This window comes from Enterocloster aldenensis, assembly GCF_003434055.1.
Lineage (GTDB): Bacteria > Bacillota > Clostridia > Lachnospirales > Lachnospiraceae > Enterocloster > Enterocloster aldenensis.
In genome coordinates this window covers 115,344-346,029 of sequence record NZ_QVEX01000003.1, presented here as the reverse complement: position 1 = coordinate 346,029, position 230,686 = coordinate 115,344, and the positions used below count along the sequence as shown (strand labels likewise).

207 protein-coding genes, 4 pseudogenes, 2 riboswitches and 1 other annotated feature (2 of these 214 only partly in view) are annotated in these 230,686 nt (G+C 51.6%); of the genes and pseudogenes, 28 read left to right on the top strand and 183 right to left on the bottom strand.

What is annotated here, in order from left to right; genetic code table 11:
• A protein-coding gene (locus DWX59_RS09890; protein WP_117558548.1) for a hybrid sensor histidine kinase/response regulator crosses the window boundary here: on the top strand, positions 1-1,843 show its 3' portion. It extends 716 nt beyond the left edge of the window; only the last 1,843 of its 2,559 coding nucleotides appear in the window; its start codon lies beyond the left edge, outside the window; the stop codon is at positions 1,841-1,843.
• 109 nt (positions 1,844-1,952) lie between these two features.
• Here the strand turns inward: DWX59_RS09890 and DWX59_RS09885 are convergent, their stop codons facing one another.
• On the bottom strand, positions 1,953-2,675 hold the full coding sequence (locus DWX59_RS09885; RefSeq protein WP_117558546.1) for a DUF5131 family protein: 723 nt from the start codon (positions 2,673-2,675) through the stop codon (positions 1,953-1,955).
• 188 nt (positions 2,676-2,863) lie between these two features.
• Entirely contained in the window at positions 2,864-4,045 is a 1,182-nt protein-coding gene (locus DWX59_RS09880; protein ID WP_117558544.1) for a winged helix DNA-binding domain-containing protein, read from the bottom strand.
• Positions 4,046-4,248: 203 nt separating this feature from the next.
• On the opposite strand from DWX59_RS09880, the gene DWX59_RS09875 reads away from it, so the two are divergent.
• Positions 4,249-5,397: an SH3 domain-containing protein gene (locus tag DWX59_RS09875; RefSeq protein WP_235844991.1), complete on the top strand. Its 1,149-nt coding sequence runs from the start codon at positions 4,249-4,251 to the stop codon at positions 5,395-5,397.
• A gap of 96 nt (positions 5,398-5,493) precedes the next feature.
• On the opposite strand, the gene pckA is transcribed toward DWX59_RS09875, so the two are convergent.
• The 28 genes from pckA to DWX59_RS09740 form a co-directional block, all read right to left on the bottom strand.
• Positions 5,494-7,098 (bottom strand): phosphoenolpyruvate carboxykinase (ATP), encoded by a 1,605-nt coding sequence (gene pckA, locus DWX59_RS09870; RefSeq protein WP_117558542.1) that lies wholly within the window; start codon positions 7,096-7,098, stop codon positions 5,494-5,496.
• 108 nt (positions 7,099-7,206) lie between these two features.
• On the bottom strand, positions 7,207-11,481 hold the full coding sequence (locus tag DWX59_RS09865) for a PAS domain-containing protein (RefSeq protein WP_117558540.1): 4,275 nt from the start codon (positions 11,479-11,481) through the stop codon (positions 7,207-7,209).
• Positions 11,481-11,852, bottom strand: a complete 372-nt coding sequence (locus tag DWX59_RS09860) for an Hpt domain-containing protein (protein ID WP_117558538.1) — start codon at positions 11,850-11,852, stop codon at positions 11,481-11,483. Before DWX59_RS09860 ends, DWX59_RS09865 begins: the two co-directional genes overlap by 1 nt.
• A 2-nt stretch (positions 11,853-11,854) precedes the next feature.
• Entirely contained in the window at positions 11,855-15,442 is a 3,588-nt protein-coding gene (locus DWX59_RS09855; RefSeq protein ID WP_117558536.1) for a response regulator, read from the bottom strand.
• Positions 15,439-17,643 carry an EAL domain-containing protein gene (locus DWX59_RS09850; protein WP_117558533.1) on the bottom strand — a complete coding sequence of 735 codons (2,205 nt, stop codon included), beginning with the start codon at positions 17,641-17,643 and terminating at the stop codon, positions 15,439-15,441. Before DWX59_RS09850 ends, DWX59_RS09855 begins: the two co-directional genes overlap by 4 nt.
• Positions 17,644-18,030: 387 nt before the next feature.
• A complete protein-coding gene (gene hisIE / locus DWX59_RS09845; RefSeq protein ID WP_117558531.1) occupies positions 18,031-19,344 on the bottom strand; it encodes a bifunctional phosphoribosyl-AMP cyclohydrolase/phosphoribosyl-ATP diphosphatase HisIE in 1,314 nt (437 codons plus the stop codon).
• Between the two features lie 12 nt (positions 19,345-19,356).
• A complete protein-coding gene (hisA, locus tag DWX59_RS09840; RefSeq protein WP_117558529.1) occupies positions 19,357-20,076 on the bottom strand; it encodes a 1-(5-phosphoribosyl)-5-[(5-phosphoribosylamino)methylideneamino]imidazole-4-carboxamide isomerase in 720 nt (239 codons plus the stop codon).
• A gap of 19 nt (positions 20,077-20,095) precedes the next feature.
• Complete coding sequence (locus DWX59_RS29020; RefSeq protein WP_207660419.1) at positions 20,096-20,305, bottom strand: hypothetical protein; 210 nt, start codon at positions 20,303-20,305, stop codon at positions 20,096-20,098.
• A gap of 77 nt (positions 20,306-20,382) precedes the next feature.
• Positions 20,383-20,526, bottom strand: coding sequence for a hypothetical protein (locus tag DWX59_RS29015; protein ID WP_207660418.1), 144 nt, complete (start codon positions 20,524-20,526; stop codon positions 20,383-20,385).
• A 184-nt stretch (positions 20,527-20,710) separates the two neighbouring features.
• Positions 20,711-21,298, bottom strand: a complete 588-nt coding sequence (gene hisB / locus DWX59_RS09830; RefSeq protein ID WP_117558664.1) for an imidazoleglycerol-phosphate dehydratase HisB — start codon at positions 21,296-21,298, stop codon at positions 20,711-20,713.
• A 33-nt stretch (positions 21,299-21,331) separates the two neighbouring features.
• Positions 21,332-22,630, bottom strand: coding sequence for a histidinol dehydrogenase (hisD, locus tag DWX59_RS09825; RefSeq protein ID WP_117558527.1), 1,299 nt, complete (start codon positions 22,628-22,630; stop codon positions 21,332-21,334).
• On the bottom strand, positions 22,631-23,278 hold the full coding sequence (gene hisG, locus DWX59_RS09820; RefSeq protein ID WP_117558525.1) for an ATP phosphoribosyltransferase: 648 nt from the start codon (positions 23,276-23,278) through the stop codon (positions 22,631-22,633).
• A 30-nt stretch (positions 23,279-23,308) separates the two neighbouring features.
• Positions 23,309-24,574 carry an ATP phosphoribosyltransferase regulatory subunit gene (gene hisZ, locus DWX59_RS09815; protein WP_117558662.1) on the bottom strand — a complete coding sequence of 422 codons (1,266 nt, stop codon included), beginning with the start codon at positions 24,572-24,574 and terminating at the stop codon, positions 23,309-23,311.
• Positions 24,575-24,982: 408 nt separating this feature from the next.
• Positions 24,983-25,516, bottom strand: coding sequence for a Holliday junction resolvase RecU (locus tag DWX59_RS09810; protein ID WP_117558523.1), 534 nt, complete (start codon positions 25,514-25,516; stop codon positions 24,983-24,985).
• 164 nt (positions 25,517-25,680) lie between these two features.
• Positions 25,681-26,451 carry a glycoside hydrolase family 25 protein gene (locus DWX59_RS09805; protein WP_235844989.1) on the bottom strand — a complete coding sequence of 257 codons (771 nt, stop codon included), beginning with the start codon at positions 26,449-26,451 and terminating at the stop codon, positions 25,681-25,683.
• A gap of 103 nt (positions 26,452-26,554) precedes the next feature.
• The gene (locus tag DWX59_RS09800) at positions 26,555-27,802 is read right to left on the bottom strand and encodes an acyl-CoA reductase (RefSeq protein WP_117558521.1); all 1,248 of its coding nucleotides are present in this window, start codon (positions 27,800-27,802) and stop codon (positions 26,555-26,557) included.
• Between the two features lie 24 nt (positions 27,803-27,826).
• The gene (locus DWX59_RS09795; RefSeq protein ID WP_353626759.1) at positions 27,827-28,981 is read right to left on the bottom strand and encodes a LuxE/PaaK family acyltransferase; all 1,155 of its coding nucleotides are present in this window, start codon (positions 28,979-28,981) and stop codon (positions 27,827-27,829) included.
• Between the two features lie 13 nt (positions 28,982-28,994).
• Complete coding sequence (locus DWX59_RS09790) at positions 28,995-29,894, bottom strand: hypothetical protein (protein ID WP_117558518.1); 900 nt, start codon at positions 29,892-29,894, stop codon at positions 28,995-28,997.
• Between the two features lie 76 nt (positions 29,895-29,970).
• A complete protein-coding gene (locus DWX59_RS09785; RefSeq protein ID WP_117558516.1) occupies positions 29,971-31,245 on the bottom strand; it encodes a DUF6688 domain-containing protein in 1,275 nt (424 codons plus the stop codon).
• Positions 31,246-31,477: 232 nt separating this feature from the next.
• Positions 31,478-32,278 (bottom strand): MerR family transcriptional regulator, encoded by an 801-nt coding sequence (locus DWX59_RS09780; RefSeq protein ID WP_117558515.1) that lies wholly within the window; start codon positions 32,276-32,278, stop codon positions 31,478-31,480.
• A gap of 270 nt (positions 32,279-32,548) precedes the next feature.
• On the bottom strand, positions 32,549-33,643 hold the full coding sequence (trpS, locus tag DWX59_RS09775) for a tryptophan--tRNA ligase (protein WP_117558513.1): 1,095 nt from the start codon (positions 33,641-33,643) through the stop codon (positions 32,549-32,551).
• A 139-nt stretch (positions 33,644-33,782) separates the two neighbouring features.
• Complete coding sequence (locus tag DWX59_RS09770; protein WP_117558511.1) at positions 33,783-34,781, bottom strand: RluA family pseudouridine synthase; 999 nt, start codon at positions 34,779-34,781, stop codon at positions 33,783-33,785.
• 19 nt (positions 34,782-34,800) lie between these two features.
• Positions 34,801-35,571 carry an SDR family NAD(P)-dependent oxidoreductase gene (locus DWX59_RS09765; protein WP_117558509.1) on the bottom strand — a complete coding sequence of 257 codons (771 nt, stop codon included), beginning with the start codon at positions 35,569-35,571 and terminating at the stop codon, positions 34,801-34,803.
• A gap of 2 nt (positions 35,572-35,573) precedes the next feature.
• Complete coding sequence (locus DWX59_RS09760) at positions 35,574-37,538, bottom strand: YgiQ family radical SAM protein (protein ID WP_117558507.1); 1,965 nt, start codon at positions 37,536-37,538, stop codon at positions 35,574-35,576.
• The gene (locus DWX59_RS09755) at positions 37,535-38,197 is read right to left on the bottom strand and encodes an HAD family hydrolase (protein WP_117558505.1); all 663 of its coding nucleotides are present in this window, start codon (positions 38,195-38,197) and stop codon (positions 37,535-37,537) included. Before DWX59_RS09755 ends, DWX59_RS09760 begins: the two co-directional genes overlap by 4 nt.
• 29 nt (positions 38,198-38,226) lie before the next feature.
• Complete coding sequence (locus tag DWX59_RS09750) at positions 38,227-38,988, bottom strand: pseudouridine synthase (protein ID WP_117558503.1); 762 nt, start codon at positions 38,986-38,988, stop codon at positions 38,227-38,229.
• 43 nt (positions 38,989-39,031) lie between these two features.
• A complete protein-coding gene (locus tag DWX59_RS09745; protein WP_117558501.1) occupies positions 39,032-40,429 on the bottom strand; it encodes an RsmF rRNA methyltransferase first C-terminal domain-containing protein in 1,398 nt (465 codons plus the stop codon).
• 63 nt (positions 40,430-40,492) lie between these two features.
• On the bottom strand, positions 40,493-41,314 hold the full coding sequence (locus tag DWX59_RS09740; RefSeq protein WP_117558499.1) for a M23 family metallopeptidase: 822 nt from the start codon (positions 41,312-41,314) through the stop codon (positions 40,493-40,495).
• Between the two features lie 51 nt (positions 41,315-41,365).
• On the opposite strand from DWX59_RS09740, the gene DWX59_RS09735 reads away from it, so the two are divergent.
• Positions 41,366-42,301, top strand: a complete 936-nt coding sequence (locus DWX59_RS09735) for a nucleoside recognition protein (RefSeq protein ID WP_117558497.1) — start codon at positions 41,366-41,368, stop codon at positions 42,299-42,301.
• Here the strand turns inward: DWX59_RS09735 and DWX59_RS29940 are convergent.
• Positions 42,280-42,360, bottom strand: a pseudogene (locus DWX59_RS29940) (DUF6783 domain-containing protein); the annotation flags it as partial. The gene DWX59_RS09735 and the pseudogene DWX59_RS29940 overlap by 22 nt on opposite strands.
• Between DWX59_RS29940 and DWX59_RS29935 the strand changes: the two are divergent.
• Positions 42,355-42,453: pseudogene (locus tag DWX59_RS29935) on the top strand (DUF6783 domain-containing protein); the annotation flags it as partial. The pseudogenes DWX59_RS29940 and DWX59_RS29935 overlap by 6 nt on opposite strands.
• A gap of 64 nt (positions 42,454-42,517) precedes the next feature.
• Here DWX59_RS29935 and DWX59_RS09730 read toward each other — a convergent pair.
• From DWX59_RS09730 to DWX59_RS09700, 7 genes are all read right to left on the bottom strand, one after another.
• Complete coding sequence (locus DWX59_RS09730; RefSeq protein WP_117558495.1) at positions 42,518-43,144, bottom strand: ATP synthase subunit B family protein; 627 nt, start codon at positions 43,142-43,144, stop codon at positions 42,518-42,520.
• Between the two features lie 134 nt (positions 43,145-43,278).
• Positions 43,279-43,764: a pantetheine-phosphate adenylyltransferase gene (gene coaD / locus DWX59_RS09725; RefSeq protein WP_117558493.1), complete on the bottom strand. Its 486-nt coding sequence runs from the start codon at positions 43,762-43,764 to the stop codon at positions 43,279-43,281.
• On the bottom strand, positions 43,765-44,322 hold the full coding sequence (gene rsmD / locus DWX59_RS09720; RefSeq protein WP_117558491.1) for a 16S rRNA (guanine(966)-N(2))-methyltransferase RsmD: 558 nt from the start codon (positions 44,320-44,322) through the stop codon (positions 43,765-43,767).
• A gap of 138 nt (positions 44,323-44,460) precedes the next feature.
• Positions 44,461-45,138: a TIGR00266 family protein gene (locus tag DWX59_RS09715; RefSeq protein ID WP_117558489.1), complete on the bottom strand. Its 678-nt coding sequence runs from the start codon at positions 45,136-45,138 to the stop codon at positions 44,461-44,463.
• A gap of 55 nt (positions 45,139-45,193) precedes the next feature.
• Positions 45,194-46,195, bottom strand: a complete 1,002-nt coding sequence (locus DWX59_RS09710; protein ID WP_117558487.1) for a reverse transcriptase family protein — start codon at positions 46,193-46,195, stop codon at positions 45,194-45,196.
• A gap of 358 nt (positions 46,196-46,553) precedes the next feature.
• Positions 46,554-47,363: an SDR family NAD(P)-dependent oxidoreductase gene (locus DWX59_RS09705; protein ID WP_227116644.1), complete on the bottom strand. Its 810-nt coding sequence runs from the start codon at positions 47,361-47,363 to the stop codon at positions 46,554-46,556.
• Between the two features lie 163 nt (positions 47,364-47,526).
• The gene (locus tag DWX59_RS09700) at positions 47,527-48,111 is read right to left on the bottom strand and encodes a TetR/AcrR family transcriptional regulator (protein ID WP_117558485.1); all 585 of its coding nucleotides are present in this window, start codon (positions 48,109-48,111) and stop codon (positions 47,527-47,529) included.
• Positions 48,112-48,406: 295 nt separating this feature from the next.
• Between DWX59_RS09700 and DWX59_RS09695 the strand changes: the two genes are divergently transcribed.
• A complete protein-coding gene (locus DWX59_RS09695) occupies positions 48,407-48,610 on the top strand; it encodes an alpha/beta-type small acid-soluble spore protein (protein ID WP_007864332.1) in 204 nt (67 codons plus the stop codon).
• Positions 48,611-48,730: 120 nt separating this feature from the next.
• Here DWX59_RS09695 and DWX59_RS09690 read toward each other — a convergent pair whose 3' ends face one another.
• The 7 genes from DWX59_RS09690 to DWX59_RS09660 form a co-directional block, all read right to left on the bottom strand.
• The gene (locus DWX59_RS09690; protein WP_117558483.1) at positions 48,731-49,246 is read right to left on the bottom strand and encodes a nitroreductase family protein; all 516 of its coding nucleotides are present in this window, start codon (positions 49,244-49,246) and stop codon (positions 48,731-48,733) included.
• Positions 49,247-49,291: 45 nt separating this feature from the next.
• Positions 49,292-51,349 (bottom strand): ATP-dependent DNA helicase RecG, encoded by a 2,058-nt coding sequence (gene recG, locus DWX59_RS09685; RefSeq protein ID WP_117558481.1) that lies wholly within the window; start codon positions 51,347-51,349, stop codon positions 49,292-49,294.
• A gap of 24 nt (positions 51,350-51,373) precedes the next feature.
• Entirely contained in the window at positions 51,374-52,252 is an 879-nt protein-coding gene (locus DWX59_RS09680; RefSeq protein WP_117558479.1) for an ROK family protein, read from the bottom strand.
• 176 nt (positions 52,253-52,428) lie between these two features.
• Positions 52,429-53,133 carry a Bax inhibitor-1/YccA family protein gene (locus DWX59_RS09675; RefSeq protein WP_117558477.1) on the bottom strand — a complete coding sequence of 235 codons (705 nt, stop codon included), beginning with the start codon at positions 53,131-53,133 and terminating at the stop codon, positions 52,429-52,431.
• 22 nt (positions 53,134-53,155) lie between these two features.
• Complete coding sequence (locus tag DWX59_RS09670) at positions 53,156-53,761, bottom strand: DUF4190 domain-containing protein (RefSeq protein ID WP_117558475.1); 606 nt, start codon at positions 53,759-53,761, stop codon at positions 53,156-53,158.
• A 31-nt stretch (positions 53,762-53,792) separates the two neighbouring features.
• Positions 53,793-55,493 carry a DAK2 domain-containing protein gene (locus DWX59_RS09665; protein ID WP_117558473.1) on the bottom strand — a complete coding sequence of 567 codons (1,701 nt, stop codon included), beginning with the start codon at positions 55,491-55,493 and terminating at the stop codon, positions 53,793-53,795.
• 13 nt (positions 55,494-55,506) lie between these two features.
• Positions 55,507-55,863, bottom strand: coding sequence for an Asp23/Gls24 family envelope stress response protein (locus tag DWX59_RS09660; RefSeq protein ID WP_117558471.1), 357 nt, complete (start codon positions 55,861-55,863; stop codon positions 55,507-55,509).
• A gap of 169 nt (positions 55,864-56,032) precedes the next feature.
• On the opposite strand from DWX59_RS09660, the gene rpmB reads away from it, so the two are divergent.
• Entirely contained in the window at positions 56,033-56,218 is a 186-nt protein-coding gene (gene rpmB / locus DWX59_RS09655) for a 50S ribosomal protein L28 (protein ID WP_007864321.1), read from the top strand.
• A 221-nt stretch (positions 56,219-56,439) separates the two neighbouring features.
• Here the strand turns inward: rpmB and DWX59_RS28680 are convergent, their stop codons facing one another.
• The 11 genes from DWX59_RS28680 to DWX59_RS09605 form a co-directional block, all read right to left on the bottom strand.
• Positions 56,440-56,577 (bottom strand): hypothetical protein, encoded by a 138-nt coding sequence (locus DWX59_RS28680; RefSeq protein WP_008725494.1) that lies wholly within the window; start codon positions 56,575-56,577, stop codon positions 56,440-56,442.
• Between the two features lie 110 nt (positions 56,578-56,687).
• A complete protein-coding gene (locus DWX59_RS09650; RefSeq protein WP_117558469.1) occupies positions 56,688-57,116 on the bottom strand; it encodes a GerW family sporulation protein in 429 nt (142 codons plus the stop codon).
• 18 nt (positions 57,117-57,134) lie between these two features.
• Complete coding sequence (locus tag DWX59_RS09645) at positions 57,135-58,064, bottom strand: DUF2953 domain-containing protein (protein ID WP_117558467.1); 930 nt, start codon at positions 58,062-58,064, stop codon at positions 57,135-57,137.
• A gap of 9 nt (positions 58,065-58,073) precedes the next feature.
• Positions 58,074-58,388 carry a hypothetical protein gene (locus DWX59_RS09640; protein WP_117558654.1) on the bottom strand — a complete coding sequence of 105 codons (315 nt, stop codon included), beginning with the start codon at positions 58,386-58,388 and terminating at the stop codon, positions 58,074-58,076.
• A 95-nt stretch (positions 58,389-58,483) separates the two neighbouring features.
• Positions 58,484-59,818 (bottom strand): hypothetical protein, encoded by a 1,335-nt coding sequence (locus DWX59_RS09635; RefSeq protein WP_227116645.1) that lies wholly within the window; start codon positions 59,816-59,818, stop codon positions 58,484-58,486.
• Positions 59,819-59,835: 17 nt separating this feature from the next.
• Positions 59,836-61,086, bottom strand: a complete 1,251-nt coding sequence (locus DWX59_RS09630; protein WP_117558463.1) for a competence/damage-inducible protein A — start codon at positions 61,084-61,086, stop codon at positions 59,836-59,838.
• 1 nt (position 61,087) lies between these two features.
• The gene (gene pgsA / locus DWX59_RS09625; RefSeq protein ID WP_117558461.1) at positions 61,088-61,630 is read right to left on the bottom strand and encodes a CDP-diacylglycerol--glycerol-3-phosphate 3-phosphatidyltransferase; all 543 of its coding nucleotides are present in this window, start codon (positions 61,628-61,630) and stop codon (positions 61,088-61,090) included.
• Entirely contained in the window at positions 61,614-62,969 is a 1,356-nt protein-coding gene (gene rimO, locus DWX59_RS09620; protein ID WP_173906137.1) for a 30S ribosomal protein S12 methylthiotransferase RimO, read from the bottom strand. Before rimO ends, pgsA begins: the two co-directional genes overlap by 17 nt.
• Positions 62,970-63,071: 102 nt before the next feature.
• Positions 63,072-63,341 (bottom strand): DNA-directed RNA polymerase subunit omega, encoded by a 270-nt coding sequence (gene rpoZ, locus DWX59_RS09615; protein WP_117558459.1) that lies wholly within the window; start codon positions 63,339-63,341, stop codon positions 63,072-63,074.
• Positions 63,342-63,369: 28 nt separating this feature from the next.
• Positions 63,370-64,002, bottom strand: coding sequence for a guanylate kinase (gmk, locus tag DWX59_RS09610; RefSeq protein WP_117558457.1), 633 nt, complete (start codon positions 64,000-64,002; stop codon positions 63,370-63,372).
• A 29-nt stretch (positions 64,003-64,031) separates the two neighbouring features.
• On the bottom strand, positions 64,032-64,910 hold the full coding sequence (locus DWX59_RS09605; RefSeq protein ID WP_117558455.1) for a YicC/YloC family endoribonuclease: 879 nt from the start codon (positions 64,908-64,910) through the stop codon (positions 64,032-64,034).
• A gap of 346 nt (positions 64,911-65,256) precedes the next feature.
• Here DWX59_RS09605 and DWX59_RS09600 point away from each other — a divergent pair, with 346 nt between their 5' ends.
• A complete protein-coding gene (locus DWX59_RS09600; protein ID WP_117558453.1) occupies positions 65,257-67,002 on the top strand; it encodes an Rqc2 family fibronectin-binding protein in 1,746 nt (581 codons plus the stop codon).
• 172 nt (positions 67,003-67,174) lie between these two features.
• Here the strand turns inward: DWX59_RS09600 and rpsU are convergent, their stop codons facing one another.
• The 16 genes from rpsU to DWX59_RS09520 all read right to left on the bottom strand — a co-directional run bounded on the left by rpsU (position 67,175) and on the right by DWX59_RS09520 (position 84,281).
• Complete coding sequence (rpsU, locus tag DWX59_RS09595; RefSeq protein ID WP_087218105.1) at positions 67,175-67,351, bottom strand: 30S ribosomal protein S21; 177 nt, start codon at positions 67,349-67,351, stop codon at positions 67,175-67,177.
• A 154-nt stretch (positions 67,352-67,505) separates the two neighbouring features.
• Entirely contained in the window at positions 67,506-70,154 is a 2,649-nt protein-coding gene (gene alaS, locus DWX59_RS09590) for an alanine--tRNA ligase (RefSeq protein WP_173906135.1), read from the bottom strand.
• 188 nt (positions 70,155-70,342) lie between these two features.
• On the bottom strand, positions 70,343-71,203 hold the full coding sequence (locus DWX59_RS09585; protein WP_117558449.1) for a lysozyme inhibitor LprI family protein: 861 nt from the start codon (positions 71,201-71,203) through the stop codon (positions 70,343-70,345).
• Between the two features lie 105 nt (positions 71,204-71,308).
• Positions 71,309-71,791, bottom strand: a complete 483-nt coding sequence (rnhA, locus tag DWX59_RS09580; RefSeq protein ID WP_117558448.1) for a ribonuclease HI — start codon at positions 71,789-71,791, stop codon at positions 71,309-71,311.
• Positions 71,792-71,819: 28 nt separating this feature from the next.
• On the bottom strand, positions 71,820-73,427 hold the full coding sequence (locus DWX59_RS09575; RefSeq protein ID WP_117558447.1) for an MBL fold metallo-hydrolase RNA specificity domain-containing protein: 1,608 nt from the start codon (positions 73,425-73,427) through the stop codon (positions 71,820-71,822).
• Between the two features lie 160 nt (positions 73,428-73,587).
• Positions 73,588-75,063 carry a stage IV sporulation protein A gene (spoIVA, locus tag DWX59_RS09570; protein ID WP_117558444.1) on the bottom strand — a complete coding sequence of 492 codons (1,476 nt, stop codon included), beginning with the start codon at positions 75,061-75,063 and terminating at the stop codon, positions 73,588-73,590.
• A gap of 205 nt (positions 75,064-75,268) precedes the next feature.
• The gene (locus DWX59_RS09565; protein WP_117558442.1) at positions 75,269-75,796 is read right to left on the bottom strand and encodes a hypothetical protein; all 528 of its coding nucleotides are present in this window, start codon (positions 75,794-75,796) and stop codon (positions 75,269-75,271) included.
• A 159-nt stretch (positions 75,797-75,955) separates the two neighbouring features.
• Positions 75,956-76,666: an ABC transporter ATP-binding protein gene (locus DWX59_RS09560; RefSeq protein WP_117558440.1), complete on the bottom strand. Its 711-nt coding sequence runs from the start codon at positions 76,664-76,666 to the stop codon at positions 75,956-75,958.
• A 14-nt stretch (positions 76,667-76,680) separates the two neighbouring features.
• Entirely contained in the window at positions 76,681-77,439 is a 759-nt protein-coding gene (locus DWX59_RS09555; RefSeq protein WP_117558438.1) for an ABC transporter ATP-binding protein, read from the bottom strand.
• Position 77,440: 1 nt separating this feature from the next.
• Positions 77,441-78,514 (bottom strand): branched-chain amino acid ABC transporter permease, encoded by a 1,074-nt coding sequence (locus tag DWX59_RS09550; RefSeq protein ID WP_117558435.1) that lies wholly within the window; start codon positions 78,512-78,514, stop codon positions 77,441-77,443.
• Positions 78,515-78,522: 8 nt separating this feature from the next.
• The gene (locus DWX59_RS09545) at positions 78,523-79,404 is read right to left on the bottom strand and encodes a branched-chain amino acid ABC transporter permease (RefSeq protein ID WP_117558433.1); all 882 of its coding nucleotides are present in this window, start codon (positions 79,402-79,404) and stop codon (positions 78,523-78,525) included.
• Positions 79,405-79,576: 172 nt separating this feature from the next.
• On the bottom strand, positions 79,577-80,788 hold the full coding sequence (locus DWX59_RS09540; protein WP_117558431.1) for an ABC transporter substrate-binding protein: 1,212 nt from the start codon (positions 80,786-80,788) through the stop codon (positions 79,577-79,579).
• Between the two features lie 245 nt (positions 80,789-81,033).
• Positions 81,034-82,047: an NAD(P)H-dependent glycerol-3-phosphate dehydrogenase gene (locus DWX59_RS09535; protein ID WP_117558650.1), complete on the bottom strand. Its 1,014-nt coding sequence runs from the start codon at positions 82,045-82,047 to the stop codon at positions 81,034-81,036.
• Positions 82,048-82,071: 24 nt separating this feature from the next.
• Positions 82,072-82,707, bottom strand: coding sequence for a glycerol-3-phosphate 1-O-acyltransferase PlsY (gene plsY / locus DWX59_RS09530; RefSeq protein ID WP_117558429.1), 636 nt, complete (start codon positions 82,705-82,707; stop codon positions 82,072-82,074).
• Positions 82,708-82,729: 22 nt separating this feature from the next.
• Complete coding sequence (gene der, locus DWX59_RS09525) at positions 82,730-84,058, bottom strand: ribosome biogenesis GTPase Der (RefSeq protein ID WP_117558426.1); 1,329 nt, start codon at positions 84,056-84,058, stop codon at positions 82,730-82,732.
• A 25-nt stretch (positions 84,059-84,083) separates the two neighbouring features.
• Complete coding sequence (locus tag DWX59_RS09520) at positions 84,084-84,281, bottom strand: DUF6472 family protein (protein ID WP_117558425.1); 198 nt, start codon at positions 84,279-84,281, stop codon at positions 84,084-84,086.
• Between the two features lie 269 nt (positions 84,282-84,550).
• Between DWX59_RS09520 and DWX59_RS09515 the strand changes: the two genes are divergently transcribed.
• Positions 84,551-85,756, top strand: coding sequence for a ribose-phosphate pyrophosphokinase (locus DWX59_RS09515; protein ID WP_117558423.1), 1,206 nt, complete (start codon positions 84,551-84,553; stop codon positions 85,754-85,756).
• A 153-nt stretch (positions 85,757-85,909) separates the two neighbouring features.
• Here DWX59_RS09515 and pgeF read toward each other — a convergent pair whose 3' ends face one another.
• From pgeF to DWX59_RS09445, 14 genes are all read right to left on the bottom strand, one after another.
• The gene (pgeF, locus tag DWX59_RS09510) at positions 85,910-86,764 is read right to left on the bottom strand and encodes a peptidoglycan editing factor PgeF (protein ID WP_117558421.1); all 855 of its coding nucleotides are present in this window, start codon (positions 86,762-86,764) and stop codon (positions 85,910-85,912) included.
• Positions 86,765-86,849: 85 nt separating this feature from the next.
• On the bottom strand, positions 86,850-87,191 hold the full coding sequence (locus DWX59_RS09505; RefSeq protein ID WP_117558419.1) for a YraN family protein: 342 nt from the start codon (positions 87,189-87,191) through the stop codon (positions 86,850-86,852).
• On the bottom strand, positions 87,184-87,843 hold the full coding sequence (locus DWX59_RS09500; protein WP_117558417.1) for a ribonuclease HII: 660 nt from the start codon (positions 87,841-87,843) through the stop codon (positions 87,184-87,186). The genes DWX59_RS09505 and DWX59_RS09500 overlap by 8 nt, the downstream gene beginning before the upstream one ends.
• Before the next feature lie 31 nt (positions 87,844-87,874).
• The gene (gene ylqF, locus DWX59_RS09495; protein ID WP_117558415.1) at positions 87,875-88,738 is read right to left on the bottom strand and encodes a ribosome biogenesis GTPase YlqF; all 864 of its coding nucleotides are present in this window, start codon (positions 88,736-88,738) and stop codon (positions 87,875-87,877) included.
• A gap of 14 nt (positions 88,739-88,752) precedes the next feature.
• On the bottom strand, positions 88,753-89,304 hold the full coding sequence (gene lepB, locus DWX59_RS09490; RefSeq protein ID WP_117558413.1) for a signal peptidase I: 552 nt from the start codon (positions 89,302-89,304) through the stop codon (positions 88,753-88,755).
• Positions 89,305-89,438: 134 nt separating this feature from the next.
• The gene (rplS, locus tag DWX59_RS09485; protein ID WP_117558411.1) at positions 89,439-89,786 is read right to left on the bottom strand and encodes a 50S ribosomal protein L19; all 348 of its coding nucleotides are present in this window, start codon (positions 89,784-89,786) and stop codon (positions 89,439-89,441) included.
• Positions 89,787-89,935: 149 nt separating this feature from the next.
• The gene (locus DWX59_RS09480) at positions 89,936-91,216 is read right to left on the bottom strand and encodes an HlyC/CorC family transporter (protein ID WP_117558648.1); all 1,281 of its coding nucleotides are present in this window, start codon (positions 91,214-91,216) and stop codon (positions 89,936-89,938) included.
• A gap of 88 nt (positions 91,217-91,304) precedes the next feature.
• Positions 91,305-92,357, bottom strand: a complete 1,053-nt coding sequence (gene trmD / locus DWX59_RS09475; RefSeq protein ID WP_117558409.1) for a tRNA (guanosine(37)-N1)-methyltransferase TrmD — start codon at positions 92,355-92,357, stop codon at positions 91,305-91,307.
• On the bottom strand, positions 92,354-95,035 hold the full coding sequence (mutS, locus tag DWX59_RS09470) for a DNA mismatch repair protein MutS (RefSeq protein WP_117558407.1): 2,682 nt from the start codon (positions 95,033-95,035) through the stop codon (positions 92,354-92,356). The genes trmD and mutS overlap by 4 nt, the downstream gene beginning before the upstream one ends.
• 112 nt (positions 95,036-95,147) lie before the next feature.
• Positions 95,148-96,662 carry a tRNA (N6-isopentenyl adenosine(37)-C2)-methylthiotransferase MiaB gene (gene miaB / locus DWX59_RS09465; RefSeq protein ID WP_117558405.1) on the bottom strand — a complete coding sequence of 505 codons (1,515 nt, stop codon included), beginning with the start codon at positions 96,660-96,662 and terminating at the stop codon, positions 95,148-95,150.
• 187 nt (positions 96,663-96,849) lie between these two features.
• Positions 96,850-99,099 (bottom strand): glycoside hydrolase family 2 protein, encoded by a 2,250-nt coding sequence (locus tag DWX59_RS09460; protein ID WP_117558404.1) that lies wholly within the window; start codon positions 99,097-99,099, stop codon positions 96,850-96,852.
• A gap of 26 nt (positions 99,100-99,125) precedes the next feature.
• Positions 99,126-99,959: a carbohydrate ABC transporter permease gene (locus DWX59_RS09455; protein WP_117558400.1), complete on the bottom strand. Its 834-nt coding sequence runs from the start codon at positions 99,957-99,959 to the stop codon at positions 99,126-99,128.
• 1 nt (position 99,960) lies between these two features.
• Positions 99,961-100,710, bottom strand: a complete 750-nt coding sequence (locus DWX59_RS09450; protein WP_227116649.1) for a carbohydrate ABC transporter permease — start codon at positions 100,708-100,710, stop codon at positions 99,961-99,963.
• 281 nt (positions 100,711-100,991) lie between these two features.
• Entirely contained in the window at positions 100,992-102,320 is a 1,329-nt protein-coding gene (locus tag DWX59_RS09445) for an ABC transporter substrate-binding protein (protein ID WP_117558396.1), read from the bottom strand.
• A 399-nt stretch (positions 102,321-102,719) separates the two neighbouring features.
• On the opposite strand from DWX59_RS09445, the gene DWX59_RS09435 reads away from it, so the two are divergent.
• Both DWX59_RS09435 and DWX59_RS09430 read left to right on the top strand, forming a co-directional pair.
• The gene (locus DWX59_RS09435; protein WP_117558646.1) at positions 102,720-103,580 is read left to right on the top strand and encodes a PocR ligand-binding domain-containing protein; all 861 of its coding nucleotides are present in this window, start codon (positions 102,720-102,722) and stop codon (positions 103,578-103,580) included.
• Between the two features lie 69 nt (positions 103,581-103,649).
• Positions 103,650-103,913, top strand: a binding site (T-box leader).
• A gap of 126 nt (positions 103,914-104,039) precedes the next feature.
• Complete coding sequence (locus DWX59_RS09430; protein WP_117558392.1) at positions 104,040-105,017, top strand: bile acid:sodium symporter family protein; 978 nt, start codon at positions 104,040-104,042, stop codon at positions 105,015-105,017.
• Here DWX59_RS09430 and DWX59_RS09425 read toward each other — a convergent pair.
• The 3 genes from DWX59_RS09425 to DWX59_RS09415 form a co-directional block, all read right to left on the bottom strand.
• The gene (locus tag DWX59_RS09425) at positions 104,954-106,267 is read right to left on the bottom strand and encodes a DNA polymerase Y family protein (protein ID WP_117558390.1); all 1,314 of its coding nucleotides are present in this window, start codon (positions 106,265-106,267) and stop codon (positions 104,954-104,956) included. The two genes, DWX59_RS09430 and DWX59_RS09425, sit on opposite strands and share 64 nt — an antisense overlap.
• A 21-nt stretch (positions 106,268-106,288) precedes the next feature.
• Positions 106,289-106,558 carry a hypothetical protein gene (locus DWX59_RS09420; protein WP_040382419.1) on the bottom strand — a complete coding sequence of 90 codons (270 nt, stop codon included), beginning with the start codon at positions 106,556-106,558 and terminating at the stop codon, positions 106,289-106,291.
• A 94-nt stretch (positions 106,559-106,652) separates the two neighbouring features.
• On the bottom strand, positions 106,653-107,306 hold the full coding sequence (locus DWX59_RS09415) for a Crp/Fnr family transcriptional regulator (RefSeq protein ID WP_117558388.1): 654 nt from the start codon (positions 107,304-107,306) through the stop codon (positions 106,653-106,655).
• 118 nt (positions 107,307-107,424) lie between these two features.
• Between DWX59_RS09415 and hcp the strand changes: the two genes are divergently transcribed.
• Complete coding sequence (gene hcp / locus DWX59_RS09410; protein WP_117558386.1) at positions 107,425-109,026, top strand: hydroxylamine reductase; 1,602 nt, start codon at positions 107,425-107,427, stop codon at positions 109,024-109,026.
• On the opposite strand, the gene yaaA is transcribed toward hcp, so the two are convergent.
• From yaaA to DWX59_RS09340, 14 genes are all read right to left on the bottom strand, one after another.
• Positions 109,001-109,813, bottom strand: a complete 813-nt coding sequence (yaaA, locus tag DWX59_RS09405; RefSeq protein ID WP_117558384.1) for a peroxide stress protein YaaA — start codon at positions 109,811-109,813, stop codon at positions 109,001-109,003. The two genes, hcp and yaaA, sit on opposite strands and share 26 nt — an antisense overlap.
• 8 nt (positions 109,814-109,821) lie before the next feature.
• A complete protein-coding gene (gene lepB, locus DWX59_RS09400; RefSeq protein ID WP_227116245.1) occupies positions 109,822-110,418 on the bottom strand; it encodes a signal peptidase I in 597 nt (198 codons plus the stop codon).
• A gap of 23 nt (positions 110,419-110,441) precedes the next feature.
• Positions 110,442-111,683, bottom strand: coding sequence for a glutamate-5-semialdehyde dehydrogenase (locus DWX59_RS09395; RefSeq protein ID WP_117558382.1), 1,242 nt, complete (start codon positions 111,681-111,683; stop codon positions 110,442-110,444).
• Positions 111,684-111,756: 73 nt separating this feature from the next.
• Positions 111,757-111,978 (bottom strand): DUF896 domain-containing protein, encoded by a 222-nt coding sequence (locus DWX59_RS09390; RefSeq protein ID WP_117558380.1) that lies wholly within the window; start codon positions 111,976-111,978, stop codon positions 111,757-111,759.
• A gap of 14 nt (positions 111,979-111,992) precedes the next feature.
• The gene (gene proB, locus DWX59_RS09385) at positions 111,993-112,856 is read right to left on the bottom strand and encodes a glutamate 5-kinase (protein ID WP_117558378.1); all 864 of its coding nucleotides are present in this window, start codon (positions 112,854-112,856) and stop codon (positions 111,993-111,995) included.
• 108 nt (positions 112,857-112,964) lie between these two features.
• A complete protein-coding gene (locus DWX59_RS09380; RefSeq protein ID WP_117558376.1) occupies positions 112,965-114,608 on the bottom strand; it encodes an NAD(P)/FAD-dependent oxidoreductase in 1,644 nt (547 codons plus the stop codon).
• Positions 114,605-115,933 (bottom strand): BaiN/RdsA family NAD(P)/FAD-dependent oxidoreductase, encoded by a 1,329-nt coding sequence (locus DWX59_RS09375; protein ID WP_117558642.1) that lies wholly within the window; start codon positions 115,931-115,933, stop codon positions 114,605-114,607. Before DWX59_RS09375 ends, DWX59_RS09380 begins: the two co-directional genes overlap by 4 nt.
• Before the next feature lie 339 nt (positions 115,934-116,272).
• The gene (locus DWX59_RS09370) at positions 116,273-116,671 is read right to left on the bottom strand and encodes a hypothetical protein (RefSeq protein WP_117558374.1); all 399 of its coding nucleotides are present in this window, start codon (positions 116,669-116,671) and stop codon (positions 116,273-116,275) included.
• A gap of 216 nt (positions 116,672-116,887) precedes the next feature.
• A complete protein-coding gene (locus tag DWX59_RS09365; RefSeq protein WP_117558372.1) occupies positions 116,888-118,582 on the bottom strand; it encodes a putative polysaccharide biosynthesis protein in 1,695 nt (564 codons plus the stop codon).
• A 19-nt stretch (positions 118,583-118,601) separates the two neighbouring features.
• On the bottom strand, positions 118,602-119,756 hold the full coding sequence (locus DWX59_RS09360) for a DUF3048 domain-containing protein (RefSeq protein WP_117558370.1): 1,155 nt from the start codon (positions 119,754-119,756) through the stop codon (positions 118,602-118,604).
• Entirely contained in the window at positions 119,753-120,250 is a 498-nt protein-coding gene (ybeY, locus tag DWX59_RS09355; RefSeq protein ID WP_117558368.1) for an rRNA maturation RNase YbeY, read from the bottom strand. The genes DWX59_RS09360 and ybeY overlap by 4 nt, the downstream gene beginning before the upstream one ends.
• 51 nt (positions 120,251-120,301) lie before the next feature.
• Positions 120,302-121,297, bottom strand: coding sequence for a PhoH family protein (locus DWX59_RS09350; protein ID WP_117558366.1), 996 nt, complete (start codon positions 121,295-121,297; stop codon positions 120,302-120,304).
• Positions 121,298-121,303: 6 nt separating this feature from the next.
• On the bottom strand, positions 121,304-122,554 hold the full coding sequence (locus DWX59_RS09345; protein WP_117558364.1) for a sporulation protein YqfD: 1,251 nt from the start codon (positions 122,552-122,554) through the stop codon (positions 121,304-121,306).
• 65 nt (positions 122,555-122,619) lie between these two features.
• Positions 122,620-122,889, bottom strand: a complete 270-nt coding sequence (locus tag DWX59_RS09340) for a YabP/YqfC family sporulation protein (protein WP_117558640.1) — start codon at positions 122,887-122,889, stop codon at positions 122,620-122,622.
• 179 nt (positions 122,890-123,068) lie between these two features.
• On the opposite strand from DWX59_RS09340, the gene DWX59_RS09335 reads away from it, so the two are divergent.
• Positions 123,069-123,980, top strand: a complete 912-nt coding sequence (locus DWX59_RS09335; protein WP_117558362.1) for a DUF4397 domain-containing protein — start codon at positions 123,069-123,071, stop codon at positions 123,978-123,980.
• An 86-nt stretch (positions 123,981-124,066) separates the two neighbouring features.
• On the opposite strand, the gene DWX59_RS09330 is transcribed toward DWX59_RS09335, so the two are convergent.
• The 7 genes from DWX59_RS09330 to DWX59_RS09300 all read right to left on the bottom strand — a co-directional run bounded on the left by DWX59_RS09330 (position 124,067) and on the right by DWX59_RS09300 (position 131,936).
• Positions 124,067-124,795 carry a YebC/PmpR family DNA-binding transcriptional regulator gene (locus DWX59_RS09330; protein WP_117558360.1) on the bottom strand — a complete coding sequence of 243 codons (729 nt, stop codon included), beginning with the start codon at positions 124,793-124,795 and terminating at the stop codon, positions 124,067-124,069.
• 179 nt (positions 124,796-124,974) lie between these two features.
• The gene (locus DWX59_RS09325; protein ID WP_117558358.1) at positions 124,975-126,357 is read right to left on the bottom strand and encodes an MATE family efflux transporter; all 1,383 of its coding nucleotides are present in this window, start codon (positions 126,355-126,357) and stop codon (positions 124,975-124,977) included.
• Entirely contained in the window at positions 126,317-127,843 is a 1,527-nt protein-coding gene (locus DWX59_RS09320; RefSeq protein ID WP_117558356.1) for a hemolysin family protein, read from the bottom strand. Before DWX59_RS09320 ends, DWX59_RS09325 begins: the two co-directional genes overlap by 41 nt.
• Positions 127,844-127,977: 134 nt before the next feature.
• Positions 127,978-128,325 carry a type II toxin-antitoxin system PemK/MazF family toxin gene (locus DWX59_RS09315; RefSeq protein WP_117558354.1) on the bottom strand — a complete coding sequence of 116 codons (348 nt, stop codon included), beginning with the start codon at positions 128,323-128,325 and terminating at the stop codon, positions 127,978-127,980.
• A 122-nt stretch (positions 128,326-128,447) separates the two neighbouring features.
• Positions 128,448-129,638: an alanine racemase gene (alr, locus tag DWX59_RS09310; protein WP_117558352.1), complete on the bottom strand. Its 1,191-nt coding sequence runs from the start codon at positions 129,636-129,638 to the stop codon at positions 128,448-128,450.
• A 22-nt stretch (positions 129,639-129,660) separates the two neighbouring features.
• Complete coding sequence (locus tag DWX59_RS09305) at positions 129,661-131,202, bottom strand: NAD(P)H-hydrate dehydratase (RefSeq protein ID WP_117558350.1); 1,542 nt, start codon at positions 131,200-131,202, stop codon at positions 129,661-129,663.
• Positions 131,203-131,273: 71 nt separating this feature from the next.
• The gene (locus tag DWX59_RS09300) at positions 131,274-131,936 is read right to left on the bottom strand and encodes a redox-sensing transcriptional repressor Rex (protein ID WP_008725346.1); all 663 of its coding nucleotides are present in this window, start codon (positions 131,934-131,936) and stop codon (positions 131,274-131,276) included.
• Positions 131,937-132,006: 70 nt separating this feature from the next.
• Here DWX59_RS09300 and DWX59_RS30265 point away from each other — a divergent pair, with 70 nt between their 5' ends.
• From DWX59_RS30265 to DWX59_RS09285, 4 genes are all read left to right on the top strand, one after another.
• Positions 132,007-132,249 (top strand): DUF6783 domain-containing protein, encoded by a 243-nt coding sequence (locus tag DWX59_RS30265; protein ID WP_409337931.1) that lies wholly within the window; start codon positions 132,007-132,009, stop codon positions 132,247-132,249.
• Between the two features lie 90 nt (positions 132,250-132,339).
• Positions 132,340-134,283: a ribosomal protection-like ABC-F family protein gene (gene abc-f / locus DWX59_RS09295; protein WP_117558348.1), complete on the top strand. Its 1,944-nt coding sequence runs from the start codon at positions 132,340-132,342 to the stop codon at positions 134,281-134,283.
• Positions 134,284-134,405: 122 nt separating this feature from the next.
• The gene (locus DWX59_RS29275; protein ID WP_227116242.1) at positions 134,406-134,720 is read left to right on the top strand and encodes a hypothetical protein; all 315 of its coding nucleotides are present in this window, start codon (positions 134,406-134,408) and stop codon (positions 134,718-134,720) included.
• Positions 134,721-135,005: 285 nt separating this feature from the next.
• Positions 135,006-136,067 (top strand): protein NO VEIN domain-containing protein, encoded by a 1,062-nt coding sequence (locus DWX59_RS09285; protein ID WP_165641170.1) that lies wholly within the window; start codon positions 135,006-135,008, stop codon positions 136,065-136,067.
• A 224-nt stretch (positions 136,068-136,291) separates the two neighbouring features.
• Here the strand turns inward: DWX59_RS09285 and DWX59_RS09280 are convergent, their stop codons facing one another.
• The 14 genes from DWX59_RS09280 to DWX59_RS09220 all read right to left on the bottom strand — a co-directional run bounded on the left by DWX59_RS09280 (position 136,292) and on the right by DWX59_RS09220 (position 150,878).
• Positions 136,292-137,566: an adenylosuccinate synthase gene (locus DWX59_RS09280; protein ID WP_117558344.1), complete on the bottom strand. Its 1,275-nt coding sequence runs from the start codon at positions 137,564-137,566 to the stop codon at positions 136,292-136,294.
• 158 nt (positions 137,567-137,724) lie between these two features.
• Entirely contained in the window at positions 137,725-138,633 is a 909-nt protein-coding gene (locus DWX59_RS09275; RefSeq protein ID WP_117558342.1) for a LysR family transcriptional regulator, read from the bottom strand.
• A gap of 913 nt (positions 138,634-139,546) precedes the next feature.
• Entirely contained in the window at positions 139,547-140,983 is a 1,437-nt protein-coding gene (purB, locus tag DWX59_RS09270) for an adenylosuccinate lyase (RefSeq protein WP_117558340.1), read from the bottom strand.
• 111 nt (positions 140,984-141,094) lie between these two features.
• The gene (purF, locus tag DWX59_RS09265; RefSeq protein WP_227116241.1) at positions 141,095-142,579 is read right to left on the bottom strand and encodes an amidophosphoribosyltransferase; all 1,485 of its coding nucleotides are present in this window, start codon (positions 142,577-142,579) and stop codon (positions 141,095-141,097) included.
• 95 nt (positions 142,580-142,674) lie between these two features.
• Positions 142,675-143,382: a phosphoribosylaminoimidazolesuccinocarboxamide synthase gene (gene purC, locus DWX59_RS09260; RefSeq protein ID WP_117558338.1), complete on the bottom strand. Its 708-nt coding sequence runs from the start codon at positions 143,380-143,382 to the stop codon at positions 142,675-142,677.
• 206 nt (positions 143,383-143,588) lie between these two features.
• Positions 143,589-143,888, bottom strand: coding sequence for a hypothetical protein (locus DWX59_RS28535; RefSeq protein ID WP_147325795.1), 300 nt, complete (start codon positions 143,886-143,888; stop codon positions 143,589-143,591).
• A 121-nt stretch (positions 143,889-144,009) separates the two neighbouring features.
• Positions 144,010-144,138 (bottom strand): hypothetical protein, encoded by a 129-nt coding sequence (locus tag DWX59_RS29600; RefSeq protein ID WP_268878104.1) that lies wholly within the window; start codon positions 144,136-144,138, stop codon positions 144,010-144,012.
• A 256-nt stretch (positions 144,139-144,394) separates the two neighbouring features.
• Positions 144,395-144,727 carry a hypothetical protein gene (locus DWX59_RS09250; RefSeq protein WP_117558334.1) on the bottom strand — a complete coding sequence of 111 codons (333 nt, stop codon included), beginning with the start codon at positions 144,725-144,727 and terminating at the stop codon, positions 144,395-144,397.
• A gap of 91 nt (positions 144,728-144,818) precedes the next feature.
• The gene (gene dapB / locus DWX59_RS09245; RefSeq protein ID WP_117558332.1) at positions 144,819-145,577 is read right to left on the bottom strand and encodes a 4-hydroxy-tetrahydrodipicolinate reductase; all 759 of its coding nucleotides are present in this window, start codon (positions 145,575-145,577) and stop codon (positions 144,819-144,821) included.
• A gap of 27 nt (positions 145,578-145,604) precedes the next feature.
• Positions 145,605-146,489, bottom strand: coding sequence for a 4-hydroxy-tetrahydrodipicolinate synthase (gene dapA / locus DWX59_RS09240; RefSeq protein WP_117558330.1), 885 nt, complete (start codon positions 146,487-146,489; stop codon positions 145,605-145,607).
• A gap of 107 nt (positions 146,490-146,596) precedes the next feature.
• A riboswitch (Lysine riboswitch) is annotated at positions 146,597-146,776 on the bottom strand.
• Between the two features lie 49 nt (positions 146,777-146,825).
• The gene (locus tag DWX59_RS09235; protein ID WP_117558328.1) at positions 146,826-147,323 is read right to left on the bottom strand and encodes a cob(I)yrinic acid a,c-diamide adenosyltransferase; all 498 of its coding nucleotides are present in this window, start codon (positions 147,321-147,323) and stop codon (positions 146,826-146,828) included.
• Between the two features lie 137 nt (positions 147,324-147,460).
• On the bottom strand, positions 147,461-148,090 hold the full coding sequence (locus tag DWX59_RS09230) for a single-stranded DNA-binding protein (protein ID WP_117558326.1): 630 nt from the start codon (positions 148,088-148,090) through the stop codon (positions 147,461-147,463).
• 190 nt (positions 148,091-148,280) lie between these two features.
• A complete protein-coding gene (gene typA, locus DWX59_RS09225) occupies positions 148,281-150,110 on the bottom strand; it encodes a translational GTPase TypA (RefSeq protein WP_117558324.1) in 1,830 nt (609 codons plus the stop codon).
• 117 nt (positions 150,111-150,227) lie between these two features.
• A complete protein-coding gene (locus DWX59_RS09220) occupies positions 150,228-150,878 on the bottom strand; it encodes a YigZ family protein (RefSeq protein ID WP_117558322.1) in 651 nt (216 codons plus the stop codon).
• A gap of 291 nt (positions 150,879-151,169) precedes the next feature.
• On the opposite strand from DWX59_RS09220, the gene DWX59_RS09215 reads away from it, so the two are divergent.
• Positions 151,170-153,869 (top strand): transglycosylase domain-containing protein, encoded by a 2,700-nt coding sequence (locus tag DWX59_RS09215; RefSeq protein WP_117558320.1) that lies wholly within the window; start codon positions 151,170-151,172, stop codon positions 153,867-153,869.
• A gap of 218 nt (positions 153,870-154,087) precedes the next feature.
• On the opposite strand, the gene DWX59_RS09210 is transcribed toward DWX59_RS09215, so the two are convergent.
• Positions 154,088-154,321: a hypothetical protein gene (locus tag DWX59_RS09210; protein WP_117558318.1), complete on the bottom strand. Its 234-nt coding sequence runs from the start codon at positions 154,319-154,321 to the stop codon at positions 154,088-154,090.
• Between the two features lie 49 nt (positions 154,322-154,370).
• Between DWX59_RS09210 and DWX59_RS09205 the strand changes: the two genes are divergently transcribed.
• The gene (locus tag DWX59_RS09205; RefSeq protein ID WP_117558316.1) at positions 154,371-155,108 is read left to right on the top strand and encodes a MerR family transcriptional regulator; all 738 of its coding nucleotides are present in this window, start codon (positions 154,371-154,373) and stop codon (positions 155,106-155,108) included.
• Between the two features lie 242 nt (positions 155,109-155,350).
• On the opposite strand, the gene spoVAE is transcribed toward DWX59_RS09205, so the two are convergent.
• A complete protein-coding gene (gene spoVAE / locus DWX59_RS09200; RefSeq protein WP_117558314.1) occupies positions 155,351-155,704 on the bottom strand; it encodes a stage V sporulation protein AE in 354 nt (117 codons plus the stop codon).
• Positions 155,705-155,717: 13 nt separating this feature from the next.
• A complete protein-coding gene (spoVAD, locus tag DWX59_RS09195; RefSeq protein ID WP_117558312.1) occupies positions 155,718-156,740 on the bottom strand; it encodes a stage V sporulation protein AD in 1,023 nt (340 codons plus the stop codon).
• 436 nt (positions 156,741-157,176) lie between these two features.
• On the opposite strand from spoVAD, the gene DWX59_RS09190 reads away from it, so the two are divergent.
• Positions 157,177-158,439: an MFS transporter gene (locus DWX59_RS09190; protein ID WP_117558310.1), complete on the top strand. Its 1,263-nt coding sequence runs from the start codon at positions 157,177-157,179 to the stop codon at positions 158,437-158,439.
• Positions 158,440-158,538: 99 nt separating this feature from the next.
• Here DWX59_RS09190 and DWX59_RS09185 read toward each other — a convergent pair whose 3' ends face one another.
• From DWX59_RS09185 to DWX59_RS09055, 25 genes are all read right to left on the bottom strand, one after another.
• Positions 158,539-160,329 (bottom strand): L-fucose isomerase, encoded by a 1,791-nt coding sequence (locus DWX59_RS09185; protein ID WP_409337930.1) that lies wholly within the window; start codon positions 160,327-160,329, stop codon positions 158,539-158,541.
• A gap of 17 nt (positions 160,330-160,346) precedes the next feature.
• The gene (locus tag DWX59_RS09180; protein ID WP_117558306.1) at positions 160,347-161,612 is read right to left on the bottom strand and encodes an ArgE/DapE family deacylase; all 1,266 of its coding nucleotides are present in this window, start codon (positions 161,610-161,612) and stop codon (positions 160,347-160,349) included.
• 20 nt (positions 161,613-161,632) lie between these two features.
• Entirely contained in the window at positions 161,633-162,589 is a 957-nt protein-coding gene (locus tag DWX59_RS09175) for an ABC transporter permease (RefSeq protein WP_117558304.1), read from the bottom strand.
• Between the two features lie 28 nt (positions 162,590-162,617).
• Positions 162,618-164,096, bottom strand: a complete 1,479-nt coding sequence (locus DWX59_RS09170; protein WP_117558303.1) for a sugar ABC transporter ATP-binding protein — start codon at positions 164,094-164,096, stop codon at positions 162,618-162,620.
• A gap of 60 nt (positions 164,097-164,156) precedes the next feature.
• Entirely contained in the window at positions 164,157-165,380 is a 1,224-nt protein-coding gene (locus DWX59_RS09165; protein ID WP_117558300.1) for a substrate-binding domain-containing protein, read from the bottom strand.
• A 26-nt stretch (positions 165,381-165,406) separates the two neighbouring features.
• A complete protein-coding gene (locus DWX59_RS09160; protein WP_207660417.1) occupies positions 165,407-166,207 on the bottom strand; it encodes a glutamine amidotransferase in 801 nt (266 codons plus the stop codon).
• A 47-nt stretch (positions 166,208-166,254) separates the two neighbouring features.
• Positions 166,255-167,268, bottom strand: a complete 1,014-nt coding sequence (locus tag DWX59_RS09155; protein WP_117558297.1) for a LacI family DNA-binding transcriptional regulator — start codon at positions 167,266-167,268, stop codon at positions 166,255-166,257.
• 210 nt (positions 167,269-167,478) lie between these two features.
• Positions 167,479-167,634 (bottom strand): RhuM family protein, encoded by a 156-nt coding sequence (gene rhuM / locus DWX59_RS09150; RefSeq protein WP_235844997.1) that lies wholly within the window; start codon positions 167,632-167,634, stop codon positions 167,479-167,481.
• Positions 167,635-167,853: 219 nt separating this feature from the next.
• The gene (locus tag DWX59_RS09140) at positions 167,854-168,309 is read right to left on the bottom strand and encodes a SpoVA/SpoVAEb family sporulation membrane protein (RefSeq protein ID WP_117558295.1); all 456 of its coding nucleotides are present in this window, start codon (positions 168,307-168,309) and stop codon (positions 167,854-167,856) included.
• Between the two features lie 71 nt (positions 168,310-168,380).
• Positions 168,381-168,824: a stage V sporulation protein AB gene (locus DWX59_RS09135; protein WP_117558294.1), complete on the bottom strand. Its 444-nt coding sequence runs from the start codon at positions 168,822-168,824 to the stop codon at positions 168,381-168,383.
• Positions 168,811-169,437, bottom strand: coding sequence for a stage V sporulation protein AA (locus DWX59_RS09130; RefSeq protein WP_117558293.1), 627 nt, complete (start codon positions 169,435-169,437; stop codon positions 168,811-168,813). Before DWX59_RS09130 ends, DWX59_RS09135 begins: the two co-directional genes overlap by 14 nt.
• The gene (locus tag DWX59_RS09125) at positions 169,434-169,712 is read right to left on the bottom strand and encodes a hypothetical protein (protein WP_117558291.1); all 279 of its coding nucleotides are present in this window, start codon (positions 169,710-169,712) and stop codon (positions 169,434-169,436) included. The genes DWX59_RS09130 and DWX59_RS09125 overlap by 4 nt, the downstream gene beginning before the upstream one ends.
• A 78-nt stretch (positions 169,713-169,790) precedes the next feature.
• The gene (locus DWX59_RS09120) at positions 169,791-170,510 is read right to left on the bottom strand and encodes a SigF/SigG family RNA polymerase sporulation sigma factor (RefSeq protein WP_180215704.1); all 720 of its coding nucleotides are present in this window, start codon (positions 170,508-170,510) and stop codon (positions 169,791-169,793) included.
• A gap of 5 nt (positions 170,511-170,515) precedes the next feature.
• Positions 170,516-170,986, bottom strand: coding sequence for an anti-sigma F factor (gene spoIIAB, locus DWX59_RS09115; RefSeq protein ID WP_227116237.1), 471 nt, complete (start codon positions 170,984-170,986; stop codon positions 170,516-170,518).
• 31 nt (positions 170,987-171,017) lie between these two features.
• Complete coding sequence (locus tag DWX59_RS09110; protein ID WP_117558287.1) at positions 171,018-171,359, bottom strand: STAS domain-containing protein; 342 nt, start codon at positions 171,357-171,359, stop codon at positions 171,018-171,020.
• Positions 171,360-171,471: 112 nt separating this feature from the next.
• Positions 171,472-172,782: a tetratricopeptide repeat protein gene (locus DWX59_RS09105; protein ID WP_117558286.1), complete on the bottom strand. Its 1,311-nt coding sequence runs from the start codon at positions 172,780-172,782 to the stop codon at positions 171,472-171,474.
• Positions 172,783-172,785: 3 nt separating this feature from the next.
• Complete coding sequence (locus DWX59_RS28675) at positions 172,786-172,926, bottom strand: hypothetical protein (RefSeq protein ID WP_008725289.1); 141 nt, start codon at positions 172,924-172,926, stop codon at positions 172,786-172,788.
• Positions 172,923-174,299 (bottom strand): bifunctional folylpolyglutamate synthase/dihydrofolate synthase, encoded by a 1,377-nt coding sequence (locus DWX59_RS09100; protein WP_117558284.1) that lies wholly within the window; start codon positions 174,297-174,299, stop codon positions 172,923-172,925. The genes DWX59_RS28675 and DWX59_RS09100 overlap by 4 nt, the downstream gene beginning before the upstream one ends.
• Before the next feature lie 163 nt (positions 174,300-174,462).
• Positions 174,463-175,359 carry a DMT family transporter gene (locus tag DWX59_RS09095; protein WP_117558282.1) on the bottom strand — a complete coding sequence of 299 codons (897 nt, stop codon included), beginning with the start codon at positions 175,357-175,359 and terminating at the stop codon, positions 174,463-174,465.
• Between the two features lie 25 nt (positions 175,360-175,384).
• Positions 175,385-176,626, bottom strand: coding sequence for an AfsR/SARP family transcriptional regulator (locus tag DWX59_RS09090; protein WP_117558280.1), 1,242 nt, complete (start codon positions 176,624-176,626; stop codon positions 175,385-175,387).
• A 71-nt stretch (positions 176,627-176,697) separates the two neighbouring features.
• The gene (locus tag DWX59_RS09085) at positions 176,698-179,340 is read right to left on the bottom strand and encodes a valine--tRNA ligase (protein ID WP_117558278.1); all 2,643 of its coding nucleotides are present in this window, start codon (positions 179,338-179,340) and stop codon (positions 176,698-176,700) included.
• A gap of 398 nt (positions 179,341-179,738) precedes the next feature.
• A complete protein-coding gene (locus DWX59_RS09070; RefSeq protein WP_117558272.1) occupies positions 179,739-180,266 on the bottom strand; it encodes a YbaK/EbsC family protein in 528 nt (175 codons plus the stop codon).
• A 19-nt stretch (positions 180,267-180,285) separates the two neighbouring features.
• A complete protein-coding gene (locus DWX59_RS09065) occupies positions 180,286-181,098 on the bottom strand; it encodes a hypothetical protein (RefSeq protein ID WP_117558270.1) in 813 nt (270 codons plus the stop codon).
• On the bottom strand, positions 181,095-182,318 hold the full coding sequence (locus DWX59_RS09060; protein ID WP_117558268.1) for a DUF5716 family protein: 1,224 nt from the start codon (positions 182,316-182,318) through the stop codon (positions 181,095-181,097). The genes DWX59_RS09065 and DWX59_RS09060 overlap by 4 nt, the downstream gene beginning before the upstream one ends.
• Before the next feature lie 173 nt (positions 182,319-182,491).
• Positions 182,492-186,118: a DUF5717 family protein gene (locus tag DWX59_RS09055; protein WP_117558266.1), complete on the bottom strand. Its 3,627-nt coding sequence runs from the start codon at positions 186,116-186,118 to the stop codon at positions 182,492-182,494.
• 202 nt (positions 186,119-186,320) lie between these two features.
• On the opposite strand from DWX59_RS09055, the gene DWX59_RS09050 reads away from it, so the two are divergent.
• A complete protein-coding gene (locus DWX59_RS09050) occupies positions 186,321-187,469 on the top strand; it encodes an NAD(P)-dependent malic enzyme (protein WP_117558265.1) in 1,149 nt (382 codons plus the stop codon).
• A gap of 33 nt (positions 187,470-187,502) precedes the next feature.
• Positions 187,503-188,021: a DUF4364 family protein gene (locus tag DWX59_RS09045; protein WP_117558263.1), complete on the top strand. Its 519-nt coding sequence runs from the start codon at positions 187,503-187,505 to the stop codon at positions 188,019-188,021.
• A 90-nt stretch (positions 188,022-188,111) separates the two neighbouring features.
• On the opposite strand, the gene DWX59_RS09040 is transcribed toward DWX59_RS09045, so the two are convergent.
• Entirely contained in the window at positions 188,112-188,927 is an 816-nt protein-coding gene (locus DWX59_RS09040) for a metallophosphoesterase family protein (protein WP_117558261.1), read from the bottom strand.
• A 148-nt stretch (positions 188,928-189,075) separates the two neighbouring features.
• A riboswitch (cyclic di-AMP (ydaO/yuaA leader) is annotated at positions 189,076-189,230 on the top strand.
• 195 nt (positions 189,231-189,425) lie between these two features.
• On the opposite strand from DWX59_RS09040, the gene DWX59_RS09035 reads away from it, so the two are divergent.
• The gene (locus DWX59_RS09035) at positions 189,426-190,844 is read left to right on the top strand and encodes a sodium:solute symporter family protein (protein WP_117558259.1); all 1,419 of its coding nucleotides are present in this window, start codon (positions 189,426-189,428) and stop codon (positions 190,842-190,844) included.
• A gap of 67 nt (positions 190,845-190,911) precedes the next feature.
• Here DWX59_RS09035 and yihA read toward each other — a convergent pair whose 3' ends face one another.
• The 5 genes from yihA to tig form a co-directional block, all read right to left on the bottom strand.
• Entirely contained in the window at positions 190,912-191,493 is a 582-nt protein-coding gene (gene yihA / locus DWX59_RS09030) for a ribosome biogenesis GTP-binding protein YihA/YsxC (RefSeq protein ID WP_117558257.1), read from the bottom strand.
• Between the two features lie 18 nt (positions 191,494-191,511).
• Positions 191,512-193,839, bottom strand: coding sequence for an endopeptidase La (gene lon / locus DWX59_RS09025; protein ID WP_117558255.1), 2,328 nt, complete (start codon positions 193,837-193,839; stop codon positions 191,512-191,514).
• A gap of 183 nt (positions 193,840-194,022) precedes the next feature.
• Positions 194,023-195,342, bottom strand: coding sequence for an ATP-dependent Clp protease ATP-binding subunit ClpX (gene clpX / locus DWX59_RS09020; RefSeq protein ID WP_117558253.1), 1,320 nt, complete (start codon positions 195,340-195,342; stop codon positions 194,023-194,025).
• Between the two features lie 74 nt (positions 195,343-195,416).
• Positions 195,417-195,998 carry an ATP-dependent Clp endopeptidase proteolytic subunit ClpP gene (clpP, locus tag DWX59_RS09015; protein ID WP_117558251.1) on the bottom strand — a complete coding sequence of 194 codons (582 nt, stop codon included), beginning with the start codon at positions 195,996-195,998 and terminating at the stop codon, positions 195,417-195,419.
• A 140-nt stretch (positions 195,999-196,138) separates the two neighbouring features.
• Positions 196,139-197,425 carry a trigger factor gene (gene tig / locus DWX59_RS09010; protein ID WP_117558250.1) on the bottom strand — a complete coding sequence of 429 codons (1,287 nt, stop codon included), beginning with the start codon at positions 197,423-197,425 and terminating at the stop codon, positions 196,139-196,141.
• A gap of 327 nt (positions 197,426-197,752) precedes the next feature.
• Here tig and DWX59_RS09005 point away from each other — a divergent pair, with 327 nt between their 5' ends.
• Positions 197,753-198,991, top strand: coding sequence for a dicarboxylate/amino acid:cation symporter (locus DWX59_RS09005; protein WP_117558247.1), 1,239 nt, complete (start codon positions 197,753-197,755; stop codon positions 198,989-198,991).
• Between the two features lie 177 nt (positions 198,992-199,168).
• Here DWX59_RS09005 and DWX59_RS09000 read toward each other — a convergent pair whose 3' ends face one another.
• Positions 199,169-199,723 (bottom strand): DJ-1 family glyoxalase III, encoded by a 555-nt coding sequence (locus DWX59_RS09000; protein ID WP_117558245.1) that lies wholly within the window; start codon positions 199,721-199,723, stop codon positions 199,169-199,171.
• Between the two features lie 182 nt (positions 199,724-199,905).
• On the opposite strand from DWX59_RS09000, the gene DWX59_RS08995 reads away from it, so the two are divergent.
• Both DWX59_RS08995 and DWX59_RS29920 read left to right on the top strand, forming a co-directional pair.
• On the top strand, positions 199,906-200,358 hold the full coding sequence (locus tag DWX59_RS08995; RefSeq protein ID WP_117558243.1) for a CYTH domain-containing protein: 453 nt from the start codon (positions 199,906-199,908) through the stop codon (positions 200,356-200,358).
• Between the two features lies 1 nt (position 200,359).
• Positions 200,360-200,416 (top strand): annotated as a pseudogene (locus tag DWX59_RS29920) (hypothetical protein); the annotation flags it as partial.
• Here DWX59_RS29920 and DWX59_RS29915 read toward each other — a convergent pair.
• The 8 genes and pseudogenes from DWX59_RS29915 to DWX59_RS08955 all read right to left on the bottom strand — a co-directional run.
• Positions 200,402-200,470: pseudogene (locus DWX59_RS29915) on the bottom strand (DUF6783 domain-containing protein); the annotation flags it as partial. The pseudogenes DWX59_RS29920 and DWX59_RS29915 overlap by 15 nt on opposite strands.
• A gap of 75 nt (positions 200,471-200,545) precedes the next feature.
• Positions 200,546-202,201, bottom strand: a complete 1,656-nt coding sequence (locus DWX59_RS08985; RefSeq protein WP_117558634.1) for an ABC transporter permease subunit — start codon at positions 202,199-202,201, stop codon at positions 200,546-200,548.
• A gap of 15 nt (positions 202,202-202,216) precedes the next feature.
• Entirely contained in the window at positions 202,217-203,725 is a 1,509-nt protein-coding gene (locus tag DWX59_RS08980) for a sugar ABC transporter ATP-binding protein (RefSeq protein WP_117558239.1), read from the bottom strand.
• Between the two features lie 146 nt (positions 203,726-203,871).
• Positions 203,872-205,209, bottom strand: coding sequence for a substrate-binding domain-containing protein (locus tag DWX59_RS08975; RefSeq protein ID WP_117558236.1), 1,338 nt, complete (start codon positions 205,207-205,209; stop codon positions 203,872-203,874).
• 160 nt (positions 205,210-205,369) lie between these two features.
• Complete coding sequence (locus DWX59_RS08970; protein WP_349121137.1) at positions 205,370-206,422, bottom strand: galactose ABC transporter substrate-binding protein; 1,053 nt, start codon at positions 206,420-206,422, stop codon at positions 205,370-205,372.
• Positions 206,423-206,454: 32 nt separating this feature from the next.
• Complete coding sequence (locus tag DWX59_RS08965) at positions 206,455-207,426, bottom strand: substrate-binding domain-containing protein (RefSeq protein WP_117558234.1); 972 nt, start codon at positions 207,424-207,426, stop codon at positions 206,455-206,457.
• Positions 207,416-209,212 carry a sensor histidine kinase gene (locus tag DWX59_RS08960; RefSeq protein WP_117558232.1) on the bottom strand — a complete coding sequence of 599 codons (1,797 nt, stop codon included), beginning with the start codon at positions 209,210-209,212 and terminating at the stop codon, positions 207,416-207,418. The genes DWX59_RS08965 and DWX59_RS08960 overlap by 11 nt, the downstream gene beginning before the upstream one ends.
• A gap of 10 nt (positions 209,213-209,222) precedes the next feature.
• A complete protein-coding gene (locus DWX59_RS08955; protein WP_117558230.1) occupies positions 209,223-210,863 on the bottom strand; it encodes a response regulator in 1,641 nt (546 codons plus the stop codon).
• 256 nt (positions 210,864-211,119) lie between these two features.
• Between DWX59_RS08955 and DWX59_RS08950 the strand changes: the two genes are divergently transcribed.
• Positions 211,120-212,526, top strand: a complete 1,407-nt coding sequence (locus tag DWX59_RS08950) for an amidophosphoribosyltransferase (protein WP_117558228.1) — start codon at positions 211,120-211,122, stop codon at positions 212,524-212,526.
• Between the two features lie 5 nt (positions 212,527-212,531).
• Here DWX59_RS08950 and DWX59_RS08945 read toward each other — a convergent pair whose 3' ends face one another.
• The 16 genes from DWX59_RS08945 to DWX59_RS08875 form a co-directional block, all read right to left on the bottom strand.
• A complete protein-coding gene (locus DWX59_RS08945; protein ID WP_117558226.1) occupies positions 212,532-213,182 on the bottom strand; it encodes a precorrin-8X methylmutase in 651 nt (216 codons plus the stop codon).
• A gap of 114 nt (positions 213,183-213,296) precedes the next feature.
• Positions 213,297-214,883, bottom strand: a complete 1,587-nt coding sequence (locus tag DWX59_RS08940) for a cobyric acid synthase (RefSeq protein ID WP_117558224.1) — start codon at positions 214,881-214,883, stop codon at positions 213,297-213,299.
• A 112-nt stretch (positions 214,884-214,995) separates the two neighbouring features.
• Complete coding sequence (locus tag DWX59_RS08935; protein ID WP_117558222.1) at positions 214,996-216,156, bottom strand: pyridoxal phosphate-dependent aminotransferase; 1,161 nt, start codon at positions 216,154-216,156, stop codon at positions 214,996-214,998.
• Between the two features lie 188 nt (positions 216,157-216,344).
• Positions 216,345-217,328 carry an adenosylcobinamide-phosphate synthase CbiB gene (cbiB, locus tag DWX59_RS08930; protein WP_117558220.1) on the bottom strand — a complete coding sequence of 328 codons (984 nt, stop codon included), beginning with the start codon at positions 217,326-217,328 and terminating at the stop codon, positions 216,345-216,347.
• Positions 217,329-217,364: 36 nt separating this feature from the next.
• Positions 217,365-217,802 carry a bifunctional adenosylcobinamide kinase/adenosylcobinamide-phosphate guanylyltransferase gene (locus DWX59_RS08925; RefSeq protein ID WP_117558218.1) on the bottom strand — a complete coding sequence of 146 codons (438 nt, stop codon included), beginning with the start codon at positions 217,800-217,802 and terminating at the stop codon, positions 217,365-217,367.
• Positions 217,799-218,644, bottom strand: a complete 846-nt coding sequence (locus DWX59_RS08920) for an adenosylcobinamide-GDP ribazoletransferase (RefSeq protein ID WP_117558216.1) — start codon at positions 218,642-218,644, stop codon at positions 217,799-217,801. Before DWX59_RS08920 ends, DWX59_RS08925 begins: the two co-directional genes overlap by 4 nt.
• Before the next feature lie 48 nt (positions 218,645-218,692).
• The gene (locus DWX59_RS08915) at positions 218,693-219,256 is read right to left on the bottom strand and encodes a bifunctional adenosylcobinamide kinase/adenosylcobinamide-phosphate guanylyltransferase (protein WP_117558214.1); all 564 of its coding nucleotides are present in this window, start codon (positions 219,254-219,256) and stop codon (positions 218,693-218,695) included.
• Between the two features lie 63 nt (positions 219,257-219,319).
• On the bottom strand, positions 219,320-220,378 hold the full coding sequence (cobT, locus tag DWX59_RS08910) for a nicotinate-nucleotide--dimethylbenzimidazole phosphoribosyltransferase (protein WP_117558211.1): 1,059 nt from the start codon (positions 220,376-220,378) through the stop codon (positions 219,320-219,322).
• Positions 220,368-221,915: a cobyrinic acid a,c-diamide synthase CobB gene (locus tag DWX59_RS08905; protein ID WP_117558210.1), complete on the bottom strand. Its 1,548-nt coding sequence runs from the start codon at positions 221,913-221,915 to the stop codon at positions 220,368-220,370. Before DWX59_RS08905 ends, cobT begins: the two co-directional genes overlap by 11 nt.
• The gene (gene cbiE / locus DWX59_RS08900; protein WP_117558208.1) at positions 221,900-223,219 is read right to left on the bottom strand and encodes a precorrin-6y C5,15-methyltransferase (decarboxylating) subunit CbiE; all 1,320 of its coding nucleotides are present in this window, start codon (positions 223,217-223,219) and stop codon (positions 221,900-221,902) included. Before cbiE ends, DWX59_RS08905 begins: the two co-directional genes overlap by 16 nt.
• A complete protein-coding gene (cobK, locus tag DWX59_RS08895; RefSeq protein WP_117558206.1) occupies positions 223,209-224,072 on the bottom strand; it encodes a precorrin-6A reductase in 864 nt (287 codons plus the stop codon). Before cobK ends, cbiE begins: the two co-directional genes overlap by 11 nt.
• Complete coding sequence (gene cobM / locus DWX59_RS08890; RefSeq protein ID WP_117558630.1) at positions 224,062-225,651, bottom strand: precorrin-4 C(11)-methyltransferase; 1,590 nt, start codon at positions 225,649-225,651, stop codon at positions 224,062-224,064. The genes cobK and cobM overlap by 11 nt, the downstream gene beginning before the upstream one ends.
• A gap of 30 nt (positions 225,652-225,681) precedes the next feature.
• Entirely contained in the window at positions 225,682-226,872 is a 1,191-nt protein-coding gene (cbiD, locus tag DWX59_RS08885) for a cobalt-precorrin-5B (C(1))-methyltransferase CbiD (protein WP_117558204.1), read from the bottom strand.
• A gap of 51 nt (positions 226,873-226,923) precedes the next feature.
• Positions 226,924-228,018, bottom strand: coding sequence for a cobalt-precorrin 5A hydrolase (locus DWX59_RS08880; RefSeq protein ID WP_117558202.1), 1,095 nt, complete (start codon positions 228,016-228,018; stop codon positions 226,924-226,926).
• A gap of 12 nt (positions 228,019-228,030) precedes the next feature.
• On the bottom strand, positions 228,031-228,165 hold the full coding sequence (locus tag DWX59_RS29595) for a hypothetical protein (RefSeq protein ID WP_264469805.1): 135 nt from the start codon (positions 228,163-228,165) through the stop codon (positions 228,031-228,033).
• Between the two features lie 54 nt (positions 228,166-228,219).
• A complete protein-coding gene (locus tag DWX59_RS08875) occupies positions 228,220-228,432 on the bottom strand; it encodes an alpha/beta-type small acid-soluble spore protein (RefSeq protein WP_008725198.1) in 213 nt (70 codons plus the stop codon).
• 217 nt (positions 228,433-228,649) lie between these two features.
• Between DWX59_RS08875 and DWX59_RS08870 the strand changes: the two genes are divergently transcribed.
• Positions 228,650-229,378 carry a LytR/AlgR family response regulator transcription factor gene (locus tag DWX59_RS08870; RefSeq protein ID WP_117558199.1) on the top strand — a complete coding sequence of 243 codons (729 nt, stop codon included), beginning with the start codon at positions 228,650-228,652 and terminating at the stop codon, positions 229,376-229,378.
• Between the two features lie 245 nt (positions 229,379-229,623).
• Positions 229,624-230,686 carry the 5' portion of a GHKL domain-containing protein gene (locus tag DWX59_RS08865; RefSeq protein ID WP_235844987.1) on the top strand. 29 nt of this gene lie beyond the right edge of the window, so 1,063 of the gene's 1,092 nt are visible here — the first part of the coding sequence; the start codon lies at positions 229,624-229,626; the stop codon falls past the right edge of the window.

The following is a 230,686-nucleotide window of genomic DNA, read 5'->3' as shown; positions in this document are numbered from 1 at the left end:
GGTCAAAGCACTGGGCGCAGCGCTAAAAAATCATCAGGAATATGCTGCAACATTGGATGTAAATGGTGAGGAACGGCAGGTTTATGGCATATCACTGCCCTATTCTGAGTGGTATCTGGTATCGGTAATGTCTTATAGTATTTTGGACCATGTCATAAACAACCTGGACAGCCAGCGTATGTTCATGACATTGCTGTCCTGTGCCTCGATTTTAATCATCCTGACCTTGATTTTCCTTCGGTATTTCTCCATAACCCGCTCCCAGGTCCATGAGTTGGAAAAGGCCCGGCAGGCAGCGCTTGAAGCAAACAAAGCCAAAAGTGAATTCCTGGCAAATATGAGCCATGATATCCGTACACCCATGAATGCGATTGTAGGCATGACCGCCATTGCCACTGCCCACATAGATGACCGGAAACAGGTACAGAACTGCCTTAGGAAAATCACATTGTCAAGCAAGCATCTATTAGGACTGATCAATGATGTCCTGGATATGTCTAAAATCGAAAGCGGTAAATTAACGTTAACAACAGAGCAGATTTCACTGAAGGAAGTTGTGGAAGGAATTGTTAACATCATGCAGCCGCAGGTTAAGACCAAGAAGCAGACCTTTGACATACATGTTGAAAATATCTTCACAGAAAATGTGTGGTGCGACGGCATACGCCTGAATCAGGTTTTGCTGAACCTCTTATCGAATGCAACAAAGTATACGCCGGAAGGAGGTTCAATACAATTATCCCTCTCTGAGGAAGCATCCCCCAAAGGGGAAGGCCATGTCCGAATCCACATCAAGGTCAAGGATAATGGAATTGGCATGTCGCCGGATTTCCTGAAAAGAATCTATGAATCCTACAGCCGTGCAGATGGAGCCAGGATACATAAAACCGAGGGCGCGGGTTTGGGAATGGCGATTACAAAGTACATTGTGGACGCAATGGAAGGAACCATTGATATACAAAGCGAACCTGATAAAGGTACGGAATTCCTTCTCATGTTTGATTTTGAAAAGGCTGCTGCCATGGAAATGGATATGGTTCTTCCCTCCTGGAACATGCTGGTGGTGGATGATGACGAATTATTATGTAAGACAGCCATGGAAGCCCTGAAATCCATTGGAATAAAAGCAGAATGGACATTAAGCGGGGAAAAGGCCATTGAACTGGTAAACCAACGCCACAAAAAGAGGGATGATTATCAAATCATCCTGTTGGATTGGAAACTGCCCGGCATGAATGGTATCCAGGTTGCAAAAGAAATCCGGCGTAATCTGGGTGATGATGTGCCAATCCTGCTGATTTCCGCCTACGACTGGAGTGAATTTGAAGCAGAGGCCCGTGAAGCAGGTATCAGCGGTTTTATCTCCAAGCCCCTTTTTAAATCCACGCTGTATCATGCTTTGCGTCAGTATATGGATTCTGAAACAGAACATGACCAGACATCGGACCAGGATATCAACCTGTCCGGACGCCGTATCCTGCTTGCCGAGGATAATGAGCTTAACTGGGAGGTGGCAAGGGAATTGCTGTCTGATCTGGGCGTGGAGCTGGATTGGGCTGAAGACGGCCGGATATGTGTGGACAAGTTCCAAACCTCACCACAGGGCTATTATGATATCATCCTTATGGACATACGGATGCCCCATATGACAGGATATGAGGCCACACAGGCAATCCGGGGACTGGATCACCCGGATGCCCTGTCTGTTCCGATTATAGCCATGAGCGCGGATGCTTTTTCTGACGACATACAGCATTGCCTGGATTGCGGTATGAATGCCCATATAGCAAAGCCCATTGATATCATGGAATTGACCCGCCTGTTAAAACGGTATTTCGTATGAACCCATGCCCCTAAACGGTATTTTGTATGAACCCATGCATGACACGCCCAGCGCCGTGTAGCTCTCCCACGCTTTGCGGAAGTCCTCCCTACGTCAACCCATCCATCATTCAAAACAACCGTTTCCCATCCGAAATATCAATGCCAAGCTCTTTCGCCGCACCGGTCTGTTTGTATGGGTTGACTTTTTCCACGATTCCGTCATGCCTGAAAAGGGAACCGGTATTTTTGAACCAGAAGGTCACGCCTGCTTTCACGCATTGCTCCCTGATATCCAGCACCCACCCATAATCGCACTCCCGCGCATCCCGTCCCGTTTCACCGCCAACCGTCACATGATCCACCCCATGAAGATAGGGGGCCAGATTGATTGCTTCCAAAAGCGGGGCACAGGCGATGAACCGCCGCTTCATGGGATAGGATAAAAACAGGGGAAGCCGGTAATCAGCCATTGCCTGGTTCTCCACCGTGCAGCCAATGTTCACATTGTCATACCCCTCTCCCCAGTCAGCGGGAAGGGATACAGGGAACCGGTCAATCCTCTTGGTCAGGATCAGGAAATCAATGTCCGTCCGCTCCCGGATCATGGCCCAGACCTCTTTACGCCATTCATCTGCTTCCGGCAGGAAGAAATCAGTGGCAAAGCAGGTGGCAAGGATTTTATTCCCTTTGATGTTGTATCCGCCTTTTTTATTTTTCCTTATGGGCCAGTCAAATTTATCTGTTTTCAGGATTGTATCCTGTCCATAGCGTTTTGCATAGGGACCATAAAAATAACAGTTTGTGCAGCCATCACTTATTTTGTAACAACCTGTCCACGGCTCCCAGTTCATTGGGCGTCCTCCTTTACAATAACCTCTTACATATATGAAAACCAGCCTCCATCATGTGTTGGTATGTCATGATATCACAGACAGGGCGTATCTGTATTGTAAAAAAACGACATATGCCATAACCAGATGTCTGTTAAACGAACACGGTCTGCCCGGCTGGATGGCGGAAAATGCTCATGGGGTTAAAATCACTGGAACCCAACCTTCACCAGCTTCTGCTGCCTGAACCCCGCGTATTGCTCCGCAAGTTCCAGGAGCCCCTGCCTGTGATGGACCTCTTTCCACAATGTAATCTGGATTTCCATCCCCTTCCCCTTCTTTTTGCCTGTCCAGATGCCAACCACTTCTCCCCGGCACACCACTGCGCCCGGATTTGCTGAAAGCCTCCATATCTTCTTTTGAAGGCCTGGGTCCTGCTGCAGGATGGCCCGGTCCCGCTGGTCCAGGTATGGGTCATGGCCTCCCAAGAGAATCATTTCCCGCTCAAAGGAAGGCGGTGCAAAAAGCCTTTCCCTGTCATCAGACAGGATGTACATCTTTTTCCCGGATGCCATGACCGGCTCCATTTCCCCTGAAACCAGGTTCCATAAACGCCTTCCCTGCTTGCCGGAACACCCCAGCCAGTTCACGAACCCATCCACGCCAGACGGTCCGTAGCAGTGCAGGTAATGCCGGACCAGATTCCCGGGCGCGCCTTCATCCGGCTTTAACAGCTGACCTGTCCAATTCTTATAAGAGGTAAATGTGGGGCTGATTCCATCACGTTTCCCGAACACCACCAGCCCGCAGAAGGCACAGGGCCTTAAAAGAAAGGAGACAACCGCCCCTCCCACGGTCTGTCTGTCAGGACTTCCATACATGGACGGCTGGTTCCACAAGCCCCTTTTATCCGCGGGGATCATTGGCAGCATCCAATCAGCCAGGGTCTGGTCCAGCGTGGCTTTGCTGACAATGACCCTGTGATCAAGGCAGGGCATGACCTGTCTGAGCAATTCCAGCAAAGGCTGGAAATCCATCTTGAGAAAGTCCAGGGCACCCGTAATCCCACGGGTATATATCCATGGTTCGTCTCCTTCCGGCACCAGGGCAGACAAAAAGACAGGGCTTTGTGAAACCGGGAACAGGGCGGGCACGCCACGCAGGCTCCATGCCTGCACCAGTGTCTTATCCTCATACAGCCAACGTTCCATGTCCGCCAGGCTGCTGTCCGGCGCGCGGTTAAACATGGCTGTTTCCCATGCGCCAGGCGGGGTGTTAAGCATCCCGCACGCACCGGCAAGCCTTTCCATGTCATCCTTTGGGTATACCGCGTCAAGGTGGTGGGAATGCAGCCTGAAACTCCTGATCTGTTCAATGCCCGGCCCTGTCATATGGATACTCCTCTCCGTCGTGTTTTTAAGCGCTCCGATACCAACGTAATATGGTCCATTATATCGGATACGCAAAAGAAAGGCAAGGGCGCCCAAGCTTGACAACTTAGAAAAATATTGCTATAGTATGCATGTAACAATTCTGTAACATTTACAGGAAAACAGGAATTCATTCTATGGATACAGGGGGTTTTAAGAAACAAATGCATAAACATACTGACTGGAAATGGACATCCCTTGCCATGGCTGCCATCATAACCGCGCTGGGAATTTCCTTACCAGGGGCCCACACCCAGGGGACTTCCCCGCAGACTTTCCCGCAGGTGCCCATACAGGGAATTCGCACACCCGGAATCACTGCCCAAGGGTCCGGCATTTCCCCTGCCGTGACCGATGCAGCGGTTCCCAAAGCATCCATCCGCACAAAGCAGGTGCCTGTCACCCATGCTCCGGCTGCATCCGAATATGACAATATGGTTGTGGCCAATGTTACCGATGTCCTGAACCTGCGGGCAAAACCGTCCCTGGAAGGCAAGATCATCGGCAAATGCTACCGAGGGGCAGGCGGCACCGTGCTGGAGAAAAAAGACGGCTGGACCAAAATCCGCTCCGGGGGCCTGGAGGGCTGGCTGAACAATGACTACCTGGTATTTGGGCAGGATATCAAACCCCTTGCCAAGGAACTGGGTCTGTTTACAGCCAAGGTCACCACACAGACGCTGAATGTCCGTGAGGAACCCACCACTGAATCCACCATCATCGGTCTGGCTGCCGGGGATGATTATTATCCGGTTCTGGAAGAAAAAGATGGCTGGGCCAAAATCCAGCTGGCCTCGGATACCAGCGGATATGTCTCCACGGACTACACCAAGATCAGTGTTACTCCGGGCAAGGCGGTGAGCATTGAGGCTGAGCTGGAAGCGCTAAAGGAATCGGAAAAGGAAAAAACCAAGAAAAAATCAGAAGAAAAACCCAAATACGTCATAAATGCAACTGAGGACGAGATTTACCTGATGGCCTCCTGCGTCATGATGGAAGCCGGCGGCTATTCCTATGACGGCCAGCTGGCAGTTGCCAGCACCATTGTGAACCGGGTGAAATCCGGCCGCTGGGGCAGTTCCATAACCGATGTCATCTACGCCCAGGGACAGTTTCCAGGCGCGTCCTCGGGACTGTTAGACAAGTACCTGACCAAGGGGCCGTCCTCCAGCGCCCTAAAGGCAACCAGGGCAGCCCTTGAAGGAACCAATCATATTGGCGATTACCTCTTCTTTAATTCCACCAAGAACGCTGATTACGCAAGCTATTCCGACTATACCGTGGTGGATGGGAACTGCTTTTACAAGAAGTAGCATGTCCCTTGCCAGCCATACATAGAAAGAACAGGCAGCCTGCCTCCTAAACGGAGGTATGGCTGCCTGTTTTCCATATATCTGATTCTGTGGATATTATAACTGAGGACCAGCGGGAACCAATGCCTTGCCAGCTTCATTGCCCTCGTATTTTGCAAAGTTCTTAATGAAGCGCTGAGCCAGGTCCTTAGCCTTGGTATCCCACTCAGATGCATCGCTGTATGTATCGCGTGGGTCAAGGATTGCCGGGTCTACGCCTGGAAGCTCGGTGGGAACTTCAAAGTTAAAGTATGGAATCTGCTTTGTCGGCGCTGTTGCAATGGAGCCGTCCAGGATAGCGTCAATGATGCCGCGGGTATCGCGGATGGAGATACGCTTTCCGGTGCCGTTCCAGCCTGTGTTCACAAGGTATGCCTTTGCACCGCTCTTCTCCATTCTCTTAACAAGCTCTTCCGCATACTTGGTAGGATGCAGTTCCAGGAATGCCTGTCCGAAACAAGCGGAGAATGTTGGTGTGGGCTCTGTGATACCGCGCTCTGTACCGGCAAGCTTTGCAGTGAATCCGGACAGGAAATAATACTGTGTCTGCTCCGGTGTCAGGATGGAAACTGGAGGCAGTACGCCAAATGCGTCTGCTGACAGGAAGATGACATCCTTTGCAGCAGGAGCAGTGGAAACAGGGCGTACAATCTTCTCAATATGGTCAATCGGATAAGATACACGGGTATTCTCCGTCACGCTCTTATCATCAAAATCAATCTTGCCGTCCGCGTCAAGGGTAACGTTCTCTAACAGGGCGTTGCGCTTGATGGCATTGTAGATATCCGGCTCGGATTCTTTATCAAGGTTGATGACCTTGGCATAGCAGCCGCCTTCAAAGTTAAATACGCCGTTGTCATCCCAGCCATGCTCGTCATCACCGATAAGAAGACGCTTGGGATCTGTTGAAAGGGTGGTCTTGCCTGTTCCGGAAAGTCCGAAGAAAATAGCGGTATTCTCGCCGTTCATATCCGTGTTGGCAGAACAGTGCATGGAAGCAATGCCCTTTAACGGCAGGAAGTAGTTCATCATGGAGAACATACCCTTCTTCATCTCGCCGCCATACCATGTGTTGACAATAACCTGCTCACGTGTGGTGATGTTGAACATGGCAGCTGTCTCTGAATTCAAGCCCAGCTCTTTGTAATTCTCAACCTTTGCCTTGGAAGCATTATAAACAATGAAATCTGGCTTAAAGACCTCCAGCTCCTCAGCAGTGGGCTGGATGAACATGTTCTTTACAAAATGAGCCTGCCATGCAACCTCAACGATGAAACGGATGGCCATACGGGTGTCTTTGTTTGCACCGCAGAACGCGTCAACAACAAACAGCCTTTTATTGGAGAGTTCTTCCAGGGCAATCTTCTTAACCGTATCCCATGCTTCCTGGCTGGCCGGATGGTTATCATTCTTATATTCATCGGATGTCCACCATACGGTGTCTTTGGAGTTCTCATCCATGACAATGAACTTGTCCTTAGGTGAACGTCCTGTATAAATACCGGTCATGACATTGACTGCGCCAAGCTCACTTACCTGGCCCTTTTCATAGCCCTCCAGTTCAGGTTTGGTTTCTTCCTCAAACAGCATTTCAAAAGAAGGATTGTAAACAATTTCTTTTGTTCCGGTAATTCCATACTGACTTAAATCAACATTTGCCATCTTTCATTATCCTCTCTTTCATTTTTATCGAAATCCTTCTTATTATCTCATTTTGTTAATTAAAAGTCAATATTTAAACTGGCAAAATATGAGATAATGTTCGGATATTTATACAATCCCCTTCAATGTCTGGCTGAGGGCTGTTTTTAATATTTCCATATCAATGGGTTTTGCCACATGCGCATCCATGCCGGCGTCCAGGGCGTCCTGCACATCCTCGGCAAACGCATTGGCTGTCATGGCGATGATGGGTATGCGCCCCGCGTCCTCCCGCTTCATGCCGCGGATGGCCCTGGCCGCCTCATACCCGTTCATCTCCGGCATGCGGATATCCATAAGGACAGCGTCATAGGTGCCGGGAGCAGCGTCCCTGTACATCTTAAGCGCCATGGCCCCGTCATCCGCCACGTCCGACATTGCCCCCCGCATCTTAAGCAGTTCACAGAGTATCTCTGCATTGATGTCATTGTCTTCCGCAATCAGGAACCTGCGGCCTGCAAACACCTGATCCGCTGCATTGCCCCCATGTCCCGGGTCCGGATGTCCTGTCTCCCCGTCACCGCAATCCGCATACTCGCATTCCAGTTCCACCTTGAATGTGGTACCTTCATGAATCCTGCTTTCCACGGAAATGGTTCCATCCATAAGCTTTACCAGTCCCCTGGTGATACTCAGCCCCAGTCCGGTGCCCTCCACCCGCGCCGTGTTGCGGGTAAAGGGTTCAAACATATGCGCCAGGAACTCTTTTCCCATTCCGATTCCGGTATCCCTGACCGTAAACCGGTAGCGCGCATACCCCTGGGGCCTGATCGGCGTTATCTCCTCTGCCAGAAGCTCCACACTGCCGCCTTCCGGGGTGAACTTGACCGCATTGCTCAGAAGGTTTATGAGTATCTGGTTCATGCGCAGGCTGTCCCCGTAATAATAACCATGTTCAATCCCCCTGCCCTGGATGGTAAGCTTAAGTCCCGCTGCCTGTGCCTGGGGTTCCATGATGGCGGACAGCTTTTCCAGCAGGCCGGACATGGATATCTTCATATGGTTCAGGCTGAGTTTTGACTGCTCAATCTTGCTCATATCAAGTATATCGTTGATCAGGCTCAGGAGATGGCTGGAGGAAACCGAGATTTTCCCCAGGCAGTCCGACACCCGCTCCGGCTCGTCCAGATGCGCCCTGGCCAGTGCCGTCATGCCCATGATGGCGTTCATCGGCGTCCTGATATCGTGGCTCATGGTGGAAAGGAAATCACTCTTTGCCTGGCTGGCCTCCCTGGCAATGGCAAGCGCCTCCTCAAGTGCGTCCTTGCGCCTCCGCTCCTCCGCCAGCATATCCGTCACATCCGCCCTTACAAGGCACACGGTCCGGTGGTTCTCATCCCCCCAAAGCACATTGATCTGCTTATACCGGATTCCGTCATCCCCGCGGTAAGGAAAGACAAAATCATACCCTCCTGGTTTTTGTGTCAGTGTTTGGAGGATATGTTCCAGACAGAACCGGCTGGAAGATCCATCCCCGTCCTCCGAATCATACTGCCCCACGAACCGTTCGGCCGCGCTATAATAATCATCCGCAACATAAGGCGGAAGATTCTCCAGAACGGTCTGGCGCGTATGCATGGTCAAACGTCCGGTATATACATTGATGATTCCTACCAGGTCAAAGGTATATGCCATTATATTAAGGAACCCCTGCTGTTCCCGCACCGGATCCGTTATGTCCGTGCGCACCAGGCAGACCCTTCCCAGGCGGAGGTCCACCTCTGAAACCGTCATGTTCTTGGTGCGGATATCCCGGTTCTCATCCATGATGGAATATGAAAATGTATAGGCCCCTTCTTCTTTCAGACGCCTGCGGATTTCATCGGGGTTAAGGGAATTGGCAAACTGCTCCCTGTCCTTTGGCACAATCACCTGTCCCAGCATATATTCCACATGCAGGGAGTGCTGTCCTGACCTGGAGGAAAGGCAGTGGGAATCCTCATGACAGGTCAGGACCGTGTAGGTATCCTGCTCCAGGTTCAGGTCTATGACAAAGTCATAGCTGGTCACGGACAGCTGATGCAGGATACGGTCACTGATGACCTGTTCCGTTATATCCGTCACGGTCAGGATTCCGGTAATGTCGCCTGTGTCAGGCTCATCCACCAGGTTTACCTTAAACTGCACATAGCGGCCGTTTTTTTCTTTCGGCAGCTTAATAAAACATCTGAGTATCTTCTCCGTATCATTTTTCCTGAAGGCTTTCAGGGAGGGAGCGTTCAGGTAAATATCCAAAAAGGCCCTTCGCTCCGATTCATCTGTCACCAGACCCGCAATACCGGTAAAGAAAGCCTCCCGCTCATATCCAAAGGTTTCAAGCAGATGTGAATCCGTATGGTCGCTGATTTCAATAATCCGGTTCTGCGAGATGTTGCAGTGGCCCATGATGATCACATTGGGGTCCGTGGTCCCATAATGCTGCATCAGCCGTTCCTTGTACTGGCTGCGCAGCTGCTCCCGGGCCTCCCGTTCCTTTGTCACATCATGGTAAACAGCGTAAAACCGTTTCTCGCCTCCTTCACTGCAGAGCATGGAAAGCGTATTCTTCACCCAGACATAGCTGCCGTCCCCCCGTATCAGGCGGTACACCATTTCAAGGTTGTTCACACCGTGCCCAATGAACGCGGACGTCTCTTCCATCACGCGCTCCCTGTCATCCGGATGGACTCCCGACATGGCGTCCTGGCAGTATATTTCCCACGCTTTTTCAAGGGACATCGAGGTCAGTGCCGCAAACCCGTCCGACATGTATTCCGGTATCATGCTGCCGTCCTTCTCAGCCCTTACCACAGCAATACCGCCAGGCAGGTTCTTTATCACGGTCTGGAAATATTCCTCCAGCCGCTCCTTTTCCCTGCGTGTCTTTACCTCCTGGGTCACATCCCGCACATATTTTATATAAGCAGGAATCCCATTCCAGTCGCTCTCCTTAAACCGGGTCATATAAAAACGGTCCGAACCATATACCTGCATCTCATGTTCCTGTCCGTCCGCCGCATGGGCCTTCTTTAAAGTGCAGAAACCGCATGGGCCGTCCTGCCCGTGGAGGGCGGTATAGCATTTCTGACCCACACAGTTCTTCGAATCCGTAAAAAGGACCTGGTTTTCATTCACATAAAGAAGATCATAATTCTCCTTGTCAATCACATAGATGGAATCCGCCATCTCGTTGGCAATGGTCTGAAACAGGCGGGTCTGCGCAGACATTCCCGTAATTACAATATAGAGTCTTGAAAGGCCGGTCAGGGGGCCCATGCGCCTTCCGTTCATATGGATCCAGACCAGGCGTCCGTCCTTATGGCGGATGCGGTAAAACACATCCAGGGCCAGGCCGTTTTCCATTGCACTGTCAACAGCGGCCCGGACCCGCCTGCGGTCCGCCTCATAGACCATATCCAGGGCATCCCTCTGTATCATGGCTTCATATTCGCCGCGCGTATAGCCGGACAGGGTGATAACGCCGTCTGAGAGGAATGCTGCCTTATATGCGCCCTCTTCTTTTTGGAACAAGGCAATCCCGCCGGGAATGGAGTTGATCAGATGGTTCATTTCCATCTGTGTTTCTTTCAGGTCGGAAATATTATGGAACACGCAGTGCAGCAGCGGGCGTCCCCTGTCTTCACCAATCCATTTTACCTGAACACGCACCCATACGATATGCCCGTCCCTGTGCTGCTTGCGGAACTCAAAATCATCCACGCCTTTTTGCCGGATTACCTCCATGGCCCTGGATACTACCATGGCAGTATCCTCACTGTAGGTCATATCCGCTGCATTTCCTTTGACCAGCTTCCGGTACTCCTCCACTGTATATCCTGACAGTTCCGGGACACCATCCGAAAAATAGACGGTTTCAAATATATCCGACACCCTGTAGATGGCCACACCGCCGGGAATTGCATTGATGATGTCCTCCATCTTGGCATTGGCTCCGGCCAGTTCCTTTTCCAGCCGCACCTGGCTGCTTACATCACTGAATGCACCATAAAGCATGGTTTCCCCATGTTCCAGCTGCCTTGTGGAACCTTCCAGGCGGATCCAGCGGTATTCATTTTCCCTGTCATGGAACAACCGGAAGGTGTGCTGGATTTTTCCCTTGTCCCGGACCAGCATGGACAGCTTTTCCTTGAGCGGGCCTGCATCCTCAGGATGGACCCTGCCCAGATCCAGGCCCTGTCCGGCATCAGACCTATGCGTATCAGAATAACCCAGGATTTCATAAAAGGCCGGGTTGCGGAACCTGGGCAGGATCTGCCCGTTCACGATCTGATAAATACAAAGACCGCAGGGAATGCTGTCAAAAGCCATCCCCATCTGTTCTTCGTAAAAAGAAGTGCCCTTCATTATGACTGCCGCCCTTCTTTTAATTTTTTACGGAACTCATCCGCCTGAAGGAATCCTGTCTGGATTATCTGATATAACACGTTATAATCTTCCGGTACTTCTCTTTTGCGAAGAGATTCCACAATGGCGCAGACCGCGTTAAAAAGAGGTGTCAGCCCCATATTCCCCACTACCCCCTTAAGCGTATGGGCGGCAGCAAATGCAGCCTCATAGTCCTGCTGCTCAAGGGCTGTTCCCAGCTTCTCAAGGTTGTCATCCTTAAAGAGCATGTCCAGAAACTTTAAATACATGGCCTCCTTTCCCATGAACCGCGCCATCGTGGAGTTGTAATCCGCCCCGTAGACCTCAAATATTTCCCTGAACTCCCCCATTGTCAGGCCTCCTTTCCAAAAATAAAGTCATATAAGGTTTGAAACAGCCGTTCCGGCTCAATGGGTTTGGCCAGATGGGCGTCCATGCCGGCCGCCTTGCTCTTTTCAATGTCATCATCAAAGGCATTGGCTGTCATGGCGATGATCGGTATGGTCTCGGCATCCGGATTGCTCAGATGACGTATGTTCCTGGCCGCCGTCAGGCCGTCCATCAGGGGCATGCGTATGTCCATTAATATGGCGTCATAATACCCATCCGGCGACTTGCCGTACATCTCCATGGCCCTGAGCCCGTTTTCCGCGGTATGGACAACAAAGCCTTTTCCTTCCAGCAGCATGACCGCCACCTCGGTATTGATCATATTGTCCTCGGCAAGCAGCACCCGCTTTCCTGAAAAATCATAATCCGACACCTCCGGCTGGCGTTCCTGCTCTTCTTTTTCCCCAAGTGCCCTTGTGAAAGCAGAAATCAGGGAAGATTTAAACATGGGTTTGCTCATCAGCAGGTTTACCCCTGCCAGTTTTGCCTCATGCTCAATGCATATCCAGTCATAGGCAGTCATGATGATGATGGTCACGTCCGGTCCCACAATCTGCCGGATGCGGCGCGCTGTCTCGATGCCATCCATCTCAGGCATCTTCCAGTCAATTAAAATCATGTCGAAATACCGGCCGCCGGCCCACAGGGCGCTTACCCGCTCCACTGCCTTGCGTCCGCTGTCCACCCATTCGGCCTTGATTCCCATTTCCTCCAGCGTGACAATGGCGCTTTCGCAGACAGCCACATCATCGTCCACCACCAGGGTCTTCAGATGGGAGAAGTTATGGACGGATTTCCTTTTATTGTGCCGGAGTTTCTCTTCCTCCGTAATTCCCAGCTTCACATCAACGGTAAACTCAGTGCCGATTCCCTTAATGGAGCGGACGTTAATCTTGCCGTCCATCATATCCACGATGTTCTTGGATATGGCCAGGCCCAGGCCCGAGCCGCCATACGGCGCCGTGGTGCCTGTGGATTCCTGGGAAAACGGTTCAAAGATATGGGGGATGAATTCCTCACTGATCCCAATCCCCGTATCATTGACAATGAACCGCAGGACAGCATCGTTCTTGGTCTTCCTGCGCAGGGCGGCCGAGAGTGTCACCTTACCGCCCTCCTTGGTAAACTTGATTGCGTTGCTCAGGATATTGATCAGCACCTGCTGCAGCTTCATGGCGTCGCCCATATAATAGTCATCCAGGACAGGGTCCACGATACACTCATAGTCCACGCCCCTTGCAGCGGCCTGGGCATAACAGATGGAGTTAATCCCGTTCAGGAAATCTTCCGTGGGGATTTTTTCATTTTTAAGAAGCATCTTCCCGCTCTCAATCCGGCTCATGTCCAGGATATCATTAATCAGGGACAGCAGGAAACGGGAAGAAATCCCAATCTTGGAGATACAGCCTTCCACCTGTTCATCATCCCCGATGGACTGGGCCGCAATGGTGCTCATCCCGATGATGGCATTCATGGGGGTGCGGATTTCATGGCTCATCCTGGAAAGGAAATCAGACTTGGCTGCATTGGCCTGCTCTGCGGCAACCAGCGCCGCCGCCAGGTCCTCCTTCTGCCTCTGTTCCTTGCGCGCAACGTCTGTCACATCCGTGCGGGACATGCCCACACGCCCCAATGCTTTGTTGATGTAGAATACCTGGAACCGTTTTACGCGCATCACGCCGGTACGGTCCCTCATCTCCACAATAAAGGAATAGCTGTCCTTTTGTTCCAGATGCTCCTTTATGTATTGATAATCCAGCTTCTGAAGATATTCTTCCCTGTCTTCCTGTTCCATGCACTGATCCGCGATCTTGCGTATGGCATCCTGGAACCGGCTGGGCCCTGGCACCAGTTCCTTCTGACCGCAGTGGATGGACACCGGGCGGTGTGTATCTTCCTGTATGTCAATCTCAGTCACTATGTCATAGTCCAGTTCGGCTATCCTGTGGAGCAGCTGCTCCTGTACCATCTTCTCAGTCACATCAAATGTATAGAAAAAGCATATGATGTCGCCGCTTTCAGGATTCAGGCAGAATCGCAGGCTGGTATTGCACCAGAAGGAACCCTGGCTGCTGCTTCTGCGCTGGAATTCAAAATGATATGTGGTCTTGCCTGAGGCATATCCGGCCAGCACCTTTTCCCGCTGCAGGTCACGGAAGATTTTCCTTCCGTATCCGATATCCACCGCGGACGCGGCCAGCCTTTTAACTGCCTCATCATATGTATCGCCTATTTCCGCGATGGCCGTATCTTCTGTTGAGGTATAATTCTCCAGCCTGTTCTGTGTTACATTAAGCCTGCCCTGTACCAGCCCGCCCTCAGAGGACAGTTCGGCAAAATAAGCCAGCTCTTCCTCATACAGTTCCTTGACCCGCTCCTGGACATTCTTCTCGTCCGTTATGTCCACAAACACACAGTAAAAATACTGTTCCCCATTTTCTCCGGCAAACAGCTGCGCTTTGATGGAAATCCATTTGACCTGGCCATTTTTGCATACCAGACGGTTTTCATTCTGGATGGTATTGCCGTGCTCCAGCTGGGCCCTGAGTTTTTCCTCCATGACCACCAGGTCTTCCGGGTAGATGACAGCTGACATCCGGCTTCCCATTGCCGCAAATTCCTCCCGTGAATAGCCAAGGAAATCAAAAAGGCCGTCATTGGCATCAATCACGGAAAAATCAGGATCAAACCGGCAGCGGAAAACAGCGCCCGGAATATTATTATAGATATTCATTACCTCCAGCTGGGCCAGCCTCTGGGCCGTAATATCGCTGCACACAGAGGTAATGGCAGGGCGGCCGTCCTCTGCCAAGGTCTTATGGCCGGTATCATGAATCCAGATATAGGAGCCGTCCTTTTTCCTCATCCTGTATTCTACGGTGTACTCTTCCCCGCTGTCCAGCTGGGCTTGGATGGACCGTTCCACAAAAGACCGGTCCTCCGGATGGGTGCAGTTGCTGATGCATCCGCCAATCTCTTCCACAAATTCCTTTTCATCCAGGTAACCCAGATATTGCAACATTCTCTGGTTGATGAAATAGAAAGGGGAACCCTCCTCCCTGTAGTGGCCCATCATACCGCCTGCAAAGGCTTCATTCAAAAGCTCCTGGCGCTGCTTTGTTATGTTCTCCAGGACCAGCGCCTTGGGATAATGCTCCCCGTTCCTCTGGGTGGAGGCCGGCTCAGAGAAATGAAGGGTACTTAAAAGCCACCTTCCATCCTGGAGGCAGAATACGCAAAAGCACCGCAGGAACCAGGAATAGACCGTATTCTTCAATGTGAATTCCGAGGACAGGATGCTGACCGGTTCCTCCGGGCACTGCTCATGGATAACGGAAATATCCACCCTGAACGGTTCCGGTATTTCCCGGATATCCTGAAGGAGGTATTGGAACATTTCATCCTTTCCGCAGGCATATTCATTTTCCCCGGTTCCCACAAACCGTATATCATCCGCCACATATCCCAGGGCTGCTCCGGCATCCCTCTGTTCAAACCACGCCTGGCAGAACAGCCGCAATGTCTGATTTGCATCTATGTGGTCCATCATAATATTTCCTTTCTCCACAGGCAGTACTTATCCTGGTTTGTATTCTTTATTTCCTGGTGCTCAGGATCCAGGCGTTTCATGGCCTCTGCAGGCGCTTCCCCCTGCCGTGCCAAGGCCACTCCTGCCGATGCATAGAACAGGGCGCTTTTCTGTATCCGCTTTGAAAGGCTCTGCATCAAATGCGGCTTGGCGATGAAATCGTCAGCCCCCAGTTCCAGCGCCATGTATTCCAGTTCCGGATCTGGACCCGATGTGGTTATGATAGGAAGGTTCCACAGATTCCTGTCCTTCTGTATGGTCTTAAGGACCTTAAAACCATCCGGGCCAGGAAGGGTCAGGCTCAGTATCACTGCGGCAATGTCCTTATGTTTGGCTATGAATGCCAGGGTATCGGTACAATCCCCGGTCCCCGCCACACGGTACCGGCCTTCAAATGCCTGATGTACCATGTTCCGGTAATCCTCATCCCCGTCCGCTACCAGAAGGACCGGAAGTTCATTCCTGATTTCCGTGTCCGTTGAGGGTTCTTCTATCCCGGCCCCCCTGTATTCATCCAACAGCCCTTCGAACTCCTGACAGGGCATGGGCTTTGCGAAATAATATCCCTGTACATAATCACAGCCGATTTCCGTAAGCCTTAAAAGCTGCGCCTTAGTCTCCACGCCTTCGGCCACAACGCTCAGGTTCATCCAGCTGGCCAGGTTGATGATGAACTGAAGGATTCCCTGGCTCTTGGGCTTTGCCATCTCGCTCCGTATGAACTTCATATCCAGTTTCAATATATCAATGGGCATGTCATTGAGCATGTTAAGGGATGAGTACCCGCTTCCGAAATCATCCATCTCAATCACGAATCCCAGTTCCCGGAGGGTTGTCACCGTATCAATGATCTGTTTCGGATTCTCCGTATAAGCGCTCTCCGTGATTTCCAGGTGAAGACGCGACGGATCCAGGTCATATTTCTCAATTATCTTAACCAGGGTGTCTGCAAGGTCCTCATTATATATATCTGCCCGTGAGACATTCACGGACACGGACATGGGATAATATCCCCGTTCATCCCAGTCATGGAGCACGGCACATGCCTTCTCCCATACAAACCGGTCCAGCCTGGTGATGAATCCGTTCTTCTCAAACAATGGTATGAATTCAGCCGGGGATAAAAATCCCCAGACCGGATGGTTCCAGCGCACCAGGGCCTCAGCCCCCACCAGGACCTCGTCCTTAATCCTGTATTTGGGCTGGAGATAGACCAGGAACTGGTTCTGTGACAGCGCGGATTCCATGCTGTCCGTAATGGCCTGCTCCCTCAGAAGCTGGTTGCGCAGCGTATCATCATATATGGCAAAATATTTGCCGTACTGGCCTTTGATGCTCCTGGCTGCCAGCAATGCCCGGTCGCATATCTGTTCAATGGAGACAGACCGGTCCTCCACATTATAGATGCCCCATTTCATCACGATATTATGTATGTCCAGCAGTCCGTTGGTCAGGATGCTGGCCTCAATGAACATATCATCCGTATAATCATCCCTGTGCTTTAACAGGCATGCAAACTGGTCGGAATTAAGACGCCCGCAGATACCGATGCCCTTCAGTCGCTCTGCGTAAGCATTGCCAATCCCGCGCAGCAGGCGGTCGCCGGCCTTAACACCGAACACATCGTTAATCAGTTTGAAGTTCTCAATATCCGAACATATTATGTCATATTGCTGGTCAGGGTTGCGCAGCAGCACCTCGCCTGCCTGCTGGTAAAAATACTGCTTGCTGTAAAGTCCCGTAAGCCTGTCATACTGGATCATATTAATCATGGCAGCTGTTTCACGCAGCCGGATGATTCCCGCCACCCGGTGCAGGATGATCTGGGGCTTATAAGGCTTAGCGACAAAATCCGTTGCCCCGTGGGACAGGGCCGCCACCTCGTCTGACTCAGCATCGTTCTGGGTTGTGACAATTACAGGGATAGAGGAATAAGAAGGGTCTGCTTTCATGATGGACAGGAAGGTATAACCATCCATGACAGGCATGATGATATCCAACAGGATAAGGGATATCCCCTCTCCAAACTGCCTCAACACCCCAAGGGCCTCCTGTCCGTTCTCTGCTTCCTCAACATCATAGTCAGCGGACAGAATCTGGCACAACAGGCTCCGGTTAAGTGCATTGTCTTCCACCACCAAAATCTTCTTACGTGAAAACATAACTTTACTCCTCTTCTTTAGGATATAAATGGTATGAAAATAGATAATTAATCCATTTTATTTTAACATAGAGGGTTTAAAAACTCAATGATTGGTTTGGGGGATTTCAGGGGGAGAAGGGGAGGTGCATCCGTTCGTGAACGGAATGGGGATGGGGGAGATGGATGCGGGCTGCGGACCTAGCCGGTCTAAGGGTGTGCAACCGACGCTGGACAAGAGGCTGGCTGCCAAAACCCGCGCCTGGTCTTCTACCAGGTATTTTGGTAACGGGCTCAGACAATGGCGCCAGCCTCTTAGCGCCCCTCCCACGCCCATTTCTCCGGAGAACGCAAAAAGCAGAGGCTGCGTAACCTACGTCACACGCCCTCTGCCTCTTCCAACATCCCCTTACCGGTTTGCAAGTTCTTCTGTTATTTCTTCCCAGGTAACCCCTTTATCAGCCATTAACACCATCATGTGGTAAAGGAAGTCTGATATCTCATATTTGATTTCCTCCGGATCCGGGTTCTTGGCTGCTATTATGATTTCCGTGGCTTCCTCACCCAGTTTTTTGAGGATTTTGTCTATTCCCTTGTCAAACAGATAGTTGGTGTAGGAACCTTCCTTTGGGTGTTCCTTCCGGTCCAGGATGATATGGTAGACCTCCTCGAATACCTTAAGCGGATTGGTTTCCTTGTATTCCTTTTCCGCCAGGGCGGTGAAGAAACAGCTCCTGTTTCCGGTGTGGCAGGCTGCTCCTACCTGTTTGACCGTAGCAAGGATGGTGTCGTTGTCACAGTCTATCTTCAGGGACTTCACATACTGGTAATGCCCGCTGGTTTTGCCCTTGAGCCAGAGCTCCCGGCGGCTCCTGCTGTAGTAGGTCATCTTCCCGGTGGACAGGGTTGCCTGGAACGCCTCCTCGTCCATGTATGCCAGCATCAGCACTTCCAGGCTTTTGTAATCCTGTACGATTACAGGGACGAGCCCGTCGCTGTTCCGTTTGAAATCATTCCATGACACGGCGCTCTCAAAGGTATCCGTGGATATGCCCGCGCTTTTTAATATCTGTTTCATCTCCATGCAGGAGCCTGTTTTCTCTTCCTGAAGGGTAAGGACAGCGCCCTGGACCTGGGGACAGCCAAAAAGGATTTTCAGTTCGCCGGCCATGTCCTGAATGGAGTCCTGGCCGCCGCAGAATATCAGTGTCTCATGTCCGCCCTCGCCGATTTCCCCCAGTTCCTGTAAGGACGGGACCTGGGCAGAGGTCCTGACAATCATCACAGATGCCCCAAGCTGCGCGTACTCCTCCATCCTGGGGATATAGGATACGTTGGGGAGGTAGGCATATACCTTTTCCCTTCCAAAGCGGTCCGCGGCCTCTTTCATCATGTCCACATTATCTTCCCGGCTCACATCCAGAAAGACCGCGCTGGCGCCGGCATAAAGGTACTTTTTCACATCCTCCAGACGTCTTACGCGGCCGCCTGCCAGTATGGGCTCATCGATTGTCCTGGCGGTTTCCTTCATGATGCCGATTACGGCCTCGTGGTCCTCATCGCTTTCAGAACGGTCATGAATCAGCACCTGGTCCGCCCCGTTGTCGCATCCCTGCCTGGCAAGTACGGCCAGCGGGCTGCTGTATCCGGTCCGTCCGTCCCAGGTATATGCCCTGCCTTCCTTTACGCCAAATCCTAATATCAGCTTTTTGTAATCTGTCATAATATGTATCTCCTAGTTTTCATAAAGCATTACGGCTTCCTTCAGATGAATCCTGTTTTCATAAAGGGCCTTTCCAATGATTGCTCCCCTGATTCCCGCCTCATGCAGTTCCTTCAGGTCCTGCATACAGGATACCCCGCCGGATGCTATGATGTCAAGTCCCGTGTCATCGGTCAGACGTTTTGTGGCCTTAACATTGGGGCCGGACAGCATTCCGTCCCTGGATATATCAGTATACACAATATGCTTTACGCCGTAGCCTTTCATCTTAAGGCATAATTCACCGGCAGCCATGGAGCTGACCTTTTCCCAGCCCTCCACTGCCACCATTCCGTTCTTGGCATCCACTCCGGCCACAATGGCGTCTTCCCCGAATTTCCCCACCATTTCTTCCAGGAATTCAGGATGTTCCACTGCCTTGGTCCCGATAATCACCCGCTTCACCCCCAGGCCAAGCATGCTGCGGACCGCCTCCTCTGAACGGATCCCGCCGCCTATCTCTATGGGTATGGATACATGTTCCACAATCTTCCGGATGGCTTCTTCGTTGACGGAATGGCCTGCCAGGGCGCCATCCAGGTCCACCAGGTGCAGGAACGTGGCTCCCTGGGCCTGCCACCAGGCCGCTACCTTCCAGGGCGCATCCGAATACACGGTAATGTCCTTAAATTCTCCCTGTCTTAAACGGACACACTGTCCGTCCTTCATGTCTATTGCCGGATATAACTGCATTGGTTTCTCCTCTTTCTGTTTATTGTGCTGCCTGTCCGTGTATGTCTGTCCCTGCCTGTTCCAGGGCCTGTTTCTTTTGAAGCATCCCAAGGATCTGTCCCCCATGCCTGCCGCCTGACACAATATGGGCATACCCATCCTTTGTAACAGCAATCACAAACCCTCCGGTTGTCTCCATCCGGTCAATGCAGGTGTATGGAATCACATCAAACTGGTAAAAGGACGTCACGATGAAATGCTCTGTCAGGTAAACGCGGCTGCCTTTGACTGCCTCATCCGTGCACTGCAGTTCCAGGTCCGCTGCCCTTAATCCGTCCGGCTTTCCGGACAGGCCGGCGCTTTGGGCCTTCCATAGCCATATACATCCACTGCAGGAGGAGGCTCAGAAAGCCCATCCCCATATGTATAATCAATGAGGGCCGTCAGGTTGTCAGGCATATGGCCTTTCATGGAAATGATGTAGGGCCTGAACAGAAAATCAAACCCATAAAAATAATTCTCTTCTGATTTTACGTGTTCCGCAAAACTGTCTGTCAGATATTGCAGCCTGACATAGCTGTATCCCCCCGGTCCACTGGGATCAAAGGGAACTGCGGGGTTCTGCTCCTCCCGGTATCCCCTTCCGGCCTCCTTCCTAAAGGCTCCCTTTGGTGGAAAGCACGCCTGTAAGTCTCGGCTCTGCCGCAACCGCGCTGTCCAGGGCCTTTGCAAATGCCTTGAAGGCAGCTTCAATGATATGGTGGTTATTCATGCCTGCCATCTGCCGGATGTGCAGGTTCATTTCTGCTGCATAAGATACGGCATAAAAGAATTCCCGGACCATCTCTGTCTCCAAATCCCCCACCTTTTCACGGTCCAGGTCCAGATCATAGACCAGATACGGCCTGCCGCATAAATCCAGGGCGCACAGGACCAGGGATTCGTCCATGGGAAGAATCTGGGAACCATATCGTACAATCCCCTTTTTATCCCCCACAGCCTGTTTGATTGCCTGGCCCAGGACTATGCCGGTATCCTCAATAGTGTGATGGGTATCGACTTCCAGATCCCCCTTCACCTTTACGGTCAGGTCAAAGAACCCGTGTCGGGCAAAACTGTTCAGCATATGGTCAAAGAATCCGATGCCGGTCTGGATATCGGCTTTCCCGCTCCCATCCAGGTTAAGGCTTATCTGGATTTCTGTTTCTTTTGTATTCCGTGATACCACGGATGTCCTTTCCATCATATGTCCCTCCTAGTATTGCAGTTTCCTACATTAAGTGTCCATTTCGAACCGTACCCGGATGGAATTGGCATGTGCGGTCAGATGCTCAGACTCCGCAAACAGTTCAATGTCCTTATGGGCCTTTTCAAGGGCTTCCCTGGAGTAGTAAATGATACTGGACTTCTTAATGAAGTCATCCACGCCAAGGGGGGAGAAGAATTTGGCTGTCCCGTTGGTGGGCAGGATGTGGTTTGGTCCTGCAAAGTAATCCCCCAGTGGTTCGCTGCTGTATTCCCCGATAAAGATAGCTCCTGCGTTCTGAATCTTTGTCATGACCTCAAAGGGATTGGCGGTGACAATCTCAAGATGCTCTGGCGCAATGTTGTTGGCTGTCTCCACCGCCTTTTCCATGGTATCCGTAACCAGGATGTATCCGTAATTATCAAGGGACCTGGCAATGATATGGCTTCTGGATAATATGTTCAGGAAGCCGTCCACTTCATCCGATACCTTCTTAGCCAGTTCCATGCTGGTGGTCACCAATATGGCGCTTGCCAGCTCATCATGCTCGGCCTGGCTTAAAAGGTCGGCGGCCACAAAACGCGGGTTCGCACTGTCATCCGCAATCACCAGGATCTCACTGGGACCTGCAATGCTGTCAATGCTGACATGGCCGTACACCGCCTTCTTGGCAAGGGCAACAAAGATATTGCCTGGGCCCACAATCTTATTGACCCTGGGGATGGACTGGGTTCCAAAGGCAAGGGCGGCCACGGCCTGGGCACCGCCTACCTTATACACCTCGGTGGCGCCTGCCAGATGGGCGGCTGTCAGGGTAACAGGATTCACCTTCCCGTCTTTACCGGGCGGGGTCACCATGACAATCCTCTTTACCCCTGCAACCTCAGCCGGAACGATATTCATCAGCACAGAGGAAGGGTACGCTGCCTTGCCCCCCGGCACATAAACGCCAACGCTCTCCAAGGCCGTAACCTTCTGGCCCAGTATGGTGCCGTCAGGCTGCGCGTCAAACCAGCTGTTCCTTTTCTGCTTTTCATGATAACGGCGGATATTGTCCATGGACTTTTTCATGACGCCAAGCAGGCCCTCATCCACCTGGGCCATGGCCTGGTCAATCTCTTCCCGGGTCACCCGGATGTTGGAAGCATCAAGGTCTGCCTGGTCAAATTCCTTTGTATACTCAAACACAGCCTCATCCCTGCGGTTCTTTACATTTTCCACAATTGCTTCCACGGTCTTTGTATAGCTGTCATAATTGTTTGGGTCGCGTCTGAGCATGTCAGCCAGGATATCCTTCATGGATGTATCGTCTAATGTTATGATCCTCATTTATTTATCCTCCTTAAGCAGCGCCTGGAAATCCTTGATTATCTTTGTGATGCGCCCGTTCTCCGTCTTCATGCTCACCTGGTTCACCACCATGCGGGCAGACAGGCTGCATACCTCCTCCAGCACGGCCAGGCCGTTCTCCCTTAGGGTGGATCCGGTCTCCACGATATCCACAATCACCTCTGAAAGCCCTACAATGGGCGCCAGTTCAATGGATCCGTTCAGCTTGATAATCTCCACGGTCTGATACTTCTGGTTGTAAAAATAGTCCTTTGCAATATTAGGGTACTTGGTAGCCACGCGTATCAGCTCGTGATGCCTTAAGCTCTCCTTTGCCGATTCCGGGCCACACACGCACATCCTGCATCTGCCCATTCCCAGGTCCATGACCTCATAGAGTTTGCGGCCCTCCTCCAGGATGGTGTCCTTGCCAACAATTCCAATATCCGCTGCCCCATATTCCACATAAGTGGGCACATCATTGGCCTTGGCCAGGAAGAAACGGATGCCCAATTCTTCATTTACAAATATCAGCTTCCTGGAATCCTTATCCTTCATCTCGTCACAGGAAATGCCGATTGCCTCAAACAGTTCCATGGCCTTTTTGGCCAGCCTGCCCTTTGCCAGCGCTATTGTTAAATATCTCATCTGCCTTCAAGCCCTCCGATTATTTACTTCTTACTCATACGCCTCAATGGGAATCTCATCCGCGCTGCCGTTCACCATATCCATGGCAGTGACCACCCGGCCGTCATCCTTCAGATACAGAAGGTTCCTCATATGGCGCCCCAGCGTCATGGCTCTGTAATCCTCAAGGCTCTTGTCCTGCCTCCGCTTCATGGACTGGACAGCCAGCCCCCTTTCCTTAAAATAACGACCCAGACGGATGGCGTTGTCCCTGGCCGTGGCTTCGTATAGGATGACCGTGTTCACCAGGGTCACAGGCGTATCGATCTGCTGCCTTGACAGGGCTGCCATGACCTGGTCCACCACAATGGCAAACCCCACGGCAGGCGTATCCTTGCCAAACTGCACCAGAAGCTTATCATACCGGCCTCCGGTGACAATATAATCCCCTGTGCCATATGTATATGCCTTGAAAATGATTCCCGTATAATAATGATACTTGCTGAGCATTCCCAGATCAAAGGACACATAGTCAGCCAGGCCGTAGCTTTTAAGGATGGCGTGGACCTGTTCCAGCCGTTCAATGGCAGCCAGGGCCCGTGGGGCGGATGTAAGTTTCCTTGCCTGGGCAATCTGTTCCAGTGAGCCAAACAGCTCCGGCAGTTTTAGGAATGCCTGCTTCAGACCCTCATCTATGTCCTGGCCCTTAAGCAGTTCAGCCACGCCAAAATCATTCTTGTTCTCCACCAGCTGGTTCAGCTCCTCTTCCACTTCCCCGCAAAAACCCGCTTCTTCCAAAAGACTGCGGTAAAATGCCACCTGTCCCAGTTCCACCTGGAATTCCTTAAGGCCCGCGGCCTTCAGGCTGTCAATGACCATGGCAATCATCTCGGCATCCCCGTCCGCAGAATCATCCCCGATAAGCTCTGCCCCCATCTCGGCCCTTTCTTTAAGCCTTCCCTGGTAACTGCTGTTGTTTTTAAATGTGCGCTCCAGGTAGCAGAGGCGCAGCGGCATGTCGTCATCCATGAAATATTTGGCAACACACCTTGCCACGGCGGGCGTCATATCCGGGCGGAGCACCAGGGTATTATTATCCCGGTCAAAGAACTTGAACATCTCCCGGTCCGACACGCTTCCCCTGTCCTTACTGAATATGTCGAAATATTCAAAGCTGGGCGTCTGTATATGCTCATAGCCATACAGGTATAAGGTGTTCAATATCTTATCCTGCACCGCCAGTTTCTTTCTGCACTCCGCATTGTAACTGTCCCTCACGCCTTCCGGGGTGTGGATTAAACGGTTCTTTCCTGCCATCATGTCCCATCCTCTTTTATCATATTCTTTGGCTTAAATCATTGTATCTGCAGCTTCCGTTATCTCATTTTACCTTTATCCCCTCTTTTGCTTTCCTGTGGTAAAGTGATAATTCGATAACGTGATTGTATTATTATAGGGGATATCAGACGGATTGTCAATCAGAAATCCTGCTGTCTCCCCTAAAAGGCCATCATGCCCATCCCTGCATTCCCGTGCCCGTCTTCATCATCCTTCATCAAAAGCAAACGGGCAATTAACACTATATGGTATTATACTTTTATTTACATTTAAGGTCAATCATGAGATGGCAGGGAAAAGGGTACCTTTGACAGCAGTTACAAGATTTCATCTGAAAAACAGGGGTTCCCTTACTAAAAAGACCTGGCAGGAAGGTCCTGTTGTCCGTCACGGCCTTCTGTCCAGGTCTTTCTGTATCTCCTCCAGATAATGCACCAGCATATCCCGGAAGGAGCGTATCCTCCACGCCTTATCCACTTCGCCGTATGTAAAGCTTTTGCGTCCGCCGTCCTCCATCCGTTTCCAAAAGGTATATATATGCTCAAAGGGCATATAGTACATCTCGTTAAGGCTTGTAAAGTACAGGATGATGAACGCAATCCCGCCCTGCTCCTCAAACTCCTTCATGAACTGGATCTGATGGGGGTGGATGTTCTGGAGCGGGAATGTTTTCACCGCGCATTCCTTCGCATCAAAGCATACCGGTATTCCCTGCACGGTCCCTATGTAATCCACCGTACTTTTCTGGTCAAAATAGGCCAGTGTTATGTGCCTGCTTGCCTTGTCTATCTCAATGGGCGTGATGGGCGTGGGAATCTTCTGGATCAGCGCCAGATGCTTGTCCCGGTAGCTTTCATTGGTATGGTTGATTAAATCCTCCAGGGTCGACCCCCTCAGGCCTCTTGTGTTCCAGGTTCCCATACAGATACATTCCTTTCAACAACATTCCGGAAAAACCGTTTTTCCTGTGTTCCACCAGTATACCAGAACATCCGTTTTTTCTCAAGTCATTTTCCAGGTCCGGACAACCTGCTGTCTGCCCATCCGCCGTCCGCTCGTATACCGTCCGCCTGCTGTCCGGCCGCCTACCGTCCGCCCGCCTGCTGTCTGCCCGCCTCTGTAAAACCGGCCCACCGCGCCTCGTCTCCTGCAAACACGTTCAGGTCAATAAACCGCTCGTCCCCTGTATATCCGTCCAACCGCCCGCGGTTGCTGTACTGCCAGAACAGCCAGTCCCTGTCCGTGTCCGGACGTCCCGTCACATTGCGTATCCAAAGGGGATATTCGTCAAAACGGCCCTCCAGATACATGCGGTAGGTTTCCTCTGTGGCATAGAGGACGGGAGTCATCCCGTAGTGCTGTTCCAGTTTCCCTAACATGGCCCACAGCTGCTGCACCGTGGGTTCCACCGGGGGAGGGCTGGCTTGTTTGTCACCGTAAAATTCAAAATCCACAACCGGAGGCAGCATTCCGTCAAAGGCCTGTACGGTCTCAATGAAATGCCCTGCCTGTGTCTCTGCCGGACTGTCGAAGCTGAAGAAATGATAGGCCCCCACCTTCAGTTCCGTGTCCGCTGCATGGTCCCAGTTTTCCTGGAACCGCTCATCCGTGTGGCTGCTTCCCTCCGTGGCCTTGATATATGCGAACCGGATATCCTGTCTGCTTAAGACTTCCCAGTCAATGTCCCCCTGGTAATGGGACACGTCCACTCCGCGGATTGGATATTGTTCCCTTGAAGGATTATTAAGCAGGAACCAGCCCTGCAGCACGCCATAACCGTATAATGCCGTCAGGACCGTTCCGATACAGATAATTGCCAGGACAGCCCTGGCCCCTATTCGAAATGACTTCTTCACATCCATCCTCCTTTCCTGTGCACAGCGGCAATCCTGGACATAAGGCCTGTTTCCGTGCAGCGGGCGGGAATGAATTTTCAAACACACCCTGGGAAACGGAGTTCTAAGATTCCTCCACATCCACGAACCTGACATAACGCCTCAGCGGATACTCCCCGTCATGGGCGCCATCCTCAAACAGGGCAGACATACTCCCGGCACCGGTAATCCGGCTCACGCCGCAGGAACACAGAAGGGCCTCCAGTTCCTTTCTGCTTTCCCCTGCGCATATAAGGCCGGCTGTCTGCAGATGTCCCTTATGGCGGCGCAGGCATCTGAACGCCATGTTCCTGGGCAGGCGCTTGATAAGACAGTTCCCGAACATGGGGGACAGCTCCAGTTCCATATCACTGCATATGGTCACACTGCATCCTTTTCCCTGGAATATCCGGTTCCCGCCTGCGCCCTCGCCGTAAACAATCCGTTCCAGCCCATCACTATAACGGCTGAGACTGATTGCGCCTGTCACAAAGGGACTGCCGCCCGGATGACTGTCTGCGGCCCGCTCCAGGCAAGCCAAAAATCCCCTTCCAAACTCCAGGATTTCCTCATAGGATTCCGTATCAATGAATACGGTCTGACATGAACTGCATAACAGCTGTCTTGTGGCCATCATGTGCTCTGCCAGGGCAGCCAGTTCCGCTTCCTTGTCCGTATATCCTGAAATATATGCAAATCCCAGTTTATGGCCCCATTCAGCCAGCCGGATTCCGGGAGGCGCCATGCTCCTTACCTGGGCAACCGCCCCATCGCCTCCCCACACCACAATCCCATCTGCAAGCCCTGCCAGCTGCATTAGGGCGTCCCTGTCCCTGGACGGGGTATCAAAAACATAGATGTAATCAGCCAGTTCCTTCTGGATTCCAATGAGCAGGCGCAGTATTTCCATGGATGCCTCGTTGTCCGCGCCCGGCAGCTTCAGTATATTCACATTACAGGTGAGAAGGCCCTCTGCCACACTGTAAGCAGGAAGGAAATCCGCATTGCCTGCCCCGATGTGGAGCAAGGTCCCAAGGGGCATGACGCGGGTGGAAATGCGGCCATGTGCCGACGGCTTCATGGAACCATATGGCCGGACATTCCCCAGTTCCCGCATAAGCCTGCCTTCCAGGGCTTCACGGCTCAGCATCCCTGCAATCTGCGGATACCCATATTTCTGTTCCAGTTTCCGCCCCAGGCAGGCCAGGGCGGATATCACCATATCCTCCTCCAGCCGTTTCCCTTCCATGGTCCGGTTAATCCATTCCTCCATATGGGCAAGGACCTCTCCCTGCCTGCCCGAACCGTATAATTTTCCATTTGCCAGAATCATATCCGGTTCTCCCCCTCCTCTTCCTTAAAACATCCATTCCTGTCCGCGCAGATACTCCTCTGCCCCTGCCGCACATGTCTTGATTTCCCGGATTCCTGCCCTCCCTTTCAGTTCCAGGTAAGGGGAAGTGATGCCGCACCCGCATCCCGCCCCTTCATGAAGCACTCCCAGATCGTCTGTCATCACACTGAGCACAGGCGTTGCTTTAATCATGGGCGTCACCAGGTTTACAAGTCCTTGTTCCCCGTATCCCAGCGGTTTTAGGGTATCCACATCGCGTATGATTACACGGCTGTAGACCGGCACATGGAAATGATGGTTCCTGCAGGTGCAATAAAGGACCGGATGCTCCACTGCACTGAAGAATTCAATCATATCCTCCCCTCCAATCCCAAGCACCTTTCCGGCAAGGCTGTAGAGTACCTTTTTATCCACTTTCTCTGACCCATGCTGTTTCCATCCTCCGCTCAGCACAATCCGGGAACCCTTGGGAAAGGAGAGGCTGATTCCCTTCTGCTCCAGTTGTTTCAGGGCGAACCAGGTATAGGACGGAAAGCCCATTATCCTGACCGGGAAGGAGGATCGGCTGCATCTTATCATTTCCCGGATAATCCCATCCATATCCGGATAATATTGCCCGTTTTTCCTCTCCAGGGCATAGGTCCGCTTCAGGGCAGGCGCAAAAAAGGTGGACAGGAACATGGTTCTTGTCACACCTGTCCGGTTATCCCTGTTGGGCCGGTATCCAAGAATAATGTAATTGGCCGGCCTGGCAGACAGAAGGCGGCTTGCTCCAGCCACTTTCAGTCCCATATATACCCCGCAGGCCATGGCGCCTGTATCATATCCGATGCGGCTGGACATACCGGATGTGCCGGAGGACAGGACTTCCATCCTGATTTTATCTTCCGGCATGGAGAATATGGCATGGCGTTTAAAAAACAAGGTGGGAAGAAAGGGAATCCCAGAAATATCCTCCATCCTGGCTATGGATTCCGGGCTGAATCCTGCATGATCAAGAATCCTCCTGTATTCCGTACAGTTCCTGTAATGGTATCCGCAGTTTTCACGGACCGCTGCCACGAACAGCTTTTCAGTCCCATCAATATCATACATGTCCCGTGTGCTGAATAATCGGCCACGGTATCCGAATCCTTCCAATGGTATCGTACCTATCATCTGTCTTCCCCTGTCATCTGTCTTCCCCTGTCACGGCATTCACCCAGTCCAGGGCTGTCCAGCCGTTTTCCCTTTCCCTGTTCACGAATACGGATGTGTAATAAGGCGAACCGTCTGATGCCATGGTAAGTACAATCAACGGGTACTCCTTAATCCTCACCGGGGCCATATCCGCAATCCCCTCCTGTATGCTGTCTGCAACGGATCCGTCCAGCACCCGGGGCGTGTCCACCAGGACCAGGAGCCGGTCGCCTCTCAGGCTGTTCTGGAAGCTGACGCTCCCTTCTTTGGCCATTGCCGGTCCAAGCTTCCCTGATACCATGGCTGCAAGCTCCTCCTCTGCCTCAAAACCAGCCTCCCTGGCCTTTACAAAACAGGCGCTGTTTTCATAATACCCCTCTACCCTGCGCTCTTTATAATTGTCCTGGAATATCAGGGTGTCCGCCACAAACAGCCTGCACCTTACCTGGGGGATCACATTCCCCCATCCGTACTCCATCAGCCAGGAATCATAGGGTGTCTGCGCATTCTGGTTCCAATGGTTCATCACGAATTTATCCAAGACAAAATACCGGGCGCTGTCCAGTTCTGAGTAGGTCACATCCTTATTAAAATGAAAGTCCATCTGCATCACGGTTTGGTCCCAATACAGTTTATGGTCCTCCAGATTCCGGAACCCGTACAATTCCTTAAGGGCATCCGGCATCCGCTCCGTATCTGTTATGTCCGCCGTCCCATCCTGACCGGAAAGATCAGGCCTGAACGCTGTTTCCTCCTCCGCGTATCCGCTCCGTTCCTTATAGTCCCTTCGCAGCCGGTCCTCACTTCTGCCGCATCCCATGGAGCAGACGGCTGCTGCCAAAAAAGCCAGTCCCAGCCGCCGTGTCCCTGTCATCCTCCTACGGTATCTCATCCGTCCCCTCCTTAAAACATCTGCACAGCCTTGCAAATACCTTTCCTTCCCGTCCAAGGCATATGGGTCCTTCCCTTTAAAACAGGTCCGTAAAATGCTCCGGAAACTCTATATACTGCAGGGCAATCCTGTTCTCCGGACGCACGTCGCACAGATAGATGACAGCCAGGAACATCCACTCCAGGGGCTTCATCAGGATATAAACCATGTCAGCGGCCAGCGGTGCCTTTATATGGCGGGCCAGCGGGAACCCGTACCTGTCATATATGCGGCGTACCAGGCCATGGACTGCCGGGACGCGTTCCATCAGGATCTGCTCAAAGGCATTGGCAACGCAGAGCTGCCGGTTCACGATTACCGGATGGCCATGACGGACCCCCATCCTTGTGGGACGCACTACAGCCGGATGGCCTCCTGCAGCCACCGTGCACAGGTAATGTTCATCATACACCAGGTTCTGGGGCGAGACCCTCCTGGACAGGTTCCACTGGCTTGTCTCTGTCCAGGCTTTAATCACGCTGTCCGGCTTCTGTCCAAATAAAGTCAGGACCATGACCAGGATTCCCAGCATAGGAAGCATGAACAGGAATGCCAGCCAGGGCCAGTTCCTTGAATCCTGAAGCAGGGCATCAATCCTGCCGCGGTCGGTTTCGCGGGCATTTTCCCCCATCTGCTCATGTTGTTCCTGCCACTGGCCCAGCAGGTTCCGGATTACCTTGATTGCAATGAGTATGCAATTAACAGGAAACAGGTACAGGTAAATCCCTCCCTGCCCCGGAACGCAGGTCTGTATGGTCCAGAGCACGCACATCAGGCATCCTATATACATGGCTGACATGGATAACACGGCCGCCAGGGGAGGCGTATCCTTTAAAGGTCTCAGGCGCAGGACCATATATCCCAGTATGCCGGCTGCCGCCATGACGGCAATGGTTGTAAAGGTCCATGTGGCAATGGGCGAGTGGACCTGCCTGTTTGACAGTACCTGGGGCCAGTCCGCAAAAATGATTTCCGTGGCCTCGGTTACATAAAGCCAGCTGAGCAGGAACCCAAATACAATGGTGGCGGTCTCTGTCCACCCGCTGACCGCCTTCTGGAAGGGGGATGGGTTCCTTTTTATGATAAAATACAGATTGCATACGGTTAATACAAGCGGATAACATAATACAATAAATAAAAACAGAAGAAAAAAAACAGATGCATACCATTCTGTCGCCTTGTTCGGCCTGGAAAAGCCGGTCAGGAACATCATCGGCCACCCTAATACCAGAAAGGCCAGAAACAGGACCAGCGGAGCCATGACCAGGGAACAGAACTTATGCTCCTTAATAAAACCACACATCTTTTTCATCCCACAACCTCCTCATGAATCCAGTATATGGTGCCCAGGGTCTCCAGTCAATGGAAGAACCGGCATATTAAGGATATATTCAGAAAATTGAAATTATTACCAGTACCCCATCCCTACAGAATCCGGACATCAAAAAAAGACCGGCCTTCCTGACTTTCAAAGACCGGTCCCACGACTGCTGATCACGCCTGGTACTGCCTTACGCAATGAATGGCTAAGGCAGCGCTAACGCCTACTTCCTGACAGGGAAGAATATCTCTGTCACCCACTCTTCCGGAGGAAGCTTGTCAAAATGGGTCTTCCGATAGATTTCATAGGGCATTCCGTCCATCTTATACCCACTGGCGTTAATCCAGGCCACGATAGCCCCGTATGCGTCAGGAAGCCCGGAATACGCGCCTTTGTGGATGGTGGTGGCGCAGAGATGCCCCGGCAGGATGAAGTCCGCCTTGTCCCTCTCCGTAATACCCACGCCCAGTTCAATATCGCTGAAGGCCGGGTCAAACTCCTGGTCATGGTATATGGCCATCACCACCCCGTTGATTCCCAGGTGTTCCCTGGCGATCTTCTCATATATCTTCCCATAATAGGTACCGAACTCTTCCACTGACATCTTCTGCCTGTGGGTAACCAGTACCTGCTCCCCTGCTTCCTTTACCACAATCTCATAATTATTCTGATAACTCATGATATCACCTGTCCTTTCAAATTCTTCCAGATGATAGCCCATCTCCCTGATGGTAATGGAAATGTGCTCCATCTGCCGCTCCAGCCGGAATCTCTGCTGATGCATCTGGCGCAGCAGTTCCCTGCTATCTTTGACGGTCAACAGACGTTGAATATCAACGAGTGGAAAGCCATACCGTTTCAGCCTTCCGATGAGCAGCATGGTACCGATCTGGGAATCCTCGTAATAACGGTATCCATTGGCCTCATCTGTTTTCTGTGGCTTCAAAAGGCCGATTTTATCATAGTGATGCAGTGTCTTTACACTCACACCGCACACCTTTGACATCTGTCCTATGGTCAGCATGCTCCTGCTCCTCCATTCAATTTCTGTTCTGCCTGATCCGGATCTGGATTCAGTATAATCTCTTACCTAAGGTCAGTGTCAAGGACTTTTTTACAAGATTTTTGACTGTTCCACAGGCTCCCTCCCCTATAAAGAATCAAGCATGTTATTACATAAACAAAAAGGATTCCTGCCGGAATCCTTTTTGTTTTCCATCCTCACGTTTGACAAAAGGCAATCATCAGGCACGCCCTGATGTGTCTGATGATTCATTCCCGCCATCTGCACGCCCTAATCCGTCTCGGAACGGAACCGCTCCGCCTGCTCTGCAATCAGTTCCTTATCTTCAAAATAATTAATCTTCATGGCCCGTTTCATCTCTGCCAGGGTTTCCGCTGCTTTGGCCTTAGCCTTACGGCTGCCTTCTTCCAGTATCTGGTAAACAGCCGGGATATCCTGTGCGATTTCCTTACGGCGCTCACGGATTGGGCGGAGTTCATCCTGGAGCACATTGTTCAGGAACTTCTTGACCTTCACATCCCCAAGGCCTCCCCTCATGTAGTGGGCCTTAAGCTCATCCAGGTTCTTGTAATCCGGCAGGTATTCTGCAAAATGCCCATCCCTGCAGAATGCGTCCAGGTAAATGAATACCGGGTTGCCTTCCACCTGGCCCGGGTCTTCCACCCGCAGATGGTTGGGGTCTGTAAACATGGACATGATTTTCTTTTTGACCTCTGCCTCAGTGTCTGACAGGTAGATACAGTTGCCAAGGGACTTGCTCATCTTGGCCTTGCCGTCAATGCCCGGAAGCCTCAGGCAGGCCTTGTTGTCAGGAAGGAGGATATCCGGCTCAACCAAGGTGTCCCCGTAAACAGAATTAAACTTGTGCACAATCTCCCTGGTCTGCTCAATCATGGGCGCCTGGTCTTCTCCCACCGGCACCGTGGTGGCCTTAAAAGCAGTGATGTCCGCTGCCTGGCTGATGGGATACGTAAAGAACCCAACCGGTATGCTTGCCTCAAAGTTGCGCATCTGGATTTCAGATTTGACCGTTGGATTGCGCTGAAGCCTGGAAACAGTCACCAGATCCATATAATAGAAGGTCATCTCACACAGTTCCGGAATCTGGGACTGGATGAACAGCACGGACTTTGCCGGGTCCAGGCCGCATGCCAGATAATCCAGCGCCACTTCGATGATGTTCTGGCGCACCTTTTCAGGATTGTCCGCATTGTCGGTAAGCGCCTGGGCATCTGCTATCATAATATAAATCTCGTCAAACTCACCTGAGTCCTGCAGTTCCACCCTGCGCTTCAGTGATCCTACATAATGTCCTACGTGAAGCCGTCCCGTGGGGCGGTCACCCGTCAGTATAATCTTTCCCATTCCAAAAATCCTCTCATTCTCATGTTACGCCAGGGCATACGAAACAGGCTGCCCCGGCCCACATTTTATCGCTTGTACTATCATAACCCGAAGACGGCTTCCTGTCAAGAATCACAGGGATACTGTATCCATCCTGATGCTATCCGGGGATTCTTATGCCTTCCCCTTTTAACACCCTGGCAAACTGGTCAGGAAGCCCTGCTAGCATCTCCTTCCCGCTTAGGTAGTCAAGCGGTTCCGGCAGCTTATCCGGCATCACCAGCTTCCAGGAATGAAGCAGCTGGGAACGCACGCCGTATTTCTTTTTCATGGCGTCATTCATATCCTGTCTGCCGTATTTGTAGTCCCCCACGATCGGATGTCCAATGGATGCCAGATGGGCGCGTATCTGATGGCTCCGGCCCGTAATCAGGGTCACCTGGAGAAGGGTGTAGGTTCCATTTCCCGCCAGGGGGAGGTATTCTGTCATGATGGGCACACTGTCCTCCACCTCCAGCGGATAGACCGTAACCGTATTTGCAGCCTCATCCTTGCGCAGGAAGCCGGCAATCAGCTTCTTCTCCGTAACCTGCCCGTTCACCAGGCACTGATAATACTTGTGCAGGCTCCTGTCCTTAAATACCCCGTTCATGACCTGAAGCCCTGCCAGGGATTTGCCGGCCACCACCAGCCCGCTGGTGTTGCGGTCCAGACGGTTGCAGATGGAGGGTTTGAAGGTGCGCAGCTGGCTTATGGGAAGGCCGCCGGAATCAATCAGATAGTTAAGGATATACTCATTGAGGGACATATCCCCCTCCCTGGCCTTCTGGGACAGCATGCCTGAGGGCTTGTTCACCGCCAGTATGTGCTTGTCTTCATAGATGATATCAAGCTTTTTATATCCGTGTCCGGCCGCGGTCCCCCCAGGAACCTTATGGGCTGCCTGGAATTTTTCAATGGTCCCGTCTGCCAGGAACAGCTGGATTTCATCGCCTTCCTTCAGGTGCTCGGAGCCGTCGCATTTTTTCCCGTTAAGGGTAATGTTCTTTTTCCTCATCATCTTATAAAGAAACCCCTTGCCGGCCTGGTCCAGGTATTTGGCGAGAAGCTTATCCATGCGCTGCCCGGCCTCATTGGGGGTCACAGTCAATGTCTGCATATGGGGATTCTCCTTATCTTCAGATTATATGGCTGCACCACTCCATCATCCTGAGGATCAGGCGGTGCGGCAGTACCTTGCAGAGTATCCGGAAGGCTTTCATGGTAAGGCCGTATACGGAAATTTCCTTTCCGGCCACACTGTCCCTGATAGCCTTTGACACCACCCTCTTTGGGTTGGCCATGACCAGACGCTTGTACAGCGCCATCTCCCCCGTGGTCTCTGCTATGTCAAAAAATTCTGTTTTTACCGGTCCGGGGCAGACTGATGTCACGTAAATGTTCCTGGTTTTCAATTCCTGGTTCAACGCCCTGCTGTAGCTGAGGACAAATGATTTAGTGGCCGCATATATGGCAAACCCGGGCTGCGGAAGGAATGCGGCCGAGGACGCAAACTGGATGATGCGGCTGTTGCATGTCATATAGGGCAGCACCAGACGTGTGACGGCACACAGCGCTTCACAGTTCAATCGCACCATGTCTGTCTCATCAACCAGGGCCAGGGACTCCACGGTGCCAATCTTGCCAAACCCGGCTGCATTGACCAGGAATTTCACCTGGGGTTCCTTCTCTGACAGTTCCCGCTCCAACACACGCAGATCCTTTTCTTTTGTAAGGTCCAGGGCAAATTTACGCAGCGGGACCCCCACCTGGCGGTCCAATTCCTCAAGACGTCCTTCCCTTCTGGCTATGATCCACATTTCGTCAAATCCTTTAAAATGCTCCCACAGCTGGATGATCATTTCCCTTCCCATTCCGGAGGATGCTCCGGTTACTACGGCAATCTTCATTATCAGGATCCTTTCTTTTTATGAACGTTGCGGATTGTTTTCTTTGGACGGTTGGAGGAGGCGTGGCGGCCTGTCCGGCCCTCCTGGCCCGCCGGTGCACGACCTGACCGGCTTCCCTGGCCCTCCTGCGCCCGGCCTGTCCGGCCCTCCTGGCCCTCCAGTCCCCGGCTTCCCCTTGGCCTGATCAGGCATTTTTTATCAAATCCGATTAAATCCGTCCTTCCGGCAATCTTGAGGGCTTCCGCCACAAGGTCATGGTTCTTGGGGTTCCTGTACTGTATCAGCGCCCTCTGCATGGCCTTTTCATGGGGACTGACCGGAACGTACACCGGTTCCATGGTCCTGCAGTCATATCCCGTATAATACATGCAGGTGGAGATGGTGGACGGCGTGGGATAAAAATCCTGGACCTGTTCCGGCATATAACCCAGGTCGCGGAGATATTCAGCCAGTTCCACTGCTTCCTTCATGGACGAGCCCGGATGGGAGGACATCAGGTAAGGCACCAGATACTGCTCCTTGCCAAGCCTGCCGTTCATTTCCTTGTATTCCCTTACAAACTGCCTGTATACACTGTTTTTCGGTTTACCCATCCTTTGGAGCACCTTGTCCGCCACATGTTCCGGCGCAACCTTCAGCTGACCGCTGACATGGAATTCACAGAGCTCCTTGAGGAATTTGCGGCTGGGGTCTGCCAGCACATAATCAAAGCGGATACCGGACCGGATGAATACCTTCTTTACCTTGGGCAGGTCCCGGAGTTTCCTCAGAAGTGCAATATAATCACTGTGGTCCGCCTTAAGGTTCCTGCACGGTTCAGGGAACAGGCACTGGCGGCCCGGGCATGCGCCCTTTGTCAGCTGCTTGTCGCAGGCCGGGAACCTGAAGTCTGCCGTGGGGCCGCCCACATCGTGGATATATCCTTTAAAATCAGGCTCCTCTGTCAGCAGCTTTGCTTCCTCCACCAAAGATTCATGGCTCCTGGCCTGGATGATCCTGCCCTGATGGAAGGTGAGGGCGCAAAAACTGCAGGCGCCGAAGCATCCCCGGTTGCTGATAAGGCTGAACTTTATCTCGCGGATAGCCGGAACACCTCCAAGTTCTTCATAGGAGGGATGGTAATTCCTCATGTATGGAAGGCCGTAAACCGCGTCCATCTCTTCCTGGCTTAAAGGCTTTGCCGGCGGATTCTGGACCACGAACACCTTGCCCTCATAAGGTTCCGCAAGGCGCTTTCCGGAAAACGGATCCGTGTTGCTGTACTGGACATAAAAGCTCTTGGCATACTCCTTCTTATCCTTTAAAAGCTCCGCATAGTCAGGCAGCAGCCTGTAATCATAGACGGATTCCAGGCTTTTGGCCTTATACACGGTCCCGTCAATAAATGTAATATCCTTTACGTCAATCCCGCTGTCCAGGGCATCCGCTATCTCAACAATGGAGCGTTCCCCCATGCCGTAGGAGATGATGTCTGCCTGGGAATCCAGGAGCACGGAACGTTTCAGCTTTCCCGACCAGTAATCATAATGCGCCAGCCTGCGCAGGCTGGCCTCAATTCCTCCGATGATGATGGGCACATCCTTATACACGCTGCGAATCAGGTTGCAATACACCACAACCGCATAATCCGGGCGTTTTCCCATGACCCCTCCCGGAGTATAGGAGTCTTCCTTCCTGCGCTTTTTAGACACGGAGTAATGATTCACCATGGAATCCATGTTTCCGGCCGATACCAGGAAGCCAAGACGGGGACGCCCAAGGATTTCGATGCTTTTCTTATCCTTCCAGTCCGGCTGGGCAATGATTCCCACCTTGTATCCGTGCGCCTCCAGTATCCTGGAAACGATGGCCGTGCCAAAGGAAGGATGGTCCACATAGGCATCCCCGGATACATAAATAAAATCGCATTGTTTCCATCCCCTGATACTCATATCATGACGGTTCATGGGTAAATAATCATTCTTCATCCTGCTGCTCCATCTAATAATTCATAGTAATCCTTAATATAGTAATCCGCCAGCTGCATTTTTTCTTCCCTCATGTCCAGTGAAAATGCATCCTCCACCGCAAACACGGTCATCCCTGCATTCTTTCCAGCCTGGATTCCGGCCGGGACATCCTCAAACACCACACAGTCGGACGGCGCCACCTGCAGGCGTCCAGCCACGCTCAGGTAGATGTCCGGCGCCGGTTTCCCGGCCGCCACCTCACATGCCGTTGCCACCACCTGGAAATACCTTCGTATGTCCAGGGAATCCAGCACAGCGTCCACCATGGCCCTGCCATTGCTGGTGGCAATCCCGGCAGGTATCCCACTGTTCCGTATATAGTCTAAGAATGCCCTGGCGCCGGGCTTTAAGGTTACCTCGTTCTTATATTTGTCAATGGACATCCGGACCCAGGCATCCTTAATCTCATCCAGGGAATCCCCAAGACCAAACCTCCTTTTAAAATAAGAGGCTGTCTCCGAAAAGCTCATGCCTTCTATCTCCCTCTGCAGGTCGTCAGGACATTCCAGGTCATATCTGGCAAGATACTCGATATCAATGGCCTTCCACATCCACATGGAATCCACCAGCGTCCCATCCAGATCAAATATAACTGCCTTTTTCTGATTTATTTTCATTTTCTCCAATTCCTCTGTCTGTTAATCATTTATCCGTTCCTGCATTCCTTAAGGCTGCGGATTTCCTCTTCCGTAAGAGGCCGGTATTCCCCGGGCTTCAGTTCCGGGTCCAGCCTGAGGGGCCCCATGGACATCCGCTTCAGGAACTCCACATGGCAGCCCAGCGCCTCAAACATGCGCTTTACCTGGTGGAACTTGCCTTCCCGGATGGTGAGGAGGACTTCTGACATTCCCTCGGGGCCGTTTCCATGCCCCGCATATTCCAACAGGGCAGGAAGGGTTTTAATCCCCTCATTAAGGACAATCCCTTCCCCAAACCGCTCTTTTGCATCCGCGGGAAGCTGGCCGGACAGACGGGCCATGTATACCTTATCCACATGTTTTTTAGGGGAAAGCAGATTGTGGGCCATTTCCCCGTCATTGGTGATGATGAGAAGCCCTTCCGTATCCACATCCAGGCGGCCCACCGGAAAAAGGTCCTTTCGCAGCGCATCCCCAATCAGACCCACCACGGTGGGGTAACGGCTGTCCGTTGTGGCGCTTACCACACCCTGGGGCTTATTAAGCATGTAATATTCCATCCTGGCATATCCCACCAGGGCCTGGTCCACCATGACCTGGTCTGTCTCCGGCGCCAGTTTGGACTCAGGAGCCTTTATCACCTGTCCGTTTACCTGGACACGTCCTTTCCTCACCATCTCCTTAATCTGGGTGCGGGTGCCGTATCCCATCTCCCCCAGGAATTTATCCAGCCTCATGGGGCCTGTCTTCTGTTTCTTCTTATCTGCCACTTATATCTCCATTCTTCCAAAAAATTACGTCCTGCACGGACATCTACTGCCACCGCCAGCCAGGATAGTATTTATTCTTAAGGCTCATGCCGGTTCCCTTGGCCCAGCCCATGGGATAATCTTCCATGGCCACCAGGCACCAGCCCTTTATAGGGCCTTCTGCCTCTGAAAGTTCCACTGTCTCCCCTTTTAGGTAACGCACCACCCGTTCATCCTCATGGCCCAGACGGACAACCGCATCAAACTGGTCGGCCTTAAGGGCCATGGCCAGGGCCTGGGAAGGCTCGAACCTGCCCTTTTTCACTTCCCCAAGAAACAGTCCTGTGCGCAGGAACCGAAGGGGCAGGTTCCACTCCAGCCCTTCGGGCAGGTAATAGACATGGTCCTGATGAAAGACCATCCGTTCCTCATCCATTTCCAGGGACAGAGATTCCATGAAACGGGCCAGGTCATCCTGATGCTTCATGGCCTTTAAGGCTTTCATGGTTTTAGGCCTGCTGTCCCCGGGCATGTGAACATCTGCTTTCTTCTTTCTAAGCAGGGCAAGGAAATGTCCCTCGCCCTTCAGCCGGTGGGGAAACAGCCGCATACAGCCCTTCAGCCCGATTCCATCTGCTGCCCCGGGCACGGCCGACAAATCAAGCGTGCACAGCTCCATCTGTGGATAATGCTCCAGTATATATTCAATGTTCCCCTCATCCTCAATCCGGGAAAAGGTACAGGTGGAATAAAGCAGCATCCCGCCCGGCTTTAACATCCGGACCGCCTGAACCGCGATCTGGCGCTGGATGGGCGCATAGTATGAGGGTCCATGGGCTGTCCAGTCCTTTACCATATCCTCATCCCGGCGGAACATCCCTTCCCCGGAACAGGGAGCGTCCACCAGTATCTTATCAAAGAATTCCGGCCACACTTCTGCCAGCCTTTCCGGACTTTCGCTTGTAACGCAGATATTGGGGATTCCGGCAAGTTCCAGGTTCTTAAGAAGCGCCCTGGCCCTGGAATAACTGATATCATTGGACACCAGCATCCCCCGGCCCTTAAGCCTGGCCCCCAGTTCCGTGCTCTTGCCGCCCGGCGCCGCACAAAGGTCCAGTACCCGGTCCCCCGGCTTTACCGGAAGCATGGCAGCCGGCGTCATGGCGCTGGGTTCCTGAAGGTAATACAGGCCGCAGTAATAAGCCGGATGCTTGGAGGGCCGTACTCCGCCTTCATCCCCTGCTTCACTGCTGTAATAGAATCCGTTCCCTGTCCACGGCACCGGCTCCAGTTCCCAGGGAACCATTGCCCTCAGCTGTCCGGGCTCCAGCTTTCGTGTGTTAACCCTGAGTCCCGGCTTCCACCCTTCCTCAAAGCTCTTAAGATACCTGTGGTATTCATCCCCCAGAAGCAGCTTCATCTCTGCCAGGAATTCCTTTGGGAGCTGTTTTACATCCGTCATCCTTTTACCTCATTCATCCTATAATCCTACTTATCATATCACAATTCACCTGGACAGGCCACTCTAATATGTAAATGTCAGCCGCCGTTTTTCCAGATACCGGAGAATCCAGTATGGATTCACGCTCATTTCCTCCATATGGTCTGTCTTAATATAGATTCCCAGATGGAGGTGCACGTCAAAATTCCCGGTGGTGCCTTCTGTCTTCCCATATCCCGTATCCCCCATATAACCCAGCAGTTCCCCGGCCTTTACCTGGTCCCCTTCCTTAAAATCCCTGGCATAACCGTACAGATGGGCATAATAAAGATATGCACCGCCCGGACTCCTGATCCCGATGCGCCATCCCCCCATCTCCAGCCATCCAATCCGCTCCACGGTCCCATCGCCCATACTGACAACCGGATAATATCCTCTGGGCATTTTGGAGCCCATGATATCGCAGCCCTCATGGCGGCGCTGGCTCTGGCTTTCACTGTCCGTCCTGTAACTGCGCCCCTCCAGCCAGCCATCCTCATAGACCACGTCCGGTGTCCCCTTATCCGAACTTAGCGGCACCGGAAAATACTTAAGATCCCCCATGACGGTCTCATAGGCCTGCCGGAGTTTCCTGTAATCAGCGGGCCTGGCCGCCAGAAGGAGCCCATTGCTGTAGGAGGTGTCCTTTACCCCGGTCAGGTCATAGTCATGTTCAATCATAAGCGTGGTAAGCATGTCATAATCAATGGATGCCTTCCCTGACAGCATGGTCCCCAGCTTCATTGACCTGAATTCGCTGCTTTCCCAGGTATAGGGGCCCAGCTGGTAATAATCAGGATTCATGATCAGGTAATTGGTAATGGAACACTGGAACACTGCCAGCAATAATATGAGAATCAAAGGCATAGCCCGCCACCCTTTACAATATATTGTATAAATCATTGTATTCAGGTGCTTATGAAAAAATCCATCTTAGGCTATCTGTCCGTCCTGTGCCTGCTCATGCTTTTGTTTAACCCTGGACTTGCACTGGAAGGCGCGAGACAAGGCATCCTTCTCTGGGGTAACGTGGTCCTCCCAACCCTTCTCCCATTTATGATATGCTCGGGCGTGATTGTTGCCCTGGACGCCATCCACATACTGACAGGTCCCTTTAAACCAATCCTTTCATACGTTCTGCAGCTTTCGGACCAGGGAAGCTTCTGCCTGATGAGCGGGCTTTTATGCGGATATCCCATGGGCGCCAAGACCACCAGTGAATTCATGGACAGCGGGAGGATTTCGGATAAGGAAGGACAATACCTCCTGGCCATCAGCAACCATCCCAGCCCCATGTTTGTCCTTGGTTACGTGATGGCACAGATCCGTGTGATACCCGGCATTGCCGCCTCATGCCCCCTATGGGCGGTGGCCGCTGCCCTGTACCTCCCCATCCTGCCCATATCCATATTAGCCAGAAAATGCTATCACTATAAAAAACGCCCGCAGCCGGTAACGGATAATACCACTTTAACAGAATATCCCTTTTCCTTTGACGGACACATGATGGGCTGCTTTGAGACCATGATAAAAATCGGCGGCTACATCATGCTCTTTTCCATACTTGCCCTGTATCTCACCGTGTTTCCCTTTGCCATGCCTTCCCTTTTGCGCCCTGCCCTTTTAGGAGCAGTGGAAATCACCACCGGCATACAGACCATTGCCCACAGTGTACCCGGAATGTCCGGAGCAATGCTTATCATCGGCTCAGCTGCCTTTGGCGGCCTGTCCGGCATCTTCCAGACAAAGAGCGTATTAAAAAATGCCGGACTCTCCATCCGGCACTATATGCTGTGGAAGCTGATCCACAGCGCATTATCCATTATCCTGTTTCATGTACTGGGGGGTGTTTGAAAATTGCTTTTCGTCAGCTGTGTGTCCCACTTTGTAGGAGATTTGGTCCCGATGAGGGAGGCGTAGCGGGCTACGTTGACCGAATTGGGAACAAATCTCCCGCGAAGTGGGGCGTGCTTTGCCCTAAGGGGTACCTATGGTGGATTCCTTAGGGCAGATGGCGGGAATGAATTTTCAAACACACCCTAGTATAAGGAACCATGGGCAAAGCCTGCCCTACATCTGTTCCTGATCCGGTTCCTGCTGCATCTCCTGCTCTTCCTGGCGGACAATTCCTCCTGACAGCTCGTTGCGGTTGGAGGATACGATATCATAGCTGGACTGCATGGAGGTCATGAACGCATCAAAACGGCCCTTGGCGCCTTCCATGGTATGGTTGATGATGGTCTGAAGGCTGCGCAGCATGTCATCCGTATACTGGATGGAACTTTGCCGGATATTGTTGGCATCATTCACAGCAGCATCCACAATGGCCTGGGCCTGGATGCTGGCCTGCTCCACCACCTGGTCCGCATGGGCGTATGCCTGCTGCATGATTTCATGCTCATTAATCATCTCCGTGGTCTGTTCGCTCACCTGGGCCATCATGGAATCAGCCTGTTTCTTGGCGTCCTCCAGCATGGCATCTGCCTGGGCCTGGGCTTCTCCAAGAATGGTATCCTGCTGGCTGATGATTTTCTGGTACTTCTTAATCTCATCCGGTATACGGAGACGGAGTTCTACCAGCAGCTCTTCCAATTCTTCTTTATTAACAATGATCTTACTGTTGGATAATGCCTGGAATTTACAACTGTCAATATATTCTTCAATCTCGCTGATTAACTGCTCAATTCTACTCATCATATTACTTCTTCTCCTTATCCTGATAAAGACCCATCCTCAGACAATGCAGCATACCGAGCCGTGCAGACGCAGCAGCAGGGTGTGTCTGAAAATTGCTTTCCGCCGGCTGGCAGGAATGAATTTACAAACAGACCCTAGCGTCCTTCCCTCAGTTTCTCCCTCACACGGGCAGCAATGGCCGGATGAAGGAACTCGCTGATATCCCCGTCGTATTCCGCAATCTCTTTTACAATACTGGAACTTAAGTAAGAATACTTAAGGTTCGTGGTCAAAAATATGGTATCAACTTCAGGCGCAATCACCCGGTTGGTCTGGGCCAGCTGAAGTTCGTATTCAAAATCCGTGATGGCGCGCAGGCCCCTTACAATGATGGCAGCGCCATTCTGGCGTACAAAATCAATCAATAAACCCTCAAAGGACTGCACCTCCACATTGGTAAGGGAGACGGTCACTTCTTTTAACATATTAACACGTTCTTCAGCAGAAAACAACGGGGATTTTGCCCGGTTATTCAACACTCCCAATATGACCTTGTCAAATATCTTGGAAGTGCGCTCAATAATATCATAATGCCCTAATGTGACCGGGTCAAAACTGCCCGGATAAACAGCTATCTTCATCTATTCTCCCCTGCCAGCAAACACATGCTTGTTGGTCTTGTACTCCTTGCTTTTTATCATGTGGTATCCTTTTTCCCCAAGCCATCCGAAATCCGTTTCCCTGGATGCCTCTATGATAAAGACGGTTTCATCTGATACCATGGGCGAATGGGCCAGATATTCAAGCACCTGTCCTTCATATCCATGATCATAGGGCGGGTCCATGAACACCAGGTCAAACCTGTAGTCATGCCCCTCCAGCCGCTTAAGGCCTGTCATCACGTCACATGCCATGACCACGGCCCGTTCCTCCAGTCTGGTGGTTCCCAGGTTTTCCCGGATACAGGTTACGGCCTGGGGATTGTTCTCTATCATCACCGCCAGGTCCGCGCCACGGCTTAAAGCCTCAATTCCAATCGCACCACTGCCGGAAAAGAGGTCCAAAAACTGACAGCCCGGTATCTGGGGCTGCAGCATATTAAATAATGTTTCTTTTATTCTATCCGTGGTGGGTCTTGTATCCATACCGTCCACTGTCTTTAAAAGCAGCCTTCTGGCGCTGCCTGCGATTACTCTCATTCAATGCTCCTGTTTATCCATACTGCCAATCCGCAGCAAATTTCATTCCAAACAAGTATAATATGAAAATTCCAGATATACAAGAGGTTTTAAGGATTTTTTAGCATTTTTTTCAATCCCTCAGGGCAGGGTCCCATCTTAGTTTGAAGTTGGCAGGCCCTGGGCAATCCGGCCCGTGAATTCGGCAATGTTCATGGTCTGCATATATATCTTGCCAGGCCCCGTTAGCCTGGTAAGGAACAGGCCTTCCCCGCCGAACAGCATGTTCTTCACTCCCTTGATTGTCTCAATCTCATAAGACACCGTGGGTTCAAAGGCAAACACATTACCCGTATCCACTTTCATCACCTCGCCCGGCGCCAGGGTTTTCTCAACCACATCGCCGTCCACTTCCAGGAACGCCATACCGCTTCCCTTGAGCTGCTGGAGTATGAACCCTTCCCCTCCAAAGAAACCGGCGGAAATCTTTTTTGTGAATACCGTGCTTACCTCAACCGTGGGCTGGGCGCAGAGGAATGCCCCTTTCTGGCATATAAGGCTGGTCCTTGACATATCCACCGGAAGTATCCTGCCCGGAACCGTGGATGCGAAGGCAATGATACAATCCGGTCTGACAGCCGTATAGGTAGCCATGAACAGGGATTCCCCGGTAAACATCCTTCCGATTCCCTTCATCAGCCCGCCTTTTATATTTGAATCCAGGGTCAGGCCCTCACTCATCCATGCCATGCCGCCGGACTGTGTGTACATGGCCTCCCCTGTCATAAGCCTGATTTCAACAACCGGCAGTGTCTCTCCAAGTATCCTGTAATCCATCCTGTCTTTCCTCCTATATCATACTGTTTTTCAGTATAACACAGGATTGGAAGGATTACTTTAAGTAAGTCTTAATATTTCCGGTCACTAAGTCCGCCGCATCCCTGAACCATTTATCTTCCGGATCCGCCGACAGCACAAAACCAATCCTGCCGCACAGGGACTGCAGGTATCTTAATTCCCCCTCTTCCCCCATGGCCAGATATGCGGTTTCGCCCCTATGCCTTAAATGTTCCTTTACCCCGTATTTCAGGCAGTAGTGGACCTCCTGCCTGAGGGCCCTCCTGTATGGAAGCGGAACCTGTACCTTGTCATTGACCACCATTCCTGTCACGGTCTGGCGCACATGCCGTGTAAGGACCTTTGTCTTGGATTGATTCAGTTCAAAGCCCATGGCCCCCAAAAAGCCGTTGACCTTGCCATATACCGCAGAAACACGGAAGTCCCCCGAAAATGTCATATCATCACAGTATCTGGTATACACAATCCCCCTATCCCTGCACCAGCCCTCCATATATGTGTCAAAAGGCTTCATCACCAGGTTGGATATGGCTGCGGACGCCGGGGACCCCTGCGGAAGACGGTCCTGGCAGCAGCACAGGGAGGTAAGGAGCGTCCCCACAGGAACCGGAAAATACCGGCTGTTAAAGGCGCCCCGATGTACCATGGGGAAGGTAATGCTTCCAAAAAAGTCCTTGATATCCAGCTTCAATACCACCTGCTTATCCATATGGCAGGCTGCATTTAACCGGACGGATGCCCCCTTGTGGTAGGCCATGGCGCAGGGGGAAACCTCCAGGCCTTCCAGCACATGGTGCAGGATGTTCCTCTGGACGGTCTTAAGGACAGGGTCAGGCGCCAGGATATGCCGCACTCCCCCGCCCTTTTTTATGAGCTTCTGTTTGTTATAATGTTTCTCCGTATGATTGCTGATTGCGTAAAGACAGGAAAGGACCCTTCCTTGTGTCCATTCCTCCCCTTCCAGGAGGCGGAGGGACAGGATCATTTCCCTGCAGTGTCCAGCCGTACAGTATTTCCATAAACCCGGTTCACCCATCTTATGTTCCTCACATGCATTGGTCGTGTTCATCATAAACAGCACAAAACAGCAGCGGATGATACAAAAGGGGATTCCGTAAGATGCGCAGATGTACAAGCCGCAGGCGTGTGCACATGGAATGTGCGGTTGTACATTGGAGCAGATTACGGTCTTTCGGCCTTACTATCATGATGTTCCTGACAGCGACTCGCTGCCCGGCCGGATTCGCTCAGGATTCCGGAAATGCTATCATTCCGCTGCTGTTTTATGATTGTTTATTGTATCACACCTTGGACCGGGTTGCAACCTGTCCCTTTGCAGCACACCGGGGAATGCTGGATACCTGTCCCTTTGCTGCGCGCCCTGAAATCCGGTTTTATAAAAATTTCTTCACAAATATTCCTGCCAGCCCGTAATACACCTTTTGGGGAAGCAGGCCCGCCAGGACTTTTATAAGCTTCCCCGCCAGATCCGGTACGGAAACCACTTTTCCTTTTTCATAATCCTTCATGGCCCCTGCCACTACTGTTTCCGGATGTCTGAATGCAAACATGCCCTTTTTCTTCTTATCCACGTGCATCCCTGCGCCCTCATGGAAATCCGAATCAATAAAACCAGGACATACCACCTGTACACGTACACCGGTCCCGGCCAGTTCCATGTGAAGCCCTTCGGTAAATGTCACGAGGAAACGTTTGGACGCCGCATATGTAACATTCTTAGGCAGCGGGGCAAAGGCTCCGTCCGATGATATGTTAATGATTGTACCATGATGTTTCTTTTTCATGTCCCGCAGCACGTAGTGGGTAAGTTCCGCAATCGCGGAGGTCTGTAAAAAAATCAGGCGCCGTATGTCCTTGATATCTGAATCAGCAAATTCCAGTCCCAGGCCAAACCCTGCATTGTTAACCAGCACGTCCACAGGCTTTCCATCCATCCGGGCAAGCAGGTTTGCGGTTCCCTGCTCTTCTGCCAGGTCCGTGAGCACCACTTCCACACTGCATCCGTATGCTTCACGGATTTCCTCTGCCCTTTTTTCAATGATATCTTTTCTTCTGCCCGTAATGATTAAATCATATCCTTTCCCGCCAAACCACTTCGCATAAGCCAGGCCCAGGCCGCTGGTTGCACCTGTAATGACCGCATATGTTCTTCTTGTACCGGATACGGATTTATTCTGCATCATATTTAATCCCTTCCTATCTTCTGCTGATTTAGTATCATGTCCCTATATGCTTTCAAACACGCTCCAATGAACAATGTTCACTCACTGTCCGTAAAGAATTCCCGCACCCGCGGGAATCAAATGGCGGGACTTTCTTCCGTCCCTTTCCCAAATCTTTATATGGCTACCTTGGTTTCAGCAACTGTTCCATCAAACCGCGTATCCCTTTTGCCTTCTCCTGGGTTGAATACCCGCCATCCTGGATTACAGGCCATGCCCCGTATAATAGGAAGGAGGCCGCCATGGGTATGCACTCCACGTCCGTCAATCCTTTTTTGTTCATTTGATAGAGTTTTTTTTCCATATACGGTTTCAGCGCCTCACACAGCTGGGCGGACAAAAGCTGGTGAAGGCTGTGGTTCTCCTTCTTATGAAAGAACAGATGATACCGTTCCCTTTTGTCCATCCCGCAAAAATGTCCCTGCATCCTGTCCAGGAATCCGTCCAGCGTATCATCCTCCTCTTCCAGCAGCAGAATCATGGGCGCTGTTATGTCCCTCACATACTGCCGCACCACCGCGTCATATAAAACCTGCTTGGATTCAAAATAGCGGTAGCACAGTCCCGGCACCACATGCATGGCTGCCGCAATATCCCTCATGGTGGCTGCCTCATATCCTTTTTCCATAAAGACATCCATGGCTGTATCCAATATCTCCTGCCTGCGTACTTCCGGTTCCTTGGATATCCTGGCCGTCCTGCGCTCCATTCCCTAAACTTCCTCCCTGTTAACAATTATCATTATCCTTCAAATCCTGTCCTTATGTTAATATCCAGGATATCGGAAGATACTATCAGCATATCACTTTGGCATGGGATTGTCAATGAACATTGTTCAATGGAATGTGCGGCATTGATTTAATGTTACTCCCAAAATTAACCAAAAAACGAAAAACCTTCTAGTGTATTATTGCTGAATCATCACATAATAGGATTGTAGCACAAAACAAGCCGCACACAACTCAAACAAAAGCGGCAAATAAATTTTAAGGAGGCGTTTTATTATGTCTAACAATTCTAACAGAACAAACGTACCAGAAGCAAAGGAAGCAATGGACAAATTCAAGATGGAGGTTGCCAACGAAATCGGTGTTCCGTTAACCAACGGATACAACGGTAACCTGACTTCTGCACAGAATGGTTCCGTAGGCGGTTATATGGTTAAGAAGATGATTGAGTCTTACGAGCGTCAGCTGGCAGGTAAATAAATCTTCCGGACCTGAAGGTTTTAAGAAGTAAGATCTGAACATTGCTGGAAACAGCAGAAAGTCCCCAGGCTATGTGAACACACGGTCTGGGGACTTTCATTTTATTTAATTGTCCATATCCTATTCCACAATCACGACTTTGCCGATCCGTTCCTTTTCAGCCTTTACATCATCCGCATAACCCAATGCGGCCAGTCCATATACCACATGGTTCTCAGGAATGCCAAGGGATGTAAGGACCTGGCGCACGGAGGGTTCATCACAGATGCCCTGAAGCTGGTTGATCCACACAGAGCCGATTCCCATGGAATGGGCTGCCAGGAACATGTTCTCCATGGCGCAGGCATCATCCTCACGTCCAAAAGGGCTTTCACGGTCATTACTTGGAATGATGATGACTTCCGGCTGATACATATCGTATCCGTCCCTGTCCAGGACTTTCCTGATGACAGCTGCCAGTTCCTGGATTTTACCACGGTTTTTCACTGCGGTAAACTGCCAGGTCTGCCTGCCCATGCCGCTGGGGGCGTGCAGCGCGGCCTGTATGATCTGCTGAAGTTCCTCCTCCGGTATGGGTCTGTTCAGGAATTTCCTTGTGCTTCTTCTGGTCAGTATGGTGTTCATTGTCTCGTTCATCCTGCATTTCTCCTTTCATGGTCCTTTATAGGTCCAGCTTCTCCTTTATAGATTCAGCTTCTCGTAATTCGTGCCCAGATAATCCTCGATTTTCCGCTTCAGCTCCCTGTGTTCCTCAAGTTCCAGTTGGGGATCCAGGTCCAGGAGGCGGTCCACTTCTTCTGATACCCGTTTAAGGATATTAGCATCTGTAAAAATATCAGCCAGCTTAAATTCCATGTCCCCGCTCTGCCTGAGGCCGAATATATCCCCTGGTCCCCTGAGCTTAAGGTCCTCTGACGCAATATAGAACCCGTCATTGGAACGGTTAAGGATGTCCAGGCGTTCCCCCGTATTCTCGTCATGGGAGCAGTTGACCATGATACAGAAGGACTGCGCGTCCCCCCGTCCCACACGCCCCCTGAGCTGGTGGAGCTGGGCAAGGCCGAAGCGTTCTGCATTTTCAATCATCATCACCGTGGCGTTGGGGACGTTGACGCCCACCTCAATTACCGTGGTGGATACCAGTACCTGGATTTCTCCTGCCGCAAACCGTTCCATGATTGCATTTTTTTCCTTTGCCTTCATTTTCCCGTGAAGGTACTCCACCGTAATCCCGGAGGACAGCTCTTTTTGCAGGGATTTTGTGTAATCCAGCACATTTTCGGCCTCAATCATCTCGCTGGCCTCTACCATGGGGCAGATGATGTATGCCTGATGTCCCATCTCCACCTGTTTTTGGATAAAGGAATATGCCTTTGGCCGGTATCCCGGGTCCACCACACAGTTCTTAATGGCCTGGCGGCCCTGGGGAAGCTCATCGATGACGGAAATGTCCAAATCCCCGTAAAGGATGATGGCCAGGGTCCTTGGTATGGGCGTGGCGCTCATGACAAGCACATGGGGTTCCTGTCCCTTTGTGCTGAGAAGTTCCCTCTGCCCCACCCCGAACCGGTGCTGCTCATCCGTAATCACCAGGGCCAGGTTATCATAAACCACCTTTTCCTGGATAAGGGCATGGGTCCCGATTATGATATCTGCTTCGTGGCCAGCTATTTTTCCGTAAGCCAGGCGCTTTTCCCTGGCAGTCATGGATCCGGTCACAAGGATTGGTACCTTGGTAATGCCATGGGCCTGAAAAAGGGAGGTCATGGATTCATAATGCTGCCTTGCCAGTACCTCCGTGGGCACCATGAGGGCGCCCTGATATCCATTATATGCTGCCTGGACCAGGGCCAGAATCGCGATGATGGTCTTACCGGAACCCACATCGCCCTGAATCAGACGGTTCATCACCCGTCCGCCCTCCATGTCCCTGTACACTTCCTCCAGGGCACGCTCCTGGGCGCCCGTGAGGGCATAGGGCAGGGAGGACTTAAGGGTACTGGCCTCCTGCACCCGTTTGATTACATAGGGGGAATGCTTATCCTCCCTGTGCTCCTTCATCCGCCTTACGCCTACCAGGAACATGAAGAACTCGTCAAATACAAGGCGTTTCCTGGCAAAAAGCAGTTCTGTCCGGTCTGCCGGGAAATGGATGTGTTCCATGGCATAATTGATTTCCGCCAGTTCATACTTCCTCCTAAGCCCGGCAGGCATATATTCCCGCTCCAGCCTGCGCACCTCAAGGGCCTGCTGCTGTGCCTTTACAATTGTCTTATTGCTAAGCCCCCTGGTCTGCCCATAGACCGGCTGCATGGAATGGGCCACCGCCTCATACGCCTGCGGCGTGAACACTTCCGGCTGTTCCATAACCAGCCGTCCGCGCTTTTTCACCACCCGTCCGCGGAAAACATAGGTCTCTCCTGATTTCAGGTTCGCGCGCATATAAGGCATGTTATACCAGGATACCTGCAGGGAACCGGTCATATCCTTTAACTGTACGGACACAATCCGGATATGGTTTAAACGGACCAGGTCTGCGCCCTTTAGGAGTACGGATTCCACTGCCGCCACAGTCTGGTCCTTGAGCTGGCCAATGGGCACCGGGGCCTCATACGTATCATATGCCCTGGGATAATAGGCAAGCAGGTCGTCAATGCTTAAGACGCCCAGCTTTTCAAATAATTTACCCGTTTTCTCACCAATGCCCTTTAATGAGTGAACCGGCTGTCCGTTTAACATGCAGCAATCTACCTCCTGGAAAAACTATCGTGATGCGTCAAGGGCATTGAGCCCCAGCTTGATGCATCCCATAATGCCCTGATTATCCTTAAGGCTGGCAGGAACAATGTAATTGTCCATATCCCCCAGCTCCTCTGTATTGATATATCCGTTCAGCATTTCAAGCACGTTGGCCCGAATCATGGGGAACAGCTGTTCCTGGTGCATGACGCCTCCGCCCAATATGATTTTCTGAGGGGACAGCACCAGTATATAATCCACCAGTGCCTGGGCTATGTAGTAGCTTTCAAGTTCCCATACCTCCGGCCTGTCCACCAGTTCCACTGCCTTTTTACCCCATCTGGCCTCAATGGCAGGCCCGCTGGCAAAGCCTTCCAGGCAGTTCTTGTGATAAGGGCAGATTCCGCCTTCCGGGTCCTTTGGATGGCGCGGCAGGAATACATGGCCGCCTTCCGGATGCAGCATGCCGTGAAGCAGGCCGCCATTGACCCAGACGCCCACCCCCACGCCGGTCCCGATGGTGATATAAATGACACTGTCAAGGCCTTTGGCGCAGCCGTAAGTCACTTCACCCAGACAGGAGCCGTTCACATCCGTGTCAAGGCCTACCGGTATGCCAAGGGCCTTTTTCAGGTCTCCCACCAGGTCCTTGTGTCTCCATGCCAGCTTGGGTGAATCCAGGATATATCCAAATGTCCCGGACTCCGTTTTCACATCCACCGGCCCAAAAGCACCGATTCCCAGTGCTTCAATTTTCTTATCCTTAAAATACCCGATCAGCTTCGGTATGGTCTCCTGGGGTGTGGTGGTTGGGATTGATATCTGCTCCAGGATCGTGCCGTCTGCCTTGCCAATGGCACATACCATTTTGGTTCCGCCTGCTTCCAATGCTCCGATTAACATAAGTGTTCCCCTTTCATTGTGGTGATTCAATGATTGAATTATACAATCATTTCCTGATTTTGGCTAGACAAAATTATATCTGTGCCCGCCCTCAATCCTGTCCCTGAATGCATCAGGCCCTGACAGCATCTTGTGTCAGGGCCTGAAAGGATATGGCAGCGTATTTGATTGTCTGCTTATTTCCTGCGGCCCAGAACGCGCAGCAGGTAAATGAACAGGTTGATGAAATCCAGGTAAAGCTGAAGCGCGGAGAAAATGGAAGCCTTGGCAGCCATCTCCGGAACCTGGCCATAGTATTCATAATAGGCCTGGATTTTCTTTGTATCATACGCGGTAAAAATCAGGAACAGGAAAATCCCAAACATGGACACCCCTGTCTCAAATGCACTCAAATCGATAAACATGGCAAGGAGCCAGTAGAATACCAGGAAAATCAATCCGCCGACCATAAACGGACGGAGTTTTGCAAAGTTGATGTTCCCAAACCAGCCAATGAGGGCCATGATTCCAAAGAACACGGAAGTAATCCCAAATACCATCCACAGGATGGTCAGGTCAAAAATAATCAGGTATGCGCAGAACACAAGCCCGTTCAGTACCGCATACAGGAAGAACATGGACCTTGCCATTCCCACGGACATCTTCTCAATCCTGGCTGAAAGGAATAGAACCACGCCGATTTCAGCTGCAAACAGGATATAGTGCCAGTAAGGAATGGAATACACATATGCTATGGCGCCTGTCAGCAGGCCGCCCACAGCAACTGCAAAGGTAATCAGGAGACCGGCAAACATCCAGCCAAAGGTCTTGGCAGTGTAACGTCCAAGGGATTCCCTCTCCACCTGTACTTCATAGGACCTGTTCATCATCTCTTCATTCATTTATCATCTCTCCTCTCATCATTTAAAAAAATGAAAACAAAAATATCATATTAAGTATATAACCCACAATAGCGGCTATGACGGCCACTGTCCCCAGGATGACGGAAGCCCTTGCAATGTTGCCCTTGCTGGAGTTCCTGGCATTCTGTCCCAGCGAGATCCCCACGCTTCCAAGAAGGATTCCTCCCAGGGGAGACAGCATAAGGCCCACAATAATCCCCACTATGGAAACAACCATGGCCGGTACCGCGTACTTTGCGTGGTCAGGCACCTGTATGGTCACCACCCTGCCGGCTTCCCCTTCCCGGGCCTGGGGCAGCGGCTGGTGCAGGAGCCGGATAAGTTCCTCCAGACTTTCCCTGAACATCTTCTTGGGCAGTGCGCCCACAAATCCTTTGAGGGCATTCTCCCTGCGCTTGCCAATCCACGCCTCCAGATGGAACAGCCCATCGGCATATTCGTAGCGGATGAACCGGGCGGAGGACAGGATGCCCTCTCCCTCCTGCCACACTTCCTCGCCTTTATGGATTTTCTTTTTAAACCCGCCTTTATTCAGATAATCTTCCATCATGAACCGGACAAAGTCCTGGGGCTGGTCCAGCCTTTCATCTCTCGTCCATCTTGCCATATAATCCGTCCTCTTATCATTCTTCTTATCTTTATTCCGCGGAAATCATATAATAATAAATGGGCTGGCCTCCGTACTGAAGTTCGATCTCCTTATCCGGATACATCTGCTCAGCCTGGCTTACCAGGGCTTTTGCCGCATTCTCACCCACATCGCTTCCGTAATACACGGTGACCAGTTCGCAATCATCATCCAGCATGCACTTTAAGGCATCCAATGCCACCCGGTCCACGGACTTGCCTGCCGCCAGCATCCCATGATCCCCGATGGCCATGATATCCCCTTCCTCAATCTCCATTCCGTCAATATTGGTGGTTCGTACCGCATAGGTTATCTGGGCCGTCTTTACATTGTCCATCTCCTCTGTCATGGCAGCCAGGTTCTCCTCGGCTGACAGGTCTGGCATGAAGTTTACAAGGGCCGTGATTCCCTGGGGCACTGTTTTGGAAGGAATCACGATAATGTTCTTATCCTCGGTCAGATCCCTTGCCTGCTGGGCTGCCATGATGATGTTCTTATTATTGGGAAGGATGAAGATATTGTCCGCATTCACCTTGTTGATGGCATTCAGCATATCTTCCGTGCTGGGGTTCATGGTCTGCCCCCCTTCAATCAGGTAGTCTGCGCCGATTCCCTTAAATATCTCGCTAAGGCCGTCACCGCTTGACACCGCTATGAACCCGTAGGTCCTGCGCTCCTTGGATGGCTGCCCTGCATCTTCGTCCTTCCTGGCCGCCTGTTCCCTTGCCAGCCTCTCGGAGTCCTTGATGATGCGCTCCTGATGCTCTTCCCTCATATTGTCAACCTTCATGCGGGACAGGGAGCCATAGGTAAGGGCTTTTTCAAATGCAAGCCCTGGATGGTCCGTGTGCACGTGAACCTTCACGATTTCGTCATCCGACACCACCACAAGTGAATCGCCAATGGATTCCAGGTAGGACTTTAACTGGATTTCATCCTGGTCCGAGTATTCCTTATCCAGATTGATGATGAATTCCGTACAGTATCCGAACTTGATATCCGCAGTGTCAATATCCGTCAGGGCGGCTGTCCGGGACTTTGGCGCCTCAGGTCCCTTCTGCGCAGGTGCACCGCCCAGGGAGACATCCGTCATCCTGCCTGTGAGCCCGTCAAACGCGCCTTTCACCACCTGCATCAGGCCCTGGCCGCCGGAATCCACCACGCCAGCCTGCTTTAACACAGGCAGCATTTCCGGTGTCTGCTCCAGTACATAATCGCCATAGGCAATGACTTCCCTTGCAAATTCTTCTATATCGTCTGTCTGGGAAGCCATCTCCAGGGCTTTGTCCGACATGCCCTTTGCAACCGTCAGTATGGTTCCTTCCTTTGGCTTCATGACAGCCTTGTATGCTGTTTCGGTACCCCTCACCATGGCATTGGCCAGGGTTGTGGTATCAATCTCTGTTACTGATTTTATTTCCTTTGTAAATCCTCTTAAAAGCTGTGAAAGGATAACCCCTGAATTACCCCTGGCCCCCCTTAAGGAACCCGAGGAAATGGCTTTTGCCAGCTGGTCCATGGTTGGATTCTCCAATTCCGCCACTTCCCTTGCAGCTGCCATGATTGTAAGCGTCATATTCGTACCTGTGTCCCCGTCAGGTACAGGGAACACGTTCAGTTCATTAATCCAGTCTTTCTTGGCCTCAAGGCCTTTTGCTCCTGCCAGGAAGGCGTTCTTTAATTTCCCGGCATCAATTGTACTTATACCCACAAGTTACTTCCTCCTAATCAATCACTCTCACACCTTCCACAAAGATGTTGATTTTCTCAACCTCCATGCCGGTGAATTCTTCTACTCTATATTTCACGCTTTCGATTAAGTTGTCAGATACTGCGGATATGCTGACCCCATAGGATACGATTACATGAAAATCAAAGGATATCCTGTTATCATTAATAACCACATTAATTCCATGGGTCAGGCTCTCTCTTTTAAGCAGTTTGACCAGCCCGTCCTTCATGCTGACAGCGGCCATCCCGACAATGCCAAAACACTCTACCGCTATGGTTCCTGCATATAAAGCAATCACTTCCGGGTTAATCTGTATTTCGCCCATCTTATTGCTGATTCTTCCCTTCATACACATGCCTCCATTCATTTACTAGAGACAGTATACACTATTTTCTGAAAAAAAGAAATAAATTTTTGTTTTTTCACTTGCAAATTTTATCACTTTCTGGTATCATACATTTGTTGTGGATTTTTCTTAGTGGAAGAATCCAAGTAACGTGCTAAGGAGGTGCAATAGTATGGCTAAGTGTGTAATCTGTGAAAAGGCAGCTCATTTCGGTAATAAAGTGAGCCATTCCCATAGAAGATCCAACAAGATGTGGAAAGCTAACGTTAAGTCCGTTAAAGTCAAGGTTAACGGTGGAACCCAGAGAATGTACGTATGTACTTCCTGCTTACGTTCAGGCCTTGTAGAGAGGGCTTAATGAAACAGAATCCGGGGAACGTCTGAGGGCATTGTGAAGCTTAAGAGCTTTGGCAATGCCTTCTTTTTGTCCAAAAATCCGTCCATAAACCAGATTCTGTCAATGAAGCACGAAAGGCCGCCGTGCCCTCTGTCCCGGGCGTCAAAAAGCCACCCCGCAGCAACGAGATACTGCCGGATGGCCCTGTATACCTTATCTGACTTCCTCTTCGAACCGCTCCATCAACAGCAAAAGAGATTATATCCCAATACAAGACAGCCGATAACGAACAGGAAAGTAAAGATTGTCTCCGGAATAAAGAGCAGCACTGCCATCCCAAATCCGAAGCAGAACAGCATAAGACCGCATATTCTTCTCATATCTTAATCATATCCCCCATTCTGCAACAAGCTATATTTCATCATATGCAGAAATCCGGGAATCATTACCTTTGCCGGTTATTTTACCCTCCTGGGTCCGTTTCCTTCCATCACTTTACATCCATGTGCTCGGTTTTACCTGTATCATACGCCGATGCAGTATCCTTTGCAGCCTGCAGGGTCTCATCCGGCACAGCCGGCTTGCCGCCCATGAACTTATTGATGAAATCCGGCGCCATGTCAATCACCTTGGTGATGGCATCCTGGTTCTTTACATTGACCAGCTTGGTGACCCCGTTCTGGATGACAAGGACAGCGCTGGGGCTCATCTTGGCGCTCATGCCCCCGCCGCCTTTCTGTTTCTGTTTCGCGCCCTCTGCAAAAGCCCCGGCCGCCATTCCGCAGGTTACGTCAATAAGGGGGACAATGATGGTCTCTCCCACCTGCACAGGCTCCCCCACCACTGTCTTGGTGGTGACAAACTGGTCCATGCCCTTGAATAATGTTTCTATTGTAGATGTGAACTGATTCTCTGCCATAGTATGTCCTCTTCTCTTTTATTTTATAAAACCGCGGATCATCCTGCGGGTATGTTTATCCATGAACACCTGGACTGCCAGCCACAGGGGATAGGCCAGGCGTATCCTGCCCTTAAAGCTTCCCTCTGCATCCAATACCTTGTCATCGAACACAGGATGCAGGGCAAGCTGTTTGTAAAAGAGCGGATAAATCAGGCTGAATGCCTGAAGCACCTGTCCCGTGGTATAAGGGTCCTCGAAACCAAAGGTGATACTTCCCTTTCCCTTCCGCGGCCAGATATGGGCAATCAGACGTTTCACCTGCCGGTAGAGCAGCTTAAGGCTGGCCTGGTTCTTCCCATCCTCCAGCCACGCCTTTTTATCCTGTGCAAAGGCCTGCATCCCTTTTAGCTTATCACGGATGCGGATAAAAGAAAACTTAAGTTTCTCCCACAGGGCCTTTGCCCGGGACCGGATCCGCCCGGGCAGGGACTGCGGATCCCCAGAAGCAGGGGGCGTGTCCTTTCCGGCTTCTGCACCTTCTGCTTCCGCTTTTGCGTGCCTGCCCAAAGAACTCCTCTCCTCCGCCGATTTCCTGTACCTGGCCTCGTCCTCTTCCAGTTCATGGTACAGGGTCTGCCCCTCCTGGTCCAGGACATCCTCTGTCCCGTCTTTTACCGCATCCGCCGCGTCCTTTAAGGCATCCTTGTCATGCTTGCCCAACAGGCTGAAGCCCAGGACCCTGACCACGAATTTCAGGCCTTCCTTCGTATAAAGCGCACGGAAAGAAAGCAGGTGTAAAAACCAGCTGGCCTTTAAGGCCAGGTCCGGTTCCCCATGCCAGGAAAACTCAGCCTTATACCGGACCGGCGCAAACAGGACGGCCAGTATAATCAGAAGCAGGATTCCCAGGATAACCAGGAGGATGATTCCGATTATTTTTAATATCATAAGCAGAATATGGATCATTTTGCCTCCTTACGTGTCATCCCTTTGATCTGCGGCGTCCAGGTATCCCATGTAAGCATTCCAGTCAAATGCTCCTGTGGCACGGTACATGTCGTCTACCATGGACCGGACCACCTCACCGGCTTCGCCGTACCCCTTTGCCACCCCCAGAATAAGGAATCCCTCATCCTCCCGTTCCTTTTCAGTCAGCAGCAGGACAGGACGTATGTCAAGTATATGATTCCCACTCTCAGGAAGAGTAATCACATATGTGTCCGGGATTGTCCTTCCCTCGCGGATTCCCATGAGGACTTTGGCCCTGTTCTTCAAAGCCCTGTCCCCCATATACAAATGCTTCCACCAGCGCATACATTCATCTCCTGTCACATTTTCTCCATGTCCCGCATCTTACCGGAGTACGGCATACCTGACCAATGTGCCTAAAATATATCATCCTCTTCCATACCATCCTGCTCCATCATATCCGTAATCAGCTTCATGGTAATGGCTTTTTCCATGTAATCCGTACAGCTTACCAGGCTGTTCCTGATATATTCCTGCACCTCATCCAAGGACTGGAAGAATACAGGAAGGCTGGAAAGGACCTTTGCCATGACAGCACGCACCAGCAACCTTGGCTGCCCCTCAAAGGCAGCGGAAAACTCCTCAAAAAACCGGTTGGCTGCTTCTGTAAGTCCTGCCTGGTCCACAATCTCACCGTCCCCCGGTCCGGCAGGCTCAAGGGACATGAAGGAACTTCCTGACAAGAGCATCTCCACCTTGTAAAGTTTTGAGGCTTCGCCCTCCTGGCTTTTTATATCCTTAAGTTCCCCGGATGAAAGCCCGTCCTCCATCCACTGTTCAAAATAGGCTTCCTGACGTCCTTCCAGCCGGTTTAAAAGCCCTGTGATCCCATCCGGGATAGGCGCATCCGCTCCCGCCTCAAACAAAGACAGGATTCCTGAAAGAATCCGTTTCAGGCACTGCTCCTCGGATACCTCCATCATAGCGCTGGCCCTGGAGAGGAAGAGCACATACAGATCATTCACCAGTTCCATCAGCAACATGAGCCTGGCCGTGTCCTCCATCAGCATATGGCCGGCCCGCTTCATCTCATCCGTAAGGTGCCGGTAGGATGACTGGGTCATGGACTTATAGTCCGCTGTCCTGAATTCCTCCAGGATGGAATGCAGTTCCCCGTACCCGGTCACCATGTCGGCAGGAACGTACAGCAGGGCTTCGGAGCGCAGGATATAGAACATATCATTAAGGCTTTCCCTGGTGCTTCCCCGGTACACTGAAAGCCCTTCCTCCACCAGTGAAAAGAATCTGTTCCTGGTAAGCCTGACCGGAAGCTGTCCAAGGACGGAACGGATCCGTTCATTTACCGTAATGGCATCCCGTGCATCCGTGATATAGGCCATGATGCGCTCTGTCATGGCTTCATCATGGTCTTCCCCGCCCATGGTCCCCACTGGCTGCGGCGCAAACCGCCCTTCCAGCCGGTTCAGCACATATTCATATGCCTGGAATGCATCGGTGTAGGCAGTGGCTGTCTCCATCTCCGCCATCACCTGACTCCTCAGTCCCCACAAGGCGTCTTCTGCGCAGGTCCCATCCAGGAACCCGCGCAGCAGGCCGTGGAAAGCCGTATTAAGCGGCTCCAGCCTGTTGTCCGGCAGGGATTCCTCAAGGGAGGTCTCATAATACATATAATAATTCAGGGCCAGCCGTGTATAGGAATAATGGCAGGCCGCTGAAAGCTGTCGTTTCATTCTTTTTATCTGCAATGTTAACAATCTCCCTGTTCCAATATGCAAAGGCGCACCAAATCAAGGGCCTTCATCATGGATTGTTCCCGTATCTTATCCCTGTTTCCCTTAAAATGATATTCCCGCACCGTCACCTTTCCCTTAAGGCAGCATGCCATATACACAAGTCCCACCGGTTTCTTATCCGTGCCGCCGTCCGGCCCTGCAAGGCCTGTGATGGCCACGCAGACATCGGTCCGGCTCATGGCAGCGCCTCCTGCCGCCATCTCAGCAGCGGTCTGCCCGCTGACTGCCCCGTAAGCCTTAAGCGTCTCCTCCTTCACTCCCAGAAGACGCATCTTGGCTTCATTGGAATAAGTGACCATGCCCTGCATGAACACCTGGGACACCCCGGAAACATTGACCAGCTTAGCCGCAACCATGCCTCCTGTACATGATTCAGCCGTTGACATGGTAAGCTTATGCTTCTTTAACAGCTCCACCACCGCCATCTCCAGGCTGACCTTCTCATCCGTGGTATAGATTTTCTCCTTGAACCGCCTGCTGATTTCTTCCAGCACCGGCTCAATCAGGGCCTCTGCATCTTCCCTGTTCCCGGCCCTGGCCGTGATCCGCAGATGTACCTCAGCGGTCTTGGCATACGTTGCAATGGTGGGATTGGTCTGGCTGTCAATCAGGTCCAGTATCCGGTCCTCCACCTGGCTCTCGCCGCATCCGCAGATTTTTACCATCCTGGATACAAGGACGGACTGCTGGCGCTTTTGAAGCCATGGGAACACCTGGTCATTGAACATGGGGTACAGCTCTCCCGGAGGTCCCGGAAGCAAAATGGCAGCCTTGCCTTCCCGTTCCAGGATCAGCCCCGGGGCCATGCCGTTATGGTTGTCAAGGACCAGCGCACCCTTTGGCACGGTGGCCATTTTCCAATTGTTTTCCGGAATCTCCCTGTATATGTTATTTACAAAAAATGCTTCCAGATGCTTCCTTGTATGCGGGTCTTCCACCAGCTCCATACCCATGACGGCGGCGCATACCTCCTTTGTCAGGTCATCTTCCGTGGGACCCAGGCCTCCGGTCAGTATGATAAGGTCCGACCGTTTAAGGGCTGTTTCAATCACATCCTTCATCCGTCCGTAATTGTCCCCCACCGTGACCTGATAATACATATCGAATCCAAGGAGGGCGCACTTTTCCGCCAGGAACCGGGTATTGCTGTTCACAATATTCCCCATTAACAGTTCGGTGCCCACTGAAATCAATTCCGCTGTCATCCTACATGCCTCCCTCAGTGAGAATCCTGTAATTCTTAGCCACATAGTCCACCAGTGAAATGATGGTCAGGGCCACTGCAATCACCACGGTTATGTTGGCCACCATGCGCAGGGCCGGGATATCAAATATCAGCAGGATGACCGCAATCATCTGGAAGGTGGTCTTGAACTTGCCCCAGTAGCTGGCAGCAATCACCACGCCGTTGTCAGCCGCAACCAGACGGAAGCCGCTGATAATGAACTCGCGGCTGATGATTATGATCACGACCCAGGCAGCAAGCTGTCCCAGTTCAATCAGGCAGATAAGGGCGGAACACACCAGGAGCTTATCCGCAAGGGGATCCATGAACTTGCCGAAGTTTGTGACCATGTTGTATTTGCGGGCAATCTTGCCGTCAAACAGGTCCGTAAGGCTGGCAATGATGAACAGGACATTGGCAACAATACGCATGGTGTAATTATTGCCATGGTCAAACAGCAGTGCAGCTACAAAAAAAGGAATCAAACACACTCTTACAATCGTCAGTTTATTGGGCAGATTCATCGCACACCTCTCCTATCAGATCATATTCAGCGGCTCCGGTCACCTTTACCCTTACAAAGTCGCCAGACATCAGTTCCATCTCAGCATTCACAAATATCAGTCCGTCCACATTGGGCGCGTCCATATAAGTCCTTCCCACATAAACAGGCTCATCCACCACCTTCCCTTCAATCAGCACGGTCAGGACACGTCCCACCATGTCCTCACAATGTCCAAAGGCAATGTCCTGCTGCAGTTCCATGATTTCGTCCCTGCGCCCTTCCTTCACTTCCTGGGGCACCTGGTCCGGATAAGAATACGCAGGCGTGTCCTCCTCTGCGGAATAGGCAAATACCCCCAGCCTTTCAAATTCCATCTCATTGACAAAATCCATCAGTTCCTCATGATCTGCCTGGGTCTCGCCCGGAAACCCGGAAATCATGGTGGTGCGCAGCGCTATATCCGGAATCTCCCTGCGAAGCTTTGCAATGCGCTCCGTCAGCTCCTCCCGGTTGGTCCTCCGTCCCATACGCTTAAGAATCCGGTTGCTGGCATGCTGGATTGGGATATCCAGATAATGACAGACCTTTTCTTCCGTGCGTATGGCTTCAATCAGTCCGTCCGTAATCTCTTCCGGATAGCAATACTGGATCCGTATCCACTGGATGCCCGGAATCTGAGCCAGTTCATGCAGCAGCTTTGGAAGGGACTTCTCACCATAGATATCCTTGCCGTAAAGGGTGGTCTCCTGGGCTACCAGGATCAGTTCCTTTACCCCTCCCTGGGCCAGCTGCCTGGCTTCCTCCAGAAGCTGTTCCATAGGCACGCTGCGGTAAGGCCCCCTCAGGTATGGGATGATGCAGTAGGTGCAGCGCTTATCACATCCTTCCGCTATTTTCAAAAAAGCATAATAGCCGCCAGTGGTCACCACCCGCGCAGCCTTCGTGTCAGGAAGTTCCCCCAGGTCATGGAAGCTGGTCAGATGGGTGGTTCCCCTGCCCTCCAGCACCTGTTTCACGATTCCAGCCACATCCTCGTAGGACGTAGTGCCTAAAATGGCGTCCACCTCAGGGATTTCATCCAGGATTTCCTGCTTATACCGCTGTGCCAGGCACCCTGTCACAATCAAGGCCCTGCAGGCCCCTTCTTCCTTTAAACGCGCCATTTCCAGGATTGTATTCACACTCTCCTCCTTGGCATCCCCGATAAAGCAGCATGTATTCACAAGAATCACTTCTGCTTCCATCTCGTCATCCGTAAATGTAAAACCGGTCCCGCCCAGCAGTCCCAGCATTTTCTCCGTATCCACAAGGTTCTTATCGCATCCCAGGGACACGCAAAATAATTTCATGTTTTCCATATGTCAGATTTACTCCTAATGAACATTTAAGCCATCCCTGCTGTGCCCGCAGCGCCGGGAATGACCCTGCCTGCTGCGATGTACAGGAGACGGCTTATGATTTTATGCGTTCTGGTTCTCTTCTTCCTCGGTTGGGTTTTCCTCTTCCGGAAGGATTTTCACCTTCTGGTGGTATAGTTCGTCAATGGCAATGGACAATGGCTTCTTGCCTGCTGCGCCGCTGACCATGGGGTCTTCACCCCCGATGATCTGTCTGGCGCGTCTGGAAGCTGCAATGACAATGGAATAGCGGCTCTGTACCACCGGCTGCTCTCCTGGCTCGATATCGCTGTTAACTACGTCAATTAAATCGGTGTATGATGGATGTAACATATTACATTCCCCTTTCAATCTTAATATTTTATTTTCTGTCGTCCAAGTGATATAAATCTTCCCGCATCCTGCTGAGAAAATCCAGATGGTAGGAAGTCTTATTGTGCTGGAGCTGGATCAGCTGATGCATCTGCTCCACGCAGGGCTGTATCTCATCATTAATCAGCAGATAATCATATGCCTCCATACCTGCTGCCTCCTCTGCGGCACGCCGCAGCCTTGCGTTAATGACCTCAATGGTCTCCGTGCCGCGTCCCACCAGGCGGCGGCGCAGTTCCTCTGCATTGGGAGGCGTGATAAAGAGAAGCAGCGCGTCCGGAAAACGCTTTTTCACTTTCAGGGCGCCCTGGATTTCAATCTCCAGGATCACATCCTTGCCTTCCGCCATTTTCTTCTCAACATACTCCCTTGGGGTTCCGTAATAATGATTGACGTACTGGGCATATTCCACCAGCTGGTTCTCCTCAATCATCTGCTGGAAGAGCTCCTTCGTGACAAAGAAATAGTCCTCCCCGTCCTTCTCGCCTTCCCTGGGCTGCCTTGTGGTGGCTGATACAGACAGCGCATAGTTATCGTATTGCTTCAGCAGCTCCTTCATAAGTGTTCCCTTGCCTGCACCGGAAAAACCGGATACAACCACTAATATTCCCTGATGGTCCATGGTGTGCTCTCCTGACTTACGCGCTGCGCTTATTCGATATTCTGTATCTGTTCCCTGACCTTCTCTATCTCGGTCTTAAGGGCAATGGCCTTGTCCGAAATGGACAGGTCATTGGACTTGGAAAGGATGGTGTTGGCTTCCCGGTTCATCTCCTGGGCAATGAAGTCCAGCTTGCGGCCAACACTCCCGCCGCTCAATAAATCTTTCCTTGTGTTCTCAATATGGCTTCTCAGCCGTACCGTCTCCTCATCCACGCAGATCTTATCCGCATAGATGGTAACCTCTGCCGCAATCCGGCCCTCATCCATGGCTGTGCCGTTTAACAGTTCCTGGACCTTGGCCTCCAGCTTTGCCCTGTACTCTGTCAGTATCTGCGGTGAACGCCCTTCAATGTAATCCACCAGGCCGGTCATATAATCCAGCTTGCCAAGAAGGTCATTCTTCAAATGCTCCCCTTCCACCTCCCTGGACTGCACGAACCTCACCGCGGCATCCTCAAGGGCGGCCGACAGGATTCCCCACAGATGTTCCTCATCATCCGGCGCCTGCTCCATGGAGAATACTTCAGGGAACTTGGCCAGTGTGGAAACCTTCACATCATTCTGTATGCTGAATTCTTCCGCCATCTTATTGAAATAATCCATATATTCAGCTGCCAGCGCACGGTTATACTTAAGGCACATGTTGCCCTGCGTATAGTCCTCGTAGTTGATGAACAGGTCAACCTTCCCCCTCTGGATGTATTTCTTAAGAAGGGTCCTGATGGAAGCTTCAAAGTAATTAAACTTCTTTGGCATCTTAATACTCAAGTCCAGATATCTGTGATTCACGGCTTTCATTTCGACAGAAATCCTATATTCATCGGTTATATTCTCGCACCTGCCGAAACCAGTCATGCTTTTTAACATAACAAATGCCTCTCTTTCGCTTTTATCCATAGTTAGATAGTATTATAATTCATCTGCGGATTCAAGTCAAGGAAATGATTGGGTGGGGTTGTATGGGATGACGGGGAAGTGCATCCGTCCGTGAGGAAGGGAGCCGGAGGAGGGGGATACGGCTCCCTTCCTCACCCGCTAGGTGTTTCTGTTTGCCGTATCTGCATGCATGGTGGGTGAATCGTATAAGGGGCTGGCGTAGGTTGGCCTTTTCTTATTGCCGCTTTTATGATATTCTTATAGTCAATGGCCGTGGCGTAAGGGAAGGTTTGTTTTTTTCTTTATGTCAAATCAGGCCTGATAGGAGTGGGATTTTATGGCATTTGACGGAATTACCATTGCCAGTCTGGTACATGAATTTAAGGATACCCTGGAGGGAGGGCGTATTTCTAAGATTGCCCAGCCTGAAAAGGATGAGTTGCTGATTGCCATCAAGAATAACAAGGAAAATTACAGGCTTCAGATATCGGCCAGCGCAAGTCTGCCGCTGATTTATCTTACGGATAAGAATAAGCCCAGCCCCATGACAGCCCCGAATTTCTGCATGCTGCTGCGCAAGCACATCGGAAGCGCGCGGATTGTGGGAATCAGCCAGCCCGGACTGGAGCGGATCATTGAGTTTGAGCTGGAACATCTGGATGAACTGGGGGATCTTTGCCGGAAGAAGCTGATTGTGGAAATCATGGGCAAGCACAGCAATATTATTTTCTGCAAAGAGGATAAGACCATCATCGACAGCATCAAGCATGTGTCGGCCCAGGTCAGCTCGGTCCGCGAGGTACTGCCGGGCAGGGAGTATTTCATCCCCCAGACCGTGGCCAAGGAGGATCCGCTTACGGTTTCCCAGGAAGCCTTTGCCGGTCTCATGGAAAATGCCCCCATGCCACTGCAGAAGGCGCTCTATAACCGCCTTACCGGAATCAGCCCCATTATGGCCGAGGAAATCTGCCATCTGGCTTCCATTGATTCCGACCTTTCGGCCAACCAGCTTTCAGAGGCAGAGCTGGTGCATCTGTACCATACCTTCAGCCTGGTGATGGAGGATGTGCGGGACGGAAACTTTTCACCGGCCATTGTCCATGACGCGGATGGACCGGTGGAATATGCGGCATTCCCGCTTACATGTTATGAAGGGGATGATTATCATTTGGAGCATATCCCTTCCATCAGCGCACTTCTTGAAAATTATTATGCGTCACGTGACACCGTGACCAGGATCAGGCAAAAATCCTCGGATCTGCGAAGGATTGTACAGACCGCGCTGGAGCGCAACTATAAAAAGTACGATCTGCAGCTAAAGCAGCTGGGCGACACGGAGAAACGTGAGAAATACCGCATCTACGGGGAGCTGCTCAATACCTACGGATACGAACTGCAGGGCGGTGAGAAGTCCCTTCGGTGCCTGAACTATTATACCAACGAAGAAATCACGGTCCCCCTGGATTCCCAGCTGTCAGCCAAGGATAATGCCAAGAAGCATTTTGACAAATACAACAAGCTGAAACGTACCTATGAAGCCTTAACCGACCTGACAAAGGAGACAAAGGCAGAGATTGACCATCTGGAATCCATCAGTTCGGCGCTGGATATTGCCCTTAAGGAGGATGACCTTGTGCAGATCAAAGAGGAATTGATGGAATACGGTTACATCAAGAAACGCAGGTCCGGCGACAAGAAGCCCAGGATTACCAGCAGGCCCTTCCACTACATCTCTTCCGACGGATTTCACATGTATGTGGGCAAGAACAATTATCAGAATGAAGAACTGACCTTCAAGGTGGCCACGGGCAATGACTGGTGGTTTCATGCAAAAGGGATTCCCGGCTCCCATGTGATTGTTAAGTCCGAGGGAAAGACAGACCTTCCTGACCGGGTGTTCGAGGAAGCAGGCGCCCTGGCCGCCTATTATTCCAAGGGACGGGATAATGATAAGGTGGAAATTGACTATATACAGAAGAAGAATATCAAAAAGGTGGCTGGTTCAGCTCCCGGCTTCGTAATCTACCACACCAACTATTCCCTGGTGGCCACGCCTTCATGCAGTCTTAAGGAAGCGGACTGACATGGTCTCTTAACAATCAGCGGCCAGGAAAAGACCGCAAACCGGAAAATAAGGAACTTGGGAATGTGCGCCCGCAGGCGCACGGCAAAAACAGCCGGCTGTCATGTCTCCATAACAGCCGGCTGTTTTTACTTGCATCTGATAACCAAATCCACAACCAAGATACCGTGGATTAGTTGAATTTACGCTTACGGGCAGCTTCAGACTTTTTCTTACGTCTTACGCTTGGCTTCTCGTAATGCTCTCTCTTACGAATTTCCTGCTGAATGCCAGCCTTTGCACAGTTTCTTTTGAATCTGCGTAAAGCACTGTCTAAGCTCTCGTTATCTTTAACAATTACGTTTGACATCGCTCACACCTAACCTCCCTCCAGTTGTGTAATTGTGCATAATACAACTGTTTGGGTATTTTTAGCACTGCTATGATTATAGCATAAAAATACCATACGTCAAGAAAAAATTTATATTTCTTGCAGTTATTTTGCATTTTTTTTAAGATAAGACCTATTTCGTCTGTTCTTCCACCACTTCAACTGCTTTTTTAAGGGCATCATCCATGCCGGCCGGGTTCTTGCCGCCAGCCTGGGCCATGCCCGGACGTCCGCCGCCGCCGCCGCCCACAAGACCGGCGATTGCCTTAATCAGGTTGCCTGCATGGGCTCCCTTCTTCTGTACCGCATCCGTGGCAGTAGCCATCAGGTTTACCTTGCCGTCCTGCTCAGAGACAAGAACCACGACCCCGTCTCCCAATTTATCCTTTAACTGGTCTCCCAGGCTTCGCAGGCCATTCATATCAACGCCCGATACCTTTAAGGCCAGGACCTTGATGCCATTGACTTCCTTTACCTGGCTCATGACATCCCCCAGGGAGTCATTGGCCAGCCGGCTCTTTAATTTCTCATTCTCAGAATTCAGGGACTTAATCTCATCCAACAGTGCATGGATTTTTGAAGTAAGGGCTGCAGGCGTTGTCTTGGCTGCCTTGGCTGCCTCATGGAGTTCTGCCTCCACTTCCTCATAATACTTCATAAGCCCCTCTGATGTAAGGGCTTCAATACGCCTTACGCCGGCAGCAATGCCTGCCTCTGACAGGATCTTAAATGAAGCGATATTGTTAGTATTCGCCACATGGGTGCCGCCGCACAGTTCTGTGGAGAAATCCCCCATCTCGACCACGCGTACGGAGTCACCGTATTTCTCACCGAACAGGGCCATTGCCCCTGTTTTCTTGGCCTCCTCCAGGGTCATGGTTTCAGTCACCACCGGAAGGGATGCCTGAATCTCCCTGTTGACCAGCGCCTCTACCTTCTTAATCTCCTCAGGTGTCATGGCTGAGAAATGGGTAAAGTCAAAGCGGAGCCTTCCTGCATCCACATAGGAGCCGGCCTGTTCCACATGGTCTCCCAGTACCAGGCGGAGGGCTTTCTGCAGCAGATGGGTGGCACTGTGGTTCTTGCAGATAAGGGCGCGGTTCTTTTCGCAGACTGAAAGCGTCACCCCGTCGTCCACCTGAAGCATTCCTTTTGTCATTATACCCACGTGGCCCACTTTGCCGCCCTGGAGATGAATGGTATCTTCTACTTTAAATTCCCCGTTTTCATTGACAATCACACCTACATCGCCCTGCTGGCCGCCCATGGTGCCATAAAATGGGGTCTGCTCTACAATCACGGTTCCTTTCTGTCCATCCGTAAGGGCCTGGACCAGTTCATCCTCCGTGGTAAGGACCGTAATCCTTGAAACCGCGCTCAGCTTGTCATAACCCACGAACTCCGTTGTGATGGAAGGGTCAATGGACTGGTACACGGTTACGTCCGCACCCATGTAATTGGTTGTCTTGCGCGCCTTCCTGGCTTTTTCCTTCTGCTCCTTCATGGCAGCATCAAAGCCGTCCTCATCCACCCCGTATCCCTTTTCCTCCAGGATTTCCTTGGTCAGATCCAGCGGGAATCCGTAGGTATCATACAGTTTGAACGCATTGGTCCCGGACAGCGTCCTGCCGCCTTCCTTCTGCATCTCCTCTTCCATCTCGCCTAAAATCGTAAGGCCCTGGTCAATGGTCTTGTTAAACTTGTCCTCTTCCTCAGACAGGACCTTGAATATCATGACCTGCTTTTCTTCCAGTTCAGGATATCCATCCTTGCACAGTTCAATTACCGTCCTTGAAAGTTCTGCCAGGAACCTTCCTTCAATCCCAAGCTTCCTTCCATGGCGGGCAGCCCTGCGCAGCAGACGGCGCAGCACATAACCCCGGCCTTCATTGGAAGGCATGATTCCATCCGATATCATGAAGGTACAGGACTTGACATGGTCTGCCACAATACGCAGTGAGACATCTGTCTCATGGTCTTTCTGGTATTCGGTGTGGGACAGTTCACATACCCTGTCAAGAAGGGCCTTGTTGGTATCCACGGTAAACAGGGAATCCACGCCCTGGACCACAACAGCAAGGCGCTCCAGCCCCATGCCCGTATCAATATTCTTATGCTCCAGTTCCGTGTAATGACCATGTCCGTCATTATCAAACTGGGTAAATACATTGTTCCATACCTCAATATAACGGTCGCACTCGCAGCCCACCGTGCAGTCCGGGCTGCCGCAGCCGTATTGTTCCCCTCTGTCATAGTATACCTCGGAACAGGGGCCGCATGGACCGGAGCCGTGCTCCCAGAAGTTGTCCTCTTTGCCGAACTTAAAAATACGTTCTGCCGGAATCCCGATTTCCTTATTCCAGATGTCAAAGGCCTCGTCATCCTCCAGGTATACGCTGGGATACAGCCTGTCGGCATCCAGTCCCACCACTTCTGTCAGGAACTCCCATGTCCAGGCAATTGCCTCATGTTTAAAATAGTCGCCAAAGGAGAAATTACCCAGCATCTCAAAAAAAGTACCATGTCTGGCAGTCTTGCCGATATTCTCGATATCACCGGTGCGGATGCACTTCTGGCAGGTGGTCACACGCTTTCTTGGCGGAATCTCCTGTCCTGTAAAATACGGCTTTAAAGGGGCCATACCGGAATTGATTAAAAGCAGGCTGTTATCATTATGCGGAACAAGGGAAAAACTCTTCATGGCAAGATGGCCCTTGCTCTCGAAAAATTCAAGGAACATCCGGCGGAGCTCATTCACGCCGCGGTACTGTGGTTCTTTCACTTTATCTTCCTCCATATCATCACATCATAAATTACATAACCGTCATTTTACCATATTGGTATATAATTATCAAGACTCACTTCACAAAATAAGCGGGAAAACCAAGGATTTCCCTTTGGTTTTCCCGCTTATCCGTGACTTTATACATTCCCTTTCCCGGACCGCGCATGGGAAACCGGTCAGGCTTCCTACTGCCCGGATAGGGCGGCCGCGGTTTCCTCTTCCTCCTGGGCCGGCAGGCCGTTGGCCTGTTCATATCTGCCTGCCAGTTCATATGCCCTGTTCCTTGTAAGACTTGCCATAGTGGCCGAATATCCGATCCGATCCACTGAACCGCCGCTTTTTCCCGTGTTCTCTGCAGCCCTTGTCTCCCTGGTTTTCAGCCATTCCTGCTGTTCGGAAGCCAATCTGGCCGCGTCCTCCTGGGGCAAAAGTTCAAGAAGCGCATTATAAATGGAGTTCAGTTCCCCCTCCCACATCCTGAGTTCGGTCTCAGCCGAGGTCTTGATGGAATAGACATTGGAATCCGTCTCCTGCTCACGCATCTTCTGGATCTGTGAATCCAAATCCATCAGGCGCTGCCTGTAATCAATGGCAAGGACCGTCTTTGCCCCGTTTTCTTTTGCGCCTGTCAGCGGCGAGATGGGCATCTGCTCCACAGGCACTTCATCCTCTGAATATATCTGGACTGCCTGGGCCCTGTCCTCGGAAGATGCAGCTGTCTCTTCAGCAGCAGCGGCGGCTTCTGCCCTGTCTTCCACGGAAGAAGACGCATACGCAGCCCCCGGGCCCGCTCCTGCTGCCGGGGCAGCACCAAGGCTCCTGCCCATGGGAGCAGGAATTTCCGTGGCTTCCTGCTCCTTTTGTTCCTCCTCTTTCACTTCAGAGGCAGATGCAGTGGAAGGTGCGCCTGCAGGCATCCCGCCAGCCGTTGTCGCCGTATCCATGGCTGTTGCCTGGCTTTTTACGTAGTACTTGGTATAATGGGTTACCCCGGTCCCTATCACCAGGATGCAGATGATTACAATCCATATTCGTTTATCCTTCATTGTCACACTTCCCTGCTGTGTTCTTGTCACTACATTATCACAAAAAAACAGGAAAGTGAATATGCAGATGAAAGGAGTAATAGATTGTAAGAGATACGTAAGAAATCAGCTTTCAAGCCCTTCATCAATCATCAGGTCATTACCGTCAGCCGCAGAGGTTGCCAGCTGGTCGCAGCGCTCATTCTGGGGATGGCCTGCATGTCCTTTTACCCAGATAAAGCTTACCTGATGGGGCTCCTTTGCCTTTAAAAGCCGCTTCCACAGGTCAATATTCTTAACAGGACCGCTTTTGCCGCGGTTCCATCCCTTTGCAATCCAGCTGTCAATCCATCTCTGGTTAAATGCATCTGTCAGGTATTTGGAGTCGGAATATAACTGCACCTGGCATGGCCGGTTCAGCGTCTCCAGTCCCATGATGGCAGCCATCAGCTCCATCCTGTTATTGGTTGTGCGCACGTATCCGCCGGACAGGGTCTTTTCATGCAGCTGCCCCTTGCTGTCCGTGAAATGCATCACCACCCCATAACCTCCAGGGCCGTCCGGGTTGCCCCTGGCTGAACCATCCGTATAAATCTGTACTTTACTCATGTATTACTGTCTCCTGTCCTTACCGGCCCTATCTGTTCCATTTATCGCAGAGGGCCAGTATCTGTTCTGTAAAATGTGTTAAATCCTTATTGGCCCCTCCCTGGTTGCGGCTGATTACATCCATAAGAAGCTTACCGGCATCCACAAGACGTGTATAGACACCGGTTGCCTTGCGTCTGGCTGCTGTTTCTTTCTCAATCAGCACAGGCCCGGCCTCCTTGATCCAGCACCCCTTAATCAGATCAAACTGCGAACCGGAAAACGGCGCCCTGGCTTCCAGCTTCAGCTGGGTGTTCAGCATATCCGCAAATGCGGTACAGGACTCCTCATCGCCATGGACCACAAACACATAATCCGGACGTTTCCCAAAGGAGGATATCCATGTAAGCAGCCCGTCCCGGTCCGCGTGTCCGCTGATTCCTTCAATATTCTCAATGTGGGCCCTTACATCAATCTCCTCCCCAAAAATCTTAACGGTCTGTGCACCGTCCTGGAGCAGGCGCCCCAGGGTTCCCTCTGCCTGGTATCCTGCAAAGACAATGGAACATTCCGGCCTCCAGAGATTATGCTTCAGATGATGCCTGATTCGGCCCGCATCACACATGCCTGCTGCGGATATGATTACCTTGGGCGTCATATCAAAGTTGATGTTTTTTGATTCCTCGCTGGTAATAGACAGCTTAAGCCCGGGAAAATCAATGGGGTTGATTCCCTTTTCCACCAAAGCCTTTGTCTCATCGTCATAGCATTCCAGCATGTTTTCCTTAAACACATGGGTGGCTTCCACTGCCAGCGGGCTGTCCACATAGACGTCAAAGCCGTCATGTCCCTTGACCAGTTTTTCATCCTTGATATGCCGTATCAGATAAAGCAGTTCCTGGGTACGTCCCACTGCAAAGGCAGGAATCACCACGTTGCCGCTCCGGTCCAGGGTCTCCTGGATGATGCGGGCCAGGTCCTCCACATGGTTTACTCCCTTTTTATGGTAGCGGTTGCCATAGGTGGATTCCATCACCACATAATCCGCCTCATCAATATACTGCGGATCCCTTATGAGGGGCTTGTTCTTATTGCCGATGTCCCCGGAAAATACAATCTTCTTGGTCCGGCTTCCCTCGGTAGCCCATATCTCTATGGATGCGGATCCCAGCAGATGCCCCACATCCGTAAAACGCAGGGTCAGGTTGTCATTCAGTTTGAATTCCTGGCCATAAGCCACCCCTTCAAAATGCTTCAGCACATCCTGTGCATCCTCCATGGTGTAAAGGGCCTCCACCTCACTGCGTCCGGCGCGCCGGGCCTTACGGTTCTTCCACTCAGCCTCCATCTCCTGTATATGGGCACTGTCCTTCAGCATGATGTTGCACAGGTCAACGGTCGCATAGGTGGCTATCACCTGGCCCCGGAACCCTCTTGCATAGATCCATGGCAGCATGCCCGCATGATCGATATGGGCATGGGTCAGGAACACGTAGTCTATTTCACGGTAACTTACGGGAAGTTCCGCGTTCTGATAGATATTGTTACCCTGTTCCATGCCGCAGTCAATCAATACCTTTGTTTCCCCTACTTCCAGAAAATGACAGCTTCCAGTCACCTCATGATCCGCCCCGATAAATGTTAGTCTCATCTGCATTCTCCCCTCTGCGTATAATATAGTCCCGCCACATAAATATTCTGTCAATTCTGGCTACAGTATACCATGTTCTCCGTATGAATGCAAATAGTATCGCTATATTTACACAATTTCCCGAAACCTATCATGCTTTCAACACACCTGCGGCCGACTGTTGATTTCAGATAATGATGCATATCATTCCGCCGTTGCTGTCATTGATGATTTTCTGCAGGGTATCCTGAAGCTTGAGCTGGCAGTCTTCCGTCATCTGTGAGACCTTTGCCTGTATCCCATCCTCCACAATCTGCTCAATGGATTTTCCGAAAATATTGGTGTTCCAGATTCCGTCGTCACTGTCCCTGGCATTTTCCTTAATATAGGCAATCAGGTCCTGGGCCTGCTGTTCACTGCCCACAATCGGCGCAATCTCCGTCTCTATGTGGGCCTTTATCAGGTTGATGGAGGGGGCTTCCGCCTTCATCTTCACGCCATACTTGTTGCCATGCTTGATGACCTGGGGCTCATCCAGGACAATCTCAGAGCGTTCCGGGGTCACTACGCCATAGCCCTTAAGGCGTACCTGTGTCAGGGCGTTCTGGACCTTTTCATATTCCTTCTGCATGTTGGCCAGGCTGCTTAAGGTCTGCATCAGCTGGTATTCACCCTCTATGGGGAGCCCCACATAGTCACTGAGGATCTGGTAATAATAGCTGTCGTCCATATCCACCTGCACGGCCACCCGTCCGTCTGCCATCTGCATGTTCTTTACATTCATGGACCGTATGGTGTCCGTGTTCTGTGCGGCCAGTTCACCGGCCACATCCTTCATATGGCTGACCTTCTGGATGACTCCCCTGGCAGCCTGGATGACCTGGGCCTTCAGCCAGTGGGTAGCCGGCAGGATTTCCAGCCATTTCGGAATATGGAAGTCCATCTCCGTGACCGGGAATTCCTTCAGCACCTTCTCCAGGATATGGAATACATCATCCTTTTTCAGCTGTTCGCAGTTAACCGGAAGCACGGATACGCCGTATCCTTCCGACATTTCCTTGGCCAGCTTGGCTGTCTCGTCCGAGTAGGGCTTCATGGAATTGAGCAGGACCACAAATGGTTTCCCCAGCTTTTTCAGTTCATCCACCGTCTGTTTTTCAGCTGCTATGTACCCTGGGCGTTTGATTTCCCCGATGCTGCCATCCGTGGTCACCACAATCCCTATGGTGGAGTGGTCATTGATGACCTTCCTGGTGCCCAGTTCCGCTGCCTGGGTAAAAGGGATGTCGTAATCAAACCAGGGGGTCTTCACCAGACGTTCCTCTCCGTTTTCCACGTGTCCTGCCGCACCGTCCACCATGAAGCCCACACAGTCAATCAGCCTTACCTTGGCTTCAATCCCATCGGCCAGGTTGATCTTGGCTGCTTCCTTGGGGATGAATTTGGGTTCTGTTGTCATAATGGTTTTTCCGGCAGCACTCTGGGGCAGTTCATCACGGCTCAGGTTCCGCAGGTTATCATCTTCCATTGCAGGAAGCACCAGGAGTTCCATGAACCGCTTGATGAACGTTGATTTGCCTGTGCGCACCGGCCCCACCACACCTATGTATATCTCTCCGCCTGTTCTCGCTTGAATATCCTTGTATACATTAAAATTGTCCATAAATATACCCCCTTGCTATGCTTTTATAATATATGCACAGGGAATTATGGGTATGATAAATAAATGCGGATGTATTTTTTATTGAATTACCAGTGGAAATATGGGACATATCATCCAGAACTGCCGCAGACGGCATCAAAACCATTGAATCAATCCGATAAACAGATAGGAATATAAGCCAGCCAATGTTTGATTCCCTGGCTGGCTATGCTGATTTCTTTTCCAGGGCCTCTACCCTGCGCTCTACTTCCTGTATCATCTGAAGCAGAAGAGCCCCGTTAATATCATCCAGTTTCTTAATCCTGTAATACTCGGTCATCTCGTCCAGCCTCTGCTTCATATCATCCAGCTGATCCTGAAGCTTAATATGGATACGGTCCAATTCGCCAAGTATCAGGTTCTCAGATGCGGCAAAACGCTTATCCAGATGCTTCTCCAGCCACTCACGTTCCTGGGCAAACCGCATCTCCATCCGTTTTCCAAAGCACTCATCCTGTTCTGCAAAGCGGGCATCGTTCCGCTTCCCCTGTTCTTCAAAACGGGCGTCTATGCGCTTCTCCTGTTCTTCGAAACGGGCGTCTATGCGCTTCTCCTGTTCTTCGAAACGGGCGTCTATGCGCTTCTCCTGTTCTTCGAAACGCGCATCCATCCGATTCTCCATGCGCATCTCTGATGCCGTTATCTCTTCCTTCATAACAAGACGGATCATTTCCAAGTCCTGTCTGTCAAGCATGGCCTCACTCCTTTCAAAATTGTTATTCCGGCCGTAAACTATATATAGCACAATCACGCAGGGATTTCAAGAGCGGATTTCAGAATATGGGACAGGGCAGGATCCCGTATCAGTCCCGCCCTGTTCCCTCCATCTTTTTATATCCTTATTTTTGCATCCTTATTCACTCAGGTAAGCCTTCTTCACCTGATTATTGTTCATCAGTTCCTTTGCATCGCCGCTAAGCGCAATGTTGCCTGTCTCAAGCACATATGCCTTGTCTGCGATGGACAGGGCCTTCTTGGCATTCTGCTCCACCAGGAGCACGGTGGTGCCGTCCCCGTTAATCTTCTGGATGATATCAAAAATCTCATTCACGTAGATAGGCGAAAGGCCCATGGAGGGCTCATCCATGACAATCATCCTGGGATGGCTCATAAGGGCCCTTCCCATGGCAAGCATCTGCTGCTCACCTCCGGACAGGGTTCCTGCGGGCTGGTTCTTACGTTCATCCAGACGGGGGAAGCGGCTGTATACCATCTTAAGGGTTGCTTCCATCTCATCCTTATCTTTTCTGGTGTATGCCCCCATCTTCAGGTTCTGAAGCACGGTGAGGGTTGCGAATACCCGTCTTCCCTCAGGCACATGGGCAATGCCCATGCCCACCAGTTTATATCCGGGAACCTTTGTTATATCCGTACCTTCATAAACGATCTTACCGGACTTGGCATGGATCAGCCCTGTAATGGTATGCAGGGTTGTTGTCTTTCCTGCACCGTTGGCGCCGATTAATGCCACGATTTCTCCCTGGTCCACATCAAAGGAGATTCCTTTTATGGCCTGGATCACGCCGTAATAGACTTCCAGGTCCCTGACTTCAAGCATAGCCATATTACCATCTCCTCCTATTCACCAAGATATGCTTTGACAACTTCCGGATTGTGAAGCACGGAGCTGGTGGGCCCCTGGCACAGTACCTGGCCGAAGTTCAGCACGGTCAGTTCCTCACAGATGCCGCTTACCAGCTTCATGTCATGTTCAATAAGAAGGATTGTCATATCAAAATTATCGCGTACAAAGCGGATGGTGTCCATAAGTTCCGCTGTCTCATTGGGATTCATGCCCGCCGCCGGCTCATCCAGAAGCAGAAGCTTTGGTTTCGTGGCAAGGGCCCTGGCAATCTCCAGTTTTCTCTGCTTGCCGTAGGGAAGGTTGGATGCCTTGTAATCACACTCTTCATCCAGGCCGAATACCTTCAGAAGCTCCATGGCCTTCTCATCCATCTTCTTCTCCGTCTTATAGTACCGGGGAAGCCGGAAAATACCTGCTGCCGTGGAATATCTGTACTGGTTGTGAAGTCCCGCCTTAACATTATCCAGCACGGACAGGTCCTTGAACAGGCGGATGTTCTGGAACGTCCTGGCAATGCCGGACTGGTTAATCTCCGTTGTCTTCCTGCCGGTTACATTGATTCCATTTAACTCAATGCTGCCGGCATCCGGTTTATATACGCCGGTCAGCAGGTTGAATACCGTTGTCTTACCGGCCCCATTTGGTCCAATCAGCCCATAAAGCTGGCCTTTATCTATACTTATCTGGAAATTATCAACCGCCTTAAGGCCGCCAAAGGCTATGCTTAAATTCTTAACTTCAAGTAATGCCATGTTACGCTGCCTCCTTTGCCGGTTTTTTATCTTTCCTGCCAAACCTGTCCATAATCCGTTCACGCATGGTCACGAACTGCGGCGCGGAGTTGAAAAGCATGGCCAGGATCAGTACGATTGCATACATAAGCATACGGTAATTGCTGAGTCCCCTGAGCATTTCCGGAAGAAGGTACAGGATGACCGTTGCTATGACAGAGCCCCTGATGCTTCCGATGCCGCCCAGGACCACATACACAAGAATCATGATGGACATGTTATACCCAAAGTTCTTGGGCTGCGCGGTCAGGGTGGTCAGGTTATGGGCATACAGCACGCCTGCAACCCCTGCAAGACCGGCTGAGATGGAAAATGCCAGCAGCTTGTACTTTGTAATATTGATGCCTATGGATTCAGCAGCAATACGGTTGTCGCGGATGGCCATGATTGCGCGTCCTGTACGTGAATGAACCAGGTTCATCACAATGAACAGGGTAATGAGCACCAGGATGACGCCAATGGTAAAGGTGGCTGCCTGGGGCGTGCCAGTGATTCCCTGGGCGCCTTTTATGAGGATTTCCCCGCCTTCTTCCAGCTTCAGGGACATGGAGTCCTTAAAGGAAATGTGGAAGCCGGAGGAATCGCGTCCCAGATAAATGGCATTGACCAGATTCTTAATGATCTCGCCAAAGGCCAGGGTCACGATTGCAAGATAATCCCCCCTCAGACGGAGGACCGGTATTCCGATCAGCATGCCGAAAACAGCCGCTGCCGCTGCGCCGATTACAATGGCAATCACCAGGCTCAGGGTTGGATTGATGGAACCCTTCATACATTTTGAGAACAACGCGCCTGCAAATGCGCCCACACACATGAAGCCGGCATGTCCCAGGCTCAGTTCGCCCAGGATTCCCACGGTCAGGTTCAGGGAAACCGCCATGATCACATAGATGCAGAAAGGAACTAAAAGCCCCTTTAACAGGCTGGATATATGACCGGTGCCAACCAGGACCTGCATGATGATATAGGCCGCGGCCACTATCCCATATGTAATCATATTATTAATGAATATCTTACGTTTTGCATTACTCTTCATACCGGCACCTACACTTTCTCATTAATCTTCTTGCCCAGAATACCGGTGGGCTTGACAAGCAGCACGATGATCAGCACGGAAAATACGATGGCGTCGGACATCTGTGATGATATGTATGCTTTTGAAAGGATTTCAATCACGCCCAAAAGGATTCCGCCGATAAATGCCCCCGGAATGGAGCCAATGCCGCCGAACACGGCTGCAACAAAGGCCTTGATACCCGGCATGGAGCCTGTATACGGGGTAAGGGACGGGTAAGCGGAGCACAGGAGCACACCAGCAATGGCCGCCAGGGCGGAGCCGATTGCAAAGGTAAGGGCTATGGTGCCGTTTACGTTAATTCCCATCAGGGTGGCCGCGCCCCTGTCCTCAGAGACAGCTAACATGGCCTGGCCTGATTTGGACTTATTGATGAAGGTGGTTAAGCCCAGCATGATGATGATACAGGTAAGGATGGTCACAATGGTCTCCCCTGTAATGGTCATCTGCCCGTCTGCCAGCTTAATGGCAGGGATGGTGACAACGGATGTAAATGACTTCGTATCCGCGCCGAATATAAGCAGGGCCACATTCTGCAGCAGATAGCTGACACCGATGGCCGTAATCAGTACGGCAAGAGGTGAAGCGCCGCGCAAAGGCTTATACGCAATCCGCTCAATGGTCATCCCCAGCAGCGTACAGGCCAGGACCGCCACAAGTATGCCCGCCAATGGCGGGAATCCCATGGTGCTGACCGTGACAAATACCACGTAGCTGCCAATCATAATAACATCGCCGTGAGCGAAGTTCAGCATTTTGGCAATCCCGTAAACCATTGTATATCCAAGAGCTATGATGGCATATACACTGCCCAGGCTTATGCCGTTGATTAAATAGTTAATAAAGCCCATACCTGCACCTCTTTGTCTGAAGTCTTTTTTGATTTACCGCTGTGAAGCGGCGGAATCCTGTAACTTATGATATCATGAAACCTTACTATAAACAAGAGGGTTGTCATAGTGACAGCCCTCTGTTGGGTTTTGTGTTGTAACAGTCAGTCCACCTTATCTGAATGGGCTGTACTTACATGGCTGCGTATGCTCCGTCCACTACCTTAACGGCCTTTGGCGCCTTGTGAGGCTCACCGTCCTCGGTCCAGGTCATGCCTTCGCCGGTCAGTCCGTCTAACTTGATGTTCAGCATGGAAGCCTTCAGGGCATCGCAGATAGCGCTTGCATCCATATCAGCGGTCACATTGGCATCTTCCATGGCTGCCTTCAGGGCGTAGATTGCATCGTACGCATCAGCTGCGAACTGTACAGGAACTTCATTGTATGCATCCTTGTAGCTCTTTACAAAGTTAACAGTCAGGTCGTCTGTTGCATCTGCTGCAAATGGTGTAAGCAGCATCAGGCCCTCTGCCAGGCTGGTGTCAAAATTCTCAACCTGAAGGATTCCGTCCATACCGTCACAGCCAAAGAACTGTGTCTCAAAGCCGGCCTTGTCAGCCTGCTGTAAAATCAGGGAAGCCTCTGTGTAGTAAATCGGCAGGAATACCAGCTCTGCGCCGGCATCCTTGGCCTTCTGCAGCTGTGTGGAGAAATCCTTGTTGCTGTCAGCCGTGAAAGCCTCGGCCGCAACAATCTCAAGGCCCTGGTTCGCGGCCTCTTCCGCAAACTTCTCATAAATACCGCTGGAATAGATATCGGAGCTGTCATAGATAACAGCAATCTTGGTTGCCAGCTTGTTCTCGCCTATGTACTTAGCGGAAGCAGCGCCCTGGTCCGGATCGGAAAAACAGATACGGAACACGTTAGGATTGGCCGCGCACTCCACGGCGGAGCCGGATGGGGTAATCTGGAACATGTTGTCAGCCGCCGTCTTATCAGCAACAGCGATACATGGGCCGGATGTCACGGTGCCCATCAGCGCCTGCATTCCCCAGTCCTTTAATGTATTATAAGCACTTACGGACTTCTCCGGATCATGCTCATCATCCTGGAAATTAAATTCAATTGTACATCCATTGATGCCGCCTGCCGCGTTAATCTCATCAACTGCCAGCTGTGCGCCGTGCTGAACGGCCAGGCCATATACAGCCGCGCCCCCGGTAGTGGGTCCGATACCGCCAATCTTAATCACGCCGCCTGCTGCCGCGTTATCCGCTGCTCCTGCCTTGTCTGCCGCGGTTGTCTCGGCAGCCTTAGTGGTCCCTGCTGTGCCGGAACCGCCGCATGCTGTTAAAGAAGCAGCCATGGCCACTGCCAAACCAAGACTAAATAATTTCTTTTTCATAATTTTTCCTCCTCTTGCTTTTCCTTACCCTTCCGCGTCGAAACACCGCGGACTTTCTTTGTAAAGCTTTCTATATTATAGGTAGTTACCGGAGGATTGTCAACCTTTTCATAAAAATTATAGGTTATTTTTCGCGAATGACCGAAAATTTGTGCCTGAATTCATCTTATTACCGCAAAAGCCCCCATTTTTTAAGGGAGGGGAGCCAATCCAGGCATCCCCTCCCTTAAACCTAACCGCATATGTCATTGCGCATCCCATTCCAGGCCGGAATTCTCAATCCGTTTATCCCTGAGCATCAGCTCGGAAACAGCTTCCTTTGCAGGCATGCCGTCAAACAGTATGGCATTGACCTGTTCAACAATGGGCATGGATACCCCATACTTCCCTGCAAGGGCCAGGGCTGCCTTGGCTGAGTAGACGCCTTCCACCACCATCTTCACCTCTGCCATGGCTTCCTCCATGGTGTATCCCCTGCCAATCAGTATGCCTGCCCGCCGGTTGCGGCTGTGCATGCTGGCACAGGTAACAATCAGGTCGCCGATTCCCGTAAGGCCGGCAAAGGTTTCCATCCTGCCGCCCATATCCATACCCAGTCTGGATATCTCCGCAATCCCCCTGGTAATCAGGGCTGCCTTTGTATTATCGCCATATCCAAGGCCGTCGGCCATGCCGGCTGCCAGGGCAATCACGTTCTTCAGGGCGCTTCCCAGTTCTATCCCCAGGATATCCGGACTTGTGTACACCCGGAACACCTGGCTCATGAAAATCCCCTGTACAAATTCCGCCACATGCTTCTTATGTGCGCCTGCCACACAGGTGGTGGGCAGTCCCCTGCTTACCTCCTCCGCATGGCTTGGGCCGGACAGGACCGTAACCTCTGCCTCAGGCAGTTCCTGCTCTATGATCTGTGACAGGGTCATAAGGGTATGCTCCTCAATTCCCTTGGCCACATTGGTAATGACCTGGCCCGGCCTGATATATGCCTTCATCCTCCGGGCCGTGTCCCTGACAAATACAGAGGGCACTGCCAGGACCAGCAGGTCCTTATCCTCCATGGCTTCCTTTAGATCATCCGTAAAACCGATTGCCACAGGAATCTTTACTTCCGGCAGATTCCTGTGGGCATGGGTTTCCTTCAGCTCTTTTATTTCCTCTGGTATTGCCGACCAGATTACCACCTGATGTCCATTGCCATGGAGCAGCACTGCCAGCGCCGTTCCCCATGTACCTGATCCAATTACACCGATTGATGCCATAACTTCACCGTCCATTTTGATATTTTATTGCTTTTTCGCACCCACCTTATTCTCCCTGCCCTGGGCCAGCCTGACAATATTGGCCCTGTGTCTCCAGAAGGCCATGATGGATATCACCGCAGAAACCCCGTAGAATTCAAGCCTTGATGTCTGGGAAAGACCGTAGGCGCCCATCTGTCCCATCATTATATTCCAGATAAGGAAGATGGTGGAAACCACAAGGGAGCCTAGGGACACATATCTGGTAACAGCCACAATGAGGATGAATGCAGCCAGGCACAGGGCCGTCAGCCTCCAGTCTAGTGAAAACATAATCCCGGCAGTTGCAGCAATCCCCTTTCCGCCCTTAAAGTTCAGATAAAACGGAAAATTGTGCCCCAGGATCACACCGAATCCGGCATAGAGGATTAAGACATAGACATATTCCGGCCGGGATGCGAACAGGATACGCACCAGGAAACATGGGATCACGGTTTTCAGGAAATCCCCCATAAACACAAGGGCGCCCGCCCTTACCCCCATGACCCTCAGGGCATTGGTACTTCCCGAATTGCCGCTTCCGTGCTGGCGGATATCAATCCCCTTGACCTTGCCATATATATAACCTGTCTGAAAAAGCCCAAACACATACCCCATGACTAAACATATGATCCGTTCCATTCCATTATCCCCCTTGCTGTGTTTATTGTTCCTTTGTCTTTCGCTCGCGGATAAGGAATTTTAAGGACGTCCCCTTAAACCCGAATGAATTGCGGATCTGGTTTTCCAGATACCTGGTATAGGAGAAATGCATCAGTTCCTTATCATTTACAAAAACTACGAATGTGGGCGGTTTCACTGCAACCTGGGTCATATAGTAAATCTTAAGTCTCTTTCCCTTGTCAGAGGGCGGCTGCTGCATGGCAACTGCCTCTGTCATGATCTCATTCAGGACGCCTGTGGCAACCCGCAGGTTCTGGTTCTGCCGCACCGCGTCAATCAGCTCAAACAGCTTCGGAAGGCGCTGTCCCGTTGCCGCGGAAATGAAGATATATTCCGCATAAGGCATGAAGGAAAGGGTCTCCTTTATCTTGTTGGTATACTCATAAATGGTCTTGTCCGTCTTCTCAATGGAATCCCATTTGTTCACGGCCACAATGACACCCTTGCCCCGTTCGTGGGCAATACCGGCAATCTTGGCATCCTGTTCCGTCACGCCCTCGGTGGCGTCAATGACAACAATCACGATGTCCGCACGCTCCACCGCTGTCACGGTGCGGATGATGCTGTAACGTTCCAGTTCTTCCTTAATCTTGCTCTTGCGGCGCAGGCCGGCCGTGTCGATGAACACATAGGGCATGCCGTTATAAACAATTTCAGTGTCCACCGCATCCCTTGTGGTGCCTGCGATATCGCTTACAATGACCCGGTTCTCACCGAGAAGCTTATTGATGATGGAGGATTTGCCCACATTGGGCTTGCCCACAACCGCAATCCTTGGGCGGTCATCCTCTTCCTCCTCTATCTTCTCCCCGTCAAAATGCTTCACCACTTCATCCAGCAGGTCTCCGATTCCCAGCCTGGAGGCAGCTGATACGGGAACCGGTTCGCCGATGCCCAGATTATAGAACTCATATACGTCGTTGCCGAACTTGGCCATGCTGTCCACCTTGTTTACTGCCAGCACCACCGGCTTGCGGGACTTGCGCAGCATATCGGCCACCTTGGCGTCCGAATCCACCAGCCCCTGGCGCACATCCACGATGAAGATGATCACATCTGCCGTGGATATGGCAATCTCCGCCTGCTCCCGCATCTGGGAAAGGATGATATCCTTTGTGTCCGGCTCAATCCCTCCCGTGTCAATCAGCGTGAAGTTCATGTCCAGCCAGCTGCAGTCCGCATAAATCCTGTCCCTGGTCACTCCCGGCGTATCCTTTACAATCGAAATGGTATCCCCTGCTATTACATTAAACAGCGTGGACTTTCCCACATTGGGCCTGCCCACAATCGCTACCACTGGTTTACTCATGTCATTTCCTCTCTTTCAAAACATCCTATATCTGTTTCCTTACAATCCTGTACTCGTCGTCAGACTGATAATAGGGACAGGCATACATGGTATTGTTTAAAAAACGGCCCATTTCGTCCTCATCCAGATCCACTTCACAGATATAGTAATCATTATCCTCATCATACACATAATTGCCGCAGCACTCACAGCTGGTCTTTCCAGGCTTCCTGCCAGATCCCATTGCGTACCATACCCTTCAGATAAAATTGTATCCGCTTGATTTTACTATACGTGTCCCGACTTGTAAAGTCTTTTGACTTATATAATAACAATATTGCCCTCTTTTGTAAATGACAAGTTCTTTTTGAGGAATTGTTTTGTTTTTTTTGAGGAAATATCTGCAACCCCTTGACCCGGCCAAATAAAAAATGGTATAAATCATATGTGATAATATGCAGACATATGAAAATTGGCAATTATTTACTTATTTGACAAAGGAGTACAGCTATCATGGCTAACAATTTCGTATTTAAAGATTCCCTTCCGGTCGCGCCCCTCAAAATCGCTGCCCTGGAAAGCTGTCAGGACCTGGCATCCAAGGTAAACGACCATATCGTCCAGTTCAGGCGCAATGACATGGAAGAGCTTATGCGCCGCAAGGAGGACCTCCACTACCGCGGTTATGACGTGGATTCTTATCTGTTAAAATGCAGCTGCCCCAGATTCGGCACCGGGGAGGGCAAGGCTGTCATCGGCGAATCCGTCCGGGGTGCAGATGTCTTCGTCATGGTGGATGTAATGAACTACAGCATCCCCTATACGGTAAGCGGCTATACCAACCACATGTCGCCGGATGACCATTTCCAGGATTTAAAGCGTATCATCGGCGCCTGTACAAATGCCCACAGGGTGAATGTGATCATGCCTTTCTTATATGAAAGCCGCCAGCACAAGCGCAGCAAGCGTGAATCCCTGGATTGTGCCATGGGCCTTGAGGAAGTGGCGGCCATGGGAGTGGAGAACATCATTACATTTGACGCCCATGACCCGCGTGTGCAGAATGCCATCCCATTAATCGGCTTTGACAACTTCATGCCAACCTACCAGTTTGTCAAAAGCCTCTTTACCCATGACTCCAGCATCCGGATTGACAAGGAACACCTGATGATCATAAGCCCGGACGAAGGCGCCATGAACCGGGCGGTCTACCTGGCCAACAACCTGGGGGTTGACATGGGCATGTTCTACAAACGCAGGGACTATTCCCAGGTAATCGGGGGACGCAACCCCATTGTTGCCCACGAATTCCTGGGCGCTTCCGTGGAAGGAAAAACCGTGCTGATCATTGACGACATGATTTCTTCCGGCGAAAGCATGCTGGATACCTGTAAGGAGTTAAAAGAACGCAAGGCAGAGAAGGTCATCGTATGCTGTACCTTCGGGCTCTTCACCAATGGTCTTGAGAAGTTCGATGAATTCCATACCCAGGGTTATCTGGATTATGTCATCACCACCAACCTGAACTACCGCACCCCTGATCTGTTAAAGAGGGATTGGTATCTGGAAGCAGATATGGGCAAATACCTGGCCGCCATCATCAATGCACTGAACCATGACCGTTCCATCAGCTCTTCCCTCTCACCCACGGAGAAGATCCAGAAGCTGGTACAGAAATACCAGAACGGCGGATATGAGTATTTCCAGAAACTGGTATAACCATAGACAGGTGGAATCAGGTAAAAAACCTGGCAGCCTTACAGACAATCTGCAGCCTTAGATGCAGGGATATAAAAATGCACGGCCCTTCCCGCCATGGAATGGGCCGTGCATTTTTCATCTAAGTATAACCCCGCAATCCGTCCCCAACCATTACCTGATACTTAAAAAGGCTGCCAGATTCCCGCGCTCCTCTCCCACCCTGCGGTGGGAGAACAGGTAATCACTGTTGCACATGGTACAGATATTCGTGGTATGGATCTGCTCTTTGGGCACGCCGGCCTCCTGGAATATGATTTCATTGGCCTTCCATAAATCCAGCTGGTATTTGCCCGGCTTTGCGTTGGCGCGGTACAGTGCGTCCCTGTATTTTGGGTCAAAGGCATCCGCAAAGGCTTCTGCCACCTCTTCCCCCACCTCAAAGCAGTCCCTGCAGATGCTGGGACCGATGCAGGCCGTCACATCCTCAGGCCTTGTGCCAAAGGCCTCTTTCATGGCATCCATGGTCACCTGGCCCATGCGCCTTACCGTCCCCCTCCAGCCGGAATGGCTGAGACCGATTGCATGATGGACCGGATCCACCAGGTACAGGGGCACGCAGTCCGCATAAAAGGTTACCAGGGTAATCCCGGGCACATCGGTAATCAGGCCGTCCACATTCCTGTAATCCCGTTCACGGATAACGCCTTTTCCCTCATCTTCCCGGGTGACCCTGCGCACATTGGTGGTGTGGGTCTGGTAGGAAACCACCATCCGGTCGCGCTCCACTCCCAGGGCATCTGCCATCCTTGTAAAATTCTCCAGCACATCCGCCGGGTCGTCCTTCCTGCTGTAAGAAAAGTTCATGGTGGCGAACCTGCCCTTGCTGGCCCCGCCCAGGCGGGTGGAGAAACCGTTTATCACCATCCCCGTGTCCTCCAGCGCCTTAAAAGAAAGATAGGGCACACCGCCGCGTTCCACATTGCGAAAAACGTTCCTGTCATCCTTATATATCCAGTTAATTGACATGGTATTACCTCCTAGTCCTGATAGTTGGGGCGTGTCCGAACATTCATTCCCGCCATCTGTCACGCCCTAAACGCCCTAAAACACTCTAAAACGCATCCTGGATCAGTTCCACCTGATCCCCCAGGATTCCCACCACATCAAAACGGCAGGGACAGTCCTCGGGTATTTTGTGGCTGAACATATAGTAAACCGCTGCTGCACGGATGCGTTTCTGCTTGACCCGGTCCACTGCCTCCAGGGGCCCGCCCATGCGTCCGGTGGAACGGTATTTGACTTCCACGAACACCAGGTACCTTCCGTGACGGCAGACCAGATCCACTTCCCCCTGCCTGCAGCGGTAATTCCTTTCAATGATGCGATATCCTTTTTTCTGTAGACAAACAGCTGCCAGTTCTTCATAGCAGCTGCCTGTCTCCCGTTTATTCATATGTATGCCCCACAAAATTACGGATGAACGTCCTCCTGTGGATGGGGCATGGGCCTAACTCCCGGATGGCCGCAATATGGGCCGCGGTCCCGTAACCCTTGTGCTTTGCAAACCCATAGCCGGGGAACATTTCCTCATATCCTGCCATCATGCGGTCCCTTGTGACCTTGGCCAGGATGCTGGCCGCTGCAATGGAAAGGCTTTTTGCATCGCCTTTTATGATGGGCACCTGTAGGATATCAAGGCCCGGTATGGTCACGGCATCGTTGAGCAGCACATCCGGTTTCACGGCAAGCCCGGCCACAGCCTCCCTCATGGCCTCGTAGGTGGCCTGGAGGATGTTAATCTCGTCAATCCTGGCAGGGGTGGCAATGGCCACGGACCATGCCACTGCCTTTTCCTTAATCTCCTCAAACAATTCCTCCCTGCGCTTTTCTGAAAGCTTCTTGGAATCGTTCAGATAAAGGATCCGGCAGTCCTTTGGAAGGATGACAGCACCGGCCGCCACAGGGCCTGCCAGAGGCCCCCTTCCCGCCTCGTCAATCCCGCATATGCCCCCGTATCCCTCATACTCTTTTTCATATCCAGCCATGGCCTCCAGACGGGCCAGTTCCTTTTCCAGTCTTTCACCCTTTAATACTCTTGCCGCCACTGTCCGCCTTTCCGTGTCCCGTTATATCCGGTCACTCTTTATCCTTATAGTCTTCGGGCCGCTCCAAGGTGACGCGTCCCAGTTTCCCTGACCTGAAATCATCCAGGACCATGGCAGCAGCCCTGGCAATATCCAGCTCCCCGCCCTTCATCAGGCAGGAGCGCAGTCTTGCCACATCTTCCAGGATGGCTGCCGGTTCCTTATCCTCTGTCTCAAGGCCGAACCGCTGGGATACCATGCCTGGATACCGTTCCTTCAGGATACGGATGCACCGGCAGGCCAGGTCGTCCTTGTTAAGGATCTGGTCGTTGATGGAGCCGATCAGGGCCAGCTTAAGCCCCACTGCCTGGTCCTCGAATTTGGGCCAGAGGATTCCCGGGGTATCCAATAGCTCCAGCGTCTTATTGAGGCGGATCCATTGGTTTCCCTTTGTCACCCCCGGCTTGTTGCCGGTCTTTGCACATGCCTTGCCGGCAAAGGAATTGATGAAGGTGGATTTGCCCACGTTGGGGATTCCCACCACCATGGTTCGGATGGGACGGTTCATGATCCCGCGTTTCCTGTCCCGCTCAATCTTTTCCTTACATGCTTCCTGCACAACGGACTGCACCTGTTTTAAGGTTCCCTTGTTTCTTGAATCCACCTTTACGGCATGGATGTTTTTTGCCTCAAACCATGCGGCCCACTGCGCATTTACCCGCTCATCCGCCAGGTCTGATTTATTCAGCAGCACCATCCTGGCTTTCCCCTTGGCCAGATCGTCAATATCCGGGTTCCTGCTGGACAGGGGCACCCTGGCATCCACCAGTTCGATTACCAGGTCAATCAGCTTGATATCTTCCTTCATGGCCCGTTTCGCCTTGGTCATATGACCGGGATACCATTGTATATTCATATCATTCTCCTATTCTATTTGGAATGGATGAAATCCAGCTTCAGAAGCGGAAGGATCCTGAACCAGACTTTTCCATATATCTGCTCTCTCTTTACATTGCCTATATTGGAGAAACGGCTGTCCTCACTGCTGTCACGGTTATCCCCCAGAAGGAAATATTCATCTTGCTCCAGCTGGATGGGGGTATCTGCCCGCCCGGCCAGGGACACCTGCTCCAGACCGTCCTCCACACTCAGGACCTCACCGTTGATGAATATGAAACCGCCTTTTATCTGTACGGTTTCCCCGGGAAGGCCGATGATACGCTTCACGTTCTTTTTGTGGTCCTCACGCTCAAACACAACAATGTCAAGCCGCTCCGGTTCACCCACGTCATAAACCAGGCGGTTCACCAGCACCACATCATCGGCGCTTAAGACCGGCTGCATGGAATTGCCGGACACAGGGACCTGGGCGCAGAACGCATACACCAGGAACCAGGCAAGGGCCAGCACAACCACCACGTTCACGGCCCAGCGCACAATCCGGCGCAGCCAGGCCGTATCCTCATTCACATAAAACTCCATGCACCACACCCATTTCTCTGTATTATCCCATCCCCTGCCGTGACACCCTATGTCCGCAAAAAGGAAGGGAATTTAAGAAAGGGACAATTTGCATTGTCCCTTGTTCCTGTTCCACTACCTGATTAAATAACCGATTATTTAACTGATTCCTTAACCTTGGCAGCCTTACCGACCCTGTCTCTTAAGTAGTTCAGCTTAGCGCGTCTTACTTTACCTTTACGTACGACTTCCACGTTGTCAACGCTTGGGGAATGTAATGGCCAGGTCTTCTCAACGCCGATGCCATTGGAATTCTTCCTTACGGTAAATGTCTCTCTTGCTCCGCCGTTCTGTCTCTTAATGACAGTTCCCTCGAAAATCTGGATTCTCTCACGGGTACCCTCTTTAATCTTGTTGTATACCTTAACGGTATCGCCAACATGGAATACGGGTACGGTTTCTTTTAACTGGGCTGCTTCAATGTTCTTAATAATGTCGTTCATCGGTGTGAACCTCCTTCATCTATTGGATGTTCTTAATACCATCTGCGGTAAATCAAATTCACTGCGTTTCAGTAACAGAGGACCATCTATTTCTTGTCACAACGACTGATTCTATCATATATTCTTCCAAATTGCAAGCATTTTATGATTTAATCCCGGCCTTTTTCTTCATTTTCAGGCAGGTATATATGGATTTTGTCAATGCGGTTTTTTTCCACCTGTTCCACCACCAGGCGGACGCCTTCCCACTCCACTTCCTCCCCCTGGGCAGGAAGGTGTTCCAGCCGGTCAATGACCCATCCGCCCACGGAATCATAATCCTCGGACGTAAGTTCCAGGTTCAGTTTGTGGTTTAAATCATCCAGTTTCATGGCGCCTTCGACCAGGTACTGGCCGTCTGACAGCTGTATGAGTTCATCCTCCTCGTCCTCGTCGTACTCGTCCCGGATGTCCCCCACGATTTCCTCTAAGATATCCTCCAGGGTAATCAGCCCTGCCGTGGCCCCGTATTCATCCAGCACAATGACGATATTGTTGGAGGTCTGGCGCATTTCCACCATAAGTTCCGACAGTTTTTTGGATTCAAAGGTGTAAAGGGGCTGGCGCAGATGGTCCGCGATGGAAAAATGCTCCCGGTCCTCAATGAGCAGCATGTCCTTTATGTTGATGATCCCCACCACATTGTCCGTGGTTTCCTCATACACGGGGAGCCTGGTATAGCGTTCTTCCCGAAACACCTGAAGCAGTTCATCAAACCCTGCATTGATATTGATGAAGGTCATGTCAATCCTGGGTACCATGATATCCGTGGCCACAGAATCGCCCAAGTCGAATACGTTGTTAATCATTTCCTTTTCTTCTGACTCAATCACACCCTTTTCGTGCCCCACTTCCACGATGGTCCGCAGCTCGTCCTCCGTCATGTCATCCCCCCGCTTGCTGGGATCCACGTTCAGGGCTTTCAGGACGCCAAAGGACATCCAGTTCACAGCCACGATGACAGGGGTCATGAGGACCATCAGCACATAAATGATATGCCCGAACCTGAGGGCGTTCTTCTCCGCCTCCAGGGTGGCAATGGTCTTTGGGGTGATTTCACCGAAAATCAATATCAGAAGGGTAAGGATTCCGGTTGCCGCGCCCGCGGCCCTGCTGCCGAACACTTCGGTTGCAAGGACCGTAAGCATGGACGAGGCGGACAGGTTGACCACATTGTTGCCAATGAGTATGGCGCTGAGCATCCTGCCCTGGTCCTCACCCAGCTTCATGACCCACACGGCAGATTGATTGCCTGCCTCGGCCAGGGTCCTGATGCGGATCTTGTTTACAGTGGTAAGGGCTGTCTCCGATGATGAAAAAAAGGCGGAAAGCCCCAGTAAAATAATGATAACAACTAAACGTATGGCGATCGAGTCACCAGATGGTTCCAAAATCATCAACTCCTATTTTTGCGTATTTTCATGAGATTGTACAATATTATGCTGATTCTGTCAACGCCGCACAGCCATTGTACGGGATTTAGTAATCCTTTTTAAGCAGCTTTAACCGTGCTTTGCATACTTTATAATAACTTTTTACATCGTTCAGGGTACAGTCGCCCCCGGCCAGCAGCTTCTTCACCTCAGACATGGCCCTGCGCCTGATCCTTGGCGCCGGTTCCCCCAGTCCGGGAAGGGGGCTGCCCAGGCCGGAACATTTTAAGTCCTCCTGGGCGGGCTGCCGTTCTTCCCTGACGTCAGTCCGGTCCTCCTCAGAGCTGATCCGGTCCCTTTTGCAGAACAGCCGCTCCGCCTCAGCCGCATAGCTGTCCAGGATTTCCTCCAGCTCCCCAAGGCCGTCCGCCCCGCCCTTAAGGGAATCCAGGTACTGATGCTCCTTAAGGGTCAGGCTGGCGCCGGGCAGGAGGTCAGGGCGCCGCTCCAGGGTCCGCCTGATGGACTCCTTCCTGCGCCATTCCTCAATGTTCTTATGATGTCCGCTTAAAAGCACCTCAGGCACTGCCTTTCCACGGAACACCTCCGGCCTGGTGTACTGGGGGTACTCCAGCAGATTGTCATGGAAGGATTCCACCTCTGCGGACACTTCATTGTTCAGCACACCGGGCACCAGCCTGGAGATACAGTCAATCATGACCATGGCAGGAAGCTCCCCTCCGGTCAGGACAAAATCCCCCACCGACATATAATCCGTCACAATCAGCTCCAAGGCCCTTTCATCAATCCCTTCATAGTGTCCGCACAGGAATACAAGCTCCTCCTCCTGTGCCAGTTCCTCAGCAATGGACTGGTTAAACACCCTGCCCTGGGGCGTCATATAGATGACCCTGGGCTTTTTTCCAGTCCTGGTGCACAAGTCCTCATATGCGTCGCACACAGGGCCAGGCTGCATCACCATGCCGGCGCCTCCGCCGTAAGGCGCATCATCCACATGCCTGTGCTTATCCTTTGAATAATCCCTGATATCAATGGCATCCACCAAAATGGCGCCGCTGGCCATGGCGCGGCCCGTAATGCTGGTGCCCAGCCCGTTCATGACCATTTCAGGAAAAAGTGTCAGTATATGGAACTTCATTGTGTCTCCTTCCACCGGTTCTTAAGCTTTGTCTGAAGCCGGTACAGGGTATTGAGGGCATCGATGGGCGTCATGGTTGACAATTCCAGCCCATCCAACTCCCTTACAATATCGTCATCCTTCACCGTGTCAAAGAAGGTGAGCTGCTGCATGTCCACCTCATCCGGCTTGGGAACCGCCTTGTGCTGGGTAATGTTGGAACTGATTTCCGCAATCTCCTTGGCCCTGGCCGTGATATCCGCATCGCTCAGTTCCTCTGCAATCTCCTTGGCCCTGGCAATGACGGAATCCGGCACCCCGGCCAGCTTGGCCACCTGGATGCCATAGCTCTTATCCGCCCCGCCCCGCACGATTTTGCGCAGGAACACGATATCCTCCCCCTGTTCCTTCACCGCGATGCAGTAGTTTTTCACCCCTGCAATGGTGCCCTCCAGTTCGGTAAGCTCATGGTAGTGGGTGGCAAAAAGGGTCTTTGCCCCCAGAAGCTTGGTGCTGCTGATATGTTCAATCACGGCCCAGGCAATGGACAGGCCGTCAAAGGTACTGGTCCCCCTTCCTATCTCATCCAGGACCAGAAGGCTGTTCTTGGTGGCATTGCGCAGGATGTTGGCCACCTCGGTCATTTCCACCATGAAGGTGCTCTGTCCGCTGGCCAGGTCGTCGGAAGCCCCCACCCTGGTAAAGATGCGGTCACAGATCCCGATATCCGCTTCCTGGGCCGGCACAAAGCTGCCCAGCTGGGCCATGAGCACAATCAGGGCCACCTGCCGCATATAGGTGGACTTACCCGCCATGTTGGGGCCTGTGATGACGGACAGGCGGTTCTTCCCATTGTCCAGGAACGTGTCATTGGCCACAAACAAATCGTCCCGCATCATCTGCTCCACCACGGGATGGCGGCCGTTCTTAATCTGTATCACGCCCTTTTCGTTTATCATGGGCTTCACATAGTTCCTGCGGGTTGCCACAACGGACAGGGAACAGAACACATCCACCCCTGCAATGGCCTTGGCTGTTTTCTGGATGCGGACCACCTGGGCAGCGACGCTGTCCCTGACCTGGCAGAACAGGTCGTATTCCAGGGAAACCAGCTTTTCCTCGGCCCCCATGATGATATCCTCCAGATGCTTTAACTCATCCGTGGTAAAACGTTCCGCGTTGGTCAGGGTCTGCTTGCGCACAAAGTAATCCGGCACCTGGTTCTTAAAGGAATTGGTCACTTCAAAATAATATCCGAACACCTTATTGAACTTGACTTTAAGCGTCTTGATGCCCGTCTTTTCTTTTTCCCTTGCCTCTAACTCCGCCAGCCAGTCCTTGCCTTCTGTTTTGGCCTGGCGCAGCCGGTCCGCCTCCTCATGGTACCCGTCCTTGATGATGCCTCCCTCCCGCACGGTCACGGGCGGGTCCTCCAGGATGGCCTGGTCAATCAATTCATAGATGTCCTGGAGCGGGTCCATTTCCCGCGCCAGTTCTTTCAGCAGTTCACCGGAAAATCCGCCCAGGATCTGTTTAATATGGGGAAGCATTTCCAGGGAACTTTTAAATGCAATCAGGTCCCTTGGATTGGCTGTCTTGTAACTGATGCGCCCGATAAGCCGCTCCAGGTCATAAATGGGATTCAAGTATTCACAGATTTCCTCCCTGGAAATATAATTCATGTTCAGTTCTTCCACGGCTGTCTGACGCTTTACGATTTCCTCCTTATGGATCAGGGGCTGCTCAATGTAGGTGCGCAGCAGACGGGCGCCCATGGCTGTCTTGGTCTTGTCAAGCACCCATAAAAGGGTCCCCCTCTTCTGTTTTTCCCGCAGGGTCTCCACCAGTTCCAGGTTCCTTCTGGTAGACGTGTCAATGACCATGAACTGTCCCGTGGAATAGGGGGTGATGGTGGTGATATGCTCCAGGGTGCTTTTCTGTGTTTCATACATATACTGCATCACCGCGCCCGCACAAATAATCCCGGTCCCGTAATCCGTAAGTCCCAGGCCGCTTAAGGAACCCACACGGAAATGCTCCCGCAGCACCTTGCGGCAGGATTCATCCCCGAAGAAATGGCTGTCCAGGGCCGAAATGATTACATGATAGCGGTTCTTTAACCCGTCAATGTCAACGCCCGACATGTAAAAGGCATTGTTGCAGATAATCTCCGACGGTGAAAACTTGTTGATTTCATCAAATAATTCCCGGTCCGAACCCACCTCCGTGACCATGAAATCCCCGGTGGTAATGTCCGCAATGGCAATGCCGTAGACCCCGTCCCTGCCTTTGCCCGACCGGTTTGACCGCGGACCTACCTCATAGACAATACCCATCAGGTAGTTGTTCTTTGTCTCGTCCAGGGCCTGGACGCTTGTAATGGTTCCCGGCGTCACCACCCGGATTACCTCCCGCTTCACAAGCCCCTTTGCCAGCTTCGGGTCCTCCACCTGCTCTGCGATGGCAACCTTATACCCCTTCTGCACCAGGCGGTACAAGTAGGCGTCCAATGCATGATAGGGGACGCCGCACATGGGCGCGCGCTCCGCAAGGCCGCAGTCCTTTCCCGTAAGGGTTATCTCCAGCTCCTTGGAAACCGTAAGGGCGTCATCAAAAAACATCTCGTAGAAATCCCCCAGCCTGTAAAACAGGATGCAGTCCGGGTATTCCTTTTTTGTCTCCATGTAATGCTGCATCATGGGTGATAATTGTGACTGTATCAAAATACTGACCTCTCTTCTCTGTCAGCCCCGGCCAGGAAACCCGGCCAAGGGACTGCTTTTATCTTTACTGTCTTTCCATGCCCGCACATCACAGGGGCCTGTCCGCCTGTTTTCCCATGTAGTAGAATCCCCTGCTTTCCTCCAGGTAAACAGGGACCAGCTTCCCAATCAGGGAGGCGTCCCCCGGAAAATGCACCACGGTATTATTGGACAGGCGTCCTGTCATCAGTCCGGGCGAATGGTCATTGACCTCCTCCACCAGGACCTCCTGTACGGTATGTTCATCACGGCAGCAGACCTTGGCAGAGATATCCTGCACCTCTTTTAACAGGCGGTCAAACCGCTCCTTCACCACGTCCTCCGGGACCTGGTCCTCCATGGCGGCTGCGGGCGTTCCCGTGCGCTTGGAATAAATGAAGGTAAAGGCGCTGTCAAATCCCACCCTGCGCACCACGTCCAGGGTTTCAAGGAAGTCTTCCTCTGTCTCCCCCGGGAATCCCACTATGATATCGGTTGTCAGGGAAATGCCCGGGACCGCGGCCTTAATCCGTCCTGCCAGGTCAAGGAACTGTTCCTTGGTGTAATGCCGGTTCATTTCTTTTAAGATGCGGCTGCTTCCCGACTGGAGGGGGAGGTGCAGGTGGCGGCAGATTTTTTCAGAACCGGCCATCACCTCAATCAGTTCCTGGGACAGGTCCTTTGGATGGGAGGTCATGAACCGGATACGGCGGATTCCATCCACCTTTTCCACCTCCCTTAAGAGTCCTGCAAAGGTCATGGGTGTTTCCAGGTTCCTGCCGTAGGAATTGACATTCTGGCCTAAAAGCATGACTTCCACCACGCCCTCAGATGCCAGCCTGCGGATTTCCTTTATGATTTCCTCCGGCTTCCTGCTCCTCTCCCGCCCGCGCACATAGGGGACAATGCAGTAGCTGCAGAAATTATTGCACCCGAACATGATGTTGACCCCGGACTTAAAGGGATACTTGCGCTCCACAGGCAGGTCCTCCACAATCTGGTCCGTGTCCTCCCACACATCTATGACCATCTGGTGCTTATGGCCCCTGACAGGGGTCCCCGGGGCTGCCTTCCTGCCTTCATCCTCCTTTTTGCGGCTGTCCAGGCACTGGGATACCAGCTCCGCCAGCTTGAAGATATTGTGTGTCCCGAATATTAAATCCACGTAGCGGTAGCTCTTCTTAATCTTGTCCACCACTTCCTTTTCCTGCATCATGCACCCGCAGAGCGCTATCATCATCTGGGGATGCTTCTTCTTATAGGCGCCCAGCTGGCCCAGGCGCCCGTAAACACGCAGGTTGGCGTTTTCACGCACCGTGCATGTATTGTAAAGGACAAAGTCAGCTTCTTCTGATTCCACGGCCCTGTAGCCAATGGTCTCCAGGATTCCCAAAAGCTTTTCCGAATCCCTGGCATTCATCTGGCATCCGAAGGTGTTGATGCAGCAGGTAAGGGGCCGTCCCAGATGGTCCTCAAGTTCCTTTACCTGCAATCTGGCCCGTTCCATGAAGTACTGCTGGCGTTCCGGCTCCGCGGCCGGAGGTGTCATGTCTCTTTCTTCTATTGTAGTTCTGGATTCTTCCATTCATCTGCTCCTTACTGTTCCTACCTTTATGCTGCCGGAAACCGGCGGTTTCCGGCATGCTGTAACACGCAAGCTGGCTGGACCGCATGGTCCAGCCAATTATAATCATTAACAGTATGAATTTTATATTAAAACATCCCAGAAGTCAATCCAGGTTTTTCAAAAAGCAATTCCCTGCCTTGTTCCGTCAGGAACCATCACCGGCAGACCCGGACAGTTCCAGACGGATGGTGACTGTCTGGTCGTCAATCTCCGGCCTGGGGGTGTGGATATGTATGCGGGCCGTTCCTTCTGTCCCGCCGGCGCACGTCCGTACCCAGAAGGCTGCGCAGCCTCCCATGGACGGGATCAGGGACGGCCCGATCAGTTCAATCCCCCCTTCCACAGACACGCTGACCGCCTCCAGATGATGATACAGCCGGTTGCCGTACTCATCCGTAAAGGTGCAGACCACCCGTGTCTCATCCACCTGGTCATTATAGAGGGCCGTGTCATCTGCCTGGACCAGCAGCTGCGACAATCTGGGGTTGTCTGAATACCGCTTCTCCACCACTGCCTGCTCCCCGACATATCCCACGATTCTGGCCCCGGTCCATCTGTGCTGCCAGAACTCGCCGTTCTCAGTCACAAGCACCGGTGGATGGGCAAGTCCGGGAAATTTAACGCTTGGATAATAGGTCCTTGTTATGTCATTTGACAGGGTTACCTCAATATAGTCGCAGTTAGTCAGCACATAAAAGGGCACCGGCTCGCAGCGCTCCCCCCTTCCAACCATGGAGCAGGGAACCAGCACAGCCTCCTTTTCCGGGGACTTCTGGCTTGCATACAGATATGCCGCCCACTTGGGCACGCGGAACATATCCAGCACCCCATGGTAACATACCTTGTTAACAGAGTTGTGGTCATTATGGGTGTTATAATCAAACATGCACCACCCAAGGCCTCCCAGGTACTGGTCGGATGTCATGATCTTGCTCATGGCCCTTGCATGGCGGATGGCAAACTCCTCCTGCCGCTCTTCGGAATCCACCGGTTTTGTGGGAAGGACGGCACCTGTATGTTCACTTACCAGATATGGCACCTGTTTTGTGCTGCCCGTGGCCTGATGGGCGGTCAGCAGCATATGTTCTCCCTGGTCGTCCTCACTGTAGTCATTGTAACTGTATATGTCCTCAATCAGATGGCTGCCGGTCTCCCAGCGCACGCCCGTGGTGGGGCGGGAAGGATCCATGGCCTTGCAGCGCCGGTTGGTTTCCTCATACAGCTCGTCATAATCCGTTGTCTCATTCAGACGCGTCCCCCATATGACAATACCCGGATGATTAAAATGTCCCAGCACCATGTTTTCCAAATCCTGGAACACAACCTTTTTAAACTCCTCATCCCCGATATATCCCCAGCCAGGAATCTCCTCAAAAACCATAAGTCCCAGTTCGTCGCACTTATCCAGGAAGTACCGTGACTGCATATAATGGGAGCAGCGCACCATGTTAAGTCCCATGAAATCCTTTAACAGGCAGGCGTCCTTTTCCTGGGCCCGTCTTCCCATGGCATATCCCGCATAGGGATAGGACTGGTGACGGTTCAGCCCAATCAGCTTTGTCCGTTTTCCATTCAGGTAAAATCCATCCGGCTCCACTTGGATTGTCCTGAACCCTATCCTGGTCTGAAAACAATCCACGCACCGGCCGTCTTCATCCTGCAGTTCAACGCCGGCCTGGTACAGCTGGGGATCCTCCGGCTGCCACAGTCCTACCGGTCCCACCTGCCCCGGTTTAAGGGAAATGCTGGCAGTATCCGGTGAAACCTGTATCTTCTGCCTGTTTTCCCAGACAAGGACCCCATCTTTTTGCAGGGAAGTCACTGCCCACAGATTCCTTTCCGGCCCATGGCTGCGTATCAGGAGTTCCGGCTCCAGGACCGCCGTCCCATGGTCCAGGCTGTAGCGGAACAGAACCTGCTTCACATATGTTTCTTCCTGGATATACAGGGTCACATCCCTGTATATGCCTCCATAAATCAGGAAGTCCACGGTTGAACCGTTGGGCGGCACGTCACTTCTCTCATGGGAATCCACGCAAAGGACCATCCGGTTCCCACCCTGGGTGACGTATTCCGTAATATCAAACAACGCCATGGAGTAAGCCCCTTTGTGGCTGCCTGCCTTATGACCGTTTATGTATAAATCGTAGCAGGCGGAAACCCCCTCAAATGAAACCAGGGCGCGTTTCCCCGCCATGTCAGGAAGCTGGAAGCTGCGTATATAGGTGGATATCATGCAGGTCATGGTCTGGTCAAAGCAGTCATAGGGAACCTCCTTCACCGTATGGGGCACATGGACCAGCCTGCCCTCCTCATCCTTCCCGCCTGTTATGTATTCTTCCTCAAACCCCTCTTTAAATCTCCATCCCAGGTTTAAATTGCAGTATTTCTGCATTTTATCTTTCCCTCATCTTTCCCATTTTATGATTTGATTGCGCCTGCCGTGATATCTGCCGTAAACTGTCGGCTGAACAGCAGGAATATAATGAACAGCGGCAATGTGGCCAGAAGGACGCCGCACATGACCATGCCGTAATCCGTACTGTTGTACGCACCCTGGAGCTGGGCCAGGGCCACCTGGAGGGTATTCCTCCTGGAATCGTTGGTTACAATCAGGGGCCACAGATAATCATTCCAGCTGTCCATGAATATATAAATGCATAGGAAGGCACAGCCAGGAACCATGATGGGAAGCCCCACATGGAGGAACAGGCCAAAGGTGCCGCAGCCGTCAATCCTGGCAGAGTGGATCAGGTCGTCGTGTATGGACCCAATGCAGTACTGGTTCATCCAGTAGATGCCAAAGGCAGGAATCAGTCCTGGAAGGATCAGCGCCTTGAAGGTGGAGAGCCAGCCCAATTTATTCATGATGATCAGCTGGGGAATCAGGTTAAGCTGGGGCGGGATCATCATGGTCACCAGGCACAGTGCAAATAAAAAACGCCGGCCGGGGAACTTAAACTTTGCAAAGTAAAAGGAAGCCAGGGAGCAGAAGAACACTCCCCCCGCGGTCTTGCATACCGCCACCACAAAGGTGTTGAACATAGCCCGGCCAAACTGGATGGAGCTTAAAAGATTGGTCATGTTTGTCATGAACTGCCCGCCGAACACCATGACCGGCGGGAACCGCATGAATGCCGCCGAACTGTTGGTGGCCATGACCGCCAGCCAGTAAAAGGGGAACAGGGATACAAGCGCCCCCAGGATGATGAATCCATACAAAAGGATTTTGGATATCACGTTGTTCATGGTCATATCAGTCCACCTCCCGTCTGGTAAGCAGCCAGTTAATCAGGGAGCAGAAGCCGATGATTACCACCAGGGCCCAGGAAATGGCCGAACCGTAGCCGAACTGCCGGTTGCCAAAAGCCTGGTTATAAAGATACAGCACCACCGTCATGCCGCTCTTTCCAATCCCGCCTGCTGTTCCCACCAGCATCTGGGCTTCTGCAAACAGCTGCCATCCTCCGATGGTGGAGGTGATTACCACAAACTGGATGACCGGGTTCAGCAGCGGCACCGTGATGTAGCGGAATATCTGGAATGTGGACGCCCCGTCCAGGCTGGCCGCCTCGTAAAGGGAGCTGGATATCTTCTGCAGCCCGGCCAGGAGGATGATGGCGTTATAGCCGGTCCACCTCCATATGACAATGGCCGCAATGGCCACATGCACGCCCCAGGTAAGGGACATCCACTGAACCGGGTCAAACCCCAGACGGCTGATCAGGAAGTTGAGTATTCCATATTTGTTGCCGAATATATTGGCAAACACAATGGCAATGGCCACGGTTGAGGTGATATTGGGCAGATAGTACACGGTACGGAAAAAATTCTTTCCCTTTAAAAACGCGCCGTTCAGCAGGAATGCCAGTATGACTGCAATAACGACCATGGGAATGGTGGACAGCACCCATATAATCAGCGTGTTCTTGATTGACAGCAGGAAGGTGCTGTCCTGTAAAAGATGCTGGAAATAAAAAAGCCCTACAAACTTCTTCTCCCCCACCCCTCCCCATTTATGGAATGAAAGGAAAAAAGAATAGAAAATGGGAAATATCCAGAATAGCCCGTATATGAAAAAGAAAGGGCTGATCAACAGGTATATCATCCTGTTTTTATATATGTCATGGAGTAATCCCCGGAACCTTTTCCCATAATCTTCCTGTGGTTTCATCCTTTGCCTCATTGATTGTTTTCCTCCACGGCCTGCCCTTTCATGCAGATCATCCGATCATCCAGGGCAGAATCAAACGATGGGCCACCTTGGCAGCGGCCCATACCATCAGTTTATTTCATGTATTCCAAATCATAAATCTGTTTTGCCTCATTTACCGCATCCGCCAATGCCTCCTCAGGATCCTTGTCCTGGTCCTGTACCAGTAGGAGCTGCTGTTCAAATGCAGACTGGTAGGAGCTGTAGTTGGGAGGATAATAATAATCCTTGATGTCCTTTGCGGCCTTAACAAAATACTCATTCGCAACCTGGTTCCCGAAAAATTCCTCCTCGTACATCAAGGCAGGGTCATCCAGGGCAGAAATCAGGGACGGGAACAGGCCCAGCTGTTCCAGGGACTCCACCTGGTTCTCCGTGTTGGTCATCCAGGTCAGCACCTTGTACGCTGTCTCTACATTTTTACAATTCCTGGTAATGCCAATGGAAGAGCCGCCCACATTGCCGGCCCCGCCTGGCGCGGTGGTCACCCTCCACTGTCCGGCCGTATCCGGCGCAGCATCCTGAAGCTCGGGTTTCATCCACACAGCGCCCACGAAAGCAGCCACATCCCCGTTGTTCAGCGATGCCGCCCACTCTGAGGACCATTCGGTGTCGCCGCCATACACATAGGGCTTTCCTTCCACTGCCGTCATGAACGCCTGCCTGATATGATCCTGGTCAGCAATGAAGTTCCCCTCTTCATCAATCATGTGCTGGGGCTGCTGCCCCAACGCGGCCACGAACAGATGCCCCATGAAATCAAACATCTTTACATCCGGGGCTGCTTCCTGCAGCTTCCCGGCTGCCGCATATGCATCCTCCCAGGTGGACATGGCAGCCGCCACATCAGCCGGTTCCGTGGGAAGCCCTGCCGCCTCAAACAGGCTTGCATTATAGAACATGCAGGTAGGCCCGATGTCCATGGGAAGGGCTATGAGCCTGCCGTCAACGGTTTCCCCGCGTTTCCACTTCCACTCCACGTACTGGTCTTCTATCTCCTTTGCATTGCAGGGAGCCTCATACAGGTCAACAAACATATCCGGATACTGGAGAAGGTTGGCAATCCAGTCATCCATGGGAAGCAGGTCCGGCAGTTCCCCGCCGCTTGCAATGGTGGTGTTGATCTTCTCTTCTATATCATCAGCGGAAAACAGCTCTGCCCGGATGGTGACTCCCGGAAACTGTTCCGATACCTGCGCAATCAGGTCCTCCCGTATGCTGTTCTTCCAATACCACATGGTTAACACTACTTCATCCGATCCATCCTTTGCGCCCTCTGATGCTGACTGGGATGCCTGGGGTTCTTTTACCGGATCCGCGCTGTCATTGGAACCGGAACACCCGGTCAGTGCGGACATTACCATCGCTGCCGCCAAAAGGGCTGCCATTGACTTTCTTAACATAATATCCCATTCTCCTTTGTTGTGAATTGGTATAATTATACACACTTACCCTCAGTGTACAAGGGTATTATAGCAAGATAGGACCGCACCTGCAAATTGCGGATACGGACTGGAGGCAATGGCGTAAAAATAGTAATATTTTTCTGTCACAGGGACCTGTTCCTGTCCCAGGATGAAAATAAAATCATGTATTCCCTATTCCCGGATCAGCGGACGTATGGAATCCCAAAAATAAATTACTATTTCCAGCATGGAAAAAGTATCATTCCTAACGGGTTTTCCAGGTTTCGGAATTGATTTTACCGTTTATTATAAACGTAAAATTTTACTACTTTTTCTCAAAGGATCGTGGTACAATAATAGAACTGATAACAGCATTCCGGGAGGGGGGCGGCTTTGGTGCAGACATGCAGGGTCCATATCAATACAACAAAAATGGGTTCCATTTTAAATCCCATATCTAAACTTTTAAAAACTCCGGTGCTTTTTTATGCAACGGAATCCAAGCAGTGGTTTGGGGCGTCCAAGCGGAACCTTCCCTTCTGTTACGCCATGGAGCGCTGTCCTGCCACCAACGCCTTCTGTGCACATTGTGACCAGCAGGCGGACCAGCAGTGCTCCAGGCAGAAGAACGCCTATGCCTACCATTGCCACGCCGGCCTGATTGAGGTCGCATATCCGGTATACATTGACAATATCTATATCGGTTTCCTGATCATCGGACAGTTCCGCACCAAGGAAGCAGGACTGGACAAAGAATATGCCAGGAAACTGGCCCTGTTATGTGAAACAGAGCCAGATGCATTATATAAAAAATACCACTCCCAACCGTTAATCGGCACAGAGGCAGTGGAAGGGATAAAATTAGTGGCCGGAATGATCAACAGCCGTCTCCTGGACGAAAAGGTCTTTTCCCTGGAATACCATGAAGTCATAAAAAAGGTGGAAAACTATATCAACCAGAATATTTCCGGTCCCCTTCCCCTAAAAGACATTGCCCAGCATGTTTTTATGAGTTCCGCCTACTTAAGCACCACGTACAAAAATGTCACCGGCAGGAACATCACGGATTATATCCAGGAGCGCCGTGTATCCACGGCCTGCTTCCTGATCCGCACCACCTCAGGATCCATTTCAAACCTGGCTCAGGAAACCGGGTTTTCCGATGCAAATTATTTTACCAAGGTTTTTAAGAAAAAAACGGGAATGACGCCCAGGGAATACCGCAGACGCTGGAAGGACGGCGATATTGAAGAGTAACGGATTTTATTTTTTTATTGACTTTTTTCACACGCCGCAGTAAAATCACATCAATCAGTTAAAGAGTTACAGCAGGCTAAGACGGGGAAAAGTATCCGGAACCATCCTTTCAGAGAGCTGCCGGTTGGTGGAAGGCAGCAGGAATGGACCGGGGAATATCACCCCTGAGCTTCCGGGCAGAACCTGGCACACCGTGCCAGCCTTATTTAGAAGTAAGTCCGGACGGACGGCGGCCGTTATACCGTTACACATTGTCGGATGTGGCTAAGGGGTTGCCGGTTGGCAGCAATCAGAGTGGTACCGCAGAGGGATTTTCAGGCCTTTGTCTCTAAGAATAACAGGAGACAGGGGCCTTTTCATTTCCCAGGGAGTAATTTGGACATCCATTCCCGTCATCTGTGCAATGTGTCCCCAAAGCCTGCTGTGGCCCAACAAAAGAAACCGAAGGGAGAATGTATCATGAATGCACTCAAAAAACTCAGTAACTTCTTTGGACAGAATATGGCGGTAATCGTCATCGCCGTGGCGGCCCTGGCCCTGCTGGCGCCCGGCTCTGTCAGTTTCATCAAGACCTCCTATGTAAACACCCTTTTAGGCATCGTCATGTTCGGCATGGGACTCACCTTAAGACCAGGTGATTTCAAGGTGGTTTTCTCCCGCCCCAAGGACGTGGTGCTGGGATGTATTGCACAGTTCACCATCATGCCCCTTCTGGCATTCCTGCTGACCAGGCTGTTCCGCCTTTCCCCGGAACTGGCCATCGGAGTCATCCTGGTAGGCACCTGTCCGGGCGGCACCTCATCCAATGTCATGACCTACCTGTCCAAGGGCGATGTTCCCCTGTCCGTGGGCATGACCGCGGTCTCCACCGTGCTTGCGCCGTTTCTGACGCCCCTGCTGACCTATGTGTATGCGGGCGCCAAGGTGGATGTCAATATGGCAAGCATGTTCCTCTCCATCATCAAGGTGGTGATCGTACCAATTGCCGCCGGATTCATCATCAACCATTTCTTCTCACGCTTTACCCAGAATGTGGTTGAAATCCTGCCCCTGATTTCCACCACGGCCATCGTAGCCATCGTGGCCGCCGTGGTAAGCGCCAATTCCTCCAAGATCATGACCAGCGGGCTGCTGATTGTGGGTGTTGTCATCCTGCACAATGTCCTGGGCTACTTCCTGGGATTCTCCATCGGAAAGCTCTTAAAGCTGGATTCCAGCAAATGCAGGGCCATCTCCATCGAAGTGGGGATGCAGAACTCAGGTCTTGCCACTTCCCTGGCAGCCACCCATTTTGCCCAGTATCCCCTGGCAACCATACCGGGCGCCGTGTTCAGCGTATGGCACAATATATCCGGCGCAGTCCTTGCCAACATCTATGCCCGTACCGCAGGACAGGCCGGGCCGGCCCCATCTTCCGCTGTATCTGAAGGGCAATAAGGCAGGGGCTTGGTCATCCCGGTCCTTTTGGCCTTGTCAATCCCGCCGCCCATGTGGGGCAGGCTCCCGCCGAGAAACACGGCCCGCATGACAGAGTCCTCGCCGTACCGGCTGCGTATCCCGTCAATGGCTTCATCCAGCCTGGCGTACTTCTCATAACGGTCCATATCGAACAGGTTGTACTGATAGGCCGTGTCATGGGTAACCCGGCTGGTGTGGACCCCCATCTGGCGGATGGGCGCACGGTCCCACAGGTCTTCAAATATCAGGCAGGCCGCCCGGTATATCTCAAAGGTGGTATGGGTGGCCGAGACCAGGGTCCGCTGGCGGGAGGCATGCCTGAAATCCCGGTCCGTGATGGATATGCCCACACAGCCCGCCTTCATCCCATCTGCCCTCAGCCTGGCGCACACTGTCTCCGTGAGGGAAAGGATGACCTGGCGGGCCGTATCCGCATCCGTCACATCCATGGGAATTGTCATGGAATTCCCATATCCCTTATTCTCAGGCCGTTCCTGCAAAAAAGGGGAGTTATCCCTGCCATTGGCGTAGTCCCAGATAAACTCCCCATGCTTTTTCAAATGCCGTCCCACCAGACCGCGGTCCGCTGCCGCCAGATCCCCGATGGTGCGGATCCCAAGAGCCTTCAGCTTCCGGCTGGCGGCGCGCCCCACCCAGAACAGGTCCTCCACCGGCAGGGGCCACATTTTCTTTGGGATTTCGTCCTTAAACAAGGTGTGTACCTTGTCAGGCTTCTGGAGCTCCGATGCCATCTTGGCCAGCAGCTTGTTATCCGAAACCCCGATATTAACCGTGAATCCCAGGGTACGGCGGATTTCCGCCCCAATCTGCTGCGCAAAGGCCACCGGATTCCCCCACAGGTTCTTTGTGCCGTCCATGGCGCAGAAGGCCTCATCAATGCTGTACTGGTGGATATGGTGGGAATACCTGCCCAGAAGTTGTATAAGGGCCCTGGAGCATTGTACATACAGGTCATACTCCGGCGGCGCTATGATAAGCCCCGGGCACTTGTTCCTGGCTTCCACCAGGGTCTCCCCGGTCCTGATGCCAAACCGGGCCGCCGGTCCCGACTTGGCCAGCACGATGCCGTGGCGGTCCTTTTCATTTCCCCCTATCACGGACGGCACGGTGCGCAGGTCCAGGTCCCCGCCCTTAATCCAGATCTCATGGGCAGCGCTCCAGCTCAGGAACGCACTGTTGACATCTACGTGATACCACAATTCCTCCATCTTCCCTTCCTGTCCATCCTCCTATGATAAAGTCCGGAACAATGACCACTTGTGGGTGGACACCCGGTAGCGCAGTTCAATGAGCCGTCTCTGCCCTTCTGCTGCCGCCCAGCACACAAAGCTGATATAATCCATTCCGCAGTATCTTTCTTCCTTTGATGAAACAACTTCCTCCACCTTAACTGTAACAACTGCGTGTTCCTCATTCTCATACCGGAACCACAACGGCGTCATGTCGCCCAGCGTGCTGCACGCCCCAACCAGCTGTATGGGTATGTTCAATGCAGCCATTACCCTCACCTCCTGTTTTCACTATACAGGAACGTATGTTCGATTTCAAGTGGTAATTCCTGCCAATGCCTGATTACAGATGGTTACAGGACCCTCACAGAACCGTAAAGCGGTTCTTCTCATAGGCAATCACGCCTTCCTTCTGCATTTTAGAAAGTTCCCCGGACAGGGCGCTTCTGTCCACGGACAGATAATCCGCCATCTGCTGCCTGTTAAAAGGAACCGTGACCGTCCGGTTCCCCTGCTTTACCGATTCCTGGGACAGGTAAACCAGCACCCGCTCCCTGAGGGACTTGGGTGTGATCACATCCATCTTCTTTGTGAGGACCAGGTTCTTATGGGCCAGCACATACATCAGGCTGCGTATCAGCCTGGCGTGGAAATCGCAGGCAGAAGGACATGTGGTCAGGATGCGCCTGACATCCACGAACAGCACCTTTGTGGGTTCGGAGGCCTGCACATCCACCATCATGGCCTCCCCCTTAAGACACGCATATGTCTCTGCAAAAATCTGGCCCTGTCCGATGTTCTCAATGATTTTCCGGTTCCCCCACACATCATCCTTCACAATATTGACAGACCCCTCCATCACAATCCCCAGACGTCCCGTGATATCCCCTGTCCTGTAGAGATAGGCGTCCTTTTCAAACTCTTTTTCCTCAGCAGAAAGGCACTGCAGCATGGCCTCTATCTCCTGCTCCTTGATTCCCTGGAACAGCGGGGTACCTGATAAAACACGGACATTCATATTTTCTCCTTTCGTTGTCAGAACAACATACATGTTGTCAGAATTATAGTATACTTCACCCATAACAGTCAAGCCGGTCCTATCCGGAACATCACCCATAACAAGGAGGAAACCATATATGAGTCATGAAATGTTTTGTTTTCAATGCGAACAGACCGCTGGATGCAGCGGATGTACCGGAAATGCCGGTGTCTGCGGAAAAACCGCAAAAACCGCAAAGCTGCAGGATGAACTGACAGGCGCCCTGATCGGCCTTGCAAGGGCGGCCGACAACACCGCCCCGCCCAAAGAAGCGGACCAGCTGATCCTGGAAGGGCTTTTTGCAACCCTGACCAATGTAAACTTTGATGATGCTTCCTTAAGACAGCTGACGGAAAAAGTCCGCAAGGCAAAAAACAGCCTTTCCCCCCTATGCCATGGATGCACTTCCCAATGTGCAAAAAATGACGACTATGACCTGGATTCACTGTGGACCGAGGATGAGGACATCCGTTCCCTAAAATCCCTTCTGCTCTTTGGCATGAAGGGCATGGCCGCCTATGCCTTCCACGCCCGCGTCCTTGGCTATGAGGATCCGTCCGTCTCTTCCTTTTTCTACAAAGGGCTTTTTGCAGTGGGCTATGACGGCTATGCCATGGAAGACCTGCTTCCTCTTGTGATGGAGTCCGGCAAGGTGAATCTGGACTGCATGGCCCTGCTTGACAGGGCCAACAGGGAGACTTATGGGATTCCGGCTCCTGCCCAGGTTTCCATGACCATTGAAAAGGGACCGTTCATTGTAATCTCCGGCCACGACCTCCATGACCTGGAACAGCTCTTAAAGCAGACCCAGGGAACCGGGATCAATATCTACACCCATGGGGAAATGCTTCCCGCCCATGCATATCCGAACCTTAGGAAGTATCCCCATCTGAAAGGAAACTTCGGGACCGCATGGCAGAACCAGCAAAAGGAATTTGACCATATCCCGGCCCCTGTGCTCTTTACCACCAACTGCCTGATGCCGGTAAAACCGTCCTACGGGGACCGCGTCTTCACCACCTCGGTTGTGGCTTACCCCGGGATGGTCCATATCGGGGATGGGAAGGACTTCTCCCCTGTCATAAAAAAAGCCCTGGAATTAGGCGGTTATGACAGGGATGTGGCCATGACCGGCATCAACGGCGGAACCACCCTTACCACAGGCTTTGGCCATGAAGCCATCCTTGCCTCTGCCGGGGCCGTGATTGAGGGTGTTAAAAACGGGGATATCAGCCGCTTCTTCCTGGTGGGCGGATGCGACGGCGCCCGTCCGGGCAGGAATTATTATACGGAGTTCGTAAAACAGGCTCCGGCGGATTCCATCATCCTGACCCTGGCCTGCGGCAAATACCGTTTCAATGACCTGGACCTGGGGACCGTGGCAGGGCTGCCAAGACTCTTGGATATGGGACAGTGCAATGATGCTTACGGCGCCGTGAAGGTGGCCGCGGCATTGGCTGAGGCCTTCGGGTGCAGTGTCAATGACCTGCCCCTGACCCTGGTGCTTTCCTGGTATGAGCAGAAGGCCGTGTGTATCCTCTTAAGCCTCCTGCACCTGGGGATTAAGAATATCTATCTTGGGCCCACGCTGCCGGCCTTTGTATCCCGGGGCGTATTAAACTACCTGGTGGAACAGTTTGACATCCATCCGGTTTCAACACCTGAGGAGGATATCAGGAAAATCCTGGGACAGCAATAGCGTCTTTCTGCCCTTTCAGGAACACGTACTCCTTTTCACCGGACAGCTCCCCATGATAACAATAGCCCAGCCCGTCAAAGCCTTTCAACTCTTCCGGGCAGCTGACCTCATGTTCCGCCATGAAACGCACCATCTCGCCGCGGGCCATTTTAGCTTCCGTGGCTTTTACCTTTACTTTGGGCCGTCCCTTTTTATCAGCCTCAAGTATACCGAACACACAGGTCAGGTATGTGATATCCGGCGTCAGGAAGGGTTCTATGGCTTTGCTGTATTCCTTGGAGGCAAGGTTAACCACCACCTTGTCCTCCTTTACCAGTTCCCGGTACAGAAGGTCACCCCAGTACTCATACAGGCTGGTAATCCCTTCCTGACTGCCGCAGTCCGGCGGCAGTTTTACCTTTGCCTGCATTTCCAGGCGGTATGGCACGATTCCGTCCAGCGGCCGCAAAATCCCGTAAAATCCCGACAATATCCTTAAGTGCTGCTGCACATAGTCCCAGTGCCTTGTCTCAAACACCCCGGGCGCCATGTACTGGTACTGGATCCCCTCATAGGACAAAAGGGCGGGGGTAAGCCGTCCGGTCAGGTCCATGGCCTGGAAACGCCCATAATTAAGTCCGGCAATGGTTTCATTGCACTGCCAGAGGGCCCTTGCCTCACTCCGGCTCAGGCCCCTTATGTATTCTTTTAATTCTTCTGCCTTTGAAAGGAAACAGGGAAGATCGGCCCAGTCCAGCTCATCTTCCCTGACATTCATCTTCTTGGCAGGTGATATGATTATGTTCATCCTGTCATCTACTCCACTTTTCCGATTCTTGGATAATAGCAGAACAGTACCTTTGCCATGATATCCTTCTTTGGTACAAACTGGTTCTTCCAGAACCTGGCGTCCAGTGAATTGTTCCGGTTGTCGCCCATCATGAAATAACAGCCTTCCGGCACCGTGTACGGACCGTACGACCCTTCCATGGGTTCGGGCAGATAGGGTTCATCCAAAGGCGTATCGGAATCATTGATATATACCTTGCCGTCTACGATGTCCACTGTCTCACCCGGCAGCCCGATTACCCTCTTCACATAATAAATATCCCTGTTGTCCGGGAACTTAAAGATAACCACATCCCCCCGCTCAGGGTCACTGTTTATATAGGACAGCCTGGAGCCGATCACCCGGCTTTTAGACATGATTGTATTTTCCATGGAGCCGGTTGGGACACGGCTGTTGGCAATGATGAAATTATTAAGGACCAGGGCAATCACCACGGCTGCTGCGATAATCTGGATCCAGCTGATGATTTCCTTTTTCCAGCTAAAGGGTTCTTCCTCCTTCTGCCTGCGGCTCCTTCCCCGCCCCTTTTGCGCTTCTGTCTCTTCCATTTCCTCTATGGACATGTTATTACCTCTTTTCTATGGTTTTACCGGATCTGCCCATCCCCGTAAATAATGTATTTGGTGGTGGTCAGTTCCTTTAAGCCCATGGGGCCCCTGGCGTGAAGCTTCTGGGTGCTGATGCCGATTTCAGCGCCAAATCCGAACTCATCGCCGTCCGTGAACCGGGTGGAGGCATTGACATACACAGCCGCGGCATCCACCTCGTTCAGGAATTTCTGCGCATTGAAATAATCCGATGTCACAATGGACTCCGAATGGCCTGTGTTATAGGTATTGATATGGGAAATTGCCTCATCCACGGAATCCACAATCTTAAGGGACAGGATGTAATCCAGGTATTCCTTCCCCCAGTCCTCCTCCGTGGCGGGAACAAAATCCGGCACAATCGCACAAGCGCCCTCATCGCCCCGGATTTCCACGTTCTTTTCATCCAGGCGTTTCTTTAACATGGGCAGGAATTCCTCTGCAATCTTCCTGTGTACCAGGAGGGATTCACATGCATTGCACACGCCGATCCTCTGTGTCTTTGAATTAAAGACAATGTCCAGGGCCATCTTAAGGTCCGCGGTCTCATCCACATACACATGGCAGTTGCCGGTTCCTGTCTCAATCACCGGAATGGTGCTGTTCTCCACCACGGTCTTTATGAGGCCTGCGCCGCCTCTTGGGATCAGCACATCAATATAGCGGTTAAGGCGCATCAGCTCCTTGGTTGTATCCCGGCTGGCATCTTCAATGAGCTGCAGGGACTCCTCCGGAAGCCCTGCCCTTAAAAGCCCGGTCCTTAAGGCCTGCACAATGGCCTTATTGGACTGGAGGGCGTCGCTGCCGCCTTTTAATATAACTGCGTTGCCTGATTTAAAACAGAGTCCAAAGGCATCCGCGGTCACATTGGGGCGGGCTTCATATATCATTCCGATTACGCCCAGGGGAACACGCTTCTGCCCTATCTGCAGCCCGTTGGGGCGCAGCTTCATGGAAAGGACCTCGCCTACCGGGTCATCCAGGGCAGCCACCTGCAAAAGGCCGTCCGCCATGGCCTGGATTCTTGCGGGTGTCAGCTTCAGGCGGTCTAAAAGGCCCTGGCTCATGCCGCCCGCCTCAGCCCGCTCATAGTCTTCCCTGTTGCCGGTGAGGATTTCCTCCTCACTGTCCAAAAGGGCCCTGGCAGCTTCCTCCAGCCCCATATTCTTCTCCCTGGAACCCAGGGTGTTAAGTACTCTTGATACATCCTTGGCACGCCTGCCCATCTCAGTTAATGTCATTGCGCTCTCCTCTCCCTTCTGCGGTCCATGCACAGCCCTGTCTGATTTTCCTTGGGGCTTAGTTCCCCAAGTCCTAAACTTCCTTTATTCCGCCGTACTTCTTCCCCAGGTCCGTAACAGAACCATCCTGTTCCTGTATGGAAATATGATTCAGGTTGTTTCTCAGGCTCCCGCGTATGGCGGCAATATAGTCCCGCCGCAGCTTTGCCTGCTCTTCCTTTTCCTCATCCGTAAGTCCCACGGACTGGGATTTATGGTACAGTTCATTGATGCGGTCTATTCTGGATGCGTCCATATCAATCACCTCTTCTAATATTCATTGTTCAGATAATGCATTAAATCAAAATCCAGGTTGGGATGCGCTAAAAACAGCGTGCCCTTTTCCTTCCCCGCCATGATATCCAGTATGACCTCCACCTGGTCCCCGTTGGCAATCACCATATCCGCCCCGCTGTCCGTGGCAATCCTGGCCGCTGCCAGCTTGGCCGACATTCCGCCCGTACCCACGTCACTGCTGGAGGTGGACTTGCCCATGTCCAGGAATTCCGGGGTTATTTCAGGCACCAGGCTTACAAACCTGGCATCGGGATTGCTCCTTGGGTCATCGGAATACAGACCGTCAATATCGGAAAGCAGGATTAAAAGGTCGGCCCCAATCAGGGCCGCCACTATGGCTGACAGTCTGTCATTATCCCCGAAGCTGTCCACATAGGGAATCTCCGAAGTGGACACGGTATCATTTTCATTGACAATGGGAATGGCCCCCAGGTTCAAAAGCTCATCAAAGGTATTCTGGGCATTGTACCTGGATGAATCATTGATCATGGTATCTTTTGTGAGAAGGATCTGGGCCGCTGTCTGGTTATACTCTGCAAACAGCTTCTGGTAAACCATCATGAGGCGGGCCTGCCCCACTGCTGCGAATGCCTGCTTCTCAGCCAGGGTATCCGGACGCCTGTGATGCCCCAGGGCCTGACGTCCTGCCGCAATGGCTCCTGAGGACACCAGGACCACGTCCCGTCCCTCTCCCCGCAAATCGCTGATTACCCGTATCAGTTTCTCTATCTTCATAAGGTTCATCTCCCCTGTCTGCGGATGGGTCAGGGAAGAGGAACCAATCTTAATCACAATCCTCTGCTTTTCCTTAAGGATCTGGCGTTCCTGGATTTCCATGGTATGCTCCTTATGATTCTTATATTGACTCCTGTTTATCTTACACCAATTTACAGGTCACGTCAATTTCTATTCCTTTCCACAAGATGAAAGATTTGCAGCAGCCGTTCAGACGGCGCCTGAGCTGTCACGGCTTGTAAACGGCCTGTACCGTCGGATGATTTCCTCCGAGGTCCGGATGCCGTCCATGGCCGCCGAGGTAATGCCTCCCGCGTAACCCGCTCCCTCGCCGCAGGGAAAGATTCCCTTCACTTCACTTTCCAGCCCGCTGTCCCTTGGGATACGTACCGGGGATGAGGTCCTGCTCTCAATCCCCGCAAATATGGCATCCGGGCGGTCAAAGCCTTTGATCATGCGCCCAAAACCCTCCATGCCCTCCAGCAGGGCCCTGGAAATGGGCTCCGGAAGCATTTCCCGCAAATTGGCAAAACAATACTGCCCCTTAAAAGCCGGTTTCACTTCCCCAAAACCAGAGGATATCCTGTTTTCCTTAAAATCCCCGTAAAGCTGTACGGGAATCCTGCCGGCTCCCAGGCAGAAGGCGTCCTCTTCCAGTTTTCTCTGGAACTCCACCCCGGCCAGCGCTTCCCGGCCAGCTTCCGCTGCCGGGAAATCCTCCGGTGTAACCGTTACAATCAGCGCGCTGTTGGCATTCTCCCCGGCCCGGTCATGGTAGCTCATACCATTCACCGCAAGACGTCCCGGTTCCGAGGAGGCGTTGACCACATACCCGCCCGGGCACATGCAGAAGGAATACACTCCCCTTCCCCCTGCAGTCTGTTTTGTCACCTTATAGCTTGCAGGCCCCAGTTCCCCGCATTCCTCCATGCCGTACTGGCTCCGGTTAATCAGTACCTGGGGATGCTGCACCCGCAGTCCCACCGCAAAGGCCTTGGCCTCCATGGGAATCCCCCGCTCCAGCAGCACCTCAAAGGTATCCCTGGCGCTGTGCCCGATTGCAGGCACCGCCACCTCCGTGTCAATCCGTTCATTTCCATTGACCATCACCGCCATAAGGCGCCCCTGCTCCACAATAAAATCCGTAACCCGGCTCAGGAACCGCACCTGGCCTCCCAGGCCCACAATCTCCTCACGCATGGCCTTTACAATCCGGCTCAGCACATCCGTGCCGATATGGGGCTTATTCACATATAAAATGGATGGGTCGGCCCCAAACTCCACCAGGATTCTGAGTACCTCCTTGTTCCTGCCGGATGGATCCTTAACCAGGGTATTCAGCTTTCCATCTGAAAATGTTCCTGCCCCGCCTTCCCCGAACTGCACATTGGAATCAGGACACAGACTGCCGTTTTCCCAGAACTCAGCCACCCGCCTTGTTCTGGCATCCACATCCTCGCCCCGTTCCAGGAGGATGGGCCGGTATCCCTTCCTTGCCAGCAAAAGCCCGCAGAATAGTCCTGCCGGTCCCGTGCCGATAACAACAGGCGGCCGGGCAAGCTCCTGCGTGCCCGGCTCCGGAAGGCGGTAACCCAGGCTGTCCTGTACCGACACATCCCTGCCCCGCAGCTTACGCACCAGCTTCTCTTCCTTCTTCCCCGTAATCCCCCTTACCGCCACATCCACCACATAACTGTACAATATGTCCGGTTTCTTCCTCGCGTCCACGGACTGCTTTATTATATGGAGCGAATCAATTTCCCCTGCCGGAATCCCAAGGATTCCCGATACCTTGGCAGGCAGGTCCTGCCTGTCATGACCCAGGGGAAGTTTAATCTGGTTAATGCGGATCATAAGCGTCTCCTTCCCGCAGGCATCTTTCCTGCACCCTCTTTTTCCCGTCCGCGCTTTTCAGCGGTGTCCTTTCCCGCCGCGCATTTACCAGCTATGGCACCGCTGGACCATGCGAACTGCAGGTTATAACCGCCGCAGATGCCATCCACATCCAGCAGTTCCCCTGCCAGGTACAGTCCTTTCCTGACTTTGGACTCCATGGTATTGGCATCCACCTCATGCACATCCACCCCGCCGCAGCAGACCTGTGCATTAGCAAAAGGGTTCACGGACATGACAATGGCTTCATAGGATTTAATCTGTTCCAGAAGGCGCCCCAATTGCCTGGGCGACAGCCCGCCCGACTTCATGGAAGGGTCAACCCCTGCCAGCCGGATTAAGACCAAAGCCAGCTTCTTATTAAGAAGGCCCACAAACATTTCCTCCACCGTCTTATAATCCATGTGCGACGCCCGTTTTCTCAAAAGGCCGAAGGCCTCCTCCTCCTTCCAGGACGGCATGAAATCCACCCTGGCAACCACTTTGCTGCCCTCATCCAGGGCCCTTGCCCCAAAGCGGCTGACCTGGAACACAGGAATCCCCGACAGCCCGTAATCCGTCAGCTGAAGTTCCCCTCTATCCTCTGCCAGCAGTATCCTTTCCGCACCTTTCCCCGATTTATTTAATCGGGGACTTTCCGCATACAGGCTTACCTTTGCCTCCGTACGGATTCCGGCCATCTGTTTATACATACTCCCCTGGCACCTGAGCTGCACCAAGGCCGGAAGCGGTTTTATCACACGATGTCCCAGGCTCTTTGCCAGTTCGTATCCGCTCCCATCCGAACCCGTAGAAGGCGCGGCCTTGGAACCCGTGGCCAGTATCAGGGCATCTGCCTCCAATATTCCCTGGCTGCTGGAAACCCTGTACATGCCGCATGATGGCTCTATCTTACTTACCTGGCAGGAAAGCAGCACCCGGACCCCCAGGTGCTCCACCTCCTGGCGCAGGACGTCCAGCACAGCGGAGGCCTGGTCGGAATTCGGATAGATATATCCGTTCCTGTCCCGGATTTCAATCCCCAGCCCCCCAAAGAACCGCAGGGTATCCTCTACCGAAAAACCTTCTATGACCCTCATGGGAAAGCTGCTGTCACCGCTGCGGTAACATTCCGGCCCCATGTACAGGTTCGTCATGTTGCATCTTCCATTCCCGGTGGAAAGTATCTTCTTCCCCACCCGGTCCATGTGCTCCACAACCGTTACCCGTGCCCCCTGCCTGGCAGCCCAGACAGCCGCCGCCAGTCCGGAGGCGCCTCCGCCTATAATCAAAACCCGTTTCTTCACATCCATCTCAGGCTCCTTATTCTCTCATAAAAGTTTACAACTCATTTTATCCGCTTTTCCGCCATATTTCAACCACTAAATGATGACCGGACAGGCAGGCGGGCAATCTGATGCCGGAAATCCGGTCTGTTCCCGGATGGAAGTTCTATGTATGGCCATAGGGCAGTAAGGCTTTTGTGGAGGGAACCCACAAAACACGGAGCATCATAACGTATCACACACGCCTTAAAGCCGTGTCTGTGAATCAGCAGCGCAGTCATACTACGTCCGGATTCAAAGGCACGGCCCTGGGGCGGGAGCAGCAGTCAACGGGATGCAGGATGGTTCAGGCCATCCTTCTCAGCTCGTATACGACTCCAGATAATGATAGACATCCATCATAGAAGGAAACCAGATTCCCTCCAGGAGTTTGGACCTCTCTTTCTCCGGAAAATCCGTCACCGGAATATGGGTATAAAGACAGATTGTGCTTCTGTCACTGCAGAATACCAGCAGGAAGCCGGACTCAGCCACCAGATAGTACTCCTCTGCAGGGGAAGGACTTTCCAATATGGGCTTTATCTGCTCCTGGTTCATAGCGGCTTTGTCATCCATGTCATTGACCGTCTCAGTCTCAATCACCGTATTGGGAACCGCCTGCTCCTGTCTAACACTATATCTGGTAATTCCATACCCCACGATAAGGCATACAATGGATGTGGCAACAAACAGCAGCACACAGTATAATACTTTTTTCATCAGGCTAACCTCCTAACATGCTGGAGCATTCTCAGACACGCTCTGGAACACGCTCTGAGGTTAGTATCTGCGTTCTATGCTGTTTTAATCATGATTTCTCAAATTTTTCCTGTAAATGATCCAGGCAGTGCCGGCAGCGGCCCGGCGCCATGCCGGAAAAGACGCTGGATCCAGCCGCCGGATGCACATGGGAAGGAATGGATTTTCAGGCAGGCCCTACAGCAGGTGCAGCCTGACAAGCAGCCCTGCAAGCTTCCTTCCGCCGGGCATTCCCCTTAATTCATCCTCGTCCACTGCCCTGAACCGTACCAGCAGCAGCGCGTACACCACAATGGCCACTGCCACGGAGGGCAGGACCACGATGGCCATTCCAAGCCGTCCGTGCATCATGTGGGATGGAAGGAGGCTGTATATTCCTTTGTAGACCCCGAAAGCTGCCGCTCCCATGAAAACGGAACACAGGGCGGGCAGGAATACGGTCTTTTTATATTCCTGCTTATATCGGACAAACCTTGCAATGGCACGTCCGTTCAGCAGGCACATCACAAGTGCAAAAACGATATTGGCAATGACCACGCTGTAGATTCCCATCTTAAGCATCATAAGGCACACTTCCAGCACAGCCACATGGACCGCCAAGGCAGCCACTGCGTGGCGGATCGGCACGTCCAGGCGGTTCAGGCCCTGGAGGATGGCGTTGGTGACGGTTGAAAGGGAATAGAACACCACGGCCAGGGAACCGATCATGGAAAGACGGATTAACAGGCTGTTGTCCTCGCTGATAAACAAAAGGTTGCAGACCGGCTTTGCCAGCACCGTGATCCCCACTGCCGCGGGAATGGCAATCAGCAGGGAAAAGCGGATGGCGGTTGCGATGCGTTCCAGCTTTTCCTTCCTGTTCCTGCTGGCCACCGCCCTTGTAAGGGAGGGGATAAGGGAGGAGGATAAGGCATTGGACACTGCCACAGGTATGTTAAAGAGCAGCTGGTACTGCCCTAATGCGCCCCAGTAGGTGGCGATGGAGTCTTCCATATATCCCAGCTTATCCATGCCCTGACCGAACAGATAGTTGTCCAGCACATTGGAACAGTTATAGATTCCGCTGCTGATTACAATGGGCAGCACGGTGATGGTAAGGATCCTGACCAGCCGCCGGTAGCTCTCTGTCCTGCCAGACACGTCCTTCCTTGCCCGGGCCCGCATGTCCCCGCCCTTTGAAAGGGTCAGGATGATAAAATAAATCAGGGCGGTCAGCGCGCCCGCGCCCGTGCCGATGGTGCCGCCTGCAGCGCCCAGGGCATAGGAATAATCCCTTGCGCCCTGGGCCGCGTTGATGGACACGCCCACGTCAAACAGGATGCCGGCAGCCACCACGCTTACGATGGCATTGATGATCTGCTCAAGGATCTGGGATACCGCCGTGGGCACCATGGTTCCCGTTCCCTGGAAATATCCCCTGAGCACGCCCAGATAAGCCATGATCCAGATGGTGGGCGCCAGGGTCTTAAGGGCGTAACGGCTGAACGGGGTCTTAATCAGTTCTGCAAATAGGTCAGCCCCAAACCACAGCACAACAGCTGCCACGCCGCCAATCACGGTGGCATAAATAAGAGCCGCTTTCAGTATGCGGCTGCAGTTTCTGTACTCCCCCCTTGCAATCCGGGCGGATATCATCTTGGACACCGCCACCGGCATGCTGTAGGAGGATAATATCAACAGGATATTATACACGTTGAAGGCAGATGTATAATATCCATTTCCCTGTTTTCCTATGATATCGTTCAGAGGCATCCGGTACAGCATGCCGATGATGCGTACCAGGATGCCGGCCAATGCCAGGATGCTGCCCTGTATGACGAAATTGGCAGCCTTTTGTTTTCTGGTTCTTTTCCTAGATGTGCTTACATTCATATCTCTTTCTTGTGAGTCCTCATTTCCCAATTATTTCTGACTTGGCAAAGTCTTTTGTGGAGATGATGCAGACCCATGTCTGTCCCTGGTTCAGCACCACTTCATTGTGTTCCTGGTCATAATACCTGGTAACACCAAACTCCCCGTCCTTTTCCCAGCTGATGGGAATGGCCTTGCCGCCTGTCATAAAATACCCGCAGTCAGAGGTATGTACATTAATATTCAGATAATCCGTGGTGGCATAAAAACCGGACTGGCAGTACTGGAATATCACGTTCCTGGCCGTGATGGGACCTTCATCCCCCTGGTGCACGCCGCCGTACTGATACCGGTGATAAAGCCCGTCCGAGGAATCATACACAAAATACGCCTGATTCATGGCATAACCCGGCCGCACCGTGCCCGCGTCCATAACGCCCGGACGCCCGTCCAGTCCTGCTTCCTTCCCATCCCTGGCAAACAGGTAATGTCCCTGGTAGGAGGCATCATAATCAGGGGCATAACCCAGCTTTCCGATGGACTCTGTGATGCGCCGGCCGCTGGTGTATGCATTGTGAGGGGACTTCTTGTCCTTTGTGCGGTAAAATGCAGTTGTCCCGATTCCCTCCAGGCCATTGATATTGTCCACATTGCCAAGATAAGGTTTTGCGAATGTGCTCTGTCCGAAATGGACATAGACCGCATCAAACTCCCTGGCAAAATACGTGTAATAGGTACGGCAGCTGCGCACGGAACCAATCCGTTCCAGGTCATCATAATCCTCAATCAGTGACATATAGCGGTTCATGCCGCCTTCCACCGGGGCCTCATAGACAACCCCGGCCCGGTTGATGCCATATTGGGGACGCGCCTCCTTGTCATTGCTCATCATCACGGCTGCCGGACGGCGGCTGCCCTGGGACACAGGCACCATCTTTCCTGTCAGGTAGCTGCGTATCATACCGTCCTTTTCCGTCCGTTCCTCCGGAAGGTAATAGTCCCCCTGCCCATCCGGCCCCGCATCTTCTGTCTCCCTCTCGGAATGTATGACAATCTCAGGCTCAGGCTCAGTGGTCACGGCAGGCGTCTCCATGACAGAGGTGCCGGCAGCATCCACGCCCGCCTCCTTGGCACACCCGGCCATGAGACCGGCCGCAGCTATCATCACCGCCATCCATCTGAGCCCTTTTTTCATCTCGTATACCCCCTGGTTTCCAGAATTTTCCTCTGTCTGTCTTCCATCTGCTCCCGCTCCCCGTCCTCCATATGGTCATAACCCAACAGGTGCAGCATGCTGTGGGCCACCAGGAATGCCAGCTCACGCCGTTCGGAATGGCCATACCTGCGCGCCTGCTCCTCCACCTTGTCCACGGAAACCACGATATCCCCCAGCATCAGTTCCCCTGTTTCAGGATTAAAATAATCCTCCACCGCATCCTCCACATGGTCAAAATCCGAAGGCGTCACATAATCCACCATGGGGAATGACAATACGTCCGTGGGGGAATCAATCTCCCTGTATTCACGGTTGATTGCCCGTATGGACTCATTGTCCGTAAGGATTACATTCACCTCCGCCTCATAGGGGCATTCCTCATAATCCAGGGCAGCCAGCACCATATCATGAATGATCTCCTCATAAGGCAGGTCCAGCTTTCTTTCTGCTTCGTATTCAATGGATATTGTCATAGGTAAACCTCTCCTCGCCTTTCCCTCTTTCATCCGTCAGGGCATTCCCTGTCATCTCTCCCTGCGGCGCTCACGCTTTGCAGGCGGCGTATTTTTCTGTTCATAGGATTCATAGGCCTGTACAATTTTCTGTACCAGCGGATGGCGCACCACGTCAGAGCTGGTCAGGTAACAGAATCCGATATCGTCAATCTTCCTCAGCACCTTAAGGGCCGTGTCCAGGCCGGATACGGCTCCCGATGGAAGGTCCTTCTGGGTCTGGTCGCCGGTAATGATGACCTTGGAGCCAAAACCGATTCTTGTAAGGAACATCTTCATCTGGGCAGGCGTTGTGTTCTGGGCCTCGTCCAGTATGATATAGGCATTGTCCAGTGTGCGTCCCCTCATGTACGCAAGGGGCGCCACCTCTATCAGCCCCTTCTCGGAATTATGCAGGTAGGACTCAGCGCCCATGATCTGGTATAAGGCATCGTACAGGGGCCTTAAGTACGGGTCAATCTTGCTCTGAAGGTCCCCTGGAAGGAATCCCAGCTTCTCCCCTGCCTCTATGGCAGGACGGGTCAGGATGATGCGCCCCACTTCCCCGTTCTTAAACGCCTGGATGGCCATGGCCATGGCCAGGTAGGTCTTGCCGGTGCCGGCTGGTCCGATGCCGAACACAATCATCTTCTTCCGGATGGAATCCACATAATTCTTCTGTCCCAGGGTCTTGGGCTTTACCGGTTTGCCGGTAATGGTCCTGCAGATGATGTCCTTGTCAATCTCCAGGATCTGGCCGTCTTTCTCCGTAAAGGAAAGGGACAGGGCATAGTCCACATTCTGCTCCGTGATCGTATTGCCCCTTTTGGACAGTTCTATCAGGTTGCTGAACACGCTCCTGGCCTGGCCTATGGTCTGTTCAGGTCCTATGATCTTAATCTCGCCGTCCCTGGCAATCATGGTCACATGCAGGGTGCGCTCTATTTTCTTAAGGTATGTGTCAAACTGCCCGCAGACATTCTTCTCATGTTCAGCGGGGATGTCAATCATGGTCTCAATTACACTCATCTAGGCTTATCTCGTCTCCTCTGGCTCTGTAGTTGGCTGTGTATCCGGTTCCGTCATGGATTTTGACATGGGCTGGGTCCTTACAATGGATTCCTGGGTCACTAACTCCCCCCTCAGCCTGCATTGAGATACACTTGTTTCTATTCTATCATTATTTTCAAGAATTTGTACCCCCTTTTCCTCTAAATTTTTGACAAATTGGTAATTTATGGCTTTTGATATGTGCTCCAGTTCCTCCTTTGTATAATTGCTTTCATAGGAAACCATTTCCTTTCCCCTTATATCCCCTATGTAGACAGGCAGGTAAAAATTGGAAAACAGCCGGAGCTGCTGCTCTTCCATGGCGTAATCCCATTCCCCCTGTCCCCTGACCGGCAGCAGGCAGGTGAAGGACCATCTGCCTGCCTTCAGATACCATCCCCTGCGCCTGCGCCCTGTTTCCGCCCGTTCCCTGTGGAGCATGGGAAATGTCTTTTCATACTCCCTGGATGTCCTGGCCACCACATCCGCGTCCGCATGGACCAGATAGGCATTGATTTCCTCCTCGCTGTCGCCGATTATGGGCACGCGTCCGCTGACCAGTACCTGTCCCTCTTCCACCTCGTCCCCAACCGAAACCTGGGCAATCCCCTGGCGCACCACCATGGAAGTGATGGTCCCTGACCGGTCAGCCACAATGTCACAGGGTGTCTCGTCCTTCTCGGGAACAATGGACAGCACTTCATTTTCCTTGATATGGATCAGGAGCCTGGTGCCCGACACCCTGGCCGACACCCAGGTAATCTCCGGGAAACTGGTACGGATGGATGCTTCCAGGTCCTCACAGTTAATCCTGGATTTAAGCATCCCATAATCAATATCCTGGGAATCCAGATAACGTATGAGGGTGTCATAGGTATACCGGTAATTGCCGTCAAACTGGATATCCCATATGAACAGGGACATCACATACAGCACCAGGAAAAATGCCGCCAGGCCCGCCCCGAAATACCAGCGCTTCCTGTACCTGTAAATAAAAAAGGGAATACCGAAACGCCCGATGATATGCAGCCTTACCTGGGCTTTGCGTACCAGGGGCTTTACACGGCGGTACCCTTCTACTGTCATATAAAATTCATAGTCCCCGTCCCGGTTGCACATAAGCTCCCAGACTTCCAGCCCCCTGGCATTGCACAGGTTGAGGAAACGTTCCGGCGAATAGCCGTGAAGACGGAGTCTTACATATCCTTTCCAGTTATGTAACAGCCAAACAATCAAACAGGCCCCTCCTCGCTATGAGCATTTAGCGTCTGTCCATCGGACGCTTACGGGCATTCGCCCACTTATGTTTCGAATTCCAGCGAACCGATCTGACCGGTTATCTTCATCTCCTCGGATGTATAATAATCAATTCTTAAACGGTTTCCGTGGATGAGTACCTTACAGTTTTTCGCCTGAAGTTTTACCAGGGTATCTGTATATATAAGGATGCTCCTGTAATTTTCCACATTCACCTGTCCGCGGCCCACAAAGTTTACAAGCACATCACCCAGGATTACGTCCCTGGGCAGACCCAGTGCAGACACAGCTGTTTTCTTTGGTTCCCATGACATACTATCCACGCTCCTGATACACTGGTTCTTTTTATTATATGCATTAATGGGAGGAAAATGCAGTCTCAATTCATCCATCCCATGTATTTCCATAACATATCCGGTTTTTTGAAAAATTACTCACATTTGGCCCTGCACCTGAATAGACTATACTGAATCAATCAATCAGTGAGGTCGTTATGAATAACCAATCCTATCATATGGACAGAGCAAATGGGTATCCGGACACGTTAGTCAGCGCTGCTGAAATCAACGAGGCGGATATCCCCATCACTCCCCTTCCCAACCCAGGCGAAGGCGGTCCGGTAGACAGCGGGAACAGCATGGACAATGGCGCAGGCGTCCCTGTCATTCCCCTTCCCAACCCAGGCGAAGGCGGTCCGGTGGACAGCGGACGTCCAAACTTCCCGCCTATTTTCCGCCCCATCTTCCCAGGCGGCACAGGCGGTTCCGTCACCGTCATTCCCGGTATCACCTTCCCATGCTACAACTGCACCGCCACCAGCTTTGGCAGGGTGCGCATCCTCAACGCGTCCACGGGATACCAGCCCTTCTATGTGTACATCGGCAACTGGATGGTGGCAAGCGGGCTTGCAAACGGGGACATTACAAGCTATGTACAGGCAGCCTCCGGCACACAGACCATCACCGTATCCGGCGCCAACGGATATGTCTACATCCAGAAACCGGTCCAGGTAAGGGCTTCCTCCTCCATGACAATTGCCATCATCAACACGGCCAGCGGCCTGGACATCATGGAAATCTCCGACATTTCCTGCAACGCCCCTTCCGGCACCAGCTGCCTGCGGGCCTGCAACCTGTCCCAGAACCTTGGGCCCTTCGACGTGTCCATTGGAAACCAGAACAGTTCCTACATGGCATTTACCAATGTACGCTACCGGGAAGTAACGCCCTATACCAGCTTTTATCCGGGTTGGTATCAGCTCTATATTGCCAGGACCGGCGCATACCCGTCTACCTACGTGGCAACCGCTGCAGCCAATATGAGCGCCAACAATTCTTATACCCTATACATGTTCAATGCGCCCAATGCAACCGACGGGCTGCGCACCATGGTGGTCTCCAACTAAAACATAAAAAGGACCGGATGCGGCTGATTCAGCCACATGACCGGTCCTTCTGTCATTCCTTCCGTATAGGTTCCTATTGCAGGGTATTACTCATCCCAGTTATGGTACACGGCCTGGACATCGTCGTCCCCGTCCAGCAGGTCCAGGGTCTTATTAAGCTTCTTGATATCCTCTTCATCCGTCAGCTCCACCCAGGTCTGGGGTATCATGGTCACACCTGCTTCCATCATGGGGATTTCCTGGGCCTCCAGGGCTTCGCGCACAGCGCTGAAATCCTCCGGGGCAGTGATTATTTCATAACTGTCCTCTTCCTCGGCAAAATCCTCTGCGCCTGCATCCAGGGCAACCATCATCAGTTCATCCGGGTCCATCCCGCATTCTTCCTTGTCAATGATGATCTGTCCCTTCTTGTCAAACATGTAGGACACGCTTCCAGGGGTCCCTACGTTGCCGCCGCCCTTGGTAAACGCGCTTCTCACATTGGCAGCCGTACGGTTCTTGTTGTCCGTCAGCGTGTCAACGATAATGGCTACCCCGCTTGGTCCGTATCCTTCGTATGTAAGAATCTCGTAGTTCACGGATGCAGCATCGCCGGCTGCTTTCTTAATGCCCCGGTCAATGGTATCATTGGGCATGTTATTGGCTTTTGCCTTGGCAATCACATCGCGCAGCTTGCTGTTGTTGGCCGGATCCGCACCGCCCTCCTTTACAGCCACCGCGATCTCACGTCCGATTACCGTGAAAATCTTGCCCTTTGCCGCGTCATTGCGCTCTTTCTTATGTTTAATATTGGCAAACTTTGAATGTCCTGACATCGATAAAACACCCTTTCCTTCATTCTTCTTAACCTGTTTTTCTATCCTTCATACAGCCTATGCTGTATTTTATACACATCTTTTCTATCTTAGCACGATTTTTTTTATATGGCAAGTTAAAAATCCGGTCCGCCATACCGGCAATAAAAATCCGGTCCGCCATACCGGCCGGTCTTCCCCTACCTCACCTGCACGGTCAGGTTCCTCAGCCATTTCTTCTGTCTGTAACGTATATATCCCAACACAGCCTTATAAACTTCCTCCAGCATTACCAGGCCATAGACCACATAGATGGGGAGATGCCACACAAGGGCGCCTAAAAACGCCAGGGGTACGCCGATACACCATACCCCGCTGGTATCCAGGAACAGGCACATCTTTGTGTCGCCTCCGCTTCTTAACACTCCCACCACATTCACATAGTTAAACATCTTGGCCGGCATATAACATGCAAATATCAGGATGCATATGTTCACATCACGGCCAACCGCTTCCGTGATGTTATAAAGCCCGATAAGGGGTCCCCTGATTCCAATCACCACAAAGGCCGACGCGATTGTGACAATGAACTGCAGGATGAAAAACTGGGTGGCGTACTTCTCAGCCCGCTTTATCTTGCCCGCGCCCAGTTCATTGCCCAGGATGACCGCAGTGGCTGCGCTGAGTCCCTGGAACAGCACCACCACAATATCCTGTATGGTGGTGGCAATGGTAATGGCCGCCACCGCCTCGTCCCCCATACGGCCATAGGCCAGGGAATACATGGTAGTGCCAAGGCCCCACATGAACTCGTTGGCAATGACAGGAGCGGATGTGAGCACAAACGTCTTCACAAATGCGGACGGCCATCCGAAAAGTCCTGAAAAACCGCAGGCAATGGGCATTTTCCTGGTGTAAACATATGTAAGCATGAGGCACACCTCAATCACACGCGCAATGAGGGTTGCCACGGCCGCGCCTGCCACACCCAGGGCCGGGGCGCCGAACTTGCCGAAAATCAGCACATAATTAAGGCAGATATTAATGACAATGGCAATGCAGCTGCCAATGACCGGGAACACCACCCTGTTTACCGCCCTCAGCATGGCCACATACACATTGGTCAGCGCAATGAAGGGGTAGGTAAGGGCTGCTATCCTCAGATACTTTGCCCCAAGTTCCATGCTGTCCCGGCTGGTGGTAAAGATACGCATCACGGCCTGGGGACATGCGATTGCAGGTACTGCAAAAAACAGGGCGCCTCCCAATGCAAGCAGGATGGACAGCCCCAGCACCTTCCTGATATTCTTTACATCCCCGCTGCCCCAGAACTGGGCGGCCAGGATCCCTGCGCCGCTGACAATCCCGAATACCAGCAGGGAAAACACAAAAAAGACCTTATTGGCCAGCCCCACGGCCGCAATGGCCGTTGCCCCCAGGGTGCCGATCATCAATGTGTCCACAAGGTTCACCACTGTGTTCAGCATGCCCTGAAGCGCTACCGGGCAGGCAATCATAAGGGCTTTTCTTAAAAATCTGCTGTCACGAAACATCTCCTTCGTGCTCTCTATGATTCCTGTCATCGTTTCCTTCCACCAAACCTTTTTTGGATTTATCTGACTGGGGGCTGTTGCTGTCTTTCCCCTGTACTGTCCCCAGGCCTTCCCTGTCCTTCCCGCCGTCCCCTTCTTCCTCCTGGTCCTGGAATACGTGGATGCTTTCTATCATCTTATTGCCGGCCTTGATCACCTCAAAGGTATAGCCGCCGAACCCCACCCGGGGATTCTCCCCCTCCTGGGGTATGCGGTCCAGACGCGATATCAGATATCCGTTCAGGGTATCATATGTATCGCTGTCCTCCTCGGGGAACTGGATATCCAGCACATCCATCACATCATCCAGGGGCGTAAGCCCGCTCATGATATAGGAACCGTCCTCCCTGACGGAAATGAAATCCTCCTCCTCATCATACTCATCCATGATGTTGCCCACGATTTCCTCCAGTATATCCTCCATGGTCAGAAGTCCTGCGGTCTGTCCGTATTCATCCACCACGATTTCCATATGGATCTTGCCGGACTGCATTTCCTTAAACAGGGTGTCAATGCTCCGCGTTTCAGGTATGAAGTTGGCTTCCCTGAGAAGTCCCGGAACCTCAAGCAAAGGCCTGTCCTTATATTCTTCCATCTCCACATACACCATGGCATCCCTCATATGCAGGATCCCCACGATGTCGTCTATATCCTCCCGGTACACAGGGTAACGGGTGTTTATGCCTTCATTTAAGATAAAATGCACCGCATCCCCCAGCAGCATGGCGCCGTCCAGGGCCGTCATATTGGTACGGTGGGTCATGATATCGGAAGCTTCCTTGTCCCCCAGTTCAAATATATTGGTTATCATCTCTGTTTCGTCCGCTTCCAGGACGCCCTGCTCATGGCCTTCATTTACCATGGACATGATGTCTTCTTCCGTCACATTGTCATCGTCATCCGCAAGATCCACCCCGAAAAGCCGGAGTACAAGGGCTGACACAAGTGTGATCAGCTTGGTCAGGGGCAGGAACACACCGGCAGCAAACAGGACAACCGGCAGCATATGGTATCCCCACTTTTCCGGTTCCTTGGCAGCCAGGCGCTTGGGGATTATGATCCCGAAGCTGATGATGATAAGCAGCAGGGCAATGGTCACGGCCGCCATGAACAGTATCTGCTCCCACCACATGGAATCCAGATACCAGGGCCCCCCGGAGGTCCCGGCGTACCATCCGGCCATGGGCTTGAAGATATGGACATGCCTCATCAGCCCGTTGACCAGCACAGGGAGTATGACTGCTCCGGTAATCATACCAATCAGATGGGTTGTGATCTGAATGGTGTGCACAAACCGCCCCGGCCGGTTGACAATCTCAAGAAGCCTGGCAGCCTTCCGGTTCCCCTGGCGGGCCTCTTCTTCCAGCTTCCCTTCATTCACATTCTGAATTGCCGAACCGAATCCATAAAACACAGCCTCCAGAAGGATAAAACCAATCAATACAAGTATACTGACAGGCGAATAACCATCGTCCATAATACTATAAAGACTCCTTTCGTACTCATGCCGCCCTGGTTTCTGTCATGTAAAAAGCAGGGCAACGCCCCTTAAATCATGGCATAGCTCTGCTTATCATAACATTTTTCTCATATTTCGTCAATGGTGCCTGCCTATGTATGCAGTTCCAGGCTTACCATCAGCGCTTCATCCACCCTCTGCTGAAGCTCCTCATCTATATGGCATATCTTCTCCTTCAGCCGCTGCTTGTCAATGGTGCGCAGCTGTTCCAAAAGGATGACGGAGTCCTTGATCATAGCACACCGCCTTGTATTCAGTTCCACATGGGTGGGCAGCTTTGCTTTGTTCATCCTTGAGGTAATGGCTGCACATATGACCGTGGGGCTGTGTTTGTTGCCCACGTCATTCTGGATGATCAGCACAGGACGGACTCCTCCCTGCTCGGAGCCCACCACAGGCCGTAAATCCGCATAATAAATGTCTCCACGTCTGATAATCACATCGTCCACACTCCGTCAATTTATTCAACCTTAGTATTGGCAATATCTGACCTGTGTATACATTGCCCTGTAACCTAATAGTATCATATGTTTCAGACGCTTATTTGGAGCATGGTAGGCTTTTACATATATCCGAAGCCTTCGTAAATATCATTAAAATAATCTTTTTTCCCAATCACCCGGCCGTCCCGTATATATACCCTGGGCACCCGTTTGCCGATGCCGCAGATGATTTCATAGTGGAAACCTCCGCCGGTTCCAGCCAGTTCCTCCACGGAAATGAACCCATCCCCGTCCCTTCCGATCAGTGTCACCTCATCGTCTTCTGCCGCATCCACAATCCCCGTCACATCCACCATGAACTGGTCCATACAGATCCTGCCCAGTATCCTGGCCCTTTGGCCGCGGATTAGGACAGAACCCCTGCCGGACAGGGAACGCGGATAACCGTCCCCGTATCCCACCGGGATCGTGGCCACGCGCATCTGCCTGTCAGCCACAAAGGTGCCGCCGTAACTCACCGCATCACCTGGCCCAATGGTCTTTATGTAGGTGATGAAGCTCTTAAGCTCCATGGCCGGCGTCAGCTTCACCGCATCTTTCCCCACCTCATCCGATGGATACAGACCGTAGATGGAAATACCGGCCCGCACCATGTCAAGGCCGTTGGACCCCAGGGACTCCACGATGCCGGCGCTGTTGGAACAATGTCTGATCGGGATGTTAATCCCTCTGCTGCCCAGCATTTCCACAAAATCAGAATATTTCCCAAACTGCAGTCCATAGGTGGTCTTATCCGCCTCATCCGCCCTTGCAAAATGCGTGAACATGCCTTCAATGCGGATTCCCTCCAGCATGCTGATCCTTAACACCATGTCCGCGGATTCCTGGTCCGGTTTCATGCCGATGCGGTTCATGCCGGTGTCCACTGCCAGATGGATATTGGCCCTTTTCCCCATGGCGGCTGCAACGGCCGACAGTTTTTGGGCCTCCCCGTACCGGAATATGGCCGGACGGATATCATACCGGACCAGGTCCTCAAACCTGCTTTCATGGGTCACGCCCAGGACAAGGACCATCTTGCGTATGCCGTGGCGGCGCAGGATGATGCCTTCGTCCACGGATGCCACGGCATATCCGTCCACGTATGGGTCAATGGTCCTGGCAACCGGCACGGCGCCATGTCCGTAGCCATCTGTCTTAACCACGCCAATCATGGATGTTGAAGCCGGAAGGTTTGCCTTCATGGCCTCCATATTGGCAGCCACCGCATCCAGATTAATGGCCGCATATACCCTGCTGTATGGTTTCATCTTATCTGCCTCCTGTTTTTTGTCATTCTGCCGCGGACTCCATGGCAGCTCCGATTGCATGGGCCAGATCCGATGCCAGAAGGCTGTGCTGCCCGGTCTTCCTGGCTGCCGCGTCTCCTGCCCTGCCGTGAAGGTATACCCCCATCAGCGCTGCCTGCCCTTCCTCCATCCCAATGGCCGTAAGGCCTGCAATGATGCCCGTAAGGACATCGCCGGACCCGGCCTTGGCCATGGCGCTGTTACCGCTGGAATTAATGTAGAGCGTGCCGTCCTTACCTGCCACCACCGTGGCTGCATCCTTAAGCACACAGGTAATGCCGTAACGCCCCGCATATTCCAGGGCTGTCCCGGCCAGATTCTCCTTTATATCCCTGATGTCCTCCCCGGTCAGCCTGGCCATCTCGCCAAGATGGGGGGTAATCACGATATTTTCCGTATAATAGGTGGTCAGGTACGGATGCCCGGCTATGGCATTGAGGCCGTCCGCATCAATGATTACAGGCACAAAGGCGCTGGTCAGTATATCCTCCACCAGGTATTCCACATATGGTTCACTGCCAAGCCCCGGCCCCAGCACCACCACATCTGCCCAGTTCATCTGCTCCTCAATCATACGCTTAAACTCTTCCCTGCCTGAAATCAGCTGGTCCGCCGTGTAGGTGACGATGACGGCTTCCGGCAGACGCTCCTGAAGGATCTGACGGTTTTCCTCCACGGTCAGGAGCTTTACAAGCCCGGCGCCAGTGCGGTAAGCCGCCAGGGCGCTGAGATATGCCGCGCCGCACATGTTCCTTGACCCTGCTGCAATCAGCACCTTCCCAAAGGTTCCCTTGTTGGAATAGGCGGGACGGCCCGGAATCCGCGCCAGGTCCTCCGGCCCGTAGGTGAATGCATATCCGCTCCCCTCTTCTGCCTCCGCCACGGCCATCAGGGCTGTTTCCGGAAATCCAATATCGCATACCTTTACCCTGCCCGCATATTCCCTGCCCGGATAAAGGGCTGTGCCGGTCTTCTCCCAGCCAAAGGTAACAGTGACATCCGCCCTCAGCGCAACCCCCATGACAGTCCCCGTATCCCCATGGATTCCTGAGGGCACATCCACTGCAACGGTATGGGCAATCTTCTTATCCGCCAGCATTTCCATGCACTGTCTGTACTCCCCTTCAATGGGACGGCTTAAACCCACGCCGAATACGGCATCGATGAGAAGGCCGCACTCCCGGTCCGCCGCCGCGGTCCAGGGCCTGACCTCCATGCCGAGCCTGCGCGCAATGGATACCTGGGCCTTAAACTCCTCCGTACCCTTTTCCAAATCCCCCACCACATAGACACACGCCTGATACCCTTTCAGATAAAGCATACGCGCCGCCGCCACGCCGTCCGCCCCATTGTTGCCCGTGCCGCACACTGCCCATATGACTTCCTTCTGTCCGGCCAGCGCCCCTGCCTCTTCTGCCACCCAAAGGGCTGCCCGCTCCATCAGGACCATGGACGGTATGCCTATGGTATGGATGGTATGGGCGTCCACGGCCTTCATCTGTTTTGCCGTTACCAGTGTTCTCATCCGCATTTACCTCCTGTAAAAGCAACAGCCGGCAAGCATAAAGAATGACTCCTTTGCTTGCCGGCTGATTCTTACTTTGATGCTTTTCCCTCTTCTGTCTTCTGGTCGTACATGCTGCAAACCCTGTATGACAGACGCATCAGACTTTCAGACAGGTGGACATTCTCCACTACCACATCATCCGGAACCACCAGATCGGTATGGGCAAAGTTCCAGATTGCCTTGATACCGGCCTGGACAAGGCGGTCAGCAATCTCAGGCGCCTTTGTCTTTGGAATGGTCAGGGCCGCTATCTGAATCTCATTCTCCTTGATGTAGTGTTCCAGATCGTCCACGGAGCGGATCTCAATCCCGCGGATTACCAGACCAATCAGCTTGGGATTGATATCAAACATGCCCTTGATGACAAATCCCCGCCTTTCAAAATTCGTATAGTTTGCAATGGCCTGCCCCAGATTACCAGCTCCGATGATGATTAGGTTGTGCTGCTGGTCAATTCCTAAAATCTTTGCTATCTCAGCATACAGGTACTTGACATTATAACCGTAACCCTGCTGGCCGAATCCTCCGAAATTATTAAGGTCCTGACGGATCTGTGATGCCGTTACTTTCATCCTGGCGCTGAGTTCATTGGAAGAAATGCGTTCCACACCTTCCTCAATCAGTTCACCCAGGTAGCGGTAATAGCGGGGCAATCTTGAAATTACCGCCTTTGATATCTCTTTGCGTTCCATTGTGTTCCACCTTCCCCTTACGCGTTTCTATAAATACCTAATGGTTCTATTATAAACAAGTGTCAAAAAAATGTCAAACACGTTTCAGTATGTTCTTGAAAAAATTTTCCTATTATATTATACTGGTGAAAGTATAATATGGAAATCCCGGCAATCCAGGACGTGTCTGAGAATTGCTTTCCGTCGGCCGTGCATCCCACTTTGTGGGGGATTTGGCGCAAATAAAGGGGGCATAGCGGGCTATGTGACCCGAATTCCGGCCAGATATGCCGCAAAGTGGGGCGTACTTTGTCCTAAAGGGGGTATCTCCTGATGGATTCCTTCACATATAAGCGCGTGGAAAACAGCGCCCTGTTGCCCCCTTTGGATGGAGCGCCGGTATACAATGCAAAGGAGCTTAACCATGATTTTATCATGCAGCAATATAACCAAGTCATTTGGTGACAAACATATTTTAAAGCAGGTTTCCTTTCACCTGGAAGACCACGAAAAGGCGGCTATTGTGGGCATTAACGGTGCAGGCAAGACCACCCTTTTGAAAATCATGATCGGTGAGCTGGCTGCTGACGAAGGCGTTGTGGCCCTCAGCAAGGGCACCACCATCGGTTATCTGGCACAGCACCAGGACCTGGACAGCGAAAACACGATTTACGAAGCCCTTCTGGAGGTAAAGCGTCCTGTCATAGAGATGGAGGAGCGGATCCGCAGCCTGGAGCTTAAGATGCATTCGGCCTCAGGCGATGCCCTGGAAGCCATGCTGGCAGAATACAGCCGCTTAAACCACGCCTTTGAACTGGCTGATGGCTACGCTTATAAAAGCGAGGTCACGGGCGTATTAAAAGGCCTGGGATTCAGCGAGGATGAATTCACCAAACCCATCAACACCCTTTCCGGAGGCCAGAAAACACGCGTATCCCTTGGCAAGCTCCTGCTTACCAAGCCGGACGTACTGCTGCTTGACGAGCCCACCAACCATCTGGACATGGAGTCCATTGCCTGGCTTGAAACCTACTTAAAGAGCTATGCAGGCAGTGTGATCATTGTTGCCCATGACCGGTATTTCCTGGACCGTGTGGTTACCAAGATTGTGGAACTGGATAACGGCATAGGGACCATGTTCTCAGGCAACTATTCCGCTTACAGCGACAAGAAGGCCATGCTGCGGGATGCCAAAATCAGGGCATACCTAAACCAGCAGCAGGAAATCAGGCACCAGGAAGCAGTCATCGCCAAACTAAAATCCTTTAACCGCGAAAAGTCCATCCGGCGTGCCGAAAGCCGTGAAAAGATGCTGGATAAGATTGAGCGTGTGGAAAAGCCGGTGGACATTGACGCTTCCATGGATATACGGCTGGAGCCGGATGTAATCAGCGGCAATGATGTGCTGACGGTCAGGGAATTAAGCAAATCCTTTGACGCCCAGCCCCTCTTCTCCCATGTGGATTTTGATATCAGGCGCGGGGAGCGGGTGGCTATCATAGGCAATAACGGAACCGGCAAGACCACCCTGCTAAAGATCATCAACGGCCTGCTGGAAGCTGACAGCGGTGAAATCCGCCTGGGTTCCAAGGTGCACATCGGTTATTACGACCAGGAGCACCAGGTCCTGCACATGGACAAGACATTATTTGAGGAAATACAGGATACCTATCCTGACATGAATAATACCCAGATCCGCAATACACTGGCCTCCTTCCTGTTCACAGGAGATGACGTGTTTAAGCAGATCAGGGACTTAAGCGGCGGGGAACGCGGACGCGTGTCCCTGGCCAAGCTCATGCTCTCCGATGCCAATTTCCTTTTGCTGGACGAGCCCACCAACCATCTGGACATCACGTCCAAGGAGATACTGGAAAGCGCCCTCTGCCGCTATACGGGCACCGTGCTTTATGTGTCCCATGACCGTTATTTCATCAACCGCACCGCCACCAGGATACTGGACCTGACCAGCCAGTCCCTGATTAATTATATCGGCAACTACGATTATTATCTTGAGAAAAAGGATGACGTGGAAGCCGCATTTGCAGCAAGGAATGCGGCAGGCCAGACGCCTGCGGGAACCCCGGACAGGGATTTTGGATCCCCTTCTGCCAGCGGCATAAAGCTGGACTGGAAAGCCCAGAAGGAGGAGCAGGCCCGCATACGCAAGCGCCAGAACGAGTTAAAAAAGACAGAGGATTCCATCCATGCCCTGGAAACCAGGGACAGTGAGATTGACGGGCTGCTTTCCCAGGAAGAGGTCTACACCGATGTGGACAGGCTGATGGAACTGAACAGGGAAAAGGAAGAAATCGCCCGGCAGCTGGAAGAACTGTATGGGCGCTGGGAAGAACTGGCTGAGGATTGACGGTTCAGACGGATGGACAATTGGTCCGGAACGGATGGTTGAGTCGATTGGTTGGAACGGGTGGTTAAGACGTTTGATTGGGATGGATAAGGAAACAGTCAACGGATGAAAGGAGTCAATGCATGAAATTAAAACGGATCCTGGCCCTGGCCGGAGCCCTGCTTCTGGTGGCGCTGTTTGTGCTGGCCATTATCCTGGCCGTGACAGGCGCCCCAAAGAATTACCTTATGGCCGTGATTTTCTCCATGGTGTTCATACCTATCATCATGTTTGCCATGGGACTGATGGCACGTGTTTTAAAGCCTTCTGAACCAGCGGACATAGAGGCGCTGAAAGCCGAGGCGGAAAAAGCCGGCAGGGCCGATACACAGGCAGACAGGCGGACAGCCCATGGCAAAACAGATGTGAACGGGCAAGATAAAACATCCAGGCCATAGGCAGATGGGATGATTTAGAAAAGGATTGATCTAAAAAATCGGAAATACCGGGAAAGCTGTATCCTACAGGTTTCCTGGCATTTTTTTATATCCTGGATGCAAAAAGGGCGTCCGGAAGGAAAATGCTTATAAAACAGTATCAACCAATAAACTGAAACCGGTAGATGCCACATAGGTATGGTACAATGTAAAACCGGATAGAAACGCCTATAATTATGTGCTATAATCTCTTAAAATAATGGTGTGAACTATATATAAATGTATATTCGAAACGAGGGGTCATTTATGAAAGCAAATTTCGATGAGATTTCCATACAATACTGGCTTGATAATCGTAAATATATTCAAGCAAAATCATATTCCTGTTTTCACAATGGATATGTTTACGGTGATAACATGCAGTTTGATAAAATAAATTTTGTATTTGTGGCTGACGATAATGAGATAATAATTGACGGGGAAAGTCCTCGTAAAACATATATTAAATTTGTTGAGGCTGCCTGTAATCAGTCCATTGAAATCATAAATGGCTTTCTAACGGCAAAGGCTGATAAATTTAAAATTTTCCCAGAAATTGTTGTCCATGACTTTACAAGCAGACAAAAAAACAGTACCCGAATACAGGATGAAAACAGTGCAATCATTATTTCGGACAAAAAATATTATGTTGCAAATAATTTAAAGATATGCGAATTCTTTAATGCGGCTGCCAGTGCCCTTACAGAAGAATATAGAAAAAAATGGTATATAAGAATCATCTGTAATGATGAACACAGAAACACCCCATTAAAGGCCGTTGATGAGCTTCAACCAACAGAAACAAAATCGTATAGTAGTTTTAAATTACTGATTGATGACGAGGACATTCCCGCTGAAAGGAAACCGGCAACAAAACAGACTAGAAAGTCATATAAAACAGATTATCTGGCCCTTAATGAAAAGAAAAAAAGTATTGGCGATTTAGGAGAATATATTGTTATTGAGTTTGAAAAGAAAAAGTTATGTAATGTAGGGTTAGGGAAACTTGCAAAGCAAATTGAACATACATCTCAAGAAGTAGGCGATAACGAAGGTTATGATATTAAATCCTTTACCGAACAAGGGGAGTTATTATACATCGAGGTAAAGAGCACAGAGCAAGACCACGATGGCGGCTTCTATATTTCCCAAAACGAAATTACCGTTGCCAATAAGATGCAGCAGCAAAAGAAAAACTACAGAATTTATAGACTATACAATATTAACAAGAGAAAAGGCGAGGCTCACCTAAAGATATATGAACCTCCATTTGATACCGGACGGTATATCATGAAAGTAACGTCATGGTATATCGAAAGCGAAATTTGACAGATTCTTATAATCAAGTAAGTAATAAGGATCATAAGTGAACATGACCTTGTGGGAATACTCCTGCATCTTTACCGAATGACCTACATAATGGAGAAACGGCATAGCCCGATAGCCACGCCGTTTCCAGAAAACATTTCCATCATTGCCTTGTGATTGTGTTCCGATTGAACGCCCATATACCGGAATTCAATTTACCATCCCTGCTATACTTCCAGAAGCGGTTAGCGCATGATGATGTCATCCCGCCCCGGTCCATTGGAGACCATTGCAATGGGAGCCTCTATCTCCTTTTCCACGAACTCAATATATCTGCGGCAGTTCTCAGGAAGGTCCTCATAATCCTTAATTCCTCGGATGTCGCATTTCCATCCCGGAAGCCTGGTAAGCACGGGCTTCGCCTTTTCAAGCCGTGTGGTGGTCGGGAATTCCTTTGTCACCTGGCCGTCAATCTCATAGCCCACGCACACAGGAATCTCATCCAGATACCCCAGGACATCCAGCACGGTAAATGCCACCTCCGTGGTTCCCTGGATGCGGCAGCCATATCTGGTTGCAACCGCGTCAAACCATCCCACGCGTCTGGGGCGTCCCGTGGTCGCGCCATATTCGCCGCCATCGCCTCCGCGGTTCCTTAACTCCTCCGCCTCATCCCCGAATATCTCGCTGACAAAGGCGCCTGCGCCCACAGCGCTGGAATAAGCCTTTACAACCGTGGTAATATCCTTAATTTCATATGGCGGTATTCCTGCGCCGATTGCGCCGTATGCAGCCAGTGTGGAGGAGGACGTCACCATGGGATAGATTCCATGATCCGGGTCCTTAAGGGAGCCCAGCTGGCCTTCCAGAAGGATTTTCCTGCCCTTTTTAATGGCTTCATAAAGATATGCGGATGTATCGCACACATATGGCTCAATCATGTCGCGGTAACCATGCAGCTCACGGAGCAGTTCCTCCGGATCCAACAGCGGTTTGTGGTACAGATGCTCAAGAAGCACATTCTTCTGTTCACACACCCTGCATGCCTTCTCCCTCAGAAGTTCCTCGTCAAACAGCTCGCTGACCTGGAAACCGATTTTTGCATATTTATCAGAATAAAACGGGGCAATGCCTGATTTGGTGGAGCCAAAGGATTTGCCTGCCAGACGCGCCTCCTCGTAGGTGTCAAACAGCACATGATAAGGCATCAGGATCTGTGCCCTGTCCGAAACAAGCACCCTGGGCTTTGGAACCCCTCTGTCCACCAGTGACTGTATCTCATCCATCAGATATGGGATATTAAGCGCAACCCCATTGCCAATCACGCTGGTCGTATGCTGATAAAACACGCCGGATGGAAGGAGATGAAGGGCAAATTTGCCGTAGTCGTTAATAATGGTATGTCCTGCATTACTTCCGCCCTGAAAGCGTACAATAATGTCAGACTCCTTGGCAAGCATATCTGTAATCTTGCCCTTGCCTTCATCGCCCCAGTTAGCACCTACAATTGCTCTGACCATACAATAAATCCTCCTTCGGGTATCTTCCCGTCCATGCTCATTATCTGTCTTATGCCATATTCTGAGTTCAATACAAACCCAAAAAAGACAGTTCTTACTTTACTACATCGTTCTTCATAAGTAAAGACGTTCTTTGTTATGCTTCCCATAATGAGCACTTATATCATGTCCGTTTCAATCCTCTGACCGGTAATCATTTCCAGAAGCTTGCGTCCAGGCATGGATATAAGGTTAGATTCCCCGGTAACCACGCAAATATGCCGTGCAGGCATCTCCATTTTAAATTTCAGTTCAAATACATCCCCTGCTTCCACTGCATCCTGGGCAAATCCCTCCATCACGCAGCCCACCCCCATGTTGCGCTTGGCAAACTGTACAATCATGTCGCTAATGGCCAGTTCAAACTCCGGTTTCAGTTCAATCCCCTGTTTTAACAGGAAATCATCCATGAACGTCCTGGTGCTGGTATTCTTTTCCAGGAAAATGCAGGGCAGTCCTGAAAGCTCCGAATAATCCAGTTTCCTGTCCCTCAGCGATTCAAAGCTGTTGCCTGCAATAAACACGTTCCGTATGACCTTGACCGGAATCCGGTTCATGGTCCCCCTGCATTCAAAGGGCGTGGTGACAACGCCAAAATCAATCCTGCCCTCTTCCAGGCTCTTTATGGTTTCCGGCGTAGGCGCATTGGATACATTGACCTTGATTTTAGGAAACTCCTTGTGAAACTGTTCCAGATAAGGAAGCAGGAAAAACTGCAGGGTCATATCGCTGGCGCCAATCCGCACCTCCCCCATATCCATGCCCAGGACCCGTTCCACCATCTTCTCACCTTCCAAAAGGCTCTCCACCCCTATTTTAACATAGCGGTACAGAAGTTCACCCTCCTTTGTAAGCTGGACACCTTTGGACGTCCGCAGGAACAGCTTAATCCCCGCTTCCTTTTCCAGCTGGCGCACGGCCTGGCTGACTGCCGGCTGGGAGATACACAGCTCCCTGGCAGCCGCAGTCAGGCTCCCATGAACGCACACATAGTAAAACACCCTGTAATATTCCAGATTTACATTCATCCATGACCTCCCTTTCCTTTGTTCTTGTTGACTTGTCCTTATACTTTCCTATATTAAAACTATACCATTCCTTGCCAAGGTTCGCAATATGGGAACGTGGATTTATGAGGTGTGGGCGTGAAGGTGCATCCGTCCGTGAGCGGAAGGGGGATGGGGGTGCGGATACGGCTGCGGGACTAGTGGCTCTAAGGCCGAGGAAAACGGCGCTGGACAAGAGGCTGGCTGCCAAACTCGCGCTTCAGGTATTACCACCCATTTAGTCATCGGGCTCAGACAAAGGCGCCGGCCTCTTAGCACCGCTTCCCTCAGCCTAAGACCCACACGTCCCTGTAGATGCATCCGCACCCCCATCCCCCTTCCGCTCACCCACCACGTTCCTCCATCCCTGCATCACATAAATCCGACTGGAAAAATAAAAAATCCCCCCGCCAGTCCATCCCATATCTTCTGGAAACAGCTGGCGCCGGAGACTTTATTTCCACTTCTGCGTTTGGCGCATGTCATGGCTGGAATACACAGTCCGCGAAGCGGGCCAGGACGGGCTTTGGGCTAAGGGGGAGCAGGCGGGTACGGGGGGGATTCCTTAGGGCGGCTGCGGGGCGGGCGCATTGTGGAGGAGGGAGCAGCTTCTTAGGTCATGGCAAGCAAAAAGACGGGGTGGATTCCTGCATCAAAGCAAGAATCCAAGGTGCTCTGAGCTGAGAAAGTCCTTCAGGATTTCTCAGCGAATAGCACCGGTCCCCGTCTTTCTGCTTGCCAGGGCCTTAGAAGCTGCCCCTCCGGAACTTGGCGTCCGTCCCGCAGCCGTCCTAAGGAATCCTCCCGTCCCGGCCGGTTCCCCTTAGCCCAAAGCCTGCCCTGGCCCGCTTCGCGGACGTAGCATCCGCAGCCCCCTCACATCCCCCAATCCAACCTATACATTTATTTCCGCAGTCATCCCCAGCTCCCCTGCATTATCCGCAAGTACCGGGCGGATTACTTCCTCCAGGAACTCCTCCACCTGTTTGGGCGCCCGTCCTACATACCGGGATGGGTCCATGGCCGCCTTCAGGTCATCCAGGGAAAGGTTGAATGCAGGGTCTGCTGCAATCAGTTCAAGAAGATTATTATCCAGGCCTTTTTCTTTTACATTCTTTCCTGCTTCCATGGACAGCTCCCTGATGCGCTCATGAAGTTCCTGGCGGTCGCCCCCGGCCTTAACCGCGTCCATCATGATGTTCTCTGTTGCCATGAATGGCAGTTCCGCCATCAGGTGCTTTTCGATTACCTTTGGATACACCACAAGGCCATCCACCACATTCAGATATAAATCCAGGATGCCGTCCACGGCCAGGAAGCCCTCGGGCACGGATAACCTCTTGTTGGCCGAGTCGTCCAGGGTCCTCTCAAACCACTGGGTGGAGGCCACCAGCATGGGGTTCATCATATCGCTCATCACATAATTGGCAAGACTGGCAATGCGCTCGCTCCGCATGGGATTGCGCTTATACGCCATGGCGGATGAGCCGATCTGCTTTTTCTCAAATGGTTCCTCCACTTCCTTCAGGTGCTGAAGCAGGCGGATATCGTTTGAGAATTTGTGTGCGCTCTGGGCAATTCCTGCCAGGACGCCAATCACACGGCTGTCAACCTTCCTGGAATAGGTCTGGCCTGAGACAGGATAACAGCCCCCGAATCCCATTTTCCTGGCTATCCGCTCATCCAGGCTGCGGCATCTGTCATGGTCACCGTCAAACAGTTCCAGGAAACTGGCCTGGGTGCCTGTGGTGCCCTTGGAGCCAAGAAGGCGCATGGAACCAATCAGATAATCCAGGTCGTCCAGATCCAGCTTCAGTTCCATCATCCAAAGGGTGGCGCGCTTTCCTACCGTTGTGGGCTGGGCGGGCTGGAAATGGGTGAATGCAAGGGTTGGAAGTTCCTTATAGGCATCGGCAAACTTAGCCAGTTCAGCTAAAACATTGAGCAGTTTCTTCCTCACCAGCTTAAGGGCTTCTGTCATGATGATGATATCTGTATTATCCCCCACGTAACAGGAGGTGGCTCCCAGATGGATGATTCCCTTTGCCTTGGGACACTGGACCCCGTATGCATACACGTGGCTCATCACATCATGGCGCACTTCCTTTTCACGGGCCTTTGCCACATCATAATTAATATCGTCCGCATGGGCCTTCAGCTCCTCAATCTGTTCGTCCGTAATGCCCAGGCCCAGCTCCTTCTCAGTCTCAGCCAGGGCAATCCACAGGCGTCTCCAGGTCTTAAACTTCATGTCCGGCGAAAAAATATACTGCATCTCGCTGCTGGCATAGCGCTCGGAAAGAGGGCTTATATATCGGTCTGTGTTACTCATGTCATTTCCTCCATACTTCTCCACGACTGCTTGTTCATCATGGTTTTTCCTAAGTTCTCTGAATTCATGGTTTTTATCTTATCACAACAAGGGCGTGTCTTCAACCGCTGTTTATTTATCATAGCTTCCCCTGATATCCTCAACCGGCGGCTCAATGGGGTATTTCCCGCTGAAACAGGCCGTGCATATGGACCGGCTGCATGCCATCTCCTGAAGCCGTTCCATTTTCAGGTAAGAAAGGGAGTCAGCGCCAATCATGTCCCGTATCTCCTCCACCGTATGCCCATGGGCAATCAGCTGGTCCTCTGACGGGATATCCGTGCCAAAATAGCAGGGATGGAGAAATGGCGGCGCACTGATCCTCACATGGACTTCCCTGGCCCCTGCGTCCCGCAGCATGTTCACGATCAGGGCGCTGGTGGTGCCGCGCACAATGGAATCATCAATCATGATGATACGCCTGCCTGCGACCGCTTCCTTAAGGACGTTCAGCTTAATACGGACCGCGGACTCCCGGCTGCTCTGTTTGGGCTTTATGAAGGTGCGCCCCACATAGGAATTCTTCACGAATGCGGTTCCGTAGGGAATCCCGGACTCCATGGAATAACCAAGGGCTGCCCCGTTACCGGATTCGGGCACGCCCACCACCAGGTCTGCCTCCACCGGCGAATCCAGGGCCAGGAAACGGCCTGCCTGAATCCTGGAATGATATACGCTTACCCCGTCAAATACACTGTCCGGCCTGGCAAAATATATATATTCGAACACGCACCTGGCTTCTTTTGCAGTATCCCTGAAACACATTTCCGTGTCAGACGCAATCCCCTCCCTGGTGATGGTGACAATTTCCCCCGGCCTTACATCCCTCACAAACTCCGCGCCGATTGTCTCAAGGGCGCAGGTCTCTGAGGCAAGGATATATGCATTGCCCCTCTTTCCAATGCATAAGGGCTTGAATCCAAAGGGGTCCCTGGCCCCAATCAGCTTGCGCGGGCTCATGATTACAAGGGAGTAGGCGCCCTTTAGCTTACCCATGGCTTTTGCCACCGCGCTTTCAACATTGGGCTGGGAAACCCTGGCCCTTGCAATATGGTAGGCTATGACCTCGGAATCAATGGTTGTCTGGAAAATGGCTCCTGTGTATTCCAGTTCATGGCGCAGCTGGGGCGCATTGACCAGGTTGCCGTTGTGGGCCAGCGCAAGGGTGCCTTTTACATAGTTAAGCACCAGGGGCTGTGCATTTTCCCTGGTACTGCTGCCGGCCGTGGAGTAACGCACATGTCCAACCCCGATGTTGCCGTGCATCTGCTCCAGATGTTCCGTTGAAAACACTTCATTGCAAAGGCCCATGCCCTTGTGGGCGCTCACCTTGCCCTTTGGTCCCTTTGTATCGCTGACCGCAATGCCGCAGCTTTCCTGTCCCCTGTGCTGCAGGGCAAAAAGCCCATAATAGACAGTAGACGCCACATCGTTCCCATCCAGGTCATAGATTCCAAAAACCCCGCACTCCTCGCGCAGTTTATCTGCCCCAATACCGTCCCGTGACTGATCCAACCGGGAATTTTCCCTGTCAAAGTCAAACTGGTTCCAATCCATTCAGCCAAGTCCCTTTCTTTTATGATAGATTGATAAGATGTATTGAATCAGGCAACGCCTGGGTAATCAATGCCCAGGCGTTGTATGTAAGTTCATTACTGGATTCCCAGTCTGCGGAATACTTCCTCATAAGCATCCTCCACATTGCCAAGATCCCTTCTGAACCTGTCCTTGTCCAGCTTCTCATGGGTGTCCTTGTCCCACAGGCGGCAGGTGTCGGGGGAAATCTCGTCAGCAAGGATTATCTTTCCGTGGTAACGGCCAAACTCAATCTTAAAGTCAATCAGGTCAATGTTCAGGCCGTCAAAATACTCCTGAAGCACCTCATTTACCTTAAAGGTATATTTGGTAATATCATCAATCTCCTCCTGGGTGGCAAGGCCAAGGGCCAGCGCATAGTAGCTGTTGATGAAGGGATCGCCCAGGTCATCATTCTTGTAGCTGAATTCCAGGGTCGGGCATTTAAACTTTATGCCTTCCTCCATTCCCATCTTCTTGGCAAAGCTGCCCGCGGAATAGTTGCGCACGATTACCTCAAGGGGCACGATTTCCACTTTCCTGACAGCTGTCTCCCTGTCATTTAATTCTTCCACCAGGTGGGTCGGCACGCCCTTTTCTTCCAGCTTCTTAAAGATGAAGTTGGTCATACGGTTATTGATGGCTCCCTTGCCCACAATGGTCCCCTTCTTTAATCCGTTAAATGCAGTGGCATCATCCTTATAGGATACGATTAATACATCCGGGTCCTCCGTAGTATAGACTTTCTTAGCCTTTCCTTCATAGAGCATCTCTTTCTTTTCCATGGGTATCCACCTGTCCTTTTCTTTTCTTCATGATCCGCGATTGAATTTGAATCGTGGATTTTCCTAAATGGTAACATAGATATAAGATATAGATTTATAAGTTGACGCTATAAAAGAATACCATTTCAGAAGAAATTATAATACAATATCCAGTTGAATACAAGAAGGGCAATCATTAAAATTCCTAATGAATTTTCTATCCCCTTCTAATCACTCCCGGTTTCCATGTGTTCTTCCATCCTGAAAATGCTCACAGACCCTTTATCCAGAATAATCGTCACTCCTTCCTTCCGGCGCCTGCCCTCAAGGGGGGCTTCCCTTTGCTGCCAGCCTCCATCAGCGGCTGGTTCCGTCCTCAGATTGCCAGTCCTATCAACCGGTGCCGCTTCCTGTTCCTCAACATAACGGATCTGGACCATCTCCCTAAGCCCCGTGAAAAATCCTCCCTGCCCGGATACGGCCCCATATGCAGCCAATCCTGCGGCGGCTATAAGGATTTTTCTCATAATGCGTTTTTTTCTCTCCCTTGTCCTGATTGTGAGTTTTTTTCTCCTCCTCTGTCCCGGCCTGAAAACGCGTGCCTGTCCCCCATTCCCCCTGCCCTTCCACTTCTTAACCATATGGCTTCTATACAGCCGAAGCCATCTTCTGCGCCAATATGACTTTTGCCATACAATCATATGGCGCCAGCCACATATCATCCGGTTCAAGAATCCCAATCCCGGTTCCTTTCCCGCATCCTCTCCAATGAAGCATATATGGCAATTATAATTCATCCCAGGTTCCATATCAAGACCAGAACATGCATTCACCACCATGACACAGAAGTCATGCTAAAAGCCCCTTCTTCCCGCTAAATCTGCCAAAACGAACATGCTCCTTCTCCCCGCTATGCCTGCCAAAACAAACGTGCCCCTTCTCCCCGCCATGTCTGCCAAAGCAAAAGGAACCCTTCCCCTGCCGTATCGGCCAGGAAAGGGTCCGCTCTGCAATAAATACCATATGGTCGTGATTAGTGTGTTGCCTCTGTTGTGGCTGTGTTGCTGGTCTCATTGGTATTGCCTGATTCGCCGGTCATGTCCTTGATGCCGTTGCCAACATCATCCACGCCGTCTTCCACGTCATCTACAAGATTGTCAAGCACACCTCCGGTGGTTTCGGAACCGGAGGTATTGCTGTTGCTCTCATTATTCCCTGCAGCAGTTGTGGATGTTGCTGCTGATGAAGAAGACTGGCTGGAACCTGTGGTGGACTGGGAGCCTGAGTTATTGCTTCCGCAGGCCGTCACAGATAAAACCATAACGAATAGTAACATAGCTAAGATAGCAGGTCTGATTTTTTTCATAATAACATTCTCCTTTCTATTTCTATCCTTATTATGTGCGTTTGGAGTTTATATTATGGTGGTACATCCTGCTATTTCAGGAAAATATTTCCTACAATTTAACCACGTCAGCCATGGTATAAAGTCCCGGTCCTTTTCCTGCCAGGAACTTGGCTGCCTCCAGGGCGCCCTTTGCAAAAATGGCTTTGGAATAAGCGGTATGGCTGAACGTAACCACCTCATCCGTGCCAGCGAATATCACGTCGTGTTCCCCAACAATGGAACCGCCCCTGACAGCGCTTATGCCGATTTCCGACGGATGCCTTTTTTCACGGCGGGTACTTCTGTCATAGGTATACCCATAAGACATGTCCATGGCCTGGTTAATGGAATCCGCCAGTGCAATGGCCGTGCCGCTGGGCGCGTCCATCTTCTGGTTGTGGTGTTTTTCCACGATTTCAATGTCAAATCCAGAACCCGCAAGTACCTTTGCCGCGTCCTTCACCAGCTTAAGGAGCAGGTTGACGCCCAGGGACATATTGGCCGAGCGCAGCACAGCAGCGCTGGCGCTGGCCCGTTTCAGTGTCTCCAACTGCCCTTTTGACAGACCGGTGGTACACAGCACCACCGGCATGCCTGTTTCGGAACAATATTTTAAAAGTCCGTCCACTGCTTTTGCCGAAGAGAAATCCACAATCACATCTGCCTTCACGTTACATTGGTCCAGGCTATTAAATACAGGATAACCGCTGTCCTTTGACGGATGCAAATCAATTCCCGCCACAATCTCAATTGAATCATCTTCTGCGGCCAGGCCTGTGATTACCTGTCCCATGGCCCCGCCGCAGCCGTGCATTATCATTCTTACCATCTGTGTCTTATCCTTTCCAGCCTTTGTTTACAGGATACCGTATTCAATCATGGCTGCTTTTAACTTCTCCTGGTTCTGGGGTTCCATCTCAGTCAGTGGGAGGCGTAAGGGTCCCACATTCCTGCCCATCAGGTTCATGGCCGCCTTTACCGGGATGGGGTTCACCTCTGCGAACAGTTCTGTAATCAGCGGAATGGCATCCAGCTGCAGTTTGGCGCTCCTGGCCGTGTCCCCTTCAAAATACGCGGCGCAGATGTCATGGGTCTGTCTGGGGGCCACGTTGGACAGCACGGAAATCACGCCCTTGCCGCCCAGTGAAAGAAGAGGTACAATCTGGTCGTCATTGCCGGAATACAAATCCACCTTGCCGTCAGCCAGGTTCATCAGGGTTGCAATGGCTGAGAAATTGCCGCTTGCTTCTTTTACACCCACGATGTTTTCCACATTCTTGCAAAGGTCGGCAATGGTCTGGGGAAGGATTGTAACACCGGTCCTTCCGGGAATGTTATAAAGGAGGATTGGAATCTTTACAGCATCGGCAACCGCCTTAAAATGCGCCTTAAGCCCGTTCTGTGTGGCCTTATTATAGTAAGGGGATACCAGCAGGAGTCCGTCGGCCCCCCGGCGCTGCGCCTCCGCCGAAAGATAGACAGCTGTCTCCGTACAGTTGGAGCCGGTCCCTGCAATGACAGGAATACGTTTTCCGGTTACCTTGCACACATATCCTACCACATCCAGGTGCTCCTCATGGCTCATGGTGGAAGCTTCTCCTGTGGTTCCGCAGACAATGATGGAATCCGTACCTCCGGCAATCTGCTCCTCCACGATTTCTTCCAGCTTTTCGTAGTTAACTTCCCCATTTTCCTTAAATGGGGTTACCAGCGCAACGCCTGCTCCTTCAAAAATAGCCATAATTTATTCTCTCCTTTTCTCTTGATTCAATCACAGGATAGCAAAAAAGGGCTGAGGTAAATGTCAGCCCTTCACGTACGTATCATATCGTCATTCACGAATCCACGTTCTTCGGTAGCTCTCCATCCACCCGGATGACAGTCATATGGATATTCACCATATGCCCAGAAGGAAACATGTTCCAGGTATGCTTCCCCCTTCGGCGTCTTTCCCTTTCCCCAAGCCGTCCTCTGTGCCTGCCACATCGGGCCTGGTTACTCTTGATTGACGCAACCTCTACTCTATGATTGTTGGTATTATATTATCATCCTATGATATGGATGTCAACAGGAAATGTCATTCATATCTGGTCTGAAGCTTTGTAACCTCATCCACGCATGCATCCAGGTAATCCGGATACACATTGCCGGTAAGTATCAGCCTGATTCCTGCCTGCCTTGCCTGGCTGATCAGGGCGCACAGCTCATCCCGGGTAATGACGCCTTCATCCAGGATCCCAAGAATCTCATCCAGGATAAGGATGTCGCATTCGCCTGTCACCAGGACCTTCTTAGCAAAATTCAGCCCGTTGCGGATGCAGATCCTTGCCTCATTCTTTTCTTCCTCTGCCAGCTGGTCAAAGAAAACAGGCGTCTTCTCAAATCTGAAAATTTTAAATTCCGGTTCCAGACGTTTCAGGATTTCCATGTTATCCATATCCAGCGAACCTTTTAAAAATTGTACCATGATTACATTGCTGCCCTTGGCCAGCGCGCTGATTCCCCTGCCCATTGCACTTGTTGACTTACCCTTGCCTGGCCCGCAGATAACCTGTATCATGCTTTCTTTCATCATTATGCACCTCATGCTTTACTTGCTTTTTCTTAAGAATGACCATTCATTCATAGACTTTGCTCATAATAGCATAGTTTGACCAACTTTGCAAATATTTCTTACTTTTTCCGAAAGATTTTCCAAAGAGTCTTAAAAGACTATTCCTCGTCACATTCCAGTTTGCTGATGGAAACTTCATAGGCAATCCGCTTCTCACACTCGGTCTCGCTCAGCTTTTTTGTGTACTCCCTGCTCTGTACGCGGCCCCAGATCCGGACCCTGGCCCCCACCTCAAATCCGGATGCATAGCGGGCATTGCGGCCCCAGCTGATGCATGGTATGTAATCAGACTTGCCATAAGGACGGTTTACTGCCAGAAGGATATCTGCAATTTCACGGCCCAGAGGAGTTTTGCGGTAAATCGGCGGCTTGCAGATATAACCGTCCAGGAATATCTGGTTTGTTTTTGTGTAGTCTGTAAATTCTTCCATGAAATGGACTTCCCGGACAAAGATGGAAAGCATCAGCCTGTTCTTCACACCTTCATGGCGGTTATAGGAGCGGAACTGGCCCAGCGCCTCAATGGTGCTTCCGGAATAATCCTGGTGTACGTCCAACAGCCGCTCAGACACCATGAGCGGGATGATATCCGCCTGCTCACTGAGCCGGTTCACAGCAACATCCACCATATAAAAGCCTTCCCCAAATACCTCATGGCTAAAGGTAAATCCCGATACGATCTCACCGATTACACTTACCTTGTTGTTTTCAATCATTTTTTCTGACATAGTACATCTCCTCTTCGCTTCTAAATAAATTCTCACTTGGCCGTTTCTATTTTTTTCTTTCTGTTTAGCTTGCTTTCGTACGGCACATTGATAGTTTATGAGGAAATTTACCATAATAGACCAAAAAATAAGCGGATCCTGCCAGAACATTTCGACAGGATCCGCCTTTTCGTGTTTTATTATGTCGATTTTACTTTTTAAAGGACGCCCTTTTGCGCATGGTGGGGTCCAGGATCTTCTTGCGGATCCTCAGGCTTTCCGGCGTTACCTCCAGAAGCTCATCCGTGTCAATGAAGTCCAGGGCCTGCTCCAGGCTCATGATTTTGGGCGGCGTCAGCTTCAGCGCCTCATCCGCGCTGGAAGAACGTGTGTTGGTCAGTTTCTTTGTCTTGCAGACATTGATTTCAATGTCCTCTGCCTTGGGGCTCTGGCCCACAACCATGCCTGAATAAACCCTGGTTCCCGGTCCGATGAACAGGGTCCCTCTTTCCTGGGCATTGAACAGTCCATAGGTAATGGCCTCGCCTGCCTCAAATGCAATCAGGGAGCCGGTCTGGCGGTAGAACAAATCGCCTTTGTACTCTGCATATTCATCAAAAATAGTATTGAGGATACCATTTCCCTTTGTATCTGTCATGAAATCACCGCGGTAACCGATCAGGCCCCTGGAAGGGATGGAGAATTCCAGCCTGGAATATCCTCCTGCTGCCTGGCTCATGCCCTGGAGCGCGCCCTTGCGGCTTGTAAGCTTCTGGATGACCACGCCCGTATATTCCTCCGGCACATCCACATAAGCCAGTTCCATGGGCTCCAGCTTACGGTTCCTCTCATCATACCGGTACAGGACTTCCGCCTTGCTCACCGCGAACTCAAAGCCTTCACGGCGCATGTTCTCAATGAGAACGGACAGATGCAGCTCGCCGCGGCCGGATACCTTGAAGCAGTCAGCGGAATCCGTCTCCTCCACACGCAGGCTTACATCGGTGTTCAGTTCCCGGAACAGCCTGTCGCGCAGGTGGCGGGAAGTGATGAACTTTCCTTCCTGTCCGGCCAGGGGGCTGTCATTTACCATGAAATACATGGCAATGGTTGGCTCGGATATCTTCTGGAACGGGATTGCCTCAGGATGATCCGGTGAACATATGGTGTCGCCGATGTGGATGTCCGCAATGCCGGATATGGCCACAATGGAACCCACGGATGCCTGCTGTACCTCCACCCTCTTAAGGCCGTCAAACTCATAGAGTTTTCCTATCTTGATCTTTTTGAATTTATCCGGGTCATGATGGTTCACAAGGACACATTCCTGGTTCACCTTAAGGCCGCCGTTGTCAACCTTGCCGATTCCGATACGGCCCACGAATTCATTGTAATCAATGGTGCTGATCAGCACCTGGGTATCTGCATCCGGGTCGCCTTCCGGGGCAGGGGTATGCTTGATGATGGTCTCAAACAGAGGACTCATGTCCATGTTGTCGTCTTCCATCTCATACCTTGCGAACCCGCCCCTTGCGGATGCAAATATAAACGGACAGTCAAGCTGCTCATCCGACGCGTCCAGGTCCATCATAAGCTCAAGCGTCTCGTCTATCACCTCTGAGGGACGCGCTTCCGGACGGTCCACCTTATTAATGCACACAATCACGGACAAGTCCAGTTCCAGGGCTTTCTGAAGCACGAACTTGGTCTGCGGCATGGGACCTTCATAGGCATCCACCACCAGCACGACCCCGTTCACCATCTTAAGCACACGCTCCACTTCCCCGCCAAAGTCAGCGTGTCCGGGGGTGTCGATGATGTTGATTTTAGTATCTTTATAAAATACAGCCGTATTCTTGGACAGGATGGTGATACCGCGCTCGCGCTCAATGTCATTGGAGTCCATGACGCGTTCCTGAACCTCCTGGCCCACACGGAATACGCCGCTCTGCCTTAACAGCTGGTCTACTAATGTGGTCTTGCCATGGTCTACATGGGCAATGATAGCAATATTTCTTACATCTTCTCTTTTCATCTTCATAGTGATTACTCTTCCTTAATTATATACGTCTACAGCCACGGTTTTATAGTATAGCATTGCTATTTACATAATGCAAGGGATTTTACGGGAAAATGCCGTTGATTACGGAATTTTCTTCTAAAAAACAATGACTTTTCCGTCAACAACGCCATAATAAACCTCATTCACGTTCTTAATGGAAGCCCGTCCATTGGTCCCTTCCGTCAGCTGGGCCTTAAAACGCCCTTCCTCGGCAGCAGGCACCAGGAAGGTAAACAACACCTGGTCCGTGTACTGGCTGTCCAGGGTATCAATGCCTGACTGGGCCGCAATGTGCTGAATCTTGCCAACGCCATTGTAATCCGTCCTGACTTCCAGGCAGGAGGCCAGCTTTTTCTCCACCACCACACAGGCCTTAAGCCCCTCCTTCAACGCGCCGGAATAGGCCCTGACCAGGCCCCCTGTGCCCAGAAGGGTTCCGCCAAAATACCGGGTCACCACAGCGCACACATCGTGGAGTCCCTCTCCTGTCAGCACATCCATCATGGGTTTGCCCGCTGTCTGGGACGGTTCCCCGTCATCGCTGCACCTGGCCGTCTGCCCCCTGTCGCCTATGACATAGGCAAAGCAGTGATGCCTTGCATCCCAGTATTTCCTGCGAATCTCCTCCACAAAGGCCAGTGCCTCTTCCTCATCGGCCACTGGTTTTATATCTGCAATGAACCTGGATTTCTTCTCAACCAGCTCACCGGTTCCGCCCTGATACACGATTTTGTAACGTTCTACCACTTTCCATACTCCTTTGTTCCGATTTAAGGGTATCATTCCCCACATTCCGACCTGTTTCCGCCTGATTTTTATCATAATATAGAAATACGGCGATGGCAAGGGCATATTTAAACCTTTTCAATTTTACAAAACTGGTGTATAATCTACAAGATAGACTTAGAAGAGGATCTGTAAGCAAGAAAGGCCACGGTGCAAAGACCGTGGAAAGGTAAAGGAAATCCACGAAAAAGGAATCGTGGAGGATTAAGGAAAGTCCACGAAAAGGAATCGTGGAACGATAAAGGAGAATATATGAACTATGGTAAGTATGAGACTGAACGCAGGATCAAGTCTCTCCACTCCAAATCAGGCAAATATGCCTCGCGGCTGTTCCTTAATATTTTTAAGGCCCTGTTTGTCCTGTTTCTATTCTTAGCAGTAGTGGGTGCGTCCATCGGTTTTGGCATGGTTAAGGGTATTATTGACAATGCCCCCTCCGTAGATATCTTAAACATTCAGCCCGACCGCTTTGCCACCACGGTTTATGATGCGGCAGGCAACCTGACGGACACACTGGTCACCAGCGGTTCCAACCGCGAATCAGCCACATATGAGGAACTTCCCCAGAACCTGGTCAATGCTTTCATTGCCATTGAGGATTCCCGTTTCAGGAGCCACAACGGCATTGATATCCGCTCCATTGCCCGTGCCGTAAAGGGCGTTATCAGCGACGACTACGCCGGCGGCGGAAGCACCATCACCCAGCAGCTCATCAAAAACAATGTATTTTCAGGCGGCATGGAGTCGGGCTGGGGCGCCAAGATTGAAAGGAAGCTGCAGGAACAATACCTTGCAGTCCAGCTGGAGAAAAATTCCGGCATGAGCAAGGAAGATACCAAGAACCTGATCATCACCAATTACCTGAACACAATCAACCTGGGCAACAACACCCTGGGCGTGAAGGTGGCTGCCAAACGTTATTTTAACAAGGACGTGTCCGACCTGACCTTATCCGAATGCGCGGTGCTGGCTTCCATTACCAAGAATCCGTCCAAGCTAAACCCCATATCCGGACGTGAGAAAAATGCGGAACGGCGCCAGATCGTACTCCAGTACATGTATGACCAGGGTTTCATCACCAAGGAGGAGCAGGAGGAAGCGCTTGCGGACGATGTCTATGACAGGATCCAGAATGTGGATACCGCTACCAAGGAGACCAATAATCATTACAGCTATTTTACGGACGAGCTGATTGAACAGGTCATAACAGCGCTGATGGAAAAGCTGGATTACACGGAGAGCCAGGCCAGCAACCTTCTGTATTCAGGGGGACTTCAGATTTATACAACCCAGGATCCGGATCTTCAGGCCATTGTGGACGAGGAGATCAACAATCCGGACAACTACTCTGTTGCAAAGTATTCCGTGGAATACAGGCTGAGCGTCAACCATGCGGACGGCACAACCGAACATTATTCCGAAGAGAACCTGAAAAGCTACCGCAAGAACATACTGCGGGATACTTCCTTTGAGGGTCTTTACATGAGTGAGGAGGCGGTCCAGTCCGATATTGATTCCTACAAGGCATGGCTGTTAAAGGACGGGGACGAAATCATCGGTGAGCGCCAGAACCTGATCCTGCAGCCCCAGGCATCATTTGTCCTGATGGACCAGCACACCGGGGAGGTCAAGGCACTCTGCGGCGGCCGCGGCGAGAAGAAGGCCAGCCTTACCCTGAACCGGGCCAGCAACGTATACCGTCAGCCAGGTTCCGCGTTCAAGGTCATCACTTCATTCGCACCGGCGCTGGACGCCTGCGGCGCAACCCTTGGAACGGTTTACTATGATTCCACTTACACCATTGGCACCAAGACCTTCAGGAACTGGTGGAACTCCGGTTATGGTTTTGTGGGCTATCACAATATCCGTGACGGCATCATCTATTCCATGAACGTGATTGCGGTACGCTGCATGATGGAAACAGTCACCCCCCAGCTGGGCGTGGAATACGCGGAGAACATGGGCATCACTTCCCTGGTCAAGGACGACTTAGGAGCGGCCACTGCCCTGGGCGGCATCACAAAAGGTGTTTCCAACCTGGAGATGACCGCTGCCTATGCTTCCATTGCCAACGGCGGCGTGTACACCAAACCACGTTTCTTCACAAAGATACTGGACCACAATGGCAAGGTGCTTATCGACAACGAGCCCGAAACCAAACAGGTCTTAAAGGATTCCACCGCATTCCTCCTTACGGACGCCATGGCCGAATCCATGAAGAGCAACCGGCTGTTTGCAAGGTCCGGGATTTCCATCAACTCCACCAGTACCAGGGCGGCGCTGACCGGAATGTCCGCTGCCGGCAAGAGCGGCACCACAACCGCTAACAACGATATCTGGTTCGTAGGTTATACGCCATACTATACGGCCGGCATCTGGGGCGGATGTGACAGCAACCAGAAGCTGAAACACGGCAATGTCAACAACGGAGGCACCACCTTCCACAAGGATATATGGCGTAACATCATGAACCGTATCCATGAAGGCAAGTCCGACCCGGGCTTTGCCATTCCGGACAGCATAGAAACCGCGGAAATCTGCCGCAAGTCCGGCAAGCGCGCCGTTGCAGGCGTGTGTACGGCCGACCCAAGGGGCAATGCGGTCTATACCGAATACTTTGCAAAGGGAACCGCTCCCACGGAAGTGTGCGACAAGCATGTGGCCGTCACTGTGTGTGCTGACTCCGGCATGCGTCCAACGCCCTACTGCCCCAACAAGACCACCAGGGTCTGCATGGTGCTTCCGGACGGAGAGACAGGCGCAACAGACGATTCAGCATTTTCCATACCGGGTTACTGCAACATCCATACGGATGTTTCCACCATCATCAATCCAAACCCGGATGAGACCGGTGAAGACAGCCCCATTGTCTCACCCATCGGACCCGGCTACCAGCCATCCACGTCAGCGCCGGCCACAGAGGGTTACGGACCGGGGAATATACCATACTAATGGAATCCCCGTCCCTGTTTAACGGTTTAGCAGCAGCTTTTATATCTGCACTGCCTGGGGCGGGGTTCTGATTCAGACAGCAGACATCCGTCCCGCAGGTACGGCAAAACAAATAAAGCTCAGGATATTCCTCATATTGCCAGAAGATAATCATTATGGATGTTAATCTTTATGGATGCAATCCATTTCATCTGATTATCAGTATGTAGTATATGGAATTACCTGGGCTTTCTATTTATCTTTTGTATATCTTCTGCGTCCCCCTTCCGTATCTTCATTCTGCATCTCACCACTCTCTGCATCCCACCACCCTCTGCATCCCACCACCCTCTGCATCCCACCACCCTCTTCATCCTCTTACCCGCAACTGCCTTTTTACTTTTATGAAACTTCTGGTTTTCAGATTTTTCCAATTGACCCTGACGCTGCGTCATGGTGTAAAGTATAATCATGGTCCGGACATACTAAGTTCATATTCCAAGGAAAGGAAGGGGTTCAAAATTGAAAATAAACCAGGTCGCGGCGCTGACAGGTGTTACCGTCCGCACACTGCACTATTACGACAAAATCGGCTTATTAAAGCCAAGTCAGGTAACAGAGGCCGGTTATCGTCTTTATGATGGTGCGGCTCTTGGGAAGTTACAGCAGATATTATTTTTCAAAGAACTGGATTTCCCTCTCTCTGACATTAAGGAAATCATGACAGACCCTCGGTACGATAAAAAGGAGGCATTATTAAAACAAAAAGAACTGCTTCTGCAAAAGCGTGACCGGCTGGATGGGTTAATTAAACTAGTGGAAAACACGATAAAAGGAGATATGGATATGAGTTTTCAGGAATTTGACATGACTGATATTGAAACCGCCAAAAGCAGATATGCAGCCGAAGTAAAAAGACGCTGGGGAACAACAGACGCATATAAGGAAAGCAAAGAAAAAACCTTTGCATATGATAAAGACAAGTGGGGAACAGTGAATGACGAAGGCGCTGAAATCCTAAATGGCTTTGGCAGGATCCGCACCCTTCCGCCCCACGGCAGGCAGGCGCAGGAACTGGTGGCGCGCTGGCAGTCCTATATCACCGCCAACTTCTACCAGTGCACCGATGAAATCCTTTCCGGTCTAGGACATATGTATATCAGCGACCAGCGTTTTACAGAAAACATTGACAAACACGGCAAAGGCACCGCTACCTTCATGGCTGCTGCCATTGAATCCTATTGCAGGGCAAACGGATAACCTGCGTTCGATGCATGATGCCTGCGTTCGATGCATGATGCCTGCGCCCAATGTATGGGGGCAAGCAACATCATAATGCACAGGAGGGATGAGGGGGCATCTTAAGTTCCGGCAGCGTAAAAGACAGGGAACTGATAGGCGCATGGTCCGGAAACCCCCAGGGATTTCCGGGCAGCCAGCGCCATTCCCCGTCTTTTAAGAGGTCATGGTCTTTTAGGCTTCCACAACCTTTGTATCGCACCTTATTTCATCTTAGGCTTAAACACCAGGGAAGCCAGGTATCCGAAGACCAGAGCCCCGCATATCCCGGCCGAGCTGGCTGTCAGGCCTCCTTTGAAAATCCCCAGCACCCCGTCTTTCCCAATGGCCTCCTTGACCCCTTTCCAAAGGGTGTTGCCAAAGCCCAATAAGGGCACCCCGGCCCCGGCCCCGGCCCATTTTAAAAATGGCTCATAAATACCGATGGCACCAAGGATACATCCGGTGACCACCAGCGTTACCATGATCCGCCCAGGCATCATTTTTGTTTTTTCCATCAAAATCTGCACCAGCGCGCAGATAAGTCCTCCAATTAAAAATGCTTTCACATAATCCATGATGTCTACCTCCTTAATCGTCAATATGCTCAATGATGACTGCGTGGGCGATTCCAGGAATGCTCTGGCCTTCATTGAAGCTTACCGTAGACAGAAGGGCACCTGTGGGGACAAACAGCACCCTCTTCCATGTACCGTCCTGTACCTTAGGCAGGATATAGGAACACAGCGTAACCGCGCTGCAGCCGCATCCGCTTCCGCCCGCATGTGTGTCCTGCTGTTCCTTATCGTATATCTCGATTCCGCAGTCCATATGGATCTGGCTCAGGTCCCTGCCCTTGTTCTTCATGAACTCCAAAAGGATGGTCCTGCCCACTTCCCCCAGGTCACCGGTGATGATCTTGTCATACCATGTTTCATTGACCTGGAAATCCTCCAGGTTCTGTTCTATGGTGTGGAACGCGGCAGGCGCCATGGCAGCGCCCATGTTCATGGAATCCTTGGCGCCCATATCCACCATACGGCCCGTGGTGATGCCTGCAATCCTTGCAAGCCCGTTCTTCCTGTCCCCTGCAATGACAATAGCGCCGCAGCCTGTTACGGTCCATGTGGCTGACATGGGCCTCTGGTTGCCATAGGCCAGAGGAAAACGGAACTGTTTCTCAGCCGTTGCAAAATGGCTGGACGCCATGGACATGACCTGGTTGGCATATCCTCCATTCACAGCCATGGCCCCAAGGCTCAGCGCCTCCCCCATGGTTGAACAGGCCCCGTAAAGGCCAAAAAGAGGAATCTCCAGGTCCACGGTGCCAAAGGATGTGGCAATCAGCTGGCCCAGCAGATCCCCTGCAAACAGGTAGCGCAAATCGCCTTTCCTGATTCCTCCCTTTTCAATCACAAGGTCCGCGGTCCTTTTCTGCATGGCGCTCTCCGCCTGTTCCCAGTTGTCCTTGCCGAACATGTCATCCTGTTCCACCTGGTCAAAAAGCTGTCCAAGAGGCCCGTCCCCTTCCTTTTTACCAACCACCGCCCCGGCGCTTATGATTACCGGCGGGTGTTCAAACTCTATACTTGCCTTTCCTTTCATCTGTCCCATCTTATGCATTCTCCTTCCTCTGACAGGATATATTCATTATCAGTATCTCTCATTTCCTGAAAATTAGTCATAATGGGCAATTGACAGGATAAAATATTTCTGTTAGAGTAAGTTCACATGAAACATATGAAGGAGGCCTGTCTTATGGTATGGTTCTATGCAACGGACAGGATGAGAAGGCGAATCAGCTCTGTACAATTGTATCCGGTGAAGCATTGTACGGAGTTTAAACCGGGCGTTTAACTGCTTTCATTCACCGGGAAACATGGTAGTTCCTGCGCGTATGGATTGAATAGCTGCATACGCCTTGTTTTTGCGCCATTTTCCTGGATTAGCAGACGTCCTCATGGATTGGGCTGCGGACAGTGTCTGTCCGCAGCCTTTTTGTCATGTTTAAACCCCAAAATAATCATAGAAAGACGAGGTTACACAAATCATGAACCAATCCTGGAAAAATACAGCCGCCCGATTCCTCACAGCCCAGACCATATCGCTCTTTGGCTCCTCCCTGGTGCAGTATGCCATTGTCTGGTATATCACGCTCTCCACTTCATCAGGACGGATGCTGACCATATCAACCGTATGCGGCTTTGCACCGCAGATTGCCATATCCCTGTTTGCAGGCGTATGGATTGATCGTTATGACAGGAAATCCCTGATCATGCTGTCTGACACCATCATTGCGCTCTCAACCCTGATTCTGGCCATTGCATTTTTATCCGGGCACAGGAATATATGGCTGCTGTTTACCGTGCTCATGGTCCGTTCTGCCGGAACAGGGATTCAGACGCCGGCAGTCAATGCGGTCATTCCCCAGATTGTACCGCAAAAGCATCTGATGCAGGTAAACGGCATCCAGAACACCATAACATCCCTTATCATGTTCCTTTCACCGGCAGTCAGCGGCGCCATATTGTCCGTGTCCACATTGGAGACAACGCTGTTCATAGATGTATTCACTGCGCTCATAGGTGTGGGCATCACCTCTGCCCTGACCATCCCCGGGTATAGAAAGGACATGTTGGCGGGTTCGGACAATGCAGGCTGCAAAGACGGCCTGAAAAGCAGGGACAATATCAAAGAATCCTCAGGAATCCTCAGCATGAAACAAGGTTTACTTTATCTGAAAACAGATTCCTTTGTACGGCATCTGCTGTTATTCCAGATAGCGGTGCTGTTCCTTATCAGCCCTTCTGCCTTCCTGACACCTCTGATGGTCAGCCGCACCTTCGGACCAGAGGTATGGCGCCTTACGGCTTCGGAAATGACCTACAGCATGGGCTCTGTCCTGGGCGGCATCCTGATTACATCCTGGGGCGGCTTTAAAAAGCGGTTAAAAACAACGGTCCTGGCCGGATGGTTGTACGGTGTGCTGATGGCAGGCCTTGGAGTGGCTCCTGTATTCCTGTTTTACCTGGCTTGCAATCTGATGATTGGAATCACATCTCCCTGCTACAACTCCCCTATCACGGTCTCCATCCAGGAACAGGTCCCTGCTTCCATGCAGGGAAGGGTGTTCAGTTTCATGCAGATTTCCACCTCCTGCGCCCTTCCCATTGGAATGATGGTATTCGGCCCCCTGGCAGATGTGGTAAGGATACAATATCTTCTCATAGGCGGAGGTCTTGCCGTCATGGCCTGTACGGCCGCCTTCTATTTTGCTATAATAAGGCCGGCATCCATACATACGGGGAATTAAAAGAGTTTTATCAGTGGCATGAAAATAATAATTAATGTGCCGGGACCTATACTCCCGGCACCATTCCAGTCCTTATAATATAGTATCTGTCCACAAATATTATCTATAGAGTGGTCCGTAAGCCTTACATGCCCTGTAGTCCTGTGATTCCGGATCCATCCCAAATGCATTCCAGGCAGCCGGACGGAAAATCCGTTCTGGTCCTACATTATGCATGCAGACAGGAATTCTCAACATGGAGCAAAGTGTCATCACATCTGCACCTATATGGCCATAGGAAATAGCGCCATGATTTGCCCCCCACCGGTTCATCATTTCATAAACATTGGAAAACGTCTGTCCTGGCATGATCTTTGGGGTAAACCATGTGCTTGGCCAGGTATAGTCCGTTCTCCTCCAAAGCTGGTCTGACACATTCTCAGGAAGTTTAACACTCCATCCCTCAACTAACTGAACCACGGGACCTAGTCCCTTCACCAGATTCAACCGGATCATTGTCATAGGCATCTCTTCCCTGGTTTCAAACCTGGAGGAATACCCGCCTCCTCTGAAATATCCCAGATCCGCCTCACACCATGTAACTGCATCCATACATGCATCCACATCTTTTGGTTCCATATCCCACCACGGTTTCACAACCGGTTTTCCTGTCCCATCCAAAACCCTGCCGCATGCATCCAGGCAGCATGCACCGGAATTTATCAGGTGGATGAATCCGCCTGCTTCCCTGGCCTTCCCCTCAACATCATAGCCACAGACACGTTTAACGGCCTCTGCCGACCAGCACGTCCTGACATCAGCAAACATCTGTGCCCTTCCTGTTAAAAGTTTGAGGAACATCATGCTGACCCCGTTAAGCGTATCATTTTCCGTGGATAGGATATATGGTTCCCTGGGACCATCCCAATCAAACGAACTGTTTAAAATGGCCTCAGCAAAATCTGTATTCGGGTAATGATCCGTCCACTGCCTCTGCCCCTGAAAACCTGCGGCCAAGGCATTATGCCCCTGCCTTTCTTCTTCGGAACCCTTTGGCAAATGGTTATTCCCATTCATTAAATCTTTCATAATTAAAGCACACTTAACTGTAAATTTCCAATTTTCATCCTTTTCATCCCTGGTATGCCTGACAGCCTCCGGGTTCTTATCAATCCCTTCCTTACATTTCCCCTTAACCCAAGCCATTGCCCGTCCATACTCATCTTCATCATAAATCTTCTGCTCAATCCGCCTTATGACTTCTACCTCATCCACTGATTCCACCCGCATGCCCAGATATTCTTCAAAAAAATCCGGATCTATAAAGGATCCGGAAATACCCATACACGCAGAACCTATCTGCAGGTAAGATTTGCCCCGCATAGTGGCTGCTGCCACCGCTGCCCTGGCAAAAGCAAGCAGTTTAATCCTGACGTCTTGCGGAATATCCCCATCATCTGCTTCCTGGACATGCATTCCATAGATTCCAAAAGCAGGAAGACCCTTTCTTGCATGGGATGCCAGTACAGAGGCCAGATATACGGCCCCTGGCCTCTCCGTTGCATTCAGTCCCCATACACCTTTGATTGTCCTTGGGTCCATATCCATTGTCTCTGATCCATAACACCAGCAGGGGGTTACTGATAGTGTAATATCAACACCAGCCGTCTTAAACTTTTCAGCACAGGCAGCTGCTTCTGCAACCCTGCCAATGGTGCTGTCAGCAATAACAACCTGCACCTTCTCCCCATTTATGTATCTTATATTTTCTTCAAATAGTTTTTTTGCGGCCATTGCCATATGCATGGTCTGTTCTTCCAGCCCGCCCCGTATGTTGACGGCCCCCTGCCTGGCGTCAATAACCGGCCTGATGCCTATAACAGGAAAATTCCCTACGTATCTGTGTGCCACAGCCATCCTCCATTCTTTTACCTGCACCATTCATAAATTGCATGTGCAAGTACCTCAATACATGTATAGTACTGCTCAAGTCCAACATATTCATTGATACCATGTGCCTGTTCAATACTCCCCGGTCCATAAAGTACTGTGGGCGTATGCGCATAATTCGTCAGCAGCCTTGCATCACTTCCATATTCACAGCCTCTGGTGACAGCCACAGCCTTTACCGCATCTTCATGGCATGACTGGATTAATTGGATCAGTGGATTTTCCCGTGGAAGTTCATAACCGCTTCCCTGCTGGTACAATTTAATCACGGGAGGATTTTCAGAAAGCCATGGGTCTCCTTTAACAGCAAAATTGATTGCATCAAATAAATCTTTTTCAACATTTTTGCCCAGCCCATCTGCATCTGCATCCGATGGAAGGTAATGGAGGCCAAAATCCAGCATACAGCTGTCAGGAACCACAGAACCTGCCATCCCTCCCTCAATCACACCAAAATTAATGGTTGGCGGAGGAAGCATGGAACTTCGTTTCTCCATGCACCATTTCCTCTCTAACTCCCGCAGGGCATTCATGATGACCATCATTTTTTCTATGGCATTGACCCCCTTCCACTTCATGCTGGAATGGAGTGCCTTTCCCCGGACTTCCATCTTATAAAACAGCCATCCCATATGGGCGGGCATGACAGTCAGTTCAGTCGGTTCCGGTATGATTGCCCCATCAGCATGGTATCCCCTGATAATACAGGCCATTGTCCCATTGCCGCCTCCCTCCTCATCCACCACTGATTCCACAATCACATCCCCGCGTAGACTGATACCAGCTGACTTTAAAACATCCAATGCAGAAATAGCTGCTGCCAGCCCGCCTTTCATATCGCAGGAACCTCTTCCATACAATTTTCCATTTATGACCTTTGGGTCCAAAGGATGCGTAATCCATTCTTCCAGATGGTCAAAGGGCATTGTATCAATATGACCATTTAGTATGAGTGATTTCCCGCCCCCTGTCCCCTTTAATACTCCCACTACATCCGGCCTGTTATTATAATCATGACCAGGGTTGGCCTCTTCAAAAGCCTTTGTCAACTCCGAGTCATCTGGTTCGAATGAATCCACTTCCATACCCATGGCTTCAAGTTTTTTCATTACAATTTTCTGGGCATTTATCTCATTCCCATAAAAACCATGTTGGATATCTGTAGAATCAGCTTTAATAAGCTCCTTTAAAAATTCCAGATACTCTTCTTTTTTTTCTTCCACCAGTTGTTTTATCTGTAACATAGTTCCTCCTCCCATCAATATCATCTGTTTTTACGGACTAAGACTGCCAATATGATAATCACACCTGATAAAAGTGTCTGCAGATATGGGTTTACACCGGTCAAGTTCATGATGTTATTCAGTGTACCAATGATTGCTGCCCCCAGGAATGTTCCCCACATGGTTCCTGACCCGCCTGATACGGATGCACCACCCACAAATACAGCAGCAATTGCAGTTAACTCATATCCTTTTCCCGCTATGGGGGTCCCAATCCCCAGCTGGGAACAGTATATAATACCAGCCACTCCTGCCAATACTCCGCTTATGGTATAAACCGCTACTAAAGTGCGGGTCACACTTATCCCAGAAAGCCTGGTGGCTTCTTTATTACTGCCTATGGCATAAACATGACGGCCAAAAACAGTATTTCTTAATATCATATATCCAAAAATCAAAAGTACCACAAAATATATGACCACATAGGGCACCTTTCCAATCATACCATTCCCCAGCTTAAGGAAATCCCCTTGGAGCATGATTGGCATACCATTCGAGTATAAGTAGGCAATGCCGCTTGCAATGGACGTGGTCCCCAGCGTCATTACAAAAGGAGGCATTTTGCCATAGGCGACTCCTACGCCGTTCAGAAGTCCAATTGCCAGCCCACAGCCCACGCCTGCCAATATACCAAGTCCAGTGGACCCAGTTCCATCCACTACCGCAGAAGTCAGCACTGTTGTCATTGCTATGATTGCACCCACCGACAGATCAATACCAGCAGTTATACATACAAATGTCATACCGATTGCAAGAATCCCTGTCATGGCTATCTGCCGTAAAACATTCAGGATATTCATAGTGCTTAAAAACTTATCCGATAAAAAAGAGAACAGTACCATTTCCAATATAAAAACTAAAAGTACCCCATATTTTTCATAAAAATCACTGAAGGCAAGCTTCTGCCACCCAGAATGTGAAAATATCTTCTCCATCATACATCTCCTTTCCTATTGCAAGACCTGCCTACAATGCCTCCAGAATGGAGGAATCTGCCTGCATCTGCTCCCTGGTGAATTCCCCTGCCACTTCTCCTCTCTTTATGACCATTACGCGGTCTGACAGGCTAAGGATTTCTGCAAATTCAGAAGAGATAAGCAAGATTGCTTTACCCTGGGCCTTGATATCTTCAATAAGCTTATAAATCTCTGACTTGGCGCCTACGTCCACCCCCCGGGTCGGCTCATCTAAAAATAAGATATCCGGCTGAATATGCAGCCATTTTGCAATTGACACCTTTTGCTGGTTTCCGCCGGAAAGGCTCAGTACCGGATTTTTAATATTTTCTGTTTTTATAAGCAGTTTTTTCTTAAAATCATTCACCGTATCATACTCCTGCTTATTACTGACCAGTCCCCAATGACGGTACCGGTTCATCTGTGTCATGGTGATATTCTGGAAAATCGGCATTTTCAGATGCAGCCCCTGTGTTTTTCTGTCTTCCATCACAAACCCGATTCCCAATCTGCATGCATCCCGCGGGGAGCGGATTGCCACTTTCTTTCCTTTAATAAAGATTTCACCGCCAGTCTTTGGATCAGCCCCGAATATTGCCCTGGCTATCTCACTCCGCCCGGAACCAACAAGACCTGCCAGCCCCAGTACCTCACCTTTCCTAATATGGAAAGAAACATCTTTAATGGCATTATCCCGGTTCAGGTTCCTGACTTCAAAGACAATCTCATTATGATTCGGCACATACCCAGCTGTCTGTTGAATGGACCTGTAATCCTTGCCAGTCATATAGGAAACGATATCTTCCATTGTAAGGTCTTTTGTATCCTTTGTGATTATATTCTGTCCATCCCTAAGAACGGTCACGCTATCTGTAATCTGCATGATTTCATCCAGACGGTGGGATATATATATGACCGATATCCCCTGATTCTTTAGATCTGAAATCCTCTGGAATAATATTTCTGAATCCTTTGCCCCAAGAACAGCAGACGGTTCATCAAAAACCACGACCTGGGACTTATTCTTTATTGCCTTAGCAATTTCTACCATCTGCTGCCTCGCGACAGTCAGATGACCGACTTTCTCTTTGGGATTAATCTGGATTCCCAGTTCTTTAAGCAGTTGGCCGGAGCGCTGGTTCATTTCTTTCCAGTTCACAAAACCATTCTTAGTAGGAATATGATCCATAAATATATTTTCAGCAACTGTTAAGTCAGGTACCATGTTTAACTCCTGATAAATAACACTGATGCCATGTTCCAGCGCCTGTCTTGGGGAATCATAATCCACCTGTTTTCCCTTGATTGCAATAATTCCTGAATCTTTCTTTACCGCTCCTGCAAGAACCTTCATGAGGGTGGATTTTCCCGCTCCATTTTCTCCCACCAGGGCCCGTACCTCTCCAGGTCTGATACTCAGGCTTACATCCGATAAGGCCTTTACCCCTCCAAAGCTTTTAAAGATATTCCTCATTTCCAACATGTACATATACAGAACACTTCCTTTGTCTGAGTGCGCTCCCGAAGGAGCGCTGTTTACAGCCTGCAATCAGTCTTTATAATCGCCCCATCCTTTACCAATCCATTCCTGGGCATTCTCCGGCACAACAACCGGAAGATCCGATAATACCAGCTTCTTCCCATATTCATAATCAGTAAGTCCGTCAATTTCCTTACCCATCAGGGTATAAAGCGCTGCCCTGACTCCCAAATCACCTATATACGGGGAATAGTTGCCATCTGCCTCAAACTCTCCTTTTTTTACTGATACAAACCCCTCATTGGAACCATCCATGGTGAAATGCATGATTCCTTCATTGGAACGCCCGGCACGCAGGATTGCCAACTGCGCCCCCCAGCTGGATTCCTCTGCATGCGAATAAACAGCATCTATTTCATCATAAGCAATCAGCCAGTCTTCCATAAGCTTCACAGCCGGTTCCCTGATCCATTCCCCATCACCCGTGGCAAGGATTTCTATCTCAGGATACTGTTCCAGGACAGACATCATGCCAGCCTGGCGGTCTATGGCCGGCGAGGACCCCATAAGGCCCGTTATCTCCAATATCCTGCCTTTTGGTGAACCATTTTTTTCTGTCAGTTTATCAACCATACGCTGAGCCACGGCCGCCCCCATGGTCACATTGCTCTGTCCTATGAAAACCGTCCTTTTATCCGTAAATATATCCCTGTCCAGGACAATAACCGGAATTCCGGCCGCAGTTGCTTCTTCCACGGCTCCCACCAGGCCTGCTGACTCCACAGGACTCATTACAATCGCGTCAACCTGCTGTGCAATCAGATCCCGTATGTCACTGCTCTGTTTTACAATATCCACGTTGCCGTCTGTAACAACCATCTTCACATTCGGATGACGGTTGACTTCGGAACGGGCAGAGTTAATCATTTCACTTCTCCATGGATGATTAAATGCAGTCTGCGAAAACCCGATTACTATCTCATCTTTTCCATCCAGCTTTATTTCACCTTTATCAAGAGGAAGGACATCCTTGTACGGAAGCGCGTTATAATACTCATCCCCCAATTCACTCATATCCGCAAAATATTCACTCTCTCCTGCATCAGATACATCTTTGACCTCAGCTTCATCCACTGGCTTATCTGTCCCTCCTGCCGATGCTTCCTGTGCAGCAGTCGTGGCATCAACTGCCTGGGAGCCACCGCCTGAGGAAGATGCGCAACCCGATACCATTGCTGCTGCTAAAGAAATACTGACCAGCGTCCTCCATAATGCCTTCGTACTTTTCTTCATAATGAATCTCCTTTTCTTTTTGTCTTTTATTTGTTCCCATTACATAACCACATTACAATATTTCTCCAAAGCCTTCTATAACTGTCTGTCCCGCAAAACTCAGCGGCTGACCAGTGAGGTGCACAGTCCGTGGTATACGCCACCGAACGCCCCTTTCCGAATTCTCCTACAGCAATAAATGGGTCTTTGTCAACATAGGCAATTACCTGACAGGACTCTTTGGGGATGGCGCGGTTATAACCCAAAATACCCGTTATCTTTTCCGGCATGCCCTCCAGTATCTCATGCAATGATGCATCAATGGAAATCTCAAGCCCCTCCGGATGTTCAACGCGGTCGTCATGTTTCAGAAAACGCACAGGCATTATATCTTCAACCGGAGTGTCATTATACCTGCCCTTTCCTTCAATCCCCATAAATGACAGATATCCGCCTATCATGCAAAAGCCTCCGCCGTTTAACACATATTCCTTAATCATCTGTAATTTATTCGGTGTTTTCTTACATTGTAAAAACGTTTCGACAGGAAGCAAAAAAGTATTTGCACCCACATCGCTTATCATCACCACATCATATTCCAGAAGTTTATTTACATTTTCAGGAAACAGCTGATCAATTAAATGACATGGTATGTGATGAAATTCTATTTCATCTGTATCAAGGGCTTTTTTAATATACTCTGTTCCTGTCCCATAAGAATCAGCTGTAAAGATATCAAAACCCTTCGCCTCCACCGTATGTACCATCCATGTCTCCCCAATAAATAATACCTTCTTTTTCCTTACCATTTTAGGTTCCTCCATTTCTTTGTAAAAACGTTTTGACATACAGTAATAACCACTGTTAGCCATACCATTACTGTGTATCTATAAATCTATTTAAGATTTACCACTGAGCCCCGGCGTATCAACTCTACGCCCATCACAATCTTCCTTGGTTCCCTGCTTTTTTTTCCCTGAAGCCTGTCTATCAGTTTTTCCGCCCCCAACCGCCCCATCTCAATCGTTGCCCTACGGACAACGGTCACGCCTGGCGGCATATATTTTGCTAAAATGTTATCATCAAAACCCACAAGTGAAATATCCCTCCCAATCATTAAACCTTTGTCTGATATAGCCTCCATTGCGCCCAGACATAACAGGTTGTTTGTAGCAAATACCGCAGTTGGAGGACAGTCCATGGAAAGGAGCTCCATCGTCTTCTCATATCCGCTTTCTTCATACCACGTACAATCCTTTATATAATCCGGAAGAACCGGTACATGGTATTCTTCCATTGCATGAAGGAAGCCATTAAGCCGCTCCTGCCCAATATTAAATGTCCGTGGCCCTATCAGTATACCAATATCTTTATGCCCTGCCTCCAGTAACTCCCTTGTCAGGATATGGCTGCCTTTAAAATTGTCAATTACAACAGCATCCATTTTACTGCCGGGAATATATCGGTCCACAATCACGACCGGCTTCTCAAATTCCCGGAAAAAATCCATGTTATCATGAGCCGGTATGACCACTGCCCCGTCAACCATCCTCCCAAATTCCCCATTGAGAAGTTCTTCCTCCTTGGTAAGGGAATCGCCTGTAGAAAATACGAGGGTATAATATCCCCGGTTAACGGCAACGTCCTCAACGCCCTGTATGACTGACGTATAATACTCATTGATAATATCAGGCACTACAACTACAATTAATTTAGTAGAACCTGTTTTCATGGAAGCCGCCAACCCATTCTTTATGTATCCCAGTGTTTCAGCCGCCTCCTTAACTTTTATCCGGGTTTCATCGCTTACCCTATCCAAATCATTTAACACGCGGGAAACGGTTGAAATTGAAACCCCAGCCAAATCAGCAACTTCCTTGATGGTAATTGTTCTTCCTGGATTCTTCATCTGCTTATATTCTCCATTATCAAAACGTTTTTACATAATACGTAATAACACACTCCCTTCGTTCTGTCAATAGAATCCCTGTGTTTTTCTATACTTTTTCTTTTCTATCTGTTTTATTTCTATCATATATAACATTGCTTGTCAAGTGTTTTGGGAATTATTATGGTTATTTTGTATATTTTATCTTTAATAACCCCCGCCCTTTATGTGCTATATGCCAGTATATAAATATATTCCAACCCACGCCCAATACCTCATATACATTGGTTCATGATTAAGAGCCTGCACTTTTGCAATATCCAAGCAGGCCGTAAATATTTTATTCAGTTCATCTAATTCTTGTCCGTTTAAATAATTTTTAGCAATTTCAGAATCTGACTTTTTAATTTGTTTTCCTTCCTATTACGCTTCTATCACGTTGAAATAGTTCTGCCATCTGATCAATCGACAGCCATACTGTAGTCACGTCCCTTAATCAATAACACGAATATACTATAAAAAACAGAGCAATGAAAGCTATTAGCCCATCACTCTGTTCTCTATTCTTGTCTTATACTTACATTTCTCTTTACGTTCAAGCACTCTTCATAGAATCCCCACCGCTTGTCCAATCCAGTAAATCAATCCCAGTACCCAGCTGGTCAGCACCCCGTACAGGATAACCGGGCCTGCAATGGTAAATATCTTACAGCCCACGCCAAATACCTCGCCCTCTGCGTGGAACTCAATGGCAGGCGCCACCACGGAGTTGGCAAATCCTGTGATTGGCACCAGGGCACCGGCGCCGCCGAATTGTACAATCTTGGGGTAAATATTAAGGCCGGTCAGGATAATGCTGATAAGAATCAGGGCCAGAAGGTTCCAGGCCGAAGCTGTTTCCTGTTCCATCCCCATGCCCTTCATCAGGTAATTGGTAATAAGCTGTCCAATGAGGCAGATAACGCCTCCTACCAGGAACGCACAAGCCATGCTTTTGGGCAGGCTGTGGACCGGTGTTATCTCCTTGACATATTCTTCGTATTTTTTCTTGTCAACTTCCATTACTTTTTCTCCTTTTCAATCAATGCATTACCATAAGGCGCGACACCCCGCCAACGCCACATAGGTCCAGGTTATCCCAGGGAAGCCATCCGGTACCAGAAATAAGCCAAAGAGCCGGCAAGCTTGCCTGCTGCCAGGGCAAATATCAGGTATTGAAGGCCCACCGCCAGATGGATCCTCCTGCTGATAACAGGCAGGGCCTTAAGTGTCTCTGCCAGGGACATGACCAGGCAGCCCACGAATATCCCCATGGAAAGTCCTGCTATGATCAGGAAAACGTGCCCGAAAAACGCGCCCATATAAATGGGAAATTCATAGATATCCAGTATGTTGCCCAGGACTCCCCCCAATATGATGATGGTTTCGTACAGCATGATATGCTTCCTTGTCCCGGTCTTTCCCATCAGGCGCACGAATATGCCGATAATCGCCAGGAACGCATATACGCCGGCCGCGATGATGCCGCCGGCGCACAGGCCAAAGAATGCCAGAAGTATTTTTTTAAGTAATATCAATTTTGGTCTCCTTCCTGCCGTCCTCGGCAATCAGGGTCTTACTGATATTATCTTCATAAAGACGCATTTCCACTTCCAGCGGGGTAGGATCCGTGTTCAGCTTAATGGAGGCAAAATGGTTAAAGAACCCGATGATTCCCACTGCCAGCCCCACACTATAGCTGACTTCCAATACAGTGAACCCTCCTGATTCATATCCCATGACCAGTCGGTAAACCTCGCCAAACACATCCGTCACATTGACATCATTATTAAAAGTCATGATTGCGAACGCTGCCCCGAAAAAACACACGGCGCAGACAAACACCGTCTTGCTCCATTCCCAGATGTAGGATGGCGGGGAAGGCGGTTTGTATGCAATGATAAAATCCACTTCCCCCACATGGCTAACCTCCAGGGTAGGATCCATCTGGATCAGCTTCCTGGTGACATCCAGGGCGCTCATGATATAACGCCTCTTTTTATCCAGCTTAACCGTCATGACCTTCATGGCATTGCATTTATTCATTATATTCTGGTCATCACAGTAAACCTGGGCCACATCCTTTAAGACCACATCCTTGTGGGTCAGCTCCGTGATCTGGTTGAGTTTCACATAGACCGTGTTTTTCATAGTCCTTTACCGCTCCTTTGTATCTCCTGTTCCCCATATATCATGGATACGGGATCTGTCACAAAAGCAGGATATGCGGCTTCCCCGTCATTCCAGGGCTCTTCCAATCCCAGGCCTTCCCCAGACAATGGATTCTGTTCTTCCCACACCAGGGTGCCCTCCTTTTCATATCCCTTGTCCCTCATGCCAGAGGAGAGATACCATACCAGAATCCCAATCAGGACAATTGCCCCGATTACTGCCAGAATTTCACATACACGTTTACCAAAACCCATATAATCACATCCTTTTCGTAAACTGATTTGATTGGTTCTGGTAGATAGTATGGATGGAAAAAATAATTTTATACTTTTTTATTTTTCATACCGCATTCGCATTTCTTTTAAAATCCGCTTTTCAAGACGTGATACCTGGACCTGGGAAATGCCCAGTTCCCCGGCGATCTGGGTCTGGGTCTGGTTATAAAAATACCGCCTGACAATGATTTCCCTCTGTTCGTCGCTCAGGTCCTCCATCAGTTCTTTTAACACCATCCTGTTAAGCAGCTCCTCGTGGTCATTGTTCTCCTCCTCCAGCCGGTCCATGAGGAACATGGTATTGTCATCCCCATTGCCTGTCGGCCGGTACAGGGATTCCACCTCGGCGCCCGCTTCCATGGATGCAGCCACTTCCTCACGGCTTGTTTCCAGCCGCGCCGCAATCTCCTCAATGGTGGGTTCCCGTCCCAGGCTGTAGGTCATCTCCTCCCTTGCAGCCCTTACCTTAAACCCCAGTTCCTTGATGGAGCGGCTGACCTTAATCATGCCGTCATCCCTGAGGAACCGCTTGATTTCCCCTGTAATCATGGGCACTGCATAGGTGGAGAATTTTACCTCGAATCCCGTGTCAAATTTGTCAATAGCCTTGATGAGCCCAATGCTCCCTATCTGGAACAGATCCTCCATCTCATATCCGCGGCCTGAAAACCGTCTCACAATGCTCCATATAAGCCCCACATTGTCCATGACCAGCTGGTCCCTTGCCGCTTTATCCCCTTCGTGAGCCATATTGATTAATTTCATGGTCTCATCCATCGCCGTCACCTGCCGATGAATTTCTTCATTGATACCAGGGTTCCCTTGCCCGGCTCCGACTGTACCTCTACCTCATCCATAAACGCCTCCATAAAGGAAAAACCCATGCCGGAACGCTCCCCTGACTCATCCGTGGTAAACATAGGTTCCATGGCAGTCTTCACATCCGGTATGCCAACACCCTGGTCTTCTATGCATACGGTCAGTATGCTGCCGTCCGTATCTGCCGTTATATCCATACCGATAACCCCTCCCCGGCTCCCATAACCATGGATGACTGCATTGGTCACGGCCTCGGACACAGCCGTCTTAACATCATCGATTTCTTCCAGGGTGGGATTCAGCCTGCTCATGAACACGGCCGCCACCACCCTGGCAAACTCCTCGTTCTGTGAAAGGCTGTCCATTGTAAGCCTTATGTGCTCCCTGCCATTCCCCGCCTTGTTAATCCGGGGATTTTCCATCATTGATCCCATCTTCTTATCCTCCATTTTTTCTTCTCCCCTTTCATCCTTTAAGGGCTGATTCCCTGTCTTCATATCCTTTGATCAGGCGGTTAATCCCGCCCATTTCCAGTATCCGCCTTACCTGGGCGCCCGCCCCATAATAGGATACATGACCCCTGCTGGCCGCCATCTGCTTATAACGGCTTAACAGTACGCCGATTCCCGAGGAGTCCATAAATGATGTGTGTGTAAAATCAAATACGATCCGGTTAATATAATTCTCTTCCAGAAGCAGGTCCGTATCGCTTTTAAGGTTCCTGCAATTGTGATGGTCCAGTTCCTTAGGAAGGTGAATCACAAGTGTCTGCTCCCTGGCTTCATAGGTAAACATTGTATGATCCATGTTCTCATACTCCTTTCTTCTGCGCTGTGTCTGGATTTTTGTATAAAAAAAGATACTACAAAAGACGCGTCAAGCTTATCTTCCGTAGTATCTTGTTTTTTTTATGTCTGCTTTAATATCCTCTTGCGTTCCTGGCTCTTTCCACATAAGGGGAATCCGGGAACTCGTTGACCACCTTGTCAAACATGGTGTTGGCATTGTCCATGTCGCCCGCATCCTGGTACAGACGCCCCACATAGAACAGCGCCTCAGGATTATCCGGCTTTATGGTCAGGCTGGCCTGGAAATAGTCCATGGCCTCTGTCTTATTGCCGGCATTCCATAGGGTAAGTCCCCGGTCAACCAGGTTCTGGTATATATTGGCCGTCATATCCTGGCGTATGCTTTCCACAATGGCCTTGATATTCTCATCCTCAATCAAATCAAAGCTGGCATCTGCAAATGCCTTGGCAGCAGCCACCAGATCCCCTGTCCTGTAGTTCTGCAGGATCCAGATAAGCCCCTGGTACTGGGCCATGATACTTGTGTTGCCGGTTGTCAGCTCGTCCAGCCTGGCCTGCACTTCTTTTGCCTGCGCATCCAGCCTGTCATAATCCGTTTTAAGGATATCGTACTGCTGGTTTGCATTGTTCAGCTTCTGGCTGTAGGCAATGACTTCCTGGTTCCTCTCATTGTTCAGCGCCTTGGTCCTGGCAGGAAGGATGAGGAAGTAAAATGCAGCTATGCCCAGGATCAGACCGATGATAATGTGCAGTATGGTGGAAAGCCCTGTGCTTTCTTTATACGTATTGGGAATGATTACATCGTCATCTTCCATTTTCCTGTGGGAAAATGCCTTTACCATCTTGCGCTTCTCAGCATCTGCCCGGCCCGTGTTCTGCTTTACAATGGACATATAGTAAAGGGCTTTCTGGTTGCTCTTGTCTATCTGTAAAATTTTATACAGGGAACGCCCGGCCTTATTATAATCTTCCCGTCCCATATACAATAGGGCCAGAAGCAGGTGGGCCTTCACAAAATGCGGGTTGGATTCCACCACCCTGGCAAGCTGCAGGATGGCCAGGTCATCGCTTCCGTTCTGGGCATGCCACAGGGCCTGGTTAAAGGTCTTTACATTCTGGCTTTCCCGTTCCAGCTGGCCCGGCTTTCTCTGGATCTCGTCCAGATAATGGTCAGCCAGGTTGTCCTCGGGCTGCAGGTTCAGGCTGATGACCCACTGTACCAGGGCATCGGCAACCTCGCCGTTCTCGTAGTATATAAGCCCCAGCAGGTTGCGGGCGTCTGTCTGATATTTGTTAAAATGAAGGCTTTTCTTCAGACACTGGGCTGCTCCGGACAGATCCCTGATCCTGGACTTCTCCAGGCCAAGGTTATAGAAGCTGTTGGCAATCTGCTGGTTTCTTCTTGCATAGTCCATATCCACCGCCTATTTCTCGCCTCTTTCTTTTATCAGTTCCATCATGATGTCCGTCATATCCGTCAAATCGCTTTTTACAATGGCGTCCTCCACCTGCTCCACATCAAGGCTGGGTTTAAAACGCTCAATCTCCTCTTCAAAATCAATCATGTATGCTCAACTCCTATCTCGTTTAAAACTGCCTTAATCTCCCCAATCAGATACAGCGACCCCACGCAGAACAGGACACCGTCCCTGCTCCTCTTCCTCATATCACGAACAGCGGTCCTGGTGTCCTCAAAGGGAACCACAGGGCATCCGGCTGTTTCTTCAAACTCCTTTGCCAGGATTTCAGATGAAATCCCCCTGTCACTGTTAATATGGACCACACCAATGCATTTCCATGGGATTCCCGCGGACAGCTGGGCCTCCATGTCCCTGTAATCCTTATCCGACACGGCTGCAAACAAAAGGAAGGGCTGCTTGTCCAGCCGTTTGGAAACCTCCTTTGCCGTTTGCAGGAAGGCCCTGATTCCCCCGGGATTATGGGCCCCGTCCAGATAGATGCCGGGAACCACCTGTTCCATCCGTCCCGGCCAGACTGTCTTTAAAATCCCCATGGCAATCTGCCTGTCCCCAATGTTCCAGGTAATGCACCTTGCCGCGCCCACCGGCCCGTGGCCCGGGACACGGCTGCCTTTTCTGCTGCATTTTCCCCCGCTCCTGAGCACGTCAAGGGTGCGCACCGCAAGCATGGCATTCTCAGCCTGGTAAAGCGCCTCAAAGGGAATCTGAAGCTTCATCCTTGCCTCATCCCTCATCCTGGCACTGATTTCCAGACCGTCGCCGCCAATATGCACCACCCTGAAGTCATCCATTCCCACCGGATAGCGCGCCGCCCCCCTGCGGAACGCGCATCCCTCCAGTATGGTGGACACCCGGGGCTCATTATTGTCAAATATAAGCGGAACCCCCGGTTTGATGATCCCGGCTTTTTCACCGGCTATCTCCTCCAGGGTATCGCCCAGATACTTGGTGTGGTCCAGGCTGATGGAGGTAATGACGCAGGCACATGGATGCTCCAGGACATTGGTGGTGTCCAGCCTGCCCCCCATTCCTGTTTCCAGGACCATTACATCCACATCCTGTTTCTTGAATATGACCATGGCCATAAGAAACAGGAACTCGAAAAAAGTTGGATGGCAATATCCTTTTTCCATCATTTTCCTGCTGGCCTCCAGGACAATCCCAAACCCTTCCTCGAAGTCCGCCTCATCCACCATGGCGCCGTTTATCAGGAAACGCTCCCTCACCTCAATCAGATGGGGGGATATGAATGTTCCTGTCTTATATCCTGCTTCCTTAAGTATGGATGTAAGGAATGCGCACACAGACCCCTTTCCATTGGTTCCGGCCACATGAATGGCCGGTATGTCCCGGTCCGGCGCCCCCATCACATCCAATACATCCCTGACATCCTCCAGGGAGTTCTTTTTCCTGGTCCACATCGGAATCTGATTTAAATATTCCTCTGCCCTGCCCATATCAGTACCATTCTTTCTTAAAAGCCTGTCCCCCGGACAGGCTTTTATAATCTTAACCTAATTTCCTGTAATTATCAACCGGATATTCTCGCCATGCTTCGTCCGGATACGACAAACCGGGAGCCGTTCAGACAGATTATCTTCCTGACCGGAAAATCCGCTCCTACGCGGGATTTTTCCTTCCCACCGGCAGCTGGGCCAGTATGATGGCCCCAAACATCAGGGCACAGCCCGCCAATTCCCTGGCTGAAAGCCTCTGTCCCAGGATGGCCCATCCGGCCAGTACGGATATGCTGGACTCCAGGCTCAGTATCAGGGAGGCCACCGTGGGGTTCATACCCTTCTGGCCTATGATCTGAAGGGTATATGCAACGCCGCAGGACATGACGCCTGCATAGAGCACCGGCGCCCAGGCAGCCAGGATCTGTCCCATGTCCGGCGTCTCATATATGAGCATGCCGATTCCGGAAATTGCCCCGCACACAAAAAACTGGATGCAGGACATCTTGACCCCGTCCACCACCGGAGAAAAAAAGTCAATGATGATGATATGGACGGAAAAAAGCAGGGCGCATACCAGCATCAGCAGATCCCCTTTATTCACGGCCAGCTCCCCGCCGGTCATGCACAGCAGGTACAGGCCAACCACTGACAGGCCAACCGCACCCACAATCACAGGGCTGCACTTCTTCTTAAGGAAAAGTCCCAGGATAGGGACAATGATGATATAGCAGGCAGTGATGAAGCCCGCCTTTCCCACCGTGGTATACTGGATGCCGAACTGCTGGAAATTGCTGGCAAGGCACAGGGCCACGCCGCAGCACACGCCGCCAATCACGAGCGTCTTCCTGGCGCCGGGAATCACAGGCACCCGGCGCTCCCGGTTCCTTTTTTTATCAAAATACCAGATACAGGGAAGCAGGACCACTCCCCCAATCAGGCTTCTGACACAGTTAAAGGTTAACGGCCCCACGTAGTCCATTCCAACGCTCTGGGCCACAAAGGCAATGCCCCAGATGGCAGCTGTCAAAAGCAGCAGGACTGCATTCTTTATCTTCATAGTAGTATTATCCTCACTGTAATCATTATGCTTCAATGGTGTCTTCCTTGGGAAGTATGAGATTCAGGCTGTAGGTAACCGCCACATCCTTGCGCACATAGGCCTTGTTGAACGCCGACATGATGCGGCGCATGACCTGTTCCCCATTCTCATAGGTGACGGATGGGAGAAGGATTATGTACTGGCTCACGCTGTAGCGGGAAAATGCATCGCTGGAGCGCAGCGAATGGTTAATCACACCCTTTAACCGCTCCATGGCCCTGGCCTGGATTTCAGGCTTCAGGGTGCGCCCCCTCCTGTCCCCCACCGTAAGCAGGCACAGGTATACGGAATCGCCGCTGCGTTCCACACCGCGGCGTTCCAGCTGGACAAGGCGCTTAAACACGGCATATTCGCACTGGTAAGCCCCATGTTCCCGCTGCTCCTCAATGGTGCCCGGGCAGTCAAGGGATGCCTGGATGACATCCAGGTCCGTGATGATTTCCTGCTGGCGGTCGCTGATGATTTCATATAATTCCTTAAAACGGTCCGAAGGCGTTATCAGGCGTTCCCGGTAAAACAGTTCCGTGGTGGACTTATATTGTTCCAGCGCCTTTTTCTGATTTCCCTGCTTATAAACAGCATAAATCATATAATAATAGAAATCCTCGGCAAACCGGTCAATCCCTGCTGCCCTGGAACAGATTTCCTCCACCTGGGCATATTCCTGCTGATCCAGGAGGTATCCGCACACAGCCTTAACCAGTTTCTGGTACAGGGAATGATAATATGTGTTCAGCGGCACCACCCAGCTGTCGTCCGCTGACTTTGGAAGGAACGCGCCCCTATACAGATTGAGGGCTTCCTTCCACTCCTTTTCCATATCCCTCATATCCTCCTGGGAGGTCAGGATGCGCCTGCAAAGGAACTCAAAACGGTCCGTGTCAATGGACAGCTCCCAGGAAGGATTCCACATATATGCCCCTTTCTGGTTCAGTATCAGGTCCTGTGAGGGAAAGCCTGCTGCCTCCATCATTTTCCTGACCCGGAAAACAAGGGTCTTCAGCGCCCCGTAAGGGTTGTCCTGCATTCCGTCCTGCCATATGGCTTGAAACAGTTCATTGATGCTGACGTCCTTGCGCCGGTTGATAATCAGATAACTGAGCAGGTTCCATGCTTTCCTGGAACGGTTATCGCTGTCGCCCATGGACTTGTCATCCATTGTAATGGTAAATCCGCCAAACATCTTCACCTGGATGACCGGCTTGTTTCCTGATGTATCAATCATTCTCTGCTCTCCCTCTCTATGCTGAATTGCTTCCGGATATTCCATGCACGTGCTTAAATACCCGGAACCGTTTATTTCTGAAGCTGTGCCAGACGGGCCTTTACCTGCTCCATCATCTGGGTGTACTTCTGCAGCTTGGCTTTCTCCTCTGCGATCTTGGCTTCAGGGGCACGGCTGACAAACTTCTCATTGTTCAGCATGCCGTTTGACCGGGCCAGTTCCCCTGCCAGACGTTTCTCTTCTCCCTGAAGTCTCTCTATCTCCTTATCGATATCCACCAGATCCGCAAATGGCATATAGATGACAGCGCCCGGAATAACCGCGGAAACCGCATCCTCCGCAATCCCCGTCTTATCCATCTGAAGCATCACCTCTCCCGCATATCCCAGCGTGGCAAAGAAGCTTTTGCTGTGTTCAAATATGCCTAACAGTCTCTGGTCCTCCGATACAACATACACGGTGGCCTTCTTGCTGGGCGGGACATTCATGGCCGTACGCACGCCGCGGATGGCCCGGACCGCTTCCTTGATGGTCTGGGTGGATGTCTCCTCCGCGCTGTAATTCCACTCAGCCCTGTACAGCGGCCACTGGGAAACCATGATGGTTTCCTCTTCCTCCTGAAGGTTGCAGAATATCTCCTCGGTAAGGAAAGGCATGAATGGGTGGAGAAGCTTCAGAGCCTGGATCAGTACGGTCCTTAAGGTCCAGACAGCGGCTGCCTTGGTGGTATCATCTTCATTGTACAGCCTTGGCTTCACCATTTCAATATACCAATCGCAAAATTCTTCCCAAATAAAGTCATAAACCTTCTGAAGCGCGATTCCCAGCTCATATTTATCCAGGTTTTCCGTTACATCCTTTGTCAGGGTGTTTACCTTGGACAGGATCCACCGGTCAGCCATGGTAAGACTGTCCAGGGAAACCCCGGTTACATCCGGCGCCTTCTCTATGTTCATCATAATGAAACGGGAAGCGTTCCACACTTTGTTGGCAAAGTTACGGCTGTTCTCCACGCGCTCCCAATAAAAACGCATATCATTGCCAGGTGCATTGCCCGTAATCAGGGTCATGCGCAGGGCATCTGCCCCATACTTGTCAATGACCTCCAGAGGGTCGATTCCGTTGCCCAGGGACTTGCTCATCTTGCGGCCCTGGGAATCCCTTACAAGGCCGTGGATCAGCACTGTATGGAAAGGCAGCTTTCCGGTCTGTTCAATGCCTGAGAACACCATGCGGATGACCCAGAAAAAGATGATATCATAACCGGTTACCAGCACATCCGTTGGATAGAAATAATCCAGGTCCTGGCTGTGTTCCGGCCAGCCCAGGGTTGAGAACGGCCACAGGGCTGAGGAAAACCATGTGTCCAGGGTGTCCTCATCCTGCTTAAAGGCGGAGCCGCCGCACTGCGGGCATGTGTGGGGTTCTTCCCTGGAAACCACGATTTTGCCGCAGTCCTGGCAGTAATAGGCAGGAATCCTGTGGCCCCACCACAGCTGGCGTGAGATACACCAGTCACGGATTCCCTCCAGCCAGTGCAGGTATGTCTTGCCAAAGCTCTCGGGCACAAAACGCAGGCTGTTGTCCTTCAGGGCTTCAATGGCAGGTTTTGCCATCTCCTCCATCCTTACAAACCACTGCTGCTTTACCATGGGCTCTACCGTGGTCTTGCAGCGGTCATGGGTGCCTACATTGTGGGAATGGGGAACCACCTTTACCAGCAGTCCCTGCTTTTCAAGGTCAGCCACAATGGCTTTCCTGGCTTCATAGCGGTCCATGCCCTGATAGGGTCCCTCCGCGCTTATCGTGGCATCATCATTTAAGATAACGATTTCCTCCAGGTCATGGCGCTTTCCAACCTCGAAGTCATTGGGATCATGGGCCGGTGTAATCTTCACGCAGCCGGTTCCGAATTCCTTGTCCACATAGGCGTCTGCAATCACCGGGATTTCACGGTCCGTAAGCGGGAGCTTCAGCATCTTGCCCACGATATCCTGATAGCGCTCATCCTCCGGGTTCACGGCTACCGCGGTATCGCCCAGCATGGTTTCAGGCCTGGTTGTGGCAATCTCCACAAACCGTCCCGGCTCGCCCACCACCGGATAATTAATATGCCAGAAAAATCCGTCCTGTTCCACATGTTCGACTTCCGCGTCTGAGATGGAGGTCTGGCACACAGGACACCAGTTAATAATCCTGGATCCTTTATAAATATAACCCTTTTCATAGAGTTTTACAAATACTTCCAGTACGGCCTCGGAGCAGCCCTGGTCCATGGTAAAGCGCTCCCTGTCCCAGTCAGCGGAGGATCCCAGCTTGTGAAGCTGCTTCACAATCCTGGTGCCGTACTCATCCCTCCACTTCCAGCACTCCTTAAGAAAGCCCTCCCGTCCAAGGTCAGCCTTGTCAATGCCTTCCTTTTTCAGCTTGTCAATCACCTTGACCTCGGTGGCAATGGCTGCGTGGTCCGTGCCTGGCTGCCACAGGGCCTCGTATCCCTGCATCCGCTTATAACGGATCAGGATGTCCTGCATGGTATTGTCCAGGGCGTGTCCCATATGGAGCTGTCCTGTGATATTAGGCGGGGGCATCACGATTGTGAACGGCTTTTTGCTGCGGTTCACCTCAGCGTGGAAATACTTCCCTTTCAGCCACTTCTCGTACAGACGGTCCTCTATGTCTGCCGGATTATAGGTTTTCTCCAGTTCCTTCATAACTTCTTTCTCCTTTACCTTTACACTTGTCCTGAAAAATAAAAAGGCCCCTTGCCCATATGGCCGTCCGGCCGGGCAAAGGGCGGATATTCCGCGGTACCACCTTTACTTCTGCCGGAACAGACCGATGTCCGGCAATCTCTTTGGCCAGTAACGGAGCCGCCCGTGTGACGGCTACACAAAACAGGCGCCTTCCCTGTTCCTTCACCATCCAGGTTCAGAAGCTACCTTCCACCCTTCGCCGCCAAGGCCGCCTTCCAGCCCGGATTGTGTATGGACATCCATTCCACACATCCGGAGCAGCCATCTCTGCTGGTCTGAAGCAGTGTACTCCTCTTCCTCATCACCTTTTATGAATTTTGTATATTTATTTATGATAAAGATTATTATCCTGTTTGTCAAGCGGTTTTTGTCATGTCAGCCGTGCCGGACGGTCCTGTCCCTGTTATTTCCGCGTCCTGCCACGCCTTGCACACATCCACCCATACCGGGCTGCCCGAAGCCAGTTCCAGTTCCGGAATGGTCAGGTGCACCGCGCTGCTGGCGCTGCCGCAGGCCGGGAACACCTCGGGGAAGCGTTTCAGGGATTCATCCAGATAAACCTTAACCCCGTCCTTTATCCCAAAGGGACACACGCCGCCCACGTCATGGCCCACCAGCTCCGCCACCTCATCCGGGGACAGCATCTTGGCCTTAGCACCGAACTGTTCCTTATATTTGTGGTTATCCACCTTGGCATCTCCTGCCGCCACCACCAGTATCGGACTTCCCTGGACCATGAAGGACAATGTCTTGGCAATCCGGGCCGGTTCACAGCCAACTGCCCGGGCAGCCAGTTCCACGGTTGCGCTGGATACCTCAAAGGTATGGATCCTGCCGCCCAGTCCCATTTTCCCAAGATGTTCTTTTGCAATGTCAAAAGCCATGTCAGTTACCTCCGTTTTATCATACCATCATCCTGTATTCCTGTTTCCACCGCTGCACCATGGCAGATGCGCCGTTCATGCGTTTAATGGGGTCCTTTTTAAACAAGGCCCTCAGGGCCCGCACATCCTCATCCTGTGCCGCATCCAGGCCGGCCCCTTCAATCTCAACCTTCCATTTGCTTTTTAGTTCCTCCGTGAACAGGGCCTGGTAGCGCTCCTTCACATCCAGCTCCGGCGCAAAGACCGTAAGGAAATAAATCCGTTTCAGCACATCCATGTCCTTGCCCAGCCCATACGCCTTATCATAGGCCGAAAGGGCCTTCCTGAACTGGAACATCATGGCGTAGGACGCGCCCAGATTATTGTATACCTTTGCAAGGAAAGCGTCATTGACCTGTTTATCGGCCGGATATTCAAGCACCTTGCTGTATCTCTGTGCCGCTTTGCCATACTGGCGTGCCCGGAACATATAGTCCGCCCGCACCTTTTCATATTCAGCGGGATGAAGGGCGCGCAGGGCTGCCACGGTTGTCTTATATTTCTGTATTTCCTTATCATTGTAATAGTCGCACTCAGACAGGAACAGGAACAGCACATCCTCATGCCGGCTGCCTGTTTCCAGGAGTTTTTCCATACGGCCTGCCAGATAATCCATATCCAGATCCCTGCGTATGAACTCAATCAGCAGTTCATCGATGAAATCATCCATCACCAGGATGGGATGGTTGTAGATCACATAACACAATTCCTGGGAAGAATGGATATGGATTCCCAGCACATCGATATAATAAGGATGTTTCACCGGTTCATGCCTGCAAAGTATCAAACTCATAAGCTTACCTCTTGTCTTACCACTGCTCCGGAGGCCGGGAACAGTTCCCCGAATCCCTTGTCCTCGATTACCATCATCATGGTTTCCTCATTGGTAAATCCCACTTTAAGTCCCACCCGCGTGGTTCTTGGTGGACGGTCCGGGAACCCGCTTAAGGGTACGCGAACCAGCTTGCGTTTCTTGGAATCCAGGGGCGTGATGGTGAATTCAATCTCGCTCTGCCCATCCACGATCAGGTCCAGTGAGCTTTTGGATTCATACCAGTTGTCTCCATAGGACGCCACCACCAGGCTGCTCTCCCTGCCGCGTCTCATGACACGCAGGGCCACCTCGGCCCTGAGCCGGCCCTCACATACAAAAATATAAGGGTAGGACGTGGCGTCATGTGTGTAATCCGCCCCTTTATAGGCAGCCCCCCTGGCAAATAGATACTCTTCCACAAAGACCTTCCTCCGGTTGCATGCAAACCGCATGAAACCGCCGGCCCAGTTCTGGCGTTCAAATCCCTTCCCCGTAAGGAACACGGTGGAAAACAGCTTCCTGCCAAGGAGCTTCTCCCCGCAGGAGCATAGGATCTTATCCGCCAGTTTGCTTCCGGAAGGCGAGTCCAGGATATCCAGGTTAAACGCCTCCTCCTGGTTCTGGGCCTCTGCCTGTACCATATTCCGCCTCATGCCTCTTATGACCTTCATCTCATAATAGCACAGGCGCTCCGAGGACAGTTCGAACAGTCCCACCTGGTTGGTCCACAGTTCCTTTTTCTGGCTCAGCACATAATAAATGAAGCTTTCCGTATGGCTGATGACATGGACACGCTCCCTGGGGATTTCCAGAAAATCAGCGCAGTACATCAATATATCCAGCAGTCTGGCATCCACATCCGAAAGCGTGATGACCAGCTGCCAGATCCGGTCCTTTCCAAATTCCTTTTTCGGATACTCCAGCATTTTCTGGATGAACAGCTTTAAAAGCGTGCCGCCGCTGTAGCATATGCCTCCGATTGTGGACGTTCCGTCCTTTGCAGCCAGTTTCAGAAGCTTATCTACAATTATCCCTTCTCCCAGAAGGGTAGCCGCATATGCCTCCTCCCCTGAAAGCCAGGTTTCCTCTTCCTTCCTGCGGCAGATGACCGTAGGAATGGTCCAGGACTTTTCCTTATCATAACAACAGATCTGGGTATAATCATCATTCAGATCCAGACCGATTACAAGTCCGTCCATAGACAGCTCCTCCATACCTTTCCCGGTTCATATATCCGGGGAACTTCCATATTCTCCCCAGTTCTTATATCCGGGGAACTTCCATATTTCCCCCAGTTCTTTTATCTGGGGAACTTCCATATTTCCCCGGCTCATCTATCCGGGGACTTACCCCAGCAATTTCACAGACAGGCTTATTCAATGGGGAACAGACGGCTAAGGGCAGCGGATTTTTTAAGATAATCTTCCATTGCCATTTGCAGGCTCCCGCTGTCCTTATCCTTCAGCGCGGCCCCCATCTCATTCAGACAGGCGAAGCGGCTGTTTTCCTTGCCCTCCAGCTTGTGGTCGCACTCCACCCGTCCTTCTGCCGCCAGCACGCGGCTTACCTCCGGGCCTTTCCCTGATGGATTGCCACGGGCAGCCGCCTTATAGTCATATATCCTGTACTCCATGACCTCACCCTCAAAGAGTACCTTCTGTTTTACATAGATTCCCTGATAGACCCTGCGGAAATCCTCACTGTGCCACTCTTCCTCCTCCGGAAGTATCCTGACCTGAAGCTCCGGATGCCCGTCCTTGCTGCCCCTGTACTCCACCATGGCCTTGTCCATGATGTCCTCCGGCACAGGAATATGCCTGGACAATTCCCTTGTGTAAGGGAATACCAGACCCTCCTCCAGAAGCACGGCAGTCACGCCCTTAAGCAGGTCCGCATCTTCCGCGTCAAGCTTATCAAGGGTGGAACAGTACTTGGTCAGGGCCAGCAGGTAGATGGTGGGCATCCTGTCCTTTTCAAGGCTCCCCGCCACTGCCTGTTTCAGATATTCAAATACCCGCCCGTCCATGTCACGGCATTCCAGGAAATACTGGACGCACTTCTGTGTAAAGTATGCTTTTACAATAATCTCCCTGGTGGGTTTCCGGTTCATATAAAGCTCAAACACAGAGTCCATCTGCTCACAGCAGCCCGTAAACAGCATCTGGCACAGCAGACGTTCTTCCAGGTCATATGTCTCCACATGCTCCCGCACCCCCTGTATCAGGACCTCATACATCTGGGAAACGGTTCCGTTAAAATGTTCGCAGAGATAATCCATGATGACACTGTCATATGCCCCTGCCTGAAACACCTTGTATGCCATATAAAGCAGCAGGTCATCCTGGTCAAACAGCCGCAGCAGTATGGTACGGGCGCAAAGCTTCATCAGCCTGTGCGGATTAATGTATTGGCTGCCATACTCCCTTATCATGTCATAGGCTTCCCGCATATAATTCTGGCTGATCAGTGTCTCGCAGATCTGCTGTCTCTGTTTTACCCCAAGGCGCTTTTTATCTAACTGAATCAGATAGGAGCAGTTAAACCCTCCTGGCCCTGCTGTTTCTTCCGACGCCTTTTTACAATAATATCCGGTCACTGCCTGCAGGACAGACGCTTCAAACACAGGGGACAGATGCATCTCCACCATGGTTCCTTCCAGAAACTCAGCCTGGCTGTCCGTCTCCACCCCCTGCTCCAGTATGGCCCTGCATTCCCGCAGGCGCAGCATGGGATGGTCCGGATATACCTGGTAACACTGGTCCAGAAGCTCCTGTTTGTCCATCACCGGCACCTTCCAGTGTTTCACGTCCAGGTACCGGTTGCCATAGGCGTCCTGGAACAGCAGCACATTGCGGTCGGAAAAAATAGGGACATAAGCTGCCTGGTCCTCCAGCAGATAGGCCTCCTCCTCTTCCAGTTCCTCATAACGGACAATCACATACTTCATCCGGGAATCCTCACAGCGGACCCGGCAGGACCTTAAGATACCCGGCAATACCCGGGCAACCCGCATGTCAATCATGTCCTTGTATATCATGTGTTCGTAAATCACTGCCATACGGCTGTTAATCTTGGACCGGAACAGCTGTTCCATGGCAAACTGCTCCATATGCCTTGTATATGCCTGATACAGCTCGGATGACGGATTCATATAAAGCAGTATGTTCCGGTAGAGCACGGAACGGCTGTGGCTGTCCAGATCCTTGTCATAGGAAAAATACAGCAGCACCTCCCTCGGCAGCAGATGGCTGTAATCCCCGGGCAGGGAATACAGGAAATACTCATACAGCCTGGTCAGGTTAACCCCCTGCTCCAGCGCCTTTTCATACCACTCAAATGCGTCCCTGTTCTTGCGCTCCCCTTTAATGAGGATACTGCAAAGTGCCTCCAGCAGGCTCACATCCGGGTAGGACTCATAAAGTTTCACCATCAGGCGTTCCAGCAGTCTTCTGTAATGCTTGATTCCCAGGGCCAGTCCTGCTGCCTTAAGGGCCAGCCGTGAACCCACCATGTTTTTCTGTATGCCCAGATACAGGACCTGTATCTCAAAATCGCCCAGACGGATCAACAGGTCAGGATGTTCCTCCATAAGCCTGCAGGCCGCCGTATATAAAAATGGGCTGTTGCTTCCGTTTTCAAACAGGGATGCCATGGTCTCATAAAGCTTCAGCGGATTCTGCGCCATGGTACTGTCCAGTTTCACAAGGAGAAGGAACAGATAGGGCCGGACCATGCCGTCCTCCCACAGCAGTTTCCGGATGTAGCGGATCAGGGATTCCTTCTGGTCCGCAGAGGGCTTTACCTGCAGGCGCAGATACTGGTAAAAGCAGTATATCTCCACCTGCTTCTCCCTGTTCTTTAGCACGCTGTCCCTTGTTTCCTCCAGGACCATGAATGCGTTATCCTGTTTGCCGTTAAGGATCATAAGCTCTGCCTGGAGGAGCCTGGTACGCTCATCATCCGGGTATCCGGCCCGCAGGCGTTCAGCTTCCTTTGTCATCTGGTTCAGAAGCAGGGCCGGCTCATATATGCCTGTTTCATAATCCAGCCTGAGGGACAGGTATCGCAGCAGGCTTTCCCTGTCCATCCTGCCATCATTCTCAATGCCGCGGCCGGTGACGTCCGCCGCGGCATCCCCCATGGCCTCAATCTCCAAAACAAATTCTTCCCTCAGGGACCGTACCCTGATCCGCCCAAAATTACGCCCTTTGTGAAGCCGCCCAGGCACAATCCTGTAATGGATGCGGCACCTGCTGTTGACAAAATCCCGGTCCGTTATCTTTGTCTTTACCAGTTCAATAAAGGGGGCGTCTGTTTCAATATCCGCAGACACATACCCCCAGCTGCCGGCCGCAATGTCAATGGAATCCCCCACCGGTTCCAGAGGATTCCCATAGGTCCTTTTTCCTGTATCCATGGACAGCCTGACAGGCTCCTTTACATGGAGCGCCACCAGGAACTCCTCCAGCAGGTTCCTTCTGCCTGCCCTGCCCTTTAATCCTTCATAGATGGTACGGATGCGCGCATCCTGCATAAAGGGGGCTTCCGTAAAATCCTGATATTCAAACACTCTCAGGGCTGTCTCCAAATCCCTTTTTGCCAGGGCTGCAAAATCCCTTGGCGTGGCAAGGGAGCCGAATACTTCCCCCCCGTTTCCGGCCTGTACGCGCAAAGAATAAGGAATCTCCCTCTCACCTCCATTGGTGACAAGATAAAAAGATCCCTTAATGACGTCCCCATGCTCCGTATACCGGCTGTTGACTTCGTATATTATCCGGTTGCGCAGACCGCCAAAGGCGTTGTCCACAACCTGTACCCTCGCATGGCTGGAATACACCAGCCCTTTGATATGCAGATTGTTTCCGCTGCTCACCACAATCTCACCACGGATGACCTCACCCGCCGGAACCGCTGCCTCCACCTTGTCCGGAGCCAGCACCAGTTCCGGAATCCCGCTGTCAATGATCCCCCTGGCCAGACGGTTAATCCGTTCCCTCATAGTACCACCTATATCTTTATCCTTATGTGTATATTGTTCACACTTATGTAACATGATACCACATTTTATTTTGATTTAAAAGTTTTAATTGAATAATTCTTCAAAGACTGAAAAGGAACTTGATTCTGATAGTTAAAATTGTTATGATATAGGAAAATGTAATTTTGATTCTATATATCATAGGAAAAGGACGGAATCCATCATGACAACCAATGAAAAAGCATTGATGCTCCACGAAGAATGGAAAGGGAAACTGGAAACAGTATCAAAAGCAACGGTGGCATCCAGGGAAGACCTGGCCCTGGCCTACACGCCCGGGGTGGCTGAACCATGTAAGGTAATCGCAAAGGACCCTGAGGCCGCATACTTATATACGATTAAGTCCAACACCATTGCCGTCGTATCTGATGGAAGCGCGGTCCTGGGACTGGGCAATATCGGGCCTCTGGCCGCCATGCCGGTCATGGAGGGTAAGGCCGTGCTGTTTAAGGAGTTCGGCGGGGTCAACGCATTCCCCATCTGCCTGGACACTCAGGACACCCAGGAAATCATTGAGACAGTGGTCCGCATCGCACCTGCTTTTGGAGGCATTAATTTGGAGGACATTGCTGCCCCCCGCTGTTTTGAGATAGAGGAAGCATTAAAGGAGCGCCTTAACATACCGGTATTCCATGATGACCAGCACGGAACCGCCATTGTTGTCCTGGCCGGCGTCATCAACGCCTTAAAGGTAACCGGCCGCAGGAAAGAAGACTGCCAGGTGGTTGTCAATGGCGCCGGTTCCGCAGGTGTGGCCATCACAAGGCTTCTTCTCACCTATGGATTCCCCCATATCATCATGTGTGATAAATCAGGAATCCTCTGCAAGGGCGCAGAAGGCCTTAACTGGATGCAGGAAAAAATGATGGACGTGACCAACCTGGAGCACAGGACCGGCTCCCTGTCAGACGCCATGAAGGGGGCTGATATCTTCATCGGCGTTTCCGCCCCTGGTATTGTGACAAAGGACATGGTTGCATCCATGAATAAGGATGCAATCATATTTGCCATGGCCAACCCGGTTCCCGAAATCATGCCGGACCTGGCAAAAGCAGCCGGCGCAAAGGTGGTCGGGACCGGCCGTTCCGATTTCCCCAACCAGGTCAACAACGTGGTTGTATTCCCTGGAATCTTTAAGGGCGCCCTGGAAGGACGTGCCACAGCGATTACGGAAGAGATGAAGCTGGCTGCCGCCAATGCCATCGCAGGGCTTGTGGATGAAAAGGACCTGAATGAGGATAATATACTTCCGGAAGCCTTTGACCCCAGGGTGGCCGATGTGGTAAGCAGAGCTGTAAAGGATTATATCTGACAATAAGTAATAACCTGATGGAGAGTGTATGATATGCTGACTGAACCTATGACCTTGTATAAACTGATGAACCTCTATATGTTAAAGCAGGTGAATTTCCCTCTCACCAATGCCCAGTTGACCAACTTCTTTACAGAGCATGAGTACACCACATATTTCACCCTCCAGCAGGCCTTAAATGAACTGGAAGACGCCGGTCTGGTCCACAAGGAGGCCAGCCATAACAGTACCCGCTACGATATCACCAAAGAAGGCGAGGAAACCCTGAACTTCTTCGGAAAGAACATATCCTCGGCCATCATTGAGGATATGGACCAGTATCTTAAGGAAAACAAGTTCCGCCTCCGGGAAGAGGTCGGGACCACTGCTGACTTTTACCGCGGGACCAATCAGGACTATATTGTCCACTGTGAGGTCCGGGAAAACAAGACCACCTTAATCCGCCTGGATTTATCCGTTCCGGATAAGGAGCAGGCCGAGACCATGTGCAATGCCTGGAAAACAAAAAGCCAGGAGATATATGCGCATGTGATGCGCACCCTCCTGTCCTGAACCTGCTTCCAAAGCTTGCCGGTACAGCCGGCAGTTGTCCCGGAGTTTGCCGGTGCTGCCGGCAACTGCCCCGCCCCTGTCCATACTGTCTTATATGGACATGATCTGTTCCTTTAGCAGTTCCAGTATCTGCCTGGCATTGAGTCCCGGCTTTTTTTCGCAGATGTCATACACGGTTCCGGCCAGCTTATATCCATCTCCCAGATTCCGGATGACCCAGTCCCTTGTTTCCCCTGCCTTTTTCAGACGCTGGATTTTAGCTATCATGAACAGGCTGTCGCGTTCCGCCTCTTTCTTTTGGGAGGCACGCTGCTCCTTATCCCCTGCCTGTGTTTCAGCTCCCGCTTTCCCGGCCTTCTGCTTATAGCGCCGCTGCTGCTTTTCATATTTGCTTGCTTTGGCTTTTTCCATCTGTGCCTTGGCAGCTCCCGGTGTTCCGTAACTTTTTTCCAGCCATATGGTCTCCACCTCAAACCTGCCGTCCTCTATGGTCATCACGGCCAGGGACAGGGGCAGGGTAAACCGTTTGTAACCGCAGCTTCCCGGATTCAGCCAAAGCCTTCCATTGATTTCCTGCTGATAAAACATGTGTGAATGTCCGAATATGACCACCTGGACATCCCCGGGCGGACTGGGGATATCCACCCTTTCATGGGCCATGATGAATTTAACCCCGCCAATCTCAAACCGCTTAACAGCGGCAAGGCCCCCTGACCATCCCCTGTCATTATTCCCCCTGACCGCATACAAGGGCTGGTTTACCTCCAATTTATGGTACAGCATCTGACTGTCAAAGTCGCCAGCATGGATGATCACGTCACAGGTTTCAAGGATTTTCTCAACCTCTGGCCGAAGCACACCATGGGTATCTGCCATGACCGCTGCCCGTATAGGTCCCCCTTCCATTACTCATACCTCCGGATTCATTTGTCTCTTTTAGTTTCATACCGCGTTCCAGTATGTATCATAGGCTGAATGTAAACCATGCCGGGTTGAATCTACTTTACACCGCCCCCCATCTATGGTATATTTAATGTTAATAAAACGTTAACGCTTAACAAAGTCGCTTAATGTTGCTCACGGCAACAGTGGGAGAACCAATTTTTTGGGGTGTATTTGTCCAGGCATGTCCTTGTGATATCCTGACAACAGGGAACCTTCTTATCCCTAACCCGGCAGCTAATCTCATAGGCGGAAGAGGGACACGGACATTCTGGTATATTGTAGTTTCATATGGATTCTTTCATGATTCCATATGTCCAGCATTGCTATATTGCCGCATACTTTTCCGTCTGCATTCACTGCAGGCGGATTTCTTAATTTAAGTCCATTCTTTTTTCCTTACCAACTAAAAATTGTATCCCTCCCCCACAGGCGGCGCCATCCAGGAAGGAGACCTGTTTTATGCATGAACTGACAGTATTGGATCTGACTATCATTGTCCTATATATGATTGGTATGCTGCTGGTAGGAGTATGGTTTGTGAAACGGATTAAGAATACAGGTGATTTCTATGTGGCCGGAAGGACCCTGGGCCCCTTTGTGCTGACAGCCACCGTGTGCGCCTCCATCATCGGCGGAAGCGCCATGATGGGACGGGCAGGCATCGCATATACCACCGGCTTCAAGGCCATCATGACAGCCATTCCCTATCTTATAGGCATGTTCATCTTCTCCGCCATCGCAGGAAGGATCCAGGAGGTGGGCGCGGCCCGCAACATCAATTCCATTCCAGAACTCTTCCACTACCGTTTCAGCAGGAACGCACGCTGTATCCTGGCCCTCATGATTGTTTTCACCATGATGGGGACAGTGGCCGCACAGGTAACCGCTACCGCCACCATCATCAAGATGCTGGGCAGTGAATTCGGGATCAGCTATGAAGCCGGCGCACTGGTGGCTACCATTATCTTCATCATCTATACAGCGGCCTCCGGGTTATTCGGCGTAGTATACACGGATGTGCTTCAGTTTTTCATGTTGATTATCTTTGTATACATCCTTATCCCCATATCCAGCGTCCGGTACCTGGGCAATTTCTCCGTATTCTGGCAGAACCTGGATAAATCCTACCTGGTTCCCCACATTAACGGCAGTATCCTGGGCGATATCGTCACCTACCTGGTATTTACCCTGGCCGGCGCCGAGATGTGGCAGCGGGCCTTTGCAGCCAAAAACAAAAAATCGGCAACCCGGGGCATGTTCTGGGGCACCTCCATCTACATGGTGACCATTGCCCTGGTCTTCTTCATGGGCCTGGTGGCCCAGCAGATCCTTCCCAACGTGGTGGCCCAATACGGAAGTTCCGACGCAGTGGTGCCTGCCCTTGCAATCAGCATCCTTCCTCCCGGGCTCACAGGACTGGCCCTGGCCGGCATCCTGTCCGTCATGATGTCCACGGCAGACAGCTACCTGCTGGTATCCGTCCAGACCTTTGTCCATGACCTGGGCAAGAATTTCATGCCTGAAATGACAGAAAAGCACGAAATCCTCATGTCCCGCATCATGTCCGTGGTCCTGGCCATGGGCGCGCTTATTATAGCACTGTACATAAAAAATGCCTACAACGTGCTCATGTTTGCCTGGTCCTTCTATGCAGCGGCAGCCGGCCTTCCGGCCCTGGCGGCCCTATACTGGAAAAAAGCCACCAACCAGGGCATCCTGTCCGCCATGATAGGCGGCTTTGCGGTATGCGTGGGCTGGAAGCTTGCCGGCAATCCCTTTGGACTTGGAGAAACGGTTCCGGGTGCTGTTGTATGCGGCCTGCTGTTAGTAACCGTAAGCCTGGCAACGTATAAGAAATCCCCTTGCAGGATGGCATAAAGGGAAAATGGGTCTTAGGCGGTGTGGTGAAGGCATGGGCGCTTCCCACATCCGCCCCGCACCCTTCTTACATATTCCCCTCAATCAGATTCCATATCTCATCCCGGCCCTGCTTTGTCTCAGCAGAAAACGGGATGATGATCCCATCCTTTTCCATTCCCAGGCCTTCCCGTATCATCTTCACGTGCTTCTGGACCTGGCTGCGGTTAATCTTATCCAGCTTGGTGGCAATGACAACGGGATGGTACCCATTGTATATAATCCACTCATACATCATCCTGTCATTGGCCGAAGGCTCATGGCGGATGTCAATGAGCAGGAACACCATCTTAAGCATGGCGGAATTCTTCAGATACCGCTCTATCATCTTCCCCCATTTTTCCTTTGCTTCCAGGGCCACCTTTGCGTAACCGTAGCCCGGAAGGTCCACGTAATAAAGCGCGCCATTGATATTGTAAAAATTAATGGTCTGCGTCTTACCTGGCTGGGAAGAGGTCCTGGCATAAGCCTTCCTGTTCATCAGCGCGTTAATCAGGGAGGACTTTCCCACATTGGACTTGCCTGAAAAGGCAAATTCCGGCAGGATGTTGTCCGGCATCTTGCTGGTAATACCGCATACGGTCTCAAGATTCACATCTCTTATAATCATAAATATCTCCTTATTTCCCTACTCTGTAACAGCAGGTACAAATGCTTCCCTTGCCACATCAACCATGGACCGTACATACACGATATCCAGACCCTTGGTTATCTCCTTGGACAGTTCCCCAATATCCGGCCGGTTTTTATCAGGCACCAGCACCTTGGTTATATGGGCCATCTTTGCGGCAAGGATTTTCTCCTTCAGGCCGCCGATTGGAAGCACCCTTCCCCGGAGCGTGATCTCACCTGTCATTGCAACCTTGGCATGCACCGGCTTTTCAGTAACAGCCGAAAGCATGGCCGTGGCCATGGTGATGCCGGCTGAAGGACCGTCCTTTGGCACTGCGCCTTCAGGAATATGGATATGCAGGTCGTGCTTTTCAAAATAATCATCTGCCATCCCGTGTTCCGGGCACACGGAACGCACATAGGTCAGGGCTGTCTGGGCTGATTCCTTCATCACATCGCCTAATTGCCCGGTCATGAGAAGGTTCCCTTTTCCAGGCATCACATTAACCTCAATCTGAAGCGTATCCCCGCCCACGCTGGTCCAGGCCAGGCCGCGTACAATCCCCACCTGGTCCTCCTCATTGACATCCTCAAATGTAACCTTTTCCTTGCCCAGGTATTTCTCCAGATTGGATTCCGTTATTTTGATGGACTTCTTATCATTTTCCAGGAACTGTCTTGCAGCCTTCCTGCACACATCCCCGACGCGGCGCTCCAGGTTACGGACACCTGCCTCCCGGGTGTAGTTGTGAATGATTTTCTCCAGGCTTTTATCGGAAAATGTAATCTGGCTTTCCTTTAACCCGTTGCGCCCTATCTGTTTGGTCACCAGGTAATCCCTGGCAATGTGGAATTTTTCATTCTCCGTGTAGCTGTTGACCTCAATCAGCTCCATGCGGTCTAATAATGGTCCCGGTATGGTCTGGGTGGTATTGGCGGTTGCGATGAACAGGACCTGGGAAAGGTCGATGGGCACTTCCACATAATGGTCCCTGAACTTTACATTCTGCTCCCCATCCAGTACCTCTAAGAGGGCGGAGGACGTGTCTCCCTTGTAATCGCTGCTGACCTTGTCAATCTCATCCAGCAGCATCAGTGGATTGCTGTACCCGGCCTGCCTCATTCCTTCCACAATCCGTCCCGGCATGGCACCCACATATGTCTTCCTGTGTCCGCGGATTTCCGCCTCATCCCGGACCCCGCCCAGGCTGATGCGGACGTACTTCTTGCCCAGGGCCCTTGCTACTGAGCGGGCAATGGATGTCTTTCCTGTTCCGGGCGGGCCTACCAGGCAGATGATGGGGCTTGTCCCCTTCTTTGTCAATGTGCGCACTGCCAGGTATTCCAGTATCCTCTCCTTCACCTGCTCCAGGCCATAATGGTCTTCATTGAGGATTTTTTCCGCATGCCGGATGTCGTCATTATCCTTTGACATCTTTTTCCAGGGAAGCTCCAGCAGCGTCTCAATATAAGTGCGGAGCACATTGCCTTCCTGGGATCCGGCAGGCATTGTGCGGAATCTTTCAATCTCCTTGCGGAGTTTTTCCTTTACTTCCTTGTCAGCCTTCATGCTGTCCAGCTTTTTCTGATATTCATCCGCATCTGACAGAGGATTGTCCTCCCCCAGTTCCTGACGGATTACCTTCATCTGTTCCCTCAGTATATATTCCTTCTGGTTCTGGTCAATATCAGACTTTACCTTTTCCTGGAATTCCTTCTTAATCCTGTATATCTCCATCTCTGTCATGAGGGTATGCATCACTACCTCATACCTGGCTGACAGGGAACTGTTTTCTAATACGGTCTGCCGGATTGTGTAATCCCATGGAAGCTGGATTGCAATCTGGTCCAGCATCTCATCCAATCCGCTTACGGACAGCAGGTTGGGAAGGATTTCTTTTGTAATTTTCGGATTTACTCTTCCATATTCTTCCAGTTTATCCCTTACAATCCGGAGCATTGCTTCCTGGGTCAGATAATCCACCTCTTCCCCATCCATCTCAATGGAGCCGATTTCCCCTATAAGGGCCGGTTCCTCTGAGTCAAGACACAGCAGTTCCCCCCTCTCAAGGCCTTCCACCAGCACCCTGACCACCTTGCCAGGAAGCTTAACCAGCTGTTTGACAACTGCTACCGTGCCCACCTGAAACAGTTCCCCAAGCTCAGGGTCCACAATCTCAGGATGTCTCTGGGCCACAAGGAAAAGCCTCTGGTCACCTACCATGGCTTTTTCCACAGCAGCTACGGATTTGGGCCTGTTCACATCAAAATGCAGCACCATTCCCGGAAGTATGGTTAGTCCTCTCAGCGCCACTACGGGCATTATAATCACTTGTTCTGCCATTCTTAAACTTCACCTCTTGTATGTCAAACATTCAAAAGGCCGCTGCAATACAGGTGCCGGAAAAAGCCCTAATATGGCTTTCATCCGGGTCATATCTGGTTTGCAGCGGCCCTTTCCCTTTGTCTAAATTGTCACAGAAACGAACCGCCTCTTTCCCGGTTTCATGAATCAGGAAACATCCTCCTATGCAATCTCGCCTGTCTTTCCCTCTCCCCGCATCCGGTCAGACAGCGGTTTACGGGCAGACGCAGGAGGCATATCGCGGTATACCAGTTCCGGCTGTCCTGTCTTATCCACTACCCCTTTGGTAATGGTGCAGATTCCGATTGTGTCATCAGATGGGATCTCATACATCAGATCCATCATGACTGTCTCAAGGATGGAGCGCAGTCCCCTGGCGCCGATTTTGCGGTCCACGGCCAGCTGTGCAATCTCCTCCAGGGCTTCCCTGGTGAACTCCAGCTTTACATTGTCTAACTCAAACAGCTTCTGGTACTGTCTTGTCAGGGCGTTCTTTGGCTCGGACAGGATGCGTACCATGGCGTCCTTTGTCAGGGACTGGAGGGATACCATCACCGGCACACGGCCGATGAACTCAGGGATCAGACCGAACTTAGTAAGATCCTTTGGTTCCACCTTCCTTAACAGGTCGTCAATATCGTTATCATTCTTATTAACCACTTCTGCGTTAAATCCAATGGAACCCGCGCTGATGCGCTGTTCCACAATCTTCTCCAGCCCGTCAAAAGCGCCTCCGCAGATAAACAGGATATTGGTTGTATCAATCTGAAGCAGTTCCTGATGCGGATGCTTCCTGCCTCCCTGAGGAGGAACACTGGCAACCGTTCCCTCCAGTATCTTTAAGAGGGCCTGCTGCACGCCTTCACCGGATACATCCCTGGTGATGGAAACATTCTCAGACTTCTTGGTAATCTTATCAATCTCATCAATGTATATGATACCGTACTCAGCACGGGAAATGTCATAATCAGCTGACTGAATCAGCTTTAACAGTATATTCTCCACATCCTCGCCCACATAACCTGCCTCTGTAAGGGCCGTGGCATCTGCAATGGCAAATGGGACATTCAGGATCTTAGCCAGGGTCTGAGCCAGGTAAGTCTTACCGGAACCAGTAGGACCAACCATGAGGATATTGCTCTTCTGTACATCCACATCCATGTTCTGGCAGGATGTGACGCGTTTGTAATGATTGTAAACAGCCACGGACAGCACCTTCTTTGCCTCATCCTGCCCAATGACATATTCATCCAGGAATGTCTTGATTTCCTTTGGCTTCAGAAGGCGGATATCTGCCAGGGCAGGGGATGCCGGATCTTCCTGTCCCTCCAGCTCTTCCTCCAGGATTTCTGAGCACAGTTCAATGCACTCGTCACAGATATACACATTGTTGTTGCCTGCTCCGGCAATCATCTTCCGTACCTGATCCTGGGTCCTTCCGCAGAAGGAGCAGCGGATCGTGTCATCTGGTCTAATTGGCATACGTTACCTAACCTTTCATGCTATTACCCAATTTATCCAACCGGGAATCATCTTACTTCTGTCCGGCCTTCCAATTAATGATGAGCGATGATTTCATCAATAAGGCCGTATTCCTTTGCCTCCCCGGCAGACATATAATTATCGCGCTCCGTGTCGCGTTCAATTACTTCTATGGGCCTTCCGGTGTTGGCTGCCAGGATATCATTTAACTTTTTCCTGGTCTTTAAAATGTTCTCGGCCACAATCTTAATCTCAGTGGCCTGGCCCTTTGCGCCGCCTGACGGCTGGTGAATCATGATTTCGGAATTAGGAAGCGCAAAACGCTTGCCCTTTGCACCGCCTGCAAGAAGGAATGCACCCATGCTGGCCGCCATGCCGATACATATGGTAGACACATCACACTTGATGTAGTTCATGGTATCATAAATTGCAAAGCCAGCTGAAACAGAACCGCCTGGGCTGTTGATATACAGATGGATATCTTTTCCCGGGTCTTCCGATTCCAGGAACAGAAGCTGTGCAACCACAAGGCTTGCGGATACATCATTCACTTCCTCTCCCAGGAATATGATCCTCTCTTTTAACAATCTTGAATAGATGTCGTAGGAACGCTCCCCACGGCTGGTCTGTTCAATGACATAGGGTACTAAACTCATATCATCATCCTCCTGTCACACAGTTATATTATATACTCACTTACAAAAACCCAGGAGATTCACAGTATGGCCCCCACACCGTAAACCCCCCGTATCATAACTTTCCACGATTCTTCCCATCGTGGACTTTCCAGTGTGTATTATACCAGTTTTGCTTCGGCAACCAGGAAATCCACCGCTTCCTGAACAGCAAGGTCTTCCTTCATCTGCTCTTTGTCGCGGTCTGACATGTACTCTTTTAACTTGTCAGACTCCATCTGGTAAGCAGCTGCCATCTTGGCAATCTCCTCATCCAGCCTCTCATCAGGAACCTGGATATTCTCAGCCTTAACAACTTCCTCCAGCACAAGTCTGGTCTGGATCCTCTTAAGTGCCTGGGGCCTCATCTGGTCCCTCATGGAATCCATGGTCATGCCTGTGTACTTCATATACATATCCATGGACAGGCCCTGTCCCTGCATACGGCGGGCAGTATCCTGGACCATGTTGTCAATCTGGCTCTCCACCATCTTATCAGGAATCTCCAGGCTTGCATTGGCGGCAACCTTGTCAACCACCCTGTTCTCATTCTCAGTGGCAGCTTCCTTCTGCTTCCTCTCAAGAATCTTTGCCTCGATATCCTTCTTGTATTCATCCATGGTCTCAAATTCGGAAACTTCCCCTGCAAATTCATCATCCAGTGCAGGCAGTTCCTTTACTTTGATTTCCTTTACGGTTACTTTGAAGGTAGCCGGCTTTCCAGCCAGTTCAGGCGCATGGTACTCTTCGGGGAAGGTTACGTTTACTTCGCACTCCTCACCGATGTTCCTGCCGATCAGCTGCTCCTCGAATGTATCGATGAAAGAGTGGCTGCCGATGGTCAGGTCGTAATCCTCTGCCTTGCCGCCGTCAAATGGCTTGCCGTCAACAAATCCTTCAAAATCAATGACAGTCTTGTCACCGTCGGCAACCGGTCTGTCCTCAACGTTCAGAAGCCTTGCATTCTGCTCCTGTACCTTCTTAAGCTCTGCTTCCACATCCTCAGCTGTCACGGATGCGTCTGCCTTCTCAACTTCAATGCCCTTATATTCGCCCAGGATTACCTCTGGCCTTACTGCTACAAGTGCGGTATAAATGAATGGCTTGTCCTTGCCTATCTGCTCCACGGCAACTTCCGGTCTGGACACAATCTCCAGTCCGCTCTCATCCATGGCCTGCATGCAGGTTGCGTTGATGGCTTCGTCAGCAGCATCCTCATAAAAAATGCCTTCGCCATACATCTTTTCAATCATGGCACGCGGTGCTTTGCCTTTACGGAAGCCTGGAATATTGAATTTATTCTTGTTCTTATTGAAGGCTTTCTTCATTGCATCCTCAAACTGCGCTGCATCTACTTCTATTGTCAGTTTGGCCATGTTTTTTTCTAATTTTTCTACCTGTACACTCATTTTTACGGGTTCCTCCTTAAAATATATGTGATTCGCCCATGAACCATGAGGGCGCTACACTTCAATGTACCATTATAGCATGCTCAAAATGAAAATACCAGCATTTTTTCATAAATTTCCTGTACATATTTCCCTGTATATCCAGACAGGCAATGTGCTGAACCATATTTTATCCGTCGGACACCCATGCGCTTTCAGGATGCAGGTATGATCCACTGGTATAATCCCGAATTATAATTTGACTAAAATGTCCAAAGCGTTTATAATGGTATATATGGATTTTACATAAATTTTACACAAATTTTACAAATGAAAGGTGGAGTAAATATGGGTTTTTATCGAAAGTACCACAAAATTCCAATGGTTTACAAAATGGTGGCAGCCATGGTCATCGGCATCCTGCTGGGGGCCGTGCTGGGTGAACGGGCCACGGCCGTGGAGCCCCTGGGTAAGTTTTTCCTGACACTGCTCAAGATGATTGCCCTTCCACTGGTCATTGTAAATCTGATTGCAGGCATATCCGCCCTGGATGACCCGCAGTCTTTCGGACGTATCGGGGGCAGGATTTTCATCTACTACTTCGGAACCACGGCAGTTGCCATGCTTGTGGGCACCCTGCTTGCAACCATCCTCCGCCCGGGTGTCAACCTGCCCCTGGAAGGAACGTATGACGGGGTGGTAGGCGAGATCCCCACTATTTTCGAAACCCTGATCGGGCTTGTTCCGGGCAACATCTTCCAGGCCATGGTGGACGGACGGTTCGACCAGGTGGTGGTGGTATGTGCCCTGATCGGCATCGGGGTCCTGATGCTGCCCAAGGAACCCAAGGCACGGCTGAGCCAGAGTTTCAGCGACCTGTCCATGCTGATGTCAAAAGTGGTGGGAATCATCATGGGACTGGCTCCCTTTGGCATCTGTGCACTGATTGCCAATTCCGTGGGCAGGTACGGAAGCAAGATTTTCGGCGTGCTTGCAAAATACATTGCCTGTGTGTACCTTGGGATATTCTGTATGTGTATGCTCTATGCCACCCTGGTATTCCTGTTCACCAGAATCGGATTCGGCCGCTTTTTCAAGACCGCTTCCAGCATCATGATTACCTCCTTCAGCACCTGTTCCAGCACCAGTTCCATACCAATCAACATGGAATGCGCGGATAAGCTGGACGTACCCCGAAAAGTCTCATCCTTCACCATACCCCTGGGTGCCCAGATTAACAAGGACGGAACCGGCCTGACCCTGGCAATTGTATTCGTGCTGACCGCACAGGCCATCGGCGTTTCCGTGGACCTTGCCACCCTGGTCAAAGTCATCATCCTGGGCCTCATCCTGACCACCGGATCCGGAGCCATACCAAGCGGTATGCTGGTCATCCTGGCCATCCTCCTGGAATCCCTGGGCTTCCCGCTTGAAATCGTGGGCCTGGTAGCCGGCGTCCATGCCTTCAACGACATGGGAATGACCATGATCAACTGTCTGGGTGACCTGGCCGGCACAACCATTGTAGGCCATGCAGAGAAAAAGCGGGTGCGCAGGGCAGAACGGACAGGAAACAGGACGCAATGACCTGACATGTCCTGATATCCCAGGCCTAATCCCATAAGCCCTGTATCCAGCAAAAGGAACTCCCCCGTTGTGCCGCATCTTCAATCGATACGGCACAACGGGGGAGTTTCATCATACCTGCAGATTTCGTCATTTCCGTAAGTCCTGTCATACCTGCAGGGCCCGTCATTCCTTCAATCAGCCGCGGCTGTACTGGATGGCTGCCGCAATCTTCTGGGCCTGCTGGGGCCCCTGAAGGAGGCGTATCAGTTCAAGGCCAAGATCCAGTGCATATCCCAGGCCCCTGCCGGTGGTGATATTGCCGTCAGTGACAACGCCCTGGCTTGTGTAGGATACCCCGGTAAGCTGCTCCTCAAATCCAGGATAACAGGTGGCTGTCCGACCCTTTAACAGCCCCATGGCCCCAAGGACGCTGGGCGCCGCGCAGATGGCAGCCACCCTCCTGCCCTGCTTATTGGCACGTTCAATGGCTTCCCTAAGCCCCTGGTGTTCCCTCAGATTATTGGTGCCAGGCATACCTCCCGGCAAAAACAGCACGTCCGCCTGATCAGGATCCGCCTCCTCAAACAGCGCATCTGCCATTAACCGTATTCCATGGGACCCCGTGACCTCTTTCCTTCCGGACACGGAAACCATTGTCACCTCAACCCCGGAACGGCGAAGCACGTCCACTACCGCAAGACATTCAACCTCTTCCAGCCCTTCCGCCAGAAATGCATAAACCTTTGCCATGATTCTCTCCCTTTCCTGCCATACTGACACAATACAACATAACAACGCACAATATTTTTATTTTATCATTTTAGTCTTTTTCTGAAAAGTGATAAATGATATGATAGTAAAATGGAAAAAATAACATTCCTTAGTAAAATCCACTAATTGCATTATGTATACAGTATTTGGAGGTATGAAAGATGGAAATCGAAAGGAAATATCTGGTGAACCACGTCCCTGCAGACTACATGGAATTCCCCTGCCATGCCATTGAGCAGGCCTACCTGTGCACCAGTCCCGTGGTGCGCATCCGCAGGGAGGATGACAGCTATTATCTCACCTACAAAGGAAAAGGCCTGATGGCCAGGGAAGAATATAACCTTCCCCTCAATGAACAGGCTTACGCCCATCTGCTCAAAAAAGCGGACGGCATCATCCTGACCAAGACGCGCTACCTGATCCCGCTGGAAGGCTCCAATCATCTCACCATAGAACTGGATATCTTTGAGGGAACCTACAAAGGTCTCATCCTGGCCGAGGTGGAGTTTCCCACGGAAGAAGAAGCCCTCACCTTCACCCCGCCCCAATGGTTTGGGAGGGATGTGACATTTTCCGGCGAATACCAGAACAGCAAGCTGGCCTGCGGACGTTAGGATGTGTTTGAAAATTGCTTTCCGTCAGGTGTGTGTCCCACTTTGTGGGAGATTTGGTCCCGATGAGGGAGGCGTAGCGGGCTACGTTGACCGAATTGGGGCCAATAACCATGCGGCAGAAAAAGGCTGGCTGCGGGTTTTGCAGCCAGCCTCTTATATTTAGCCGGTTTTCAGCATTCTACAGACCTTACTTCTTCTGTACATACTTCAGACAGTCAAGGGTTACTGCCGTGATGATGATGATACCTTCGAATACAAACTGAAGGTTTGTATCAATACCAAGAATTGTAAGGGAATAAATCAGTACGGTAAATATCAGCACGCCGACTACCACGCCTGAAATCTTACCGATGCCGCCGGTAAAGGATACGCCGCCCACCACGCAGGCTGCGATTGCATCCATCTCCCAGCCCTGACCATAAGCAGCGGAACCGGAACCCACCATTCTTGCGCATTCCAGCCAGGAACCGAATCCATAAAGGATACCTGCCAGGATGAAGGCACCCATGGTTACACCGAATACGGAGATACCTGAAACCGCGGCAGCTTCCGGGTTGCCGCCGACCGCGTATAAGTTCTTGCCAAAGGTGGTTTTATTCCAGATAAACCATACAATCACGATTGCAGCCACTGCCCAGAGGATAATGGTTGGGAATCCGTTAACCTTTGGGATGATCATCTTCGGGATAGCCGGTTCAATGGCACCAAAGGACACGCCCTTTGTGGCATATGTGACAAGACCAAAGATTACCAGCATGTTTGCCATGGTTGATATGAACGGATGCATCTTGAATTTGGCGGTAAAGAAACCTCCGATGGACGTAAAGCACGTACAAAGCACAATACACATAAACAGTGCAAATACAACCCTTAAGCCAATGGGCATGCCAGTAAAATCAAATACGTGTCCGAAAACAGAGCCGGTATTGATACCCTGGTGCATGATGATGGTTGCCGTGGTCATACCCATGCCCACCATACGCCCGATGGAAAGGTCCGTACCGGTAAGGAGGATAAGTCCTGCCACGCCCAGCGCAAGGAACATCCTGGGTGAGGCCTGCTGCAGGATATTTAAAATATTGTTATAGGTAAGCAGCTTTACATTCTTTACCACCGGGGCAGCGATACACAGCCCGATGAAAATCAGGATAATGGCAATATACAGACCGTTCTGCAGTAAGAATGTCCTGCGGTTGAATGTATATTTATAATTTTCCCATTTCTGCGCCCTGGTCTCCATGAAGGTGAATTTGGACAGACGGAGCATGTCAATCAGGTGATACTGCCAGACAAATGCAGCATGCCTTCTGTCCTTAATCCGCTGAAGTTCCTTGTCCAAGTCCATTTTTACATCAAACAGACGGTTCTTATGGACGTACTTCTCATCCTTTATCTCCTGATGGTCGGTAAGCTTTGACAGTGTCTGCTCATGCTCTTTGTTCAGTTGTGCAACCCTGGTGTCATATTGTTCCTTTGCCAGCGCCTTTTCCTGTTCACAGCTTGCCTTTAACGGCTGATAATAATCCTTTTCAAAATGCGCCTTGAGGAAACCCTCCGCATCGGAAATCAATTTCGCAATCTCGTCTTTATTCTTTGCCTCAACAGCCTTTGCCTGTTCCATCTGCGCGCTGCTGGCAGCAATCCTGTCCGCTCTTTCTTCTTTTGTAAGGGAACGGTCCCTCTTTGCCGCATCGATACTGTTCTGCAGGGCCACTACCCTGTTGGTACCATCCGCCCTGAGGCTGTCAATCTTTTTCTGAATCTCACCAACATAATCCTCGATCGGCTTACGCAGCTGCATCTCCTGCTCAGCCGTAAGAGTCTCATTGTTTCCTTTTGCCATATCCATGAATCCCCCTTATAGGTATTTTGCACTGAGCCTCAAAAGTTCTTCCTGATCCGTCTCTTTTGTATTGACAATTCCGGAAAGACGTCCATTTGACATAACACCAATACGGTTTGTAATACCCAGGATCTCCGGCATCTCAGAAGAAACAACAATGATTGTCTTCCCCTGTTTCGCCATATTGATAATCAGCTCATATATTTCATACTTTGCGCCCACATCGATACCTCTTGTGGGTTCGTCCATCATAAACACCTGCGGACTGCGTTCCAGCCATTTTCCAAAGATGACCTTCTGCTGGTTGCCGCCGGAAAGGCTGGAAATCATGTCATCGGGACCCATACACTTGGTATGCATGATTTTTATTTCCTTTGCCGTGGCTTTTATCATCTTTGCGTCGGAAAGCGCTAATCCTGACATATACTGCGGAAGATTGGCAATGGTGGTATTAAAGGTAAGGTCCCCCTTTAAAAACAGGCCGTTAGCCTTCCTCTCCTCAGTAATCATGGCAAACCCATGATCCATGGCTTCCTTTGCGCTGCTGAAATTCATTAGACGGTTATTAAAATAAACCCGTCCTGCCGCCCTGGTGCGGACACCAAAGATTGTTTCCAAAAGTTCTGTCCGCCCTGCCCCCACCAGACCGTACAGTCCGAATATCTCGCCTTCTTTTACATCAAACGAGACATCCTGCAGATGAGGTTCAAACTTCGTGGATAAATTCTGTATGGACAGGATCACATCCCCGGGGGTATTGTCAACAGGCGGGAACCGGTTATCAAGGGAACGGCCGACCATTGCCGCAATCAGCTCATTCATGTTTGCATCCTTGGTACTCTTTGTCATGACCAGGTTGCCGTCCCGAAGCACTGATATCTCATCGCATATTTCAAAAATCTCATCCATCTTGTGGGAAATATAAATCAGGGCGATTCCCTGTTCTTTTAACATCCTCATCATCTCGAAGAGCTTATCAACCTCCTGTACGGTCAGGGAGGAGGTAGGCTCATCCAGAACAATCACTCTGGAATTATAGGAAATGGCCTTAGCGATCTCACACATCTGCCTCTGTGATACGGACATGCGCCCCATGGGCTGGGTAAGGTTAACGGTCATGCCCAATTTCCTAAAAAGCTCAGCGGCTTCTTTTTTCATTCTGCCTTCATCAATTACACCCATGGAATTGACCGGATAGCGTCCAAGGAACAGGTTGTCAATCACATTCCGTTCCAGACACTGGTTAAGTTCCTGGTGAACCATCGCAATGCCGTTTTCAAGAGCATCCTTTGGTCCGGAAAAGCTTACTTCCTTGCCATTCAGGAAGATATTTCCCTCGTCTTTCTGGTAAGTGCCGAAAAGGCACTTCATCATGGTTGACTTGCCGGCGCCGTTCTCACCCATAAGCCCCATAACGGTTCCGCGCTTCACATCCAGGTTGATATGGTCCAGAACCCTGTTACGGCCGAAGGACTTGCTCATACCGCGTATTGATAAGACGATATCATCTTTCTTATCTGCCATTATTTTACTCCTGTATACATAGATTGATTGGTTTCAGTATTAAGTCTGAATCGATTATTAGGGAGAATTTCTTCTCCCTAATAACAGAATATCTTTACCTTTCCACGATTTTATCCATCGTGTACTTTCCTTGATATCAATGAATATTACTGCTCAAGCAGAGATGTGTATGAAGCTGCGTTATCTGTCTTAACCATGTTAATGGCAAATGCATCATACTGGCTTGGATTTCCAAGACGGTTGGTGATATTGGACTCAGTCTGTCCGTCACCGCCGATGTAATCAACTTTAAGGTTGAGAAGCTTATCGTACTTCTGAAGCAGCGGCTGGTAGGTGGATCCCAGGAAGTTATCAGCTGAGTTGTAGATGTTCAGCCATACAGACTTTTCAGGGCTTGTGCTGGCATCCAGCTGGTTGGATACAGGTGCGTAAACCATGGTGGAATCCATGAAATCCTGATAGTTGTCAGAAGTAACAGCAACGTTCAGGGCATAGTAGGAACGCTCATCAGCCCTGTATACATATACATCGTCACTGAGGACGTTGCCTGCTGAGTCTGGTGTGGCAATACCGGTGTTGATGTCAACGCCGTCCAGTGCATTACGCAGTACACGAAGTGTCAGGTAAGCCTGTACGTCTGCATGCTGGCTGATTGTGCCGCCGTAGCCTTCTGCGATGGCAGCAACCGCGTCGCTGTTTGCATCATAACCGAATGTAGGAACATTGTTGTCCTTGGACCATGCATTGAACATTGACATGCCCATGCCGTCGTTATTGGATACAACAATATCAATCTGTTCGCCGAAAGAAGAGGACCATGTGCCGATTCCGTTGCCTGCAGTAGCTGCATCCCATGTAGCGCCTGCGGAGTTCTTCATCTCCTGGGAAGCCAGTTCGCGTACAATGTATGTCTTGCCGCCCGCCTCAATGGAGCCGTCCTTTACAACTGTTGCGGTACCGTCTGCATTTGTGCCAACCGGAGTACTGTCGATGTTGCCGTCTTTTTCAACGCCTGTGCCAAGAGCCTTACGGACACCCCTTGTACGTGCAATGGAGTCATTATGTCCGATATCCCCGATTGCCAGGACATAACCGATGATTCCGTCGCCGTTGCGGTCGATTGTGTCAATGTTCTTCTCGATGTAATCCTTAACCATGGTGCCCTGAAGCTCGGCACCCTGATTGGCATCGAAACCTACATAATATGTATCCTTATTGAAATTCAGGGCTGTCATATCCAGCTGTCCGGTAGCGCTGCTGGATGGCTGACGGTTAAACCATACCAATGGTTTGTCCTTGTTAGCCACTTCTGCGCCGCTTTCAGCTGCTGCTGCCTCGGTTGTGGTTTCTGCTGCTGCCTCAGTGGTGGTATCACCGCCGGCGGCTGCTGTTGTAGGTGCTTCCGTTGGCTTGCTTCCGCCGCCGCAGGCAACCAGTGATAATGCCATGGAACACGCAAGGGCAACACTTAATGCTTTTTTCATTTTTAATTCCTCCCTTATGAATAATATGATTGCTTTGGTTGTTTTTGCTTAACAACAAAGCCATTATACGGCCTGGTTGTGCATTTTTCCATAGGATTTTTAAAGAATGATTATAAAATTTCTTTGATTCTGTGTTTTTTTATCAGGTTTTTATGGAAGCCTACTTATTTTTAAGCATTTTTGCCTCCTCCTGGGTCAGGACCTTCTGGGGACACCAGTAATATTTCCCATTGACCAGCGGCACGACGGACTTGGGGTCCTGGCCCAGGGACAGGTTCCAGGCAATGTCAAATATGGCCTGGGCGTAACTTTCCTTATCCGATTCCACGGTAGCGAAAAGGGTTCCCTCCTCCAGGGCCTTTATGCCCACAGGGGTGCCGTCAATACCCACCACCTTGATGGAATTGGCCCCTATCCCGGCCCGGTTCATGGCGTCGATGGCGCCCAGGGCCATGTCATCGTTGTTGCTTACCACCAGTTCAATCTGCCCCGGGTACTCTTTCAGCCACTGCTCCATAAGGGCCGAAGCCTGGCTCCTGTCCCAGTTGGCAATCCCTCCCGTGATTTTCTCCAGCGGAACGCCCCCGTCTTTTAAGGTCTGGATGGACCACTCCGTACGGATCAGGGAGTCCTGATGGCTGGTCTCACCTTCCAGGAGCACGTAGCTCACCAGACCGTTCCCGTTGGCGTCCAGGGTGCGGGAATCCTTCCGATAGGCATCCACCAGGACCGCTCCCTGAAGCACGGCCGATTCCTTGGCGTCCGCGCCCACGTAATAAAGCTTCTCCCACCGGTTCATGTCCTCCTCCACCGGTTCCCGGTTAAAAAACACCACCGGAGTCCCCGCATCCATGGCTTTGTCAATGATGATGGAGGCAGAGGAACGGTCCACGCTGTTGATGCACAGGGCGTCACATCCAAGGGATATCAGGCGCTCCACCTGGCTGTTCTGGGTGTTCTGGCTCCCCTTGGAGTCCAGGATATCCAACTTTACCTTGATTCCTGTTTTCTGTTCATATTCCTTTGCCTTATCCTCCAGGCCTGTGCGCAGGGTGCCGATGAAGGTATCATCCCCGCGGTAGAGAAGGACCCCGATACGGATGGAATTCTTCTTTGTCTGCCGCTGTCCTTCATGTTCCCTGTACTGCCAGAACCCGATCAGGATGCCGGCCCCTAAACAAACCGCCAATAAATAAATCCAATTCCGCTTCACCGCATACGCCCCTTTCATTTTCCCGTTTTCCCTCATTCAATGGGATAGAACATTTTCTCATTTGTCTTATCCCTCAGCCTGTCCTTGTCCACGTAGATGGCCGTCAGCTGCGTCTCCTGCTTCTGGTGGGTGCCCTGGATGGCTTCCACTGCCTGCTTCACACTTAAATACCCCTCGTCAAACTGGTTATAGGCCGTCATCCCCGTGACAATCCCCTTTTCCAGCGCCCTGAGCAAAGATGTGGTGCTGCCCACGCCGTAAAGCCCGGACACCCTGCCCTGATAGATGGGGTCTTCCTCCAGTATCTGGGCTGCCTGGTCCAAGGACTGTACGTCCAGGGCTATGATGGTAATCTTGCCGCTGCCGGGGGAGTCCGTTTCCTGGACAGCCTGCCGGTATGTGTCCTGAACCTTCTTCTCTATGAGCCGGTATTGATACCCATATCCATCCAGCACGCCCCTGACCCCTTCGTAGACCTGGGCGCTGTCCCCATAGTCCAGTCCCTTACAGAAGAGATAGACCGGGACATCCCTGGGGGTCTGGGATACGGCCGCCTCCCCCAGCATCCTTCCAATCTCCCGGCTGTCCACACCGATGGTATCCGCCACCTTTGCGCTCTGCTGTGGGCTGCCAAGAAAGAGGACAGGGCAGCCCGTATTCATGCCCTCCAGTTCCTTAACCGCCTCTTCTGCCATCACCGGGGCCAGGATGACCGCCCTGGTCCCATCCCTGATTTCCCTTTTCACCAGCTCCATCTGCTGTGCCTGGTCATGGTCCGCGTAAAGGGTGATGAAGCTGACGTCCCCGTGGAATTCCACCGCTGCCTGATCCATGCCCTTTTTGAAATTCACATAGTAGTCATCATTGTCCCCGTCTATGATGACGGAAACCGGGTATACCTCAATCTCCTTTTCCTTGATGATAAGGTCCGTGGAGGACATCAAGAACAGCAGGACCAGGATACCGGCCCATATGCACCAGAGAATTTTCCCTTTATTTAACATAGGCTTCCTCTTTCTTCACTTCCTGATAGGGAATAGCCGGCAGATGCGCCGTAACCGTGGTCCCCTCATCCGGTTCCGACAAGATCTCAAGGCCGTATCCCGTGCCAAAATAAAGCTTGATCCGCTCATTCACATTCTTTACGCCAATGCCGGAGCCCCTGCCTGAGGACGTATGGTCCGCGGCCCGGAACAGGCGTTCCACCTGCTCCTGGGTCATGCCCAGCCCATTGTCGGACACGCTCATATAAAGGTCGTCCTCCCGGCGCCATGCCCTGACCAGGATTTCCCCGTCCCCGTCCATGAATTCCATGCCGTGGTAGATGGCATTTTCCACCAGTGGCTGAAGCATGAGCTTTAAGCTGGCCAGTTCCAGGACATCCTCATCCGCCTCAATGTCATAGGTGAATTTGTTCTTATAGCGCATGTGCTGGATCATCAGGTAGTTGCGCACATGCTCCAGTTCGTCCTTTACCGGGATGATGCTCTTTCCCTTGCTTAAGCTGATCCGGAAGAATCTGGCCAGGGCCGTCACCACCTTCACGGCTTCGGACTGCTTTTCATTTTCAATCATCCATACAATGATATCCAGGGTATTGTAGAGGAAATGCGGGTTGATCTGGGACTGGAGCGTGTCAAATTCACTTCTACGCTTGGATTCATGCTCTGCCACGATGTCGTTCATCAGCTTCCGGATCCGCCTGGCCATGCTCTGGATGGAGGTGCCCAGATGCTGTATCTCATAGGAACCGGCGCTTCTCACCTCCACTTCCAGGTTCCCCTGCTCAATCTCATTAACCGCCTTCTCCAGCTCTTTGATGGGGTCCGTGATCCTGGTGGAAATGTAGGAATTGATGATGGAAAGGATGAACAGCACAAATGCGATGATGAACACCATCAGGAGCTTTGTCTTGATGTTGTTAAGGGACATGCCGTCAAGGGGCGTGACGCCCACGATCTTCCAGCCCGTATATCCCACGGTCTTCACTGACACAATCCGCTTTTCCCCGTCAAATACCTCCTCATAATTGCCGTCCTTAAGGCCGGCCGACTCCCGGTTGTTCTCTTTGACAATGCCGGAGTCGATAAGCTGTGCCTTTGGATGATAAATGATCTCCCCATCGCTGCTGATCAGGTACGCATATCCGCCGTTGCCCAGGTTCACGCCGTCAAACAGCCGCTCCAGGCTGTTGTAACGGATATCGATGAGCAGCACGCCCTGGTCCGTATAGGGACCATTGGTAATCTCCACTGCCCTTGACATGGAAATGACCCAGCGGTACTGGCTTTCGCTCCCATCAAAGATTGTCTGTACATGGGGCGTGGAAAAATGCAGGTTCTCTGTCTTTAAAAGGGTGTTCCTGAACCAGTTCTCATCAATCACGTCAACATTGGACTTGAGCCTGGCCGCAGGTACGGATTCCAGCATCTGGCCGTTCTTGGACAGCAGGGCGATATTTTCTATATTATCCTTGTTATTGTCATACAGAAGGGTGATCTCGCTGCCAATGGAGCCGTCCGAAAGGTCGGCGTTCTTAATCACGCCGTAATATAGGGAATCGGACAGCTTCATGATTGTCTGCAGATAGGAATCCATGGAACGGTTAATCTGGTTAATCAGTATCTGGTTCTCTTCCTGTATGGTATCCGCCATCTGTCCCGACAGCCTTGTATAGAGGGAAATGCCTATAAACACGCTGGCAGCCAGGGCGGTCAGCGTAAAATAAATAAATATGATGTAGCGGATGCTGGCCTTTTGCACACCCTGCCTCTGCTTTTCAAAAAGCATGTCCGTCTCCTTACCGTTTGGCTCCCCTGAACTTGGTTGGGGAAATACCGAAACGTTTCTTGAATACATAACTGAAATAGTTCTGTTCCTGATACCCCACCTTGGATGCAATCACATAGGTCTTGTCATCAGTCTTGCCCAGCAGTTCCACCGCCTTATTCAGCCGCACCTCGGTCAGATAGGCGATATAGGCCTGCCCTGTTTCCTTCTTAAACATGGTGGAGAAATAGGCCGGGCTCATATGCAGGTGGCGGCAGATTTTTTCCACGGAAAGGTCCGGATCCTGGTAGTTGTCCATGATATATTCCTTGGCCTCCTGTATTACCTGCTTCATGGTGTTGTCACGTTCCTGGTTCATCACCTGGTTCATCCGCAGCGCCACCGACAGAAGCCACTGGCTGAAATCCTCCTTTTTCTGCATCTTGGGGATCAGCGCAAAGGTATCCTCATGGTCCTCCCCTTCCTCCAGAATCTGGGCCATATCCAGGTCATGCTGCTGGATCCTCTGTATGATGCTGCTGGACACGCTCAGCATATAGGCCTGGCACTGGCGGAAATGCACCTTTGCGTCGCTCATCTTATCCATGACGCTGCGCACGGCCTCTTCTATCTTTTCCCTGGGGCCGAACTTGATGGCCGCAATCAGTTCCGCCTCGTCCTTGCCGTCAAACAGCAGCTTGCCGCCGCTGACCGGCTCCACGTCGTTGATGTAGATGGTGCTTCCGCCTCCCACGATGGCCTTGTAACCAAGGGCGTCCACTGCCGCCTTGTAGGAGCTGCTGATTTCAGACAGGGCCTGACAGCCGTGACCGATTCCCACCGTGATGGGGACTTCCAGGATTTTCTTGGTCTCCTTACAGATGTCCCCCAGCACGTCAATCAGCCCTGTCTGGCTGTTCTCCCCGTCAATGGCAGCAATGACTGCAATCTCCGCCGCCGCTGTCCTGGCCGAGGTAGCCAGGGCGCAGCGGCAGTAATTCTTTAATTTCTCCTCCACAATCTGCATCACGGAAATGGGAATCAGGTCCTTTTCCTTGTGCAGGGGAAGCATGGCGCTGCCCCGGATTTCCTCAGGCTCAATGTCAATGGCAGCGGCCACCCACTTCTTGGCTCCGGCAAGGGGTATGTCATATTCCTGCAGCCGGTCGGCCACGGTTTCTTCCGGCACCGGATAACTGATCAGTTCATTGATGAACTGTTCCCGCAGGATGGGAAGACTTTTAATATAGTTCTCCCGCAGCAGGCTTACATTCCTCTTCTGTTCAATCTCCTCGTCCAGGTTGGATTTGATGCGCTTTAATATGGCAGTCAGCTCCTCCACGTTCACGGGCTTTAATATATACTCCGTCACATTCAGCTTGATGGCCTGCTTGGCGTATTCAAAGTCATCATATCCGGAAAATATGACGATTTTTACGGAGGGATATTTCTGGCGCACCTTCTCCGCCAGGGTCAGTCCGTCCATATATGGCATACGGATATCCGTAAGGATCAGATCCGGCTCCAGGGCCTCCACCTTCTCCATGGCGTCCTCCCCGTTCTCCGCATCCCCCACAACCTGAAATCCTGCTTCTGTCCAGTTAATCTTCCTGATGATGCTCTGCCTTACCTCTTCCTCATCATCCACCAGAATAATCCTGTATAAGTCCATATGAATGCCCCTTTTCTCATCTATCGTGAAATATCTTCCTGAAATCCCGGCTGTTAATATATCTATTAATTATACAATGAGTCCCATTATTTTGCAATTGTCCGGTTGGCCCCGTACTGCTTATGATGCATTATAAGTATAAATAATATAACATTCATATTGTCCTCCAATGCTAATATATGTTATGATAAGTCCTGTAACAGGCAGGATTACAAATCACTGATCACAAATCACTACTATCAAAGAGGGCATATACATGGGCGGAATATTTGGTGTTGCATCTAAGAACAGCTGTACATTGGATCTTTTTTTCGGAGTCGATTACCACTCCCATCTTGGCACGAAACGCGGCGGTATGGCCGTGTACGGGGAACAGGGCTTTGCCCGCTCCATCCATAATATAGAAAACAGCCCGTTCCGTACAAAGTTTGACGGCGATTTAAACGAGCTGGAGGGATATTATGGGATTGGATGTATTTCCGATAATGAACCCCAGCCCTTATTAATCCAGTCACACCTGGGAAGTTTTGCCATAACAACGGTGGGCAAGATCAACAACCAGGACGAGCTGATACAGGAAGCATTCCGGAACGGACATATACATTTTATGGAGATGAGCCACGGGCGTATTAATTCCACGGAGCTGGTGGCTGCCCTGATTAACCAGAAGTCATCCCTGGTGGAAGGGCTTTTATATGCGCAGGAACGGATTGAAGGTTCCATGACCATACTGCTGCTGACCCCAAAAGGCATCTACGCCTCCAGGGACAGATACGGCAGGACGCCTGTTGTAATCGGAAAAAAGGAGGATGCTTTCTGCGCCTCCTTTGAGAGCTTTGCCTTTATCAACCTGGGCTACTCTGACTACAAGGAGCTGGGCCCCGGCGAAATCGTATTCATTACCCCGGAATGTGTGGAAACCATGAGCCCCCCAAGACAGGAGATGAAAATCTGCTCTTTCCTCTGGGTCTACTACGGCTATCCCACCTCCACCTATGAGGGGGTCAACGTGGAAAGCATGCGCTATGAATGCGGAAAGCTTCTGGCCAAACGCGATGAGGCAAGGCCCGACGTGGTGGCCGGCGTACCTGATTCAGGAATCGCCCATGCCATCGGTTATGCCAATGAATCCGGCATCCCCTTTGCACGCCCTTTCATCAAATACACGCCTACCTGGCCCCGTTCCTTCATGCCCCAGAACCAGGGCCAGCGCAACCTGATTGCGAAAATGAAGCTGATTCCCGTGGACTCGCTGATCCGCGGCAAAAAGCTGCTGCTGATTGACGACTCCATTGTCAGGGGGACCCAGCTGGGCGAGACCTCCGAATTCCTTTACCAGAGCGGCGCAAAGGAAGTGCATATCAGGCCTGCCTGCCCGCCCCTTATGTTTGGCTGTCCCTATCTTAATTTCTCCCGCTCCTCCTCGGAGCTGGACCTGATTACCAGACGTATCATCAGGGACAGGGAAGGCGGCTGCGTATCGGATGAACTGCTGGCAGACTACGCCAACCCGGACAGCGGTAATTACAAGGAGATGATGGAGGAAATCCGGAAGCGCCTGAACTTTACCACACTCCGTTACCACAGGCTGGACGACCTGGTGGAATCCATCGGCATTTCCCCATGTAAGCTCTGCACCTATTGCTGGAACGGAAAAAAATAAATCAATCATCCAATCTGATAAAGGAGGGCATTGCAGATGGCGGCCGCCACGTTGCTGCCCCCCTTTCTTCCTTTTGCCACAATGTACGGCGTGTCCTCAAGGGTAAGGATCAGTTCCTTGGACTGTACCACGTTCACAAAACCGACCGGCGCCCCTATGACCAGGGACGGGGAAATGCTCCCCTCCTTCACCAGCTCATATAGGCGGATCAAAGCAGTGGGGGCATTGCCGATGGCAAAGATGCAGGGACGGCTCCTTCCAAATAACCGGGCCGCCTTCTCCATGCTGGCCACTGCCCTGGTGGTCCCTTTTTCTGCCGCCTCCTCGGCCACGTCCTTATCTGCCATGAAGCAGAGCGCCTCCCCTCCCAGGGCAGACAGCTTCCTTTTATTCACCCCTGACCATCCCATATTGGTGTCCGTGACGATTACCGCCCCCTGTTTGAGGGCGTCGATTCCCTTCTGTACTGCGTGCTCAGAAAATACCAGGTTCCCGGCGTACTCAAAATCAGCCGTGGTATGGATGGCCCGTTTGATGACCGGCTCCTGTTCCGGCTTAAGCCGGATTCCCATTGACTTAAGTTCCTGGTCAATCAGTTCAAAACTTCGGCGCTCTATCTCTGATGGGAGCACCTGTTCCAATTGTATATTTAACATCCTGTCTCGTCTCCTTATATGGCATCCCAAAGCCCCTGCTGCCGGTCCGTTACGGTTTTGTGGGTCTGTTCAGGTCTATTGCCGTCATTGCCTTAAAAGCAGTCTTTCTGCGTCCTATAACCCCATCATCTTATAGATGGCATCCATATCCAGACTGGACCGCAGCACATCTGCCAGCTTGTCATACTGCTGCTGACGGTAGGCACTGTAATCCCCTGCCTTTACCTCGTCCATGGATATCCCCTTTTTGGCTGCCAGGGAGGATACAATGGTCTCCGCTATCCCCGGATGGTCGAAGATACCGTGAATGTATGCCCCGTAGATATTCCCCCTGTTCCATCCGTCTTCCTTTACCCGTTTCCCATCACAGCCAGGCCGGTCCCTGTCCTGTATCTCCATCACATAGGAGACAGGACGGCAGATTACGGGTTCCCGGCGCCAGGAAACCAGCATTGCGGTATCCATGGCGCCGTTTTCCCTGTCAATGGCAGTGCGGCCCATATGGATTTCATAACCGCCGATGCATTGGCCTGACAACGGGGCCAGGACGCCGTCCAGCTCCCCAAGGGAGCCTTCCACCTGGGTACGCACCTTTTCTTCCTGGAAATCAGTGCACAGCGGAAGCAGCCCCATACCGGCTGTCTCCCTTACGTCCGCGGACTCCACCCCGCCGGCATCCCTAAGGACCTCCCCCATCATCTGGTATCCGCCGCAGATTCCCCATATGGGCACCTGTTTATGGGCCAGCTTAAGAACTGCGGCCTCCAGGCCGTTCTGCCGCATCCACAGCAGGTCATCCATGGTATTCTTTGTGCCCGGGAGAAATACCAGGTCCGGCGTCCCTAACTCTGAAACCCTGGAAACATAGCGCAGGGACACCCCGGGAATCCTGGAAAACACATTAAAATCCGTAAAGTTGGATATCCGCGGCAGACGGATGACCGCCAGGTCCACCAAACCGGATGCCTGGCCGTTTTCCAGACGGGCGCTTAAGCTGTCCTCGTCCTCAATATCCACATCCATATACGGCACCACCCCGATTACCGGTATGCCGCAAAGATGTTCCAGCATCGCGGCACCCGGGTCCAGGATGGATCTGTCCCCACGGAATTTGTTGATGATAAGCCCCTTGACCCGCTGCCGCTCCTCCTGTTCTAAAAGGGCCACGGTGCCGTAAAGCTGGGCAAACACACCGCCCCTGTCAATGTCGCCAGCCAGCAGCACCGGGGCGTCCACCAGCTCTGCAAGGCCCATGTTCACGATATCGTCTGATTTGAGGTTAATTTCCGCCGGGCTTCCCGCGCCTTCAATGACAATGATGTCATGGGACCCGGACAGCCGTTCATAGGAGGCCATGATTTCCGGAATCAGGCTGCGTTTCATGGCAAAGTAATCCCTGGCCTTCATGTTCCCCCTGGCAACGCCATGGACAATCACCTGGGAACCCACATCCGTGGTGGGCTTCAGCAGGATCGGGTTCATATCCACATGAGGGCTTATGCCTGCCGCCTCTGCCTGGACCACCTGGGCCCGGCCCATCTCCAGGCCTTCTGATGTAATATAGGAATTCAATGCCATGTTCTGGGATTTAAACGGCGCGGTCCTGTATCCGTCCTGCTTGAATATACGGCAAAGTCCGGCCGCCAGGATGCTTTTTCCCGCATTGGACATGGTTCCCTGAATCATGATTGGTTTCGCCATTATCGTTCTCCTCTGCTCGTTCAATTTGGGGATGTTTTATTTTGGGGCCGTTTCATTTTGGACCATTTTATTTCGGGCCGTTCCATTCTGGGCCGATTCATTCTGGCCCGTTTCATTCTGGCCCGTTGCGTTTTGCCCCGTTTTCCTCTTTTACCGCTTTCCCCATGTACTCCATCAGCCGCCTGTTCTCCTCCCGCGTCTTTACGCAGACCCGGTAAAAGGAGCGATTAAGGCCAGGATAATTGCTGCAGCTGCGTATGAGCACCTTGTGTTCCAATAGCCGGTGATACAGCCAGCCCTTGGGGGGCGTCTGCATATCCCGGCCCGAGGGGCTGTCCGGCCCGGTATCCCCTTCCCCCTGGAAGGCCTTGAAAAACACATAGTTGGCCCGGGACCCATACACAGTAAACCCAAGTTTTTCCAGTTCCCCTCGCATCCACTCCCGTTCCGTCCCAACCACTTCCCTTGTCCGCCTGACGAAATCCAAATCTTTAAGGGCTGCCTCGCCCGCTTTCTGGGCCAGGCCCGATACGGACCAGGGCTGCCTTACCTCACGCAGGCGTTCAAGAAGGTTTCCGTCACTGCAAAGACCGTATCCCAGCCGAAGTCCCGCCATGGAATACAGCTTGGTAAATGCCTTGAGCACAAAAAGATTGGGATATTCCCCCAGGAAAGGGATTGCGGAGCAGGCCTCCGGTTCATCCAGGAAATCACAGAAGCATTCGTCCATGATCAGGCGGGTGCCGGATTGGAGACATACCTCTGCCACCCGTCTGATTTCCCCTGTTGGCACGGGTATACCCGTTGGATTATTGGGATTGCACAGGAATACCATGTCATACGGCCTGCCTTCCCCCGCCGCCCCTATGATCCGCTGAAGAAGGGCTTCCACATTCAGTGAAAATCCTTCCTTTTCCTCCAGGAACAGGTAGTCCACGCTGCATCCGCAGGTCCTCATTGCCTGCTCATATTCGGAAAAGGCCGGGGCCGTCACCAGTCCGCGCCTTGGCATACAGCCATGGGCCAGGCCGAATACAAGATCCGCCGCCCCATTTCCGCAGATAATCCAGTCCTTTGGCACTTCATGGAGCCGGCCCAGGGCTTCCCGCAGCTTCCCGCAGCGGCTGTCCGGGTACACGCTGCACACATCTGTATGTATACAGGATGCAAGCACCTTCCTCACCCCGTCCGGAAGCCCCAGGGGATTTAAATTGGCGGAATAGTCCATATGGATTTCCTGGGTGTAGATATCCCCTCCGTGCTGATACTGCATGAATCGTCCCTCCTCTCAAACCCTTATCCGCAGATGCTGCTATCTGTAAATATTGCTTTCCGCAAATACTGCTATCTGTAAATATTGCTTTCCGCAAATACTGCTTTCCGTAAATACTGCTTTCTGTAAATACTTCTGTCTGTAAATACTTCTATCTGTAAATACTGCTTTCCGTAAAATGGCCTTTGTCATGCCAGGAACAGGGCAGCTGCCAGCCCGGCCATGAGAATCCCCTCCGCTGCAAACATGAGCCGGTTGGCCCTCTTAATATCCATGGGACACACCGGGCGGTCGTCATCCCCGATAAACGGCTTTTTGTGCAGGATGCCAAAATACCATGCGTCCCCTGCCAGCCTAAGATGCAGTGCGCCTGCACACGCTGCCTCGGCCTGGGCCGAATTAGGGCTTGCATGCTTATGCCTGTCCCGCATCAGGATGCGCCAGCCATGGACTCCGTCCATTCCCGGAAGGAAAAAGGCGGCCAGCACCATAAGGCCTCCGGTCAGGCGGGAGGGGATGAAGTTCAGGATATCATCCAGTTTTGCCGCCGTCCTTCCAAAAAGCATGTATGTTTCATTCTTATACCCTATCATGGAGTCCATGGTGTTAACTGCCTTATAGAGCATCCCCCCGGCCGGTCCGAACAGGGCCATGAAAAGGAACGGGGCCACCACCCCGTCAGATGCATTCTCCGCCACGGTCTCAATGGCGGCCCTGGCAATGCCGGCTGAATCAAGCACCGCCGTATCCCTTCCCACAATCATGGACACCTGGTTCCTGGCCCTCTCCACGTCCCCGGACTCCAGGCTGCGGCATACCTTCATGCTCTCCGTGCACAGGCTTCTGGCCGCAAGCATCTGGTAACAGAGGATGGTCTCCACGGAAAAGGGGATGATCCAAAGGGATGGATAGGACATTTGCCGCAATACACGCAGTACGGACCAGGGAATCAGGAACCACACCGCGCACATGACGGCCGTGAGGAAAAAACCGGCCGCCAGTTCCCTGGCTTCCAGCCGTTTCCTCAAGCTGCCTTCCAGCCATGAAATCATCCGCCCCATCAGACGTACGGGGTGGGGGAAATGATACGGGTCACCGAGGATCCAGTCCAGGACGCATCCGGCAAGCAGTGCCGTCCCATGCAGTTTCCATACTTCAAACCATCCAGCCATGTTCGTATTCCGTCCTCCATTTGGTCACATATTTGGTCACTTTATTCTCTGTCCCAGGCCGCATAAGACCCGCCAGACCTGTCGGGCCTCTTTGGCCGCAAGGCAGCACAGCCTGCCTGTTTCCTCCCGGTACTGCCGTTCCGCGGCATCTGCCGGAACAATCCCATAGCCGATTTCATCTGTCACAAGTATCCGGTCCGGCACATCCTGAAGCAGGGCTTTCAGGATTACTTCCATCTGCTTTTGATCCCCGGGCATCCAGGGATTCCCGCCGGCCCCTACCCCAACCTCCCGGTTCATAAGACGTCTGATAAACAGGTGGAAATCACAGCAATACCTGCTTTTCATATAGGATTCCCATCCCTCGTCCCTGCCGGACGCCCACCGGACCATTGGCGCTTCGTCCTCCGGTATCAAATTCTGCAAGGCAAATTCCCTCTTGCCCTGTCCTCTTCCTCCAATAACCAGAATCATATGATATGACCTCCAAGTCCTCCTGTCTTTAACAGGGCCGCCAGCAGGGCCAGTCCGGCCAGCTCGCATACCTGAAGGAAACAGCCGGCCAGATCCCCTGTGATACCGCCAAATTCATTTGACGACATCCTGTGATACCACCAGAATACAAGGAGATGGACCAATCCCAGGCCAAGGCTTAACGCGCATGCCCCGGCCAATCCGTTCATTTTCCATCCCAGCAAAAAGGCAATGGCCATGCATAGGGCCAGCCAGACAGCCAGCACCGCCCTGTCCGTACGTTTTACTGCTGTCCTGGCAAATCCCGCTGCCAGCCCGTCCTTTTTGGCAGATGGGAATAAGACCACCGAAAGTCCGCTGAATGCCCGTTCCATCACGAATACCAGGGCAGGCATTCCGTAAAGCAGGAATCTTAAGTCCCCTTCACAGCCGGAAAGGTACTGCACATACTCATTAGCCGCCCCCAGATACAGAAGGAGATAGACTGCCAGTGATATGACAGCGAACGCCCCCAGATGCGGGTCCTTCAGGATTTCCAGTTTTTTCTCCCGTCCGCCATAGGAGTGGATGGCATCCATGGTATCCATGAAGCCGTCCATATGGATACCGCCTGTTACAAGGAGAGGAACGGCTGCCGCTGCCAGCGCGACCGTCAGGGGATCCAGGCCAAATAAATCCAGCCCCAGATAAAACCAAAGTCCCAGCACCATGCCCTGCACCATGCCCACAAAGGGGAAAAAGCACATGACATGGCGCATCCGTTCCTCTGTCCATTCCACTGTGGGCATGGGTATCTTGGAATACATGGAAACAGCTATTATGCAGGAATAAATCCCATTCATCCGTTAATCAGCTCCTCTCCTCTGTCTTTTTTGCATCGCGGTTTTCCGTTATCCCTTCCATACAACAGGAATGCCGTACACCACTTCCACCACCTGGTGGGAACATGCCCCGAGGCGCCTGTTAACAAGTCCCATCAGGCGTATGTACTGATCCGTCCCCGGATTGTATGTGATACCGTCAGACGCCACCTCATTGGTGACAATGACCATGTCCCTGACCCTGGGTGCCAGGGAGAGGATATCACCGGCCAGTTTGCCTGCCAGTCTGTTAATGGCGGCATTTCCAAGCTCCTCCACGCTGTCTGCAAACATCTCGTTGGCAGCCAGGTTGGACACGCACTCCAGAAGCAGGGCGGCATCCTCCGGGGCATCCTCCTCCTGATTGCTGCTGATACCGGACAGGGCCGTATCCACGTTTACCGGGCATTCCACCGTGATGAATCCCTTCCCCCTGCGCAGTTCCTGGTGGCGCAGGACCTTTGCCTTCCCCTCTTCCCCATACACGGTCATGGTCGCCACATAATAGCGCACCGGGCAGCCGGAGGACATCACAAGGTGTTCCGCGTACTCTGATTTGCCGCTGCCGCTGCCGCCTGTCACAAGATATATCACAGGCCATCCCTCCCTTCGGACTTCATGGAACGCTGTTCCTGCGCTGTCAGGGGCAGATATGTATCAGACCAGGTGTTCATACCGGCCTACCTGGATTTCCTCAAAACTGCTCATCTGATTGTACACGGCTGCCGCCATGTCAAGAAGGGGGAAAAGCGCTGCCGCACCCGTCCCCTCTCCCAGACACATTCCTGCCCGGATGGCAGGGCGGAGCCCCAGGGCCTCCAGCACCATTTCCCCGGCAGGCTCTGCCGAAACATGGGATGCCAGCAAAAAGTCCCTGACCCTGGGGCAGATTCCAACTGCTGCCAGGGCTGCCGCACCGGTAATCAGGCCGTCCAGCACCGCCGGCAGGCGTACCATACCGCATCCGATGTAAAAGCCGGCCAGGGCCGCCAGGTCAAATCCCCCTACCTTGGCAAGCACGTCCACCGGGTCCGTCCTGTCCGGACAGTGAAGGGCAATCCCATCTTTTATGACCTGGATTTTCCGGCTGTATCCATCTGTGGTAAGGCCTGCGCCCCGCCCGGTCACCTTCTCCGGCTCCTGGTCCAGAAGCACGGACAGTACTGCGCTGCTGGTGGTTGTATTGCCAATCCCCATTTCCCCGGAACCGGCCAGCCCGTATCCCTTTTCTTTCAGTTCAAAGGCAGTCCTGATACCCGCCTCCATGGCCTTGAGGGCCTGCCCGCGGCTCATGGACGGCCCCTTCAGGAAATTCCGGGTGCCTCCTGCAACCTTTCTTGGCAGCAGGCCGGGAATGGAATCATGGCCTGCGATTCCCACATCAATGGGGATTACATCCGCACCGGCCTTCCTGGCCATGATGCAGACACAGGAACAGCCCTTTGCCATGTTCCCCGCCACAATGGCAGTAACCTCCTGCCCGGTCTGGGTCACCCCCTCCTCCACGATTCCATTGTCAGCGCACATTACCACAATGGCCTTTTTGCCGATATCAACCGCGGCTGTGCCGGATGCCCCTGCAATCCGCACAATGTCCTCCTCCAGGACACCCAGGCTGTTCAGCGGCTTTGCCACCTGGTCCCAGCGTCTGAGGGCCTGTTTTACGGCTGTCCCATCAGCCTCTTTAACTGATTTTACCATTTCCTCAAGATTCATGTCCCATCTTCCTTCCAAATACAATGCACCTGTCTGCAAACCGCGCTGCAAAACCAGGACAGGAGGGATAATATAAATGCGGGAAACCGGCCATCACATTTCCTCTGGTCCGCATGCAGCGCCATGACCGGCCGCCCGCCGGTTTCCTGGCCGTCATCCTGTATTCCTCATCCCGGCACTCACAGTCCCAGTAATGGAACTCATGTCCCTTTATCTCCATGCCCGGCAGCATGTACGGAAGGATTCCGTCCGCGCTGAGGGTGATATAACCGAAGCGTCCCTTTCTGTCCCCCTTAAAGCCGCGGCCAGGCAGGACGCCTGCCATGGGATAATCCTTTCCGTCAATGCCCTGTAGTGTATCAAGCAGATAGAGATATCCCCCGCATTCCCCCAGTATGGGCATTCCCCTGGCGGCCGCGGCCGCCACCGAATCACGCATGGATTGGCCGGCGGCCAATTCCCCTGCATGGTTCTCAGGATATCCTCCGCCAAAAACCAGGCCGTCCAGATCATCCGGTATCTTTTTATCATGAAGGGGGCTGAAGTATACCAGCCTGGCCCCTGCACGTTCCAGGGCATCCAGATTATCCCTGTAGTAAAAACAGAACGCCTCATCCAGCGCCACACCCAGGGAGAATTTCCTGTCTGTTCTTTTTTCACATATATGAGTGACGGACGTGGTCCTGTCTTTTCCACACCGTGGCATGGGGGTATGTGCACTGCAGGAATCTTTCTGCCCTGGTTGGGCAGGATGTGTCATGCCGGAATCTGCCTGGCCCGGTTGGGTACGATGTCCCGGCATGCCGGAACCCGATTGCCCCATTTTTTCCTTACCGCTGCAAACCATGGCCAGCACATCCAAGTCCACGGTATTTTCCATGCAGTCGGCCAGCCGTTCCATCTGTTCCTTAAGCCCGTCAATCTCATCCGGCAGGACCAGCCCCAGGTGCCGGCTTCCCACCTGCAAAAACCCAAGCTCCGGCACATAACCGATGACCGGGACGTGAAGCTGTTCCTCCACCAGCGCCTTTATCCTTCCATATATCATGGGGGATATGCGGTTAAACAGCACACCTCCGATCCGGCTGACACACTTTATTTCCTTTCCCCCTTCATCCCTGGGTACGTATTCCAGGAACCCCTTAACCTGGGCTGCCAGCGACAGGCTGGCCCCCTTGGCGTCCACCACCAGGATGACAGGCAGTTCAAGAATCTGGGATATTTCCCAAGAACTTCCCTTAACGGAAATTCCTCCCAAGCCATCAAAGTATCCCATGACCCCCTCAGCCACCACAAAACAACCGGGAGTTATGTGGGATATTTTCTCACGCATATGGTCCGGTTCCTCAAAAAAGCTGTCCAGGTTCCCGCTTTCCAGTCCCAGCACCTGGTTGTGGAACAGGCCGTCAATGTAATCAGGGCCGCATTTAAAGGGGGCCGGGTTCCATCCTCTCCTGTCAAGCAGCTTAAGAAGGCCGCAGGTAATCATGGTCTTTCCGCTGCCGCTTTTAGGAGCCGCTATCATAACTCCTGCCATTGAATCTCCTCACTGTCCAAAGATGGGTTCTGCATCACCGCAATATATACCGGGTTCTGTGCTTTTGGCATATGATAAGCGCCCACCGTCTCCACCTTTGCCGCCCAGATTTGGGTCAGCTCCGTGTCCTGGAATCCGAAGTTCCTCATACAGTCCAAAATCTCCCCAAGGGTTTCCAGCGTAATGGCATTGGCCACTATCCTTACCCCGGGATTAGCTGCCACAAGCGCCTCCACAATTGCCTGCATCTTTCCGCCGCTTCCCCCGATAAAGGCATGGGTTGGCGGGGGCAGGCCCTCCATTGCCTCCGGCGCCCCGCCTTCTACAATATGGAAGCCCTGCCAGCCTCCATGGAATTTCTGGCAGTTGGACTGTATAAGCTGAAGGGCGTCCAGGCTGCGCTCAATGGCATAAACTTCCCCGTTTCCGCCCCTGCGCCGGATTTCCAGTCCCATCTCCACTGCCACGGAACCGGTCCCTGCGCCAATATCATAACACACAGCGCCATGGCCGATGCGGAGTTTTTCCAATGACAGCCTGCGCACCTCTGACTTTGTCATGGGAACCGGTCCCCGGATGAATTCGCTGTCCTCAGGCCCCTTGACCGGATAAAGCTGTTCCTCCAAAGCACCGTCATTTTCCACCAGGACACAGGCCAGGCTTCCAAAAGGCCGGTGTTCATCCTCCATGATAAGCTCGGCCGGCGTCATGGCCCAGGTAATGCGCTCATCTTCATAGGAGAGGTTTTCCCCGGCCCATATATCCACATGGCTCATGCCGCTGCCCACCAGCTGCCTGCACAGGGAGGACACGCTTCCCGGCCCGCCAAGCAGGATAAAACAGGACCTGTGGTTCCTTATATGGGCCACCACATCACACTCCCGTCCATGGCTGCTGACCGGATGCACATTCTGCCAGCTCTTCCCCAGTCTGGCGCAGAAATAGGACAGGCTGGATACGCCGGGAACGTATTCCACATCCCATCCTTCCCTCATGAATGCCTTGGCAGCTGCTTCCGCGCCGCTGTAGAATCCGGTGTCGCCGGAAAGCACCAGGGCCGCCTCCTCCCATTTGAAGCTTCCCAGCCACTGCACCATCTCACTGGGCTTGTAGGCGGAAAACACGCGCTTTCCCTCGGTGTAAGGGCGCACGCTCTCAAGCATCCGGTCTGCCCCGGTAATTACCTGGGCAGCTTCCAGGCAGTCCATGGCCCGGCCGGTAAGCTGGTCCTCACCGCCCATGCCGATGCCCACCAGATACACAACCGGCCGCTGCTCCTGGGAAAATGCGTTCTCATCTTTCATGTTCCATCCACTCCTTTATCTGCTTTTTTACATCCTCCAGGGAAATGCCTCCGGCGCTTTTTGGCCTGTCAATCAGCAGGGTCCGTACCCCCGCTGCCCTGGAGGCCTCCAGCTTCTCCTCCATGCCCCCGGTCTTTCCTCCATCTTTTGTCACAAGAAACCGGCATTTGAACTCCCTTAACAGGGCCAGGTTCATTTCCATTGAAAAAGGGCCCTGCATGGCAATGATATGGCGTCCTTCATATCCCAGCGTCCTGCACATGTCCACGGATTCCACGGACGGCAGCACCCTGGCGTATATCCTCTTACGGTAATCAGGAAGGCTGCAGAAAGCAGAAAGCTCCTTAACGCCCGTGGTAACCAGTATATTGCCCTCCTGTCCCGCCAGCCACTGAACCGCTGCCCTTACATCCGGCACACGGATGACGGGATTGTCCCAGGCCCCGCTTTCCCTCCGCAGGCACCGGATGAACAGGATGTGAGGAAATGCCGTACAGGCCCGCCTGATATTTTCCGACACCTCTGCCGCATATGGATGGGTGGCGTCAATCACCATCCCGGGCCGGACTTCTTCCAGCAGTCCCTCCATGGACTTCTGGTCCAGGCGGCCCTGCCGGATATCCAGAAGGCGGTCATCCGGGCCTTTGCCATCTGTCCCGCCGGCCAAACCATCCTGTACCAGAACATCCCGTCCATACTCCGTTGCCACACACACAACGGTCCGGCATCCAAGGCCTGTCAGATATGCTGCCAGCAGACGCCCCTCCGTTGTCCCTGCAAAAAGGACCGCCTTTCTTTGCCCCGGCTGGCCGCCTGTCTCTTTCCTGTGCTTCCATGCCTTATCATCCCTCATACCTGTAACCTCTGGGAGTTACCATATACTGCCCGATTTTCCTTGTGCGCGGGCTGCCTATGTAGACCGTGGTAAACATATCCACCGCCCTGTCTTTTATTTCCCTGAGGCTCATCACCTCCATGTGCTGCCCTTCCCTGCCTATATTGGATACAAGACCGCACACCGTATCCCCGCACCGGTACTTAAGGATCCGCTCACATGCCTGCCTGAAATAATCCGGTCTGCCCTTGCTGGCCGGATTATACATGCAGATGACAAAACCGGCCCGGGCAGCCGACTCTACCCGGTCCCATATATCGTCCAAAGGAGTCAGCCTGTCACTGAGGCTGATGACTGCAAAGTCATGCATCAAAGGCGCTCCCAGCACCGCGGCGCCCGCGCTGGCAGCCGTAACCCCGGGCACGATTTCCACCTGGACTCCGGGATATTGTCCTGCCAGTTCCAGTATCAGCCCCGCCATTCCATAGATGCCCGCGTCGCCGCTGCATATCATTGCCGTGTCATTGCCCTCCATGCAGCATTCCAACGCCCTGCGGCACCGTTCCTCTTCCCTTGTCATTGCCGTTGTCAGGAACTGTTTGTGAGGAAAATGCTCACGGATAAGATCCACATAAACCGTATATCCGGCAATGACCTGGCAGCGCTTTAAAGCTTCCAGGGCATCGCCTGTCATCTGGTCCATGCTTCCCGGTCCCATTCCTACCACATACATGGTACCTGGCCTGATATATCCCGTATCAGCCGAATGCAGCCTGTAGCCTTCATCCCCTGCAATTACACCTTTTACACCCCCGCTCTCCTCAGCAGCATTAACAGCATCTCCCTGTCCTGCCCTGAATTCAGTGGTGAATACGGGATCATACAGCCTGGACCGCTCATATCCGCCCTGGGCCACACTGTCCCCCACTATGATCAGCGCCGTCTTCCTAATCCCTTCCCGCTGTGCGGACTCCTGCAGCGTACCCACGGTGCAGCGCACCACCTTTTCCTCCGGCCACGTGGCTTTATAAACAATGGCTGCAGGCGTATCCTGCCTGTATCCCCCCGCCGTCAGTTCCCGTGACAATTCCTCCAGCATACCCGCGCTCAGGAATATGACCATGGAAGCCCCATGGGCCGCAAAGCTGCGTATGGATTCCTTTTCCGGAACCGATGTCCTTCCAGCCATCCTGGTGATTACCACGCTCTGGGTCACGCCGGGAAGGGTATATTCCATCCCAAGGGCAGATGCCGCACCGCATAAGGAACTTACGCCAGGACATATGTCATATGGGATTCCTTGCCTGTCCATCCAGTCCATCTGCTCCCGGATAGCCCCATACAGACACGGGTCACCTGTGTGCAGGCGCACCACGGCAAGCCCTGCCTGGTAGGATTGTTCCACAACAGCCATCACCTCTTCCAGCGTCATCCCGGCGCTGTCGTAAACAGCGGCCCCTTTCCTGGCAAAGGCCAGAAGTTCCGGATTCACCAGGGAACCGGCATAAATAATCACGTCAGCCTCCCCAAGAAGCCGCTGTCCCCTTACCGTTATCAGGTCCGGGCTGCCCGGTCCTGCTCCTACTATATGTACCATTGAATATCCGCCTTTCATAATCATGAATTTTCAAACACGCTCCAGCAGCCTGGCCGCTCCTCGGGTGATGCCGAGGATTCCTCTCTCATTGGTAAATACCACTGCTTCAATCTCCAGCCGCCCGGCCGCACGCCTTTTTAAATGTTCATCCACACGTTCCATCACCAGATCCATTACCTGGTTCCTCAGGCCTTCCCTGGTTTCCAACAGCCGCAGGCCTTCGTCCACCGTAATGGCCTTCAGAAGCCGGCTGACCAGATAAGCGTCTGCCCCGCAGGCAGCGCCGTAGGCTGCCAGCACCTCCATACGCCCATCGGCCACGGACGAGTGTGTGTTCATGATCCCAGCCGCCAGTTTGATGAGCTTGCCTCCATGCCCCACCAGCAGGATTCCTTCTGCGCCTTCTTCCACAGCCATATCAATGGTGTTTCCAATGAAATTGCTGCATTTTACAGCCTGTCCAAGCCCAATCTTCAGATGATCCCTCAGAAATGCTTCCCCGTAGTTCCCCGGCGTCACCACCAGACGGCTATGTCCTGCCAGCACTTTCTGCCGCAGTTCCAGGCGGATGGTTTCCAAAAGCGCTGTTTCACTCATGGGCTCCACCATGCCGCTGGTTCCCAGGATGGAGATTCCTCCCAGGATACCAAGCTTGCTGTTAAAGGTACGCCCGGACACCTCCAAGGCCCCCGGTACGCTGATTTCAATCCACAGCATCCCCCGGTACCGGTATCTGGCACAGATATCCTCCACCTGTCTGAAAATCATCTGGCGCGGCACGGGGTTAATGGCTGCTTTCCCCACTTCGCAGCTTAATCCTTCTTTTGTAACCCTTCCTACCCCCACCCCGCCTGTTAACCGGAGGCAAATCTCATCATTTTTATACTCATAATACCCACCGGCATGATTTTCCACATCATCCGCGGCATTTTCTTCCCAGTCAAAGCTGACCCTGGAATACACCACAAGGCCGTCCGTCACATCAGGGTCATCCCCCGCATCCTTCCTCACGCCGCAGGAAACAGAGTGCCGCCCCATGGAAATATCCTCCACTTCCAGATCCAGCCGTATGCCCTTTGGCGTTTCAACCGACACCTGCCCTGTCCTGTTCCTCCCAAGCAGCATAACGGCAGCCGCCAAGGAAGCCGCTGCCGCACAAGTACCCGTGGTATATCCCCATCTCAATTTTTTCTGATTCTTATAGATGTATGAGTCTCCCATCGTATCACCTGCTGTCTATCCTCTGACTTATAAACTAAAAGTATAGCATATCTATCTGTATTTCTCAATGTCTAATTTGAAGGGCTCCACGGCAGCCGCCACCGTCACGCCGCCGCCGGCCTCCTTGCCGAACAGCAGCCTTCCTCCCCCTGCCATACATGCCCGCTCGCAGACATTGCCAATCCCCACGGTCTGCTCCACAAAGGATGACTCCGTGAAGGTACCGCAAATCTGCCCAAGCTCAGCCGCGCTGTAAAACCGCAGGGCCCAGCCCCGCTTTCCTGCCAATGCAAGCAGGGCCGGTTCCTCTTTCTTTCGGTCAATGGACGCCAGCGCCTTGACTGACGCAGGGTCTATGCCATGTTTCCTAAAGCCTTCCAGGACCTGCTGTTCCAGGACCAAAGGCTCCACTCCCCTGCGGCAGCCCACACCTGCCACAACTGCCTTGGGAACCAGCCTGAGCACATGGCAGGGTCCGGCAGCCACCAGACTCCGTTCCAGCGCCAGGGCGCTGTCCCTCACCGTAATCCATATATTATATTCACCTGGATCCGTGCAGCAGCCCCTGGGCACGCCAGCCGACCAGTCCCCAAACTCATGGAAGAACCCCACTTTCCCTCCGTCCAGAAGCCTGGCAGACACCTGCCTGGCCGCCTCCCGGTCTGTCAGGGCCAGTCCATTGGCAGCCGCGAATACATCCACTGCAAAAAGCCCGTTTACATCAGTGGCCGTTGTAATCACAGGCACTGCCCCGATGCATCCGCTGATCCGTTCTGCAAGGGCATTGGCCCCGCCCACGTGGCCGGACAGGATCGGGATAGAAAAGCAGCCCCCTTCATCCACCACAACCACCGGAGGGTCCGTCATCTTGTCCTTTATAAACGGCGCAATGGCACGCACCGCAATCCCAGCCGCCCCGACAAACACAATGGCACTCTGTTCCCGGAACATGGTCCCGGTCCACTGGCTCAGGGACATGTCCCGGCATCTTATGCGCCCTTCCACATCCCCTGCCCCACAATATGTATCCAGGAAACGGCCAGGCACAAACGCAGTGCACTCATCCGCCCCGCTGTTTAACCTGCCGGCCAGCTGGCAGCACAGTCTGGTTCCCCTGGCTGTAAAACTGGTTATACTGATTTTCAATCCCCTGCTCCTTTATCCGTAGTCTTCCATCCGTACTTCCCCGTCCTCCCATCCATATTCCTGGATCAGGCTGCCAGGAATGACAGGCCGGCCAGACCCTTCCCTGCCGGGTAGCCTGGCAGGAATCCCCTGGAGTCTCCGTATCACACAGCTCCAGGGCATCCTTTGGCCGGGATGGACACGTTTTAGTATAATAGATATTTATTCCTGTTGCAATGCCTCATTTTTCATTTCCCTCTTACGCTTTGTAATCAGGCCGCCGATCCGTCCGCTTTCCTTTGCGGTAAGGCTCCTCCATCCGCTTTCCATTACCTTTGAATCCAGGCCCAGTTCCTGGGCAATCTCGAATTTCAGCTGGTCCTGGGGACTTAAATTATGAGGGTCAAAGGGCTCTGCCTTTTTTGCTTTTCCCATGATATGCACAACTCCTTTCATATAAGTACAAAAGGATTATGCCCAGGCAGGGGGTACCCTATACGGTTCTTACAACTAATTCCAATTACTCTTGCTTTTTAACTTGTTGTATATTATACTGAATTTGTATCTGTTGTCCCATTATATACAGTTGTTTGACTAAATTTTCACAAAAGTTGTAGGGTTTTGTGACTAAATCATAGAAAGGAAGCGCAACGTGAATATCGCAGTAATTGATGACTCCATAGATGATGCGCGACAGCTGGCCGGATTCGTGTCCACTTATTTTTCCGATGCCCACATCAGTCAGAAAACCACTATTTTTAATACTGCAGCCGACTTCCTTAACATCTGGCATACCGGAGGATATGACCTTGTTTTCATTGACATTTACCTGAAGGGGGAGGCCTCCGGGATCCGGATTGCCGAGCGTATCCGCCGGGACGATGACCAGTGCACCATCATCTTTACCACCAGCAGCACGGATTTTGCCCTGAAGGGATATGAGGTGCGGGCCCTGGATTACATGTTAAAGCCGCTGCGCTACGGAAAGTTCTGCCAGACCATGGATTATTTCCGTTCCGTATCCCAGAGAAAGCGCAGTCATTACATAGAAGTAAAAGAAAGCCGGATCATGGTCAAGCTGCCCGTTGATGACATCCTCTATACGGATTACAGCAACCATTACATCCAGATCCATCTGCAGGACAGGCTTGTGAGGACTTACATGCGTTTTCACGATTTTTCCAGCCTGCTGCTCTGCTATCCCCAGTTCATATGCTGCTACAGGAACTGCATCATCAATATGGACAAGGTGACATCCCTGGAAAAGGCTGAGTTTGTCCTGAATACCGGGGAACATCTGCCGATTACAAGGACACTGCGGCCGCAGATCCATCAGCATTATGCTGATTACCAGTTCCAGAAGTTAAATGGAGGTATATGATGTATCCTGTCAGTATCCTGCTGGTATGTACAATCCTGGCTGAGTTATTATATGTCATCCTTCCCTTCCTCCTTACATTCCGCAAAGAATGGAGATATTCTGCGGCTAAAATTACAGGTATTCTCTTGGGATACCTTTTTTTTGTGTGCGTGCTCACCTGCGCTGCATTGAAGCAAACCCCTGAAAGGATCCGTCTTCCATGGAACTGCATGATCATGGCGTCCCATGTCCTGGTCTGCAGATGGATGGTAAAGACAGATCTTCAGGTCACTGTCTATTCCCTGTTCCTGTATAAGAATTTTGTGGATATATCCACTTTCTTTGCAGGCCTTCTGGACGTTTCCCGGAATATCCCGGCCAGTACGGCTCCCATATCCAGCGCCGGCTTTGCGTATCAGCTTCTTTTCCTCACCCTGATTGTTTCCAGCGCATATTACCTGCTGCACGGGCACCTGGCCCAGGCCGTGGAATACACGCGTCCGCTTCCGGTATGGAGCCGCCTTGTCTCCATCCCTGTCCTGTTTTTCATCGTGCATCACTTTGACGTGGGTTATATTATGCCAAAACAGTTCATGGCCACACATACCAACGCATTCTTTTCCGTTATCTGCTGGCTGACATGCATCTACACCGTGCACTATGTGACCTTAAGGATACTTTCCAGGCTGGCCCAAAGCTATGCTGCCAGCGAGCAGTACAGGACCACGCGTCTCCTTGCCAGCGTACAGACCTCCCAGATGGCTACCCTTCAGTACAATCTGGACCAGCTGAAGAAAACACGGCATGACTACCGCCATCACCTGATTACCATAAAAGGACTTCTGGAGGAAAAGAAACCTGACTGCGCCCTGGAATACATCAATGAATACCTGGGCAGTTTTGAGGCCCTTTCCACAATCCAGTACTGTTCCAATATTTCCTCCAACGCCATTTTGAATTACTACATCCATCTGGCCAGGAACCAGGGCATCGGAGTGGAGACCTCCATCTCCCTGCCCGAAGCCCTCCCCCTGCCTGATACGGACTTCTGCACCATACTGGGCAACCTTCTCTCCAACGCAGTGGAAGCCTGTGAACGCCAGACATCCGGCATCCCCGCCATTGCCATCAATATAGGCCAGGCAGGCAAATCCATGATTGCGCTTTCCATCCGCAACACCTATACCCATGCCATCCGCCTGAAGGACGGGCGTTTCCTGTCCTCCAAACGGGAGGACCTGGGTACGGGCACCTCCTCGGTGCGGTATCTTGTGGAGCGGTATCATGGCATCCTCAAATTCACATACGAGAACGGGATTTTTGAGGCCT

Bases quoted from the DNA above. Each gene is read 5' to 3' on its own strand.
- DWX59_RS09885 (WP_117558546.1), bottom strand. From the start codon at position 2,675: ATGAACTGGGAGCCGTGGACAGGTTGTTACAAAATAAGTGATGGCTGC.
- DWX59_RS09880 (WP_117558544.1), bottom strand. From the start codon at position 4,045: ATGACAGGGCCGGGCATTGAACAGATCAGGAGTTTCAGGCTGCATTCC.
- DWX59_RS09875 (WP_235844991.1), top strand. From the start codon at position 4,249: ATGCATAAACATACTGACTGGAAATGGACATCCCTTGCCATGGCTGCC.
- pckA (WP_117558542.1), bottom strand. From the start codon at position 7,098: ATGGCAAATGTTGATTTAAGTCAGTATGGAATTACCGGAACAAAAGAA.
- DWX59_RS09865 (WP_117558540.1), bottom strand. From the start codon at position 11,481: ATGAAGGGCACTTCTTTTTACGAAGAACAGATGGGGATGGCTTTTGAC.
- DWX59_RS09860 (WP_117558538.1), bottom strand. From the start codon at position 11,852: ATGGGGGAGTTCAGGGAAATATTTGAGGTCTACGGGGCGGATTACAAC.
- DWX59_RS09855 (WP_117558536.1), bottom strand. From the start codon at position 15,442: ATGATGGACCACATAGATGCAAATCAGACATTGCGGCTGTTCTGCCAG.
- DWX59_RS09850 (WP_117558533.1), bottom strand. From the start codon at position 17,643: ATGTTTTCACGTAAGAAGATTTTGGTGGTGGAAGACAATGCACTTAAC.
- hisIE (WP_117558531.1), bottom strand. From the start codon at position 19,344: ATGACAGATTACAAAAAGCTGATATTAGGATTTGGCGTAAAGGAAGGC.
- hisA (WP_117558529.1), bottom strand. From the start codon at position 20,076: ATGCAGTTATATCCGGCAATAGACATGAAGGACGGACAGTGTGTCCGT.
- DWX59_RS29015 (WP_207660418.1), bottom strand. From the start codon at position 20,526: ATGAAAGGCCATATGCCTGACAACCTGACGGCCCTCATTGATTATACA.
- hisB (WP_117558664.1), bottom strand. From the start codon at position 21,298: ATGGAAAGGACATCCGTGGTATCACGGAATACAAAAGAAACAGAAATC.
- hisD (WP_117558527.1), bottom strand. From the start codon at position 22,630: ATGAGGATCATAACATTAGACGATACATCCATGAAGGATATCCTGGCT.
- hisG (WP_117558525.1), bottom strand. From the start codon at position 23,278: ATGAGATATTTAACAATAGCGCTGGCAAAGGGCAGGCTGGCCAAAAAG.
- hisZ (WP_117558662.1), bottom strand. From the start codon at position 24,574: ATGGCAGGAAAGAACCGTTTAATCCACACCCCGGAAGGCGTGAGGGAC.
- DWX59_RS09810 (WP_117558523.1), bottom strand. From the start codon at position 25,516: ATGGGAACCTGGAACACAAGAGGCCTGAGGGGGTCGACCCTGGAGGAT.
- DWX59_RS09800 (WP_117558521.1), bottom strand. From the start codon at position 27,802: ATGATTCTGGCAAATGGAAAATTATACGGTTCGGGCAGGCAGGGAGAG.
- DWX59_RS09795 (WP_353626759.1), bottom strand. From the start codon at position 28,981: ATGATAGGTACGATACCATTGGAAGGATTCGGATACCGTGGCCGATTA.
- DWX59_RS09790 (WP_117558518.1), bottom strand. From the start codon at position 29,894: ATGAGATACCGTAGGAGGATGACAGGGACACGGCGGCTGGGACTGGCT.
- DWX59_RS09785 (WP_117558516.1), bottom strand. From the start codon at position 31,245: ATGAAAAAGATGTGTGGTTTTATTAAGGAGCATAAGTTCTGTTCCCTG.
- DWX59_RS09780 (WP_117558515.1), bottom strand. From the start codon at position 32,278: ATGCTGACCATAGGACAGATGTCAAAGGTGTGCGGTGTGAGTGTAAAG.
- trpS (WP_117558513.1), bottom strand. From the start codon at position 33,643: ATGGGAAAGATTATACTGACGGGTGACCGCCCCACGGGACGGCTTCAC.
- DWX59_RS09770 (WP_117558511.1), bottom strand. From the start codon at position 34,781: ATGCAGACATTGACTGTGACCCCCAATGAGGCCGGGCAGCGCATGGAT.
- DWX59_RS09765 (WP_117558509.1), bottom strand. From the start codon at position 35,571: ATGAAGATTGCCGTAGTAACCGGAGCATCCTCCGGAATGGGAAGGGAA.
- DWX59_RS09760 (WP_117558507.1), bottom strand. From the start codon at position 37,538: ATGAAGAATGATTATTTACCCATGAACCGTCATGATATGAGTATCAGG.
- DWX59_RS09755 (WP_117558505.1), bottom strand. From the start codon at position 38,197: ATGAAAATAAATCAGAAAAAGGCAGTTATATTTGATCTGGATGGGACG.
- DWX59_RS09745 (WP_117558501.1), bottom strand. From the start codon at position 40,429: ATGACGGATGTAAAACAGCTCCCAAAGGAATTCCTGGCAGAGATGAAG.
- DWX59_RS09740 (WP_117558499.1), bottom strand. From the start codon at position 41,314: ATGCCTTTGATTCTCATATTATTGCTGGCAGTGTTCCAGTGTTCCATT.
- DWX59_RS09735 (WP_117558497.1), top strand. From the start codon at position 41,366: ATGAAAAAATCCATCTTAGGCTATCTGTCCGTCCTGTGCCTGCTCATG.
- DWX59_RS09730 (WP_117558495.1), bottom strand. From the start codon at position 43,144: ATGATGAGTAGAATTGAGCAGTTAATCAGCGAGATTGAAGAATATATT.
- coaD (WP_117558493.1), bottom strand. From the start codon at position 43,764: ATGAAGATAGCTGTTTATCCGGGCAGTTTTGACCCGGTCACATTAGGG.
- rsmD (WP_117558491.1), bottom strand. From the start codon at position 44,322: ATGAGAGTAATCGCAGGCAGCGCCAGAAGGCTGCTTTTAAAGACAGTG.
- DWX59_RS09715 (WP_117558489.1), bottom strand. From the start codon at position 45,138: ATGGATTACAGGATACTTGGAGAGACACTGCCGGTTGTTGAAATCAGG.
- DWX59_RS09710 (WP_117558487.1), bottom strand. From the start codon at position 46,195: ATGGGTGAACCGGGTTTATGGAAATACTGTACGGCTGGACACTGCAGG.
- DWX59_RS09705 (WP_227116644.1), bottom strand. From the start codon at position 47,363: ATGATGCAGAATAAATCCGTATCCGGTACAAGAAGAACATATGCGGTC.
- DWX59_RS09700 (WP_117558485.1), bottom strand. From the start codon at position 48,111: ATGGAGCGCAGGACGGCCAGGATATCCAAGGAACCGGAAGTACGCAGG.
- DWX59_RS09695 (WP_007864332.1), top strand. From the start codon at position 48,407: ATGTCTAACAATTCTAACAGAACAAACGTACCAGAAGCAAAGGAAGCA.
- DWX59_RS09690 (WP_117558483.1), bottom strand. From the start codon at position 49,246: ATGAACGAGACAATGAACACCATACTGACCAGAAGAAGCACAAGGAAA.
- recG (WP_117558481.1), bottom strand. From the start codon at position 51,349: ATGTTAAACGGACAGCCGGTTCACTCATTAAAGGGCATTGGTGAGAAA.
- DWX59_RS09680 (WP_117558479.1), bottom strand. From the start codon at position 52,252: ATGTTAATCGGAGCATTGGAAGCAGGCGGAACCAAAATGGTATGTGCC.
- DWX59_RS09675 (WP_117558477.1), bottom strand. From the start codon at position 53,133: ATGAATGAAGAGATGATGAACAGGTCCTATGAAGTACAGGTGGAGAGG.
- DWX59_RS09670 (WP_117558475.1), bottom strand. From the start codon at position 53,761: ATGGCAAGATGGACGAGAGATGAAAGGCTGGACCAGCCCCAGGACTTT.
- DWX59_RS09660 (WP_117558471.1), bottom strand. From the start codon at position 55,863: ATGAAGGGAAGAATCAGCAATAAGATGGGCGAAATACAGATTAACCCG.
- rpmB (WP_007864321.1), top strand. From the start codon at position 56,033: ATGGCTAAGTGTGTAATCTGTGAAAAGGCAGCTCATTTCGGTAATAAA.
- DWX59_RS28680 (WP_008725494.1), bottom strand. From the start codon at position 56,577: ATGAGAAGAATATGCGGTCTTATGCTGTTCTGCTTCGGATTTGGGATG.
- DWX59_RS09650 (WP_117558469.1), bottom strand. From the start codon at position 57,116: ATGGCAGAGAATCAGTTCACATCTACAATAGAAACATTATTCAAGGGC.
- DWX59_RS09645 (WP_117558467.1), bottom strand. From the start codon at position 58,064: ATGATCCATATTCTGCTTATGATATTAAAAATAATCGGAATCATCCTC.
- DWX59_RS09640 (WP_117558654.1), bottom strand. From the start codon at position 58,388: ATGGGGGACAGGGCTTTGAAGAACAGGGCCAAAGTCCTCATGGGAATC.
- DWX59_RS09635 (WP_227116645.1), bottom strand. From the start codon at position 59,818: ATGAAACGACAGCTTTCAGCGGCCTGCCATTATTCCTATACACGGCTG.
- DWX59_RS09630 (WP_117558463.1), bottom strand. From the start codon at position 61,086: ATGACAGCGGAATTGATTTCAGTGGGCACCGAACTGTTAATGGGGAAT.
- pgsA (WP_117558461.1), bottom strand. From the start codon at position 61,630: ATGAATCTGCCCAATAAACTGACGATTGTAAGAGTGTGTTTGATTCCT.
- rimO (WP_173906137.1), bottom strand. From the start codon at position 62,969: ATGGAAAACATGAAATTATTTTGCGTGTCCCTGGGATGCGATAAGAAC.
- rpoZ (WP_117558459.1), bottom strand. From the start codon at position 63,341: ATGTTACATCCATCATACACCGATTTAATTGACGTAGTTAACAGCGAT.
- gmk (WP_117558457.1), bottom strand. From the start codon at position 64,002: ATGGACCATCAGGGAATATTAGTGGTTGTATCCGGTTTTTCCGGTGCA.
- DWX59_RS09605 (WP_117558455.1), bottom strand. From the start codon at position 64,910: ATGTTAAAAAGCATGACTGGTTTCGGCAGGTGCGAGAATATAACCGAT.
- DWX59_RS09600 (WP_117558453.1), top strand. From the start codon at position 65,257: ATGGCATTTGACGGAATTACCATTGCCAGTCTGGTACATGAATTTAAG.
- rpsU (WP_087218105.1), bottom strand. From the start codon at position 67,351: ATGTCAAACGTAATTGTTAAAGATAACGAGAGCTTAGACAGTGCTTTA.
- DWX59_RS09585 (WP_117558449.1), bottom strand. From the start codon at position 71,203: ATGAAGGATAAACGAATATGGATTGTAATCATCTGCATCCTGGTGATA.
- rnhA (WP_117558448.1), bottom strand. From the start codon at position 71,791: ATGAGTAAAGTACAGATTTATACGGATGGTTCAGCCAGGGGCAACCCG.
- DWX59_RS09575 (WP_117558447.1), bottom strand. From the start codon at position 73,427: ATGCAGATGAGACTAACATTTATCGGGGCGGATCATGAGGTGACTGGA.
- spoIVA (WP_117558444.1), bottom strand. From the start codon at position 75,063: ATGGACAATTTTAATGTATACAAGGATATTCAAGCGAGAACAGGCGGA.
- DWX59_RS09565 (WP_117558442.1), bottom strand. From the start codon at position 75,796: ATGCTTGACAGACAGGACTTGGAAATGATCCGTCTTGTTATGAAGGAA.
- DWX59_RS09560 (WP_117558440.1), bottom strand. From the start codon at position 76,666: ATGGCTATGCTTGAAGTCAGGGACCTGGAAGTCTATTACGGCGTGATC.
- DWX59_RS09555 (WP_117558438.1), bottom strand. From the start codon at position 77,439: ATGGCATTACTTGAAGTTAAGAATTTAAGCATAGCCTTTGGCGGCCTT.
- DWX59_RS09550 (WP_117558435.1), bottom strand. From the start codon at position 78,514: ATGAAGAGTAATGCAAAACGTAAGATATTCATTAATAATATGATTACA.
- DWX59_RS09545 (WP_117558433.1), bottom strand. From the start codon at position 79,404: ATGGGCTTTATTAACTATTTAATCAACGGCATAAGCCTGGGCAGTGTA.
- DWX59_RS09540 (WP_117558431.1), bottom strand. From the start codon at position 80,788: ATGAAAAAGAAATTATTTAGTCTTGGTTTGGCAGTGGCCATGGCTGCT.
- DWX59_RS09535 (WP_117558650.1), bottom strand. From the start codon at position 82,047: ATGGCATCAATCGGTGTAATTGGATCAGGTACATGGGGAACGGCGCTG.
- plsY (WP_117558429.1), bottom strand. From the start codon at position 82,707: ATGGAACGGATCATATGTTTAGTCATGGGGTATGTGTTTGGGCTTTTT.
- der (WP_117558426.1), bottom strand. From the start codon at position 84,058: ATGAGTAAACCAGTGGTAGCGATTGTGGGCAGGCCCAATGTGGGAAAG.
- DWX59_RS09520 (WP_117558425.1), bottom strand. From the start codon at position 84,281: ATGGGATCTGGCAGGAAGCCTGGAAAGACCAGCTGTGAGTGCTGCGGC.
- DWX59_RS09515 (WP_117558423.1), top strand. From the start codon at position 84,551: ATGGCTAACAATTTCGTATTTAAAGATTCCCTTCCGGTCGCGCCCCTC.
- pgeF (WP_117558421.1), bottom strand. From the start codon at position 86,764: ATGTCAATTAACTGGATATATAAGGATGACAGGAACGTTTTTCGCAAT.
- DWX59_RS09505 (WP_117558419.1), bottom strand. From the start codon at position 87,191: ATGAATAAACGGGAGACAGGCAGCTGCTATGAAGAACTGGCAGCTGTT.
- ylqF (WP_117558415.1), bottom strand. From the start codon at position 88,738: ATGAATATACAATGGTATCCCGGTCATATGACCAAGGCGAAACGGGCC.
- lepB (WP_117558413.1), bottom strand. From the start codon at position 89,304: ATGGAGTTTTATGTGAATGAGGATACGGCCTGGCTGCGCCGGATTGTG.
- rplS (WP_117558411.1), bottom strand. From the start codon at position 89,786: ATGAACGACATTATTAAGAACATTGAAGCAGCCCAGTTAAAAGAAACC.
- trmD (WP_117558409.1), bottom strand. From the start codon at position 92,357: ATGAAGTTCCATATACTGACACTTTTTCCTGAAATGGTCATGAACGGG.
- mutS (WP_117558407.1), bottom strand. From the start codon at position 95,035: ATGATGCAGCATTACATGGAGACAAAAAAGGAATACCCGGACTGCATC.
- miaB (WP_117558405.1), bottom strand. From the start codon at position 96,662: ATGGAAGAATCCAGAACTACAATAGAAGAAAGAGACATGACACCTCCG.
- DWX59_RS09460 (WP_117558404.1), bottom strand. From the start codon at position 99,099: ATGCAGAAATACTGCAATTTAAACCTGGGATGGAGATTTAAAGAGGGG.
- DWX59_RS09455 (WP_117558400.1), bottom strand. From the start codon at position 99,959: ATGACCATGAACAACGTGATATCCAAAATCCTTTTGTATGGATTCATC.
- DWX59_RS09445 (WP_117558396.1), bottom strand. From the start codon at position 102,320: ATGTTAAGAAAGTCAATGGCAGCCCTTTTGGCGGCAGCGATGGTAATG.
- DWX59_RS09430 (WP_117558392.1), top strand. From the start codon at position 104,040: ATGAATGCACTCAAAAAACTCAGTAACTTCTTTGGACAGAATATGGCG.
- DWX59_RS09425 (WP_117558390.1), bottom strand. From the start codon at position 106,267: ATGGAGGAATTGTGGTATCACGTAGATGTCAACAGTGCGTTCCTGAGC.
- DWX59_RS09420 (WP_040382419.1), bottom strand. From the start codon at position 106,558: ATGGCTGCATTGAACATACCCATACAGCTGGTTGGGGCGTGCAGCACG.
- DWX59_RS09415 (WP_117558388.1), bottom strand. From the start codon at position 107,306: ATGAATGTCCGTGTTTTATCAGGTACCCCGCTGTTCCAGGGAATCAAG.
- hcp (WP_117558386.1), top strand. From the start codon at position 107,425: ATGAGTCATGAAATGTTTTGTTTTCAATGCGAACAGACCGCTGGATGC.
- yaaA (WP_117558384.1), bottom strand. From the start codon at position 109,813: ATGAACATAATCATATCACCTGCCAAGAAGATGAATGTCAGGGAAGAT.
- lepB (WP_227116245.1), bottom strand. From the start codon at position 110,418: ATGTCCATAGAGGAAATGGAAGAGACAGAAGCGCAAAAGGGGCGGGGA.
- DWX59_RS09395 (WP_117558382.1), bottom strand. From the start codon at position 111,683: ATGACATTAACTGAGATGGGCAGGCGTGCCAAGGATGTATCAAGAGTA.
- DWX59_RS09390 (WP_117558380.1), bottom strand. From the start codon at position 111,978: ATGGACGCATCCAGAATAGACCGCATCAATGAACTGTACCATAAATCC.
- proB (WP_117558378.1), bottom strand. From the start codon at position 112,856: ATGGAAATCCAGGAACGCCAGATCCTTAAGGAAAAGCAGAGGATTGTG.
- DWX59_RS09380 (WP_117558376.1), bottom strand. From the start codon at position 114,608: ATGATCCGCATTAACCAGATTAAACTTCCCCTGGGTCATGACAGGCAG.
- DWX59_RS09370 (WP_117558374.1), bottom strand. From the start codon at position 116,671: ATGAAAAAAGTATTATACTGTGTGCTGCTGTTTGTTGCCACATCCATT.
- DWX59_RS09365 (WP_117558372.1), bottom strand. From the start codon at position 118,582: ATGAATGTAAGCACATCTAGGAAAAGAACCAGAAAACAAAAGGCTGCC.
- DWX59_RS09360 (WP_117558370.1), bottom strand. From the start codon at position 119,756: ATGAAAAAAGGGCTCAGATGGATGGCGGTGATGATAGCTGCGGCCGGT.
- ybeY (WP_117558368.1), bottom strand. From the start codon at position 120,250: ATGACAATATCCATTGAATACGAAGCAGAAAGAAAGCTGGACCTGCCT.
- DWX59_RS09350 (WP_117558366.1), bottom strand. From the start codon at position 121,297: ATGAGTGTAATTGAGACCATGATTGACATCCCCGCTGAACATGAGAAG.
- DWX59_RS09340 (WP_117558640.1), bottom strand. From the start codon at position 122,889: ATGTCATGGGAACCAAAGAAAACAGCTGTGTCTGCACTGGGTCTGCCC.
- DWX59_RS09335 (WP_117558362.1), top strand. From the start codon at position 123,069: ATGAATAACCAATCCTATCATATGGACAGAGCAAATGGGTATCCGGAC.
- DWX59_RS09330 (WP_117558360.1), bottom strand. From the start codon at position 124,795: ATGTCAGGACATTCAAAGTTTGCCAATATTAAACATAAGAAAGAGCGC.
- DWX59_RS09325 (WP_117558358.1), bottom strand. From the start codon at position 126,357: ATGACAGGAATCATAGAGAGCACGAAGGAGATGTTTCGTGACAGCAGA.
- DWX59_RS09320 (WP_117558356.1), bottom strand. From the start codon at position 127,843: ATGGACGATGGTTATTCGCCTGTCAGTATACTTGTATTGATTGGTTTT.
- alr (WP_117558352.1), bottom strand. From the start codon at position 129,638: ATGAAACCATACAGCAGGGTATATGCGGCCATTAATCTGGATGCGGTG.
- DWX59_RS09305 (WP_117558350.1), bottom strand. From the start codon at position 131,202: ATGAGAACACTGGTAACGGCAAAACAGATGAAGGCCGTGGACGCCCAT.
- DWX59_RS09300 (WP_008725346.1), bottom strand. From the start codon at position 131,936: ATGGAACGCAAAGAGATATCAAAGGCGGTAATTTCAAGATTGCCCCGC.
- DWX59_RS30265 (WP_409337931.1), top strand. From the start codon at position 132,007: ATGTCAAACACGTTTCAGTATGTTCTTGAAAAAATTTTCCTATTATAT.
- abc-f (WP_117558348.1), top strand. From the start codon at position 132,340: ATGATTTTATCATGCAGCAATATAACCAAGTCATTTGGTGACAAACAT.
- DWX59_RS29275 (WP_227116242.1), top strand. From the start codon at position 134,406: ATGAAATTAAAACGGATCCTGGCCCTGGCCGGAGCCCTGCTTCTGGTG.
- DWX59_RS09285 (WP_165641170.1), top strand. From the start codon at position 135,006: ATGAAAGCAAATTTCGATGAGATTTCCATACAATACTGGCTTGATAAT.
- DWX59_RS09280 (WP_117558344.1), bottom strand. From the start codon at position 137,566: ATGGTCAGAGCAATTGTAGGTGCTAACTGGGGCGATGAAGGCAAGGGC.
- DWX59_RS09275 (WP_117558342.1), bottom strand. From the start codon at position 138,633: ATGAATGTAAATCTGGAATATTACAGGGTGTTTTACTATGTGTGCGTT.
- purB (WP_117558340.1), bottom strand. From the start codon at position 140,983: ATGAGTAACACAGACCGATATATAAGCCCTCTTTCCGAGCGCTATGCC.
- purF (WP_227116241.1), bottom strand. From the start codon at position 142,579: ATGGATTGGAACCAGTTTGACTTTGACAGGGAAAATTCCCGGTTGGAT.
- purC (WP_117558338.1), bottom strand. From the start codon at position 143,382: ATGGAAAAGAAAGAGATGCTCTATGAAGGAAAGGCTAAGAAAGTCTAT.
- DWX59_RS28535 (WP_147325795.1), bottom strand. From the start codon at position 143,888: ATGAGAAAAATCCTTATAGCCGCCGCAGGATTGGCTGCATATGGGGCC.
- DWX59_RS29600 (WP_268878104.1), bottom strand. From the start codon at position 144,138: ATGCTTCATTGGAGAGGATGCGGGAAAGGAACCGGGATTGGGATTCTT.
- DWX59_RS09250 (WP_117558334.1), bottom strand. From the start codon at position 144,727: ATGAAAAAAATCAGACCTGCTATCTTAGCTATGTTACTATTCGTTATG.
- dapB (WP_117558332.1), bottom strand. From the start codon at position 145,577: ATGGTAAGAATGATAATGCACGGCTGCGGCGGGGCCATGGGACAGGTA.
- dapA (WP_117558330.1), bottom strand. From the start codon at position 146,489: ATGGCTATTTTTGAAGGAGCAGGCGTTGCGCTGGTAACCCCATTTAAG.
- DWX59_RS09235 (WP_117558328.1), bottom strand. From the start codon at position 147,323: ATGATGAAAGAAAGCATGATACAGGTTATCTGCGGGCCAGGCAAGGGT.
- DWX59_RS09230 (WP_117558326.1), bottom strand. From the start codon at position 148,090: ATGTCAGAAAAAATGATTGAAAACAACAAGGTAAGTGTAATCGGTGAG.
- typA (WP_117558324.1), bottom strand. From the start codon at position 150,110: ATGAAGATGAAAAGAGAAGATGTAAGAAATATTGCTATCATTGCCCAT.
- DWX59_RS09215 (WP_117558320.1), top strand. From the start codon at position 151,170: ATGAACTATGGTAAGTATGAGACTGAACGCAGGATCAAGTCTCTCCAC.
- DWX59_RS09210 (WP_117558318.1), bottom strand. From the start codon at position 154,321: ATGATTATACTTTACACCATGACGCAGCGTCAGGGTCAATTGGAAAAA.
- spoVAE (WP_117558314.1), bottom strand. From the start codon at position 155,704: ATGGATTATGTGAAAGCATTTTTAATTGGAGGACTTATCTGCGCGCTG.
- spoVAD (WP_117558312.1), bottom strand. From the start codon at position 156,740: ATGGGACAGATGAAAGGAAAGGCAAGTATAGAGTTTGAACACCCGCCG.
- DWX59_RS09190 (WP_117558310.1), top strand. From the start codon at position 157,177: ATGAACCAATCCTGGAAAAATACAGCCGCCCGATTCCTCACAGCCCAG.
- DWX59_RS09180 (WP_117558306.1), bottom strand. From the start codon at position 161,612: ATGTTACAGATAAAACAACTGGTGGAAGAAAAAAAAGAAGAGTATCTG.
- DWX59_RS09175 (WP_117558304.1), bottom strand. From the start codon at position 162,589: ATGATGGAGAAGATATTTTCACATTCTGGGTGGCAGAAGCTTGCCTTC.
- DWX59_RS09170 (WP_117558303.1), bottom strand. From the start codon at position 164,096: ATGTACATGTTGGAAATGAGGAATATCTTTAAAAGCTTTGGAGGGGTA.
- DWX59_RS09165 (WP_117558300.1), bottom strand. From the start codon at position 165,380: ATGAAGAAAAGTACGAAGGCATTATGGAGGACGCTGGTCAGTATTTCT.
- DWX59_RS09160 (WP_207660417.1), bottom strand. From the start codon at position 166,207: ATGTCAAAACGTTTTTACAAAGAAATGGAGGAACCTAAAATGGTAAGG.
- DWX59_RS09155 (WP_117558297.1), bottom strand. From the start codon at position 167,268: ATGAAGAATCCAGGAAGAACAATTACCATCAAGGAAGTTGCTGATTTG.
- DWX59_RS09140 (WP_117558295.1), bottom strand. From the start codon at position 168,309: ATGGAAGTTGACAAGAAAAAATACGAAGAATATGTCAAGGAGATAACA.
- DWX59_RS09130 (WP_117558293.1), bottom strand. From the start codon at position 169,437: ATGAAAAACACGGTCTATGTGAAACTCAACCAGATCACGGAGCTGACC.
- DWX59_RS09125 (WP_117558291.1), bottom strand. From the start codon at position 169,712: ATGGGTTTTGGTAAACGTGTATGTGAAATTCTGGCAGTAATCGGGGCA.
- DWX59_RS09120 (WP_180215704.1), bottom strand. From the start codon at position 170,510: ATGGATGAGACCATGAAATTAATCAATATGGCTCACGAAGGGGATAAA.
- spoIIAB (WP_227116237.1), bottom strand. From the start codon at position 170,986: ATGGGATCAATGATGGAAAATCCCCGGATTAACAAGGCGGGGAATGGC.
- DWX59_RS09110 (WP_117558287.1), bottom strand. From the start codon at position 171,359: ATGGATCATACAATGTTTACCTATGAAGCCAGGGAGCAGACACTTGTG.
- DWX59_RS28675 (WP_008725289.1), bottom strand. From the start codon at position 172,926: ATGATTGATTTTGAAGAGGAGATTGAGCGTTTTAAACCCAGCCTTGAT.
- DWX59_RS09100 (WP_117558284.1), bottom strand. From the start codon at position 174,299: ATGGGCAGGGCAGAGGAATATTTAAATCAGATTCCGATGTGGACCAGG.
- DWX59_RS09095 (WP_117558282.1), bottom strand. From the start codon at position 175,359: ATGAAGATAAAGAATGCAGTCCTGCTGCTTTTGACAGCTGCCATCTGG.
- DWX59_RS09090 (WP_117558280.1), bottom strand. From the start codon at position 176,626: ATGATTGATACATCAGGAAACAAGCCGGTCATCCAGGTGAAGATGTTT.
- DWX59_RS09085 (WP_117558278.1), bottom strand. From the start codon at position 179,340: ATGAAGGAACTGGAGAAAACCTATAATCCGGCAGACATAGAGGACCGT.
- DWX59_RS09070 (WP_117558272.1), bottom strand. From the start codon at position 180,266: ATGGCTTTTGACATTGCAAAAGAACATCTTGGGAAAATGGGACTGGGC.
- DWX59_RS09065 (WP_117558270.1), bottom strand. From the start codon at position 181,098: ATGAGTTTGATACTTTGCAGGCATGAACCGGTGAAACATCCTTATTAT.
- DWX59_RS09060 (WP_117558268.1), bottom strand. From the start codon at position 182,318: ATGGACGGACTTGTAATCGGTCTGGATCTGAATGATGATTATACCCAG.
- DWX59_RS09055 (WP_117558266.1), bottom strand. From the start codon at position 186,118: ATGAGGGAACGGATTAACCGTCTGGCCAGGGGGATCATTGACAGCGGG.
- DWX59_RS09050 (WP_117558265.1), top strand. From the start codon at position 186,321: ATGACAACCAATGAAAAAGCATTGATGCTCCACGAAGAATGGAAAGGG.
- DWX59_RS09045 (WP_117558263.1), top strand. From the start codon at position 187,503: ATGCTGACTGAACCTATGACCTTGTATAAACTGATGAACCTCTATATG.
- DWX59_RS09040 (WP_117558261.1), bottom strand. From the start codon at position 188,927: ATGGAAGGGGGACCTATACGGGCAGCGGTCATGGCAGATACCCATGGT.
- DWX59_RS09035 (WP_117558259.1), top strand. From the start codon at position 189,426: ATGCATGAACTGACAGTATTGGATCTGACTATCATTGTCCTATATATG.
- yihA (WP_117558257.1), bottom strand. From the start codon at position 191,493: ATGATTATAAGAGATGTGAATCTTGAGACCGTATGCGGTATTACCAGC.
- lon (WP_117558255.1), bottom strand. From the start codon at position 193,839: ATGGCAGAACAAGTGATTATAATGCCCGTAGTGGCGCTGAGAGGACTA.
- clpX (WP_117558253.1), bottom strand. From the start codon at position 195,342: ATGCCAATTAGACCAGATGACACGATCCGCTGCTCCTTCTGCGGAAGG.
- clpP (WP_117558251.1), bottom strand. From the start codon at position 195,998: ATGAGTTTAGTACCCTATGTCATTGAACAGACCAGCCGTGGGGAGCGT.
- tig (WP_117558250.1), bottom strand. From the start codon at position 197,425: ATGAGTGTACAGGTAGAAAAATTAGAAAAAAACATGGCCAAACTGACA.
- DWX59_RS09005 (WP_117558247.1), top strand. From the start codon at position 197,753: ATGGGTTTTTATCGAAAGTACCACAAAATTCCAATGGTTTACAAAATG.
- DWX59_RS09000 (WP_117558245.1), bottom strand. From the start codon at position 199,723: ATGGCAAAGGTTTATGCATTTCTGGCGGAAGGGCTGGAAGAGGTTGAA.
- DWX59_RS08995 (WP_117558243.1), top strand. From the start codon at position 199,906: ATGGAAATCGAAAGGAAATATCTGGTGAACCACGTCCCTGCAGACTAC.
- DWX59_RS08985 (WP_117558634.1), bottom strand. From the start codon at position 202,201: ATGGCAAAAGGAAACAATGAGACTCTTACGGCTGAGCAGGAGATGCAG.
- DWX59_RS08980 (WP_117558239.1), bottom strand. From the start codon at position 203,725: ATGGCAGATAAGAAAGATGATATCGTCTTATCAATACGCGGTATGAGC.
- DWX59_RS08975 (WP_117558236.1), bottom strand. From the start codon at position 205,209: ATGAAAAAAGCATTAAGTGTTGCCCTTGCGTGTTCCATGGCATTATCA.
- DWX59_RS08965 (WP_117558234.1), bottom strand. From the start codon at position 207,426: ATGTTAAATAAAGGGAAAATTCTCTGGTGCATATGGGCCGGTATCCTG.
- DWX59_RS08960 (WP_117558232.1), bottom strand. From the start codon at position 209,212: ATGCTTTTTGAAAAGCAGAGGCAGGGTGTGCAAAAGGCCAGCATCCGC.
- DWX59_RS08955 (WP_117558230.1), bottom strand. From the start codon at position 210,863: ATGGACTTATACAGGATTATTCTGGTGGATGATGAGGAAGAGGTAAGG.
- DWX59_RS08950 (WP_117558228.1), top strand. From the start codon at position 211,120: ATGGGCGGAATATTTGGTGTTGCATCTAAGAACAGCTGTACATTGGAT.
- DWX59_RS08945 (WP_117558226.1), bottom strand. From the start codon at position 213,182: ATGTTAAATATACAATTGGAACAGGTGCTCCCATCAGAGATAGAGCGC.
- DWX59_RS08940 (WP_117558224.1), bottom strand. From the start codon at position 214,883: ATGGCGAAACCAATCATGATTCAGGGAACCATGTCCAATGCGGGAAAA.
- DWX59_RS08935 (WP_117558222.1), bottom strand. From the start codon at position 216,156: ATGCAGTATCAGCACGGAGGGGATATCTACACCCAGGAAATCCATATG.
- cbiB (WP_117558220.1), bottom strand. From the start codon at position 217,328: ATGGCTGGATGGTTTGAAGTATGGAAACTGCATGGGACGGCACTGCTT.
- DWX59_RS08925 (WP_117558218.1), bottom strand. From the start codon at position 217,802: ATGATTCTGGTTATTGGAGGAAGAGGACAGGGCAAGAGGGAATTTGCC.
- DWX59_RS08920 (WP_117558216.1), bottom strand. From the start codon at position 218,644: ATGAATGGGATTTATTCCTGCATAATAGCTGTTTCCATGTATTCCAAG.
- cobT (WP_117558211.1), bottom strand. From the start codon at position 220,378: ATGAATCTTGAGGAAATGGTAAAATCAGTTAAAGAGGCTGATGGGACA.
- DWX59_RS08905 (WP_117558210.1), bottom strand. From the start codon at position 221,915: ATGGCAGGAGTTATGATAGCGGCTCCTAAAAGCGGCAGCGGAAAGACC.
- cbiE (WP_117558208.1), bottom strand. From the start codon at position 223,219: ATGAAAGATGAGAACGCATTTTCCCAGGAGCAGCGGCCGGTTGTGTAT.
- cobK (WP_117558206.1), bottom strand. From the start codon at position 224,072: ATGAGGGATGATAAGGCATGGAAGCACAGGAAAGAGACAGGCGGCCAG.
- cobM (WP_117558630.1), bottom strand. From the start codon at position 225,651: ATGGTACATATAGTAGGAGCAGGACCGGGCAGCCCGGACCTGATAACG.
- cbiD (WP_117558204.1), bottom strand. From the start codon at position 226,872: ATGGGAGACTCATACATCTATAAGAATCAGAAAAAATTGAGATGGGGA.
- DWX59_RS08875 (WP_008725198.1), bottom strand. From the start codon at position 228,432: ATGGGAAAAGCAAAAAAGGCAGAGCCCTTTGACCCTCATAATTTAAGT.